This window comes from Brevundimonas lenta (assembly GCF_014196335.1).
In the GTDB taxonomy this organism is placed as follows: Bacteria; Pseudomonadota; Alphaproteobacteria; order Caulobacterales; family Caulobacteraceae; genus Brevundimonas; species Brevundimonas lenta.
The window spans coordinates 885,892-1,116,577 of record NZ_JACIDM010000002.1 but is presented as its reverse complement, the minus strand read 5'-3'; the positions used below and the strand labels follow the sequence as shown (position 1 = coordinate 1,116,577).

The following is a 230,686-nucleotide window of genomic DNA, read 5'->3' as shown; positions in this document are numbered from 1 at the left end:
CGGATCGTCGATCTGCGCGACTCGTTCGTGCTGCCTGGACTGATCGACAGCCACGTCCACCTGACCGGTCAGCAGAACCCGAATTCCCGTCTGGAAGGCGTCACCCAGTCGGAATCCGACCAGGCGATGGTGGGCGCGCGCTATGCGCGGCGCACCCTGATGGCGGGCTTCACCACCGTCGCCGACCTGGGCGCGCCCAATGAGTCCATCTTCGCCCTGCGCGAGGCGACGCGCCGCGGCGACGTGCCCGGACCGCGCATCATCGCCTCGGGCGAGGCGGTGTCGATCCACGGCGGCCATGGCGATGTGAACGGCTACCGCGAAGACATCATGCATATGTTCACCAGCGAGAGCATCTGCTCGGGTCCGGAGGACTGCATGCGGGCGGTGCGGCTGCAGGTTCGCGCCGGGGCCGACATCATCAAGATCACCGCCACCGGCGGCGTGCTGTCGAACACGGCGGCGGGGCTGAACCAGCAGTTCTCGGACGAGGAGCTGGCGGCCATCGTCGCCGCGGCGCACCGCATGGGCCGCCAGGTGACGGCGCATGCGCACGGCGTGGACGGGATCAACAGCTTCCTGCGGGCCGGCGGCGACTCGATCGAGCACGGGACCTATCTGGACGACGAGTCGATCCGCCTGTTCCGCCGAGAGGGCGTGTATCTGGTGCCGACGCTGATGGCCGGCGACTTCGTGGCCCGCATCGCCTCGGGCCCGGACAATTTCTTCACCCCGGCCCAGACGGCCAAGGCGCTGGAGATCGGGCCGCGGATGATCGACATGGCGCGCCGCGCCCATGACGGCGGCGTGCGCATCGCCTTCGGAACGGACTCGGGCGTCTCGGCGCACGGCGACAACGCCCATGAGTTCGCCCTGCTGGTGCAGGCCGGGCTGACGCCGCTGGAGGCGATCCAGACGGCGACGGTCAATGCGGCGGCGCACCTGAAGCTGTCGGCCGAGGCCGGCCGCATCGCGCCGGGCATGCCGGCCGATCTGATCGCTGTCGGCGGCGACCCGCTGAGCGACGTGACCGAGCTGGAGCGCGTGCAGTTCGTGATGCGCGGCGGGACGGTTTATCGGGAGGAGTAGGAGTGTCGAACGTCCGGTCCGGACGGCTTCTGGCCGGGTTGTGCGTGGTCGTGCTCGGGAGTGCGGCCACACCGACCCGTGCTGAACCGGCGACGACGCCCTGTCCACCGCGATGGGGCGAGCCAGGGAAGCCGCTCGTCACGTCCGCGGAGACGGCGATCGCCATTTACGTGGCGGTCGAACGTGACTTCTTCCCCGCCGCTGATCCGGTCGGATTTCCGCAGGTCGAGGCGGTGGATCGGGGCGATTGGTGGGCAGTCTTCCGCTACCGTCCGGCCGAGCAGGGGGCTGACGGCGAACTACTGCTCACCTCCGGAGGCGGACAGTTGTCGGTTCGGATCGCCAAGTGCGATGGAGCCGTTTCAGACGTGCATCTCACCCGTTAGCCGCGGTCAGCCCCGCAATAGCCCCGCAATAGCCCCAGAAACCCCGCCTCGTCCTCGAACGTGGCCTTCACCGGCCATGAGGTGACGCGCGCGCGCCATTCGGGCGGGAGGCGGGACCAGTCCTTTTCCGTGGTGACCAGCGTCGCGCCGAACTGATCGGCGCGGTCGGCGAGGAAGCGGAGGTCTTCCTCGCGGAAGGCGGCGTGGTCGGGGAAGGGGGCGAAGTCGGCGAGGTCGGCGCCGGCGGCGATGAGCGAGCGCTCGACCTTCCACGGCTTGGCGATGCCGGCGAAACCGACCAGCGGGCCGGAGGGCGGCGGAGCGGCGGGCTCCAGCCGGGCGATGAAGACGGGCAGGGACCCGAACTGCTCCAGCAGCTCCGGATCGGGCTCGGCCAGGTCGGCGGGCATGAGAATGACGACGGCGTCGGCGCGGGCGAGGCCGGCCTTCAGCGGTTCGCGCATCGGGCCGGAAGGGAAGACGCCGCCGTCGCCGAAGGGCCATTCGTCGTCGCGCGTCTCGCCGTCGACGACGACGAGGCTGAGGGTCTTCTTGAGCGCCGGGTTCTGGTGACCGTCGTCGAGGACGACGGCCCTGGCGCCGTCCGCCGCCGCGGCGCGGGCGCCGGCGACGCGGTCGCGGGCGATCCAGGCGGGGCTGCCCAGGGCCAGCATCAGGGGCTCGTCGCCGACGTCGGCGGCGGTGTGGTTCTCCAGATCGACGCGGACCGGGCCTTGGAGCTTGCCGCCGTAGCCGCGCGACAGGGCGTGGGCGTCGACGCCGGACTGGCGCAACAGACGCAGGACCTCGCGGGCGACCGGAGTCTTGCCCGAGCCGCCGACGGTCAGATTGCCGATGGAGATGACCGGGACGCCCGGATCGACCGGCGTCGCATTGGCGATGCGGCGGGCGGTGGCGCCGGCCCAGACCCAGGACAGGGGCTTGAGCAGCATGCGGCGGACGGCGGCGTGGCGGCGGTCGCGCTGATACCACCAGCGGGGGGTCGACAGGCTCATCCGCGGCCCTTTGGAGCGGGCGGCGGGAGGAGGGGCGACAGGGCGTCCATCAGACGTTCGAGGCCCGAGCCGGCCTCGGCGGCGGCGCGGCGGGCGCGGTCGCCCATGTTGCGGGCGGCGGCCGGGTCGTCGAGCAGGGGCGTGAGGGCGGCGGGCAGGTCCCACGGGGCCTGGACGATCTGCAGGCCGCCGGCCTCGACCAGGGCCTCGGTCACCACGGCCCAGTTGGTCATGTCGGGACCGGTCAGGGCGGGCTTGCCGAGGCGGGCGGGCTCCAGCGGGTTGTGGCCGCCGACGGGGGGCTTCTCGAGCGCGGCGGAGAAGGAGCCGCCCATGATGACGACGTCGGCGAGGCGCAGGAACAGACCCATTTCGCCGAGGGTGTCGGCGACGTAGAGGTCGGTCTCGGCGTCCGGCTGGCGGCCCTGGGAGCGCAGGGCGAAGCGGTAGCCGTCGCGGGTCAGGGCCGTGGCGATGGCGGCGCTGCGTTCCGGGTGGCGCGGGATGAGGATGAGGCAGAGCCGCTCGTCCAGCTTGTCCAGCGCGCGGACGACGGCGATCTCCTCGCCGTCATGGGTGCTGGCGGCGACGACGACGGGGCGGTCGCCGATGGCGGCGCTGAGGCGGGTGAAGGCGGCGCCGTCATGCGGCGGGGCCTCGCCCGCCAGCTTGAGGTTCACATGGCCGTCGATGTGGGCGCCGAGGCTTTCGAGGCGTTCGCCGGAGGTCCCGTCCTGCGGCAGGATGCGGTCGAAGGCGGACAGGATCTGGCGCGCGGCGGCCGGGAAGCGGCGCCAGCCGTCGACGGTCTTCTCGGTGATGCGGGCGCTGGCGAGGATCAGACGGACGCCGCGCTTGCGGGCGTCGAGGATCAGGTTGGGCCACAGCTCGCTCTCGACGAACACAGCGGCCGCGGGGCGCCAGTGGTCGAGGAAGGCGGCGACCGCGCCGGGGGCGTCGACGGGGGCGAACTGATGAATGACGCCCTCGGGCAGGCGCCGCGCCAGCAGGGAGGCCGAGGTGAGGGTGCCGGAGGTGACCAGCACGGTCAGGTCGGGGCGGGTGGCGCGCAGGCGCTCGACGACCGGCAGGAGGGACAGGGTCTCGCCGACGCTGACTCCGTGCAGCCAGACGACCTCGCCGGCCGGGCGGGCGACGGAGGCGACGCCGAGGCGCTCGTCGACGCGGACCGGGTCCTCCTTGCCCTGGCGCGCGCGGGCGTCGAGCAGGCGCGGGGCCAGCGGCTCGATCATCCGGGTGAGCAGGCGGTAGACGAGGAGGGCGGGGCTCATCAGACGCGCTCCAGACCGGTGATGGCGTCGGCCTCGGCCTCGACGGCGGTGAGGCGTTGGGCCCAGTCGAGGGCGACCTCGGACAGGTCGGCGCCGGCAGGGTAGTCGACCCGTTCCCAGACGATGGCGCCCTTGCCGAAGGGCAGGGGCAGGAGCGAGCGGTCCCAGCTGCCGAGCCGGATGGCCGGGCTGCAGGACAGGCCGACCAGCAGGGCCGGATCGCCGGACAGGCGGGCGAGGGAGGGGAAGCCCTCGGCCATCTGACGCACGGGGCCGCGCGGACCATCCGGGGTGAGGGCGATGCCGCCGCCGGACTTCAGGTGGCGCAAACCGTCACGGAGGGCCTGGGTGCCGCCCTTGGCGCGGTCGGCCTTGTCCTTGTTGGCCGATGAGCCGCGGATGGCCGGGAAGCCGAGGCGGGCGACGGCGCGGGCGATGAACTGGCCGTCGGGCGACAGGGAGATGAGGGCGCGGGGCGGCTGGGCCCGGTCCAGCGGCCAGCAGGCGGGGGCGAGGGCGATGCGCGAATGCCAGAAGGCGACGACGACGCCGCCGCCCTGTTTCCAGACCGCTTCGGCGACGTCCTGATTGCGGTGGGTCCAGCGGATGGTGGCGAAGCAGAAGCGCATCCACTGCGCCAGGGTCCAGGCGAGGGCGGTCTGGATGGCCGGGTTTCGCAGGGGCCTCATGGGCGCACGCTCAAAAGCCCTCCCCTCGAGGGGGAGGGTTGGGTGGGGTGGAGACCAGGTGCGTGTGATCGGGACCGGAAGGCGCCGGAGTCCTGGAGGCCGTAGCCGGACACAGCGCGCCTCCACCCCATCCCCCGACCCCTTCCCCCTCGGGGGGAAGGGGAGATTTGCAGTGCGTCCATCAGCTGACCGCCGCGACCGGGTCGCCGTCCAGCGACTGCTGCCGGGCGAGGCGGGCGTAGAGGCCGCCCTTGCGGACCAGGCCCGCGTGGGTGCCCTGTTCGACCACCTTGCCGGCCTCGATGACATAGATGCGGTCGGCGTTGCGCACCGTCGACAGCCGGTGGGCGATCATCAGGGTGGCGCGACCCTGCATCAGCCGCTCCAGCGCCGCCTGAACGAGGGCCTCGCTCTCGGTGTCGAGGGCCGAGGTGGCCTCGTCGAGCAGGAGGATGGGGGCATCCTTGAGGAAGGCGCGGGCGATGGCGATGCGCTGGCGCTGGCCGCCGGACAGGCGCAGGCCCGCCTCGCCGGCGCGGGTCAGATAGCCCTCGGGCAGGGCGGAGATGAAGTCGTGGGCGGCGGCGTTGGCGGCGGCGGCCTCGATCTCCTCCTGGGAGGCGCCGGGGCGGCCGTAGGCGATGTTGGCGGCGATGGTGTCGTCGAACAGGAACGGCTCCTGCGTCACCAAGGCGATGCGGGCGCGCAGGTCGTGCAGCTTCAGCTCGCGGATGTCCTGGTCGTTGACGGTCACGGCGCCCGAGGTGACGTCGTAGAACCGGGGCAGAAGCGACAGGATGGTCGACTTTCCGCCGCCCGACGGGCCGACGAGGGCGACCGTCTCGCCCGGCTTCACGGTCAGGGAAACGTCGGACAGGGTGGGGGCGCCGCTGGGGGCGTAGGCGAAGCTGACCTTGTCGAAGGCGACGGTGACGGGACCGTCGGCCAGCGGCAGGGCGTCGGGCGCCTCGCGAATCTCGGGCTGGATGTCGAGCGAGGCGAACAGGCGCCGCGCCGCGGTGAGGCCCTCGGCCATGACGGTCTGCAGATTGGTGACCTGACGGAGCGACTGGCCGGCGGCCATCAGCAGGCCGATGTAGGCGGCGAAGGAGCCGACGCTCATCTGACCCTGGCGGGCCTGCCAGCCGGCGTAGGCCATGACGGCGGCGACGACGACCATGGCCACCAGGTTGGAGAAGGGGCCGGCGAAGGCGCGGCTGTCGGCGGACTTGATGACGTGGCGCTGGCGGCGGTTGACGACCTCACCGACGCGGGCCTCCTCGGCCGCCTCGCGGTTCTCGATCTTGATCAGGCGGACGCCGTCGAGGTTCTCCATCAGGGCGGTGGAGAGGTTCGAGGTCTCGACCATGGCGCCGGTGGTGGCCTTGCGCATGCGCTTGCCGAAGCGGCGCAGGACGAAGGCGATCAGCGGCGCGCCCAGCAGCACGATCATGGTCAGGCGCCAGTCGGTCCAGGCCATGTAGCCGATGACCGCGATCAGGGTCAGGCCGTGCTGGGTGTAGTTGACCACGCCGTTGGTGAAGGCCTCGCGCACCAGGTTGGCGTCGAACAGGACCGAGGAGACGAAGCCGCCGGAGTGCTGGCTGCGCAGGCGGGCCAGGTCGGCGCGGATCATGGCCCCGAACAGCCGCACCTGGATGTCGCCGACGATGCCGTGGCCCAGCCGGTTGACCAGGGCGGCCTGGCCGAGGGCGGCGGCGGTCCAGATCAGGCCGGCGCCGATGATGATCAGGGGAATCCAGGTCAGGGCGTTGCCCGGCGGGACGGTGAAGACGCCCCAGATGGTCACCGGCTTGCCGAGGAACAGGCCGTCGATGGCCGGCTCGAGCAGCTGCAGCACGGTGGCGGCCATGATCCCCACCACGGCGGCGCACAGGATCGACAGGAACAGCGCCGCCTTGTGATGCGAGAGGTAGTCGCGCCAGATTCGCGCCAGCAACGGGCGCAGCGCCTCTTTCTCGTCGTCGGCCGGAGCGGGTGGAGTCATCGGTCCGAGGTCGGACGGCTGCGGGGGGAAGTCAAGCGGGGAGGTTGCGCACAGGCGTGGCGGGGGCGGTCGATGCGCCAGTTTCGATCCGCTGATCCCGCGTTGTGCACGGGAACCGACCTGAGCCGTATTCGTTAACGCCAATCGCGCCAGATGATTGGCGCGCGCCGGGGGGCAGTGGCTTTGGACGATGGGCGGATCGAGATGAGGGCGGACGAGGGCCGGTACCGGCTCCTGGTCGAGTCGATCACCGACTACGCCATCTACATGCTCGACACCGACGGCACGGTGACCAGCTGGAACCCGGGGGCGCAGCGCTTCAAGGGGTATACGGCCGAGGAGATCGTCGGCCGGCATTTCTCCCGCTTCTATTCCGAAGAGGATCAGGCCGCGGGCGTTCCGGCCCGGGCGCTGATGCTGGCGGAGACGGAGGGGCGGTTCGAGGCCGAGGGCTGGCGCATCCGCAAGGACGGGACGCGGTTCTGGGCGCACGTGGTCATCGATCCGATCCGGGTGGGCGACGAACTGGTCGGCTACGCCAAGATCACGCGCGACCTGACCGAGCGGAAGAAGGCGCAGGAGGCGCTGCACGCCAGCCAGGAGCAGTTCAGGCTGCTGGTGCAGGGGGTGACCGACTACGCCATCTACATGCTGGACATGGATGGCCATGTCGCGAGCTGGAACCAGGGGGCGCGGCGGATCAAGGGCTATGCGCCGCGCGAGATCCTGGGGCGGCATTTCTCGGAGTTCTATACGGAAGAGGACCGCGCGGCGGGCCTGCCCGGACAGGCGCTGGCCACCGCCCTGGCGGAGGGACGGTTCGAGACCGAGGGCTGGCGGGTGCGCAAGGACGGCACGCGGTTCCAGGCCCACGTCATCGTCGATGTGATCCGCGACGAGGCGGGCGAGCCGATCGGCTTCGCCAAGATCACCCGCGACGTGACCGAGCGGCTGGAGAACCAGCGGGCGCTGGAGCAGGCGCGCGAGGCCCTGTTCCAGGCCCAGAAGATCGAGGCCATCGGCCAGCTGACCGGCGGGGTGGCGCACGATTTCAACAATCTGCTAGCGGCGATCCTGGGCAGCCTGGAGCTGGTGCGGAAGCGCCTTCCCTATGATCCGCGGATCACGCCGCTGCTGGAGAATGCGGTGCAGGGGGCGGAGCGGGGCGCGGCGCTGACGGAGCGGATGCTGGCCTTCGCGCGCAAGCAGGAACTGACCATGCAGGCGGTGGACGTGCCGGTGCTGGTGCGGGGGATGGCGGACTTCATGCAGCGCACCCTCGGCGGGACGATCGATCTGCAGCTGGTGTTCCCCGGGCGGCTGCCGAAGATTCACACCGATGCGAACCAGCTGGAGGCGTCGCTGCTGAACCTGGTGGTGAACTCGCGCGATGCGATGCCCGCGGGCGGCTCCATCACCATCACGGCGCGGACGGAACGGATCGTCGAGCGCGGCGGGCAGCTGGAGCCCGGCGACTATGTGCTCATCGAGGTGACCGACACGGGCGAGGGGATGGACGCCGAAACGGTTGCCCGCTCGGCCGAGCCGTTCTTCACAACCAAGGGCGTCGGCAAGGGCACCGGTCTGGGTCTGTCGATGGTGCATGGACTGGCCGCACAGTCCGGCGGACGCATCGGGGTGAAGAGCGAGGTCGGCAAGGGCACGACGATCGACCTGTGGTTCCCCGCCTTCGAGGGCGAGGTGGTCGATCCGATCGATGGGCCGATGAGCGTGTCGCCGCTGGGCGCGGACCGGCTGCTGGTGCTGGTGGTGGACGACGACAACCTGGTGCTGACCAATACGACGGCCATGCTGGACGACCTGGGCCATGAGGTCCTTTCGGCGTCATCCGGGCGGGAGGCGCTGGCGCTGCTGCATCAGCATCCGGAGGTCGATCTGGTGGTCACCGACGAGGTGATGCCGGGCATGACCGGGACGGAGCTGGCGGTGGCGATCCGGGCGCGGGCGCCGCAGATGCCGGTGATCCTGGCGACGGGCTACGCCGACCTGCTGCTGGAGACGAAGCCGCGCAGCCTGAACCTGCCGCGGCTGGCCAAGCCGTTCACCCAGGCGCAGCTCGCGAAGGCGGTGGACGCGTCAGTGGAGCGGGCGGCGTAGGCGCCGGTCAGCCAGCGTCGCCGCGTGGTCGATCGCGGCGGAACCAGCCTGCGACCTCCTTCGCCACGCCCCATTGGAACAGGTAGATGAAGTAGAGGCCGACGCCGACAGCTGCCGTGAAGGCCACGGCGCCGACACCGGCCAGGACCCCATGGGCCAATCCCGCTTTCACAGCGATCCATGCGCCGATGAAGCAAGACCAGATGGCGATGACTATCGCAAGAATCTTACGGGCAATGCGTTCGCGTGCTCCGATCTGTGGCGGCGCGGGCTTTGGCGGCCGGGTCGGCGGCGCCGCGGGCGCAATGGCGGCCTCCTGTCGCGCAATGTCCCTTGCGAGATCCTTCAACCGTTGTTCTGTCGTCGGTTTGGGCATGGCGTGACTGTAACATCGCGGAGCGACGGATTGCGATCCTCGTGCGGATGACGCGGGGCATGTGAACCGCTATCTGCGGGCCTATGGCGCGTTACGACCTCTCGACCCCCAAAGGCCGGTTCAAGGCGAAGTGGGACTATGTGTGGAAGGACCACGCCTTTCTGAGGCGGTGGTTCTCGAACGCGCACTGGCTGGGGCCGGACCTGGTGCGGACCAACCAGCCGTCGCCGCGGCAGCTGGCGTACTGGAAATCACAGGGCATCAAGACGGTGATCAACCTGCGCGGGGCGCGGGACGAGGCCTATTATGCGCTGGAGAAGGACGCCTGCGAGCGGCTGGGGCTGACCCTGATCGACGCGCCGCTGGACAGCCGCGACCCGCCGCAGCGGGACCGCATCCACCGGGCGCGGGAGCTGTTCAAAACGATCGAGTATCCGGTGCTGATCCACTGCAAGTCGGGCGCGGACCGGGCCGGGATGATGGCGGTCTTCTATCGCCACTTCCATCTGGGCGAACCGATGTCGGAAGCCATCAAGCAGCTGGACAAGAAATACCTGCACCACCGCGAGGGGCTGACCGGGGTGCTGGACTATACGCTGGAGAAATACCTGAAGGAGGTGGAGCCGACCGGCGTCAGCTTCATCGACTGGGTGGACAGCGACGCCTACGACCCGAAGGCGATCCGGGCCGAGTTCAAGGCGAACTGGTGGGGGACGGTGCTGACCGAGAAGCTGCTGAAGCGCGAGTAGGCGTCAGCCCCAGGGGCCGCGCGGGCCGTCGGACGAACGCGGCGGGGCCTGGCCGTCCTGCTCCATGGACAGTTCGGCGTCGCGGCGGGCCTTGCGCTCGGACTCCCAGCGCTGGAACCAGTGCGTCCAGCTGCGTTCGCCGCGCCAGGCCATCAGCCACAGGACGAGCGCCGTCAGCAGGAAGATGAGGCTGAAGATCTCTTCCGGGCCGAAGGTGCGTCCGAACAGGGTCATGGGCGGGTGTCGGTCCTGGGCGGCGCGGCCGCGTCATCGTAGTGGATCGGCCGGGCGGGCTCACCCGGCGTGACCGGATCGTTCCACGCCGTATCGGATTCCAGCGGCGCGTTGCTGGATTCTGTCTTCTTGCCGCGGGTCGCCCAGACGACGATGCCGACGCCGAGCGCCAGCAAAATCAGGACGATCAGAATGGCGTTCATGGCGTAGGACCCTCCGTCAGCATCGCTGTCTTAAGCGAAGCGTTCCAGGCGCGCCTGCGGTTCCGCTTAGTGTTCGTGCTTGTCGGTGCTCGGGTCAATGAGCCGGTGCGCATGCAGGATGAAATAGCGCATGTGGGCGTTGTCGACCGTCGCCTGGGCGCGGGCCTTCCACGCCTTGCGGGCTTCCTCGTAGTTCGGGAAGGCGCCGACGAACTCGACCTGTTTCAGGTCGCGGAAGACGGGCTTGTCCGGATGGGTCAGCTCTCCGCCGATGACGATATGGAGCAGCTGGTGGTCGGCGTCGGCGGTCATGGCGGGCTCCGGGGGGCGGAAGGCTGGTTCTAGCGGGGCGCGAGCGGAATAGTCGCTGTGCGCCGCACGATCAACGGGTGAAGCGCCGGAGCGGAGCAGATCAGGCTGCTTTGGCGCGGATCGAGCTGGTTGAAGCCCCACGGCCCGCCGTGGTGATCGGTGACCCTGGCCCCCGCCTCCTCGGCGATGAGGGCGCCGGCGCAGACGTCCCAGTCCCATTTCGGCGTCAGGGCGATGGCCGCATCGAAGGCGCCCGCGGCGACCAGGGCCATGCGGTAGGCGATGGCGTTGCGCTTCTCGAAACGCATGGCGGGCCAGGGCTCGGCCCAGTGCGGGCCCTCCAGCAGGCGGGCATCGCCGAGCACCGAGGCGTCGTCGAGGTCGGTGGTGTCCGAGGCGGTGATGGGCTGACCGTTCAGGGTCGCGCCGCCGCCGAGGGTTGCGGCGAAGGTCTCGTCCAGGGCCGGGGCGTGGATGACGGCGGCGACCGGGCGGCCGTTCTCGACCACGGCGATCGGGATGCACCACCACGGCTTGCCCTTCATGTAGGCGACCGTGCCGTCGATGGGGTCGACGACGAAGATGCGTTCGCGGCCGATGCGCTCGGGGCCGTCGGCGGTCTCCTCGGACAGCCAGCCGTAGTCGGGGCGGGCCCCGAGCAGGGAGGCGCGCAGCAACTGGTCGACGGCCATGTCGGCCGAGGTGACGGGCGAGCCGCCGGACTTGGACCAGATCTTCAGGCCGCGGTCGCGCTCGGCGAGCGCCAGACGGCCGGCGGCGACGGCGGCGTCGCGGATCAGGGCCAGGTCTGACGCGTAGTCGCTCATTTTCCTGCGATGGCGACGGCGTCGAACAGCAGGGAGGGGCTGTTGAAGCTGCCGCGGAACTCCAGATCGGAACCCGGGACCATGCGGGCCCAGAGGTCCTTGAGGGCGCCGGCGACGGTGATCTCGCTGACGGGCCAGGCGATGACGCCGTTCTCGAACCAGAAGCCCGACACGCCGGCGGACCAGTCACCGTTGTTGGCGTTGAGCGACGGGCCGAACATCGAGGTGATGAGCAGGCCGGTCCCGGCCTCGGCCATCAGACCGTCGAGGTCCTGCTCGCCAGGCTCGAGGTGCAGGTTGTGGGTCGAGACGCCTGGCGGGCCGGCGAGGCCGCGCGAGGCGTGGCCGGTGGAGGCGAGGCCCAGCTGGGCGGCGGCCGGGCTGTTGAGCAGCCAGGTGGTCAGGACGCCGTCGTCGACGATGGCCTGACGGGTGACGGCCACGCCCTCGTCGTCGAAGGGGGTGGAGCCGAGACCGCGCGGGCGGAAGGGATCGTCGATCAGGCTGACGCCCTTCGGCAGCACGGGCTGGCCGAGGCGGTCCTTGAGGAAGGAGGTGCCGCGCGCGATCGAGGGGCCGGAGACGGCGCCGAGCAGGGGCGACAGGACCTGGGTGGCGACGCGGTTCTCGAAGATCACCGGGGCGGTGGTCGAGGCGATCTTGCGGGCGCCGGTGCGGGCCACCGCGCGGCGGCCGGCGAAGGCGCCGATGCTTTCGGCCGAGGGCAGGTCGGAGAGGTGGCGGGTGGCGCGGTGCTCGCCGCCGCGTTCCATGACGCCGTCCTGTTCGGCGATGACGCCGACGCCCAGCGAGAAGGCCGAGCCGTGATAGGCGCCGTCGAAGCCGTGCGAGGTGACCAGACGCCAGCGGCTGGTGGAGTGCGAGGCGTGGCCGCCTTCCGACTTGGCGACGCCGTCGACGGCGAGGGCGGCGGCTTCGGCCTCGGCGGAGGCGGCCTCCAGCTCGGCGGCGCTGCGTTCTGACGGGTCGAACAGGTCGAGGTCGGCGAAGGGGCCGTGGGCGAGGCGGTCCTGCGGGGCGAGGCCGGCGTACGGATCCTCGGGCGCGAGGCGGGCCATGGCGACGGCGCGTTCGACCAGGCGGCTGCGGGTGGCCTCGGACAGGTCGGAGGCGGAGACGGTGGCCTGACGCTTGCCGATGAAGACGCGCAGGCCGAGGTCGCGGCTCTCCTCGCGCTCGACATCCTCGAGGGCGCCGTTGCGGACGCCGACCGAAAGCGAGGCGCGCTCGGAGGAGACCGCCTCGGCGGCGTCGGCGCCGGCCTTCAGCGCGGCGGCGACGAGGGCGGGGAGGATGTCGGCGGAAGCGGCGTCACGCGGGGAAGTCATGCCCCGATATGACGGCGCGGCCCCGGCGGCGCAACCGCCCTCAGAGGAAGCTGGCGACGATCAGCAGGAGGGCGGCGGCGATCAGCGGGATGTGGGTCAGCGCCATGCCGAGCATGCGGCCGAGCGCCGGTTGCTTCTGCTGACCCATGCCCCAGGCGTGGAGGATGCGGCCGAGGACGAAGGCGCCGCCGATCACATGGATGACCAGGGCGCTGTAGAAGATCGCCAGGATAACCAGGGCGATGAGGGTGATCGGCACGTATTCGACGGCGTTGCCGAAGGCGCGGGTGGTCGCGGTCAGCTCGGCATGGCCGCCGTCGCCGGTCGAGACCTTGAGCCGGCGGCGGCCCAGGCTGATGCGGATCGACAGGATCAGCAGCAGCAGGAGCGACAGGCCGGCCCACAGGGCGACCGCCTGGAAGGACTCGGTGTGGAAGGTCAGCGCCTCGACGTTGGACATGGGCTCCCCCGGATGTGCCGTCCGGGTGTCAGGCCCGGCAGTCGCCGTAGAAGGTCATCTGTTTCGCCGGATAGTCCAGCAGCATCTTGAGGCCGAGGGCGCGGAACAGGCCGTTGCCGAGGTTGGCGATGCGGGTCTCGGGCGAGCCGGCGTCGCGGCGCACGCGGACCGTCTGGCCGGCAGGCAGGACGAAGGGGCCGAAGCTGACGGGGGCGTCGAGGACGACCACGGCGTTGGTCGTCGCGCCGCGCGCGCCGGTGACCCGGGCCTCGCCCGTGACGGTGAGGCGGGAGTCGAGCAGCCGCGCGCCGCTTTGCAGCAGGCCGATGGTCCCGTTCGAGCCGGTGTCGATGGAGGCGGGGCCTTCCACGTCGCCGAAGCGGACGGGGATGACGGGGATGGTGTCGTCGGCGAAGGAGACGAGCGGCGTGCGCCACGACGAGCGGCAAACGGCGGTCTGGGCGGCGGCGTCCGCAGTTGTGTCGAGGACGGAGACCGCGTCGTCGATGTAGTCGATCAGGACGATGCGCGACGACAGGAAGCTGTAGCCGAGGACGCCGTCGAGCGGCTTGCCGTAGCGGGCGCGCAGAGGCGCCATGTCCATCGCCACGGCCTCGACGGCCGGGACGCCCAGATCGCCGAGGCGCAGGTCGCGAACGGTGACGGGGGTGATGGCCGCGTCGCCGTCGCCGACGCCTTCAGCCGCGCCTGCGGGCCCGTCGAGCGGGAGGCCGAGCGCGCGGGCGGTCTCCAGATCGACGACCGAGGGATCGACGCCAGTGTCGAGCAGCATGACCAGCGGGCGGCCGTCGACGACCAGGTCGAGGGCGACGGAGCCTCCGTGCGGATCGAACGGGACGGTCACCGACTGGGCGCAGACCGGCGCCGCCGCGAGGCTGATCAAGGCGACGGCGGCGGCGAGCCTCAAGGGCGGGTTTCCCGGCCCACCGGATAGAGGCGGTAGTGGTCGTCGTAGAAGGGGGTGCGCTCGTAGAACCACTGCAGGCGGGCGTCGCCGTCGGCGGCGAAGGCCGGTTCGGCGGCCAGTTTCGCCTCGAACTCGGCCTTGAGGGCCGGGTCGGCGGCCATCATGCGCTCGGCCAGCGGGGCGATGGCGTAGCCCTCGATGTATTCGACGCGGCTGAGCACCTCGGGGAACATGCCCCAGGCGAAGAAGCTCTCGTTCGACTGCGGCTCCAGCAGCAGGACGACGATGTCGCCGAGCGGCTGGTCGGTCGGGACGCGCACCGAGCCGGTCGGGAAGGTCCAGTCGCGACGCAGCGGGGTGACGCTGGTGACCGTGACCGGCACGTGGCCCTCGTTGGCGCGGGTCGCCAGCTTCGGATCGTTGAGGCGCAGCAGGTCGACGGAGACGGTGCGCGGCGCGTCGAGCGTCTCCATGGTCACGCCGTGGACGCGCAGACGCTCGATCAGGTCGGTGCGGTACGACGGGACCCAGTAGGCCTCGGGCCGGTCCAGCGTCAGGGTCGGGTGCGAGCCGTAGAAGGGCATCTGCCACAGGACGGGATCGGGCTGGCCGAGCCAACGGACCTCGCGGCGGCCCGAGGCGGGGCTGTCGTAGGTCTCCCAGGTGATGCCCTTGAAGGCGCGGGTGGTGGCGGGCTGGGCGTCGGCCTCGAAATTGGCCGGGATCTGCGCCGGGCGCAGGGCGCTGTCGGCGGCGATGGCGGTGCGCAGGTCGCGGCCGTCGGCGGCGAGGGTGCGCATGGCCTGTTCGAGGAAGACGTAGGTGCCGAGGACGCGCTGCTCGTAGCCCTTGAGGCTGTGGTTCTCGATCAGGATGGTCGGGACGTGGGCGGCGGAGCCCCAGCCGTTGGAGAAGCGCTCTCCGAGGCCGCCGTCGGACAGGCCTGCGCGGGGATTGGAGTCGTCGACGCCGAAGACCAGTTCGCCCGGGATGTGGCCCTGGCCTTCGAGAGCGGCGTTGACGGCCGGCTTGAAGGCGCTGTCCAGCCAGGCGGCGGTGGCGGGGGAGCGGGAATAGACGCCGTCCTCGCCGTTGTAGCCGTAGGTGACGTCGTACTGGTAATCCATGCCGTCGGTGACATGGATGTCGACGTAGAGATCGGGCCGGTACTTCACGATCAGACCGCGAACGGCCTGCATCTCGGGCTGGTCCAGCTTCAGGTAGTCGCGGTTGAGGTTCTGGTTGGTCGCCGTGTTGCGCCAGCCCTGGATGCGCGGTCCGCGCTGGTTGGGGCGGGAGTAGGCCGAGGCGCGCTCATGGCCGTCGACCGAGAGGATGGGGATCAGGATCAGGTTGACCCGGTCCAGCAGGTCCGACTTGCCGTAGAAGGCGATGTCGCGGAGCAGCATCATGCCCGCGTCCTTGCCGTCGATCTCGCCCGGATGGATGCCGGCCTGGGCCAGCAGGACGGGCTTGGACGGGTCGAAGGCGGCGCCGTCTTTGGAGGCGATGACGGCGTACATCGGACGGCCTTCCGGCGAGACGCCGAACTGTTCGATGCGGATCAGGTCGGAGGCGGCGTCCAGGCGGTCGAACCAGGCGCGGGTGTCGGCGTAGGTCGGGCTGAAGTCGTGGTCCGCGTCAGCCTCGAAGGCGGTGACCCAGGGATCCGAAGCGTCGCGCAGCAGCGACCGGCTGGCTCCGTCCCACTGCTGCGCGGGCGGCAGGAACGGCTGATCCCAGGGGGCGGCGTTGGGGACGGACGGGGGGGAGGACTGGGACACGGCGGGACTCGCGATCAGGGCGGCGGCGGCGGCCGCGCATATCAGGACTTGGCGCATGGAGGTCTTCGTCCGCCAAAAGCCTGGCCGCCGCAAGTCTTCACCCGAGGACGGCCGTCAGCAGATACATCCCGATCCCGAACGCCAGGAGGGCGACGTTGATCCGACGATTGCGCACCAGGGCCAGAACCAGAAGGAACAGGTTGTTGGAGACGATCCAGAACCAGACCTCCGGGGCGGCGTAGTTCTCCATTCCGCCTCCTGAGAGAGGGCGAACAAGATGGGACGCTATGAGATTGGCGATCGCGACGCCCGCCAGCACGAACCGCTTGTGCCGGTCATAGAAGTCGTCGAAGTCCGGCCATTCGTTGAGGTCGTCCGGGGTGACCAGGGACGCCGCTGCAAAATAGATTCCCGCGATCACGAGCCCCAGGAAGATCAGCCGGTAGCTGACATTCAAATCCTGCATGGAGATCCAGGCGCCGACCCAGAAGCTGGCGATGTCCAGCAGCACGAACAGCGCCAGCATCGGCGTCAGCCAGCCCACGCGCACCCTTTGCCGCTGCTTGAACACCCGCACCAGGCCGGTGACGATCTCGGCGACCGACAGGCCGAGGATCAGCCCGTAGAAGCTGAAGAAGAATTCGAAGGCGCTCATGCCTCAGGCTCCCGGGGGCGACCAGCCGCCGGCGGCGATGAGGACGGCGGCGGAGCGGAGGACGTTGAAGACGCTGTAGGCGACGACGATCACCAGGGCGCCGACGGCGACGCGGCGCCACGGCGCGAAGGCGGCGGCCGCGGTGCCGAGGACGAAGACGGCCATGCCGATCCACAGGCGCGGAGTGGAGAGGGCGGCGAAGTCGGCGTTGACGCTCATCAGGGTCGCGAACAGGCTGGCGACGATCAGGTTGGCGACCAGCACGCAGGTGAAGACCAGACGCCGGTGCGACCAGAAATGCTGGTCCAGATCGATACGGTCGCTGACGCCCTCGGCGGTGACGCGCGGGAAGGTGACGCTGGCGGCGACGTAGAAGGTGGCGGCGACGACGAGGCCGACGAACAGCAGCGACAGGTTGAAGGGCGCGCCCTGGAAGATGGTCCAGGCCTGGGACCAGAAGGTCGCCACATCCATGGCCACGAAGATCGCCAGCAGGGGCGTCAGCCAGCCGAAACGGACCCGCTGGCGCTCGTGCAGCACGCGGGCGAAGCCGCCGACCAGTTCGGCGACCGAGAGGCCGAGCAGCAGGCCGTAGAAGCTGAAGAAGAACTCGAAGGCGCTCATTGAGGGCCCTCGGCGACGGCCTGGGCCACCGGCGTCTCGGGATGCGGCGGCGTCAGGACCGTGAGGACGGCGAGGGAGAGGTAGAGCGCCGTGTGCAGCCCCAGCGTCAGGGCGAACAGCCACCGCCGTTTGGTCCAGGCCGCCAGACCGACCAGCGCCACATAGATGGCGATGGTCACCGAGTAGTAGCCGAGCAGATACTGGCCGTTGTCGCGCGTCAGGTTGACGGCCAGCTGCGCCGCCCCGCCGAGCAGGTTGGCGAGGATCAGCAGGATGAGGACCGTGCGCTTGCTGGCCCAGAAATGCTGGTCCAGCGAGGTGGCGGCGTCAGTCTCGTCCGGGAAGACAAGCGAAGCGGCCATGTAATAGATCACGGCGACGACCAGGCCGCCGACGAGCAGGCCATAGCCGAACGGCAGGTCGCGGAAATTGGCCCAGGCCGCGTCCCAGAAGGTGGCGGTGTCGAGGGCGACGAAGACCGCCAGAAGCGGCGTCAGCCAGCCGACGCGGACCGTCTTGCGGTGTTTGAACGCCCGGGCCGCGCCGGTCGCCAGCACCGCCACCGAGAGGCCGAGAAGCAGGCCGTAAAAACTGAAGAAGAATTCGAACGCGCTCATGCCTGCTCCCGACGCAACAAGCGGCACCGTAGCGGGTCAGTCGTGCAGGCGCGAGCGTGCGGTGGGCTGAAGACGCATAAGTTGCAGCGCATTGTTGAGGATGGATGCCAGAGCGGGGTCGGCGCGGGCCCTCGCGAGGGCGGCGTCGGCGGCGGGCTGGTCCGGAGCGAGGGCCAGCCAGACCAGTACGCGTTCGCCAGCGCGCACCGGCAGGGCGGGGAAGGTGTTGGGGCTGTCGTCGGTGACGAGGACGGCGGCCGGGGTCAGGCCGCAGACGGCGAGGCGGGGTGTGAGTTCCGCCCGGAAGCGGGCGGGCAGGGCGTCGTCGGGGCCGGACAGGCGGTGGACGCCGCAGACGACGGCGCCCAAGCCGGTGCCTGTCGCGCCGACGGGCGCACGCTCGCCGAGGACGAAGCCGGCGTCGGCGTCGAGCGGCTTGAGCAGCAGGACGTCGTCGGAATCGATCATCGTCGCATTGGCGGCGTTGCGGTGGGTCTGCCAGACCGGGCCTGAGTAGAAGGCCCGGAGTGCGCGCAGGCGGGTCTCCATGTCGGGGAAGCCGCGCAGCCAGACGAAATGGTCTGGCCGGTCGAGGTCGCGGAACTGGCCGATCAGGGTCATGCCTTCGGCCTCCTGGCTCTCGACGAACTCGCGCTCGAACAGGGCGATGAGTTCGTCGCGGCGGCCGGGGTGGAGGGTGTACTGGCGAAGTTCGACGACCGGCATCAGGCGGCCGCCCGCGCGAAATCCATGACCCAGTTCAGCTCCCAGGTCGCGCCGTCGTCGTAGGAGAAAGACTGGGCCCAGCGGGGCGCGCCGGAATGGACGCGGGACCATTCGTAGCGGGCGATGATGGGGCGACCGCCGTCGGTGTCGGGACCCTCGAGCCGGCAGCCGTCGGCGTGGAAGCGGCCGACGACGGGGGGCGACAGGCGACCGTCGCGGTCGCTGATCCAGTAGATCGACCAGTCGCCGGTCGCGAGGTCGAGGGTGCGGACGGCGACGCCCTGCCAACCGCGCTCGGGGCAGTCGTGCTGTTCGATATTGCTGATCCCGCCCATGCGCGGTTCGGTGAAGGCCGTGCCGGAGAAGACGTCCCAGTCGTCGCCGCCGACGCCGCGGACCTTCAGCTTGCGGTGCTGGACGGCCCAATGGCCGAACAGGAAGTCGAAGTCGTGGACCTGGGTCGGGGTTTCGATCGGTTGGGCGGACATTGGGCGGCTCCTTCGTGATGGTGAAGGGATAGGCCGGGTAAGCTGACATCCGCTGTCAGGATTTATCGGCTATGGTCGAAAAATGCGCGCCAGCCGACTGCTTTCGATCCTGCTGATCCTCCAGACCCGGGGGCGGACGACCGCCGAGACGCTGGCGGCCGAATTCGAGGTGTCGGTGCGCACGATCTATCGCGACATCGACCAGCTGAGCGCGGCCGGGGCGCCGGTCTATGCGGACCGGGGGCGGTCCGGCGGCTTCCAGCTGATGGACGGCTACCGGACGCGGCTGACCGGGCTGACGGACGCGGAAGCCGAGACGCTGTTCCTCGGCGGTCTGTCGGGGCCGGCGGCGCAGATGGGCTTCTCGGGCGCGGTGACGACGATGCAGCTGAAGCTGCTGGCGGCGCTGCCGCCGGAGCGGCAGGCGGCGGCCGAGCGGCTGGCAGGACGGTTCCATCTCGATCCGGTGGGCTGGTACCAGGACGCCGACGAGGCGGAGCGGCTGCCGGTCATCGCCCAGGCGGTGTGGACCAACCGGCCGATCGCCGTGCGCTACGAGAGCTGGAAGGGGGAGGTGGCGCGGACGCTGGAGCCGCTGGGCCTGATCCTGAAGGGCGGGCTCTGGTACCTGGCGGCGCGGGCGGTCGGGGCGTCGCGGGGCGAGCCGAGGACCTATCGCGTGTCGAACATCCTGGAACTGACGGTCGGCGAGGAGACGTTCGAGCGTCCGGCGGGCTTCGACCTGGCGGCGTGGTGGGCGGAGACGTCGAAGCGGTTCGAGGCGGAGATCTTCACCGGGACGGCGCGGCTGCGGCTGACGGAGGCGGGGCTGAAGCGGCTGGCGAAGCTGGGCGTGGAGCAGGCGCGGATCGCGGCGGCGGCGCCGGTGGCCGCAGAGGGTTGGGTCGAGGTCGAGGTTCCGATCGAGTCGGTCGAGCACGCGGCGACGGACTTCCAGCGACTGGGGGCGGAGGCGGAGGTGCTGGCGCCGGAGGCGTTGAGGGTGGCGATGAAGACGAGCGCCGCCCGGTTGTCCACGCTCTACGCCGACTGACCTATTTCCAGATCGGCGTTCCGTCACCCGGCAATCCGAGCCGGTCCCAGATTTCGGACACACGCGAGACGACGGCGTCATCCATGCGGATTTCCTCGCCCCACTCGCGCTTGGTCTCGGGCTCCCACTTGTCAGTCGCGTCGAGGCCGATCTTGGAGCCGAGGCCGCTCTCGGGGCTGGCGAAGTCGAGGTAGTCGATCGGGGTGTTCTCGATCAGGGTGATGTCGCGCGCCGGGTCCATCTTGGTGGAGATGGCCCACATGACCTGCTTCCAGTCGCGGGCGTCGATGTCGTCGTCCACGACGATGACCCACTTGGTGTACATGAACTGGCGCAGATAGCTCCACACGCCGAGCATCACGCGCTTGGCGTGGCCGGGGTAGGCCTTCTTCATCGACACCACGGCGATGCGGTAGCTGCAGCCCTCGGGCGGCAGCCAGAAGTCGGTGATCTCGGGGAACTGCTGGCGCAGCAGGGGGATGAAGACCTCGTTCAGCGCCTCGCCCAGCACCGAGGGCTCGTCCGGCGGACGGCCGGTGAAGGTGGTCAGATAGATCGGGTCCTTCCGCATGGTGATGGCGGTGACCTGGAAGACCGGGAAGGTCTCGACCGAGTTGTAGTAGCCGGTGTGGTCCCCGTACGGGCCTTCGGGCGCATGCTCGTCGAGCAGGACGTGGCCCTCCAGCACGATCTCGGCGTGGGCCGGGACCATGAGCGGCACGGTCTTGCAGGGGACGAGCTCGGCCTTGGCGCCGCGCAGCAGGCCGGCGAACTGGTATTCCGACAGGGTGTCCGGCACCGGGGTGACGGCGGCGAGGATGGTGCCCGGGTCGGCGCCGAGGACGACGGCGCAGGGCAGGGGCTCCTTGCTGCGCTTCCTGTGCCGGGCGTAGTGCTGGGCGCCGCCACGGTGGGCCAGCCAACGCATGATGGCCTTGTCCTTGCCCAGCACCTGCATGCGGTAGATGCCGAGGTTGAAATCGTCCTCGCGGGCGTCGGATGGTCCCCTGGTGACGACCAGACCCCAGGTGATCAGGGGGGCGGGCTCGCCGGGCCAGCAGCCCTGGATCGGCAGGCTGGTGAGGTCGATCTGGTCGCCCTTGAGCACGACCTGCTGGACCGGAGCGGACTTCACCACCTTGGGCCGCATCGACATGACGGTCTGGGCCAGCGGCAGCATCTCCATGGCGTCGCCGAGGCCGCGCGGCGGGGTCGGGTTGCGCAGGAAGGCGAGCAGCTCGCCGACCTCGCGCAGCTCGGCGGCGGTGGTGCGGGACTTCTTCTCCAGCGTCACGCCCATGGCGACGCGCTTCACCGTGCCGAACAGGTTGGCGAGGCAGGGAATGGGGCTGATCGAGCCGTCGGGCATGACGGGCTTCTCGAAGATCACGGCCGGGCCGCCGTTGCGCAGCAGGCGGGTCTGGATCTCGGTCATCTCGAGATGGGTCGAGACCGGCTCGGACACGCGCACCAGTTCGCCCTCGGCTTCGAGGATGTCGATGAAGTCGCGAAGCGATTTGTAGGCCATGCGGTACCGCTTAAGCGGCGCGCGCGCGACTGTCACGCCTGAGGGCGAACCTGTCGATGACGACGAGCGCGGAGCCGGCGGCTAGGAACACGACCAGCAGGATGGTGAACCAGAGCAGGGCCTTCGCGGCGCCCAGCTGCGGCACGTTGACGAACCAGTAGGGCCAGAAGCCGGTGGCGTAGCCGTGAGCCACCGTCCAGGTCGCGTACAGGGCCGGGAAGGACAGCCACTTCACCGGATCGATCCAGCGCAGCGTCCCCTTGGGCGTGAACAGCAGCCAGTCGATCACGAAGGCGATCGGCATAACGTAGTGGAGGAAGACGGTGGTCACGACCGCGGGCGTGACCGGGGTCCACGGGCCGGACAGGAGGAAGTGGTAGGCCACGCCGATGACGGCGATGTACATGGCCACCGCCGAGCGCACGCCCTCGCCCTCGCTCCACCGCCCCAGCCATGAGCGCGGCGCCAGCACGGGGGCGGTCAGGGCCAGGGCGACGAGGACGTTTCCCAGGATGGTGAAGTAGCTGAAGTACTGCAGCGTGGTCGCGGCGACGGTCCGGCCGGACGGCTCGTTCAGCATCAGCCCGTATTTGACCGCAAGGGTGACCCACCCGACGAGGGCGAAGACCGCGCGCCAGATCAGGGCGGCGCGGCGGCGGTCCACTCAGTACGCCCGGGAGTCGGAGACGAGCGCCCAGAGCGGCAGGTGCAGGACGCTGGTGGCGGCGCCGATCTGGGCGGTGGTCAGGTGGGCGCGGCCGGCTTCGGCCAGGCGCTCCTCCGCCGGGGTGAGGTCGATCTGGCGGGCGAGCTCATCGACGCTGAGGCCGCGCTTTTCGCGCCAGCGCTTCAGCCTTGCGCCGACCGCCGCGTCGTACGGATCGACGTGGGGGAAACCCAGCACCGAGCCCATCTGCCGCACTCCCTATGTGCGCGGCGCCCTCTCAGCGGGGCGCGTCAGGCCCATTCTTCATCCCATTTGAACGCGGGATCAATCCAGTCGCCGAGACGACCGTCGGGACGGGCCAGTCCGAAGATGCGCTGCATCTCGTCGTCGCTGAGCTCGAAGTCGAAAATGTTGAAGCTTTCGGCGGCGCGGCTTTCCTTCGTCGTGCGCGGAATGGCGATGACGTTCTGCTGGATCAGCCAGCGCAGGGTGACCTGGGCGGCGGACTTGCCGTGGGCGCGGCCGATCTCGTTCAGCACCGGATCGTCGGCGACCTTGCCCTGGGCCAGCGGCGACCAGGCGGTGATGGAGGAGTCGAGCTCTCTGGCCGTCTCGAGCAGTTTCGTGAGCTTGAGATAGGGGTGGTACTCGACCTGGTTGGTGACCAGCAGGGCCTGCGACAGCTCCTGGGCCTTGCGGAACTCGGCCGAGGGGAAGTTGGACACGCCGATGGTGCGGGTCAGGCCGTTCTCGCGCGCCTCGTTCAGGGCGTCGATGGTTTCCTGAAGCGACGGCTGCGTCTTGGGCCAGTGCAGCAGCAGGAGGTCGGGGGTGAAGCCGAGGCTGAGGCCGGACTCGCGCGCCTGTTCCAGCAGACCGTCGCGGTCGAAATGGTCGACCCAGATCTTGGTCGTCAGCCAGAGGTCGTCGCGGTTGAGGTAGCCGGCCTCCAGCGCGTCGCGGATGCCGTCGCCGACCGCTTCCTCGTTCTTGTAGATCCAGGCCGTGTCGATGTGGCGGTAGCCGATGCGCAGCGCCTCGGTGACCATGCGGCGCGCGTCGTCGGATTCGAGCATCCAGGTGCCGAAGCCGAGCAGGGGGATGGAATAGCCTTCGACGTCGATGGCGGGCTGGTCGGTCATGGCAGGGCTCCGGGAGGGATGCGCTTACCTAGGCCGCCTCCGCGCCGGTTCAACGGCGCCGGTAGGTGAAATCGTAGCTGCCGGTCGACCAGGACGAGCCGCCGTCGATGGAATTGGCGCCGACCTGACGCACCGTGCCGTCTGCCTGGGGCGTCACGGTCATCATCTGAAGCTCGTCCGGTTCATGCCCGGGGCCGATGAGGACCATGGCGCCGTCGCTGATGACGCCGCCCTCGAAGATGGTCACCGTCCCCGCGCTGTCGACGTAGAACTGGCGCCAGGTGCGCGACCGCGCGTCGAAGGCGCTGACGCTGGCGCCCTGGTAGCGGCTGGACTCGCCGCCGGGGGCGACGCTCTGGCGGTAGTCCTCGCGGATGCCGCAGCCGTCGACCGTTGGGGCGATGACGCTGCGGGCGACGACGACGTCAGTCCCGGAGGCGAGGACATCCCAGTCTCCGATCCAGAAGTTGAAGGCGCTGTGATCGGCGTCGGCGCAGTCGACCGGCACCGGCGCGGTCTGCAGCAGAGCGGCGATCAGGGCGAAATGGATCATGGCGTCCTCCGGTCGGGCAGGTGGCGCCCGAACCTCGCCACGGTCAAGCTGCCCGGAGCCAGCCGAACATCTCGTCCCACAGCGGCTCCATGCCCCGGCGGAAGGCGCCCTCGTGACCGATGCGGCGGACGCCGTAGTCGGCCGGAGCGCGGACGACGATGTCTTTCGGAGCGTTCGGATAGACCTGCAGCAGGATGGGCGAACTGACCGGGGTGGCGATCGGGTCGTCGGTGAAGATCCATGAGCGGATCGGGGCGGTCACGGCGTCGAAATGATGGGGCCGCAGCCGGTCCTTCAGCTCATCGAGGAAGTAGGGCTCCTTGAGGCACCAGCGCCGCCAGGTCTCCCAGACACCGCGCGGCAGGTCGGTGCCCGCCCACAGGCCGCCGCCCTTGATGTAGCCGTGGCGGGCCAGGCTGTACGGGCCGTAGGCGAGCCAGAAGAACAGTTCGAGCGGGTTGTAGCTGCGATGGTGCCGGCCCCAGTAGCCGCTGCCGACCGAGACGAAGGCGTGGCGGGCGATGCGGTCGTGGTTGGGCATGAAGCCGAGGAAGTGGCCGCCGACGCTGTGGCCGACGTGGACGACGGGCAGGCCGGGCGCCGCCTCGATCAGGGCGTCGAGGGCGGCGGGCATGTCGAGCCGGCCCCAGTCCGGGTAGTCCATCTGCATGGCGGCGAGGTCGTCGGGGCGGGAACCGGCGATGCCGCGGAAGTCGTAGGTGAGGACGGCGCCGCCGCGGCCGGCCAGATGCCGGGCGAAGCGGTCGTAGAAGCCCTTGGGGAAGCCTGTGCCGGAGCTGACCAGGACCGCGACGGCGGGGGCGGCGGCCGAGACCAGCCGCATCGACAGCGTATAGCCGTCGGCGGCGGGGGCGGTGAAATCGCGGATGACGAGGTCGCTCATGCCGGGTCCGTATCTTTTCGAAACTAACCTAGCCGATTGACGCGGGGTCAGGTCAAGCCGGGATCGGGCCTTGGAGCGCGGGGCCGGGTCGGCTAAAGGCGGCGACTGACTTTTCGATGAGCCTTCCCATGACCGACGTCCTTCCCGACCGCCTTTCCGTCGATCCCGACAGCCCGTTCCACGACGCCGACCTGCTGGCGAAGGGAATCGGCGTCCGCTTCAAGGGCGAAGAGAAGACCAACGTCGAGGAATACTGCATCTCGGAAGGCTGGGTCCGCCTGGCCGTCGGCAACCGCGTCGACCGTCGCGGCAAGGCCCTGACCGTGAAGCTGCAGGGTCCGGTCGAGGCCTACGTCAAGGGCGAGTGATCCGCGCGGGCCTTACGGCAGGCGCGTGAAAACTCCGGCGCGAGCGCTTCTCGCGCCGACAACCACGGTCTAGGTTCCGCCACCTCGTTCTGAGTCCCCGGAGCCGTCATGCGTCTGTCCGCCCGTCTTCTCGCCGCCAGCGCGCTCGCGCTGAGCCTCGCCGCGCCCGCCTTCGCGCAGGACGCCGCGACCATCCAGCGGGCGGAGACGATCCGCGACGCGGCGATGGAGCAGAACATCGCGCTGGACTATGTGACCCAGCTGACCACCCGCTTCGGGCCGCGCCCGGCGGGGTCGCCGTCCGAGCAGGCCGCCGCGGCCTGGGCCGCCGACTACATGCGGGCCCACGGCTTCCAGAACGTGCGCATCGAGGAGTTCCCGCTGGTCGGATGGGAGCGGGGCGAGGAGAGCGCCGCCATCATCGGTCCGCGTCCGCAGCCGCTGGTCGTCGCCGCCCTGGGCCACTCGCCCGGCACCAACGGCGTGATCGAGGCCGAAGTGGTGCGCTTCACCAGCCTGGAAGACCTGAACGCCGCCCCGGCCGGTTCGCTGGCGGGCAAGATCGCCTTCGTCGACGCCGGACAGATGATCCGCATGCAGGACGGCGCCGGCTATGGCCCGCTGACCCGCATCCGCAGCGCCGGACCGGGCGCCGCCGCCTCCAAGGGCGCGGTCGCCTTCATCATGCGCTCCGTGGGCTCGGACGAGCACCGCATGCCGCACACCGGCACCACCCGCTATATCGACGGCCGCGTGCCTCTGCCGGGCTTCGCCCTGTCGGCGCCGGACGCCGACCAGGTCTCGCGCCTGATCGAGATGGGCGAGACGGTGCGCCTGAGCCTGTCCTCGACCGCCCACACCTATGAGACCGTGTCGCAGAACGTGGTCGGCGAGATCACCGGCCGGACGCGTCCGGACGAAGTGATCGTGCTGGGCTCGCACATGGACAGCTGGGACCTGGGCACCGGCGCCATCGACGACGGCGCGGGCGGCGGCATCACCCTGGCGGCGGCCAAGGCCATCGCCGAGAGCGGACGTCGTCCGGCGCGGACCATTCGCGTGGTGCTGTACGGCTCCGAAGAGGTCGACCAGCCGAACAACACCGGCAACGGCGGCGGCGCCTATCTGCGCGGCATCGGCGCGGCGGTGGACAAGCATATCATCGCTGGCGAGAGCGACTTCGGCGCCGACCGCGTCTTCGCCCTGGGCCTGCCGCCGGGCGCGCAGGGTTCGGACTTCGCCAAAATCGCGGCGCGGGTGCTCTATCCGATCGGCGTGCTGCCCTCGCAGGACCCGGAGCTGCACGGCGGCGCCGACATCGGACCGCTGGCAGGCGCAGGCGTGCCGGTATTCGGCCTGAACCAGGACGGCACCCGCTATTTCGACCTGCACCACACGGCCGACGACACCCTGGACAAGATCGATCCGGCGCAGATGAGCCAGAACGTCGCCGCCTGGGCCGCGCTGGTCTATCTGATCGCGGACTCCGACGTCGACTTCCGGGCGATGCGCCCGGCAACGGCGGCGGCGCACTGACGGGATGGGATGGATTCAGGACAATGCCGAGGTCCTCATCGCTGTTTCCGGCGTCGTGGGGTTCGTTGCGTGGTTCTGGACGTTCGTGCGCGTCACGAGGATGCCTCTGGGGTGGCAGCAGACCGTCGCGCTGATCTGCTGCTTCGTGCCGGCGCTCTTCTTCGTGGGAGGAAATATCGGGGGTCGCTTGCCGGTCCTCTTTCCCTTGGCGCTGCTGCTGACGTTTGTGGTCAAGCCTCGACCAATGACGGCGCGTACGACATTGGAGAAGCAGTCCGGCGGTTGATCCGGCGAGCGTGGCGAAACTGGTAGACGCAAGGGACTTAAAATCCCTCGACTTCGGTCATGCGGGTTCGATCCCCGCCGCTCGCACCACCCGGACGTCCGCCGACCCGCGGTTGTCGAAATCTGTCAGGCGTGCAACCGTCCGTCGAAGCTTCGCCGGAGGGGGCACGATGAGAAGAGCGGCGATCACCGCGGCCGGCGCGCTGGCCCTGCTGTCACTGGCGGGCTGCACGCCGCTGATGGCGGGGTACAGTCTCGACGCCTATCGCAACGCCACCAGCCTGAAGCCTGAGGTGATGGCCATGGTCGACCGCTCGGCCGGGCCGTGGGCGGCCAACGCCGACGCCGTGGCCGCGCTGACCATCAAGCTTGAGGCGGCGTACGAGTTCTCGGCCGGGATGGCGCAGAACGAAATCTCGACCGCCCAGTGGCGCGTGCTGAAGGATCCCAACGGCGGCCTGTACGGCGGCTTCGTGCGGACGTGGCGCGAGCAGGGGACGACCGGCGAGTTCTATCGCACCGAGAAGAAGGCCCAGCTGGGCGAGGCGTTCGACTACATCATCTGTCTGGAAGTGAACAAGAAAGAGCCGGCCCGGTGCAAGCCGCCGGTCAGCGCCGGGGGCGGGGCATGAGCGATTTCGACACCTTCATCGACGCCGTCACGGCCGGCGCGACCACGCTGGCCAAGGACATGCTGCGGCAGGGGCTGCAGGAGGCGCAGGAGGATGCGCGGACCTTCCTGAAGCGGACCGAGGCCGATCTGCGCAAATGGACCGAGGCGCTGGCGCTGAACAAGCTGACCCCGCGGGAGTTCGCCGACCTGGTCGACGGCCGGGCCAGTCTGGCGACGCTGGCGGCGCTGACCCAGCTGGGCGTGGCGCGGACGCGGCTGGAACGGTTCCGGGTGGGGCTGATCGAGCTGGTGATCGACTCGGCGTTCGACACCTTCGTTCCGGGCTAGGGCAAAAACTCCCCATAACTTCGTGTTTCGAGGACGGGAGCGGCCTTACTCCTCCAGCGTTTCGTTGGCACAAGGGGTCAAAGCACCCTGAAAGGCCACGAGACCCCATGAACAGAGCCCGGCGCGCGCGCATCGTCGCGACCCTGGGGCCCGCCAGCCGGGCGCCCGGCACGGTGAAGGCCCTCGCACAGGCCGGGGTGGACGTCTTCCGTCTGAACTTCAGCCACGGCTCGCATGAAGATCACGCGGCGGCGCTGAAGGCCGTGCGCGGCGCGGAACTGGCGCTGAAGCGTCCGCTGGGCGTGCTGGCCGACCTGCAGGGGCCGAAGCTGCGGCTGGGCAAGTTCAAGGACGTCGGCATCGACGTGGCCCCGGGCCACAAGATGCGCTTCGACCTGGACCCGACGCCGGGCGACGAGACGCGGGTGCAGATGCCGCATCCGGAAATCTTCAAGGCGCTGCGCACCGGCATGCTGCTGCTGCTGGACGACGGCCGCGTGCGGCTGCGCGTCGGCGAGCGGACCGACGAATGGGCCGACGTGACGGTCGAGAGCGGCACGAAGCTGTCCGACCGCAAGGGCGTTGCGGTGCCGGAGGCGGTGATCCCGGTCTCGGCCCTGACGCCGAAGGACCGCGAGGACCTGGCCTTCGCCCTGCGCATCGGCGTCGACTGGGTGGCGCTGAGCTTCGTCCAGAAGGCCGAGGACATGGCCGAGCTGAAGCAGATCGTGAAAGGGCAGGCGGCCTGCCTGGCCAAGATCGAGAAGCCGCAGGCGCTGGCCGAGCTGGAGAGCATCCTCGACTACTGCGACGGCGTGATGGTGGCGCGCGGCGATCTGGGCGTGGAGCTGGATCCCGAAGAGGTGCCGGTCGCGCAGAAGCAGATCATTCGCGCCGCCCGCCGCCGCGGCGTGCCGGTGATCGTGGCGACGCAGATGCTGGAGTCGATGACGGCCTCGCCGGCCCCGACGCGGGCCGAGGCGTCGGACGTGGCCAACGCCGCCTATGAGGGCGCGGACGCCCTGATGCTGTCGGCCGAGACGGCGTCGGGCGACTATCCGCTGGAGGCCGTGTCGGTCATGAGCCGGATCATCGAGCGGGTCGAACGCGATCCGCTGTGGCCGGGCCTGATGGACGCTGAGCACGCCGGCATGGACGAGCACGATGTGGACGCCCTGGTGGCGGCGGCGCGCAAGGCGGGCGAGGCGCAGTCGACGGCCTGTATCGTGGTGTTCACGACCCTGGGCGGGACGGCCCGGCGGATGGCGCGCGAGCGGCCGCTGCAGCCGGTGCTGGCGCTGACGCCCAATCCGGACACGGCGCGGCGTCTGGCGCTGGTCTGGGGACTGGAGTCGCGGCTGGGCAAGGAGCCCGCCTCGTTGGAGGACGTCACCGAGGACGCCATCAATGCGGCGATGGACAACGGCCTGGCCGAGCCCGGCCAGCGCATCCTGATCCTGGCGGGGACCCCGTTCGGGGCGCCGGGGGCTGCGAATCTGCTTCGCTTGGCCCATGCTCCGGCGAAGAAGGGGCGCAAATAGCGTCCCCTTCCCCCGCAAGGGGGGAAGGATGCCGACGCGATGATCAAATACATCGGATCGAAGCGCGCGCTGCTGGCGCAGATCGCTACGACGATCTCGGCCGCCCTGCCGGAAGGCGGGACGGTGTGCGACCTGTTTTCGGGCAGCGCGCGGGTCGGGCATGCCCTGAAGAAGCAGGGCTTCCGCGTCTGGTCGAACGATCACAACGCCTACGCCCATGTGCTGGCCACGGCCTATGTGCAGGCCGACCGCGAACGCTGGCTGGAGCGGGCGGAAGCGGTGCTGACCGAGCTGCGGGCGGTGAAGCCTGAGGCCGGGTGGTTCACCAAGGCCTTCTGCGAGGACGCGCGGTTCTTCCATCCGGACAACGGCGCGGTGATCGACGCCATGCGCGAGCGGATCGCGGCGATGGCGCTGGAGCCTGAACTGGAGGCGATCGCCCTGGTCAGTCTGATGGAGGCGGCGGACCGGGTGGATTCCACCGCCGGCCTGCAGATGGCCTACATGAAGTCCTGGGCCCCGCGGGCGCTGAAGCCGCTGGAGCTGCGGATGCCGGACGTGCTGCCGGGCGTGGCGGCGGGGGCGTGCAAGGCGACGCATGCGGACGCGGTCGAACTGGCCCCGCAGGTCGAGGCCGACCTGGTCTATCTGGACCCGCCGTACAACCAGCATTCCTATCTCGGAAACTACCACTGCTGGGAAAGCCTGGTGCTGTGGGATCGGCCCGAGACCTACGGGATCGCCAACAAGCGGATCGACGTGAAGACCCGAAAGAGCGCCTTCAACAGCCGCCCAGGCATCGGCCCGGCGCTGAAGGCCGTGATCGAGGGGGTGAAGGCGCCCAACCTGGTCGTGTCGTTCAACGACGAGGGCTATCTGAGCCGCGAGCAGCTGGTCGAGATGCTGTCGGCGCGCGGCGAGGTGCAGGTGATCGAGATCCACCGGCCGCGCTACGTCGGGGCGCGGATCGGTATCCACAATCCGAAGGGCGAGAAGGTCGGCGCGGTCGGCCGGCTGAGGAACGTGGAGTACCTGTTCGTGGTCGGCGAGCAACGCATCGATCTGGCCGACGCGGCCTGAGCGGAACCGTACGGAACGGCGGGAGTCGTCGTCCGTTACGCCGCTCATGGAATACCTGAGCAGCACCCCCGGCCAGCGGCTGGAAGGCTACCGGGCCTACGCCCGGGCGGCCGACAGCTTCAGCGGCGTGGCCTGGAAGGCGCCGTCGGCGCATCGCTTCGAGAACACCGTGGCGAACGACGCCCCGTCGCGTGAGCCGACCGTCGGCGAGGTGATGAAGGCCGTACCGGCATGGCTGGTCGTGGCAGGCGGCGCGGTCGCCGCGGCGCTGATGGGCGCGATGCTGGGCGGCGCCCTGCACATCTGACGTCAGGCTTCCAGCAAGGCCTTGATCGGGGCCCAGCCGCGGCGATGTTCCGGGCAGGGGCCGAGGGTTTGCAGCGCCTGCTGGTGGATGGGGGCGTTGTAGCCCTTGTGACTGGCGAAGCCGTAGCCGGGGTAGCGGGCGTCCATCTCGACCATCAGGCGGTCGCGCGCGGTCTTGGCGAGGATGGAGGCCGCGGCGATGGACAGCGACAGGCCGTCTCCGCCGACCACGGTCTGCACGTCGCAGGGCAGTTTGAAGCGGTAGTTGCCGTCGACCAGGGCGGCGACCGGCTGGACGGTCAGCGCCTCGATGGCGCGGCACATGGCCAGGCCCGTGGCGTGCAGGATGTTGAGCTCAGCGATCTCGTCGACCGAGGCGAAGCCGACGCCCCAGGCCAGGGCCCGCGCCTTGATCTCGGGCTCCAGCGCCGCGCGGCGCTTCTCGGTCAGGGCCTTGGAGTCGTCGATGCCGGCCGGAAGGTCGTCGGGATTGAGGATGACCGCGGCGGCGGACACCGGACCGGCCCAGGGGCCCCGGCCTGCCTCGTCGACGCCGCACACGGGACCGCCGCTGCTCTGGATCAGCAGCGTCTCGAGCGTCAGGGTGGGGATGACGCGGACGATCTTCGGCGATTTGGCGGGCGCGGACTTCACGGGCGGCCCATCGCACGAACCTGACGATGGCGGAAGCACTCGACGCCGTGATCGTTGACCATGCCCACAGCCTGCATGAAGGCGTAGACGATCACCGGGCCGCAGAAGGTGAAGCCGCGCTTCTTCAGCGCCTTCGCCATGGCTTCGGATTCCGGGGTGGCGACGGGCCGGGCGGCGCTGTCGGCCCAGCTGTTCTGGATCGGCCGGCCGCCGACGAAGGACCAGAGCCATCCGGAGAAGTCCTCGCCGTTGTCGCACATCTCCAGCCAGATCCTGGCGCCCTTGATGGCGGCGTTGATCTTGGCGCGCGAGCGGATGATGCGGGCGTCGCCGAGCAGGCGCTCGATGTCGGCCTCGCCGTAGGCGGCGACCTTCTCCGGATCGAAGCCGTCGAAAGCGTCGCGCATGCCCTCGCGCTTCCGCAGGATGGTGATCCACGCCAGTCCGGCCTGGAAGCCGTCGAGCACCAGCTTCTCCCACAGGGCGCGGGCGTCGTACTCGGGCACGCCCCATTCCTCGTCGTGATAGGCGACGTAGAGGGGATCGGTCCCGCACCAGGCGCAGCGGTGGATTGAGTCGGGCATGGGGGGAGGGTGAACCTGCCGACCGGCCGGCGAAAGCCTAGTTCGGCGTCATCGGGCCGCGGCGGGGGGCGTCGCCCATCCAGCTGCGGGGGGCGGCGGCGAAGCCGAACTGGGGCAGGCGCTCGCGGTGGTGTTCGATCGGCGTGCGCATGAGCGTGCGGGCCATCTTGTTGAGCGCGCCCAGCGGCGTCTCCGTTGTGACGCGCTCCAGCCAGGCGGCGACGCGCGGCCAGCGGGCCGGATCGACGTCGACCTGGACGACGTGGGCGTTGAGGAAGGCCGGCGCGAGACTGAGGTCGGCGATGGACAGGTCGCCGAACAGGAAGCCGGTCTCGGGCGTGATGCTTTCCAGATAGTCGAGGATGGCCGGCAGGTCGGTGTCGCGGGCCTGCTCCACCAGGGCCTGATCGGCTTCGCCGCCGAAGAAGCGGGGCTTGAGGGCCAGCTGAAAGAACAGCTTCCAGCCGAGCACGTCGAACAGACGCGTGTCGGCGAACTCCTCGATGAAGCGCGCCTTGGCTCGCAGCGCCGGATCGGCCGGCCACAGGGACGGGCCGGAGCGGGTTTCCTCGATGTACTGGACGATGACGCTGGAGTCGCAGAGCGTCAGGTCGCCCTCGATCCACACCGGGATGCGGCGCAGCGGGCTGAGCTTCGCGAAATCGTCGTCGCCCATGAAGGGGGTGATGGGGTCGAGCACGACCTCGACGCCCTTGACCGCACAGACGGCCAGCACCTTGCGGACGTACGGAGAGACCGGGCTGCCGATCAGGGTCACGGGGGCCGACACGCTCAGGCGGCTTCCTCGTCCGCGCGCTCGCGGGGCATCATGTCGCCGACGGTCGGGCGGTTCTCGGCGCGGGTCAGCAGGATGTCGCGCGGTTTGACGATCTCGTTGCAATGGCCGCAGGCGATGCGCGGCGAGAGATCGTGGCCGCAGGTCTTGTGGATCATGGCGATGCCGGAATCTGCGTCGCCATAGACGTGCTTGGCGCCCCAGCCGTGCAGGGTGACCAGCACGCCGTACAGGTCCTTGCCCTTGGCGGTGAGGACGTATTCGTTGCGCGGCGGGCGCTCGGAATAGAGGCGCGGCTCCAGCACGCCGTGCTGGACGAGGCTCTTCAGGCGGGCGGCCAACACGTTGCGGGCGACGCCGAGGTTCTCCTGCCACTGCTCGAAGCGGCTGACGCCGTTGAAGGCGTCGCGGATGACCAGCAGCGTCCACGGATCGCCGATGACCTCAAGCGTCGCGGCGATCGAACAGCTCTGGCGAGAATAGTCGGCGGTGCGTCCCATGACGCAAAGGTGACGCCGCGTAAGCCGTTTGGCAAGAGGGTTGCCAATCTGAACGGACTAGGTCAGTCTTGTTTCGATACGGACGCGCCAAGGCCCCCCGCGGCGCATCCCGATCCCGCGACTTCGGGCGGAGGACCTGGCGTCTTCCGCCCGCCTTTCGTTCAAGATAGTTCGACCGCATGACACACCAGACGCTCGCCGAGGCCCTGACGCTCACCGATGACGGGGCCGGGAGCCTGATCGCGCAGTTGAGCGGCGATTTCTCCAACGCGCCGCAGGCCGTGGACCCGGCGAAGGGCGCACCGTTCGGCGGGCTGATGGCGGCGCTGGCCGCCGGCGCGGCGCGACGCGGGCTGGGGATCGAGACGCCGCTGCAGACCCTGACCGTGCAGTACCTCGCCGCGGCGCGGTTCGAGGCGGCGACCTTCACCCCGACGATGACGCGAGGCGGACGCAACGTGTCCTACGCCAGCGTGCTGGGCGGGCAGGGCGAGCGGATGGCGGTGCAGGCGCTGGCGACCTTCGGCCGGGACGTCGACGGGCCGACGCTGAAGCCGCTGGACGTCGCGCCGAAGCCGCTGGAGACGCTGGAGCCGTCGCCGCTGGATCCGCGGGTCGGGCCCTGGTTCACCCGCTATATCGAGCATCGCTTCGTCGACGGTCCCAAGCTGTTCGGGGAGAACGCCGGCAAGTCGCCGGAGCTGGGCTGCTGGATGCGGACGGCGGACGGGGCGCCGCTGGACGAGATGCGGCTGCTGTTCCTGCTGGACGGCCTGTATCCGACCTACTGGACGGCGCTGCCGGCGCCGCCGGCGATTTCGGCCAGCGTCGATCTGCGCGCCGATCTGCTGGCGGACCTGACGCCGGAGGTGTCGCCCGAAGGCTGGGCCTATTTCCACTTCAAGAGCCGCGACGTCGGCGGCGGATGGGCGGTCGAGGATGGCGTCGCCTGGGCGCCCGACGGCACGCCCCTGGCCCTGGTCAGGCAGCGACGGAAACTGGTCCCGACGCGGGGCGTCTGAACGACGAAAGCCGGCCGCGCATCGCTGCACGACCGGCTCCCGTCATCCCTTGACGCACACCACCTGACGCAGGGTGTGAACCACCTCGATCAGTTCGGCCTGCGCCGCGATGACCGCGTCGATGTCCTTGTAGGCCATCGGCGTTTCGTCGATCACCTCGGCGTCCTTGCGGCACTCGACGCCTGCGGTGGCGCGGACGTGGTCTTCCACCGTGAAGCGGCGCTTGGCCTCGGTCCGGCTCATGGCCCGACCGGCGCCGTGAGAGCAGGTGCAGAAGCTTTCCGCATTGCCCTTGCCGCGCACGATGAAGGACTTGGCCCCCATCGAGCCGGGGATGATGCCCAGTTCGTCCAGCTTGGCCGACACCGCGCCCTTCCGGGTCAGGAACACGTCCTTGCCGAAGTGGCGCTCCTTGGAGACGTAGTTGTGGTGGCAGTTCACCGCCTCCTGCGTCGTCTCCAGATCCGGCCAGAACGCGCGGAGCACGTTCAGGACACTGTCCATCATCACCTCGCGGTTGGCCCGGGCGTACTTCTGGGCCCAGGACACCGCGCGGACGTAGTCGATGAAGCCTTCCGACCCTTCCGGGAAGTAGGCGAGGTCCTGATCCGGAAGGTTCAGGAACCAGCGCCGGGCTTCATGCTTGGCCCGCTCGATGAAGTAGGACCCGAAGCGGTTGCCCACGCCCCGAGAGCCGGAGTGCAGCATCACCCACACGTCCCCCGCCTCATCGAGGCAGAGCTCGATGAAGTGGTTGCCCGTGCCGAGCGTGCCCAGGTGGCCGAAGCCGCGCGGGTGCGCCGCCTTGGGGTGCTTTTCCACCACGGCGTCGTAGCCGGCCTTGAGGTCGGCCCAGCGGGTGACCGCCGAAGCCGGGGGCTCGTCGGCCCAGGCGCCCTTGTCGTTGCGCCCGCCGTTGTCGGTGCGGCCGTGCGGAACGGCCGCCTCGATGGCGGAACGGATGCCCGACAGGTCGTCCGGGAGATGCTCGGCGCGGATCGAGGTCCGCACCGCCATCATGCCGCAGCCGATGTCCACGCCCACGGCGGCCGGGATGATGGCCCCCACGGTCGGGATCACGGACCCCACGGTCGCGCCCATCCCCCAGTGCACGTCCGGCATGACCGCCACGTGTTTGTGGATGAACGGCAGCGAGGCGACGTTCTTCAGCTGCTTGAGCGCGGCGTCCTCGATGGGCACGCCCCGGGTCCATGCCTTGATGGGCACGCCCGGGCTTTCGATCACGTCGAAATCACGCATGGGTCTCTCCTTTCCTTCTGATCCTTCCGGACCGGCGGGAGAGCCTCTTGCGGATACAAGAAACCCCTCCGGCCGGTGGCGGGAGGGGTTGCTTGAAAACCGAAGCCGATCTGGCCCTGTCGTTTCTCTAGACACCCTCCGCGCATGCGCCTTTGCCCTCGACCGTCTGGCGGTCGAGCTGCATGGGCAGCGAGGTGGTGGCGTAGTGGGCGAACATGGTCGTCTCGTTTTCGGGAGGGCGCTGATACGCGAAGCTTCGCCGGAACACCAGCCCCCTCCCGATCCGAGTTCTAGTCCCGCACGTATTTGTCGAGGAAGCTGAGGTAGGCCTCCTGGGCGGTGATGCGGTTGTCGCGGCGCTGGAAGCCGTGGCCCTCGTCGGGGAAGAGGACGTATTCGACCGGCACGTTGTTGGCGCGGACGGCGGCGACCAGTTCGTCGCTTTCGACCTGCAGCACGCGCGGGTCGTTGGCGCCCTGCACGACCAGCATGGGGCGCTGGATGTTCGAGGCGTGGAACAGCGGCGAGATGCGGCGATGACGCTCGGCGTCGGTGGCCGGATCGCCCATTTCGTCGAACAGGGCGTCGCGCTGGGCGCCCCACCACGGCGGGATCGACTCCAGGGTGCGGACCCAGTTGGTGACGCCGAAGATGTTGACCCCGGCCTCGAAAGCTTCCGGATGGAAGGCGAGGGCGGCGGCGGTCATGTAGCCGCCGTAGGAGCCGCCCATGACGGCGACCTGGTCGTCGGCGACCCAATCCTGCCGGCGCAGCCATTCGCCGCCGGCGACGATGTCCCGCAGATCGGCCTCCCCATGGGCCTTGTCGTCCATGTGGAAGAAGGTCTTGCCGTAGCCGGACGAGCCCCGGTTGTTGGCGGCCAGCACGGTGTAGCCGTGGTTCACCAGGTGCTGGATCATGGCGGAATAGCCGCGCCGGCTCTGGCCGCCGGGACCGCCGTGGACGAGGACGACGGCCGGGCCGGGGTTGGCGGCGGTGGCGTTCTTCGCCCGGTAGAGCACGGCCGGCACCATGACGCCGCCTTCGCCCGGGTAGCGGACGATGGTGGCCTCGACCAGGTCGGACTCCGAGATGTCCGGGTTCAGGGCGGTGGTCAGTCGGCGGGCGGTGCCGGTGGACAGGTCGGCGACGAAGACGTCGCTGGGCGAGGTGTCCGAGGCCAGGGTGAAGGCCATGCGGCTTTCATCGGCGCTGAAGCGGACGCCGCCGATGTCGCCGTCGGGCAGGCCGGTGAGGCGGACAGGCTGGCCTGTGGTCTGGTCGAGAATGGTCAGCTGCGTCGAGGCGTCGGCGTTCAGGGCCGAAACGCGGTAACGGCCCGACGGCGAATAGCTGACGTAGGAGACGTCCCAGTCGGCCTGGATGAGCGGCGTGGTCGCGCCGGTCGCCAGATCGCGGCTCCAGGCCTGGTTCCATTCGCCATGCTGGTCGGTGGCGAGGACGAGGGATTTGCTGTCGCGCGTGAAGTCGTAGACGTCGAAGGCCACGTCGCCGGTGTGTTCGGTGATCAGGACCGGCGCGCCGCCCGACTGCAGGTCCGCGAGGTAGACGTCGGAGTTGGCGCTGGTGATCGGCTTGCCCAGAGCGACCCAGCGGCCGTCCGGCGAGACCGCCGAGATGAACATGCCCGGGTTCTCGAAGATCATCCGGCTGTCGTAGGTGGCGGCGTCATAGGCGTAGAGGTCGAAGACCTCCGGGTTGCGGGCGTTGGTGGTGACCCAGAAGGTCTTGCCGTCGCCGCTGAAGCCGATGAAGTCGGCCTTCACCTTGTCGCCGGGGGTCAGGTCGCGGACCGAGCCGTCCAGTTCGCGCACGAAGATGTGAGTCAGCTCGTCGCCGCCGCCGTCGGCGGTCAGCAGGATGCGGCCGTCGGTCGGGAAATACGTGGCGGCATAGGTGGCGGAGCCTGTCGAGGCGCTGAGCGGAACCGGCGCGCCGCCGTCGACCGGCAGGGCGTAGGCGTTGAACACGCCCGAAGCGTCCGAGGAGATCAGCAGCGACCGGCCGTCAGGCGAGAAGGCGAGACCGGCCGGGTTGGCCATGCCGTAGCTGGTGGTCTCGAAGAACTGGGCCGCGGTGTAGGTGCGGAAGGCCGGAGCAGCGGTCTCGGGTTGTCCCGCGGGTTCGGCCCAGGCGGCGGCCGGGGCCAGCGAGGCGGCGAGGACGAGAGTGAGCGCAGACGCCATGCAGGCGGTGGTGGATCGCATCGGTAGCCCCTTGGTTCGATCGTGAGTTGTGATCACCAGAGGGGGCAGGACACCATTTTGGATGCAGTCTGTCGTGTCTTTAATGAATCATCGTTCCGCGAAATCAGCGGATCTGGTCTCGCCGGAGATGGATCAGGGGGATGACGATGTCCTCCTCGTCCTCGAGGTGGCGAAGCAGTTGCGGGGCGCCGGCGTCGAGCGTGTCGGCAAGGCGGGCGGCCCTATCGGCGGCGTCCGGGGCGTTTGACGACATCGCCTGATGGAAGGCCAGGCCGCTCTGGAACAGGGTGTCGAGCGTGCCGTGGATGACGTCGTGGTCGCGGTCCAGCAGGTCGATGCCGGCGCCGATCCGGGGCTCGATCTTCCGCATCATCGGGAAATACTGGCCGCTTTCGATGCGGTGATGTCCGTCGAGATGCTGGAGGAAGGACTGGAGCGCGGGGATCAGCTGGCGGTGCAGGTCGCGGATGTCGCCGCCGGCGCGCCACTGGCTGACCAGCCCGTCCATATGCGCCTGATGACCGCGGAAGCCGGCGTGCATCTGGAGCCAGAAGGCCGCGACCTCGGGCAGGGCGGTCCAGCGGTCGCGGGGATATTCCTCGCGCAGGTACAGCATTTCGGGCGGCAGACCGCGGCGCGTGGCGAGCGCCAGGGCTTCGTCCGAGGGATCAGACAACGGCGGTGGTCGTCTTGATGAAGCCGCCGCCCAGCAGGCGGTCGGGATCGGCCGGGTCGTAGAGGGCGCAGGCCTGGCCGGGCGCGACGCCTTCCTCGCCCGTGGCGAAGGCGACCGAGACGGCGCCGTCGACGATGGACAGGCGAGCGGGCGAGGGCGGACGGGTAGAGCGGACGCGGGCCAGCACCGGGGCGCCGGCTTCGGCGGCGGCCTCGATGGAGGGTTCGTCGCCCAGCCAGTTGGTTTCGTCGAGCGTGAGCGCCGCGGTCAGCAGGGCCTCGCGCGGGCCGACGATGACGTGGCGACGCTCGGGATCCAGCTTCGTGACGAACAGGGGCTCGCCCACGGCGACGTTCAGGCCGCGGCGTTGGCCGATGGTGTAGTCGGTGATGCCCGAGTGGGCGCCGAGCACGCGGCCGTCCATGTGCACGATGTCGCCGGCCGTGCGGCCTTCCGGGCGAAGCTTGTCGATCAGGGTGCGGTAGTCGCCGTTGGGGACGAAGCAGATGTCCTGGCTGTCGGGCTTGGCGGCGATGCGCAGACCGAGCTCAAGGGCGACGCCGCGGACCTGCGGCTTTTCCAGATCGGCCAGCGGGAAGCGCAGGTAGTCGAGCTGCTCACGCGTGGTGGCGAACAGGAAGTAGGACTGGTCGCGCGAATGGTCGATCGCCTTGCGCATCTGCGTGCGGCCGTCGACGACCGCGCGGCGGACGTAGTGGCCGGTGGCCATGGCTTCGGCGCCAAGGTCGCGGGCGACGTCGAGCAGATCGCGGAATTTGACCGTCTGGTTGCAGCGGATGCACGGCACCGGCGTCTGGCCGCGCAGGTAGCTGTCGGCGAACTGGTCGATGACGGCGTCGCGGAAACGGCTTTCGTAGTCGAGGACGTAGTGCGGGATGCCGAGGGTCTCGGCCGCCAGACGCGCGTCGTGGATGTCCTGACCGGCGCAGCAGGCGCCCTTCTTCTTCAGCGCCGCGCCATGGTCGTAGAGCTGCAGCGTCACGCCGACGACGTCATATCCCGCCTTGTGCAGCAGGCCGGCGACGACGGTGGAGTCCACGCCGCCCGACATGGCCGCGACGACACGCGATCCGACCGGAAGGCCGACCGCCAGGCGCGCGGCCTCGATCGCCGCATCCATGTCGGCTTGCGACGCCATGGGGGCGATGTCCGGGATAGGGCAGAGGGGCTCGGTGACCGTCATGGCGCGCTATCTAGTGCGAAAGCCGTGCGATTTCGAGGCATGGTCTGAAAACGACAACGGCCGCTCCCATCGCCAGGAGCGGCCGCCGCTATTTCGGTCGTGGGGGGAAGGGTTACGACCGGTAGTGCTGGATGCGGGTCGTACGCAGACCCTGCATGCCCCATTTATCGATGGCCTTTTGCCAGGCGACGAACTCTTCCGCAGTCAGACGATAGCGGGCGAGGGCGTCCTCGAGGCTGATCAGGCCGCCCCGTACGGCGGCCACCACCTCGGCCTTGCGACGGATAACCCAGCGGTCCGTATTGGCCGGCGGGAGATCGTGCAGGGTCAGGGGCGTCCCCGTAGGACCGACCACATACTGTTCGCCTCGACTATTAAGGCGTCGCTCTTGCAACATGGGCTTATGCCTCATTCACCACCACCATTGAGCCTGGAATGGTAGCGGTGGGCCGCTAAGGGCCGTTTAAGCGTCGTGGTGAAGGAAAATATAACATGCCCCCCCTCTACCACTCCAATATTCAACGAAGTCTTCATGGAGACTAACCGCCGGTTACCTTAATATCAGCGTTTGATGCTGATCAGCTCGGCGAGCATCTCGTCAGCGGTGGTGATGATCTTCGATGAGGCGGAGTAGGCCCGCTGGGTCGTGATCAGGCCGGTGAACTCCTGCGAAAGGTCGACGGTCGAGGACTCCAGCTGCCCGGCGCTGATCAGGCCGGAGCCGCCCGTGCCCGCGGTCTTCAGGTTGAAGGTGCCGCTGTCCTGGCTGACGCGGTAGGCGTTGCCGCTGACCTCGGTCAGGCTGTCCGGGCTCGGGAAGGTGGCCAGGGCGACCTGGGCGATGCGGCGCATGACGCCGTTGTCGAAGATGGCGGTGACGAAGCCCTTCTCGTCGATCTTGATCTCGCTGAGGTTGCCGAACGCCGTGCCGTTGGTGATCGTCGAGAGGACGACCGAGGGGGTGTTCAGCTGGCTGAGGCCGCCGGCCGAGGTGTTCAGGTCGAACGAGATGGTCTGGTCGTCGATGCCGAGGCCGCTGGACCATTTGACCGCACCCGCGCCCGGCGCGGCCGAGTCCGACGAGGCGAAGGTCAGGGTGGCGTTGGTCGGGTCGTCGAACAGGCCGGTGCCGGCGGGCCAGGCCTGCATCTTGGCGATGTCGAGACGGCCGTCCTGGGTGAAGGCCAGCTTGCCGGTGCGCATCTGGCCGTTGGCCAGGCCTGCGCCGGTTTCAATGTCGCTGGCGGGAACGGCGCGGATTTCGGCGTACCATTCGTTCGGCGTGTTGCTCTTCAGGAACGAGATGCTGATCGTGCGCTGGCCGCCCTTGGAGTCCGAGACCGGCACCGTCAGTTCGAAGTCCGGTTTGACGCCGATCGGCGTGGCCGCCTCGGGATCCCACATGGCCATCGAGTTGGTGGACGGGTCGTAGCGGTTCTTCGCGTCCGCCGAGGTGGCGAGGCCGAGGTTGGACAGCGCCACGGTCACGGCCGGCGGACCGGCGGCGATCTGCATGGTGGTCGTCGAACCGCCCGGCAGGGTGCTGGCGGTCAGATTGCCGGCGGCGTCATAGGTCACCGTGCCGGTGAAGGTGGTCGCGCCCTCCTTGACCGTGACGTTCCACTGGTTCGGCGTGCCGGTCGGCGTGTAGTCGACGGTGTAGTCGTGCTGGACCGCCGGGGTCGCGCTGTCGGCGACGCCCTTCTTGACGACCGGAGCCATGTACGGCGACACGGGTTGGCCGTCCCAGAGGTTGGCGTTCAGCTGGACGCGGGTGGTCGGTTCGGCGGTGCCGCCGACGGTGCCGATGTTGATCGACTGCAGGCGGTTCAGGTCCGACGGGTCGGTCTGGATGTCGCCGTTGGAGTCGACCGGCCAGCCCTGCAGATAGAGGCCGGCGGTGTTCTTCAGGTAGCCCTGGTTGTCCTTGGTGAAGGCGCCCGCGCGGGTGAACAGGCGCGAGTCCGTCGGGGCGAGGTTGTCGGCCTTTTCGGTGACGACGAAGAAGCCCTGGCCGTTGATGCCGAGGTCGGTCGCCGACGTCGTGCGGGCCAGCTGGCCTTCCTGGCTGATGAAGTGACGGGCGGTGGCGGCGACGCCGCCGGCGGCGTAGCCCGAGCCCTTGCTCTGGCTGTTCATCACGGTCGAGAACTCGCCCTGAACCCGCTTGTAGCCGATGGTGTTCACGTTCGCGATGTTCTGCGAGATGGCGGCGAGGGCGGCGGAGTTGGCGCTGAGTCCAGCGACCCCGGCCTGCATTGCGCTGTTGATGCTCATGTCATGGGTCCTTTGAGTCTAATGGGGATCAGGCGGCCGCGGCGGGGGTGACCGGCGCGTCGTCGTTGTCGGAGTCGGGTTTCGGCTGGTTGAGCGAGATCACGCTCGACAGCGGAAGGATGGAGTTCTTGATCGTGAGGTACGGCTGGCCGTCGTACATCTCGACGCCGGTCACGACGCCGCGGACCAGCACCTGGCTTTCGACGGTCTCGGCCGCCGCGTCCTTGGCGACGATCTTCAGGGTGTAGACGCCGCCTTCCGGCACCTGACCGCCGCCGGTGGTCTTGCCGTCCCAGCTGAAGTCATGAATGCCGTTCTTCAGGTCAGGCGCATTGCCCGTCCAGACGACCTTGCCCGAGCTGTCGACGACCTGGAGCTTGGCCTCCTTGGCGTCCTCGGCCAGTTCGTAGCTCCACGTCGCCTTGCCGTCCTCGAACTTGACGGCCGACCAGGCGGCGGTGGCTTCCTTGCCGATGTAGGTCGACGCCTCGCCGAGGCCGCCGGTTTGCTGGGCGGCCAGCAGGCTGGTCAGCAGGTCGTTGGTCAGCAGCTGTTGCTCGACGCCGGCCATCTGGGTCAGCTGGGCCGTGAACTGGTTGGAGTCGACCGGCGACAGCGGGTCCTGGTTCTTCAGCTGGGCGGTCAGCAGGGCGAGGAAGGTCTCGAAATTCGAGGCCATCATCGTGCCGCCGGCGTTGATCCGGTTGGCTGCCTGGTTGGTTGAGACGGCGTCGACCATCGATCAGACCTTCAGATCCACGCCCGAGGGCGAAAGGGAGAGGGAAATCCAGCGAGCCGGCGGCGCGGCGTCGGCCTCGGCGTTCACGCGGGAGGCGTTGGCGAACGCCCGGCCCTGATTGCGGCCGTCATGGCCGCGGTCGAAGGCGCTGGAGGAGTTGTCGCGCTCGGCGAATTCGAGCGCGTTGTCGGCGAGCTGGAAGCCGGCCTGTTCAAGCTGGCGGCGCAGGTCTTCGGCGCGGCCGCGCAGGTCGGTGGCGGCCAGCGGATTGTCGAAGGCGAGACGGGCGGTCAGGCGGCCGTCGGAGTCGATGTCCAGCTTGACGTCGACGCGTCCCAGCTCGTCCGGCGTGAGGGCCATTTCGAAGGTGGTCGAGCGGCCCTCGAGCTTACGCACGATCTGGGCGGCGATCTGGGCCGTGGCCTCGACCGCGACGCGCGAGAGCTGCGAGAGCGTGGGCTTGTCGATGGGGCCGTGCTCAACGACGACGCTGGCCTGCTCGGGCGCTGCGCCCTGGGGCGGAGCGTCGGTCGGAGCGGCGTCCTGCGGCATGGCGGCGACCGGCGCGGCGGCGGCGGGCTCAGGCGCACGGATCAGCGTGACCGGTTCGGCCGATGCGTCAGGCGCGGGCCGGTCGGTCGATACAGGGCGGGCGTCGGCCGGAGCCGCCTTCGCGCTGTTGTCGTCCGAAGCGGCGGCCTTGCCGCGCGAAGCGTTCGTGGGCCGGTCGGTCTGCGGCGCCGGCGCGCCGGCGCGCGACGGCAGCGGGGTGGCCGCGGGCTGCGCCTCCGGGGCGGGTTCTTCGGCCGTAGACTTCGCGGCGGCCTTTACGGCTTCAGTCGTCTGAACGGCGGCGGCGGCCACAGCGACGTCATCGGCAGGCGCTGTGGCGGCCGCAGCGACCGGAGCCGTCGCCTGCGGCGGGACCGGAGGAGCGGCCTTTTCGGCGGGCGCCGGAGCTGCTTGCGGCGTCGGAGCCTGGACCGGCAGGGCGGCGACGGTTTGTTTCGCGGCTTCGGCGCGCGTCGCGTCTGTGCGGGAGATGTCTGAGGGCGCAGCGGCGATCTTCGCGGGAGCGGTCTCGGGCGTCGGAGCTTCGGCGGCGGCTTGATCCGACGGAGCAGGCGGCAGGGTCGCCGGCTGGTCGCCGACCTTCGTCGACATCTGCTTCGCGGGCATGGGGGCCGGCTCTACCGGGCGGGTTTCGGCCTTTGCGACCGGAGCCGGTGCAGGCGCAGGCGCCGCCACGGGGGCGGTGGTCGGGAGGGCGGGCGACGCGTCCGTCTTGATCGGAACGTCGGTTGCGACCACGGCGTCCGCGAGGATGGATTGATCCTCAGCGGGCGTGGCGTCGTCGACATCGCCCTGCGCGGCGGCGGGCGGCTGTTCCACGGTCGGCGCAGCGATGAACGGGAAGTCGATCGTGTCGGTCGCGAGCGTCTCGCCCTGGGGGGCGGCGACGATTGGCGCCGCGACGGGCGGCGGGGCGGGCATGAGGATGGGGGCGACCAGGAAGCCCGACGCGATGGCGTCGGCGGCCTTCGTGCCCGCGAACTTGTCGCTGGCCGGCGCCGGCGTTTCGCCCTCAGCGACCGGCTCGGCGCCCATCATGGCCGCGAGCATGCCTTCGAACCCGGACGCGTCGACGGCCGGCGCCCCGGTGGGGAGCGTCGGCGCGGCAGGCGCGATCACGGACAGCAGGCTTTGCGCGGACATCTATCGCCATGGGCGTGAGGGTGACGAGGGCGCCTGCTGCGCCGGAACATTCGGACTGCCCGGCGCAAATCGCGGGCCACTGACGATTTCGCGTTCAACCTGTTGAAAATACGCCATATTGATGCGGTGTACCTGAGGTCGGGGTTTGCCCTCCTCGGTCGAAACTTGCCGTGCTGCGGCGACTCTTGCCCGGCGCCTATCGCCGGCCTGCGGACTGGCCCGGCGCTTGCGACCCTTGCCGGTCATGAACCAGACGCAAAACGCGATCCTTCATGGAATCAATCACTTGTCCGGAGAGGCTTTCATCGCCGCCGGGCAAAAAACGCACGTCGCCTGGCAGGGCTTGCCGGGCGCTGTACGCGAGGCCGCCGCATGTCGCTGAACTCGATCCTGAATACGGCCAACTCGGGCCTCATCGCCGCCCAGACCCAGCTGCGCGTGGTCTCGGACAACGTTTCGAACGTCAACACGCCCGGCTACGTCCGCAAGATCGCCGAGCAGAGGACGATGACCAATCAGGGCATCGGGTCCGGTGTCGAGGTGGCGCGCATCCGTCTGGCCACCGACCGCTTCCTGCAGGCCGCCAGCCTGAACGCCGGCGCCGACGCGGCGCGCCAGGGCGTGCGCTATGAATTGTATGACCGCATCCAGGGCCTGTTCGGCGACCCGGGCGGCGACAGCGGCTTCTTCTCCCAGGTGGACGGCCTGTTCTCGGCCTTCGCCTCGAGCGCGGAGACGCCTAACTCATCGCCGCTGCGTCAGGACGCCCTGTTCAAGGCGCAGGCGCTGTTCGACGAAGCCGGGCGGATCAGTCAGCAGATCCAGGCCGTGCGCCAGGACGCCGACGGCCGTCTGCAAAGCGCGGTCGAGAAAGCCAACGACCTGCTGCAGCAGATCGAGGCGCTGAACGTCCAGATCGCCCGCGCCACGGTCACCAACGGCGACGCCTCCGGCGCGGAGACCGCGCAGTCGGCGCTGATCGGCCAGCTGGCGGAGATCATGGACGTGCGCGTGACCGTTCGCTCGGTCGGCGGCGTCACCCTGCGGACCGGGAACGGGACCCTGCTGGCGGGGGAGGGGGCGGCGACGCTGGCCTACACCCGCGCGGGGACGGTCACCGGCGAGACGGCCTTCGGCGAGTTGTGGGTCACCGAGCCCGGCGGCCAGAAGCGGGCGCTGCTGGACAGCGTCAGCTCGGGCGAGATCAAGGGTCTGATCGAACTGCGCGACATCGAGGCCCCGGCGGCGGCCGAGCGTCTGGCCGAGCTGATCACCCACGTCGCCGACGAACTGAACCGCGCGCACAACGCCAACGCGTCGGTGCCGCCGCCCACCAGCCTGACCGGACGCAATGTCGGCCAGTCGTTCGAGAGCGCCATCGCCGGCTTCACTGGCCAGTCGACCATCGCCGTGACCAACGCCGCCGGCGTGATCCAGCAGCGCGTCGACATCGTCTTCAGCGGCGCGACGATGACGGTGAACGGCGTCGCGGCGACGCCGACCAACTTCCTGACGGTGCTGAACGCCCAGCTGGGCGGGGCGGCGACCGCCAGCTTCACCGACGGCAAGCTGTCGATCAGCGCCAGCGGAACCAACGGCGTGGCCATCGCCGACGACGCGACGACTCCTTCGAACAAGGCCGGTCGGGGCTTCTCGCACTATTTCGGCCTGAACGACCTGGTGTCGACGGACCGGCCGGCGCTGTACGACACCGGCCTGACCCTGGCCTCGCCGCATGGTTTCACCGCCGGCGAGACAATGACGCTGCGCTTCACCGGCGAAACCGGCTCGAAGGTGCGGGACATCGAGGTGACGGTGCCGCCCGGCGGGACGGTCGCCGACCTGCTGGCGGCGCTGAACGATCCGTCGCAGGGGGCCGGCCGTTACGGCACGTTCTCGATGGCTGCGGACGGGTCGGTCTCCTACACCGGCTTCGGCGATCCGAGCCCGCGCCTGAGCGTGCTCAAGGATACGACCACCCAGATCCCGTCGGGCATTTCGGTGACCGAGATGTTCGGTATCGGCGCGGGCGTGCGGGCGTCGCGGGCGGACGGCTTCTCGATCCGGTCCGACATCCGTCAGAGCCCCTCGAAGCTGGCGTTTGCGCAGTTGAACCTGTCGGCGGCGGCCGGAACGGCTGCCCTGAGCAGCGGCGACGGTCGCGGCGCGCTGGTGCTGGCCGACGCGGGTGAGCGGACGACGAAATTTCATGCAGCGGGCGACTCCACCGGCGGGATGATGTCGGTGTCGCGCTACGCGTCCGAGCTGTCGGGCGACATCGGCGGACGGGCCGGCACGGCCAAGAACCGCAAGGCGTCGGCCGATGCTCTCTATGTCGAGGCGACCTCGCGTCAGACGGCGCATGAAGGCGTCAATCTGGACGAGGAACTGGTGCTGATGACGACCTATCAGCAGGCCTTTAACGCCTCCGCGCGCCTGATCCAGGCGGCGAAGGAAATGTATGACACGCTTCTGGGGATGGCCTGATGACTCGCGTCGCGACGTTCGGAAACTACCAGTCGGCCCTGCTGGACCTGATGAAGGCCCAGACCCGGGGGGCTGAGGCGCAGGAGCGCGTCTCGACCCAGAAGAACGCCACCGACCTGACCGGCTTCGGCCGGCAGTCGGAGACGCTGACGGCCCTGAAGGGGGCGCAGAGCCGCATCCAGGGCTTCATCGACACCGGCGAGGCGGTCGACGCCCGGTTGACGACCCAGGACATCGCCCTGAACCAGATCGGCGACGGGATCGCCGCCCTGCGCGCGGCGGTGGGCAATGTGCTGGCCTCGGACTCGGCCGGGTCGCTGATGCTGGAGCTGGAAGGCCAGTTCCAGACAATCCGCGGCGGACTGAACATGCGCCACCAGGGCGGCTATCTGTTCTCGGGCGCCAAGATCAACACGGCGCCGGTCGACGTGGCCAATCTGACGGAGCTGGCCGCGGCCCCGTCGGTGGCGTCGATCTTCAACAACGACACCCTGAAGGCCGCCAGCCGCGTGGCGGAGGGAACGACGCTGGAGACCGGCTTCCTGGCCAATGAGGTCGGGACGGACGTGATGACCATCCTGCGCAACATTCAGGCCTATCACACCGGCCCGAGCGGTCCGCTGACCGGGAAGGTCAACGAGGCGCAGAAGACCTTCCTGACCACCCAGCTGGGTCTGCTGGAACAGGCGGCGACCGGGGTGATCGACCAGACCGCCAAGACCGGGTCTCTCGCCAATCAGGTCGAAAGCGTCGCCAAGGGCCACAAGGCCCAGCTGACGTCGCTGGACGAGCTGGTGTCGAACCGGACCGACGCGGACATGGCCAAGGCTGTGACCGATCTGGAGTTGTCCCAGATCGCCATTCAGGCCTCGGCGCAGGTGATCAACCAGTTGCGCCAGGTGTCGCTGCTTAACTTCCTGAGCTGACGCGACAAAAAGCATTTTACGGCCACGCTGGACGCACGTTCTCGATGAGAACATAGTGTGAACAAATGGCCCAAATCGATCTCAGGAAGAAGCTGTCCATCCTCGCGGATGCGGCGAAATACGACGCCTCCTGCGCCTCCTCCGGCACGTCGAAGCGGGACTCGGTCGGCGGCAAGGGCGTCGGATCGACGGAGGGGATGGGGATCTGTCACGCCTACACGCCGGATGGGCGGTGCGTGTCGCTGCTGAAGATCCTGCTGACCAATTTCTGCATCTACGACTGCGTCTACTGCATCAACCGGGCGAGCTCGAACGTGCCGCGGGCGCGGTTCAGCGTCGACGAGGTCGTCGAGCTGACGCTGAACTTCTACAAGCGGAACTATATCGAGGGGCTGTTCCTGTCGTCCGGCATCATCCGCTCGGGCGACTACACGATGGAGCAGCTGGTGCTGGTGGCGAGGAAGCTGCGCACCGAGCACGACTTCCGCGGCTACATCCATCTGAAGCTGATCCCCGAGGCCGATCCCCGGCTGGTCGAGGAGGCGGGCCTCTACGCCGACCGGCTGTCGGCCAATATCGAACTGCCGCGTGACGAGGCGCTGGCGCGGCTGGCTCCGCAGAAGAGCGTCGCGGTGATCAAGAAGGCGATGAGCCAGGTGCGCCTGGGCGTCGAGGCCGCGAAGCCGGGCAAGCGCGACCGGGTCAAGCCGCCGAAGTTCGCGCCCGCCGGCCAGTCGACCCAGTTGATCATCGGAGCCGACGGCGCGCCGGACACGGAGATCATCGACCGCTCCGCGTCGCTGTACGGCGGATATGGCCTGCGTCGGGTCTATTATTCCGCCTTCAGCCCGATCCCGGATTCCTCCAGCGCCCTGCCGGTGTCGAAACCGCCGCTGATGCGCGAGCACCGGCTCTACCAGGCCGACTGGCTGATGCGGTTCTATGGTTTTGCGCCGAAGGAGATCGGCGAGGCGACGACCGACGGGATGCTGGACCTGGCCATCGATCCGAAGCTGGCATGGGCGCTGAACCGGCGCGAGCAGTTCCCGGTCGATGTGAACACGGCGTCGCGGGAGATGCTGTTGCGGGTGCCCGGGCTGGGGGTGAAGTCGGTGGACCGGATGGTGTCGGTGCGACGGTACCGGACGCTGCGGCTGGAGGATGTGGCGCGCCTGTGCCGGGGCATCGACAAGGTGCGGCCGTTCATCGTGACGCTGGACTGGACGCCGGGCGGGCTGACCGACGCAGTTGATCTAGGGGCGAGGATCGCCCCGGACCCGGCGCCGGTGCAGTTGAGCCTGTTCTGATGCGGGTCGCGATCCTCGAGGGCGAGACGGACTTCGACGGCTGGCGCAAGGCGGCGCGGGCGTTCCGGCAGGCGGGCATTCGGCCGGAGGAGGCGACGTTTCGGGTCGGGGAAGGCGAGGGCGGGCTTTTCGATCAGAGCCTGCCGGATGGGGCAGCCGGGACTGCGCCGTTCAGCGTGTGCAGGACCTTCGTCGAGCTGGCGCAGGAGGTGATCCTGCACCGGTCGGGCGACCGGTTCGATCTGATGTACCGGCTGCTGTGGCGGCTGGGCGAGGAGGCGGATCTGATGAGGATCGTCTCCGATCGCGACGTCGCCGACGCCATGGAGCGGGCGAAGAACGTCAGTCGGGCCAGCCACAAGATGAAGGCGTTCGTGCGCTTCCGGCAGGTGCATGACGACCGCGGCGAGGCGTGGGTGGCGTGGTTCGAGCCGTCGCACCGGGTGCTGGAGAAGACCGCGCCCTTCTTCCAGCGCCGCTTCACCAACATGCGATGGTCGATCCTGACGCCCGACGGCTCGGCCTTCTGGGACGGCGAGGCGCTGCAGTTCGGGGCGCCGGCGACGCGCGACATGGCGCCGGCCGAGGACGAGATCGAGGAATTCTGGAAGACCTACTACGCCTCGACCTTCAATCCGGCCCGGCTGAAGACGAAGACCATGCAGGGCGAGATGCCCAAGCGGTACTGGAAGAACCTGCCCGAAGCGGCTCTGATCCCGGAGCTGGTGGCGCAATCGGCGGTTCGCACCGAGACCATGGTCGCCGCGCCCGCTCCCGAACCCAACGCGCGTCTCGCGAAGACGCTGTCGCGCATCAATCGCGACGCCGCGTTCGACGAGGGTTTCGTTCCCTCGAACCTGGAGGAGCTGGGTCAGGCGGTGCAGGCTTGTCGCCGGTGCCCGCTGTGGCGCGACGCGACGCAGGGTGTGTGCGGGGCGGGGCCGAAGAAGGCGCGGCTGATGATCGTCGGCGAACAGCCCGGCGATCAGGAGGATCTGGCCGGGCGACCGTTCGTTGGACCGGCCGGCAAGGTGCTGGACGCTGCTCTGGAGGAGGCGCGGATCGACCGTGACGACGTCTTCGTCACCAATGCGGTCAAGCATTTCAAACATGAGCCGCGGGGCAAGCGGCGGCTGCACAGGACGCCGGCGACCAGCGAGGTCAGGGCCTGCCGTTGGTGGCTGGACGCCGAGCGGCGGCTGGTGAAGCCGAAGGTGATCGTGACCCTGGGCGGGACGGCGGCGCTTGCCGTGCTGGGCCGGCCTGTGGCGGTGACGAAAGAGCGTGGCGAGCCGATCGGTCTGGCCGACGGCGCGCGCGCCTTGCTGACCGTCCACCCGTCGTATTTGCTGCGGATACCCGAGGAAGCGGCGAAGGCGGCGGAGCGGGAGCGGTTCGTCGCCGACCTGAAGCGAGTTCGCACCTTGCTGTAGCCAACCGATTGATACCGTGGCTGAACGAATACGGTGGGCTCGCGTTGTGATATGGGTCTCAGCTTTGCCGTAGAGCGGGCATAGGCAAGCGTGACGGGGCGATCTAGGTAGGGGCATGGCCGCAGCGGATTTCCAGATCGATGAGGGCGGGCCGGGTCTGACTCTGCGTCTGACCGGCGACTGGACCGCGACCGAACTGGGCCGCATCACCCGCCGTCTGGACGACGCCCTGCAGGATCGCTGCATCGACGCGGTCGACCTGTCGGACATGGGCCGGTTCGACACCGCCGGCGCGCTGGCGATCGTGCAGTCGTCCAACTGCGTGCTGCCGCAAGCGGCGTGGACCCAGCGTCCGGAAGCCGGTCGTACCTATGCGATGGTCGAGAAGCTGGAGCGCGAGAGCGCCGGACCGCCGAAGCGGTCTCCGGGCTGGATCCGCGGCTTCGCCAAGATCGGCCGGGGCATCCAGGACATCGGTGACGAGGCCACGCTGTCGATGGCCTTCCTCGGGCGACTGATCGTCGCCTCGGGCACCACGATCAAATACCTGCTGCTCGCGTTCCTCGGCTGGCTCCTCATGCCGTTCGGCGCCGTTGTGCGTGGGTTTGACAAGGACCGTGGGGGGCGTCTGCTGCAGACGGGGCAGGACCTTCGGAGCCGAAAATCCATTCGCTGGCCCGCATGGTTCAGCCAGGGCGAACGCGCCGGGCTGGACGCCATTCCGATCGTCGCCGTGACGAATTTCTTCATCGGCGCGGTGATCGCCTTCCTCGGCGCCAACCTGCTGACCCAGTTCGGAGCCGGTGTCTTCACGGTGCAGCTTGTCGCGGTCGCGACGCTGCGGGAGCTGGCCGTGCTGATCACGGCGATCCTGCTGGCGGGCCGGTCGGCCTCTTCCTTCGCCGCCGAGATCGGTTCGATGCGCATGAATCAGGAAGTCGACGCCATGCAGGTGATGGGGGTGAACCCCTTCCAGGCCCTGGTCATTCCGCGCGTGGCGGCGATGGTGTTGATGCTGCCGCTCCTGACCTTCATCGGCATCGTCGCCGGGATGTTCGGCGGCATGCTGGTGACGTGGAGCCAGCTCAGCTACGGCCCGGCCTTCTTCATCCAGAGGGTCAGCGAAGACCCGATGATGGGGCAGCATCTGTTCGTCGGCATGATCAAGTCGCCGGTCTTCGCCATCGTCATCGCGGCCATCGGCTGCCGGCAGGGCATGGCGGTGGCGGGCGACGTCGAGAGCCTCGGCCGCCGGGTCACCGCCGCGGTGGTGCAGGCGATCTTCGCCATCATCTCGCTGGACGCCGTGTTCGCCCTGATCTTCCTGGAGCTGAACCTGTGAGCGCGCCCGAACGCCTGATCGAGGTGCGCGGGCTGCTGAGTCAGTTCGGCGACCGAACGATCCACGAGAACCTGGATCTGGACGTCGAACGCGGCGAGGTTCTGGGTGTCGTCGGCGGGTCGGGGACCGGCAAGACGGTGCTGCTGAACTCGATCATCGGGCTGAAGGAGCCGGAAGGCGGGACGGTCCGCATCCTCGGATATGACCGCGCGGAGATGACGGAGGCCGACGCCCAGGACGTTGAGACGCGCACAGGCGTGCTGTTCCAGCAGGGCGCGCTGTTTTCGGCGCTGAGCGTGATCGACAACGTCGCCTCGCCGATGGTGGAGCACACCCACCTGTCGCGCGACGTGATCCGCGAACTGGCCGAGATGAAGATCGCCATGGTCGGTCTGGGTCCGGAGTCACACCATCTGAAGCCGGCCGAGCTGTCGGGCGGGATGCGCAAGCGGGTCGGCCTGGCGCGGGCGCTGGCGCTGGATCCGGAGCTGCTGTTCCTGGACGAGCCGACGGCCGGGCTGGACCCGATCGGGGCCGCGGCCTTCGACGACCTGATCCGTCAGTTGTCGGACGATCTGGGCCTGACCGTCTTCATGATCACCCACGACCTCGACAGCCTGTACGCCATCACAGACAAGGTTGCGGTCCTGGCGGACAAGCAGGTGGTCGCCAAGGCGACCGTTCAGGAACTGGAAAAATCGGACCACCCCTGGATCCGGGAATACTTCCTGGGACCGCGCGGACGCGCGGCCAACAGGGCGGCTTGAGGAGAGCCGAGGAATGGAAAGAGACGCCCACTACGCCGCCGTCGGCATCGCCACCGTCGCCCTTCTGGCGGCGCTGGCCGTGTTCACGATCTGGCTGGCCCGCCTGCAGTTCAACAACGACTACGACATCTACGACATCGTCTTCTACGGACCGGTGCGCGGACTGTCGGAAGGCGGCGAGGTGCATTTCAACGGAATCCGCGTCGGCGAGGTGACCGATCTGAACCTCGACCCGAACAAGGGCGACCAGGTGATCGCGCGCATCCGGGTGGACGCCACCACGCCGATCCGCGTGACGTCGCGCGCCCAGCTGGAGCCGCAGGGCATCACCGGCCTGAACTACATCCAGATCACCGCCGGCAATCCGAACAGCGCGATCCTGAAGACCCAGTATCCCGACAACGTCGTGCCGGTGATCCAGAGCCAGCCGTCGCCGATCGCCGAGCTGCTGTCGGGGTCCGGCACGGTGCTGGCGCAGACGGTGGATGCGCTGAACCGGATCAACCGGGTGCTGTCCGACGATAACGTGCGGTCGTTCTCGACCAGCCTGAAGAATGTCGAGGCCCTGACGACCGAGCTGGAAGCCCGCAAGGCCATGCTGGAGCAGCTGGAGCAGACGCTGGTGAAGGCCAACTCGGCGGTGGCCGAGTACGAGGCGCTGGCCGTCAGCACCCGCCGGATCGTCGAAGGCGACGGCGCGCGGGCGGTGGCCAACATCAACGCGGCGTCCGAGGAAGCGCGCGCCGCGGTGGCGTCGATCAACCGGTCGGCCAACAACCTCGAGCGGCCGCTGGGCGACTTCGCCGCGACGGGCCTGCCGCAGCTGCAGACCTCGATCCAGCAACTGGATGAGGCGACGCGTTCGCTGCAGTCGCTCATCGACGATGTGCGGGCCAGCCCGCGCGAATTCATCGGACGCCCGCCGTCCACCGAAATGGAGGTCGAACCGTGATCCGACTGATCCGAACCGCAGCCATCGTCGTCGTCGTCGGCGCATTGGGCGGATGCTCGCTGCTGTCCTCGCCGGATCCCGTGCAGCTGTATCGCTTCGGCGGCGCGTCGGAGGGCGCCGGCTCGCCCGAGACGCCTGCGGGACAGGTGCAGGTGGCCATGCGCCGGCCGGAGTTCGTTCAGGCTGCGCGCGAGGACCGGATCCTCGGCGTCACGGGCACAGAGGCCGCCTTCATCAAGGGCGCGCGTTGGGTCAGCCCGGCGGAGATCCTGTACAGCGACGCGCTGGAGAGCGCCTTCGCGACCCAGGCGACGCGGGTGCGGCTGATTGGCCCGCGGGAGCTGACCCGGGCGGGCCAGGCGCTGGACATCGACGTCCGCACGTTCGAGGCGCGTTACGCGGCGCCGGGCGCCGCTCCGGTGGTGACCATCGTCGCCCGCGTGCGGCTGCTGAATGCACAGGAACGGAGCGTGGCCTCTGAGCGCGTGTTCGTGATCGAGCAGCCGGCGTCGGAGAACCGCGTCAGCGCCATCGTCGCCGCCTTCGATACGGCCACGCGCGATCTGAACAGCCAGATCGTGGCCTGGACCGACCAGAACGCGCGCGCGAGCTAGAGCGGGCGGCGAAGCTCGGCCAGCCGGCCTTCAACATCGGCGCGGCGGGCGCGGGATGCCGTGACCTCGACCAGCGCACGGTCGACGCGCTTGACCAGATCGTCGCGGAATTTGAGCAGGCGCGCGTGGTCGGGCCTGACCTTCTTCGGTCGCTTGCCTGACAGGCCCAGCGCATCCTTCCAGTCGTCGCGCCAGAGGGCGACGCCGTCGGCGCAGGCCTTGAGCGTTTCGGCGGCGCGGGCGTCGGCGTTCTGGGCGCCGCGGATCAGGGGCAGGGCGCCGATGGCGGCGCCGCGGCAGGCGTCGAGCGTCGCCTTGCGGCCGTCCAGCGCGAAGGCGGCGTCTTCTTCCAGCGGCGAGGAGCCGGTCAGGCGGCGGGCGGCGGCGGCCAGGTGGGTGTCCAGATCGACGACGGCGTCGCGGATGTCCCCCCAAAGACTGTCGAGCGTTTCCGAGCGCCGGGCGGCGCCTTCGACGCGGCCGGTGAGGTCGGCGGCGACGTCCGCCAGGGAGGCGGCGGCGCGGGCGTAGGCGTCGCGGAAGCGCTTCAGGCGGCCGTTGCGGCTGTCGAACAGGCCGCCGAGCCCCCGGCGGGGTTCCAGCGAGGCGGGGCTCAGGTCGGCGAGCAGGGCGCGGACATGGGTCAGCTGGGCGGCGGCCTCGGTCAGGTCGCCTGTCCGGGCCGTGGCCAGGGCGCGTTCGATCTTCTCGACCGCTGCGGCGCGGACCGGTTCGGCGAAGGCCCCGGCCTGCGCGTCGTCGAAGGCGGCGTCGATTTCATCGACCCGCGCGGCGTCCGGCGCGGGCGCATTGCCCTGCCAGCGATAGGCTCCGTCAGCCATCACCCGTACTCCACCCCTCCGGTTCTGCGACCGGTGGGGAGAGTATGACTACGACTTCAGCGTGTCGGCAACGGTGTAGCTTCCAACAGGCGAGGCGGGCCTCGCCTTGCCCGCCGCGATGCCGGATAGTGGCCGGCGCGCGCCGTCGTTTCGGGGAGACAGGGTTGGACCATCAACTGCATCGTCGAATGGTGCTGGCCGGACTGGGTTCGGCCGGCCTCGCGGGATGCGCCACCGCGCCACGGATCGTTCCGGCCCCGGCGCGTCCGAACTTCCAACTCCCGGCGTTCGCGCCACTGCTGACCGATCCCGGTCGCCTGAGCCGCATCACCGTGTGCCTGCGGCCGTTCCGGGCGCAGGGGCCGCGCATCGAGGCGGAGACGGTCGGCGACAAGCGGCTGGTGCACAACTACGGCCACGGCGGCTCCGGCTGGTCGCTATCGTGGGGATCGGCGGCGGCGGCCCGCGACCTCGCGCTTGAGGGCGGTCAGCGGCAGGTCGCCGTGATCGGCTGCGGCGCCCTGGGCCTCACCACGGCGCTGCAGATCCTCAGGGCGGGCGCGCAGGTCACCATCTACGCCGCTGAACGCACGCCCTACACCCGCTCGGCCCGGGCCACCGGCGTGTGGTCGCCGGACTCGCGGATCGCCACCGCAGCCGCCGTGGCGGAGGACTTCCCGGCGCGCTGGGAGGCGATGGCGCGGCGCTCGTGGGTCGACCACCACACCTTCGTCGGGCTCGACGGCGACCCTGTGCGGTTCATCGACCAGTACAACCTCGACGACGCGCCGGGGGCAGGGGGCGCTGTCGGTCCGGAGCCGACGCCGGGCCGCGGAGGGTTCGCCCGCTACGGCGACCGCCTGCGCGACCTTACGCCCCAAGGGCGCGACCTGCGGCCGGACGAGCATCCGTTCCTCGTTCCCTCGGCCTCGGTCCAGCCGGTCATGACGTTCAACGTGGCGGAGTACGCCCGGCAACTGACCGAGGCCTTCCTGATGGAGGGCGGACGGATCGTGTCGAGGATATTCAACCATCCCTCGGAGCTGGCGGACCTGCCGGAGCCGGTGGTGGTGAACTGCACGGGGTATGGGGCGCGGGCGCTGTTCGGCGACGAGAGCGTCATCCCGGTCCGGGGCCAGATCGCCTGGCTGACGCCCCAGCCGGAGGTGACCTACGCCCTCTTCTACCGGGGTATCGGCATGGTGCCGCGCCACGACGGCATCGTCATCCAGGCCAATGGCCGAAGTCAGATGGTCGGCTTCGGGGTGTCGGACGAGACGCCCGACCGGGCCGAGGCCGAGCAGGCGCTGGCGGCGCTCGCGACCCTGTTCGCGAGCGCCTGAGTCAGGTCAGGCGAGGTTCGGGGAGACCGAGTAGGTCGCCTCGGTCTTGCTCGCGACCTCCTCGAGCGTGACGCCGTCGGCCAGTTCGATGAGCTCCAGGCCCGCGCCGTCCGGCTTCACGTCGAAGACGCAGAGGTCGGTGATGACGCGGCTGACGACGCCCGTGCCGGTCAGCGGAAGGGTGCAGGATTTCAGCACCTTGGACTGGCCGTGCTTGTTGGCGTGGTCCATGACCACGACCACGCGCTTGACGCCGGCGACGAGGTCCATGGCCCCGCCCATGCCCTTCACCAGCTTGCCCGGGATCATCCAGTTGGCGATGTCGCCGTTCTCGGCGACTTCCATGGCGCCCAGGATGGACAGGTTGATGTGGCCGCCGCGGATCATGGCGAAGCTGTCCGAGGAGCTGAAATAGCTGCTCTCCGGGATTTCGGTGATGGTCTGCTTGCCGGCGTTGATCAGGTCGGCGTCGACCTCGTCGTCATAGGGGAAGGGGCCCATGCCGAGCATGCCGTTCTCGGACTGAAGGGTGACCTCCATGCCCGCCGGGATGTAGTTGGCGACCAGGGTCGGGATTCCGATGCCGAGGTTCACGTAGAAGCCGTCCTGCAGCTCTTTCGCGGCGCGTTCGGCGAGTTGTTCGCGGGTGCGGGCCATTACGAAGCCTCTCTCTGACGGACGGTGCGCTGTTCGATGCGCTTCTCGGACACGGTCTTGACGATGCGGTCGACGTAGATGCCCGGGGTGTGGATATGGTCGGGGTCGATCGAGCCGACGGGGACGATCTCCTCGACCTCGACGACGGTGACCTTGCCGGCCGTGGCCATCATCGGGTTGAAGTTGCGGGCCGTCTTGCGGAAGACGAGGTTGCCGCGCTCGTCGGCCTTCCACGCCTTGACGATGGCCAGGTCGGCGACGAGGCCGGTCTCCATGACGTAGTCGCGGCCGCCGAAGTTGCGCACTTCCTTGCCCTCGGCGACCAGGGTGCCGACGCCGGTGGCGGTGAAGAAGGCCGGGATGCCGGCGCCGCCGGCGCGGATGCGCTCGGCCAGGGTGCCCTGCGGGTTGAACTCGAGCTGGAGCTCGCCGGCCAGGTACTGGCGCTCGAACTCCTTGTTCTCGCCGACGTAGGACGAGATCATTTTGGCGATCTGCTTCGTTTCCAGCAGCTGGCCGAGGCCGAAGCCGTCGACGCCCGCGTTGTTCGAAATGACCGTGATCCCCTTCGCGCCGCTGTCGCGGAGCGCCGCGATCAGCTTCTCAGGGATGCCGCACAGGCCGAAGCCGCCGGACATGACGGTCATGCCGTCGAAGGTCAGGCCTTCCAGCGCGGCGTTCGCGTCGGGGAAGATCTTCCGCATCGCTTCCTCATGTTTTTCACCGCCTGATGAATATCGGCGGCCTTGAGCCGTCCGTAACGCGGGCGGCAGGGCGGGGCAAGTCCTGGCAGGACCTTGCGCCGATGGGCCGCGTGAGACTCCCTGCGCGCAAAAACCAGTCTCACGAGTCTCATGAGTCTCACGGTGGCCGTACCTGGCCGTGTTCCGACGAGCAGAGACCGGCCCATAGTGCATCCTGTCACGCGCCTGCGTCAGGATCGGTCGTAGCAGCCAGTCGGGTTAACCTTTTTCTTCGCGCCACGCGGGCGAACGGTAGCGCTGGTCGCCCAATAGGGTAAAAGCTTGGCCGGATATAACCTTGGCCGTGTCGGGGGACAGGTTTGCGAGCTGGCATCAACGCATTGACGGCGGCCTTTGTGGTCGGGGTCATCGCCGGACTGGCGCTGACGCCGGACGGGCGCGCGTGGATGCGACAGCCGACCCTGCTGCTGGGCGACCGCGCCGAGGCCTCGCCCGCGACGCCGGTTCCGGCCGCTCCGCCGGTTGCGCCGGTCGTCGCGCCTGCAGTGCGTGTGGCGGTGACGCCGCTGCCGGACCGTCTGGCCCAGGGACAGCTGCGCATCGGGGTGTTCGGGGATTCGATGGCGGACGGCCTGTACGCCGGCCTGTACCGCGACCTGCGCGACCAGCCGAAGGTGTCGGTGAGCAAATTCTCGCAGGTTTCGACCGGCCTGAGCCGCTACGACTATGTGAACATCCAGACGCGGACCGCGCAGCAACTGGCCGAGCAGCCGGTGGATGTCGCGGTGATCCTGTTCGGCACCAATGACGCCCAGGGGATCGAGCTGGACGGCACGGTCCACGCCTTCGGTACGGACGGCTGGCGGGCCGCCTATGCGAAGCGGGTCGACGATCTGGTTACCCTGCTGCGCAGCCGCGATGTGGCGGTCTACTGGGTCGGCCTGCCGCGGATGAAGGGCGAACGGTTCGACGCGCGGATCGGCCTGATCAACGAGGTCGTCGAGGCGCGGATGAAGGCGCTGGGCGTGCCCTATATCGAGACGCTGTCAGCGACGTCGAACGGCGACGGCGAGTACGAGGCCTATCTGCCCAACGACAGCGGCCGCCGCACCCTGATGCGGGCCAATGACGGGATCCATATGTCGATGGCCGGCTATCTGCGGATCAGCGCCCCGGTGGCGGAGCGGCTGAAGCACGACGCCGGGCTGGTCGATGCGGCGTCCGCGCCGACTGCTTCGCCCGCGGCCTGATCGTGAGAGCGGCGCTTGCGGCGCTGATCGCCAGCCTTGTTTGCGCGGCGCCCGCCGCGGCCCAGACCTCCTATGTCGCCATGCCTGAGCGTGAGCCGGGCGCGGGCGTGTGTGCGGGCGGCCTGTGCCAGCCGGAGGCGCTGACCGGTCTCTTTGCGGCTCTGGCGGCGACCGAGGCGGGAGAGCGGACCGCTCCGGTGCACATCGTCCAGATCGGGGACAGCCACACCGCCGGCGACCGCATCACCGGCGCGACGCGCGCGGTGCTGCAGCGACGCTTCGGCGCCGCGGGGCGAGGGGTGCTGCCGGTCGGCGTGCCCTACGGCGGCTATGCGCCGATGCAGGTGCTGGTGGAGGTCCAGGACTGGCGGACGGCGACGGCGCCGGTGGCGGGACGCTCGGCCCTGCAGGCGGTCGATGTCGGGCTGGCCGGGGTGTCGCCGCCGACCTACGGCCCCGCGCCGCTCCTGCGGATTCTGCCGGATCCCGGCGCCTCGCCCTCGGTGCTGCAGGTGTGCGGGCGGGCGGGCCCGGCGTCGACCGGGTTCGATGTGGCGATCGGCGATCGGCGGCTGCCGGTCGACCTGACCCAGCCGGAGTCAGGTCCGCTGTGCTGGACGCTCAGGGTGTCGGCCGCCGGGCCGGTCGAACTGAGGCCGAAGGGCGCGAACGCCCTTGCCTACAGCGTCATGCTGCAGGGCGACGGGCCGGGCGTGATCCTGTCCAATCTCGGCGTGGTCAGCGCGACCCTGCGCGATCTGGCGGCGCGTGACGAGACGGTGGTCGAGGCGGAGCTGGCGGCCTGGCGGCCGACGCTGCTGGTACTGGCGTTCGGGACGAACGAGGGGTTCGAGGACGATCTGGATGCGGCGGCCTATGAGGCCTTGCTGCGCGGCCAGATCGAGCGGATGCGGCGGCTGGCGCCGCGGGCGTCCCTGCTGATCCTGGGCGCGCCGGATGCGCTGCGCAGCGGAGCGACGAACGGCTGCAGCGCCGATGGCGTTCGGGCGCCGCCGCCGTCGCTGGCGGTGGTCCGGGACGTGCAGCGCAAGGTCGCCGCCGATCTGGATGTGGCGTTCTGGGACTGGCACGGACGAATGGGGGGAGACTGTTCGGCCGATCGTCTGGCGCTGGGGGCCGAGCCCTACATGCGCGGCGACCGGGTCCATTTCACGAGCGCGGGGGCCAACTGGATCGGCGGCACCCTGGCGGGCGACCTGATGGCCGCCTACGACCGCTGGAAGGCTGAACGGGGGAGCGTCGACTAGATGCTGTTCCCCACGCTCGCCTTCGGCGTCTTCTTCCTGTTCGTCTATTTCACCGCCTGGTCGCTGGATCGCGAGAACGGGCGGCGCAAGGTGTTCCTGCTGCTGGCCAGCTGGTTCTTCTACGCCCAGTGGGACTGGCGGTTCGTTGGCCTGCTGATCCTGTCGGCTGTGCTGAACTGGGCCATCGCGGCGCTGATCGCGCGCCGGCCCGAGACCAAGCGGGTCTGGCTGGTGGGTCTGGGCGTGGCCGCAAACCTGCTGATCCTCGGCTTCTTCAAATACTACGGCTTCTTCATCGAGCAGGCGGGCGATCTGCTGGCCCGGTTCGGCTGGGAGCGGGATCTGCCGCTGTTGCAGGTGGTGCTGCCGGTGGGGATTTCGTTCTTCACCTTCCAGGGCATCAGCTACGTCGTCGACGTGCATCGCGGGAAGACGCCGCCGGCGAAGAGCCTGCTCGACGTCATGCTGTTGATGAGCTTCTTCCCGCACCTGGTGGCGGGACCCATCGTGCGGGCGTCGGACCTGCTGCCGCAGTTCGACCGGTCGCCGCGCCTGAGCCGCGAGATGGCGACGCACGGAATGCTGCTGATCGTCTGGGGCCTGTTCAAGAAGACGGTGATCGCATCCGAGCTGTCGGTGCACCTTGTCGATCCGGTGTTCTTCGATCCGTCGGCGCATAGCGCGATCGACGTCGCGGCGGCCATCTACGGCTATGCGATCCAGATTTACTGCGACTTCTCGGCCTATTCGGACATGGCGATCGGGATCGCCGCGCTGCTCGGCTATTCCTTCCCGCGCAACTTCGACCAGCCGTACCGGGCCAGTTCGATGCAGCAGTTCTGGCGGCGCTGGCACATCAGCCTGTCCAGCTGGCTGCGCGACTATCTGTACGTGCCGCTGGGCGGGGGTCGTAAGGGCCTGGTCTCGAGCTGCGTGAACGTGTTCATCACCATGGTGCTGGGCGGCCTGTGGCACGGGGCGGCGTGGACCTTCCTGGCGTGGGGCGCGCTGCACGGCGGGGCGCAGGTGGTCGAGCGGGTGGGGCGGTCGATCTTCGGCGGCCGGCAGGTGATCCCGACCTTCCTGGGCGTGCTGATCACCTTCCACATCGTCTGCCTGGGCTGGGTGCTGTTCCGGGCCGAGAGTTTCGAGCTGGCCATGGCCATGCTGGAGGGGCTGGGCCGGATGGGGCCGGTCGAGGTGCTGACGCCGCTGCTGCTGACGCTGATCGTGGGCGGGCTGGCCATGCACTGGCTGCCGCCGCGCGCGGTCGAGGGGCTGGCCGAGCGGCTGAAGACGGCGCCGTCGATCACCCTGGGCGTGCTGATCGGGATCGCCATCCTGCTGGTCGAGGCGGTGCGCCCGGACGGCGTGGCGCCCTTCATCTATTTCCAGTTCTAGAACGTTGGAGCAGTGATGACCGACGACAGGAACGATCACGAACCGCCGCTGGGGCCGTTCCCGACGCACCGGCCGGAATCGCCGTTCCCGCCGCTGGGCGAGACCCTGCCGCCGGGCGTGACGATGGGCGGGCCGGTCGATCCGCCCAGCGACTGGATGGAGACGGCGAACGCCCACGATCTGCCGACGCGCGAGAACGCGCTGGTGGCGCTGGGGCGCTACGCCTTTCCGCCGGCGCCGCCGCTGGACGACGAGGGCGTGGCCGCGCGGGATCAGCGCTGGACCAGCCGGACGATCGTGGTGACGACGGTGTTCCTGCTGATCTTCAACGCCGTATCGCCGCTGAACTGGTCGCGGCAGCAGCCGCCGGGCTGGGTGCCCGAGACGGTGCAGGCGTTGTCGCAGGTTTGGTCCGACCAGCTGGCGGTGTTCGGCGTCGACAAGCCGCGGCAAGGCGTGCGCGAGGCGTGGAAGTCGGCCCAGGCGGCGCGGTTCGTCGGGCAGGAGCCAACCTTGACCGGAGCGGACGCCGCCCCCTAGCGTGCGCCCGCCGCCGCCCGGCGGGGTCTGGGATAGTGTTCATGCGTCATCGTCTGCTCGGTCGGGCCCTGCCCGCGTTCGTTCTGCTGGCCGCCCTGTCGGGCCCGGCGCTGGCGCAGAATCCGCTGGCCTATCAGCAGCCGCCGGCCCCGATCGCGGACATTCTGGATACGAAGCCTACGCCGTCAGTCAGCCTGTCGCCCGACCGCGCGACCCTGGCGCTGTACGACCGCGCCAATCTGCCGCCGATCGCCGAACTGGCCGAGCCGATGCTGCGGCTGGGCGGCTATCGCATCAATCCGCGCAACAACGGGCCGGCCAACAGCCGCGTCAGCTGGCTGACAGGCCTGAGTTTCCAGCCGGTGGCGGGCGGGCCGGCGAGGGCGGTGCAACTGCCGGCCAATGCGCGCTTCATGTCGCCGGCCTGGTCGCCGGACGGGAAGTCGGTGGCGTTGCTGATGGACGCGCCGACCGGTCTGGAGCTGTGGGTGGTCGACGTGGCCAGCGGGCGTGCGCGCAAGCTGACCGACGCGCGGGTCAACGCGACGGCCGGCGGGGCGTTCGACTGGGCGCCCGACAGCGCCGGACTGGTGGTGCGGATGACGCCGGAAGGCCGGGGCGCGGCGCCGGACGTGACGCGGCCGCCGGCGGGACCGATCGTGGCCGAGAGCATGGGCCGGTCGGCGCCCGTGCGGACCTATCAGGACCTGCTGGGCGACGCGGGCGACGAGGCCCTGTTCGATCACTATTTCACGTCACAGTTGACGTTCGTGCCGCTGAACGGGCGGGCGAGGGCGCTGGGCCGACCGGCGGTCTATCTGGGCGCGGGCGTGTCGCCGGACGGGCGGCATGTGCTGACTACGACGGTGAAGAAGCCCTACAGCTATGTGGTGCCGGCGTCGCTGTTCCCGTCCGAGATCAACGTCATCGACCTGCAGGGACGGCTGGTGCACCAGGTCGCCGACCTGCCGCTGCGGGACGATATCCCGACGCCGTTCGACGCGGTGGCGCCGGGACCGCGCTCGGTGCAGTGGCGGGCGGATGCGCCCTCGACCCTGGTATGGACCGAGGCCCAGGACGGCGGCGATCCGCGCACCGCGGCCGAGGTGCGGGACCGGGTCTTCACCCTGGCGGCGCCGTTCAACGGCCAGCCGGTCGCGCTGGTGGATCTGAAGGAGCGCTACGGCGGCGTGACCTGGGGCGATGCGGACACCGCCCTGGTGACCAGCCGCTGGTTCAATACGCGCCACGAGACGCGTTACGTTGTCGATCCGTCGAACCCGGGCGCGGGGCGGGTGCTGCTGGAGCGGAATTACCAGGACCGGTACAACGATCCGGGCTTCCCGATCACCGAGCCGAACGCGGCGGGCTTCCCCGTGGCGCAGTTCGATGCGGACGGCCGGGTGCTGATGACCGGGGCCGGCGCGACGCGCGAGGGCGAGTATCCGTTCCTGGCCGCGATGGACCTGGCGGATGGCCGTTCCGAACGGCTGTGGACCTCGGCGAGCGGCGACTACGAGAGCATCGTGGGCGTGCTGGACGACGGCGCGCGGCGGCTGGTGACGCGCCGCGAGACGCGGAACGATCCGCCGAACCTGTATGTCCGCAATCTGGACGCGGCGGCGCCGGATGCGCTGACGCAGTTCCCGGACCCGGCGCCGCAGCTGGCCGGGGTGACGCGCCAGCTGATCACCTACACGCGCAACGACGGGGTGCAGCTGTCGGGGACGCTGTATCTGCCGGCGGGCTACGACAAGGATCGGGACGGTCCGCTGCCGCTGGTGATGTGGGCCTATCCGGCCGAGTTCACCGACGCCGCCGTGGCCGGGCAGGTGGTGGACACCGCCAACCGTTTCGTGCGGCCGGGCGGATCGAGCCATCTGTTCCTGCTGACCCAGGGCTATGCGGTGCTGGACGACCCGTCGATGCCGATCATCGGCAAGGACGGGGCCGAGCCGAACGACACCTATATCGCCCAGCTGACGGCCAGCGCCCAGGCGGCGGTCGATGCGGTGGTCGGGATGGGGGTGGCGGACCGCGACCGGATCGCGGTCGGCGGGCACAGCTACGGCGCCTTCATGACCGCGAACCTGCTGGCCCACACCGACCTGTTCCGCACCGGCATCGCGCGTTCGGGCGCCTATAACCGCACCCTGACGCCGTTCGGCTTCCAGGCCGAGCAGCGGACCTACTGGGAGGCGACCGACACCTATACGGAGATGTCGCCCTTCACCTACGCCAACCGGGTCAACGAGCCGATCCTGCTGATCCACGGCGAGGCGGACGACAACTCGGGCACCTTCCCGGTGCAGTCGGAGCGGTTCTACGCCGCGCTGAAGGGGCAGGGGGCGACAGTGCGCTATGTCGTGCTGCCGCTGGAGGCGCACGGCTATCGCGCGCGGGAGTCCGTCGGGCACACCCTGTGGGAGATGACCCGCTGGCTGGATCAGTATGTGAAGAACGCGCCGGCGCGGGAGACGGCGTCGGGCGGGCAGTGAGGGGCGGCATCTGACGGCGGACGGCGGTGAACCTTCGCCGTAGCGGGACATTCCTGTTGCGCCGGTGTCGCCCGAAGGGCCACCCTGCAATATCAATCGCATCGGGAACGGCATGGCCTTCGACGAAATGTCCGGTTACGGCGGCGACGTCCGCGACAGCTATCGCGGACTTGCGCGCTGGCTGGCGGACGCGCCCGAGGGTTTGCTGCAGGCGCGCTCGCGCCAGGCGGAGCTGTTCTTCCGACGCATGGGCGTGACCTTCGCCGTCTATGGCGAGGCGGAATCGAGCGAGCGGCTGATCCCGTTCGACGTGGTGCCGCGCATTATCGGCGCGGCGGAATGGGCCGGTCTGGAGGCCGGGCTGATCCAGAGGGTCAATGCGATCAACGCCTTCCTGGGTGATGTTTACGGCGCGCAGGAGTGTCTGAAGGCCGGGATCGTGCCGTCGGAGCTGGTCCTGACCAATCCGCACTATGCGCCCGAGATGCAGGGCCGGCGGCCGCCGCGCGGGGTGTGGGTGCATATCGCCGGCGTTGACCTGGTGCGCACCGGGGAGGACGGCTTCTTCGTGCTGGAGGACAACTGCCGCACGCCCAGCGGGGTCAGCTATATGCTGGAGAACCGCGAGATGATGATGCGGTTGTTCCCCGACCTGTTCGCCGACTATCCGGTGCGGCCGGTCGAGACCTATGCGGACATGCTGCTGGCCAGCTTGCGGGCCTGCGCGCCGGAAGCGGCGGGCAACGATCCGACGATCGTGGTGCTGACGCCGGGGCCGTTCAACTCGGCCTACTACGAACACTCGTTCCTGGCCGACAAACTGGGGGTCGAGCTGGTCGAGGGGCCCGACCTGTTCGTCGACGACGGCAAGGTGTTCATGCGCACGACGCAGGGGCGCCAGCGGGTGGACGTGGTCTATCGCCGGATCGACGACGACTTCCTGGATCCGCTGACCTTCCGGCCGGACTCGGCGCTGGGCGTGCCGGGGCTGATGACGGCCTATCAGGAGGGGACGGTGACCCTGGCCAACGCCGTCGGCACCGGCGTGGCCGACGACAAGGCGGTCTACACCTATATGCCGGACATCATCCGCTTCTTCACGGGCGAGGAGCCCATTCTGAAGAACGTGCCGACGTGGCGTTGCCGCGAGCCCGAGGCGCTGAAATATGTGCTGGCCAACCTGGGCGACCTGGTCGTCAAGGAAGTCGGCGGTTCGGGCGGCTACGGCATGCTGGTCGGGCCGGCATCCACGAAGGCCGAGATCGAGGCGTTCCGGAAGAAGCTGATCGCCGACCCCGGCGAGTTCATCGCCCAGCCGACCCTGGACCTGTCGACCGCGCCGACCCTGGACAAGGGCGAGCTGGCGGGCCGTCACGTCGACCTGCGGCCGTTCGTGCTGTCGAGCCCGGACGGCGTGCGCGTGGCGCCGGGCGGGCTGACGCGGGTGGCGCTGAAGCCCGGCTCTCTGGTGGTGAACTCCAGCCAGGGCGGCGGAACCAAGGACACCTGGGTGCTGGACGTCTGATGCTCTCAAGAACCGCAGACAGCCTGTACTGGACCGGCCGCTATATCGAGCGGGCGGACTTCCTCGCGCGCATTCTGGAGGCGACGCTGAGGCTGGCAGCCATTCCGACGCGGGGCGACGGCGACGCCGAGACGGTATGGGCCAGCGCCCTGGCCTCGGCCGGCGCACCCAAGGCCCTGGGCCGGGCCCCGACCGAGAAGTCGGTGCGGGAATATCTGGCGTTCACGCCGGACAATCCGTCGTCGATCTCGGCCTGCATCACCCGGGCGCGGACCAATGCGCGGTCGGTGCGGACGGCCCTGACCATTGAGCTGTGGGAGGCGCTGAACGGGGCCTGGAACGGCCTGGCCGAGCAGGGGCAGCCGACGCGGCGGGACGACTTCGTGCGGTTCCTTGAGTGGGTGAAGACGACGACGCTGGCGGTCGAGGGCGCGACGTCGCGGACCATGCTGCGCAACGACGCCTACTATTTCCTGCGTCTTGGCGCGGCGATCGAGCGGGCCGACAACACGGCGCGCCTGCTGGACGTGAAATACCACCTGCTGCTGCCCGAGGGCGAACGGGTGGGCGGGCAGCTGGACTATTTCCAGTGGACCACCCTGTTGCGTGAGGTGTCGGCGCTGACGGCGTATCGCTGGGTGTACCGGGACTCGGTCAAGCCGTGGCTGGTGGCGGACCTGCTGGTGCTGAACCGGCAGATGCCGCGGTCGCTGGCCAGCTGTCAGGCGTCTATCGTGCGGTATCTGGAGCGGCTGGCCAACGACTATGGCCGACGCGGACCGGCGCAGCGGCTGGCGGCGGAGCGGATGCGGGCGTTCGACAACTCGCGCATCGAGTCGATCTTCCAGGCCGGGCTGCACGAGTACATCCAGGAGTTTCTGGCCGAGAACGGGCAGCTGGGCATGGCCATTCACGACCAGTATCTGAGCTGACATGCGCATCCGCATCGATCACTCGACGACCTACGCCTACGACCGCGCCGCGCGGTTCATCATCCAGACGCTGCGTCTGACGCCGCGCTCCAGCGAGGCGCAGACCGTGCGCGACTGGCGGATCGAGACCAATGTCGACGCCCGCCTGAGACGGAGCGAGGACGCCTTCGGCAACATCGTGCACGCGCTGTACACCGAGCAGCCGACGCAGAGCCTGACGGTGCGGGTGTCCGGCGAGGTCGTCACCACCGACACGGCCGGGGTCGTGCCGCAGGACCAGGAGACGCTGTCGCCGCTGGTCTTCCTCCGCGACACGCCGCTGACCCAGCGGGATCAGTTGATCTCGGTCTTTGCGTCCGAGTTCTCGGCGCATCCGGCGCTGGAGCGGATGCACCGGCTGATGGCGGCGATCCACGGCTCGGTGGCGTTCGAGGTCGGGGTAACCACGCCGACGCACACGGCGGCCGAGGTCCTGGCGCTGGGGCGGGGGGTCTGTCAGGACCACGCCCACGTTTTCATCGCCTGCGCGCGACAGATGGGCGTCCCAGCGCGTTATGTGTCCGGCCACCTGCTGCGCAGCGATCGCGACGATCAGGACGCCGCCCACGCCTGGGCCGAGGCGTGGATCGACGATCTGGGCTGGGTCGGTTTCGATCCGGCCAACGGGGTCTGCCCGACCGAGCGCTATGTGCGGGTGGCGACTGGTCTGGATTATCTGGGCGCCGCCCCGGTTCGCGGGGCCAGCTACGGCGGCGGCGGCGAACGACTGGCGGTGAGGCTCAGCGTGCGTGATGCCGACATGCAACAAAGCCAGCAACAGGCGTGATCAAGGCATTGGTGGTCGCGGGAATCTGTTACTCTCTGCAGCCATGATCGCGGTGCATCCGAGGCGGGGCGCCAGATGACCTATTGCGTAGGCATGCTGGTGGAAGAGGGGTTGGCGATGATCGCCGACACCCGGACGAACGCGGGCGTCGACAACATCTCGTCGTATCGCAAGCTGCACATCGTCGACATGCCCGGAGAGCGCGTGATCGGCGTCTGCACCGCGGGCAATCTGTCGGTGACCCAGACGGCGCTGGCGATGGCCAGGGAGGGAGTGCACCTGAACGTCGGCGAACCCGCCGAGACGCTGGAGACGGCGCCGAGCATGTTCCGTTGCGCCCAGTTGCTAGGTCATGCGCTGCGCAGCGTACGCATGTCGATCGCGCCGGGCCTGCAGGCAGACAGTCTGAATACGGCCGCCTCGATGCTGGTGGGCGGGCAGATCGCCGGCGGCGAGATGGCGCTGTACCTGGTCTACAGCCAGGGCAATTTCATCGAGTGCGGCGGCGACACCCCCTATCTGCAGATCGGCGAGCTGAAGTTCGGCAAGCCGATCCTCGAAAGCGGCCTGAGCTTTGATTCCACCCTCGCCGAGGCGGTGAAGCTGGGCCTGATCTCGTTCTCGACCACGATGCGCTCGAATGTCGGCGTCGGAGCGCCCTTCGACATGCTGACGGTGCGGCGCGACCAGCTGGTCGGCGAACAGCGGCGGATCGAGGAAAACGATCCGTATTTCAAGGATCTGCACGAACAGTGGACCCAGGTCCAGGCCAAGGCGCGGCGCGCCATGCCCGAGCCCCCGTGGCTGACAGGTCCCCGGCTGGCGGCCAAGAGCGGCTGAAGCCAGCCTGGCTGTTGCGGTACGGCCTCGCCGGGATACGGTGACGCCATGATCCGATCCCTTCACCGCCGTCACGCCCTCGCCCTGCTGGGCGGTTCCACCCTCGCCGGCCTGACCGGCCTGCCCGCCATGGCGCAGTCCGAGGACTGGAGCGCGCTGGGCGCCGACGTGAAGGCCCAGTTCAAATGGGCCTGGGACCAGTACGTCGACAAGGCGTGGGGCAAGGACGAGATCAATCCGGTCAGCGGAACGGCGCAGTCGTTCTTCATCGAGGGGCAGGACCTCGGGCTGTCGCTGGTCGAGGCGCTGGACACGCTGTGGATCATGGAACTGGACGAGGAGTTCCAGGCCGGGGTCGACTGGGTGAAGGCGAACCTGGACTTCGACATCGACGGCTATTCGCAGGTGTTCGAGACCAACATCCGTCTGGTCGGGGGGCTGCTGTCCGCGCACCTGGCGAGCGGCGATCCCTTGCTGCTGGCGAAGGCCAAGGACCTGGCGGACCGGCTGATGAAGGCGTTCGACGCCTCGCCGCACGGCCTGCCGTATCGCTATGTGAACCTGAAGACCGGGGCGGTGCGCGATCCGGAGACCAATCTGGCCGAGATCGGCACCTATGCGACCGAGTTCGGGCTGCTGGGCCAGCTGACGGGCGACGACCGCTACTATGCGGCGGCCAAGCGGGCGATGAAGCACGCGTTGGATATGCGCTCCGACCTCGGTCTGATGGCGGCGAACATCCATGCGGAGACGGGGCAGTTCACCAGCCGCAACGCCTCGATCGACGTCTACGCGGACAGTTTCTACGAATACCTGTGGGACGCCTGGGAGCTGTTCGGCGACCAGGACATGAAGCGCTGGGCCGAGGAATGCCTGGCCGCGATGGTCGCCCACCAGGGCAAGCGCTACGACGGCCGCCTGTGGTTCCCGATGGTGGACTATGAGACCGGCGCGGTGACGGGGACGTCGCAGACGGTGCTGGGCGGCTATCTGGCCGGGCTTCTGGGGCAGGTCGGGCTGAAGGCCGAGGGCGACGACTTCCTGGCCACCTATACGGAGATGCAGGCGACGTACGGGATCATCCCGGAGTCGACCGACGTGACCACACGCCTGCCGCGCACGAAACGCACGGGGCTGCGGCCGGAGTTCGCCGACGCCTGCCTGAACCTGTGGCTGGGCGACCGGGACGAGCGCTATCGCGCCCTGACGGCGATCCACTGGCGCAACATGAAGGAAAGCTCGAAGGCGGCCTACGGCTTCACCGCGCTGTCCGACATCACGACGCGGCCGATGGCGCAGGGGGACAACTGCCCCGGCTACTGGTGGTCCGAGCAGATGAAATACTACTACCTGATGTTCGCCGAGCCGAAGCGGGTGGACCTGAACAGGCTGGTGCTGAGCACGGAAGCGAATGTGCTGCGGGGGTTCCGGTGAGCTTGATCCTGACGTCCATGGCGGTTGCGTCGCTCGTCTCAGCGCCGCAGTCGGACGCGGTTTCCGTTCCGTGGACGCTTGAAACGCCTGCGATCGAGGGGGCGATCGTGGACCCGACCTGCCGGGGCTCGCGACCGGCCGAGCATGCGCAGTGCGTCTTCCTGCCCCGATCTGGAGGGATAACCCCCTATTTCAACCTCCTCGACGCCACCTGGAAGGTGGTCGCCGAGACGAGCGAGATGAGGATATTTCAGTCGCCGCGCGATGATGGCCAGTGCGACTTCATCTCGCTCTGGCTGGCGGGAAGCGAGGACGAATTCCTCATCGTGCTGCGTCAGTTCGAACCGAAGGCGTGCGTTACCTAGCCGGGACCGCGTCGCCGACCCCGACGATCACTGTCCGTAGGCGCTCATCGCATAAGGCCGCTCCGGCGCCGTGGTCCCCCAGATCAGGTTCGGCTCTGCGCCCATGACGAAGTGGAGTTCGCCGCCGGCCTGGATCTCGGCGTGGCCGATCCAGGTGCGGGTCAGGGGCTGGCCGTTGAGGGTGACGGACTGGACGTAGGGATTCCCGTCCGACAGGCCCTCGGTCGAGATGACGAAGCGCTTGCCGTTGGGCAGGTTCAGGGTGGTGCGGTCGGTGAAGGGGCGGCCGATGACGTACTGACCCGAGCCCGGCGTGACCGGATAGAAGCCCATGGCCGTGAACATCAGCCAGGCCGACGTCTGGCCGACGTCGTCATTGCCCGCCAGCCCGTCGGGGCGCGAGTGGTACTGGCTGTCCATGATCTGCTTCAGCCGCGCCTGGGTGCGCCACGGGGCGCCGGCGAAGACGTAGGCGTAGGCCGAATGGTGGCTGGGCTCGTTGCCGTGGATGTACTGGCCGATCAGGCCGGCGATGTCCTCGGCGTGCGAGTAGTCGAGGCCCGAGTTGTCGTAGTCGAACATGGCGTCGAGCTTCGCCACCGTGGCCTGATCGCCGCCCATGGCCGTGACCAGCGCGGCCATGTCCTGGGGCACGAACCAGGAATACTGCCAGGCGTTGCCCTCGGTGTAGTCCGATCCATAGTTGATCGCGGTCGGATCGAAGGGCGTGCGGTAGCTGCCGTCGGCCAGGCGGGCGCGGACGAAGCCGGTCTCGCCGTCGAAGGTGTTCTTCCAGAAGCCGGCGCGGCGGTCGAACTGCTGCTGCACGTCGGTGCGGCCGAGGCGCTCGGCCATGCGGGCGATGGTCCAGTCGTCGTAGGCGTATTCGACGGTCTTGGACGCGGCTTCGGGCTCGCGGTCGATGGGCACGTAGCCGAGGTCCATATAGTCGCCCAGGCCGCCGTAGGGGCGGTAGGTGGCGCTGGCGAGCATGGCGTTGAGCGCAGCCTGGCCGTCGATGCCCTGCACGCCCTTCAGGTACGCGTCGGCGATGACCGGGACGGCGTGATAGCCGATCATGGTCCAGGTCTCCTGGCCCGCGAAGGACCAGACCGGCAGGATGCCGTAGGGGCTGACCTGCTGCGCCGCGATCAGGGAGTTGATCATGTCGGCGTTGCGGCTGTCCGGCTGGACCAGGGTCAGCAGAGGATGCTCGGCGCGGAAGGTGTCCCACAGGCTGAAGGTCGAGTGGACGGTGAAGTCCGCGTCGTGGACGGCGTTGTCAGGACCCCGCCAGCGACCGTCAACGTCGCCGTGGACCGACGGCGCGATCAGGGCGTGATAGAGGGCGGTGTAGAGGCTGGTCCGCATCTCCGGCTCGGCCTCGATCTCAACCGCGCCGAGGGCCTGTTCCCAGGAGGCGCGGGTCGAGGCGCGCACGCCGTCGAAGTCGAAGCTGCCGCCCTCGGATTCCAGATTGCGGATGGCCCCGGCCTCGTCGACCGAGGAGATCGCGACCTGCACCAACAGCGGGCCGGCGATCTGGCCGAAGTCGAACGCGGCCTCCAGCTGACGGCCCTCGACCTGGGCGCGGTCGTCCATGGCGCGGCCGGGCTGGCGGAAGCCGCGGTAGGGGACGTTCTCCTCGCGGTCGCGCAGCTGGTAGCCGACGACCGGCTTGGAGAAGCGCATGGCGAAGTAGAACTGGCGGCCGGGGGCCCAGCCGCGGGTTTCGCGGAAGCCGGTGATGGTGCCGTCCGGATGCACCCGGATGCGCGACCACTGCACCTTGCCGGGGTAGTCGTAGATGGACGGGCGGAAGTCGAGGAGGATGCGGGCCGGTGCGTTGCGCGGGAAGCTGTAGCGATGCAGGCCGATACGCGTGCCGGCGGTCAGTTCGGCCCGCACGCCGGAGTCGGTCAGGCTGACGGCGTAATAGCCGGGCTCGGCGACCTCCGAGGCCTTGTTATAGCGCGAGCGATAGCCCGAGCCGGGCTGGTCCGCGGCGCCGGCGTCCCAACGGATCTCGCCCGAGATGGGGGCGAGCAGCAGGTCGCCGAGATCGGAATGGCCGGTGCCCGAGAAATGGGTGTGCGAGAAGCCCATGATGGTCGGGTCGTCGTAGCGGTAGCCCGAGGCCCAGTCGTAGCCCTCGCGCAGCAGCTTGTGATCGGTGTCCGGGCTGAGCTGAACCATGCCGAAGGGCGCGACGGCGCCGGGGAAGGTGTGGCCCTTGCCGGCGGTGCCGATGAAGGGATCGACCGCGTCGAACGGCGAGGGCGGGGCAGGAGGCGCATCCTGCGCCGTGGCGCAGCCTGCGAGGCTCATGGCCACAGCCGCAGTCAGGATCACATTCCGGCCAAACCGACGCATGGCGCTCCCCCCGTTCAAGACGCGGGGACCCTAGCATTACGATCGGCCGACGCCAGAGATGACGTCGGCCGATCGTGGATCGTCAGACGATCCAGCCGTCGTGGGCGTGGCCGTCCATGTGCGGCCCGAACACGCCGCCGATGAACAGCGGCGCGTCGGCGAACCCGTGGAAGCCGGTCTCCATGCCGCTGGCGCCGCCGCCGGCGTCCGCGCCGTCGAAGGCGAGGTCGTCCTGTACGGGCAGGACCAGCGGCCCCGCCTTGTCGGCCAGCGCCGGCAGCACGAAGGCGTCGTCGGCCAGCATCGGCGAGACCAGCGGCCCGGCGTCCTTTTCGGACAGTTCCGGCGATCCCGCATGGGTGTAGGTCAGCACGGTCTTGGTATTGCCGGTGAGGAAGCGGACCGCCTCGATGCTCTGGACGTAGATGGTCCCGTCACGCCCGGCGACGGTGTCGACGATGCGCCAGCCGGAACCTTCGATGGCGACCGTGTACTGGGCCTTGGCGCCCCGCACATGGACCTCGTCGTAGCCGGCCCCGCCGAACAGCCGGTCCGAGCCGCCCATGCCCTTCAGGATGTCGTCGCCGACGCCGCCGGTGATCGAGTTGTTGCCGGCGTTCCCGGTGCCGTAGAACTTGTTGTTCCCGACGTAGTACATGTCCTCGACATTGGCGGCCATGTTGTGAGCCCCCACGTGGGCCTCGATGGTGTCGTGGCCCTGACCCGCAAGTTCCACGACGCTGTCGTAGGCATCCAGCACATACAGATCGTCACCGAGGCCGCCCTGCAGCTGGTTGGCCAGACCCTGGCCGCCCGCGAGGACGTCGTTGCCCGCAAAGCCCAGCAGGGTGTCCGCGCCAAGACCACCGGAGAGTCGGTCGCCCAGCGTGCCGCCGACGAGGGTGTCGTTGAACGCCGAGCCGAGGATGCCTTCGATCGAACTGTAGGTATCGGTGGCGCTGTCGCCGTCGGTCACCGCTCGCATGACATCGAGGCGGGCATGCACGCCGGCCGCGGCCTGGCTGTAGTCCGCCGTATCCACGCCGGCGCCGCCGACGAGAGTGTCCACGCCGCCACGACCCCGCAGCAGGTCGTCGCCCGCCCCGCCGGTCATCACGTTGTTGAGCACGTTGCCGGCGCCGGAGAAGTTTCCCGCGCCCGTGTAGATCAGGTTCTCGACGTTGGCGGCGAGGTTGTAGCTGCCAATCCGTGCTTCAACGGTGTCGATGCCCTGGCCTGCGATCTCGACCACCGAGTCCAGCGCTTCCAGAACATAGCGGTCGTCGCCCAGTCCCCCTTGCAGGGTATTGTTGGCGCCCGCGCCGCCCCACAGGATGTCGTTTCCGCCTTGGCCCAGAAGGGTGTCGGCGCCGAGACCGCCGCGCAGGGTGTCTCCCAACGTTCCGCCGACGAGCAGGTCGTTGAAGGCCGAGCCGGTGATGGCCTCGATGGAGGTGAAGGTGTCGGTCCCGCCATCGCCGTCGTTCGTCGAGCGCAGGGTGTCGAGACGGGCGGTGACCCCGGCCGCAGCGGAACTGTAGTCCGCCGTGTCGAAGCCGTTGCCGCCGAGAAGCACGTCGACGCCGCCGCCGCCGGCAAGGGTGTCGTCTCCATCCATGCCCGCGAGCCGGTCGTCGCCTCCCAGACCGTTCAGGACATTCGTCTGCGCATCCCCGGTGATGTCGTCGATCCCCGTGGTCCCGGTGACATTCTCGATTCCGACGAGGGTGTCGTCGCCGGAATAGTTGGACGCCAGACCCGTCGTGAGATTCGCTACGACCCCCGCGCCCCCGTACGCGTAGAAATAGCTGATCGTGTCGATGCCGGATCCGCCGTCCACAAGGTCGTGCGAGCCCGTGGGGTATTCGCCGCCCTGCAGGAACACGTCGTCGCCGTCGCCGCCCAGCAGAATGTCGTTTCCGCCGCTGGCTTCGATGATGTCGTCGCCGCCGCCCGCGTCGATGTCCAGCCAACGGTCGCCGAAGTCGCCCGTGAGGCTGTTGCGGAAGATGTTGTTCCCGTCGTCGCCGCGACCGGTGCGGACACCCGCGCCGATTCCCATGAATTCGATTTCCTCGACGCCCGTGAAGGTGAAGGGGGTCGAGCCGGCGATCCCTGTTCCCGTGCGCAGGTCGATGCTCGTTCCCGGCCCGTAGAGAAACAGTTCGTCCCATCCGCTTCCGCCGGATATCTGCGTCAGGGCGGTTCCACCCGACGCATAGACACCGAGGAAGTCGTCTCCGTCCTCGCCGAAGGCCTGGTCACCGGCATCCGCCTGGATGACATCGTCGCCCCCTCCGCCCAGCATGAAGTCGGCGCCCGCGCCGCCGCGGATGACGTCGCCGCCCGCGCTACCGGTGATGTGATCATCGCCGTCGTTGCCGTTCAGGCTGCTGCCTGCGCTGCGGCCGACGATGATGTCGTTGAAGGCGCTGCCGTTGGCTGAGCCGTAGGTCTCGCCGGCGTCAAAATACTGCCCGCCGTTCCCGCCCACGATCAGGGTGCGATCATTGAAGCGCAGGTATTCGACATTGATCAGGCTGTCGGAGCCGTCCGGACCGACGACCGTCGTCGTCCCGCCCGTGGTGGTGATCGTATAGGACGAAGCCAGGCCGTTGAATTGCACCATGTCGGCGCCCGCGCCGCCGTCGATGACGTCGTCTCCGCCCTCCGGAACGATCAAGTCATTTCCGTCGCCGCCATGGAACCGATCCTGGAACTGACCGCCGAACAGGACGTCGCGATCGGGAGTCCCGGTGTGGACGTCGACGATCGGCGCGCCGTTCACGCCATACGGACCGTCGTCGAACAGGAGCCGTTCCACGTTCGACAGGGTGTCCGTGCCATCGGGCCCGACCACCGTCGTGACGCCAGCCGCGGTGGAGATCGTATAGGCCGAGCGTACGCCTGCGAAGATCGCCGTATCGACGCCGTCGCCCCCGTCGATGGCGTCGTTCCCTGTCAGCCCGCGAATGGTGTCGTTGCCGTCGCCGGATCGGAGCACGTCATGGCCGGTCGTGCCGGTCAGGATGTCGGCGTAGTCGCTGCCCTCGAAAAGCTGGCCGCCCTCGGCGCCGGCGATCAGGACGCCGTCCGCGAAGCGCAGATACTCGACATTGGTCAGGCTGTCGGAGCCGTCGGGGCCGTTGACGGTCGTCACGCCATTGAAGGTGGTGACAATCGATGCGGACATCAGTCCGAAGAAGGTGACGGAGTCCGTGCCCGCTCCGCCGTCGATGATGTCAGAGCCGGTCCCGCCGATGATGCGGTCGTCGCCCGAGCCGGCTTCGATCACGTCGTCACCCGCGCCGCCGTCGAAAAACTCGGCGAACGCCATGCCCTGGCTCGTGCCCCAGGCGTCGTTGCGGCCGGTCAGGCGGTCGTTGAACGACGACCCGACGAGGCCCTCGATGTCCTCGAGCCTGTCGACGCCCGCACCGATGGTGTCCTGCACTTCATGGCGGGCGTTGTAGGAATCCCACTGGGTGTAGACGCGAACGGTCACGCCGGCGGCCGCGCCCGAATAGTCGACGACGTCGAACCCGTCGCCGCCGCGGATGAGGTCGTTGCCTGCGGCGTCAATGATCCAGTCTGCGCCGTCGTCACCGAACAACTGGTCGTCGCCGGAGCCGCCATCCATAAGGTCGTTGCCCTGGTTGCCGGAAATGCCGTCGTTTCCGTTTCCACCCGCGAGAATGTCGTCGCCGCCTCCGCCGTGCAGGGAGTCCGTGCCCTCGCCGCCGTCCATGATGTCGACGTCCATGCTGCCGTACATCCGGTCCCAGCCGTCGCCGCCCAGCATCCAGCTGCGGCCGCCCCAACCGTTCAGCACGTCGTCACCGGCCCCGCCGTCGATGTGGTCGTCGCCGTTCGCGCCCCAGACCGTGTCGTTACCGTCGCCGCCGTAGATGAAGTTCTCGCCCTCGCCCGGATTTCTCAGCGTGAGGACGGTGCGGTCCCCAAGACCGTAGATGAGATCGTCGCCGGCGCCGCCGTAGATCTGGTTCATTCCGCCGCCGCCGACGAGGTAGTCGGCGCCGTCGCCGCCGTGGATGATGTCGTTGCCCTGGTCGCCGCGCGGGCCGTTGTTGGTGTCTCCGAAAAGGGAGTCGTCGCCCGCTCCGCCCGTGATGCGGTCGTCGCCCGAGCTGCCGTAGACGCCCTCGATGCTGATCAGGGTGTCCATCCCGTCGCCGGTGTCCTGGGGACCGGTGATGCTCAGGTCGATCTGACCCGCCCGGGCCAGGCGGACGTAATCGTTTTCGCCCTCTCCGCCGTCGAGCCGGTCATTTCCGGCGCCGCCTTCCAGCAGGTCGTTGTTGCCGCCGCCTTCCAGGTGGTCGTCGCCTGCGCCGCCGAGGAGGTCGTCGTAGGACGTTCCGCCGACGAGGTGATCGGCCCCACGGCTGCCTTCGATCATCACACGTTCGACGTTGCGGATTTCCGCCAGGGTTACGGACCCCGCGCGGGCGTAGGCGAGTGTGTCCGAGTGAACGTATTCGATTCCTGTGGCGATGTCGGAGAACGACATGCGCAGAACGTCGTCTCCGCCGGCGCCGTCGGCCATGCCGCCGCCGAGGTGAAGATCAAGAACATCGTCGGCGGAACCGCCGGTCAGCTGGTCGTAGACGCTAGATCCGCGGAGCTCGATTTCTTCAATGTTCCGGACGGTGACCGCCGTGGCGCCGCCGACGCGGATAACCGCCTCGGTGTTGCTGTGGACGTAGGTGACGGCCTGGTTCCGGTCCGACATGTCGAACAGGGCGATGTCGTAACCCGCGCCGCCGTCCAGACTGCCGTTGCCGCGGCCCATGTCGTACCAGCCGTCGGTACGGGCGCCGGTCACCGTGTCGTTGCCGTCGCCTGCCGAAATCTCGTCGCAGGCCGCGTCATTGTCGCCGCCGGTGATGACGTCATCGCCCGCGAAGAGCCGCAGGGGATCGCTGAGAATGTCGAACACGCTGAGGCCGAGGCCTTGGGCGCCGTCGACGCGGAAGTGCACGTCCTCGATGCGCGGCAGGGCCTGATAGGCCTCGATCCCGCGCGAAACGCTGGCGACCACGCCCTGTGGGAAGGGGGAATCCGCCGTGTAAGTGAAGCCGCCGGGGCCGGCGCGGAACGTGACCAGGGCGATGTAGTAGCCGCCGTCATTGTGGTCATAGATGACGTTGACGGCGAACTTGCCCGGCGAGGTCTCAACCACCCACCAACGATCGTAGGCGGCGTTGATGAAATTCAGGCCGTACAGATCGCGCTGTTTGAAGTTGTCGTATTGATTCAGATTGGTACGCGGCGCCCACACCTTCGCCATGACGCAAACTCCCCCCGGTTACTGTCCCTCGCTCGCACAGCCTTGACGGCAAGTCCATCGCACCGCGGTTGCAGACGCGAAACTGGTCCGGCGTGGCGAGCTGAACTGTTCAGGGGGAGGGGACGATGGTGGGTGATGTAGGGTTCGAACCTACGACCCGCTGATTAAGAGTCAGCTGCTCTACCAACTGAGCTAATCACCCGAACTCATCGTCGTGTCGGCGGCGTCGGCAGGACCGGCGTCGGCGAGGGGCGGGACATAGCGGCGACGTCCGGCGAAGGCAAGCGGCTTTTCCGTGTCCGTTTCGGTTTGTCGCAGGAGCGGATAGGGTCTCTGCGGAATCGGCCGCCGGAGTGCGGCGAAGGGGGAGACGCGATCATGGCCTTCTGGAGCCGCCGACGTTCAATCGACGCCATGCTGGCGCCCCACGACGGGCCGGCGCTGAAGAAGACGCTGAGCTGGCCGCACCTGATGGCGCTGGGCGTCGGGGCCATCGTCGGCACCGGCATCCTGACCCTGATCGGCGTCGGCGCCGGTCTGGCCGGTCCGGCGGTGATGATCAGCTTCGCCCTGGCCGGTCTGGTGTGCGCCTGCGCCGCCCTGGCCTATGCCGAGCTGTCGACGATGATGCCGGCGGCGGGCAGCGCCTACACCTATTCCTATGCCGTGCTGGGCGAGATGATCGCCTGGATCGTGGGCTGGAGCCTGATCCTGGAATACTCGCTGGTCGTCTCCGCCGTGGCGGTGGGCTGGTCGGGCTATGCGGTCGGCTTCATGAACGGCCTGGGCTGGGTTCTGCCGGAAGCGCTGACGGTCGGGCCGCACGTGGCGGGCGGGATCGTCAATCTGCCGGCGGTGGCGATCATCGCCGTGGTGACCGGCCTGCTGCTGCTGGGCACGCGTGAGAGCGCGACGCTGAACGCCATCCTGGTGGTCATCAAGATCGTGGCTCTGATAGGCTTCGTCGCCATCGCCCTGCCGGCGTTCGACAAGGCCCACTTCACGCCCTTCATGCCCAACGGCTTTGGCGCGCCCTTCGTGCAGACCGGGGTGATGGCGGCGGCGGCGATCATCTTCTTCGCCTTCTATGGCTTCGACGCCATCTCGACGGCGGCGGAAGAGACCAAGAACCCGGGCCGCGACCTGTCGATCGGCATCGTCGGCTCGATGCTGGTCTGCACCGCGCTGTACCTGGTCGTCGCCGCGGCGGCGATCGGCGCGCGTCCGGTCGAGAGCTTCGCGGCCAGCCCTGAGCCGCTGGCGCTGATCCTGCGCGAGCTGGGGCAGGGAACCGCGGCGCAGTGGCTGGCGGCGAGCGCCGTCATCGCCCTGCCGACCGTGCTGCTGGCCTTCCTGTTCGGCCAGAGCCGCATCTTCCTCGGCATGGCCCGCGACGGCCTGCTGCCGCGCCGCCTGGCCAAGGTCTCGGCGCGCGGCGTACCGGCGGTGGTTACGATCTTCACGGCTGTCGTGGTGGCGGCCCTGGCGGGCGTCATGCGTCTGGACGAGCTGGCCTCGCTGGCCAACGCCGGGACGCTGGCGGCCTTCTTCGCCGTGGGTTTGAGCCTGATCGTGCTGCGCGTCCGTGACCCGAACCGTCCGCGCGTGTTCAAGGCGCCGCTGTGGTGGCTGGTCGGCGCGATCTGCATGATCGGCTGCGTGGTCTTCTTCCTGAGCCTGCAGACTCGCACCCAGTTCTGGTTCCTGGTCTGGAACGGCATCGGCCTGGTCGTCTACCTGGGCTGGTCCGCCTGGAACTCGCGACTGGCCAAGGGCGAAGAGCAGGCCGGCTGATGGCGCGACGCGACCTGTCCGGCGCGGTGGACTTCACCGTGCTGGAGCGGATGACCGGCGGCGAGGACTCCATCACCGACGAGGTGCTGGGTCTGTTCACGCAGCAGGCGGCCATGTGGTCGCCGCTGCTGGACGTCCGCGAGGAAGGCTGGCGCGACGGGGTGCACACCATCCGCGGCGCGGCGGCCGGCATCGGCGCGGATGCGCTGGCCCAGGCCTGCCAGACGGCGGAGGCGGCGGACAAGTCCGAGGCGCCGCCGCTGCTGGAGCGGGTGCGGGATCAGCTGGAGATCGCGCTGGGTGACGTGGCGGCCTACCGCCACGAGCTGATGTTGAGGGGGCTTCGCTCGTGAGAATAGCGCTGGTTGCCGGCGTCTGCCTGCTGGCGTCGGGATGCGCGACTGTCGACGCTCCCGCGCCTGTTCCCCCCGCCGGGCCCTGGCGTCTGACGGTCTCGCCGCCGTACGATCCCGGTGGGCAGCCGGGGTTGATCTGGCTGCGCGAGGCGGACCTGGGTCCCGCTGGCGTCGCGATCAACCGCCACTGGGAGATGTCCCTTCGCGGAGAGCCGGGCGACGAAGTCTTCCATCGCATGGAATATGATTGCCGCGCGGGTCGCGTCCGCCGCCTGGAAATGGTCCGCCTCGCACACGGCGTTCCGGTCGAACGCGGGGGTGCGGGGGACTGGTCGGACATCATTCCGCACACGCCGCCGCACGCCATTTTGGCCGCGGCCTGCGGCGAAACCAGGCTTGAGAAGAGCGCGGCGGACGCCGCCGCGGCGCGCGATGTGGAAGCGGCCCTGCGAGCCGCCTGGGCTGCGGCCAGGGCAGCGCGGGGCACCTAGGCGCGGGTGCGGTCCCAGGCCCCGAACTCGTGGGCGATGCAGCGGTCGATGAGGGTGCGCCAGACCGGCTCGGCGATGGCGGGCGACAGGCCTGCGGGGCCCGCGGCGGCGAGCACCTTGGAGACCACATCCTCGATGCGGGCGTCGTCATGGACGACGTCGCGGCTGGGCTTGATGCGGGCGGCGGCGTCCATGTAGCGCTGGCGCTCGGCCAGCATGACGACGAGGGCGCGGTCCAGCGCGTCCACGCCGTGGCGAACCTCGGCCATGGTCAGGCAGGCTTCAGGCGCTACGCGGGCGTCCACGGCGATCACAGTATGGGCTTCTTTCAGATCAACCGACAAAGGCGCGCTCCAGAACGTAGTCGCCGGGTTCGGCGTTCGAGCCTTCTTTCAGGCCATAGCTTTCGAGCAGTTCGCCCGTTTCCTTGATCATCGCCATCGAGCCGCACAGCATGACGCGGTCGGTGTTGGGCGAGAAGCCGATCGGCAGACCGAGGTCGGCGAACAGGTCGCCGGACTTGATGCGGTCGGTGATGCGGCCCGGCGTCTCGAAACGCTCGCGCGTCACGGTCGGATAGTAGCTGAGCTGGGCCTTCGCCTCGTCGCCGATCAGCGGATCGTCGTGGATGCCGGCGGTGAAGAAGTCGCGGTAGGCCAGGTCGGCGACGTTGCGGACCGTGTGGCAGACGATGACCTGGCCGAAACGGCTGTAGGTGTCGGGGTCGCGGGCGACACTGAGCCAGGGAGCGAGACCCGTGCCCGTTCCGATGAGCCAGAGACGGTCGCCGCCGGTGAGGGCGTCGAGGACCAGGGTGCCGGTCGGCTTCTTGCCCATCAGGACGGTGTCGCCGACCTGGATCTTCTGCAGACGCGAGGTGAGGGGGCCGTCGGGCACCTTGATGGAGAAGAACTCCAGCTCCTCGTCCCAGTGCGGGCTGGCGATCGAATAGGCGCGCAGGATGGGCTTGGCGCCGTCCTCTCCGGGCAGGCCGATCATCACGAACTCGCCGGAGCGGAAGCGGAAGTCCGCCGGGCGCGCGATGCGGAAGCTGAACAGCTGTTCGGTCCAGTGATGGACGGACAGCACTTCCAGTTCGTGGAAGGGCGAGGCCTTGGCGGGAGGGGAGGAGACGGCGACGTCGGTCATTGCGAGGCTGTATTAGGGGCTAGGCGAGCGTAGCGGAAGAGATGGGAGTGTCGCGGCGTGATGTGGAGCCAGCGCCACACCGGCTGACCTTGAGCACCGCCCGCCTGCTGTCCCTCATTTCCGGGATGACGACGGGCAAATCCGCCTCTAGCGTCCGCCGCCATGCGCAACATTCTTCTCGCCTCCACCCTGTTCCTTGCGGCCCAGTCGCCGTTCACCGCTGCAATGGCGCAAGAGGCCGCTCCGGCCTCCGCCATCCTGACGCCCGAGCGGGTGTTCGCGAATCCGTCGCTGTCCGGGCCGGTGGCCAAGGGCGTGAGCCTGTCGCCGGACGGTGAGCTGGTGGCCTTCCTGCGGTCGCGGCCGGACGACGTGGACGTGCAGGACCTGTGGGCCGCGCCGACCGGGGCAGGCGAACCGTTCAAGCTGATCGACGCGCGGGCGCTGGTTCCGGATGCGGGCGAGCTGTCGGAGGCCGAGAAGGCGCGGCGCGAGCGGATGCGGATCAGCGCGCGCGGCGTGGTCGAATATTCGTGGGACGAGCAGGGCCGGTACATTCTGGCGCCGCTGGAAGGGGACATCTTCCTGGCCAGCCGTGAGGGCGGCCAGGTGCGCCGCCTGACCGAGACCGAGGCCGACGAGATCGACGCCAAGGTGTCGCCGAAGGGCAATTTCGTCTCGTACGTGCGGGACCAGGACCTGGTGGTCTATGACCTGGCGTCGAACCGCGAGACGGCGGTGACGACGGACGGCGAAGGTCTGCAGACCTGGGCCACGGCCGAGTTCATCGCCCAGGAGGAGATGGATCGCGACACCGGCTACTGGTGGAGCCCTGACGAGCGCTTCATCGCCCTGCAGCACACCGACGAGTCGACGGTCGACGTGATCCCGCGACTGGACATTTCGGGCGGCGGCGCGCGGACGGTGGAGCAACGCTATCCGCGGGCGGGCCGTCCGAATGCCGTGGTCGACCTGTATGTGCATGACCGTCAGAGCGGCCAGCGCTTGAAGGTCGACCTGGGCGCCAACACCGACATCTATCTGGCGCGGGTGAACTGGTCGGCCGACGGCAAGACCCTGTACGTGCAGCGCCAGTCGCGCGACCAGAAGACGCTGGATCTGCTGAGTGTCGATCCGGCGACCGGCGCGTCGCGGGTGATCGTGACCCAGACCTCGAACGCCTGGGTGCCGCTGAACCACGACTTCAAGGCGCTGGACGACGGCAACTTCATCTGGTCGTCGGAAGAGACCGGCTGGAAGCACCTGTACCTGTACAGCCGCGACGGCCGGAAGCTGCGCGCCATCACCAGCGGCGAGTATCCGGTGAAGTCGCTGACCGGCGTGAACCAGCGCACGGGCGAGGTGTTCTTCACCGCCTCGATGCGCGACGGACGCGAGCAGCCTATCGAGCAGCAGATGTTCCGCACCAGCCTGCGCCGGACGATGACGCCGGTCGCGGTGACCCCGGCCGGCGGCTGGTGGTCGGCGTCGATGAACAAGACCGGAACGGCCTATGTCGGCAACTACACCGACGTGAATACGCCGATGCAGTCGGCGCTGTATCGCGCCGACGGGACCTTCGTGCGCTGGATCGAGCAGAACCGGCTGGACGAGAACCATCCCTACTTCCCGTACGCGTCGCGTCGCGGCGAGGTGACGTTCGGGACGCTGGACAGCCACGGCGAGACCCTGGTCTGGCAGATGACGACGCCGCCCGGGTTCGACCCGGCGCGGAAATACCCGGTGATCATGCAGGTGTACGGCGGACCGTCGGGCGGCGGCGTGAAGCGCGGCTGGCAACCGGCGACCAATCAACTGTTGACCGAGGCCGGCTACATCGTCTTCCGCCTCGACAACCGCGGCGAGGGCGACCGCTCGGCGGCGTTCAAACAGGCCCTGTATCTGAAGATGGGTCAGCCTGAGATCGAAGATCAGGTTCTGGGCGCCAACTATCTGAGATCGCTTCCGTATGTGGATGCTGATCGCATTGCGATGATGGGCTGGTCATACGGTGGGTTCATGAGCCTGATGGCGCTGACCGAGCCGGACATGGGTCTGGCGGCCGTCGCCGCCGGCGCGCCCCCGACCGAGTGGAGCCTGTACGACACCCACTACACCGAACGCTTCATGTCGACGCCGGAGGCCAATGCTGAAGGCTATGCCGCGTCGGACGTGATCCCGCGCCTGCCGAACGCGACGGGCCGCCTTCTGCTGATGCACGGCATGGCCGATGACAACGTCATCCTCGAGAACTCGACCCGGGTGATCGATGCGCTGCAGGCGTCGTCGACGCCGTTCGAACTGATGCTGTACCCCGGCCAGCGTCACGGGGTGCGCGGCAACGACCGGCAACTGCAGCAGTGGCGGATGTACCTCGACTTCCTCGACCGGACGGTGGGCGAGCGTTCGCACGCCGCGGAGTAGCAACCCGGAGACAGGCGGCGCCGTTAGGGGCGGATGGAATCCTTTTTCGTCCGCTTCGCCAACGCGACCGCCCACATCGCGGGCAAGCCGTGGACGTTCGTCGGCTGCGTGCTGCTGGTTCTGCTCTGGGCGTTCAGCGGTCCGCTGTTCAAGTTCAGCGAGACCTGGCAGCTGGTGATCAACACCGGCACGACCATCATCACCTTCCTGATGGTGTTCCTGATCCAGAACACCCAGAACCGCGACGGCGCGGCGATGCAGGCCAAGCTGGACGAACTGATCCACGCGGTCTCGAAGGCCGACGAGCGGTTCATCGGCATCGAGCACCTGACCGAGAGGCAACTCGACAAGATCCTCGAGGAGGTCGAGGCGCGGGCCGATCGGCTGCATGGCGGCAACCAGCTGCCGGTGGTGGCGACCCGGGCGGAGGACGCCCGGGCGGCGACGCCGCCTCCCGCCAAGCGCGGAACGAAGAAGGCGGCGACCCGCAAGGCGCGGGCGTGAGCGATCTGGTTGCGAACGTCGTCGGCACCGCGGCGGCCCTGTGTTCGATCACCAGCTTCGCGCCGCAGATGATCAAGATCTGGAAGGAGAAGGACGCGTCGGCGGTGTCGCTGAAGACCTATTCGCTGACGGTGACCTGTTTCGTGTTGTGGACGATCTATGGCGTGCTGACGGAGGCCTGGCCGATTACGATCGCCAACGCCTGCGCGCTGGTGATGGCCGCGGGGGTACTGGCGATGAAGTGGCGGTTCAGCGGAGCAGGGCGGCCCGGATGAGCGCCATGACGCGGTCCGCCGCCTGGTCCGGCGTGTCGGCGACGGCGTCGATGCGAAGGTCCGGCGCCTCGGGCGGTTCGTACGGACTGTCGATGCCGGTGAAATTGGCCAGCCCGCCGCTGCGCGCCTGGGCGTAGAGGCCTTTGATGTCACGGGCCTCGACGACATCGAGCGGGGCGTCGACATGGACCTCGAGGAACTCGCCCGGGGCCATCAGTTCGCGGGCCATCTGACGCTCGGCCCGGAAGGGCGAGATGAAGGCGGCCAGCACGATCAGCCCGGCGTCCGTCATCAGGCGAACGACCTCGGCGACGCGGCGGATGTTCTCGACGCGGTCGGCGTCGGTGAAGCCCAGGTCGCTGTTCAGGCCGCGGCGGATGTTGTCGCCGTCCAGCAGGGTCGAGTGCACACCGTCGGCGAACAGGCGCTGCTCCACCAGGTTGGCGATGGTGGACTTGCCGGCGCCCGACAGGCCGGTGAACCAGACGACGAGCGGCCTCTGTCCTTTTTGGGTGGCGCGTTCCGCCCGGTCGATGGCGATCGGCTGGGGGCGGACCGTGGTCGAGCGGCGCAGGGCGAAGCGGATCATGCCCGCGCCGGCGGTCTCCTCCGTCATCCGGTCGATCAGGATGAAGCCGCCGAGGTCGCGGCTGACCTCGTACGGCTCGAACGGGACCGGCGCGTCCAGCGTCAGGTGGACGAGGCCGATGTCGTTCAGTTCGAGCGTGCGGGCGGCCAGGGCGTCGCCGGTGTCGACGTTGATCCTGTGGCGGATGTCGCTGACCCGGGCGGCAACGGTGGTGGAGCCCAGCTTCAGTCCGTACGAGCGGCCGGGTAGAAGGGGACGCCCGGACATCCAGACGAGGTGGGCCTCGAACCGGTCCGCAACCTCGGGCGGAGCCTCGTTGCAGGCCAGCAGATCGCCGCGCGACACGTCGACGGGGCGGTCCAGGGTCAGGGTGACGGACTGACCGGCGCGCGCTTCTTCGAGGTCGCCGTCGAAAGCAGCGATGCGTTCGATCCGGGCGGGCGCGGCGGAGGGCAGGACCCGGACGGCGTCGCCGGGGCGGATCGATCCGCTGACGATCCGGCCCTGGAAGCCGCGGAAGTCGTCGGTGCGGACGGCGGATTGAACCGGCATTCGGAACGGCGCGGGCGCAGCGTCCGCGGTCGGCGCCTGTCGAAGCCAATCCACAACCGTGCCGCCGTCGTGCCAGGGCGTGTGAGGGCTGCCGGCGCCGAGGTTGTCGCCGAGCGTGGCGCTGATCGGGACGGCGGTGACGTCCGTGAGGCCGAGGTCAGCCGCGAAGGCGCGGTAGTCGGCGGTGACGGCGTCGAAGGCGGGCCGTGACCAGTCGGCGAGGTCCATCTTGTTGACCGCCAGCAGGATGCGCCGGACGCCGAGCAGGGCCAGAAGGCGGGTATGGCGGCGCGTCTGCGTGAGGACGCCCTTGCGTACATCGACCAGGACGATGGCGGCGTCCGCGGTGGAAGCGGCCGTGGCCATGTTGCGGGTGTACTGCTCGTGTCCCGGCGTGTCGGCGAGGATGAACCGGCGTCCGCCGACATCCAGGAAGCGCCAGGCGACGTCGATGGTGATGCCCTGTTCGCGTTCGGCGGCCAGGCCGTCGACGAGCAGGGAGAGGTCGGGGGCGGGACCGAGCGCCAGCAACTGGTCGGAGGGGACGGCGCCGGTGTCGTGCACCAGGCGGCCGATGAGGCTGGACTTGCCGTCGTCGACCGAACCGCAGGCGATGAGCCGGACGACGCTCTGGACGGGGAGCATCAGAAATAGCCCTCGCGCTTCTTGCGCTCCATGGAGGCGGCGGGGTCGTGGTCGATGACCCGGCCGAGCCGTTCGGAACCGGTTCCCGCGACGAGCTCTGCGAGGACGGCTTCCGGCGTGTCGGCATCGCTTTCGATCGCGGCCGTCAGGGGCCAGCAGCCGAGGGTGCGGAAACGGACCCGGCGTGTGGCGACAGCCTCTCCGGCGCCGAGCGCCAGGCGGTCGTCCTCGGCGAGGATCAGGGAGCCGTCGCGGGTCACGACCGGGCGCTCGGCCGCGAAATAGAGGGAGGGCAGGGTGATGCGTTCGCGCAGGACGTAGCGCCAGACATCCAGCTCGGTCCAGTTGGACAGGGGGAAGACGCGCAGGGTCTGACCGGCGGCGAGGCGGGTGTTGTAGAGGCTCCAGAGTTCCGGCCGCTGGGCTTTCGGATCCCAGCCGTGGGCGGCGGACCGGACCGAGACGATCCGCTCCTTGGCGCGGCTCTTCTCCTCGTCACGCCGGGCGCCGCCGAAGGCCGCGTCGAAGCCGTGGAGATCGAGCGCCTGCCTGAGGCCTTGGGTCTTCCACTGGTCGGTGTGAACGGCCGCGCCGTGCCGGAAGGGGTTGATGCCCTGCGCCTCGGCGTCCGGATTGCGGTGGATCAGCAGGCGCATGCCGGCGCGCGCGGCGGCGGCGTCCCTGAAGCCATACATCTCGGCGAATTTCCACGTCGTATCGATGTGGAGCAGCGGGAACGGCGGCGGGGCGGGAAAGAAGGCCTTGCGCGCCAGGTGCAGGAGGACGGCGGAATCCTTGCCGCCGGAGAACAGCAGGACGGGGCGTTCGCAGCCGGCGGCCACCTCGCGCAGGATGTGGACGGCCTCGGCCTCCAGCCAGTCCAGGACGTCGTCGTCAGGCCGCATGAGCTGTCCGCTCCCCCTCGGATAGCAGTGACTTCTGAATCGGGCGGCGCCAAGCCTGTGCAGATCGGACCGGAGCTGTAGCGAGGCGCGCCGGGACCGGGCAGGGTGGGGAAATGAACGATCGAAACGACTCTCCCCTGATCGCCGGCGTGGAGCTGGGCGGGACCAAATGCGTGTGCGTGCTGGCGTCCGGCCCGGGCGATATCCGGGAGGAAGTGCGTCTGCCGACGACGACGCCGGCGGAGACGCTGGGCGCGATCCGCGCCGTGCTGGACCGCTGGGCGGCGGGACCCGGCTTTGAGGCCATCGGCATCGCCAGCTTCGGGCCGCTGCAGCTGGACGAGCGCGACGCCCGCTATGGGCAGATCGTGGCCACGACCAAGCCGGGTTGGGATGGCGCGGACCTGACGTCTCTGGGCGCTGGGTTCGGCGTGCCGGTGGCGATCGACACCGACGTGAACGGCGCGGCCCTGGCCGAGGGACGGTGGGGCGCGGCGCAGGGACTGGCCAGCTACGCCTACATCACAGTGGGGACCGGGATCGGCGTGGGCTCGATCGTCAGCGGACGGGCGGTGCGCGGGATGGGCCATTCCGAAGCCGGGCACCTGCGGGTCGGTCGGCTGCCCGGCGATGACTGGCCGGGCGTTTGCACCTTCCATGGCGATTGCGTCGAGGGACTGGCCTCGGGGCCGGCGGTGCAGGCCAGGGCCGGCCGGCCGGGCGACACGCTGGGCGCCGATGATCCGGTCTGGGCGATGGTGGTGCATGCGCTGGGCGGGCTGATGCACAATCTGGTGCTGACCACCTGTCCGGAACGGATCCTGATCGGGGGCGGGGTGGCGACCGGTCAGCCGTGGCTGTTCCCGCGGCTGCGGCGGGCGCTGCTGGACAGTCTGGCCGTCTATGGCGCGACCCAGGCGCTGGCGGACGACATCGACGCCTATGTGCAGCCGCCGGCTCTGGGTGACCGGGCGGGTCCTCTGGGCGCGATCGCGCTGGGACGGGACGCGCTGGCGCGCTGACGCCATCGACAGGAATCGCGAATTCCCCCCAAGGTGCCGATCGCTTTGACGGGGGATGGCATGGCCGCGCGCGGAACGACGGGAGACGGGGCGAAGACCGCCCGCCGACGCAAGACGCCGGTCGCCGCGCCGCAGCCGGAAGTCGTCAGCCCTCCGCCGCGCAAGCCGTTCTGGCGCAGCATGTATTTCCTCGTCCTGCTGGCGATCGTCGCGGGCGGAACGATCGGGCATTTCTGGCCGGAGACCGGGCAGGCCCTGAAACCGCTGGGTGACGGCTTCATCAAGCTGGTGAAGATGATCATCGCGCCGGTGATCTTCCTGACCATCTCCACCGGCATCGCGGGGATGAGCGATCTGAAGCGGGTCGGACGGGTGGCGGGCCGGGCGTTCGCCTACTTCCTGGTGTTCTCGACCCTGGCGCTGATCATCGGCCTGGTGATCGCCAATGTGGTGCAGCCGGGGCGGGGTCTGAACATCGATCCGGCGACACTGGATCCCGCGGCGGTGGCCCAGTACTCGCAGGCCGCGCACGAGACGACGATCGTCGGCTTCCTGCTGGGGATTATCCCCGACACCCTGGTCAGCGCCTTCGTCACCGGCAACATCCTGCAGACGCTGTTCGTGTCGATCCTGTTCGGGGTGTCGCTGGCGATCGTGGGCGAGCCGGCACGGCCGGTGACGCGGATGCTGGACCAGCTGGGGCAGGTGGTGTTCCGGATCGTGGCCATCCTGATGAAGGCGGCGCCGGTGGGGGCGTTCGGGGCGTTCGCCTTCACCATCGGGGCGTTCGGCCTGCAGTCGGTGATCAATCTGGGTGCGCTGATCGCGACCTTCTATGTGACCTCGCTGATCTTCGTGCTGGGGGTGCTGGGGCTGGTGGCGCGGGCCTTCGGCTTCTCGATCTTCCGGCTGATCGCCTATCTGAAGGAAGAGCTGCTGCTGGTGCTGGGCACCTCGTCCTCGGAAGCGGCTCTGCCCAGCCTGATGCAGAAGCTGGAACGGGCCGGCGCGCCCAAGTCGGTGGTCGGCCTGGTCGTGCCGACCGGCTATTCGTTCAATCTGGACGGCACCAACATCTACATGACGCTGGCGGCCCTGTTCATCGCCCAGGCCATGAACATCGAGCTGAGCCTGTCGGAGCAACTGGCCCTGCTGCTGGTGGCCATGCTGAGCTCCAAAGGCGCGGCCGGGATCACCGGGTCGGGCTTCATCACCCTGGCGGCGACGCTGGCGGTGGTGCCGTCGGTGCCGGTGGCCGGGCTGGCGCTGATCCTGGGCATCGACCGTTTCATGAGCGAGTGCCGGGCCCTGACCAACTTCATCGGCAATGCGGTTGCCACCCTGGTCGTGGCGCGCTGGGAGGGGGACCTGGACCGGGATGCGCTGGCGGCGGCGCTGGGGTCGGGGCCGGCCCCGTTGGCCGCCGCGCCGGATCCGGCGGCAGGACCGGGCGACAAGGAACGCGTCACCGCCGACTGAGCCTGCGGGGCTGACGCGCGTTCGCGGCTTCTGTACCAGAGGGGACCAGCCTCCGGAGAACCGCCATGACCGACACGCTCGAACTCTCGCACTGGATCGACGGCGAGAAGGTCGGGGCCGACCGGCCGGGCGAGGGGCTTAATCCGTCCGACACCCGCGAGGTCGTGGCGCGCCAGCCGCAGGGCGGCTCCGCCGAGGTCGATGCGGCGGTGGCGGCGGCCAGGGCGGCCTTCCCGGCGTGGTCGGAGGCGTCGCCGGAAGTCCGCTCGGACGTGCTGGACCGGGCCGGGATGCTGCTGCTGGAGCGCCGGGAGGCGATCGGGACGCTGCTGTCGCGTGAAGAGGGCAAGACGCTCGCCGAGGGCATCGGCGAGACGGCCCGGGCAGGCCGCATTCTGAAGTATTTCGCCGGCGAGGCCCTACGTCTGCATGGCCAGAACCTGGCCTCGGTGCGGCCGGGTGTGGAGGTTCAGACCTACCGCCAGGCCGTGGGGGTGTTCGGCCTGATCACGCCGTGGAATTTCCCGATCGCCATTCCGGCATGGAAGGCGGCTCCGGCCCTGGCCTTCGGCAATACGGTGGTGATCAAGCCGGCCGGCCCGACGCCCGCGACGGCCGAGGCGCTGGTGGCCATCCTGCACGAGGCCGGGCTGCCGAAGGGCGTGCTGAACATGGTCATCGGGCGGGGCAATGTCGGCCAGGCCCTGGTCGACCACCCGGACGTGGACGGCGTGTCGTTCACCGGCTCCCAGGGCGTGGGCGCGGGCGTGGCGGCGGGAGCCGTGGCCCGGCAGGCGAGGGTGCAACTGGAGATGGGCGGCAAGAACCCGCTGATCGTTCTGGACGATGCGGATCTGGACCGGGCGGTGCAGATCGCGCTGGACGGCTCCTACTTCGCCACCGGCCAGCGGTGTACGGCGTCCAGCCGTCTGATCGTGCAGGACGGCATCCATGACCGCTTCGTAGAGGCTCTGGCCGAACGTCTTGGGACATTGAAGGTCGGACCGGCGCTCGATCCTACGACCCAGGTCGGACCGGCGGTGAGCGAAGCGCAGATGGAGACCTCGTACCGCTACGTCGATATCGCGCGCGGGGAGGGCGGTCGGATCGTCACCGGCGGGGAGCGACTGAGCCTCGAGACCCCCGGGTGGTATGTGCAACCGACACTGATCTGCGATACATCCGCAGATATGCGTATCAATGCAGAGGAAGTATTCGGCCCTGTCGCATCTACGATCCGTGTGCGGACCTATGAAGAGGCGCTGCAGATCGCCAACGGCACCGAGTTCGGCCTGTCGGCGGGGATCGTCACCTCATCGCTGAAGCACGCGCGCGATTTCCAGCGCAGGGCGAGGGCGGGGATGACAATGGTGAACCTGCCGACGGCGGGGGTCGACTATCACGTGCCGTTCGGAGGGACGAAGAAGTCCAGCTATGGCGCGCGGGAACAGGGCTTTGCGGCGGCCGACTTCTTCACCTGGACCAAGACGTCCTACACGGCCAGCTGAACGTAACGGTCAGAGGAAGCCGCTCAGCAAACCGGAATCCATCAGCCAGGCCTGGCCGGTGAGAAGCGGGAGGCCGGCGGCCAGAAGCTTGGCGAGGGGGTTGGCCGTGCCGCCCTTGTCGACGCCGTCTTCCTTGAGCCCGGGCAGTTCCGGCTGACTGGCGCGGCCGGATTCCTTGATCTTTTGCATCGCCGTGACCGCGCCGACGCGGTTGTGAACGTGCAGGGCGCGGAACGCCGCCGTGATGTGCACCTTCACCGTACCCTCGGCGATGTTCAGGACGCGGGCGATCTCCTTGTTGGAGAGGCCGGCCGCCAGATGGGTGAGAACCTCTTTCTGACGCAGGGTGAGTTCGCCTTCCAGCGTGCCGTCGTGACCGGTGGAGGTGGTGGTCACGGTGACGTCGGAGATGATCGGCGGGACGTAGATCTGGCCGCCCAGAACCGTCTGGAGCGCCTGCACCATCTCATCGTCGGGGAGGTCTTTGGGAATGTAGCCGTGGGCCCCGGCCGCCAGGGCCTCGAACGCATCGGAGCGATCCTGGCGCCAGGCGATCACGACGATGCGGAGTTCGGGGCGGCGAAGGCGAATGCGGCGGAGGCCGTCCATGCCGCCCATGCCGGGCAGTCCGGAGTCGACCAGGAGGACGGTGATCTTACGGTCCCGATCCAGCTCGGCGAGAGCTGTCGGAAAGTCGTCGACGCCGGTGACGTCAGCGATGCCCAGATCGCTGGAAAGCAGCGATTTCAGTCCACCCCTACACAGGCGGTGACTGTCGGCGATGAGAATTCCACCCCTCATGTCGGCCACGATTCCAACCTCCCATTGGAATTATACTGACATTCATTATCAGGAACCCCCCCCTGACTTGAGCACCAAGCGAAAACTAGGCGTTACAGCGTAGGTATAGGCTAGCGAGAATGTCCGATGTTTGCAATCGGAACTGGTGAAGTCTTCGGTCGCTTCCTTTACTTATATGGTCTCCCGTCCAGCGCGGGCGGGAAGCCTGACGAAATCTGACGGGATTTTACCGCTCTGAAATTTACTCGGGCGATCAAACTCTTAACGCGACAAACAGCGAAGCTTCAGAACCGCATCAGAACCGCGGCAGTCGGCCTCCGAAGGGCGTAGGCTGCGCGTACGATGTCGTACAGTCCACGGCCTATACTCTACCTTCGGACCATACGATCAGGGGCGGGTCAAGCTCAGTCCCGCCTGCCTACGACTTAAGTATTAGTCCTGTGGGGCGGGTCATATAACGCCGACATTCCGAGGCTAGTCCGTCTGTCCGAATGGACGGTTTGACCGGTTCAGTGATTAACAGAAGCCTCAAGTCGATTGTGGGGCGACACCGCGACCACTTTTAGCACATCTAGAGTGCGCGAGAGAATTCGCGGGCGGGGAGCCTTGTAACCGAGAAGCCTTTGCTCAGTCCACTGATCGGTGGATTGGGATGTTCGACGCCGTCATCTGGAGGGAACGGTCATGGTTACGTATATCCGGAGCGACCTGGATTTCATCCTCGCTCAAATCAAGATTGCAGAAGCGCACGCCAACGGGCAGCCGCTGTACGGGCCGGGAGGGTTGATCCCGGCCTATAATCTTTCGTGGGGCCTGCGAACGGTCGACGGGACGTACAACAATCTTCTGAACCCCGAGCATGGCGCCTCGGACAATCCTTTCCCGACGCTGCTGGGCACGCAATACCGGACGATCATGGTGGATCCGGACGGCCCGGGACCGACTCCGTCGGTCCCGGTTTCATATGTGCCGGGCGTCGACAACGACGGCCCCGGTACGGCCGGCCCCGGTGATGTGTTCGACCCCTATGTCCGTACGATCAGCAATCTGATCGTCGACCAGACGCTGGCCAACCCGTCCGCCATCCTGACGGCGCTGCAGCGCGCCGGCGTGGTTGCGCCGGCCGACGAGATGTCGACCCTGGGTGTGATCACCGCCGCCTATGAGGCGATCGAGGCGGAGTTCCTCGCCGTCAGCCAGTCGCGGGTGGCCTATTTCAACCTTGCGACGACCGCAGCCGCCAATCCGGGCGACGCCGCCGCGCAAGCAGCCGCCGCCGCCGCACTCGTGACGTTGAACAACGCCACCGCAGCGCTGGACGCCGTTCGCGGGCCGCTTGACGCGCTGCTGGCGACCAATGGCATCGTGATGGAGGGCGACAACGTCCAGATCACGAACACCGCCCCGGATGAGGGCCTGTCGGCTCCGTTCAACTCGTGGTTCACCCTGTTCGGACAGTTCTTCGACCACGGCCTCGACCTCGTCGCCAAGGGCGGCCAGGGCACGGTCTTCATTCCGCTGATGCCGGATGACCCGCTCTATGTGCCAGGCGGCACGACCAACTTCATGGTCCTGACCCGTGCGTCGCGTGATGCGAACGGCAATGCGATCAACACCACGACTCCGTTCGTCGACCAGAACCAGACCTATTCGTCACACGCCTCGCACCAGGTCTTCCTGCGCGACTATGAGTTCAACGGCGCCGGCGATCCGGTCAACACCGGCAAGCTGATCGAAGGCACCAACGGCGGCATGGCCACCTGGGCCGATATGAAGGCCCAGGCCCGCACCCTGCTCGGGATCAACCTGACCGATCAGGATGTCGGCGACGTGCCCCTGCTGGCCACCGACGAGTACGGCAACTTCACGCCCGGACCGAACGGCTTCCCGCAGGTCGTCTTCGCGGATCCTGCCAATCCCACCGTGTTCATTCTCGTTGAAGGGAATCCGGCGGCTAACGGCGGGCTCGGCATTTCCCTGTCCGACGGCCCGGGCAACTCGGTCGCCGTCCGCACTGGCCACGCCTTCCTTGCCGACATCGCGCACAGCGCCGTGCCGGATGGTCTGCAGGACGGCGACATCGAGATCGGCCTCGGCAACGGAGACGGCTCGGCGACCGACGGCTTCTACGACAACGAGCTGCTGGACGCCCACTTCATGGCCGGTGACGGCCGCGCCAACGAGAACATCGGCCTGACCGCCGTCCACCACGTGTTCCACTCGGAGCACAATCGCCTGGTCGACCACACCAAGGCGGTCGCGCTTGCTGACGCCCAGGCCATTCTGGCCGGCGGCGGCACCCAGGCGCAGGCCGTGGCCTTCCTGAACGAGTGGCTGCTGACTGACGTGACTACCGTGCCGGCCAGCGTCGCCGGTCTTGTCTGGGACGGCGAACGCCTGTTCCAGGCCGCCAAATTCGGCACCGAGATGCAGTATCAGCACCTCGTGTTCGAAGAGTTCGCCCGGAAGATCCAGCCGAACATCAACGTGTTCCTGGTTCCGGACGGCTATGACGTCACCATCGATCCGGACATCGTCGCCGAGTTCGCTCACGTCGTTTATCGCTTCGGCCACTCGATGCTGACCGAGACGATCGACCGCTTCGATCCGACGATGACTCCTGATCAGATCAGCCTGATCGAGGGCTTCCTGAACCCGCTGGAATTCCAGAACAACGGCGGCACGACGACGGTCGACGCGAACATCGCGGCCGGCGCCATCATCCGCGGCATGACGCGGCAGGAAGGCAACCAGATCGACGAGTTCGTTACCAGCGCGCTCCGCAACAACCTGCTGGGCCTGCCGCTCGACCTCGCGACGATCAACCTGGCCCGTGGCCGTGACACCGGCGTCCCCTCGCTCAACGAGGCGCGTCGCCAGTTCTACGAAGCGGCCCAGCAGAACACGCTGATGAAGCCCTATGAGAGCTGGGTCGACTTCGCGAGCCATCTGAAGAACGAAGCCTCGATCATCAACTTCATCGCGGCCTACGGCGATCACGCCCTGATCACCGGTCAGTCGACGATCGACGGCAAGCGCGACGCCGCCCTGACGATCATCACCGGCACCTCGGTCGGCGGCCTGACTGTTCCGGCCGACCGGCTGGCCTTCCTGAACGCCTCCGGCGCCTATGCCGGCGCGGTTCCGGGCAGCCTCGGCGGTCTGGAGAATGTCGATCTGTGGATCGGCGGCCTGGCCGAAGAGATCATGCCCTTCGGCGGCATGCTGGGCTCGACGTTCAACTTCGTCTTTGAAATCCAGATGGAGAAACTGCAGAGCGGCGACCGCTTCTACTATCTGCAGCGGCTCGATGGCCTGCACCTGTTCAGCGAGATGGAGGGCAACTCCTTCGCCGCGATGATCATGCGCAACACCGACGCGACCCACCTGCCGTCGGACGTGTTCTCGACGCCCGGACTGATCCTCGAGATCAACCAGGCGGCCCAGTTCAATGATCTGGACGGCGACGGTCTGCTGGAATCCACCGACCCCACGGGCAGCGGTCTGCTGACCCAGCTGGTCATCCGGGACAATCCCGGTACGGCGGGCGCCGACAGCAACTATCTGCGCTACACCGGCTTCGACCACATCGTGCTGGGCGGCACCAACAACGCCGACATCATGATCTCGGGCGGCGGCGACGACACCATGCACGGTGACGCCGGCAACGATCGGATGGAAGGCGGGTTCGGCAACGACATCATCAACGGCGGCGCCGGTGATGACATCATTTCGGACAGCGGCGGCGACGACAACGTCAAGGGCGGCGACGGCAACGACGTCGTCCAGGCCGGACCGGGTCTCGACCTGGTCCTTGGCGGGGCCGGTCAGGACTTCGTGGTCCTCGGCACCGACATGGGCTCCGAAGTCTTCGGCGGCACCGGCAATGACTTCATCCTCGGCAACCGCAACGCCGAACGCCTGCTGGGCAACGAGGGCAACGACTGGCTCGAAACCGGCACCTTCGACGGCGCCCCCGGCGACAACTTCGATGAAATCTTCGCCCACGACGGCATTCGCGGTCACGACGTCTTCATCGGCGACGGCGGCTTCGACGAGTTCATCGGTGAAGGCGGCGACGACATCATGGTCGGCAGCCCGGGTCGCGGGAAGATGGCCGGCATGTCCGGCTTCGACTGGGCGACTTACAAGAACAACACGACCGGTGTGTTCGCTGACCTGTCGGTCGGGATCGTGTTCGATGAAGCGCCGACCCTGCCGCAGAACGCCGCCCTGGATGAGTATGAATCCATGGAAGGCCTCTCAGGTACGGCCTTCAATGACATTCTGCTTGGCTCCAACGACGATGCGGCGGCCATGGTGTCCCTGGCCAACGGCGGCGCAAGCGGCTTCTACGGCAGCCAGCTCGATGCTGCGGGCATCGCCCGGATCACCGGCCTTCAGGCCATGCTCGGCGCGGGCGTCACCTCCTGGAACGGCGGCGACATCATCATGGGCGGCGACGGGAATGACCTCATCACGGGGCAGGCCGGCGACGATTTCATCGATGGCGACACCTGGCTGAACGTCCGGATCGCTGTTCACGCCGCGATTGGTCCCGACGGCGGCACCGGAGCCATCCTAGAATATGCAGACAGCATGAACCAGCTGATGACGCGGATGTTCAACGGCACACTCAACCCGGGCCAGCTGAACATCGCCCGTGACATCATGACGGCGAACGGGGCGGGCGATGTCGATATCGCCGTGTTCTCGGGCAACTTCGCCGACTACACGATCACCAACCTCGGCGGCGGGCGCTTCCAGCTCGTCGACAACGTCGGCACGGACGGCACGGACGTCATCCGCAACATCGAGATCATGCGCTTCGCTGATGGAGATGTGGCGGTGAACTCGCCGGCCACCGGCGTGCCGGTGATCAACGACCAGACCCCGACCGAAACCCAGCAGCTGACCGCCAACACGGCCGGCATCGCGGACGCCAACGGTCTCGGCGCCTTCTCCTACCAGTGGCAGCTGTCGACCAACGGCGGCACGACCTGGACCAACATCGGCGGGGCAAACGGCGTGAACTACACGCCCGCCCAGGCCCAGGTTGGCGGTCTGCTCCGGGTGGCCGTCAGCTTCACCGACGGCGTGGGTAATGCAGAGCAGGTGTTCTCGGTCCCGACCGGCGTGGTCGGCGACTTCTGGAACGCCATCCCGATCCTTGCCAATACCTTCAACGGCACGGCCGGTGACGATATCGCCAACGGCACCAGCGGCCTCCTCGGCCTCGGTGCCAACGATACGCTCAACGGCAACGCCGGTGACGACCAGCTCAACGGGGCCGGCGGCACGGATACGCTGAACGGCGGCGCGGGCAATGACCGTCTTGACGGCGGCGCGGGCGGGGCGGACGTCGCAGTCTGGGCCGGCGCGGTCGGCGCCTTCGGCTTCGGCCTAAACGGGACCGGCCAACTGACGGTCACGGACCTGATCGGAACCGAGGGGGTCGACACCCTGACCACCGTCGAGAACCTTCGCTTCAACGCGGTCACCTACGCTCTGGTGAACGGCACGAACGCGGCCGGAACCTCGAACGGCGGCGCCAACGCCGACATCGTCCTCGGACACGGCGGCGTCGACACCGTCAACGGCGCGGGCGGCAATGACGTCCTCGTCGGCGGCGCCGGCAACGACACGGCGCTGGGCGGCGCGGGCAACGACCAGATCCTCTGGGGTGTGGGCGACGGCCGCGACTTCATCGACGGCCAGGGCAACACCGACACCGTCCGCATCCGCGGCGACGCCACGGCTGAAGTCTACCGCATCTACTCGAGGACGGCGGCGCTGGCGGCGGGCATCACCGGCCTGAACGCCAACACCGAGATCGTCATCACCCGCAACGGGACGAACAACGCCTCGATCATCGCCGAACTGGATAACATCGAGGAGATCACCATCACCGGTCGCGGCGGCGGCGACACCTTCATCCCGATCGGCACCTTCGCCGGCACCAGCCTGGCCACCAGCACCATCACCATCGACGGTTCTGACGGCAACGACACGGTGGACATCACCGAGCTGAGCTCGGCCCACCGGATCGTGTTCCGCCAGAACGGCGGCACGGACACCGTCGTCGGGACGCTCCGCCCCGACGATGTGGTCGAGGCCTTCGGTCCGGAGGCTCCGGTTCTTACGGAAAACGCCGGATCCGACGAGTCCATGGACGGTACGACCGGAGAAGCCAGCTACGCCGGCGGAGCGGGCAACGACACGCTCAGCTTCGAAACCTCGACTGCGGGCAAGCATGTCTCGCTGAACGGCAACTACGCCCGCAATGCGGACGGCAGTAACCAGGCTTCGCTGACCAGCATCGAGAACGTCGTGGGTTCGGCCTTCGCCGACACCCTGGTCGGCAGCGCGGTGGCGAACGTCATGTTCGGCGGCGAGGGCTCCGACACCCTGATCGGTCTCGGCGGCGACGACTTCCTCTGGGGCGGCGCCGGCCTGGCCAACACCATGCAGGGCGGTCTGGGCAACGACATCTACTACGTCGAAGCCAATGACACGGTCCTGGAGCTGGCCGGCGAGGGCACGGACTCGGTGCTCACCACCCGCGGGTCGTGGACGCTGAGAGCCAACGTCGAAAACCTGGCGTTCGTCGGAGCCGGTGACTTCATCGGCGTCGGCAACGACCTCGCCAATGCGATGGAAGGCGGCGTCGGCAACGACGTCCTCTCCGGTCGCGGCGGCATCGACGCCCTCATCGGCGGCGGCGGCATCGATACGGTCTCCTACGCTTCGGCGGTCGGGGGTGTCTCGGTGAACCTGAACGGTTCGATCGCCTCCAACGACGGCGACGGCGCTTCCGACACCCTGTCGGGCTTCGAAAACGTCACCGGTTCGGCGCTTAACGACACCCTCATCGGGTCGCTCGGCGCCAACGTCCTCTCGGGCGGCACCGGGGCCGACTACCTGATCGGCCTGGATGGTGACGACACCCTCCATGGCGGCTCGGGTGCGGCCAACACGCTTCAGGGCGGTTCCGGCAACGACCACTACGTCCTGAGCGCAGCTGGTGACTCGATCGTCGAAGCGGCGGGCGGTGGTCTGGACTGGGTCGATACCCTGTCGAGCCTCCATACGCTCGCGGCCAATGTGGAGAACGTGACCTACACCGGGGTCGGCAACTTCACCGGCACGGGTAACGCGGACGCCAACGTCATCACCGGCGGCATCGGCAACGACACGCTGTCGGGCAGGGGCGGTAACGACACCCTGAACGGCGGTGGCGGCAACGACCTGGCGCAACTGCAAGGCCTGGCGGGTCAGTACATGGTCACGGCCGTGGCTGGCGGCTACCTGGTGACCGACACTGTCGGAGGTCGCGATGGAGCCGACACCCTGCTGGCGGTGGAGCGGGTCCGGTACGCCAACGGCACGATCGTCACCCTGGAATCGCTGGTTGCGGCTCCGACGGTGGCGGGCAAGTCCGCCGCGGACGCCCAGGTCCTGCCTGCGGCTCCCAAGGAGGTCGTCGTGTCGCCGCTGGTGCAACCGGCTGCTGACAAGGCGGTCGTCAATGTGCCGCAGGTCCTGCCTTCGCTGGATGACGACGCCTTCGTCCTTCCGGTGCAAGACGAGGCCTTCGTCCTCCCGGCGCTGCAAGATCGGTACGACATGCCGAGCTTCCGCAGCTGGCACGACTTCAATGACTTTGGAGCCGACGCCTTCAGCCATCGCTTCGAACGGGTGCTGCCGCAAATCCACGACTTCGGATCGATCTCCGACGATCCGTGGTTCGTGACGCACAACGACTGGCTGGCTTGACCCCGCGCCCATAAGGGCCGCCTGAAGCAGCGCATATCTGCTTCAGGCGGTCCGGGGCTCCGCAACCGGGTGCAAGGACGTCGCAGCGTCCGGCTTGTGGAAGGGATCGAGGGGCGGCGACGTACAGGGGCGGAAGCGTGCATATCCATAAAGACCCGTCGGGCAAGTCAGCGGAGGGCGTTCCTCCGGCTTGGCCCGCAGCGACTTCCGGAGGGACCTGGCGTTTCTTCGGATGTCGTGCGTTTGGGGCCCGGCCAGCAGGGGTGGGGTCATGACGAAACCGGAAGACGCCGACTGTCCGGTTTGCACCGGTCCAAAGGCGGCCGAGGGCAGGCCGGTCGAGCCGCAGCTCAGGCGCAAGATCGCTGATCTCGAGCGGGCGTTGGAGCAGTGCAAGGCGCGGCCGGACGAGGTGGACCCCCGCGAGGACCGCTGGGCGCTGAAGGTCCGGGAAGTTGATCACAGGGCCAAGAACTCGCTGCAGCTGGCCGCGTCCATGCTGATGATGCAGGCCCGCAGCATCGACGACCTTGAGGTGCGCGACCATCTGGAGGCGGCCTCGGAGCGGCTCCAGACGTTCGCCCGGCTCCATGCCGTGCTCCATGAGGGGACGGACCATGACGGCGTGCTGGTGAGGCCGTGGCTGGAGCAGGTCTGCAAGGATCTGCGGATGGCGCCGGACGTCGAGATCGCGGTCGAGGCTCCGGACGAGACGTGGCCGGCGGAGCTGGCGCGCCCCATCGGCCTGTTCATCTTCGAGGCCGTGACCAACGCCCTGAAGCACGCGTTCCCGGAGTCCGGTGCGGGCCATATCGAAGTCAGTCTGCGGCGGACGCCGCCGTTCTGGCGGGTGGAGGTCGCCGACGACGGATCCGGTCCGCCGGCCGCATCGCGATCGGGACTGGGGACGGCCCTGTTTCCGATCTTCGCGGATCAGCTGGATGGCGAACTGATGATCGCCCGGGGACTGGATGACCGGGGCATGCGGGTGGGGATCGTCTTCGCTGAACCTGACGGCCTGAAGCGCGCCGCCCGGACCATGCTGTGACGGCCGGGACAACTAACTGTTACGCTAACGAAAATTTCAAATCCGACGTGTAGCGTCTCCCTTGATCAGGGGGCGCGTGATGGTGGACGAGGTTTGGCGTGACATTCCGACGGGCGAAAGCCCGATGGAGCGCCTTGTCCATCTGGCCTGCTCGGCCTTCCACACCTCAATGGGCATGGTGACGATCCTCGGTGAGGATGAGCTGGCGTTCCGGGCGGTGGTCGGCCTGCCGACGAGCGCGATCGAAAGTCGTGTCAGCGTGACGCGCAAGCTCGTTGCGGCCGGCCCCGGCGCGACCTTCGTGGTGCTGGACGCGTCGACCGATCCGAGGGTCATGAATCATCCGCTGGTCACCGGCCCGGAAGCGCTGCGCTTCTACGCCGGCGCAACGGTCTGCGACGGCCAGGGCCAACCCATCGGATCGATCGCCGTGATGAGCGGGGAAGCGCGGGCGTCGTTCAGCCCGGCCGATCTCGCCACGCTGCAGCGCCTCGCCGCCGCGGCGACGGACTTCATCCAGCAGGTCACCGCCCAGCGGATTCAGACCGGGCAACTGGCCACGCTGAAGCTGGCGGAGTCGACCGCGGGTTTCGGCAACTGGCGCTTCGACGCCGAGACCGGGCAACTCGGCTGGTCTGACGGCATGTACAGCATTCATGCGCAGGACCCCTCCACGGGCGCTCCGTCATTCGACGATGCGATGGAACGATATCATCCGGACGACCGGCAGATGTTGCGCGAACTCATCGCCGCCGCGCTGGAGACCGGGGAGGGCTATGATTGCCGCCTGCGCCTGACGCGGGCGGACGGCGAGAAGCGGATCATCCGCTCGCGCACGGTGGCGATGCGTTCGCCGGACGGTGCGACGACCTCCCTGTTCGGCGTGCTGCAGGACATCACCGAGCGCGAGAAGTCCGTGGCGCGGCTGACGCGGAGCGAGGCGCAGTATCGTCTGTTGGCGGACAATATGGACGACGCCGTCGTCCGCATTCAGGCCAGCGGCCGCAGCAACTACATCTCGCCCGCGGCCGAGGGGCTGATCGGCTATTCGCCGTCCGACCTCAGGGGCGTGGCGCCCCAGTCACTGGTTCACCCCGAGGATCGCACCGCCGTCCTGTCGGTGATCCGGCGCGGCTTGCGCGGGGTGCGCAGCCAGCAACTCCAGCACCGCGCGCTGCACCGCGACGGGCGTACGGTCTGGGTCGAGAGCAATGTGCGCGCCGTGCCCAGTGAGGACGGGACCATCACCGAATTGGTGGTCGTGGTTCGCGACATCTCCGCCCGTAAGGCCATGGAGGACGAGCTTATCGAGGCGCGGGACCGGGCTGAGGGGGCTGTGCGGGCGAAGTCGGAGTTTCTGGCCAATATGAGCCACGAGCTGCGCACGCCGTTGACCAGCGTGATCGGCTATTCGGACGTGCTTCTGTCGCACGACAGCCTGCCGGCGACGGAGCGCAGCTACGTCGAGCGGATCGGGGCCTCGAGTGAGGCTTTGTTGGGCGTTATCAACGATATCCTCGACTATTCGAAGCTGGAGGCGGCGGCGGTGGATCTGGATCCGCAGCCGTTCCGGCCGGAGGGCCTGGCGCGGAGTGCGGCCTCGATCGTCGAGGCGCAGTGCGAGGCCAAACAGATCGCGCTGGTCGTGAATATCGATGACGACCTGCCGCATTTACTGCAAGGCGACGAACCGCGGCTCCGGCAAATCCTGCTGAACCTGCTGTCGAACGCCGCGAAATTCACCGCCGCGGGCGAGGTCAGGCTGGATGTCGGCGCCCGTGCCGATGGCGACCAATGGCGTCTGCGGGTGGCGGTCAGCGACACCGGCATCGGCATTCCGGCCGACAAGCTGGAGACCCTGTTCGATCGTTTCACCCAGGCCGATACGTCGACCACGCGCGTCTATGGCGGCACGGGACTGGGCCTGGCGATTTCGCGCCGGCTGGTGAACCTGATGGGCGGCGAGATGGGGGTGTCCAGCGTCCCGGGGATCGGGTCGACCTTCTGGTTCGAGATCACCCTGGCGTCGGCGGTCGACGAGGGCGGAGAGCGCTCGAGCGTGGTCGCGCCCGGCGGGTCCGGCGCGCGGATCCTGGTGGCCGACGATGCGGCGACGAACCGTGAACTCCTGAGCGTGATCCTCGCCGGGCTCGGCATGGCGGCTGATACGGTCCGGGACGGGGCCGAGGCGGTCGCGGCGGCGTCCAGCGGGGACTACGATCTCATTCTTATGGACGTGCACATGCCGGTCATGGACGGCCTGGCGGCGACGCGTGCGCTCAGAGCCATGCCCGGCGCCGTCGGTCGGACGCCGATCGTGGCCCTGTCGGCGAATGTTCAGCGCGATCAGGTCGAGGCGTGTCTCGCCGCCGGGATGGACGGTCACGTGGGCAAGCCGATTCAGATCGCCGACCTCGCCCATGCAATCGCCCGGTTCGCCCGGCAACCGGATGAAGAGGACGGCGCCGGCGCAGATCGCGCTGTGGCGTAAAGCGAAGCAAGCGTTGCCTTGTTTCTCTAAATATTGCGACGTTACTCGGATCGTCCAACAAGGACTTGAGGGGCGTCGGTCCGTCCGGCTTATGTCCCTTTAATTCTAGACAACTACGGATAGATAGGTTGGGGTATGACCTATACCGCACAGGTGCCTATGACCTATGCGCAATAGAATTCATTCTCCGGCTATGCTTATATCTTCCTCGCGCGTCTAAGTAGGGGAAGTGTTGAGGCGACTTTTATTCGGGACACCGGGTAATCGTCTCGTCAAATACCGACAAAGACGAGTTGAAGTCCGTCCTGTTGGGCGGAGGCGTCCAATTCCGGCAGTTCCTGGGAGGGGCTGTGATGGTCGACTTTAATCAGCGGCCAGCGGACCTGCGTTGTCTGCTGCTGGGGCCCGGATCGGCTGGCGGACAGCTTCGCCACGATCGCGCCGGCCCGGAGAATGTCCCTGATCCGGTCGGTCCGAGGCTTTCCAAAACTTACGTGAATACTCCCGGGTAGTAGTAACCGGGAAGGAGAGTGTTGCCATGCCTATCTCTCTTCGGGCCCATGATCTGGCGCTACTTGACCAGGAATTCGCCGCGGGCGGCTTCCGCAACTCCAGCGGCCTCGGCAACAACGTCGCTCACCCGACGTGGGGCAATTCGAACCAGCCGTTCGTGCGGCTGTCGCCGGCCCATCCTGAACCTGCGACGGTGAATGGGGTGCGCGTGACCGGCGCGAGCGGATCGCCGCTGCCGAACGAGCGCCTGGTTTCCAATGTGATCTCGCAGCACGTCGACGCCAACGGCCTGTCGATCGATGCGCCCAGTACGGCGGGGACGAACCTGCTGCTGATGTCGTTCGGCCAGTTCTTCGACCACGGCCTCGACTTCTATGCGCGGGGCGGTGGCAGCCAGTTCGTTGACCTGTCGACCATCAACGCCCAGCTGGCGCAGATCGCGGCCGCGAACCCGGGCCTCAACATCGACGTCACGGACAACATCATTGCCCAGGGCGTGCCGCCCCAGCTGCAGTTCCTGATCGGCGGACGCGCGGCGCGCTACACCGTGGACGGCAACGGCGTCATCACCCTGGATAACGTCAACGGGACCGAGCGGCTGAACATGACGTCGCCGTTCGTCGACCAGAACCAGACCTACGGCTCGACGCAGGGGATGACCTTCCTGTTGCGCGAGACCGCTCGCGACGCGAACGGCGACGTGATCCGGGATTCCGGCGGCCAGTTGGTCAAGACGCATCGCCTGCTCGACGGCGCAGCGGAGATCGGACCGGACGGCGTGAGCCGCGGGGGTCTGCCGACCTATACCGACGTGCTGATCAACAATGGTCTGAGCGCCGCTGATCTCGACGACGTTCTGGCGATGGCGGCGGTGGCCGGTAACGACTTCGCCGCGTGGACCTATCTGACCGGACTCGCCGGGTTCATCGACTTCGGCGACATCGGGGACGGAACCGGCGCCGCCCTGATCGGCGACAAGAACGACTTCGACGCCTCGCCCTTCGGGCAGGGCGGCGGCCCGAACGCGAACTTCAGCCTCGAAGCACTGCTGTCGTACTACGTCGCGGGCGACCATCGGCCGAACGAGAATGTGGCCCTGACGGCGGTGCACACAGTCTGGCACCGCGAACACAATTTCCAGGCCGAGCGGATCGCGGAGCTGCACCCGGAATGGACCGCGGAAGAAGTCTTCCAGGCGGCCAAGACGATCACCGTCGCCCAGTATCAGCGCGTGGTCTTCGACGAGTTCGCAGAGAAGATGTCGGGCACATTGCCGGGCGAGGGCGACCACGGCTTCGTTGACTACAATCCCAACGTCAATCCGGCCATTTCGGACGAGTTCGCCGGCGCGATGTACCGGGTCGGCCACTCGATGATCAACGAGACCATCCCGTTCGTCGATGCGAACGGGGTGCTGCAGGAGGTGTCCCTTATCGAGGCCTTCCTGAACCCGGCGATGTTCGCGGGCGCTGATCCCGATCACCCCCAAATCAGCGGCGCCGCGTCGCTGCTGGGCGGGCTGACCCAGGTCGGGCACCAGCAGATCGACACAAAGGTGGTCGAGGCGGTGCGCAGCGCCCTGTTGGGACTGCCGCTGGATCTGGGCGCCGCCAACCTCATGCGGGGCCGCGAGCTGGGCCTGCCGTCCCTGAATGAGTTCCGGGCCTATGTGAGCAGCCTGGGCACGTCCCTCGAACAGAACGGCCAAGCGTCCGACTACATCGATCAGGCGGGCATCCCCGGTCTGACGCCCTACGCCAACTGGGATCAGTTCGGAGCCGCCCTGCGCGGCACCGCGGCCGAACGGGCCGACCTGCTCGCCAGGTTCAAGGCAGTCTACGGCGAGGACGTGATCGATCCGGGCAACGGCCTGATCAACGGCACCGGCGTCAGTCACGTGAACGACGTCGACATGTGGATCGGCGGCCTGGCCGAAGCGGCCTTCGGCGCCAGCCAGATGGGTTCGACCTTCACCTGGATATTCCAGGAGCAGTTGGACCGGCTGCAGGACGGCGACCGCTTCTACTACATCAATCAGTTCGACGGGTCGCTGCTGCTTCGCGACATCGATTCCGAGCACTTCTCGGATGTCATCGCGCGCAACACCGGCCTGACCCACCAGCACTGGGACACCTTCGAGGTGTGGGAACGGCGCGACGTGGCGGCGGGCGTGCTGAACCGCAACTTCAGCGACCTGAACCCGCTGAATGTCGACCTGGTGCTGGTGGGCAACGCGCTGAACAACGTCCTCACCGGCACCAACAGCAACGACACCATGTATGGCGGTGACGGCAACGACACCATCAACGGCGGCGGCGGTAAGGACGCCCTGCACGGCGAGGGCGGCAATGACATCCTGAACGCCAGCCTCAATGCGCAGGACGCGTTCCTCTACGGCGAGGCCGGCGACGATGTCCTGAACGGCGATGACAACGACGACATCCTGAACGGCGGCGACGGCAACGACATCCTGAACGGCAATGACGGCAAGGACTACATGCTGGGCGGCGCCGGCGATGACTGGATGATGGGCGGCGACGGGGTCGACGACGCATACGACGGCGGCGACGGCATCGACACGGTCGACTACAGCGCCTCCGGCTCGGGCGTGAGCCTGAACCTCAGCATCCCGCTTGATCGTCTGTTGCCTGATGAGGGTGAAGGCGGCGACGCCGAGGGCGACGTGGTCGTCAACGTCGAGAACCTCCGGGGCAGCGCTTTCGCCGACACGCTCGTCGGCGACGGCGCGGCCAATGTGATCGAGGGCGCGGCCGGGGCGGATGCCCTGAACGGCGGCGCGGGCTCCGACACCGCCAGCTACCGGACGTCCAACGCAGCTGTGAACGTGCACCTGTTGCTCGGCACGGCCAGCGGCGGACACGCCCAGGGCGACACCCTGGTCAGCTTCGAAAACCTGATCGGCAGCGCCTTCAATGACATTCTGACCGCCAACAACGTCGCCAACAGCATCGACGGCGGCGCCGGTGCGGACGCCATGACCGGCGGCGGCGGTGGCGATCGCTATTACGTCGACAATCTGGGCGACACGGTCGTCGAAACCACGGGCGGCGGGCTGGATGTGGTCTACGCCAGCGCGAGCTGGACCCTGGCGGGCGGCGTGGATGTCGAACAGCTGAGGGCCAACTATGCGGGCCCGTCGGGCATCACCCTCATCGGCAATGAACTCGCCAATACGATCATCGGCGGGTTGGCGGCCGATATCCTGAACGGCGGCCTTGGAGCCGACGTCATCCTTGGCGGCGCAGGCGCCGACACGCTTATCGGAGGCTCCGGTGCGGTCAACGTTCTTCAAGGCGGCGCAGGTGATGACGTCTATATTCTCACCGCCGCGGACACGGTTGTCGAACTTGCCGGGGAAGGTGTGGACACAGTCCAGACCAACCTCATCAGCCGAACCCTCGGCGCCAATCTCGAAAACCTCCTCTACAACGGAGCCGGAAACTTCACGGGAGTCGGGAACGCACTCGCCAACGTGATGACCGGCGCGGCCGGGGACGACACCCTGTCCGGTCGCGGCGGCAACGACAGCCTGGAGGGCGGGGCCGGGTCCGACACCGCCAACTACGCCAGCGCGGCCGGAGCCGTGGCGGTCGACATCGCCCTGCAAACCGCCAGCGCTGATGGCGACGGCGGCGTCGACACCTTCACCAGCATCGAGAACGCGACAGGCTCGGCCTTCGGAGACGCGCTCGTCGGCGACAGCGCGGTAAACACGCTCACGGGCGGCGCCGGCAATGACGTCCTGACAGGTCGCGGCGGCAGCGACTTCCTGCTGGGCGGCGATGGCGTCGACACCGCGACCTATGCCGCGGCCATCGGCGGCGTGAACGTCAGGCTGAACGGGGCCCGGGCGCTGGCGGACGGCGACGGCGGGGTCGACACCCTTTCCAGTATCGAGAACGTCATCGGGTCCCTGTTCGCCGACACCCTGGTCGGCTGGACGACAAACAACGACCTGACCGGCGGACTGGGATCCGACACCCTGATCGGTTTGGAAGGGAACGACACGCTTCGCGGCGGCTCAGGCGCGGCGAACCAGCTGCAGGGCGGGCTCGGCGACGACGTCTACATCCTCGACGCCAACGACACGATCGTGGAGCTGGCCGGGCAGGGGATCGACACTGTCCAGACCTCCCAGGCGGGCCGGACGCTGGGCGCCAATTTCGAGAACCTGACCTTCACCGGGACCGGCAATTTCGCCGGCATCGGCAATGCGCTGGCCAACATCATCATCGGCGGCGCGGGGGCTGACACCCTGACGGGCGCTGGCGGCAATGACACGCTGAACGGCGGCGGGGGGCAGGACCTGGCGATCCTTTCCGGGCTGCAGGCCAGCTATCAGGTCGTGGCGGCGGGCGGCGGCTTCCAGATCACCGACAACGTCGCCGGGCGTGACGGCGTCGACCTTCTGATCGGCGTCGAACGGGTCCGGTTCAGCGACGGGACGACGGTGCTGGTGTCGGCGCTCGCGGCCGCTCCGGCGGTTGTCGCCAGCGCGAAGGTCAGCGACCCGCCGGTCCTGCCGGCCGCGCCGAAGACCTTCGCCGCTGATCCGCAGGTGTTGCCGGCGCTCGACGACGACTTCGTCCTCAAGGGCGATGACCTTCCGCTGGTTCTGCCCGCGGCGGCGCTGGCCGAGGTCCAGAGGTTTGAACGGTCATGGGACTGGAACGACCGGGTCGGAGACGTGCGCTTCGCCGCACTCGACGACGTGGCCGGGCCCTGGTCCCACGACCACGACGGAGGACTGATCCCCGATTGGTTCCTCTGAGCCCGAAGGCCCGCCGAGGGGCAGGGCCGGGCAATGTTTGAGGGAGAGGTCTCTGACCGCATCCCTCCGAAGGCGAGGTAAGGGCTATGGCTAACTTCATCCGTAGTGATCTGGCGTTCGTTCTCGCGCAAATCCAGATCGCAGAGCAGCACGCGGCGGTGACAGGCTCGACCTTCAACGACGGGACGGCGGTCACCGATGCTGAACTGACCCTGGGCCGCACGAGCCTGCTCTCACTGATCAGCGGTTCGCCAAATCACACCTTTGGGCTGCGCACCGTCAGCGGCATCTTCAACAACCTGCTCAGTAACGCCCAGACGGACTTCGGTCAGGCGGACAATCCGTTCCCGCGGTTGACTCCGGCGGACTACAATCGCCAGGGCGTGGATTACACCCCGACGCCCAACCAACCCGGCGCCATCGTTCAGGACACCGCGCCGCGCACCATCTCCAATCTGCTGGTCGACATGACCAGCCGGAACCCGGCGGCGACGGAGGCCTATGAACTGGCGCTGGAGCAGGGGCTGGACGCGACGGCGACCGAGATCGAGCCGGGCGTCTTCCTGTACCACATCCCCAACCGTGCCCCGGATGAGGGGCTCTCTGCGCCCTTCAACTCATGGATGACCCTGTTCGGCCAGTTCTTCGATCATGGCCTGGACCTCGTCAACAAAGGCGGCAGCGGGACGGTCTTCGTTCCCCTCCAGCCCGACGATCCGCTGTTCGTCCCGGGATCGCCGACCAACTTCATGCTGCTGACGAGGGCCAACGTCAGCGGCGGGGAGGCGGTCAACGCCACCTCCCCGTTCGTTGATCAGAACCAGACCTACTCGTCGCACCCGTCGCACCAGGTCTTCCTGAGGGCCTACAGCTTCACCGGCCCGAACGGGTCGCCCGAGGCCACCGGCAAACTGATCCAGGGCGACAACGGCGGCATGGCCAACTGGGCCGACATCAAGGCCCAGGCCCTGCAGATGGGCATCGCGCTGGACGACTATGACGTCGCGGCGATCCCGTTGGTCCGCACCGACCTGTACGGCAACTTCATTCCGGGCGCGAACGGCTTCCCGCAACTGCTGATCAACGGGACCTGGCAGAGCGGCACCCCGGGCAATCCGCTGGACGCCACCGTGGCGACGAAAAGCGGGCATTCCTTCCTGCTCGACATCGCGCACGGGGCGAACCCGTTCAATGAACAGACAGGCCAGCCCCTTCCCGCCGGCCAGTATGACGCCGCGCTGCTGAATGCGCACTTCATCGCCGGCGACGGCCGCGTGAACGAGAACATCGGCCTGACGGCGGTGCACCACGTCTTCCACTCGGAGCACAACCGGCAGGTCGATTATTCCAAGGGGATCATCCTCGACTCCCTGGATGATCCGGACTTCACAGCGGCCGAACACCTGGCCTTCCTGAACGAGTGGCTGGATGTGCCGCTGTCGCTGGGGGCGTTCCAGGCGCTGAACCTGGCGAACCTCAATCCCGACAGCTTCGACTGGAATGGCGAGCGGCTGTTCCAGGCCGCGAAATTCGCCACCGAGATGCAATACCAGCACCTGGTGTTCGAGGACTTCGCACGGAAGATCCAGCCGCAGATCGACGTGTTCGTGGCGCCGGTCGGCTATGACGTCACGGTCGATCCGTCGATCGTCGCGGAGTTCGCCCACACGGTCTATCGCTTCGGTCACTCGATGTTGACGGAGACGATCGACCGCTACGATCCGAACTTCACGCCGGACCATATCGGCCTGATCCAGGCCTTCCTGAACCCTGTCGAGTTCGACTCCGGCGGCACGATCGACGCCGACGTCGCGGCCGGCGCGGTGATCCGCGGCATGACCCGTCAGGTCGCCAACGAGATCGACGAGTTCGTCACCGACGCGCTGCGCAACAGCCTGTTGGGCCTGCCGCTGGACCTTGCGGCGATCAACCTGGCGCGCGGCCGTGAGACCGGCGTCGCTTCGCTGAACGACGCGCGCAAGACGTTCTTTGGCATGACCGGCGACACCCAGCTAAGGCCCTACGACAGCTGGTACGACCTCGCGCTGAACCTCAAGCACGAGGCGTCGATCATCAACTTCCTCGCCGCCTACGGCACCCATACGTCGATCACGAGCGCGGTCAGCTATGAGGCCAAGCGCGACGCGGCGACGGCGATCGTGATGGGCGGTGCAGGCGCGCCGGCGGACGCGCTGGACTTCCTGAACAGCGAAGGGGCCTGGGCCAACGCCGGGACCGACAGCATCACCGGGCTGGACGACGTCGACCTCTGGATCGGCGGTCTGGCCGAGAAGATCATGCCCTTCGGCGGCATGCTGGGTTCGACCTTCAACTTCGTGTTCGAGACCCAGCTTGAGGCGCTGCAGAACGGCGACCGCTTCTACTACCTGGCGCGCACCGCCGGCATGAACTTCATCAATGAGCTGGAGCAGAACTCCTTCGCCAGCCTGATCATGTCGAATACGGACACAGAGCACCTGCCGATCGACGTGTTCTCGACGCCCACCTACATTCTGGAAGTCGATCGGCTGGACGTCGACGCCGACGGAAGCGCCCAGTTCAACGCCGGCCTCGGCAACCTCGACCCGACCCAGGCAGGCGCCACGCCGCTGGTCGACCGCAACCCCGGAGCCGGCAGCGCCGATCCCGGGCCCCTGGTCAGCTATCTGCGCTACAACGGCGGCGATCATGTCGTGCTGGGCGGCAGCGCCCTCAATGACACCCTGATCGCCAGCATCGGCGACGACACCATCTGGGGGGACGGCGGAAACGACCGGATCGAGGGTGGTCAGGGCAATGACAACATCGACGGCGGCGTCGGCAACGACATCATCACCGACTCCGGCGGCGACGACGTCATCAAGGGCAATACCGGCGACGACGTCATTCATGCCGGGCCCGGGCTGAACCTGATCATCGGCGGCGTCGGCAACGACTACATCATCACCGGCGAGGACTCGTCGGAGGTGTTCGGCGGCACCGGCAATGACTTCATCTTCGGCTCGACCTTCAACGAAGGGATGCAGGGCAACGAGGGTGACGACTGGATCGAGATCGGCACCCAGGACGGGGCGCCGGGCGATAATTTCGATCCCTTCGGCCGCGATACGATCGACGGCCATGACGTCTTCTTCGGCAACGGCGGCTTCGACGAATACGTCGCCGAGGGCGGCGACGACATCATGACGGGCAGCTTCGGCGTCAACCGGATGGAGGGCATGTCCGGCTTCGACTGGGCGGCCTACTACACCCTGCCGTCCGTGTACGCCGACCTGAACCTGCCGGCCTTCGACGAGACCCCGATCCCGCCGACGCCCAATACGGCCACCGACCGCTACGCCAACGTCGAGGGGCTGTCGGGCAGCGCGGGCAATGACGTGCTGTTCGGATCCGACGTCGCGGATCTGGCGGCCCAGGAAGTGGTCGGCGGCGTGCTGCAGTTCGTCGAGGGCGCGCGCGGCAGCGTGCTCAACGCGGCGGGCATCGCCCGCATCGCCGGACTGCAGGATGTCGTCGGCGTCGGCGTCACCTCGTTCTCGACCGGCAACATCATCCTTGGCGGCAGTGGCAGCGACGTCATCGAAGGGCGCGCCGGCAATGACATCCTCGACGGCGACCGTTACCTGAACTGCCGGATCGGGGTGTTCGATGCCCTGGGCGTCCAGATCGCGACCTTCGCCGGCATGAGCGGGGCGTTGAACGCGGCGATGATCGCCGGGACCTACAACCCGGGCCAATTGCGCATCGTGCGCGAGGTCCTCGTCGGCGGAGCCGTCGGCGATATCGACGTCGCCCGGTTCTCAGGGCTCCGGGAGGACTATGACGTCGTCAACAACGGCGACGGCAGCTACACCGTCATCCACGCTCGCGGCACTGCGGCAGACGGTACGGATGTCCTCAGGAACTTCGAGTTCATGCGGTTCTCCGACGGGCTGACGGGCACGGTCGACTTCGCCATGGGCGCGCTCGATACGGCCAGCGCCCACGCGGACGCCTTCTCGACCGGCGAGACCGGCACGCTGAACGGCAATGTGTTCGACAACAACGGGGGCGGCGCAGACGCGACGATCCCCGCGGGCAACATCCTGGCCGTGAACGCGCTGAACGGCTCGCTCGCCGCGGTCGGCGTGGCGACCGTGCTGGCCTCCGGGGCGACGGTGACGCTGAACACCAACGGCACCTTCTCGTACAACCCCGGCAACATCTTCCGCAGCCTGCCCGGACCGCTTTCGGGCGCGGCCAACTCAACCGCCACTGACAGCTTCAGCTACACCCTGTTCGGCGGCAATACGGCCACGGTGACCATCATCATCAACGGCCAGGACGGCAACGGAGACGTGCTGCAGGGCACGGCCGGGGCCGACAGTCTCTGGGGCGGCACGGGCAACGACACGCTGAACGGCCTGGCGGGGCTCGACACCGCGAACTACGCCCAGGCGGCCAGCGGCGTGAACGTCAGCCTCAACGCCAACCAGGCGTCGAATGACGGCAACGGCGGGGTCGACACCTTCAACAGCATCGAGAACGTCACCGGTTCGGCGTTCAACGACACCCTGGTCGGCAACGCCCTGGGCAACGTCCTGTCCGGCGGCCTGGGCGCCGACACCCTGGTCGGCGTGGGAGGAAATGACTCCCTGTCCGGGGGCACGGGCGCGGCCAACACCATGATCGGCGGGCTGGGAGACGACCATTATCTGGTCTCCGCCGCTGATACGGTCATCGAAGTGGCGGGCGAGGGCATCGACACGATCTCGACCACGCTGAACGCCTATACCCAGCGCAACAACGTCGAGCACCTGAGCTTCTCCGGAACCGGAAACTTCACCGGGACGGGCAACACCCTGAACAATGTGATCACCGGTGCGGCGGGAGCCGACGTCCTGGCGGGCCTGGCCGGCAATGACACGCTGATCGGCGGGGCTGGCATCGACACCGTCACCTATGCATCGGCGGCGTCGGCGGTGACGGCCAATCTGACGGGGCTGCGGGCCACGGTGGACGGCCATGGCGGCATCGACGTCTATGTCTCCATCGAGAACCTGATCGGTTCAGGCTTCGCCGACCTGCTGGTCGGCAATACCGGCGTCAACGTCATCAACGGCGGGCTCGAGCGCGACACCATCCTCGGCTACGCGGGCGATGATGTCCTTCACGGCGGTTCCGGCGTGTCCAACCAGCTGCAAGGCGGCCTGGGCGACGACCGCTACGTCCTGACAGCGGCCGGCGACACCATCGTCGAGCTGGCGGGGGAGGGCATCGACTCCGTCGAGAGCCTGTCGAGCTACCATGTGATGGCCGCCAACGTTGAGAACGCGACCTACACCGGCGTCGGCAACTTCACCGGCGTCGGCAATGCGATCGCCAACGTCCTGACCGGTGGCATCGGCAACGACATGCTGACCGGCGGCGGCGGCGACGACACGATCAACGGCGGGGCCGGCCAGGACACCGCCCAGATGGCGGGGCTGCTGGCCAACTACACCGTCGTCGCGGTGGCCGGCGGCTACCAGATCACGGACTCGACCGCCGGACGCGATGGCGTCGACACGTTGCTCGGCGTCGAGCAGGTCCGGTTCTTCAACGGCGTCGTGGCGCTTCTGTCCAACCTCGTCGCTGCGCCGGCGCCGCTCGTCAGCGCCAAGGCGGCGGCGCCGCAGGTGCTTCCGGCGGACGACTTCGTCCTGAAGAGCGTGGACCTGCCGCCCGTGCTGCCGGCCCTCGATTTCGACGCTGACCTCTCGGTGGCGGCGTCCGCCCGGCTGGCGCTGGCGTCGTTGCGCATGGACCACCACGCGCACTTCGACGGCGCAGACGGCCCCCTCGGCTCGATGCATCACCTGCTCGGGTTCAGGGACGACGGACGTATGGACGACTGGGCCTTCTGATCGGGAAGGGCGGGGTCAGGGTCACCCGAGGGTGCGCCGGGGGAGGGTGGAACCGGGACGAAATACGCTTTCATGGGGCATCGGACGTCCTCCTGCCCGAAAGTCATATGCCCGATCGAATTCGGCGGACCGTCAGGCGAAACCCGGAGCCCGGTCGCAGTGCTGAAGGAGGGAGCAGGGCGCGGCGGGGCGTCCGACCTACGTCGGCGCCCTCGTGGATCATGGGGCCGGACCTCAGGTGTTCCCCGGATGACCCTTGCCCCGCCGCCGGCCCTATTGAGGGCCAGACCCGCGGTCAGCACGAGGGAGGTCGCGCCAGACATGCAGTCCGCCCAGAAGATGTCGTTGCCGATGCTGACCGCGATGGTGGTCGGCTCGATGGTGGGGGCGGGGATATTCAACCTGCCCAGTCGCTTCGGCGCAGCCACCGGCCCGTTCGGCGCCCTGATCGCCTGGGGGATCGCCGGCACCGGCATGTACATGCTGGCGCGCGTCTTTCAGGCGCTGGCCGAGAAGAAGCCCGACATCGACTCCGGCGTCTTCGCCTACGCCAAGGCCGGGTTCGGCGACTATCCAGGCTTCCTGTCGGCGTTCGGCTACTGGCTGGGCAGTTGTCTCGGCAACGTCTTCTACTGGGTGCTGATCGGCTCGACCCTCGGGCGCTTCTTCCCCGACCTGTTCGGAGACGGCAGCACCATCGTCGCCATCATCGTGTCGCTGGTCGGCATCTGGGCCTTCCACTTCATGATCTTGCGCGGCGTCGAACAGGCGGCGTTCGTAAATCTGGTCGTCACCATCGCCAAGATCGTGCCGCTGGTCGTCGCCCTGATCGCGATGGTGGTCGTCTTCAACTGGGATCAGTTCTCGACCAATTTCTTCGGCGCCGCCGACATGCCCGAGAAGTCGCTGCTGCAGCAGGTGCGCGACACCATGCTGATCACGGTCTTCGTCTTCCTCGGCATTGAGGGGGCCAGCGTCTATTCGCGCTACGCCACCAAACGGTCCGACGTCGGCCGGGCGACCATCCTGGGCTTTGTCGGCGTCACCGGCCTGATGGTGGCGATCACCCTGCTGCCCTATGCGGCCCTGCCCCAGTCGACCATCGCCGGGCTGACCCAGCCCTCCCTGGCCAGCGTGCTTGAGGAGATCGTCGGGCATTGGGGCGCCGTGTTCATCTCGATCGGCGTGCTGGTCTCGGTGCTGGGCGCCTATCTCGCCTGGTCGCTGATTTGCGCCGAGGTGTTGTTCGCGGCCGCCAAGTCGCAGGACATGCCGAGGATTTTTGCCGCCGAGAATGGGCGGAAGGTGCCCGCCAATGCGCTTTGGCTGACCAACGTCGTCGTCTCGCTGTTCATCATCTCGACTTACTGGTCCGCCGACGCCTTCAACTTCATGCTGGATATGACCAGCGTCACGGCGCTGCTGCCCTACCTGCTGGTCGCGGGATACGGCGTGCTGATCGCCCGGCGCGGCGAGGGCTACGAAACCACGCCGAAGGAACGGCTGCGCGACCAGATCTTCGCCTGGATCGCCGTCCTCTACACCCTGTTCATGTTCGCCGCCGCGGGCATCAAATACGTGGTCCTGCTGGCGGTGCTGCTGGCCCCCGGAACGATCCTCTACGTCTGGGCGCGGCGGGAGCAGAAGGCCCGGCTGTTCAACCCGCGTGAGCTCGTCATCTTCGCCGTCACCATCGTCGCAGCCCTGGTCGGGGTCTACGGCCTGCTGAGCGGCCGCATCACACCCTGACTGAAAGGCACAAGACGATGGCGACCGACACGGCCTTTGGCGTTCATTCCGAAGTCGGCCAGCTGCGCAAGGTCATGGTCTGCGCGCCCGGCCGCGCCCACCAGCGGCTGACGCCCAGCAACTGCGACGACCTGCTGTTCGACGATGTGCTGTGGGTCGACAACGCCAAGCGCGACCACTTCGACTTCATGACCAAGATGCGCGATCGCGGCGTCGAGGTCGTCGAGATGCACAACCTGTTGGCCGAGACGGTGGCGATCCCGGAGGCGAAGGCCTGGATCCTCGACCACCAGGTGGCGCCCAATCAGATCGGCCTCGGCCTGCTCAATGAGGTCCGCTCCTATCTCGACGGCCTTTCGAACCGCGAGCTGGCGGAGACGCTGATCGGCGGCCTGTCGACCTTCGAGTTTCCGGAGGACATCGGCGGCGAGCAGCTGGCGCTGATCCGCGACGCAGCGGGGGTCAACGAGTACCTGCTGCCGCCGCTGCCCAACACGCTCTACACGCGCGACACGACCTGCTGGATCTACGGCGGCGTGACGCTGAACTCGCTGTACTGGCCGGCGCGGCACGAGGAGACGATCCTCACGACCGCGATCTACAAATTCCACCCGGACTTCGCCGGCAAGGTGAACGTCTGGTGGGGCGATCCGACCAGGGACTGGGGGCTGGCGACGCTTGAGGGCGGCGACGTCATGCCCATCGGCAAGGGCAATGTCCTGATCGGGATGAGCGAGCGGACGTCGCGCCAGGCCATCAGCCAGGTGGCCGCCGCCCTGTTCGAAAAGGGCGGGGCCGAACGGGTCATCGTCGCCGCCATGCCGAAGCTGCGGGCGGCCATGCACCTGGACACCGTCTTCACTTTCGCCGATCGCGACTGCGTGCTGCTGTACCCGGACATCGTCAACAGCGTGGAGGCCTTCTCCTACCGGCCGGACGGCAAGGGCGGAGTGGAGCTGCACAAGGACAAGGGAAGCTTCGTCGATACCGTCCGGGACGCCCTGGGCCTGAAGAAGATGCGGGTCGTGGAGACGGGCGGCAACGACTACATGCGCGAGCGCACCCAGTGGGACAGCGGGGCCAATCTTGTCTGCGCCTCGCCCGGGGTGGTCTTCGCCTACGACCGCAACACCTACACCAACACCCTGCTGCGCAAGGAAGGCATCGAGGTGATCACGATCACCGGGGCCGAGCTCGGGCGTGGCCGGGGCGGCGGGCATTGCATGACCTGTCCCATCATCCGCGACGCGGTGGACTTCTAGGCGGCGGCATGCGCGCAGCGGGCCTCCTGGTCGGCGTCGTTTTGCTGGCGGGTCCGCTCGCGGGCGAAGCGCGGGCGCAGGACCAGGATCCCGATCCGTCGGCCCGCTATGACATCGACGACATCCTGGGCCGCCTGCCGCACGACCCCGACGAGTTGCCGACGCAGGAAGAGGCAAGGGGAAGGGCGATCACCTTCGAGTTTTCGCTGGACGGGACGTACACGACCAACGCCGCCACCAGCCGGTTCGACACGATCGACGCGGTCTATGTGACGCCGGCGTTCGGGATCAATGTGACGCCCGTGACCTGGGGCGGTTGGGATATCGGCGGCGGTGCGCAGATCGACGCCGACTACTACGCCGGCGGCCATGACGACGATTTCGGCGAAGGGCGGCTGGAGGGGTTCGTGTTCGCGCAGCATGCGCTGGGCCCCGGTCAGTTCACGGCCGAGTTCATCCTGCTGGGCATCTTCGGCAACGACTTCTCGGATCAGGACCTGACGCTCCGGATCAGCGACCTCACCTACTCCGTGAGCGGCGAACATCTGAACGTCGAGATTTCTGCAGAGTACCAGGACTCCGACATCGCCGAACTGCGCCGGAGCCGATGGACAGCGACGGCGAGCCACGTCCTGTCGGAGCCGATCTGGGGGCACGAGGTGACCATCGAGGGCGACCTGGCCGTCTCCGACTTCACCAGCGGAGCCAGCAGCGGACGCAACGACGCGACGGCGGGCGTGGTGCTGATCGCGCAGAGGTCGCTGGGGCGCGGCTGGGACCTTGAGTGGGAAGGCGCCTTCATCAACCGCTTTTCGAACCGTGAAGCGTCGCGGTTCACCGCATTGGAGTTGGGAGTCGAGCTGACGAGACAGTTCTGAACCGGGCCGCGGCGGGGCGCGCCTCAGGAGGGAGACCCATGGCCGGCCTGAACGGATCGACCGACGAGAAGCTTTCACTGCGGGCGCTGACGGCGCTGGTGGTCGGCTCGATGATCGGGTCCGGCATCTTCGCCCTGCCGGCCACCTTTGCGCGGGCGACGGGCGGCTTCGGCGCGATGATCGCCTGGGCGATCGCCGGGACGGGCATGCTGATGCTGGCCTTCGTCTTCCAGACGCTGGCGAAGCGAAGGCCCGATCTGGATTCCGGCATCTTCGCCTACGCGAGGGCGGGGTTCGGTCCCTACCTGGGGTTCGTTGCGGCGGCGGGGTACTGGATCGGCGCGTGCTTTGCGGACACGGCCTGTCTGATCCTGATCAAGTCGACCCTGGGTCAGTTCTTCCCGATCTTCGGCGACGGCACGACGCTCGTCTCCATCCTGTCGGCCTCGGTGCTGGTGTGGGGCTGTCACTATCTGGTGCTGCGCGGGGTGAAGAGCGCGGCGGCGCTGAACGCCGTCGCGACCTATGCCAAGATCATCCCTATCGGCCTGTTCCTGTTCGTCATGGTGACCGGCTTCCAGGCCGACATCTTCGCCTTCAACTTCTGGGGCGGCGAGGTCCCGAGCCTGGGGACGCTGGCCGGCCAGGTGCGGGCCACCATGCTGGTGACGGTGTTCGTCTTTGTCGGCATCGAGGGGGCGAGCGTCTATTCCCGCTACGCCAAGCGGCGCGAGGACGTCGGCATAGCCACCGTGCTGGGCTTCCTCGGCGTGCTGAGCCTGCTGGTCCTCGTCACCATGCTGTCCTACGGGGTCATGCTGCGACCCGACCTGCAGGCGCTGGCGACCCCGTCGATGGCCGGCGTGATGGCCCATGTGGTGGGCCCGTGGGGCGGGGTGCTGGTCAGCGTCGGGCTGCTGATCTCGGTGCTGGGAAACTACCTGTCGTGGTCGTTGCTGGCGGCCGAGGTGGTGCACTCGGCGGCGCGCGAGGGCAGCATGCCGTCCTTCCTGGCGAAGGAGAATGCGGCCGGCGCTCCGGCGGGCGCCCTGTGGCTGACCAACCTGATCATCCAGCTGTTCCTGATCGTGTCGTGGTTCGCCGAGGAGGCGTTCCTGATGGCGCTGAAGATGACGGGGGTGATGACCCTCGTGCCCTATCTGCTGGTCGCGGCCTACGGCGTGCAGCTGGCCTGGACGCGCAAGGGCTATGTCGAGGAACCCGCCGGCCGGAACCGCGATCTGGTCTGCGCCGTGGTGGCGACCCTGTACGCCTGTCTGATGATCATCGCCGGCGGGTCGAAGTATCTGGTGCTGTCGGCGCTGCTCTATCTCCCCAGCACCCTGCTGTTCGTCATGGCCATGCGCGAGCAGAAGCAGCGGGTGTTCAAGCCCGGAGATGCGGTGGTGTTCGGCCTGGTCGTCGTTGCGGCGGCAGTGGGCGTCTACGGGCTGGCGTCGGGCGTGATCACCATCTGACGGCGGTCAGCGCGGAATGATCGCTCCGGGATACCGGATGACCCGCCGGGCCAGGGCGTGGCCGGCCCGGACGGCGGACGGGGCGTCCTGCCGGCTGAGCCGCGCATGCAGATAGCCGGCGTTGAAACTGTCGCCCGCGCCGGTGGTGTCGACGGGGTCGACCGGGGCGGTGGCTATGTGATGCAGGCCGCTGTCGTCCGCCAGCAGGGCGCCGTCGGGGCCGAGTTTGACGACGACCTCCCGCGCGCCGTGGCTCCGCCAACGTTCGGCGGTCGCTTCGGGCGTGGCGTCGCCATGCAGGGCAGCCTCGTCCTCGAAGGTCGGCAGGGCGACGGTGACAAGCGGGGCGAAGTCCGCGATCACGCGGCGGGCTTCGTCCGCCGAGGCCCAGTTGCGCGGACGGTAGTTGGGGTCGAAGGCGACGTCGCCGCCGCGGTCGCGGACCGTTCTGGCGACGGCCTGTAGCTGCGCGCGATCCGCGTCGTCGAACAGGGAGAGGGAGATGCCTGACACGTACAGCAGGTCGGCCTCGGCCATGGCCGCCAGCGCCTGTTCCGATCCCGGCAGCCTGAAGAAGTTCCGCGCTGCACTGGTTTCGCGCCAGTACGAGAAGGTCCGTTCGCCGGCCGCGCCCGTGCGGATCGCATAGAGGCCGGGAAGACGGTGCGGATCGGTCAGGACCAGATCCAGATCGACGCCTTCCTCTGCCCAGGCGGCCTTCATTTCCTGCGACCAGACGTCGGCGCCGAGAGCGGTGGCGTAGCGGACTTTAACGCCGAGCCGGGCGAGGTAGAGGGCGGTGTTGAACGTGTCGCCGCCGAACCGCAGCTTCGCCTCGCCGTCCGCCGAGCGCGACAGCTCCAGCATGCATTCGCCGAAGGAGACGATCTTCACTGTCCGCAATCCTGACTGTCGGGCTGGAAGATGGATACGTCGATCGCTTCGGCCATGCGGCGGTAGCCCTCGTCATTGGGATGCAGGCGGTCGTCGCGGTGCGTGCCCGCCGACATGGCTGCCGGACTGGCAGGATCCCTGACGGCCGCATCAAAGTCGATGACGGCGTCGAAGGCGCCGCTGTCGCGGATGAAGCGGTTCAGCGCCTGACGAGCCGTCTCGGAGCGTTCGTCGAACCGTTCGGAACCGGCGAAGGGCGTGACGGTGCCGCCGATGACCTTGATCCCGTGCAGGTGCAGGCGGTCGATGATCTGCCGATAGCCTGCAATGACCTCTTCGGCGCTGCGGCCGGGCTGGGCGGGATCGCCGTTGTGGCGAATGTCGTTGATGCCCTCCAGCAGGATCACATGGGTCAGGCCGGGCAGGCTGAGCACGTCGCGGTCCAGTCGCGCCATGGCGTTGGGGCTGCGGCCGTCCTGGACGACGCGGTTGCCGCTAATGCCGGCATTGACCACCACGAAGCCAGCCGGGCAGACGGCGTCCAGCCGTCGGGCCAGAACGGACGGCCAGTCGGCGTCGGCCCCCAGGGTCGCGGTGGCGCCTTCGGTGATGGAATCGCCCAGAGCCGCGACGACGGCGGGCGGATGATCGTTTGCGGCGAACACAGCCGAGATGAAGTTCTGACGCCGCTGAACCTTGAGGTCATCTGTGACGGGCGCGTCGCCATCGCCGATGCGGACGGCGGAGCGGCGGACAACGCCCCGCGTGGCCTCAGGCAGAAAAACACTGACCGACACCTGTCCGAAACGGGGGACGCTGACCGGGACCGGATCGCTGAGGAGGGCGACGCCCGGCGGCAGGATGACATCCGTCATGCCCGAGAAGGTGACGGGCAGGGCGGAGCCCTCGCCGCCCGTCAGGCGCAGGAAGACCGAGGCGACATGCAGGGGCTCGGTTCCCAGTTCGTTGCTGAGGCGAAGCCGGACCGCCTCGGCCGCCGTTCCCAGACGGATATCCTGGCGCACTGTCTGGTTCAGGTAGCCGAGCGGAGCCTCGGGCGTCCCGTCAAAGCGGGCCGGGGCCGCCGAGGCGGTCCATGCCGGCGTCCAGGTCACGGGTGGCGTCTGGGCGAAGGCGCCGCCGGCCGCCGCGGTCGCGAGAAGCGCGATCGCGGCCGCGCACAGCAAATCCTTCGCCCGACGGGTCACGAAAAGAACAGGCCCCCGTTGATGTCCAGGTTCACGCCGTTGAGGAAGGCGGCGTCTTCGGACACGAGGAAGGCCACGGTGGCGGCGACCTCTTCAGCGCGGCCCTCGCGACGCAGCGGCGTGGCGGCGGCGACCGCCTTGCGCACTTCGTACTTCGTGAAGGTGTCGTGGAAGGTCGTGCTGATCATGCCGGGGCAAAGGGCGTTCACGCGGATGCCTTGCGGGCCGAGCTCCTTGGCCATCGAGCGGGTGAAGGTCATCAGCGCGCCCTTGGAGGTCGCGTAGATCGAAGCGCCCGGTCCGCCGCCGTCACGACCGGCCAGCGACGAGAAGTTCACGATCGCGCCGCCCATCTTCATCGACGGGACCACCGCGCGGGTCATCAGATAGGCCGAGCGCAGGTTCAGGTTCATGACCTGGTCGAAGAAGGCCTCGTCGATCTCGGCCAGCGGACGGCGCTGGACCATGCCCCCGGCCAGATTGACCAGGATATCGACGCGCGGCCCGAAGGCGGCGTGCGCGGCGGCGACGAGGCTGTCGGCCCCGGCGCCGGTCGAGACATCGGCGCGATGCAGGATGGCTTGCGCGCCGACGGCCTGGACCGCCTTCAGCGTCTCCGTGGCGCTGGCTTCGTCATTGGCGAAGTTGATCACCAGGCTCGCGCCCTCGGCGGCGAGTTTCAGAGACACCGCACGGCCGATATCGCGGCCGCCGCCGGTGACGATGGCGACCTTGTCGTTCAAACGCATCAGAAGTCCTTTTGGGGGGTATCAGAGTGGAGTGGGGCCACCGGCGCGATACGGCCGGTGATGAACCACAGGGAAAGAAGCGACAGCGGCACCAGCGCCGCCACCAGGATGAAGATCGGGCCGTACGAGACCTTGGTCATGGCCGGGACCAGCCAGGTGGTGATCAGGGTGCCCGCCACCGCGGCCATGCCGCCGACGCCGGCCAGAGAGCCGACCGAACGGCCGTCGAACAGGTCGCCGGGGATGGTCTGGATGTTGCCGATGGCGACCTGGAAGCCGAACAGGACGCCGGCGATGACCAGAACGGCGATGGTCGGATCGGTGATGTTGGGCGCGATCAGCAGGCAGGGCATCATGACCAGACCGCCGAGGGTGATCGACGCCTTGCGCGCCGTGTCGACCGAACGGCCCGACTTGATCAGCCAGCCCGACAGCCAGCCGCCGAACAGGCTGCCGATCATGGCGCCGACGTAGGGCACCCAGGCGAAGATGCCGATCTGCTTGATGTCGAAGCCGAAGGTCTCGGCCAGGTAGATCGGCAGCCACGAGACGAACAGCCACCAGATCGGATCGAGGAAGAAGCGCGTCAGAATCACGCCCCAGCTCTGGCGGTGGGTCAGCAGCTGACGCACCGTCGGAACATAGGCCGGAGCGAGCGGCGCCTCGGTCGGCTGGGCGGCGGGCTTGTCGAGGATCAGGGCGCGCTCGGCGGCGCTGACCCACGGATGCTTGTCCGGACCGGCGCGGTAGATGATCAGCCACGGCAGCACCCAGACGAAGCCGAGGGCGCCGATCAGCAGGAAGGTGCCCTTCCAGCCCAGCGACAGGAACAGCAGCGCGATCAGCGGAGCCGAGATGATGGCGCCGATCGAGGCACCGGCGTTGAAGATGCCCTGGGCGAAGGCGCGCTCACGCGCCGGGAACCACTCGGCGTTGGCCTTGACCGCGCCCGGCCATGCGCCCGCCTCGCTGATGCCCAGCATGGCGCGGAAGACGCCGAACGAGGCGATAGAGCTGGCTACGGCGTGCAGGGCGATCGAGACCGACCACACCCCGATCGACAAGGCAAAGCCCAGCCTCACGCCGATGGCGTCGAACAGCTTGCCGAAGGCGAACTGCCCCATGGCGTAGAAGACCATGAATATGGTGACGAGGAGGGCGTAGTCCTCCTTGGTCGCGCCGATCTCGGGCGCAATCTCTGGCCACATCACCGCGAGGGCGTTGCGGTCGATGTAGTTGATCACCGTCGCCACGGCGATCATGGCGACGATGACCCATCTCATGCCGGTCTTCATTTGCCGTCTCCGTCGCGGTCGAAGCGGGCGTAGCCGCCGGTCCATTGCCAGGTCTGTCCATCGGCGCGCACGGTGTGCGAGCGGCCGGGCGACACATCGTCGGCGACGCCCAGCGCCAGCGTTTTGCCGGACGCCAGGGTCACGATCACCACTTCGGCGTCATCGCCGCGCACGCGGGTGATGTCGCGGATGCGGCTGGTCGAGCCGGTGACCGTTTCGGCGCGGCTGTCGTATGCGCCGTGGGGCTCGAGCACTGCGTAGAAGCTGGCGTCGGCCTGACCGTCCATGCGCCGGATCAGCATCTGTTCGCGGCGCAGGTTGAAGTTCGGATCGTTCGCTCCGCTTTCGACCAGCAGCGCGCGGGTCGGGGCGGAGGCGCCGAAGCGATAGGTGTAGAACCGGCCGTCCAGAAGCCAGGTCAGGCTCCGGGTCTCGACGCCCGGGTCCGATTGCGCGTCGACCCACAGGTGCTGGTAGCCGGCGCGGTCGCCGAGGACCGGACGCTCCGTCAGCGCGTGTCGCGCCTCGAAGCCCTGGGTGATGATCTGACCGTTGAAGCGCAGCGGCAGGTCGTAGAGGGCGGGCGCCGATCCGTCCGCGCGCATCAGGTCGATGGCGATCGGGTAGGCGAGATCGGGATGCTCGATCAGGGCCAGGATCCGGACCATCGACACGCCTGCGTAGGCCGTATCGATGCGGGCCGAGGCGATCTGCAGGCCGTCAGCGACCTGGAACAGCAGCGGTGTCGTCGTGTGTTCCTCGCCCACGCGCCAGTCGCCGCCGAACTGGCTCTGGCCGTTCACGACGAGAGTGTTGTGGGCGACCGTCTGCTGGGCCCAGCTGTCGTTTTCGTCCAGATAGCCGCCGCCGTTCTTGGCTTCGACGTTGAGGAAGCGCGCCGCTCCGTAGTCGGTGATGACGGCGTTGCCGTTATCGTAGAACAGCCAGTTCAACCGGTCGAAATGGCCGTGGCCCTGACCCTGCTGGGTGTTCTTCATGACCAGAAGCTGGCCGGTCTCGCCGCCCTGGCGGAGCAGGACCAGATTGCCGCTGTCGCCGCTCGGGCCGTCGCGCAGCTGCATCGAGCGGAAGTCGAACGGCTGAACCTGACCTTCGACAAGGCCGCGGGCGATGGCCAGGCCGTCCGGGCTCAGGAGGGTGCGGCCCTGGCGTTGGGCGACCGATAGCAGACGTGGATCGTTGGTCTGGGCGTAGGCGATGGCGACGCCCGTGACGATCTCCTCGCTGTCGATGCCCTTTTCCGGAAGCGCGTCGTTCACCGGAACGATCAGACCCTCGTAGGACGCCTGGACGACGCCCTCGACGGCCTTGATCAACACGCCGTCGCGGTAGGCGAAGATGCCACGTTCGGGTTCGTTCTGCTGGATGGCGCGGGCGAAGATGACGAACGGCGCCAGGGCGTAGCGCTGATAGTAGGGGCCCTCGGCATAGTAGCCGTCGGGCGAGAACAGTTCGTCGATCTGGCGCATGAAACCCGCCTTGCCGTCGTGAGCCGTGCCCCGCAGCGCGCGGTCGACCAATTCGGGATCGCGCAGGACATAGCCGGTCATGCCGACGCCGGCGGTCGCCCAGGTCGCGTGGTTGTGGATGCGGTCGAAGTAGGGGGCGTTCTCTTCCGACAGGAAGCGCGCCATTCGGCGGAAGACGTTCTCGTCGATGGTGCGACGGTCCTCAGCGCTCAGGGTGTCGCGGATCGCGTCGTAGCCCTGGGATGCGTAGACCAGCCAGACCGAGTCATTCAGCGCCTGCCAGAACAGCCGTCCCTTGACCGACGAGCGGCCGGCGGGGTGAGCGCCCAAGGTCGGGTACAGCTCGGCGTATTCCAGCAGCATGTCGCGGGCGAAGTCGGCGTAGCGGCGCTCGCCGGTGATCCGGTACAGGGCGCCCGCGCCGGCGAGGGCCTTGTAGTTGCGCTTGTGCTGCTCGTGGGTGGCGCCGCCGCCCAGGTCGCGGGGGACGGGCACGTCGACGCCCGCGCGCATGGCGGCGTCGACCTCTGCCTGGATACGCGCGCGCTCCTCGCTGAACATCGGATAGCGATCGCCGGCCTCGGCCATGTCGCGCCAGGCTTCGGCGGACACCAGGACGGGGGAGGCGTCGTCGACCGGGCGAACGGCCTGGGCGGAGGCGGGCGCGCTGGCCAGCAGAAGCGGCGCCTGGGCGCAGCTGGCTGCGATCAGGAGGGTGAGGAGGGGGCGCTTCATTGAGCGGCCTCAACCGAAGGCGTGTTGGTGACGAGGGCAGGGGTCCCGTTGAGCGTGTTGCCGCTCCAGATCAGGACCGGCTCTCCGACCTTGCGGAAGAAGGTCACCGGCGCGCTGTCGAGGAAGGTGTTGCCCGACAGCTCCGCGCGCTGGACGCCGTAGAGTTTGACGGAGGCGGGCGCGTCGCCGCTGCGGCCGACCCGCTCCAGCGTGGAGCCGGTCAGCACCAGGCGGGGACCGAAGGTGCTTTCGTCGGTTCCGCCGCGATAGAGGTCGATCATCGGGCCGCCGATGTCGCGAAAGGTCGAGCCGGTGATCTCAATGACTTCGGCGTTGTACGTGCCCAGATCCTCGGTCTCGGTGTGCGCGGCGATGACCGAGCCGGTGGCGCCGTCCACGGTGACGCCGGTAAGGGCGATGCGCTCGGCCAGGGTGTCCGGTCCGGCGGAGAAGACGTTGAAGGCGCGGTTGATCTTGAGATCGACGAACGCGGTGTTGGAGATCAGCAGCTGGTAGTCCGCGGCGCCGTTGCCGGCGCGGATCACGGCGTTGCCGGCTTCGTCGGGGCTGGCGGCGCCGGAGATGGTCAGGCGGTCCAGCTTCAGCGAGCCGCCTCGGTCGATCTCGAACAGGGCGGGACGGGAGAACTGGATGCGGGCTTCGCCCTCGGCCGGTCCTTCGACGGTCATGGCGCGATCGAGGCCGATCACCTGGTTGACGACGTAGACGCCGGGCGAGAGCACCAGGCGATCACCGGCGTTGGCTGCGGCGATGGCGGTCGTCAGGGTGTCCTCGCCGGGCGCGACCGTCCGCTGGGCGCCGCTGTCGAGGGCGGCGTTGGCCGCACCCTTGGGGTACCAGCTGACGCCGACGGCGCTGCGGGAGACGAAGGCGAGATCGCGCCGGGCGCCGACGCCGTCGAGGCCTTGCGGAGCCATCAGGCTGCCCCGGCCCCGCGCCATGGCGACGGTCTGCCCTTCGAAGCCGGCGAGCGCCGTTGAGGGCGACTGGATGTTGCCGGCGAAGGTCACGGCGGACATGTCGCCCAGCACGCGGAAGGGATCGCTGCCGTCACGGTTGACGATCAGGTTGTTGGCGATGCGGGTCGAGATCGGCGGGGCGGACCGCTCTGCGTCCATGCCGGCGCCGAGGAAAATCTGGCCGGCGTCGACGATGGTGTTGTTCTCGATGACCGTGTCCTGGACCTGGACGTAGCGGTTCAGCGGAGAGTTCGGCACGCCGTACATGACGGTCAGGGCGCTGGCGAAGCCTTCGCCGCGCAGGCCTTCCATGTAGTTGTTACGCACGATCTGGCGGCGGTTGATGACCCGGATGCCGCCGGTGTTGGGCACGCCGTTGCCGATGAAGACGTTGTCTTCGACCAGGTTGCCGTCGCCATGGCGGAGCACCAGGGCGCCGCGCGATTCGAAGAAGACGTTGCCGCGATAGATGTTGGCGCCCGACTTGTTCGAGACGATCTCGACCTCGCCGTCGCAGTGCTCGAACCAGTTGGCCGTCACCGTCGTGAACGAGTCGGACGCGGAGTCGTGGCTGGTGCCGATGCGGATGGTCTCGCCGCCGTTGGAGCCCAGGTTGGGCCGGCGACCGAAGTAGTTGTGGTCGATCAGGTGCCGGTTCTCGAGGCCCTGCACCTCGTCACGGACGACCACCAGCGTGGTCCCGGCGTTGGTCTTGCCGGCCAGGTGGTTGTGATCGAAGCGGTTGTGGTGGCCGTACAGGGCGACCCAGTTGTCGGAATCAGCACGCTGTGGCTTGGAGAAGCCGTCGATGACGACGCCGGTGACGCGGCTGTAGTTGGCCCGCCGCGCGCGGGTCTCGCGGAAGGAGATGACTTCCCCGGTCGGCGACCAGCCGTCCCGGAAGACGAGGTTCGAGACGACCAGATTCTCGCCCGCCATGCGCAGGTTGGATTGTCCGGTCAGGATGACAGCGCCCGGCGTCTGGGCCGTGAGGGTGATGGGGCGGTCCCGCTGACCTTCACCCGTGAACAGGATCTGGAAATCCCGCCATTCACCGTCGGCCAGCAGGATCCGGTCGCCGGGTCGCGCGGTTCGTACGGCCGCAGCGTATTCGGCCTGGGTGCTGACCAGGGTGTCGGCGGCGTACGCCGAAGCGGCCGGTGTCAGAACGGCGGCAGTCGCAACCAGTGCGACGACCGCGCCTGTAAGGCGCGTGAACATGGCTCCTCCCTCGGGTCTTCGACCTCTCCAGCCGAAGCTAGCAGACCGGACTAAGCCGTCAACCGATTGGCTAGGCCAAAAACAGAGAATTGGACAGGCGATCCAGCGCGTATCGCTGGTATTGGGCCTGTCGGATCGGATTTGCCGCGCGAAGGTGTGGCTAGATGGCCAGCGGATGTGGGGTTCGCCTGACCAGTTTGGCTGCCAGCTTCAATGAATTGGTTGACAGGTCTGGCCGGATTGGTGAACGGTTCCGGTAAGTCCGGTCAAAACGGACACGGGAGGATAGAATGCGGCATCAAGCGGGGGCTCTGCGTCCCATCCAGCGCGCGGCGCTGAAAACGATTCTGTTGGGCAGCATCGCCCTGCCGCTGTACGCGGCTCCGGTTATGGCGCAGGAAGCGCCGCAGGACACCGCTCCGGCGGAAGACGCGACCCAGATCGATGAGATCGTGGTCACCGGCATCCGCGGCTCGATCCAGACGTCGATCCAACGCAAGCGCGACGAGACGGTCGTGGCCGACGTTCTGTCTTCCGAGGACATCGGCGACCTGCCGGCGCTGTCGATCGGCGAAGCGATCGAAACCATCACCGGCGCCTCGACCCACCGCGAAAAGGGCGGCGCGTCCGAAATCTCGATTCGCGGCCTCGGGCCGTTCCTGGGCGCTGCGACCTTCAATGGCCGCGAAGCGACCAACGGCAGCGGCGACCGCTCGGTCAACTTCAACCAGTTCCCGTCGGAACTGATCAACACGGTCGCGATCTACAAGACGCAGCGTGCCGACTTCATCGAAGGCGGCGTGTCCGGCATCGTCAACATGGAGACGGTGCAACCGCTTGACTTCCGACGCCGCCGCATTCTGCTGGAAGGCCGGGCCCTCTACGCCGGCTACGACGACCGTCTGCACGACCAGTCCGGCATCGGCTGGCGCGGCACCGCCAGCTACATCGACCAGTTCGATCTCGGCGACGCCGGACGTCTCGGCATTTCGGTGGGTGTTCAGAGCCTTGAGGGCAGCAACCCCGAAGAGCTGTTCACCAGCAGCTCGACCTGGGTGGCCTGTAATGGAACCCAGACGGTTTCCACGACCGCAAACTGTTCCCAGGTGACGCCGGCCCAGGTCGCCGGGGGCACGCCGTACTATCTGACGGCGGGCAGCCGCACCTATCGCCAGTTCACCGAGCACGATCAGCGGGATTCGGTTTTCGCGGCGGTGCAGTGGCAGCCGACGGACAGCCTGGAGATCGCGGTCGACTATCAGAACTCGCGCCGCACCTACACCGAGGAGCGCAATGATCTGAACTTCTCGGAGACGATGCGCGGAGCCAACAACCGCGTCGTCACCGACGACGGTGTTCTGATGGCCTACACCGGCAACAGCACCATCGAATCCACGCCCACCTTCCGTATCCGCGACGAGCAGTACGAAGGCGGCGGCGTGAAGCTGGAGTGGCAGCCGTTCGAAGCGCTGACGCTGTCGACCGACGTTTCCTATTCGAGCACCTTCCGCAGCGAGATGGATCGCCAGGTGCGCCTGCGTTCCAACGCGACCGACATCAACGGCGCCCCGGTGGCCGGGGTGATCAACGGCCAGCGCGTCGCCTACACCTTCGATACGCGCGGCAACGACATTCCCGCGATCGTGGTCAATCCGCTCTACGACCTGAACGACTGGGACAACTTCAGCGCGGCCGCCCGGGCGCGTCGGGACGAGTCGGTCCGTGACAACGAGATCATCGCCGCCCGCTTCGACGGCGCCTATGCGGTCGAGAACAGCTTCCTGACCTCGGTCAACGCCGGCCTGCGGTTCTCGGAGCTGACCTACAAGGACAACGACGACCGCGTTGAGATCAACGTGACGACCGCCGCGGCGATCCGGGACGCGAACCTGGCCTGCCGTCGCGGCTTCGGCCAGGACGACTTCCTGTCGTCCGCGCAGGGCAACACGATCACCAGCTGGGCCACTTTCGACGCCCGCTGCCTGTTCGAGGCGATCACCGGCCAGGAAGACACGGGCCCCAACGCCGACCGTCGCGCCATCGGCAACCGGGACGTCACCGAGAACACCTCGGCCGCCTATGTGATGGGCGACTTCGACACCATGCTGTTCGGTCTGCCGGTGACCGGCAACGTCGGCCTTCGCTATGTGAAGACCGATGTCAGCTCGGTCGGCCTGCGCGGCGGTTTCGACATCGTCACCAACCCCGACAGCACCATCCGTCTGGTCTCGAACGGCACGTTCGAAACCCAGACGATCGAGTCGAGTTCGGAAGCCTGGTTGCCGAGCCTGAACGCGAACTTCGAGGTTCGCGACGATATGCAACTGCGTGTCGGCCTGTTCCGCGCCATGTCGCGTCCGGATCCGGCAGCACTCGGCGCCGGCCGTACGCTGAACCTTGAAGCGGGCACGTCCTTCGCCACGGTGGAAGACGCGATCGCCAGCATCACGGCCAACGGCAATCCGCGCGCCGAACCGCTGATGTCGTGGAACGCCGACCTGTCGCTGGAATGGTATCCGAACGCGGATTCGATCGTCAGCGCCGCGGTCTACTACAAGCAGTTCAACGGCGGCTTCATGCCGGTGGTGATCGACGAGACCTTCGTCATCGACGGCCAGACCGTGACGGTTCCGGTGATCCAGGATTCGGCGACGGACGAGGACAGCGAGCTGCTCGGCTTCGAACTGACGGCGGCGCATCGCTTCTCGAACCTGCCGGCGCCGTTCGACGGTCTGGGCTTCAAGGCCAGCTACAACTACGCCGACACGGACTACGAAACCCACGACCTGCGTCTGGGCGACCAGCTCGACCCGATCACCGGCGTCGTGACGCCCGGGATCGTCGATCCGGCCGGCATCTTCGGTCTGTCGAACCACGTCTTCTCGGGATCGCTCTATTGGGAGATCGGCCCGTTCGAAGTTCAGAGCATCTACAAATATCGCACTGAATATTATCAGAAGTTCGTTGGGGCTCCGTCGCAGAACCGCTATATCCGCGACACCGGCGTGTGGGACTTCCGCGCGTCGTACCAGATGACCGACAACCTCTCGTTCATGCTGGAAGCCTCCAACCTGAACGACGAGCCGCGCATCCACGACATGCCTATTTCGGGCAGCGTGCGCGAGTACAACGCCTACGGTCCCCGGTACTATCTCGGGGCGCGGTATCGCTTCTGATCCGATTGACGGGCCCGGGCGCTTGCCTGGGCCCGTTCCGCTCGGTCTACTGCGGTTCTGCGGAAAGGATCTGCCTCTACGATGTCCGAGACTCGCCTCTACCAGTCGATCGCCACCGAGATACGGGCGCTGATCGAGTCGGGCGATTTCCCGCCGGGCTCACGACTGCCCGGCGAACGGGACCTGGCCGAGCGCTTCAACGTCAGCCGGGTCACGATCCGCGAGGCCGAAATCGCGCTTGAGGCGCAGGGCTGGATCATCATCAAGACCGGATCCGGCGTCTATGTTCAGGCGCGCCCGGCGGCGCCCGCAGGCGGCCTTCCGGACGTGTCGGCCTTCGACCTGACCGCCGCCCGCGCGGTGATCGAGGCCGAGGCCGCAGCCCTGGCCTCTGCGAACATCACGGATGCCGAGATCGCCGAGCTGGAAGAACTGATCGTCGCCATGACCAATCCGCAGTCGACGGACCAGTCGGCCGCCGAGGCGGACCAGAAATTCCACCTCGCGATCGCCCGCATCTCGGGCAACCCGGTGGTCGAGCATTGCGTCCAGCTGATCTGGCGCATGCGCAACGAGCTGCCGCGGGTCCGCGAGGTCTACGCCCGGGTCTGTCACCACGATTGGGACGCCCGCACGGACGAGCATTCGATCATCCTGAACGCCCTGCGCAACCGCGACCCGCAGGCGTCGCGCGCGGCGATGCGCGACCATTTCCATCGCCTGTTCGAGGAAATGCTCGAGGCCACGGAATCCGAGGCCCTGGCCGAAGTCCGGCGGCGCACCGAACACGACCGCGAGCGCTTCCTGGCGACGACGCGGATCTGAAGGCGAAACGGCGGACCAGGCGTCCGCCGTTCCTGTTCTGCTATCAGTCCTCGATCGGCGCCGCGCCGGCTTCTGCGAAGCCCGTTCCTGCGAGACGGCGAAGCGCGGCAGCGTATTTCTGCGTGTCCAGGTAAGGGTGCAGGCTGACGATCTTGCCCCAGCGAAGCCGGATCACGTGGACGCCGTCATTGACGTAGGACGCGTCGCCGTCCGCCATGATCGCATAATCGCGCCATTCGATGATCGCCGTGGTGTCCCACGGCATGCCGCTGGACGCGATGTGCTTGATCCTGAAGCTCAGCTGCGGATGGACGCTGTACAGACGGGTGAACCAGGCGCGCAGGCCGCGCTTGGTGTGCCGGGTTCCACCCAGGGCATGGTCTCCCGGGAAGATGTGTTCGAACCGGTCGGCCATGCCGCTGAGGGCGGTCTCCCAGTCGCCGCGGCTGAGGCCTTCGAAGATCTTGCGGACCTGGTGACGAACGATGGCGTGATACATGACGGAACTCCCTGACAAGTGTTGACGGTGACAACATGGGATCGAAGTTGACGATGTCAACATTGGCTGTCAGAGGTTTCCTATGGTCAGTGAGAAAGTCCGCTCCACCTATCACCACGGTGACGCCCGCAACGCCCTGCTGAAAGCGGCGGGCGAGTTGCTGGAGCAGGCCGGCGCCGCGGGCCTGTCGCTGCGGCAGGTGGCTGAACGCGCCGGTCTCTCCCGGCAGGCGCCGTACAACCACTTCGCCGACAAGTCCGCGCTGCTCGCGGAACTGATCGTGCACGGGTTCGACCAGTTGCGGCGCGCGATGGAGTCGTCGGAGCGGGACGGGACCAACGCTCAGGACCGGCTCCGCCTGGCGGGTCTGGCCTACATCCGGTTCGCACAGTCGTCGCCCGCGCTGTTCCGGCTGATGTTCGCTAGCGAGCTGGTCGACCCCGCCAGCCATCCGCAGGTGCAGGCGGGGCAGGGCGCGGCGCTCGCCGTCGTCACCGGGATCGTTGCGGCCATGGCGGATACGGCGGACGCCGCCGACCTGACCCTCGCGGCCTGGGCCTTGGTGCACGGCTATGCGGTGCTCTGTAACGAAGCGGGGCTGGAAGCGCCGGATCGCGGCGAGGAGCGCGCCGCCTTGTTCGCGCGGATCATCGCGGCGGCCGCGGCGTCCTGACCGCCAGCTCCTGAAATCAGACGGTGGCCGTAAGGCGATGACGAGCGGGCGGCGTCCTTCCCACGCAAGCCCTGTTTCGGGGGCCAACACGGGAACACCAGAGTATGCGTATCTTCATTCTCGCCGCCGCGGCTGCGGGTCTCATGGCGACGCCGGCCGCCGCGCAGAGCCATGACGGAACGGGCCTCTACGGCTCGATCGGTTACGGTCAGATCGATGGTGACAGCTACGAGTTCGGGACGATCACGACTCGCCTGGGCGCGAAATTCACCCGCTTCGTCGGGATCGAGGGCGAAGCCTCCTTCGGCCTGACCGAAGAGGAGTTCGACGTTTCGATCGGCGGCAATTCCGGCACGATCGAACACAAGTACGACGCCGCCGCCTATGCGGTCGGCTACCTGCCGGTCGGCGACAGCTTCGAGGTCTTCGCCCGGGTCGGCTACGGCGTCAGCGAAGTCGAATCCTCGGAGGCCAGCGTCGGGGTGACGCAGGATGGCGAAAGCCTGAACTACGGCGTCGGCGCCAACTACTTCCTGACGAGCTACGACGGCTTCCGCGCCGACTGGACCCGCCGTGAATTCAGCGACAACGGCGGCGAAGCCGACGTCATGTCGTTGAGCTACATCCGGCGGTTCTGATCCAGGAATGAAGGGCGCGCTCCGTGGCGGGGGGGCGCCCTTCGGCCGGCGATGACGATCACAGGAAGCATTCCCCGGACGGTCTGCGGCGTCGGTGCTTGCCACCAGCGGCGTCGTTCAGTGTATAGCGCGCCGATGAATCGTCCGCCGTCCCCCCAGGCCGACGGTCTCGAGGCTGTTTTCCTCGAGATGCGACCGGCGCTTGTCCGCCGCGCGCGGGCCATGGGCGCGGGCGAAGACGCGGATGATGTGATCCAGGACGTTTGGATCCGGCTGCGTTCGACGGATGCGCCGATCGGGAATCCGCAGGCCTATCTGTTCCGCATGGTCTACACGGCGGTGCTGGATCGCCGGCGCGGGCTGCGACGGGCGGCTGCGCGGGACGGGGCGTGGAACGCCTCTGCCAGTCCGCCTGAAGAGGGCCAATCGACGCCGGCGGACGCGGAGCGGAGCCTGATCGCCCGTGAGGCGCTGGCGGCCGTGGAAGCCCGACTGCAGGCCCTCGGCGACCCGGGGGCCATGATCTTCCGTCGTCACCGCATCGGCGGAGAAACCCAGCGGCGCATCGCCGAGGACCTGGGCATGGGGCTGAGCACCGTGGAGAAGCATTTGCGCCGTGCGTACGCCGCCATACTGGGTCTGGAGGACAAGGATGAGGCATAAGCCCGCCCGCGGCGTCCTGGAGTCATGGACATGAGCGACTCCCGCAGAGATGTCGAACAAACGGCGCTGGCGTGGCTGGCGCGCGTCAACGATCCTGACTTCGACGGTTGGGACGCATGGGAGGCGTGGCTGGCGGCGGATCCGCAGCACGCCGAGGTCTATTGGCGGTTCGCCGAGACCGAGGCCGAGGTCGTCGACGGCCTGGCCGCGCGGCCTGTGGATGAATCTGTGGGTAGTCCGCTTCCGGTTTCTGCGGCGCGGCGCCGGCGTGCCTCGGGCCGCCCGGGCGTGACCCGGCGTTGGGTTCCGCTTGCGGCGGCGGCTGCGGCGGTGGTGCTGACGGCCGGGCTATGGACTGCGTGGCTGCAACGGCCGCAGACCTGGACGGTGGAGACGCGGGCGGGAGCGCATCGGAGCCTGACGCTGGCGGACGGCAGCGAGATCCATCTGGACGGGGCGACCCGGGTCACGCTCGACCGCCGGAGGCCGCGCCATGCGGTGCTGGATCAGGGGCGCATCCTGGTCGAGGTGGTCCATGACGACCGGCGTCCGTTCCAGGTCGCGGTCGGCGATGCGATGCTGACGGACCTGGGCACGGCCTTTGACGTCACCCGGACCGCGGACGGGCTGCGGGTGGATGTTTCGGAGGGCGTGGTTCGCGTCGATCTGGACCGCCAGGCGGTCACGCTGCGGGCCGGGGAGGGGATCGAGGCCGTCGATGGCGCCGTGGAGCGGCGGACGGTCGCGCCCGGAGATGTGGGGACCTGGCGCGAAGGCCGGCTGGTGTTCCGGAACGAGCGGTTCGACGTGGTGGCGGAGGATCTGTCCCGGGCGCTTGGCGTGCCGGTGGCCGTCGATCCTGCGATCGCGGGCAGGCGCTTCACCGGCAGCCTTGCCGCGGAGGGAACGCCGGAGGTTCTGCGGGGCCGGCTCGAACTTCTGATGGGGGTCTCGGTCGTCGAGGACGGCGTCGGGTGGCGATTGCAGGCGCGAACCCGCGAGTGACGTTTCCGGCCGTAGTGGCGGCGGCGGCCATGGTCTGGGTCCAGCCGCCCCCGCAATCCTTCGACATAGCGGCGGGCTCCACGCTGGAGTCCGTGAACCGTCTTGCGGCGCAGGCCGGCGTCGATGTGGTGGTGACGGCCGATCTGACGGGCCGCCGAAGCCCGCGCGTACGTGGCCGGATGCCGGTCGAGACGGCGTTCGAGCAGATTTTGGGGCCGGCCGGCGCGCGCGCTGTGCGCCTCGGCGACCGCGCCTATCGGATCGAGACCGCCCCCCCTCCGCCAGTTCGGCGCGCGCCCGCTGTCGCGGCGCCGGTAGAACCCACGGAGCTGGAGAGCGTCGTCGTCACCGCTCCGGTGCGGCGCGGGGGGATCGACGGCGCGAACGGCGCCTCGCCGATCGACTCCGCAGCCCTTGAGAGGGCCGAAGGCCGGCCGGCCAGCGACGCCGTCGCGGATCTGACGGCTACGGTGGACTCGACGCGTCAGGGACCCGGCCGGAACAAGCTGTTCATCCGCGGGGTGGCGGACTCGGCCTTCAACGGGTCGATGCAGGCGACGGTGGGTCAGTATTTCGGCGATCTGCGCCTGACCTACGGCACGCCCGATCCCGACCTGACCCTTGTCGACGTCCGTCGCATCGACGTGTTCGAGGGGCCGCAAAGTTCGCGCTTCGGCTCGGGTTCGATCGGCGGGATCGTGCGCATGGAGCCTGCGCCGGCCGAGCCAGGTGAAACCTCGACCTGGATGTCCACCGGGCTGTCGGCGACGTCCGGAGGTGCGCCCGGGGGCGATGTGGCCCTGGTCATGAACCGGCCGTTGGGTGACGCCGCAGGCGCGCGGCTGGTCCTCTATGGCCGGCGGGACGGGGGCTTTCTCGAGAATCCGGTCCGCGGCGTCAGCCAGGCGGACGCCGTTGAGACGGTCGGGGCGAGGGCCGCGGTCCGGTGGTCGGGCGAGGCCTGGACGGTGGATACGGTCGCGCTCGCCCAGGGGATCAGCGCCCGCGACGCCCAGACGGTCAACACAACCGCCAAGGGTCTGGATAAGACCCGTCGCGTCGCCGAGCCCTATGACAGCGATCTGGCGCTCGTCGGACTGGTCGCCAGTCGACGATCCAGCGGCATGCGGTTCACCTCGGCGACCAGCATTTCCCGTCAGGTGCTGGAGGAGAGGTTCGACGCGACCTCGCCCTCCAACCCGACGCCGGCGGCGGTGGATCGTCGCCAGACCGTGGTGGCCCTGTCCAGCGAGGCCCGATGGGAGCTCTACGGCGAAGGTCTCTGGTCCCTGAACGGCGGGGCGGCGCTGGCGGCGGGCGAGACCCGCTCGATCCGCGCCCGCAAGGTGCTGATCGGCGACGTCCCGCCCGAGGCGCAGGTCGATGTCCGGCGACAGTTCGCGGAAGGGGCCCTGTTCGGAGAGCTGGTGGCCGCGCCGGCGGACGACTGGCGCTTCGCCATCGGCGGGCGGCTGTCGATGGTGCGCGCGGTGCACGAAGCGCGATCCGTGGGCTTCGGGCAGGACCTCGCCCGGTCGCGTCCTCCACGGACGGAGGCGCACCTTTCGCCGACCTTCGCGGCGCGATGGACCAGCCCGTCGGGCGCCCAGGTGTTCGCGCGGCTGGAGCAGGGCGTGAGGCCGGGCAGCGTCAGCGAGACGCGAGGCAGTCTCGAACGCTATCGATCGGATCGGGTCACCTTGCTGGAAGCCGGGGTCCGGACGCCGGACGGTGATCGCGACTGGACGCTGGAGGCGTCGGCGGGCCAGCTGGACTGGCGCAACATCCAGGCGGACACCATCACCCAGGGCGGCGACCTGGTCACGGCCAACATTGGCGACGGCTTCGTCCGCTTCGTGCAGGCCCGCGGCTCGTGGTTTCCCAACGAGGCCTTCTCGCTGTCTGGCGGCGTGTTCCTGAACGACAGCGAGGTGACGCTGGCCGGGCCGAACGTCATCGGCGTGGAGGGCGGGCCGATCCCCAATGTGGCGCGCGCCGGAGCCCAGATGAGCGTCGACTATGTCTACGGTCGTGTGGCCGGCCTGCCGCTGCGGCTCGGCGGCGACGTTCGCTATGTCGGCGAGTCACGGCCGGGTCTGGGGCCCGGGCTGGATGTGGCCCAGGGCGACTATGTCCTGATGGACCTCGCCGCGCGGCTGGGCGACGAGCGGGCCGCCTGGAGCCTGCGGATCTCAAATCCGTTCGACGCCGGGGGCATCCGCTACGGCGTCGGCTCTCCTTACCAACTCAGCGAGCCGCAGGGCGCGCCTCTGCGGCCGATGACCGTGCGGCTGGGCTTCGAGGCCGCTTTCTGAGCACCGCCGAAAAAACTTCCGCCGAAGCGTAAGGCGGCGTCCGCCCGGCGGCGTCATCTCTCCGTAGGACCGTGATTTCGGACCGCCCGGCCGTTCGCCGGGCACCGGGGGAACTGACCATGACATTCATCGGCCGCCGCGCCTGCGGTTCTGGCCGACCCAGGATCGATCCGCGGGCCCCTCCCTCGCTCGCGCTTCGTAGCCCCGTATGCCCACACCCCCTGTTGGTATGCGGGCGGAGCCACCGTCCCAAGGACGGTGGCTCTTTCTTCATCAGCATCGTTCGCCCGAGGCTCCGATGTTTCCGCTCTACCTCCCCGGCATCGATCCGCCGCCACAGCCGCCGGTTCAGCACCGGCGGCTGTCGATCCGACAGTTTTGTCAGGATATGCTGAGGAGCGCGGTTTCAGGCGGCCTCGTCCGGCCGGCAACGCGACGCGCGCGCCCAGGCGCCGGGGGTCGTGCCGAGGGTCCGGTTGAACAGGCGATGGATATGGGAGGTGCTGACGCCCAATGTCGACGCGAGAGCGCGGGAGGAGAGCGGGACCTCGGCGGCCTGGATCAGGGCGCACGCCCGCGCCACCAGAGCCTGATCGCGAACGACCGCTGAAGGCTGCTCGGGATGGCAGCGGCGGCAGGGGCGAAAACCTGTCCGCCGGGCTTCGTCGAGGGTGTCGTGGAAGCGGATGTGCTCTGGACGGGCCCGCCTCGAGGGGCAGGTCGGCCGGCAGAAGACGCCGGTGGTCACCACTGAGTACCAGAACCGGCCATCCGCGTGCGGCGCCCGGTCGTAGATCTGGGAAAGGCGATTGTCGGCCGTTTCCGGCCAGGTTGATGAAGTCTCGGCTCGCGCCACACGCAACTCCTGCGAACACGTCCCCCCTCAGAGAGACGCCGTGGAGCGGCGGTTGCCTTGTCCGGGCGTGCGCGATTCTGCGCCTGAAATGAAAGAGGCCACCGTCTTTCGACGGTGGCCTCGCCCCGCGCGCCGTCGGGGAGGCGGGTTTGTGCGCGGGGGCGTGACGCGCGATCCGGGGATCGCGCGCCCTGTCATGCATCAGAAGCGGTAGCGGGCCCCGATCCGCACGCCGCCGCCGCTCTGGCCGTCGCCGAAGCGGCCCTCGCCCTGGACGTAGGTCTCCAGGCCGTTGCCGATCTCGTACTGTACGCCGAGCTGGGCCCGGGCCCAGGTCGATGATCCGCCCAGTTGAACCGTGTCCGACTCGTCCTTGCTGTGCAGGACGCCGGAGGAGTCCGCGTCGAAGTCGTGGACCGCCTCGAGGCCCGCCGACCAGGTCACCGCGCGCCCTTCCGCCAGTTCCTGCCGCGACAGGGCCTGACCGCCGAAGCGCGCGGACAAGCCGTTCCGGTCCTCGAACGAGACCGACTGTTTGAGCACGTTGAGGTCGTCGAGGGTCGAGCTCAGATAGTCGAGACCGACGGTCGGCTCGAAGGCGATGCTTCCGAGGTGGAAGCGATAGCCGGCGGCGACCTGGACGCCCCAGCTGAGGCCGTCGATATCGGCCTCGAAGCCGCCGGCGTTGTCGTCGATCTCCAGCTCATGCTGGTCGACCTTGATCAGGCCGGTGGCGAACAGGTTCTGGACCCGCCAGGCGCCATAGGCGCCGCCGTTGATCGTGCGCATGTCGACCTTCTGGCCGCCGTCGTCGAACGTCAGGGTCGAGTCGACATAGCCGCCCGTCAGACCGAAGGACGCCTGGCCGCCGAACATCGGTCGCGCGCCCAGCGAGACGCCCATCTGGCCGCCGACCAGCTCCTGCTCGTAGTCGAGGGCGAAGGCGGGATCGTCGCCTTCGCGTTCGATCATGGAGCCGTGGGCCTGGGCCCAGACGCGGCCGCGATCGCCGCCCGAGGCGCGGGCCATCGCCTGTTCGGCGTTGAAGGCGTCAGCCGAAGCGCGCCAGGCCGAGACGAGGCCTTCGCCCGCGAGAACGCTCTGGTAGACCGACTCCCCGGCGGACGAGTCCAGCATGTAGGCGTTGGTCTTGCTGTCGAAGGTGAGGCCGTACCGGACCAGACCGACGTCGGCGTCTGCGAGCGTGAAGGCCCCGGCGGCCGAGCCCTGGCCGACGGTGATCAGACGCAGACTTTTGTCGAGCAGGGTGGCGTCTTCCGGTTTGGTCTGCAGGACGATGGAGGTCTTGCCGCTGGCCACGCCCTGGACGACGAGGCTGTCGACGGCGGTCGGACCGACGTCCAGCGCAAGGCGGGCGTCGCCGGTGGCGGCGTAGGCGCCGCTGAGGGTCAGGGTGTCGCCGGCGCGCTCGTTGCGCAGATCGATCAGGCCGCCCTCGTTGGCGAACCGCTCGAGGCCGAGGAAGGAGATGTTCAACGGTGCGGCGGCCTTGCCGAACAGGACCGTGCCGCCCTTGTTCGTGAACAGGTCGGTCCCGGTTCCGAAGTCGTTGTTCGCCGTGACCACCTGGGTCCCGGTGTTGACGACCTGGTCGTCGCCGTCGCCAAGGATCAGGGAGCCCTCGATACGACCGCTGTTGTTGATCATCGCCGTGCCGCTGGTGACGCGGATGGCGGCGCCGGTTCCGGCGCGGATGACGCCGGCGTTGTCCAGGGTCGCGATGCCGGGCGAGGCGGGGGCCAGAACGCCGGGCTCTTCCGGCAGGGGTTCTTCGGGCGGCGGAGTCCAGGGACCGACGGCCGAGAGGACGAGGGCGTCGCCGGCGCCGGTGACCACGGCGGTCTTGGCGACGGTGACGTTGACGTTTTCGGCGGTGACGCGGATCGCCGCCTCGCCGCCGCCGGACACGGCGCCGTTGAGCTTGATGGTCGAGTCGCCGCGGGCGTCGACGATGATCGCCTCCGCCTGTTCCGAAGTGATGTTGTCGGCTTCGATGTCGACGGCCCCCAGGCCCTGGACGCGAATGCCGACGGCGCCTTCACCGCCCACGACGATCTTGCCGGCGCGGATGGTGATGTCGTCGCTGAAATCGCCCGGGGCGGCGGGCGCCACGGGAGCGGCGGCGGGACCGCGCGGGCGGACGGCGGCGTCATCCGGCGTCGAGCCGATGATCATGCCGTCCTGGGGCATGGCGATGTTGATGCCGTGGGCGTTGTCGCCCTCGGTCGTGATCGAGGCCGCGACGATGTCGATGCTGCGGTCGTTGGCGGCCGAGAAATCGGCCCAGGCCGAGAAGACGTCGATGCCGATGGCGCTGACGCCGGTAGTGCGGATGTCGGCGGCGGCGATCGAGGTGTGGCCCGCCGTGGCGGCCATGATGCCGTAGGCGTAGTCGCCCGAGGTCTGGATCACGCCCTGGGCGGTGATGTTGGCGGTTCCCCGCAGGACGGTGGAGATTACGCCGTATGAACTGCCGCCCCTGGTCGTGACGTCGCCGACGACGAGATTGAGATCGCCGGTGCGGACCCGGGTCGAAACCGCTGCGGACAGTTCGCCCTCGGTGAGGACCTCGCCGACGGTGAGGGTCAGGTCGCCCTCGTCGGTGCCCGAGCGTACGCCGAGGGCGCTGAAGCCGGAGGTGTGGACCTTGTCGACCACGACCAGGCTGTCGCCGTATCGGGAATAGGTGGTCACCCCGTCCGCGAATTCGCCGTAGGTGCGCGTGTCAGCGACTGCGACGTCGGCATTGCCGACCGCGACCACCGACACGGCCGTGGCGTGGGCGCCTTTGGTCTCGATGGAGCCCGCCCGCAGGACGGCGTCGCCGAAGGTGACCAGACCGTAGTCGAAATTGCCGGCGATCATGTTCACGCCGACCGAGCCGTAGCCCGAGGTCTTGACGGAATCGACGGTCACGCTCGCGCCGGCGCCGCCGCCGACGACCAGGCCGATGCCGCCGTCACGCAGGGTTTCGACGGAGCCCACCTTGACCGTGGTCTGACCGGTTTCCGAGACGGCCCAGAGGCCCCAGGCGTCGCGGCCCTCGGTCCGGGTCGACCCGATCGTCACATTGACGTCGCCCGTCAGGCTGGTGGCGATGACGGCGTCGCTGATCGCACCGGTGGTAAGGACCTGGCCGACGTTGACGGTGACATCGCCGTCCTGGCTCTGGGCCGCGATGCCGATCGATTCATCGCCGAAGGTGCCGACGGCGGCAGCCGTCACCGTGGTCGAGCCCGTCTCGCTGTAAGTGACGATGCCATGGGAGACCGGGCCTTCGGTGACGATGGTGCCGGCCGTCACCGAGATGGGGGCGGAGGTGGTGACGCCGACGACGCCGTGGGCCGCGTAGTCGTTGGTGAAGATGTCGCCGACCTCGATGGTCAGCGGCTCCTCGTCCGGCGGCGCATCCTGGGCGGCAGCCAGAGCCGGAAGAGCGGAAAAGGCGAGAAGGGCGACGGCGGCGGCGCCGGTCTGCAGGGCCGTTCGCCGCGACCTGCTGGTTACGGCGAAGGCGGGTACGTTACGCATAAGCTACTCCCCAGAATGATCCGACCACGGGTCGGACGGGCCGCCTGTGCGGCTCCTCGGGGGATGACGCCGTCTGCTGCGAGCCGCCTTACGGCCCGGTGAAATTTTCTCCGGCTACGGTTGAAGCGGCTACCGCCGGGGGAGGGGCCGAACTCCGCACGGGGATGGGGTGATCACCTGATAGTCCGCAAATGTGGGGACACCTAATATCGCAACAACCTCCGATGCTTGGCCGTACGAGCGGGACGTCGTTGCGTGGTGAAAATGCGCCCTCTGCGATCCTATTTCCTGTGCAGTTCAGCGCTGATGGTCGTCCGAAAACTGAAGCCGGCGCTCGCCGGCGGCCGACCTGAAACGCCCGCGCTCAACCGGCATTTGCGCGCCACGGCTCTCGGCTCACTGGCGCTGCTCGCCAGCGCCGCGCCGGCCCTGGCCCAGACGGCGCCCGGAGGCCTGCCCTCCGGCGGCGCCTTCATTCGCGGCGAGGGGGTTATCGGCCAGACCTCGCCGACCACCCTGGGGATCACCCAGTCGTCGGACCGGGGCGTGATCGACTGGCGCGCGTTCTCCATCGCCACCGGCCACCAGGTGAACATCGACAACGGCCAGGGGGCGACGCTTAACCGGGTGCTCGGCGGCCAGATTTCGCAGATCGAGGGCATGCTGACCTCGACCGGCTCGGTCTATCTGATGAACCCCAACGGCGTGATCGTCGGCCCCGGCGGGCGGGTCATCACCAACGGCAATTTCGTCGCTTCAACGCGCGAAATGAACATCGACGCCTTCATGGCAGGCGGCCCGCTGGCCGCGGCGGGACGCTCGGACGGCGCGATCGTGAACAGGGGCGAAGTCATCTCGCGCGAAGGCAGCGTGGTGATGATCGCGCGGTCGGTGACCAACAGCGGCCTGATCTCGGCGCCCCAGGGGCGGGTGACGCTGGCGGCGGCGGACGACGTCCTGCTGACGACCACCGACGGTGATGCGAACGGCATTTTCGTCTCGGTCGGATCGGGCGGCGGCGACATCACCCAGGAGGGCCGCATCCAGGCGGCGGCGGTGGCGCTGCAGGCGGCGCACGGCAACATCTTCGCCCTGGCCGGCAACCGTGAGGGCCTGATCCAGGCGACCGGGACGGCGACGATCGACGGCCAGCTGTGGCTGACCGCGCCGGAGGGCTCGGTCGAGGTCGAGGGCCGGCTTGTGGCGGCTGACGCCGACGGGACGGGGGGAGAAGTCCTGATCAACGGGCGCGATGTCCGTATCGCCTCGTCGGCGCATGTCGCGGCGACCGGATCGGCGGGCGGGGAAGTCCTGATCGGCGCGTCCGGCTTCGGAACCGGTGAAGAGCTCGCCGACCACACCAGCATCGAGTCCGGGGCGACGATCCTCGCCGGCGGTCCCTCCGGCGGAGGGCGTATCGAGACGTCCGGGCGCGACATGTCGATCGGCAGCGCTACGATCCTCGCCGGCGACGGCGGCGAATGGCTGCTGGACCCGGACGACCTGATCATCGATGCGCCGGCGGCGTCGACCATGACCACGGCGCTGAACGCCGGCACGGACGTCACCCAGGCCACCACGGCGGGCGGGGTCGGCGGGGTGGGCGACATCACCGTCGCCGCGCCGGTGGTCTGGACCGGCGCGGGGGACCTGACGCTCAACGCCTTCCGCGACGTGGTCGTGAACAGTCCGATCTCGGGCGGGGGAGGCCTGACGCTGATCGCGGGACGCAACGCGCTGGTGGGCGCCGCCGTCTCCGGCAGCACGGTCAACGTCACTGCGGCGTCCCTGCTGCGCATCGCCGCCATCGGGCAGATCAGCAGCGCGGGAAATATCCGACTGACGACCGGGACGTTCACCAACCTGAGCGGCGCGGACGCCCTGGCTTCAAGCGGCGGCAACTGGCTGGTCTATTCGGCCAACCCCGCCAGCGACGTCACCGGCGGTCTGGTCCCCGACTTCTATCAATACAATGCGGCCGCCGGGGCTGCTCCAGCCGCGGCCGGCGACGGCCTGCTGTACAGCATCGCGCCCAGCGTCAGCTTCACGCCGGGCACGGTGACGCGACCCTATGACGGGACCACGGTTGCGATCCTCAACGAGACCAACACGACGGTCACCGGCCTGATCAACAACGACGACTTTCTCCTGGACGGCCAGTACGCGACGAAGAACGCCGGGACAGGCATCAGCGTCACCGCGACCAATTTCCGCGCCACCCATAACGGCATTCCGGTCTTCGGCTACCTGGTCCCGACCCCCAGCGTCACGGTGAACACCGGTGTGATCACGCGCGCCTTGCTGACCGCCTCGATCGTCGGCAACCCGACCAAGACCTACAACGCCAGCACGACTGCCACGCTGACCGCAGCCAATTATTCGCTCGCGGGCGTGGCGGCGGGCGAGACCATCACGATCAACGGCGCGGCCACGGTTGCCTACAACTCCCCGAATGCCGGGGCGAGGACGGTCAACGCCACCTTCACGACGCCGAACTTCACGCTCGGCGCCGGCGTCGACCTCAACAACTATGTCCTGCCGACCACCGCCACGGGCGCGGGCCTGATCAACCAGGCGCCGCTGCAGCTCACCAACCTGACCGCCAACAGCCGGGTCTACGACGGCACTACCGTCGCCACCCTGAACACCGCAAACACTGGCCTGTTCGGCATCGTGACGGGCGACACCGTCACGCTCAACTCTGCCGGAGCCGTCGGGATTTTCGCAACGAGGAACGTCGGGACCGGGATTGCGGTCACGGCCTCCGGCTTCACCCTGGCCGGCGCTTCGGCCGCGAATTACACGCTGGTTTCGCCCCCGGGACTGTCGGCGAACATCACCCCGGCGACGCTCAACGTCCTGAACCTGCTGTTCAACGACAAGGTCTATGACGGCACGACCATCGCCACGCCGGTGCCGGGATCGGCGACCGTATCCGGTCGGATCGCCGGCGACGCGGTCACCATCTCGACAGCCGGCGCCAGCATCAATTTCGTCGACCGCAACGTCGGCCAGAACATTCCCATCACCGTCAGCGGTCTCTCGCTGGCGGGCGCCGACGCCGGCAACTACGTGATCGGCCTGCCGCCCGCCTCGCTCACCGGCAACATCCTGCCCGCCCCGCTGTTTGCGGCCATCATCGGCAATCCGACCAAGGTTTACGACGCGACGACGACCGCAATACTCGGCGCGTCGAACTACATTCTGACCGGCTTCGCCGCCGGCGAGGGCGCCGTCGTGACCCAGACGGCGGGCGCCACCTACAACTCGCCCAACGCAGGCACGCGGCTGGTGTCAGTCCAGGTCACGCCGCCGGACTTCGTCGCCAATCCCGGCACCTTGCTGTCCAACTACATCCTGCCGACCAGCGCGTCGGGCCTCGGCACGATCAACCCGGCGCCGCTGTTGATCGCCATCATCGGCAATCCCACCAAGGCCTATGACGGCAATGCGATCGCGTCGCTCGCGCCGGGCAATTTCCTGACGCTCGGCTTCCTGGCAGGCCAGGGCGCGACGGTGACGCAGACCCAGGGTCTGTACGCCTCTTCGGATGCGGGACTCTGGACCGTCACCGCCGACGTCGGCGTCGAGAACATGGTCCCGAACGGCGCGACATTGTTGTCCAACTACATCATCCCGGCGACCGCTGAGGGGCCCGGCACCATCACACGCCGCGATCTCGGCCCGTTGGTGCTGTTCGCCGCGATCACGGGCAATCCCACCAAGATCTACGACGGCAACACGATCGCGACCCTGACGCCGGAAGACTACACCATCGACGGCTTCCTCGCCGGCGAGAGCGCCATCATCACCGAGACCGTCGGCGAGTACGACGATCCGAACGCCGGCCTGCACACCGTGCTGGTCCTCCTGACGCCGGACGACTTCCTGGCGGGACCGAACACCAATCTGGACAACTACAACCTTCCGGATCAGGCCACCGGCATCGGCACCATCCTTCGGGCTCCTTTGACAGCCGCCATCATCGGCAACCCCACCCGGGTCTACAATGGATCGACTTTCGCCCAGCTGACGGCCGCCAACTACAGCTTCACCGGACTGGTTTCCGGCGAGACCATCACCGTCCTGCCGCAGGTGGCCGGCGCCTACGATAGCGACAACGCCGGCGCCCGCACCGTCACCGCCGAGTTCGGGGCGACCAGCTTTTCCGCCGGAGCGGGGACGCGCCTGGTCAACTACATCCTGCCGACCGAGGCGGTGGGGCCGGGAACCATTACGCCCGCTCCCCTCCTGATCATCGGCGCCAGCGCGATCAGCCGCGTGTATGACACGACCAATGTCGCCCAGCTGAACCTGGCGAACGCCGATCTGTTCGGCGTGGTCGCGGGTGATATCATTACGCTCAACACCTCGGGCGCGAGCGCCACCTTCGCGACGCCGAACGTCGGAACGAATATCGCCGTCACCGCAACCGGGTTCTCGTTGTCAGGACTGGGCCTGTCCAACTACCAATTGTTCCAGCCCACCGGTCTGTTCGCGAACATCACGCCCAAGGGGGTGTCGATCCTGAACGTCCTGGCGCAGGACAAGGTCTATGACGCCACCACTGCGGCGATCCTGAACCTGGCCGGGGCGAGCCTCTCCGGGGTCTTCGCCGGCGACACGGTCGGCTTCAGTTCGGCCAGTGCGGCGGGGACGTTCCAGCAGTCGAACGTCGGCGTAAACCTGAGCGTCGCCACCAGCGGGTTTTCGCTGACCGGCGCCGATGCGGGCAACTACACGCTCAGCCAGCCGGGCGGGCTCGTCGCCGACATCACGCCCCGGCCGCTGACCGGCCTGATCATCAACAATCCGACCAAGACCTACGACGGGACGACGCTGGCCTCCCTGGCGGCGGGGAATTTCGCCCTGACCGGGTTCGTCGCCGGCCAGGGCGGGCGGGTCACCCAGGCGTCGAACCCGCAATACGCCCTGGCGGACGCCGGCACGCGCATCGTGACGGCGAACCTCGTGGTTTCCGATTTCGTCGCAAACGCCGGAACCAACCTGGCCAACTATCTGCTGCCCACCAGCATCCAGGGGCCGGGGACGATCAACCGGGCGACGCTGACCGCGCAGATCATCGGCAACCCGACGCGGGTCTACAACAATACGACCGTGGCGACGCTCACCAGCGCCAACTACCTGCTGAGCGGATTCGTCGGCAGCCAGGGCGCCACCGTCACCGAGACCGTGGGGGCCTATAACAGCCCCAATGTCGGCAGCCGGACGGTCACCGCCACGCTCGCCGCCAACGACTTCACCGGCGTCGGCGCGACCAACCTCGCCAACTACATACTGCCGGTCAGCGCCTCCGGCGCGGGCACGATCACCCCTGCCAGCGTCAACGTCATCAACGTCACGGCGCTGAACAAGATCTACGACGGCACCACCGTCGCCCAGTTGAACACGCTGCTGGCGTCGCTTGCGGGCGTGTTCGCGGGAGACGCCGTCAATGTGGTGTCGACGGGCGCGACCGGCACGTTCGCCACGCGCAACGTCGGCCTCGACATTCCGGTCACCGCCACCGGCTTCACCATCGCGGGCGCCGACGCCCTCAACTACACCGTCGTGCAGCCGACGGGCCTGTTCGCAGACATCGCCCAGGCCCAGCTGACCGTGGCCTCGGTCACCCGGGTCTACAACGCCGGCGTAAACGTCCCGACGGTCAACAGCGCCTACACCCTCGGGGGCGTGTTCGGATCGGACAACGTGTTCATCAACGCCGCCGGCATCGGCGGTTCGTACGACAACAAGAACGTCGGCACGGGCAAGCTGGTGAACCTGACGGGCGTCGCGCTGGGCGGCACGGACGCGGCCAACTACCTGATCAATCCGATCGTCATCAACGCGCCGATCGGGGTCATCACCCCGGCCACGCTGAACATTATCGGCGTCCTGGCGGCGGACAAGGTCTACGACCGCACCACCCTGGCGACGCTGATCAACGGCGGAGCCGCTCTGTCGGGGGTCCTGGGCGTCGACAATGTCGTCCTCAACACGACGGGGTCGAGCGGAACGTTCAACGACTTCAATGTCGGCCAGAACAAGCCAGTCACCGCCATCGGCTACACGGTCACCGGGGTCGACGCCGGCAACTACACCCTGGTCCAGCCGCAGGGCGTGACCGCCGACATCACGCCCCGACCGATCACCCTGACCTCGGTCCTCCGCGTCTACACCGGCGACTTCACCCTGCCGACCGCAGCCTCGGGCTACGGCTTCACCGGCGTGCTCGCCGGTGACACGGTGACAGCCAATGTCGCCGGCATCACCGGCGGCTACGCCACCCGGGATGTGGCCGGGACCCTGGCCGGCGGCGTGGTCACCAACGGCATCAGCGTCAACATCGCCGGGCTCAGCCTCAGCGGCGCCGGCGCGGGCAACTATTCGATCGCTCCGACCGTCGTGGGCCAACCGATCGGCGTCATCACGCCCAAGGCCCTGACCGCCGCCATCGTCAACAATCCGACCCGGACCTACGACCGGACCACCAACGCCCTGCTAGCGGCGCTCAATTTCCAGCTGACCGGCTTCGTCGCCGGCCAGGGCGCGACCGTCACCGAGACGGTCGGCCAGTACAACAGCATCAACGCCGGTGCGCGGACCGTCACGGCGGCCCTGGCGGCGATCGACTTCACGCCCAACGCCGGCACCCTGCTGACCAACTACATCCTGCCGACCTCGGCTTCCGGACCGGGGACGATCAATCCCGCGCCGCTGACCATCGCCGGGGTCCTGGCCACCGACCGGGTCTACAACGGCACGACCCTCGACGTTCTCAACGTCGGCTCCGCATCGCTGGTCGGCGTCTTTGCGGGCGATACGGTCGCCCTCAACAGTGCGGGCGCGGTCGGCAATTTCGCCACGCCCGACGTCGGTCTGAACAAGCCGGTCACGGCGACGGGCTTCGCCCTGCTGAACAACCCCAACGGCAACTACATTCTCAGCCAGCCGACGGGCCTGTTCGCCGATATCACCGCGGCGCTGCTGAACCTGGTCAGCGTGACCCGCGTCTATACGGCGGGCACCGAGCTTCCGACCGCATCCTCCGCCTATGTGCTGGGCGGTTTCGTCGCGGGCGACGACGTCTCGGTGAATACCGCGAACATCGCCGGGAACTACCAGTTCAAGAACGTGGGCACGGGTATCAATGTGACCCTGACTGGCCTGGCGCTGGGCGGGGCGGACGGCGGCAACTACTCGATCGCCAACTCGCTCACCAACGCTCCCATCGGCGTGATCACCCCGGCCACGGTCAGCCTGATCAATGTCGTCGCCAACAGCCGGCCGTATGACGGGACCACCAATCTGACGCTGGACAACAGCGCGACTGCGATCGTCGGCCGGCTGGGAACGGACGTCCTCGGCGTGAACTCCGCCGGATCGACCGCCAGCTTCCCGTCGGCCAATGTCGGCAGCTACCTGGTCGACGCCTCGGGCTATGTCCTGACCGGGGCCGACGCGCCCAACTACATCCTGACCCAGCCCACGGACCTGTCGGCCTCGATCACGCCGGCCCAGCTGACGGCCTTCATCATTGGCAACCCGACGAGGGTCTACGACGGTACGACCCTCGCCACCCTGACGACCGCCAATTTCGCCCTCTCCGGCTTCGCCCCCGGAGAGGGCGTCGCCGTCACGCAAACGGGCGGGAGATACGCCTCGCCCGATGCCGGCGTCCGCGTCGTGACCGCGGTCCTGGACGCCAACGACTTCTCCCCGAACAGCGCGACCCTGCTCAGCAACTACATCCTGCCGACCACGGCGGCGGGGCCGGGGCGGATCAACCCGGCGGCGCTGACAGCCGCCATCATCGGCAACCCGACCCGCATCTACGACGGGACCAATGTCGCAGCGCTGACCTCGGCGAACTACCAGCTGACCGGCTTCATCGCCGGGCAGGGGGCGACGGTCACCGAGACCGTCGGCGCCTATTCCTCGCCCAACGCCGGCGCGCGCACGGTGACGGCGACCCTGGGCGCCGACGACTTCACGGCCACCGGTCCGACCCTGCTGTCGAACTATGTGTTGCCGACCACCGCGTCGGGCGCCGGGACGATCAATCCGAAAGCGTTGATCGCGACGATCATCGGCAATCCGACCCGGGTCTATGACGGCACGAACATCGCCTCTCTGACCTCCGCGAACTTCGCGCTGACAGGCTTCGTCGCAGGACAGGGTGCGGTCGTGACGGAAACCTCCGGCCTCTACAGCTCGACGCACGCCGGGCCCCGCACAGTCACCGCGACGCTCGCCACCGGCGATTTCACGGCGGCCGACGGCTCGACCCTGCTGTCGAACTACATCCTGCCGACCGGCGCGACGGGCGCGGGCACGATCGATCGGAGGACGGTCGCGGCCGCGATCATCGGCGATCCGACCCGCGCCTACGACGGGACCACGGTCGCGGATCTGACCGCGGCCAATTTCTCGCTGTCGGGGTTCGTCGCCGGCGAGGGCGCGTCCGTGACCGAGACGGTCGGGACCTACGCCGATCCCAACGCCGGACCGCGCACGGTGTCGGCGACCTTGGCGCTCACAGACTTCTCTCCCACCGGTGTGACCTTGCTGTCGGACTATATCCTGCCGACGACGGCGCTCGGCCAGGGCCACATCGACCAGGCGACGCTGACCGCATCGATCATCGGCATCCCGACCCGCATCTATGACGCGACAACGGTCGCCGTTCTGACCCCCGCCAACTACGCCCTCGACGGTTTCGCCGCCGGTGAGGGCGCGACGGTCACGCAGACGGCAGGGACCTACGCCTCGCCCAATGCGGGCCTTGAGCTGATCACCGCCTTCCTCGCCGCGGGCGACTTCACCGCGGGCGGCGGAACCCTGCTGTCCAACTACATCCTGCCGACTTCGGCGACGGGCATGGGCGAGATCAGCAAGGCGCCGTTGACGCTGGCGATCGTCGGCGATCCGACCCGCCTCTACGACGGCACGCGCATCGCCAACCTCACCCCGGCCAACTACGCCTTCACCGGCTTCGTCGCCGGCCAGGGCGCCGTCGTCCTCGAAACCCGGGGATTCTACGACTCGTCCAGCACCGGACTGCGGAATGTCTTCGTCGCGCTGGGCAGCGCCGATTTCGCGGCCAACAGAAACACCCTCCTGACCAACTACGAACTCCCGCTGACGGCGACCGGCACGGGGCACATCAATCCCGTCGCCCTGACGGCGGCCATCATCGGCACGCCCACGCGAGTCTATAACGGGACGACCCTCGCGACCCTGACCTCCGCCAACTTCTCCCTGACCGGCTTCGTGGCGGGCGAGAGCGCGACGGTGACCGAGACGGTCGGGAACTACGCCACGCCCAACGTCGGCATCCGGCAGATCACGGCCGCGCTCGACAGCGGCGACTTCATCGCCGGCGGCGGCACGTCCCTGGGCAACTACATCCTGCCGACGATCGCGACGGGTCCGGGCCGGATCACGCAGGCCATGCTGACGGCCGCCATCATCGGCAATCCGACGCGCGCCTACGACGCCACCAACATCGCCAACCTGCTGCAGAGCAATTTCCTGCTCACCGGCTTCGTGGCGGGCGAAGGCGCCGTCGTCACCGAAACCCTGGGGATCTACGCCTCTCCCGATGCCGGGGTCCGGTCGGTGACCGCCGCGCTGGAGAGGAGCGATTTCTCCGCCAATGCCGGCACCTTGCTGGCGAACTACATCCTGCCGACCAGCGCGACGGGCTTCGGCACGATCGACCCGCGCGCCCTGAACGCGGCGATCATCGGCAACCCGGCCCGCGTCTATGACGGGACCTCTTTCATCGGCCTGACATCGGCCAACTTCAGCCTGACCGGCTTCGTCGCCGGCCAGGGCGCGGTCATCACCGAGACAACCGGCGCCTATGACTCGCCCAACGCCGGGCCCCGGACCGTTTCCGCGGCGCTCGACAGCGGCGACTTCTCCGTGACCGGCACGACCCTGCTGTCGAACTACATCCTGCCGACCACCGCCTCCGGTCCGGGCCGGATCGACCGCGCGGCGCTGGCGGTCGCTCTCGTCGGCAATCCGACGCGCGGCTACGACGGAACGACGATCGCGGCCCTGACGTCGGGGAATTTCGCGCTGACCGGCTTCGTCGCCGGAGAAGGAGCCGGGGTCACCGAGACCGTCGGCGCCTACGACTCTCCCAACGCCGGACCCCGCACGGTGACGGCGTCGCTGGACGCGAGCGACTTCGCACCGGTCGGCGGCACGCTGCTGACGAACTACATCCTGCCGACGAGCGCGACGGGCCCCGGGCAGATCAATCTGGCGGCGCTGACGGCCATCCTGACCGGCGTGTCCCGGACCTACGACGGCACCACGCTCGCGGTCCTGAACCCCGGGAACTACGTCCTGAGCGGGTTCGCGAGCGGGGAGGGCGCCGTCGTCACGGAAACCGTCGGCCTCTTCGCCTCGCCCAATGCCGGCGACCGCACGGTGACCGCCGCGCTCGAAGCCGGTGACTTCACCGCCACCGGCGGAACCGTCCTGTCCAACTATGTCCTTCCGACCAGCGCGATCGGAACAGGCCGCATCGATCCGGCGCTCCTGAACGCATCCATCATCGGCAGCCCGACGCGGATCTACGACGGCACGACCCTGGCGACGCTGACCTCCGGCAATTTCGCCCTGAGCGGTTTCATCACCGGCGAAGGCGCCACGATCACGGAGACTGTGGGAACCTATGACTCTCCCAACGCCGGGGTGCGGGTGGTCACGGCGGTTCTGGGCGGTGAGGATTTCGCCGCCAACGCCGGCACCCTGATGTCGAACTACGTCCTGCCCGCCAGCGCCACGGGCCCCGGCCAGATCGACCAGGCGGCGTTGAGCCTGGCCCTCATCGGCGTGACACGCACCTATAACGGCACGGCCGTCGCCAACCTGACCCCGACCAATTTCGCACTGACGGGCTTCATCCCCGGCGAGGGGGCGCTCGTCACCGAGACCATCGGCACGTTCGCCTCGCCGAACGCCGGCGTGCACGACGTGGTGGTCGTCCTCGATGCGACGGACTACGCGCCGACCGGCGCCACCCTGATGAGCAACTATATTCTGCCGACCGGCGTGACGGGCCTTGGCGAGATCACCCGCGCCCTGCTGACCGCCAGCATCGTCGGCAACCCCACGCGCGTCTACGACGGGACCGCGGCTGTGGCGCTGACGTCCGGCAATTTCCAGATCGACGGCTTCGTGGCCGGCGAGGGCGCGCTCATCACGGAGACCGCCGGCCTGTACGACTCGACCAACGCCGGGTCGCGCACGGTTACGGCCACGCTCAGCGCCGATGACTACGTCGCCAGCGGCGGCACGCTGCTGAGCAACTATGTGCTGCCCGTCACGGCGTCCGGCCCGGGGACGATCGACCGGGCGACGGTCACGGTCTCGATCACCGGCAATCCGACGCGGGTGTACGACGGCACGATCGATGTCGCCCTGACGTCGGACGATTACACGGTGACCGGCTTCATCCCGGGCGAGGGCGCCTTCATCACCGAGACCCGGGGCGTCTACGACGATCCGGACCCTGGAGAGCGGCTCGTAACCGCCTTCCTGGGCCTCGACGATTACAGCGTCACCGGCTCCACCCTGTTGTCGAACTACAATCTGCCGACCACGGCGGAGGGGCCGGGCGAGATCACGCCCCTGCCCAATCCGGATTGCACGATCAGCTTCATCGACAACTGTCTGCCGGTCGGTCCGTCGGCCTTCCTCGCCTACGGGCGGATCACCACCAACCCGCGCTTCTACATCCCTTATCCGGTCGAGGGTCTGTACGCGGCCCATACAAACGGCTTTGGCGGCGCCCCGACGACGACCGAGGCGGTCGGGTCGGAGCTGGTCGGGCCGAACGAGATCGCCGTCGATGGAGGATTGCCTGTGATCAACTCGACTGAAGGCATCCTGCTGCAGGGCGCGCGCGGGAAGCGATGGACGATCCGCTTCGCGCCCCGGCCGACCGAAGTCTCGCTCGGTGGGCTTCAGCCGTGACGGCGATGCGAGGTCGCAGCTGGATCGTCGGTCTGGGCGGCGCGGTCGCCCTCGGCATGGGAGCGCCGGGTCTGGCGTGGGCGCAGGATTTCGAACGGGTGGCGCCCAAACCGCCCCCTCGCACGCCCGTCCCCGAAGTCTCGGCGCCGCCGACCCCGGAGGCCGTCTCCGGCGATCAGACGGTGATGGTGCCGCAGCTGACGGGCCTGGTCTTCGTCGACGGGATCGGCGCGCTGCAGACCGATGGCGTCGATCCTGCGGGACTGACCGATGGAGTCTACACCGCCAGTCTGCCGCTGCTGTCCGACCCGGAGTTTCTTGATCGGATCAGGCCATACCTCGGCCGTCCTCTCACCCGTAGCGATCTCGACCGCATCACCGGCCTGGTCAGCGAGACCTACCGCGCCGCCGGCCATCCGTTCATCGAGATCAGCGTGCCGCCGCAGAACGTTCAGTCGGGCGTCATCCAGATCGTCGTCACCGAGTACCGCGTCGGCGAGGTTCGGGTCGAAGGCAACGAGTATTTCTCTGACGACGTCATCCTGCGGATGGGCGACCTGCGGCGCGGCGAGACCCTGACGCTGCCGCGCCTCCGTACGGCCGTTGAGCGTTTCAATGAGAACCCGTTCCTGTCGATCGACGCCGTCGTCGAGCCCGGGGCGGAGACGGGATACACGGACGTGGTGCTGCAGGCCGAGGACCGCAGTCCGGCCCGCGTCTATGTCGGCTACGACAACCAGGGCGTCCCGACGCTCGGCCGGGACGAGTGGTATATGGGCGCCAACTGGGGCAACGCGTTCGGCCAGGGCTCGGTCATTTCGTACCAGTTCACGCGCAGCTTCACCGGCGAGTATTTTTCGCATTCGGCCAGCGCGGTGATCCCGATGCGGGGCGGCGACAAGGTTCTGCTGTTCGGGGCCTATTCCGAGCAGTCGCCCGACCTGGGCTTCCTGTTCGACAGCGAGGGGCAGTCCGGTCAGGCCAGCGTCCGCTACGTCCACAACCTCCCGGATTCCGGACCGGTTTCGCAGAGCCTGCAGATCGGCTTCGACTACAAGCGGGCCGACAGCAACCTGGAGTTCTTCGGCTTCCGCATCCTCGACACCGCCGTCGAGGTCGCCCAGTTCCCGCTGGTCTACAATCTGTCCGCCACCGACCGGTGGGGCCAGACGGACGCCGAGAACGTCCTCGTGCTCTCACCGGGAGACATGACCTCGCACAACACCACCGAGGACCTGCGTCAGCTGGTTCCGGGCGTGAACGCCACCTACCTCTACGACCGGCTGTCGGTGACGCGGACGACCTTCCTGCCCGGAAACGCCACCTCGCTCACCCGGGTGATGGCGCAGCTGTCGACGGGCAATCTGCCCTACAGCGAACAGATCGGCGGCGGCGGCATCGGCAGCGTGCGGGGCTATGACACCAACTCCGCGCTGGGCAGCGAAGGCATCCTGTTCACCCAGGAGTTCCGGGCGCCGCCGATCAATGTGCCGCGGATGTTCGACGGCGCGCCGGGGACCGACTGGCTCCAGTTCGGCGTGTTCTGGGACTTCGCCTATCTGAAGCAGGACCGCGTCTTCCCCGACGTGCCCAACACGGACAAGCTGTCCAGCATCGGCATCAACGCCCACTACAACGTCGGCCGCTATTTCAATCTGCAGCTGGAGCTGGGCCACCAGTTGCTGAAGGCGCCGTTCGCGCAAGACCGGGAAACCCGGCTGGCGATGATCATGACGCTGAGCTTTTGACGAGGCCTTCGGTCAGGCGTGAGGGGCAGCTGTATCCGTTCAGTTTCCTGAACAAACACAGCGGCCGGTGGCGGAGAGGGTGGGATTCGAACCCACGGTACCCGTAAAGGCACGCCGCATTTCGAGTGCGGTACATTCGACCACTCTGCCACCTCTCCGCGGGGCCGATGCGCTTTGGTCGAGCGAGCGGCTTCTCTAATGGGGGAGGGCGTGCGCCGCAAGCGGCGAAATGACGAAAATCGTCAGCGCAGGGCAGGAAGCGGAAGGCCGAGCGCCTCGCCGGTCGAGAGGTCGCCGTCGATGACGCGGAAAAGTTCGGCGGGACGGCCTCCGGTGGCGGATGAGAGGCGGCCCGTGGCCTCGACCAGGCCGGTGCGTTCGACGCCGCGGCGGAAGTTCTGTTTGTGGAGCGAGAGGCCGGCGACGGCTTCGGCGGCGGCCTGGAGGCCCGAGAGGGTGAAGGTCTGGGGCATCAGGTCGAAGAGGACCGGGCGGTATTTCAGCTTGCTGCGCAGACGGCCGAGGCCGGTGGCGAGGATGCGGCGGTGGTCCGAGACCATGGGCAGGCCGGGGGCGACGTCGGGCGTGGGGCGGTCGAGGTCGCGGGAGGCCTCGGCGACCATGCCGGCTTCGTAGAGGAGTTCGTAGCGGTCGAGGACGCGGCCCTCGTTCCAGCGCTGGCCGGCGCCGGTGGCGAAGAGGCTGTCGATGCGGGCGAGGCGGCGGGCGTCGCCGGCGGCCCAGGCGCGCAGGCTTTCGAGGAGCGGAGCGATCGAGGCGCCGGCGCCTTCGCGGCGGTCCTCCCACGGGAAGAAGTCGAGGACGGGCGTCCAGCGGGCTTCCGACAGGGGGGCGTCGGCGGAGTCGGCGGTGAGGGCGAGGTAGCCGACCGAAACCTCGCGGTGGCGTTCCGGGCCGGGGGTGGCGCGGGGACTGGCGCGGCCGAGGTCGCCGAAGGTGTAGAGCTGCTCGACGAAGCCGAGGCGGAAGCCGGTCTGGGCGGTCACGAAGGCGCGCAGCGCCAGTTCGAAGGTGCGGTCGCGGGTGGGGTCGAAGGGGCCGAAGGGCAGGGCGGCGGAGCCGTCGTCGCCGGTGGTGGTCAGGACGCAGGCCTTGCCGTCGCGGAGCGCGATGACGACGGCCGACAGACCGATGCGAACGCCCTGTTCCCCCGCTGCGCCCATGCCTACTCCGTGTGCCAGGCGTCGGCGGGAGCGATGAGGCCGACGGCCTCGGCGAGGACGCGGTAGCGCTCGAGATAGCGCTGCTGGGCGATCGGGGCCGGCAGGGGCTCGATGACCAGGTCGTAGCCGGCGGGCGGAGCGCCGAAGAAGCCGAGGGACTCCTTCTTCGTGAAGCCGGCCAGCTGGGTGGCTTCGAAATAGGCGCAGGCCTTGTCGGCCTTCTTGATCAGCGTCTTGATCGCGACCGGCGACTTGGGCGGCAGGCCGAAGCGGACGTGGATGGCGCTTTCCAGACGGGCCTCGAAGGCCTTGTAGTTGACGCCCAGGGCGGATTTGAACGGCGAGATCATGTCGCCGATGACGTATTCCGAGGCGTCGTGGAGCAGGGCGGCGAGGCGCCATTTGGGCTCCAGGCCCGGCTTGATGTGGGCGGCGATCTCCTCGACGACGCAGGAGTGCTGGGCGACCGAGAAGGCGTGCTCGCCGATGGTCTGGCCGTTCCAGCGGGCGACGCGGGCGAGGCCGTGGGCGATGTCCTCGATCTCGATGTCGAAGGGCGAGGGGTCCAGCAGGTCGAGGCGGCGGCCGGACAGCATGCGCTGCCAGGCGCGCGGGGCTTTCGATGAGGATCGGGGCGTGACGGCCAAGACGGTATCCAGTTCGAATGGCCGGACGTCGTGACCCATCGGGGCGGCTCGATCAAGGGTTGGAGGCGGTTATTCCCCGACGTTGAGCGACACGAGCGCCTTGGCGTCCTCGGTGACGCTGTCGCGGTTGCGGTCGCGCGAGCGGATGGTGGCGATAACCAGCGGGCCGCCGACGGGGCCGCGGGCCTCGTAGCCGACCATGCGCCAGCCCTCGGGGGACGGGCGGTTGTCGGTCAGGATCCAGCTGGCGCGGGTGGCGTCGCCGGAGGCGCTGGCGCGGACCTCGGCGCTGTCGTCGCGGGCGCGGACGCTGACGCTGTCGCCGTTCTCGCCGCCCTCGATGTCGACCGTGCCGGTGGAGTCGTTGGCGTCGATATGGAAGCCGCCGATGCGGACGCTGGCCTGGTCGCCGCGGGTCTCGATATGCATGCCGGGGAGGCGGACGGTGGCGTCGTCGCCCTCGGCCTCGATGTTCACGCCGGGGGCGCGAACCGAGGCGCGGTCGCCGGAGCGGGCGGCGGCTTCGGCTTCCTGGGCGGCGACTTCGGCCTCGGCCCGGGCGCCGTCGGCGGTGGCGCGGGCGCGATCGGCTTCGGCGCGGGCCTTGTCGGCCTCGGCGGAGGCGCGCAGGCCGGCGACGGCCTGGGGCAGGTCGGCGGACAGGCGGGTTTCGAAGGCCTGGAGGACGTCGGACGGCTTCTGGTCGTTGAGGGGCACCAGTTGCAGGATCACTTCCGCGCCGCGCGGGCCGACGTATTTGCAGACCGTGCCCTCGGACGAGGCAGAGCCCTTGCGGGTCAGCGAGCCGATGGTCTGCGGGCATTGCAGGGCGTCGACGACCTTGAGCACGCCCTTGGCGTCCTCGTCCGAGCTGTGGCTGGACGTGATGCGCACCGACTTGTCGCCGTCACAGGCGGCGGTCAGCGCGGCGACGGCGCACAGGGTCGGAATCAGGATCAGTCGAAGCGACATAGGAGAAATAGTCCTTTTCACACCCTTATCCTGCGCCCTGACGGAGGCAATTCCAGTGAAATCGCGGTAACCGCAGTGACCAAAGCTGATCAGCGATAAGGCACGCATACGACCGAGGTCCGCAGCGCGGCCCGGCGCCCTGCGGCGCCCTGGCGAATTTCATGGGGTCCCCCCGGACTCACGCCGATGAAACTGCACAGAATCGACGGCCGCGTCACCCCCGCGGTCAGCTTCCCGGGCGGGCGCCCTCGCGGCGGCCGAGGAAGGCGAGGCGCTCGAACAGGTGCACGTCCTGCTCATTCTTCAGCAGGGCGCCGTGCAGCGGCGGGATGAGCTTGTTGGGCGACTTCTCGCGCAGGGTTTCCGGATCGACGTCATCGACCAGCAGAAGCTTCAGCCAGTCGAGGAGTTCCGAGGTCGAGGGCTTCTTCTTCAGGCCCGGCGTGTCGCGGATTTCGTAGAAGGTCTTCAGCGCTTCGGAGACCAGGCGCGGCTTGATGCCGGGGAAGTGGACCTCGACGATGGCCTTCATGGTCTGGTCGTCGGGGAAGCGGATGTAGTGGAAGAAGCAGCGGCGCAGGAAGGCGTCGGGCAGCTCCTTCTCGTTGTTCGAGGTGATGACGACGACGGGGCGGACCTCGGCGCGGATCGTCTCGTCCGTCTCCTGGACGTAGAACTCCATGCGGTCGAGTTCCTGCAGCAGGTCGTTGGGGAACTCGATGTCGGCCTTGTCGATCTCGTCGATCAGCAGGACGGGGCGGACGGGGGAGGTGAAGGCCTCCCACAGCTTGCCCTTGCGCAGGTAGTTGCGGACGTCGTGGACCCGCTCCTCGCCCAGCTGGCTGTCGCGCAGGCGGCTGACGGCGTCGTATTCGTACAGGCCGTTGTGGGCCTTGGTGGTCGATTTGACGTGCCAGGTGATGAGCGGAGCGTTCAGGGCGCGCGCCATCTCATAGGCGAGGACGGTCTTGCCGGTGCCGGGCTCGCCCTTGATCAGCAGCGGCCGCTCCAGCGCCACGGCGGCGTTGACGGCGATCTTCAGATCATCGGTGGCGATATAGTTCGAGGTGCCCTCGAACCGGTCGCTGGCGCGGGTCATGGCGGCTCCGGGTTGTGTTTGAAAACGCTTATCGAACGCCGCCGGGGCAGACAACGGGGATGTGGGCGTGCGTCGGCGCTCTCGCCAGCGGAGCCGGCGAGATGAGGGGAAGGCGCGGGGCGTCCGGGCCTCGCCCGGTGCTTTGATAGATTTACCGTTTCGACGAAGCTGGCCGCCCCGCGTGGTCGTTGGCTTCACGCGCTCTCCGGCTGGCGGCTCTTGTCGGGCCTTACCGGATCATCCACCGTCGCCATTGCTGACGCCGGCGCGGGTGGGACATCGGCTGAGCCAGCGGTCCGCACCGAAGCGCGTGGCGAGCAAGCGGACAGCATCCATCACTATCCGACGAGGACCCCCGGACTACCCTTCGCCCAGGCTTCATCGCTCGACCACAGCCCGTCGTCGTCGAGAAGCGTGGATCCGACGCCCTCCCCATCGACGGGATGCGGGGATTATGCGGCCGGTGGATACCTCGCTGCGTAGAGGGAATTTAGGCGGGGGAAGTCAGGGGGTTGGCGAAAAGAGTTCGGGAATAGCCGACAGACTCCTTCCCCCATTTCGGGGGAAGGTGGGCGGCGGAGCCGCTCGGATGGGGGCTCTGTCCGCGTCGAAACTGGCGGGAGCCCGGTCGCCATCGGCAGCCCCCATCCGGCCCTCCGGGCCACCTTCCCCCGTAAAGGGGGAAGGGGCTGGTGAGGTTACCCCGCCTTGCGGATCAGTTCGTCGGCGAGGGCGGCGGTGAGGTAGCCGTCGGCGAGGCGGCCTTCGGCGATTTGCCAGCGGCGCAGGGCGGCGCGGGTGTTGGCGCCGATGACGCCGTCGACGCCCTGGGTGTCGTAGCCGAGGGCGGTCAGCGCGCGCTGGGCGCCGATGCGCTGGTCGCGCGACAGGGGCGCGTCCTCGGGCCAGGCCTTGCTGAGACCCGGCTTGCCGGCGACGCCGTCGGCGGTGAGGCCGATGGCGAGGGCGTAGGAGACCGAGTTGTTGTAGCGGCGGATGACGTAGTGGTTGGGCAGGGCCAGGAAGGCCGGGCCGCGGGCGCCCTGGGGCAGCAGGATGGTCGCTTCCTCCAGCGCCTCGGCGTCATTGGGCGAGCCGCCGCGGGCGAGGACCACGCCCTTCGACGACCAGTAGCGCCAGTTGTGCTTCGCGCCCTCGGCTTCCGAATAGTCGAAGCCGGCGGGGAGGGTGACCTCGTAGCCCCAGCCCTGGCCGCGCTTCCAGCCGCCCTGGGCCAGCAGGTTGGCGGCCGAGGCGAGAGCGTCAGCGTCGTCGTTCCAGATGTCGACCGCGCCGTCCTGGTCCTGGTCGACGCCGAGGCGCAGATAGTTGTCGGGCATGAACTGGGTCTGGCCCATGGCCCCGGCCCAGCTGCCCTTGAGGCCCGCGCGCGAGCGCTTGCCGTCGACGACGATGTCGAGGGCGTTCTTCAACTGGTCCTCGGCCCAGTCGCGGCGGCGGCCGTCGTAGGCGAGGGTGGCGAGGGAGCGGATGACGTCATAGTCGCCCTGGACCGCGCCGAAGGCGGACTCCTGGGCCCAGATGCCGACGAGGATCTCGGAGGGCACGCCGTAGCGCTGGACCACGTCCCACGGCACGCGGTCGGTGCGCTGACGGGCCTGGGCGATGCGGGTGGCGTTGACCGCGTTCTGGACATAGGCGCCGGCGGGGCGGCTGAACTCGGGCTGGTTGCGGTCGAGGCGGATGACGGACGGGTCCGGCGACAGGCCGGCCAGCTCGCGCTCGTACTGGGCGCGGCGGTCGCCGCCGTGGCGGGCGAGGAAGCCCTGTTTCCAGCCGTCGAAGCCGGCCTGATCGATAATCGGGGCGGCCGGCTGGGCCGGAGCCGCGGGCGTCGGCGCGGGTTCGGCCGGCGCCGGGGCGGGGGTGACGGTCACGGGCGGCGGCTCCGGAAGCATGGGAGCGCACGCGGCGACGGTTCCGATCAGGAGTAGGCGAAGGCTGAAGCGCATGATTCTGAAGCTAATGTCCCCGACGGCCCGCCCGTCATAACAAGTGCGCGAGAAGCGCAAGCGTTGCTGCAAATGTCGCGCCAGCGTGTCTGAATCGCCGATTTTCGCACCCTTGCCGATCGATATAGGCAGACAGGTCAGCTTGACCATAAGCGGGGCTATATCATTCGATGCACGCAGGAGGCGAACATGTTCCCTGCCATCAGACACCGCCTGTGCCAGCATACGAGCTACTGGTCCGAACGCCGCAAGGGTTACGTGTGCGACCAGTGCGGCCGGTTCACGCCGGACCTGCGGCCGAAGTCGAAATACCCGTCGGAGATTCCGGGGTTCCGGCACTAGGGGCGCCCCGGGGAGCGCCTGGGGTCGGGACCTGATGGGCGCCGCCTGAAGGAGAGGGCAGCGTCGCGCCGCGGATCAACCCGGCGGACGCAGCGCGTGACGCCGACTGGAGTACGCGTCATGCCCCTCAAGGAATACCCGGCCGGTCAGGCTTTCAGCGGCGTCATCGGCCGGACCTTCGATGTGTCCGAGCCGGCGTGGCCGGCCCCGAAGAGAGCGAAGGAGGGGGCGCCGAACGTCCTGTTCATCGTCATCGACGACACGGGCTTCGGTCATCTGGGCTGCTATGGCGGCGGCATCGAAACGCCCAATCTGGACGCCCTGGCGGCCGAGGGACTGCGCTATAACAACATGCACACCACGGCGCTGTGTTCGCCGTCGCGGTCGTGCATGATCACCGGTCGGAACCACCACTCCAACGGCATGTCGTGCATCACCGAGGGCTCGACCGGTTTTCCGGGCGGCAACGGTATCATTCCGTTCGAGAACGGCTTCCTCTCGGAAATCCTGCAGCAGCAAGGCTACAACACCTATGCGATCGGCAAGTGGCACCTGACGCCGGCGGAGCAGGCCTCGGCGGCCGGACCGTATGATCGCTGGCCGCTGGGGCGGGGCTTCGAGCGGTACTACGGCTTCCTCGGCGGCGACACGCACCAGTATTATCCCGAGCTTGTGCGCGACAACACGCAGACCGAGCCAGAGAAGACGCCGGAGGAAGGCTATCACCTGACGGTGGACCTGGTGGAGCAGGCCAGGGCGATGATCGCGGACGCCAAGCAGGTCGCGCCCGACAAGCCGTTCTTCATGTACTTCTGCACTGGCGCCAATCATGCGCCGCACCACGTGCCCAAGGAATGGGCCGACAAGTACAAGGGCCAGTTCGACGACGGCTGGGACGCCTATCGCGAGCGGACCTTCGAGAAGCAGAAGAAGCTGGGGATCATCTCGAAGGACGCCAAGCTGTCGCGGCATGACCCCGACGTGCAGGACTGGGGCAAGCTGCCGGCCGACGAGCGCAAGCTCTATGCGCGGATGATGGAGGTGTTCGCCGGCTTTTGCTCGCACATGGACCATTACGTCGGCGAGCTGATCGCCTTCCTGAAGGAGATCGGCGAGTACGAGAACACCCTGATCATGGTGATCTCGGACAACGGGGCGAGCGCCGAGGGCGGGCCGACAGGCTCGGTCAACGAGAACAAATTCTTCAACAACGTGCCGGACGACCTGCAGCAGAACCTGGCCGCCATCGAAGACATCGGCGGGCCGAAATATTTCAACCACTATCCGTGGGGCTGGACGCACGCCGGCAACACGCCGTTCCGTCGCTGGAAGCGCGAAACCTATCGCGGCGGCGTCTCGGATCCGTTCATCGTCTGCTGGCCCAAGGGCATGAAGGCGCGTGGGGAGGTCCGCACCCAGTTCTGCCACGCCATCGATATGGTGCCGACGGTGCTGGACTGCCTTGGCGTCGAGCCGCCGACGCAAATCCGCGGCGTAACCCAGTCGCCGATCGAAGGCTTCAGTCTGAAGTCGTCATTCGACGACGCCAAGGCCGAGGCGCTCCATAAGACGCAGTATTTCGAGATGTTCGGCCACCGGTCGCTCTATCACGAAGGCTGGCGCGCGGTGTGCCCGTGGCCTGGCACGTCGTTCGTCGAGTCCGGCCTGGAGTTCGGCGCGCCGATGGACCACAACAAACTGGTCGAACTCGATGCGCATGGCTGGGAACTCTACAACGTCGTCGACGACCCGGCCGAGACCAACAATCTCGCGGACAAGGAGCGCGACCGGCTGATCGCCATGATCACCGGCTGGTGGGCCGAGGCCGGCAAGTACAAGGTGCTGCCGATCGACAGCCGCGGCACGCTGCGGCTCGGCGAGCCGCGTCCGCAGATCGCGGCCGATCGCAAGAAGTATGTCTACTACCCCGGCACCCAGGTCGTGCCCGGGAATGCGGCGCCCCGGGTTCTCAACGCCGAGCACTCCGTTTCCGTCCACGCGACCGTGCCGAAGGGGGGAGCCGAGGGCGCGCTGTTCACCATGGGCGGCAATGACGGCGGCTTCGTCTTCTACATCAAGGACGGCCGGCTGACCTACGGCTACAACTACGTGGCCGACCAGCGCTTCAAGGTGGAGGCGAAGGAGGCGAGCGTCCCCGAGGGCGACCACATCTTCAGCTTCCGGTTCAAGCCGACCGGCAAGGCCGATTTGTTGAAGGGCAAGGGGACGCCTGCGAAGGTCACCCTGCTTGTCGACGGCAAGGCGGTGGGCGAGGGGGACCTGCCCGTCACCATTCCATTGACCCTGGGCCTCAGCGCCGGCGTGAGCGTCGGCTCCGACAACGGGTCGCCGGTGATGGAGGCGTCAGACTACAAGCCGCCCTTCGCCTTCACCGGGACGATCCACAAGGCGCTGGTCGACATCTCCGGCGAGTCGCACGGTGATCCGGAAGCCGAGGCGGCCGCGTATCTGAAGGCCACGATGGCGCGGCAGTAGGGAAGCGCCTGCAGGGACCGCCGCCGGTGTTGACGAACCGGCGGCGGCTCTCTATACGACCGCCTCCGCCGCAAGGTCCGCCTCGCGGCTTTTCTATTTTGCTTTGCCTCAGGACGACGACCATGAAGGTCCGCAGCTCGCTCAAGTCGCTCAAGGGTCGCCACCGCGACTGTAAAGTCGTGCGCCGTAAGGGCATCGTCTATGTGATCAACAAGACGGACCCGCGCTTCAAGGCCAAACAAGGCTAAGCACGGCTTTGCGCTAACGCGAACGACGCGGTCGTTCGCTGCTTGAGCGCGAAAGATTCAAAGGCTGCGGACTTGTCCGCAGCCTTTTTCGCGTCCGGCGTTGAGTCGGCCGCGACGACGTGGTTAGCGTCCAGACCAGATCGCGCTCCCGGCTGATGACGGCCCGGGCGTCCCCCACAGTTTTCCGGAGTACTCCCCATGGCCGATGACGCCGCCTTTGATTCGTCGCCCGACGTCCTGACCGCCACGGCCCAGGGCCGCCTGCGCACCATCATCGAGCGCCTGGAGCGCCTCGAGGAGGACAAGCAGGCGGTGATGACCGACATGAAGGAGGTCTTCGCCGAGGCCAAGGGCGAGGGCTACGACGTGAAGGTGCTGCGCAAGGTCATCCGCATCCGCAAGCAGGACAAGGCCAAGCGTCAGGAAGAGGAAGCGATCCTCGACCTGTACATGTCGGCCCTGGGCGAAATCTGAGGCTTCGCAGGGATGAGGGGCGAGGGTCGAGGGTCGAGTTGAACGGGGATTGATCCCGCCAGCTTGGCTGTGAAATCTTCTTCGACCCTCGTCCCTCGACCCTCACACCTCAAAGGGCATGAAGCGAAAGCCGCCAGCCAGTCCCTTTGAAGCGCAACGGAAGGCCGCCCAACGCGCGGCCCTCAACGCATTGAAGCGCGCCCGCCGCTCGGCAGAGAAGGCGGGCGTTTCGCTGTCCGAATGGGAGGGCGAGTTCCTGGACTCGGTCAGCGAGCGGGTGAAGACCCACGGCCGCGCCTTCGGCGATCCCGAGCTGGGCGCGCCGGGGCAGGCGTTGTCGGCGATGCAGGGCCGCAAGCTGAAGGAGATCACCGCCAAGGCCAATGGCGAGGAGCCGAAGCGGCGGTGGGGGCGGAAGGCTCCGAAGGCGGAGTAGGGCCCCACTGTTCCGCTCATCCCCGCGAAGGCGGGGACCCAGTCCTTTTCCACGTGACGTCGGCGCTCCTGGATATTCGGGGGAGCCAATCCGGCGAAACCGATCATCCAAAACACTGGGTCCCCGCCTTCGCGGGGATGAGCGGCTTTTCGGGGATCAGAACAGGATCTTGCGGAAGGTCAGGCTGAAGACGCGGCCGTTGGGGTCGAGGTAGTCGGACTGGTAGTTCAGCGGGACGGGCTCGCCGTTGCTGGTGGTCACGTCCGGGCGGCTGTCGAAGAGGTTCTGGACGCCGAACTGGATGCGCGAGCCCTTGAGCCAGGGGTATTTCGCGACCCATGAGGCGCGCTGGTTCAGGTCCATGAAGACGTTGAGGTTGATGGTGGCCTGATCGGCGAAGATCAGGTCGGGGCCGTCGCCGCCGTCGATACGGGTGCTCTCGCGCCAGTTGGCGTTCATGAAGGCGCCCATGCCGTTGCGGAAGACGCCGGCCTGGGCCTGGAGCTCGTTGCGGGGGCTGCCGCCGCGGCTGGAGGTGGCGCCGCCGTCCAGCAGGTCGATGATCGGCAGGCCGTCGGCGATGAGGATCTCATCCTGCAGACGCAGCGTGTGATAGAGCGAGAAGTTGAAGCGGCCCTGGCCGGGCTGCATGGCCGGGCCGCCGCGACCGCCGCCGCCGCCGCCCATGCGCATCATCTGACCGCCGCCTCCGCCGCCGGGCCCGCCCGGACCGCCGGGGCCGCCGCCGCCTTCCTGACGGACGATCATGGGGCCGCCTGCGGGGCCGCCGGGGCGCATGCCGCCCGGGCCCTGATCGGCCGCGGCCGGGTTGGGTTTGCCGAAGGCCTTCGAGAAGTTGAAGCCGGTGCGGAGGTCCTGACGCTCGTAGCGCTCGAAATTGAGCGGGCGGGCGTCGACGGCGAAGAGGACGCCCTGGGCGTTGCGGAAGAAGCGCTCGGGCAGGGCGGCTTCGAGGTCCGGCGTGATGGTCGGGAAGGCCGAGATGTAGTCGTCGGTGCGGCTCCAGGTCCAGGTCGACTGGAGCGACAGGTCGGTGTCCTTGATCGGGCGCACGGTGCCGCCGATGCGGACGACGTGACGGTTGTCGGCGTCGAGGTCCGGGTTGCCGCCGGTGATCTGGGTCACCAGCACCGTCTCGCCGTTCTCGCCGGCGTTGAAGTCGAAGACCGGGACGTTGGGCGTCGAGAGGATCGGATCGTTCAGCTGGCCGATGGTCGGCGCGCCCTGTTCGTCCGAATAGCTGGCGAGGATCGACAGCTGTTCGATCGGCGACCAGTTCACGCCCACGCCGTAGCTGGGCAGGCCGCCGAAGTCGGAGAGTTCCTCGAAGCCGACGTTGGCGTTGAGCGACAGGTCGCCGAGCGCGGTCAGGACCTCGCGACGGCGGCTGGCGATGGGCAGGTTGAAATTGGCCGTGCCGTTGACGCGATCGCGCGACTGGGAGCGGTCGACGACGCCGTTGAGCAGGGTGGTGCTGGTGGAATCCAGCGAGCGGGTGTCGGCGCCCAGTTTGAAGGTCGAGCTGATGCCGCCGGCCGGCAGATCGAAGACGTCGCCGTTCAGCACGACCTCGGCGCCCAGCACCTGGGAGACCGACCGGGTGACGTCGTTGGCGACGCGGGGGAAGTCGGCGGGGTTCAGCGTCCCGAAGGGATTGGCGGTCGGATCGTCGGCGTTGAGGCGGGCCTGGAAGGGCGCGGCCAGATAGCCGCGGCCGGTGGTGGTGTCGGTTTCGACGCGGTCGTAGTTGCCGGTCACCGTCCAGCGCCAGTCTTCACCGAGATAGCCGTCCAGCACGACGCCGAGGTTGGCGGTGAGGGTATCGCTCTCGCGGCGCAGGGAGGCGGCGTCGTCGAGGTAGCGCCAGACGCGGACGTCGTCGGCGAAGGGGGAGAAGGCGTTGTCTTCCGGCAGCGTCAGGGACAGGCCGGGCAGGCCGTTGAAGCTGCGGCTGGTGTTGTTCTCGAGGCTGCCGCTGATGGTGCCCTGGGTGGTGGAGTTCAGGTCGCGCTTGACCGTGCCGCGCACCACGGCGCGCTCGGTCTCGGCCAGCAGGGTGCGATACGCGCCGAGGTCGCCGGTGCGCGGCGCGCCCGCGGCGGCGACGAAATCGGCCAGGGTCGGCGTGGTCGTGCCGCCGGGGACCGGGGTGATGATCGCCCCGCCCAGGGCCGGATCGATCGGCGGGCAATAGTCCGGATCGAGGGGATCGGTCGGGCAATCGGGGCTGTAGGGGATGCTGGTGACGTTGCCGATCAGATCGTAGGGCTGGGCGCCCGGATCGCGCCGGATGTCGCGCTCGGATTCGAACAGAGGGGTGGCGCGCTCGTATTCGGCGTCCATCGACCAACGGGTGGCGCCGGCGATGTTGAGGACGTTGCCCTCGATCTCGGTGACGCTGCGGCCGCCCTGGCCGGGAACGCGACCGGAGAGTTCGGCGGTGACGGAGCGGAAATCGGCCTTGAGGACGAAGTTCACGACGCGTTGCTCGGCCTTGTAGCCGAACTGCAGGGCGACCTCTTCCGGCAGGACCTCGGTGCGCTCGATGGCCTCGGTCGGGATGCCGCGGATTTCCTGGAAGCCGGAGATGCGGCGGCCGTTGACGAGGAAGATCGGCTGCAGGTCGGTGCGGCCGCTCGAGCTGCGGGTGATCGGCTCGAGGTAGGTCATCAGCTCGGCGATGTTCGAGGCGCCGTAGGCCTGGATCTGCTCGGCCGTCAGGGTGACGTCGGGCGGGATGTCGGTGTCGACGCTGCCGCGCTGGCGCTGACCGCGCACGGAGACGGAGTCGAGGACGTAGGCGTCCGGGTCCTCGGCCGTGACCGGGGCGTCGGCGGCAGGCGGTTGCTGCTGCACGGGCGGCTGCTGCACCGGGGTCGGAGCGGTCTGGATCGCTCCGGCCATGAGGCCGGACAGGGCGGTCGTAACAAGCAGCATATACAGGCGGTCCTGGGGGAGGAATCAGACTGCAAACGTTCCGCCTGCCTGTTTCCGTCGCATTTCAGCGGTGAAACCGACGGTTGAGATCGTCTGCGTGCGCCTGTCATCGACGGCCCGGCCGCCCGAGGCCAGTGAATTTTCGTACGGGCTTCGACTTCCCGGCGACGTTGCCTCCGGGCCGCGGTCAGGGCGTCAGACGGCGTCCTTGAGCGCGCCCTCGAGCCCCTGTTCGCGCACCTTGCGGTAGAGCGTCGAGCGGCCGATGCCGAGGCGGCGGGCGATCTCGGACATGTGGCCGGCGTAGACCTCGATGGCGTGCTGGATGAGGTCGCGCTCGATCTCCTCCAGGGTGCGCAGGTGGCCGCGGTCGTCGACGATGCGGATCGGCGTGTCGGGCAGCGGCGGCAGCTCGATGCCGAGGTCGTTGGCGTGGACGGCAAGCCCCTCCACCGCTTCGCGGTCCCCCTCCCCATGTTCCATGGGGAGGAGACCCACGGACTTGCCGGAGATGGCGGGGAAGTCGTGCGGCTGCAGGAAGGGCGCGTCGGCGAGCACGATGGCGCGGTAGACGGCGTTCTCCAGCTGGCGGACGTTGCCGGGCCAGTCGAAGGCCTGGAGCAGGGCGGTGGTCTCGGCCGAACAGCCGGCGACGCGCTTGCCTTCCTCGACGTTGAAGCGGCCGATGAAATGCTCGACCAGGGCCGGGATGTCGTCGCGGCGGTCGCGCAGGGCCGGGGCCTCGATGGGGAAGACGTTCAGGCGGTAGAACAGGTCCTCGCGGAAGCGGCCGTCCTTCACCTGTTCCGCCAGATCGCGGTTGGTGGCCGACAGGATGCGGACGTCGACCTTGACCGAGCGCTTGGAGCCGACCGGGTCGATTTCGCCTTCCTGGAGCGCGCGCAGCAGCTTGACCTGCATGTCCAGCGGCAGCTCGCCGATCTCGTCGAGGAACAGGGTGCCGCCCGAGGCTTCGGCGAACTTGCCGAGGTGTTTGTCGGTGGCGCCGGTGAAGCTGCCCTTCTCGTGGCCGAACAGGATCGACTCGACGAGGTTGACGGGCAGGGCGCCGCAGTTGACGGCCACGAACGGCTTGCCGGCGCGGTCGGAGGCGCCGTGCAGGGCGCGGGCGATGACTTCCTTGCCGACGCCGCTTTCGCCGGTGATCAGCACGGGAATGCCGGACTTGGCGGCGCGGGCGCCGAGCGCGCGGACGAGGCGCATGGGCGCGCTCTGGCCGACCAGGTCGTCGAAGGAGGTGCGTCCGGCGACGTGCTTCTTGAGGCGGCCGACCTCGGCGGTCAGCTGGGTCAGCTGCAGGGCGTTGCGGACGCCGACCAGCAGACGCTCGGCCGAGACCGGTTTGACGAAGAAGTCCTGGGCGCCGGCCTGCATGGCGCGGACGACGGCCTCGACCCCGCCCGAGGCGGTCAGGACGATGACCGGGGTGGTCACGCCGGCGGTGCGGATCTCGGCCAGGGCCTCCATGCCGCTCATGCCGGGCATGACCATGTCGAGCAGGACGACGTCGGCGCCGCCGCCCTTCGTCAGGCGATCGATGGCCTCGCCGCCGTTCTCGGCGTGGACGACGGCGTAGCCTTCGCGCTCCAGCACGGCCTGGGCGAGACGGCGCTGGGTCGGATCGTCATCGACGACAAGAACAGTCCTGGTCATTCGGGGCCCCGTTGATCATCACATCAGGCCGGCTCTCGTGAAGCGGAGCTGGCTCATTCCGGGACGTTTTAGGCGTCACAAGGTGAAGATCGCGTTGGGGGGCAGGGTGAGCGGGGGGTTAACGCAGGGCGAGGGTCGAGGGTCGCGGGTCGAGGGGCGAGGAGGATGTGCCGGGGTATTCGGCGTCGAGAGGGCAGAACCTGTAGCGGTACTTCCGACCCTCGCCCCTCGCCCCTCGACCCTTGTTCCTACTGCCCCGCCATGAAATTCCGCTGGGCCTTCATCATGGCGGTGATGAGGGTTTTCTCGCCGTCGGAGAGGTAGGGGTTCCAGACGTCGAAGATGAGGATGACGCGCATCTCGTCGGCGTCGTTCCAGGCCTCGTGCTCGATGGTGTCGTCGAACACCCAGGACTCGCCCATCTTCCAGTCGCGGGTGGTGTTGCCGACGCGGAAGCGGGCCGGGCCGGGCAGGATCAGCGGCAGGTGGCACAGCAGGCGGGTGTTGGCCGAGCCGGTGTGCGCCGGGATGTGGGTGCGCGGCTGGAGCGCCGAGAAGACGGCGGTGGGGGCGAAGCCGTCCTGGTGCGCCATCGGCAGGGATTCGAGCAGGGCGGTGGTCTCGGGGCAGCGCTCGCAGACCGAGTCCTGCTTCTCGCCGTCGCGCCACAGCCAGAGCGAGGTCCATTTGCGCGAGTGGTTCAGCTCGCCCCACTGATTGACCGGCGCGCCCTTGGGGTAGGCGATGTAGGGGGCGAAATCGTCGAAGGACTCGGCCAGCAGGGCCGTGAGCTCCTTCTGGATGACCGGGGTGGCCTCCTCCAGCTGGTCCAGCCAGGGGAAGAGGGCGCGGTCGTAGAAGGGAATGGCCGGCAGGCGCGGGTAGTTGAGCAGGAGGGGTTCCTGCTTCGGCGGGGTCTTCACCCCGGCGTAGATTTCGAGGCCCTCGTCGAAGCGGTCGAGGGCGCTGGTGTCGATGGCGCCGCGCAGGGTCTCGACGGCCGAACGCATATGATCGCGCAGGGCCTCGGCGTGGCGGCGGACGAGGTCGTTGGCGTAGTCGATCTGGGCGGTCAGGGCCGGCGGGCAACGCTCGCGCGGCGGGGCGATCCTGAGGGCGTTGCGGTAGGTGTCGACGGCCGCGCGCTCGCCGCCCAGCTTCTCGAGCATGGCGGCCTTGGCCAGCAGGGCGACGAAGTCGTAGGGCTGCATCGCCAGGGCGTCGTCCAGCACGTGGAGCGAGCCGTGGAAGTCGCCCATCAGCCGGAGCGCCAGGGCGCGGTTCAGGGCGCCGTTATGGGTGCGGCCCAGCGCATCGGCCTGGTCGATGAGCTGCAGCGCCCCGCCGGGATCGCGGCGAGCGATAGCCTCGGCGGCGCGGCGCAGCAATTCGCCCTGCGGCCCTTCCTGATTCACCTGAGATCCCCCAATCCCCGCCAATATGAACTGACTGTAATGTTACGGGGGTCGTCCGGGTCAAGAGCGCTTTGCGGCCAAGGTTGAATTAAGGGGCGGCTGTGGCGTCCGCCGGCGGCTGGGCGCGGTCGTCGGCGCAGACGCGCTCGACGGCCAGGCCCGTGGCGGGAGCGCCGCCGATCGACAGCTCGGGCCAGGGCGGGGCAGATGGGCGCACCGCGCCGAGGCGCACGGCCTCCCGGAGGTCAGGGCTCGAGCGGCGCGGGGTGCCGGGGGTGGGACAGTGTGGCGGCGACCAGGCGCCGACATTGCTCCATTCGCCATCGGCGTCGCGCGCCCAGAGGTCGATCCGGTAAGCGAAGGCGACGAGGACCTCGACCCGCCCGTCGCCATTCAGGTCCATCGGTCGCACGACGCATCTGTTGTCGGCGAGGCACTCGGAACGGGGGTCGGAAGCGCCGACAGGACCGCCGAAGCCCTCGGGCAGGGCGGCGCCGGCGGGGACGATCTCATAAGCAGGCGTGACGTCGGGCGAGCCGACATCGCGGCCTTCCCAACGGCCGGAGAGGACGGCGGCGGCAGCGGCGCGGCGGGCCACCTCGGCGTTGGTCGAGCGGGTCAGGCGAGCGAGGGCGGCCTGGCCGGCCTGGCCGCTCTCGAAGCGCAGGAAGCGGTAGTCGAACTTGTCCGGCGTCACCGCGCCGCGCTCCAGCCGGGCCGTCTGATCGGCGACCGAGAGGCGGGCAGGATCGGCGATGGGGCTGAACAGGGCGAGGATGACGGCGATCTCCAGCACGGCGGTGAAGACGTTGGTGCGCTCCAGCGGCTGCATCCAGTCGGCGCCCTTGCGCCAGAACGGGCTCAGCGCGGCCCAGCCGTAGCCCACGGCATAGGCGGCGCCGACGATGGCGCAGGCCAGGGCGATGATGCGGTCGGGCGTCAGGCCGTGCTGGCCGATGCGCAGGGCGAGGCCCCAGAAGGCGAGGATGACCAGCGGCGTCAGCAGGACGGCGGCGATGCGGACGGTCCAGCGCAGGACGAGCGGCGGCAGGTTGTCGGCGCGACCGTCCTGATAGGCGGTGTTGATGAGGATGATGAGGACGGCGGCGGCGGCGAGGACCAGGGCGGTGGCGCTGCCGGTGTCCCACAGGCCGTCGAGGCCGGTGAAGGGCAGGGCGATCAGGAAGCCGGCGACCAGCACGGTGATGACGATCAGCAGCCACGACAGCAGCATCAACGCTACGGTGCGGACGCCGCGGATCAGTCCGTCGCGCACGTCCGTCAGGTGCACGGCGACCGAGAAGACGAAGGTTGTGACCGGGATGGCGAACCATTCCTCCCGCAGCAGCTCCTCGAGGAAGGGGAGGCCGATCACGTTGAACAGAGCCGCGCCGAGGAACAGCAGGATCCAGAAGGCGCCGGTGAAGCCGACCGACAGGGCCAGCTGGACGCCGGCTTTCCACGCGGTGTCGAAGTAAGTCGGGAAGGGCGCGATCCATTTGCGCGCCATGTCGGCCCCGAGGACGAGGTGATGGCCGATGAACAGGATCGCGATCGCGAACAGCGGCATCGGGCTGTTGATGAAGGGGGGAGAGCGTAGGGTCTCGGGGCTTTGGCGGGCGACCTCATGCCAGCCGAGCAGGGCCAGAACGGCGGCGGCGACGACGCTCCAGCCGGCGAGAGTGGTCAGGCGCATGCGCCCGGCGCCGGCCAGCAGCAGCACCGGGACAAAGACGGCGATCAGCACGAGGGGGGTGAACAGTTCCGGGACCGTCGCGGGCCAGCTGGCTTCAGGACCGCAGGCCCCGGGAAGGTTGGAGTTGCACAGCCCGGTCCACCCGACTGACCGGTACAGCCACCACAGGGCCGCGCCCTGCAGCAGGCCGATGGCCAGTCGGGCGATGATCAGCAGCGGGGACCCCGTGCGGCCCAGACTGTTTCTGCCGGCGGCCTCGGCGGCTTCTGAAGCGTCGGTCATGCGGTTCCCCCTCCGTATGAAGGGGCAACCTGCCCTGGATGGCGACGCGCGTCTCGCGGATTTCCCGTGCAGGGCCGGTGCAGGGCGAACCGGCTTGAGTTTCCGGCGAGGCCGTGTATAGAGCGCGCCTTCTCCGTCGCAGCTTCGGCCGCGGCGGTCCTGTCCGAGAACTTCGGGGCGTGGGGGCCACCCATGCCGTAACTGTCAGAGAGCCCTCTGGCGCCGTGGGGAGATGGGGATGCAGACGACCGCCGTCACCCGGTATCCGGGCGCATGGGGTTCGAGCTTCCTTCGGACATTACGACCGGCCTGAACGCCTCGCAGCGATGCGGAGCGCTTGAGCCACATCCGTCGTCGGGAATAAGCCCGGCGGCGAATACAAGACTGGAGACCGCAATGGACCGCGCACAAAAAGCCGAGTCGATCGAAACGCTGAAGGGCGTTTTCGCCGACGCGGGCGCCGTGGTCGTGACCCACAACCTGGGTCTGACCGTTGCGGATATGGAAGACCTGCGTGGCCGTCTTCGTAAAGAAGGCGGCGCGTTCAAGGTGGTCAAGAACCGCCTGGCGCTGAAGGCGCTCGAAGCCGCTGAAGGCAGCGATTACCACGGCCTGTTCAAGGGTCCGGTGGGCATCGCCTACGCCGACGACGCGGTGACGGCAGCCAAGGTCACCGCCGAATTCGCCAAGGGCAACGACAAGTTCGTCGTTCTGGGCGGCTTCATGGGTGACAAGGTTCTGGACGCGAAGGGCGTGGAGGTTCTCTCCAAACTGCCGTCGCTGGATCAGATCCGCGCTTCGTTCCTCGGCCTGCTCAACACGCCTGCGACCCGTATCGCCGGCGTCGTTCAGGCCCCGGCCGGCCAACTGGCTCGCGTTTTCAACGCCTACGCCACGAAGGACGCCGCGTAAGCGGAACCGCCTCTTTCATCTCTGCAAACTCTCTCTGAACCCAATTCCTCCGAAGGAAATCTACCATGACCGACCTGACCAAGATCGTCGAAGACCTGTCCAAGCTGACCGTCCTCGAAGCCGCTGAACTGTCGAAGCTGCTGGAAGAAAAGTGGGGCGTCAGCGCCGCTGCTCCGGTCGCCGTCGCTGCTGTCGGCGGTGGCGCCGCCGCTCCGGCCGAAGCCGCTGAAGAGCAAACCGAGTTCACCGTTGTCCTGATCGACGGCGGCGACAAGAAGATCAACGTGATCAAGGAAGTCCGCGGCGTCCGTTCGGACCTCGGTCTGAAGGAAGCCAAGGACCTGGTCGAAGGCGCTCCGCAGAACGTCGTCGAGAACGTCTCGAAGCAGACCGCCGACGAAGTCGCCAAGAAGCTGACGGAAGCCGGCGCCAAGGTCCAGATCAAGTAATTGATCGAACCTCGGTAGCTTCGCTATCGTTTCGAGCGGGCCCGGTGGGAAACCACCGGGCCCGTTTTCTTTTGCGCCTCGCCCACGGAGCCCAGGAATCTGGCGCGGCCTGTTCGCTGATCGGGGGGTATCTGGACAGCGGCGCTCGCCTGTGGCGGGATACGCTGGCAACCCTGGGGAGGGACTCAATGCATATCGTGAAGACCTCGGCCATTCTGGCCGTGATCCTGGCCGGCGCCTGCAGCCTGGCCGCCTGCGATGAATCCGCGACCGGCAAGGAGGCGCCGCCGCCCGCCGCACCGGCCGGACCGCCGCCGCCGCCGACGCCCGAACTGCCGATGACCGGCGCCAAGGCGCGTCAGATCGTCAACATGCTGTCGACCACCTGTATCCAGATGGCGTCGCTGAAGATGGACATGGTCACCTGCGACGAGCGGCAGAACAAACCCACTGACCACGAGGCGCTGCGCACCGAACTGCGTAACCTGAGCTGGAACCTGCAGAAGCTGCCGTCGGATGAGGCGACGGCCCGCTGTGCGGCCGAGCTGGAGGCCATGCGCGCGCGTCCGAAGCCGGCGGTCTGCGCCGACCTCGGGATCAGCTGATCGACGGCGCCCGTCGGCTGCTCTAGCGCCGGCGGGCCGCCATGATGTCCGCCAGGCGGTCGCGCGTGCCCTCGATCCGTTCGAGACGGGGGTATCGCAGGCCGCCGTGGTAGTCGAAGGACAGGGTGCGGAACTCGTCGCCGCGACGGATCACCAGCACGATGGGATCCGCGCCCGTCTTCGCCGCCGTTACGGCGTTGCGCAGCGCTTCGGCCGAGGCGACGCGGTCGCCGACCGCGACCAGCTCCCAGCCGGCGCCGACATCCTGCTCAAAGGCCAGGCCGCCCCAGCGCACGGACGTGATGCGGTTGCCCGAGCCGAGGTTGAAGCCCAGCGAATACTGGAAGTCGGTGGCCCATCCGGTCTGGATGCGCTTTTCGACGGGGGTGAGCTGGTCAACGTAGGTCAGACGCCAGCCGGCGCGGGCGAGGCCGTCCAGCGGCGCGGCGGCGTCCGGGCCGACGGCGTCCAGCCGCGTGCGCAGGAAGGTCGCCCAGTCGTACGGATAGACGGCGTTCAGGTGCTGGACCACGTCGTCGAAGGTGTAGGGCTTCGCCTCCCACACGCCGTCGTCGACGCCGAAGAAGGCTTTGGCGAAGTCGTCCAGCGACTTGCGGTCGTTGGTCTGCTCGCGGATCAGGGTGTCGGCGTCCAGCCAGATCAGCAGGGCTTCGCGGTAGTAGTCGCCGGTGCCGCGCATCCATGAGCCCCACGGATTGGTGGTGCGGTAGCCGAGCAGATTGTGGTTGGTGACGTCCTGCAGGGCGCGCCACTGGCGGCCGGGCTGCTGGTCGTAGAAGCCGGCGATGTCGGCGAGGTTGGCGACGGCCTCCTCATAGCTGACCAGGCCCGAGCGGGCGGCCAGGGTATCGCCCCAGTATTCGGTCTGGCCTTCGTAGACCCACATGAGGCTGTTCTGGGTGGGGATGTTGAGGTTGGGGACCAGTTCGTCCGACGGGCGGCGGAATTTGCCGTTCCAGCTGTGCGTGAACTCGTGGGGCAGCAGGGTGCGCGAGCCGTAGTCCGGGCTGGGGCCGGTGAAGAAGGACGGACTGGCGGTGTTCTCGGACGAGCGGTGATGCTCCAGGCCGATGCCGCCCATCTTCGAGGTCAGACCCAGCAGGAATTCGTAGTGGTCGAAGTGGCGGGCGCCGAACAGGCGGTCAGCCTGGTCGACCAGGGCCTGGTACTGGGCGATGCGCTCGGCGCTGGCTTCCAGCGAGGCGGCGGTGTCGCCGACGAGGTTCAGGTGGACCGGCGAGCGGCCGCCCGGATCGAGGTCGATGCGGCGATAGTGCTTACCGGCGAACATGGGGCTGTCGGCGAGGTGTTCGAGCGAGATGGGAGCGAAGGTCGCCACATCGCCGTCGCGGCCGGTGGTGGTCAGGGCCACGCCGTACTGCCAGCCCTCGGGCAGGACGACCGAGGGGGCGAAGGTGATGCGGTCGTGGTTGTAGCCCGCCGGATAAAGCAGGGCTTTCTCCCACTGCAGGTTGACCATCTCGGGCGTCATGACGACGCGCCAGACGGCGTTGTCGGGCTGGGTCAGCCACTCGAACGAGACGTCGATCGAGCTGACGCCTTCCGGGATGTCGAGGTGGAAGGCGTGCGGGTCGACGGTGTCGCGCACCCACTCGATCCGCCGGCCGTTTCCGGTGACGGTGACGCCCGAGACCAGCTGGATGGGGCCGGTGTCGGCGTGGTTGCCGGGCAGGAATTTCGGATACTGGAGGACCAGGTGGCCGGGCGAGACCGGGATGGTCTGCCGCGTGCGGATGACCCTGTGATCGAGGTCGGTCAGGTCGACGCGGATGCCGATGACGCCCGGATAGTCGCGGTCCTGCGGAGCCGGGATGGGCGGCAGGGCGTGCGGCAGGCTGGTGGGCGCCGGCAGGGGCGTCTGCGCCTGCGAGGCCGGGACCTGCGCCAGGGCGGGCAGGGCGGTCGAGGCCAGCAGAAGGGCGAGGGCGGCGGAACGGATCACAGGGTCTGGTCTCACAATCAGCGGCGGCGCGGCGTCAGGATGTCGCCCAGACGGTCAGGCGTGCCCTCGATGCGCTCGAGGTGCGGGTAGCGCAGGCCACCGTGGTAGTCGAAGCGGATGGTGCGGAAGCGGTCGCCCTTCTTGAGCATCATCTCGACCTGCACGCCCGGATCCTTCGCCGCGGTGATGGCCTCGGCGATGGCGGCGGCGCTGGCGGCGCGGCCGTTGACGGCCACGACTTCCCAGCCCGAGGTCAGGCCGGCCTCGAAGGCGGGCGAGTCCCAGCGGACGGCGGTGACGCGGTTCGAGGTGTTGAGCGACAGGCCCAGCGAATAGGCGAAGTCGACGCGGCCCAGCTCGGCGTTCAGGGCTTTCGAATAGTCGTTGGGGGTCTCGCGCCAGACGAGGCGGTAGCCGCCGCGCTCGATGCCGCCCAGCGGGCCTTCGGCGTCAGGACCGACGGCGTCGAGGCGGGCGCGCAGGAAGGGCGCCCAGTCGTTGGCCTGGACGCCGCTCAGGACCGAGGTGACGTCGCTGAAGGTGTAGGGCGCGGGGTCCCAGCTGCCGTCCTGGACGCCGAAGAAGGCGCGGGCGAAGTCATCGAGCGACTTTTTGCCGTCGCTCTGCTCGCGGATCAGGGTGTCGACGTCGAGCCAGATCATCGCGCCTTCGCGATAGTAGTCCTCGCTGCGCTGGCGGCTGGGCCACGGCTGGTTCTGGCGGCGGGCGATGATCGGGTCGTTGGTGGTGTCCTGCATGGCGCGCCAGTCGCGACCGGGATTGTCGTCGTAGGTGGCGGCGGTGTTGGCGAACACGTCCAGCGCCTGCTGTTTGGTCATCAGGCCGGCGCGGGTGGTGAGGATCAGGCCCCAGTACTGGGTCTGGCCCTCGTAGACCCACAGCAGGGAGTTCTGCAGCGGCTCGTTGAGGTTGGGCGTCAGCTGGTCGGCCGGGCGGCGCCATTTGCCGTTCCAGCTGTGGGTGTACTCGTGGCCCAGCAGGTCGCGGTCGGCGAGGGTGCCGGTCGGGTCGGTGAAGTAGCGGGTGTCGGCGCTGTTCTCGGACGAGCGGTGGTGCTCCAGGCCGATGCCGCCGAGGCGTTCGGTGACGGCCAGCAGGAAGTCGTAGTGATTGTAGTGGCGGGCGCCGAACAGGCGGTCGGCCTGGCGGACCAGCTCGCGGTGCTGGGCGATGTGGGCGTCGGTGGCGGCCAGCATGGCCTCGTCGTCGGCGACGATGTTCAGGCGCACCGGCGAGCGGCCGCCCGGATCGAGGTCGATCTGGCGATAGTGGGCGCCGGCGAACATCGGGCTGTCGGCGAGATGCTCCAGCGTGATGGGGGCGAAGGTCGCCAGGCCGTCGGTGAATGACTGGGTGTCGAGGGCGACGCCGTAGTTCCAGCCGGCGGGCAGGCGGACGGAGGGCTGGAAGGTGATCTGGCGGGAGTAGTAGCCGGCCGGATAGAGCAGGGCCTTCTCCCACTGGATGTTCAGCATCTCGTCGGTGATGACGACGCGGCCCTGGTCGCCGTTGATCGGCGTCAGCCATTTGAACGAGACCTCGACCGAGGTCGCGCCGGCCGGGACCTCGACCTGGAAGGCGTTGGTGTCGACGGTGTTGCGCACCCACGGCAGGCGCTGGCCGTTGGCGGTGATGACCAGGTCTGCGACGTCGTCGACCGGGCCGACGGGGCCGTGGTTGCCCGGGATCCATTGCGGATACAGCAGGACCAGCGGGCCGGGGGCGGCGACCGGGATGGTCTGCTTCACCGAGACGATGCGGCGATCGATGTCGGTGGCGTCCACCTGGATGCCGATCACGCCGGGGTAGGCCGTGTCGCGCGGTTCCGGGATCGGGGCCAGGGCCACCGGCAGGGCGGGCGTGCCGACCTGGGCGAGGGCCGGGGCGGATCCCAGCAGCAGCGCCGTAGCGCAGGCGGTGGCGAGCAGGCGGGCGTACGGACGCTTCATCAAGGGACTTTCCGGCGGGAAGGCGAGGGCGTGCAGATCACTTCGGTCGCGCGCGAGGGTCAACGCGCGGACGGGTTAAATCGCCGTCATGTTGGGAATCCGTCGCGCGGTCAGGCGGCGGGCTGGACTTCCAGCAGCTCGACCGTGAACAGCAGGGTGGAGTTGGGCGGCAGTTCGTCGCCGCCGATCCAGCGGTCGCCGTAGCCCAGCGAGGCGGGGATGACGAACTCGAACTTCTCGCCCTCGCGCATCAGGGCGACGCCCTCGGTCCAGCCCTTTATGACGCGGCCCAGCGGGAACTCGGCCGGCTCGTTGCGGGCGTAGGAGCTGTCGAACTCGCGGCCGTCGACGAAGGTCCCGCGGTAGTGGACCTTGACGGTGTCGGCGGCGACGGGCTGGCGGCCCGTGGGGTTTGCGGGGCCGACGCGGCGGTACTGCAGGCCCGACGAGGTGGTGGTCCAGCCGCTGCGCGCGCCGTTCAGGGTCAAGTAGGCCGCGTTGCCGGCGTCCCAGTTGGCCTGGGTCGCCTGACCGGAGAAGTCGTACGAGGCCGTCGCGGCGGGCGCGCCCGCGCAGGCGGCGAGGGACAGGGCGGCGGCGGCCAGGATCAGCTGTTTCATGGGGCGAGGCTAGCAGCGGTTCGCCTACCCCGTGAAGCCTCTCGCGCCAGGCCCGCCCCGTGGGTGGTGCGGGGAGGGCAAGACGAAATCGTTCAGGCGCCGACGTTTTTCCACATGCATCTTTATTTCGCCGTCAAAGCGAGTATATGAGCGCGTTCCGCTAACTCCGTAATGAGTCTGCGCGAAAGCGCCGAGGCCCGGTTTGTCGCCCTCCGACCGGTGCGAAGGCGCGCTCCTCCCCAAGGGAGCCATACAATTCAGGTGTCCTGGGACCGCAAGGCCCGAGGGTGGACGCCGAAACCGATGGTCACGGGTCGCCGGATGGCGGGCCGTGGCTGCTGCATTGAAAGCGGCCTGCCCGGGCCGCATTGGGAAGACAGAATGGCCAAGTCCAAAGCGGAACTCACCGTCAACGGTCAGTTCCTCACCGCCACCTCGTTCACCGGCAAAAAGCGCATCCGTCACTCGTTCGGCCGCATCCCGGAAGCGGTGCAGATGCCGAACCTGATCGAGGTCCAGCGCGCGTCGTACGAACAGTTCCTGCAGCGCGAGGGCCGTCCGGGCCAGCGCACTGATGAGGGCATCGAGGCGGTCTTCAAGTCGGTCTTCCCGATCAAGGACTTCAACGAGCGCGCCATCCTCGAATACGTCTCGTACGAGTTCGAAGAGCCGAAGTACGACGTCGAGGAGTGCATCCAGCGCGACATGACGTACGCCGCGCCGCTGAAGGTGAAGCTGCGCCTGATCGTCTTCGAAATGGACGAGGAGACCGGCGCGCGTTCGGTCAAGGACATCAAGGAGCAGGACGTCTACATGGGCGATATCCCGCTCATGACGGACAAGGGCACCTTCATCGTCAACGGGACCGAGCGGGTGATCGTGTCCCAGATGCACCGTTCGCCGGGCGTCTTCTTCGATCACGACAAGGGCAAGACGCACAGCTCGGGCAAGCTGCTGTTCGCCGCCCGCGTGATCCCGTACCGCGGCTCGTGGCTGGACTTCGAGTTCGACGCCAAGGACATCGTCTACGTCCGTATCGACCGTCGCCGTAAGCTGCCGGCCTCGACCTTCCTGATGGCCCTGGGCATGGACGGCGAGGAGATCCTCAAGACCTTCTACGAGACCGTTCCGTACGAGAAGCGCGGCGAAGGCTGGGTCACGCCCTACAAGCCGGAACGCTGGCGCGGCGTGAAGCCGGAGTTCGACCTGGTCGACGCCGACACCGGTGAAGTGGTCGCCCCCGCCGGCACCAAGATCAGCGCCCGCCAGGCCAAGAAGCTGGCCGACAACGGCCTGAAGGCCCTGTCGCTGGCCGCCGACGCCCTGCTGACCCGCTACCTGGCCGCCGACGCGGTCAACTACGAAACCGGCGAGATCTACGCCGAGGCCGGCGACGAGCTGGACCAGGCCGCGATCAACCTGCTGGAAGAGCAGGGCTTCACGACCATCGACGTGCTGGACATCGACCACGTTACGGTCGGCGCCTACATGCGCAACACCCTGCGCGTGGACAAGAACACCGGCCGCGAGGACGCGCTGTTCGACGTCTACCGCGTGATGCGTCCGGGCGAGCCGCCGACGCCGGAAGCCGCCGAAGCCATGTTCCAGTCGCTGTTCTTCGACAGCGAACGCTACGACCTGTCGGCCGTCGGCCGGGTCAAGATGAACATGCGCCTGGAAAGCCCGGAGGTCCCCGACGACATCCGCGTGCTGCGCAAGGAAGACGTGCTGAAGGTTCTGCAGATCCTGGTGGGTCTGAAGGACGGCCAGGGCGAGATCGACGACATCGACAACCTCGGCAACCGTCGCGTCCGTTCGGTCGGCGAGCTGCTGGAAAACCAGTACCGCGTCGGTCTGCTCCGCATGGAGCGCGCCATCAAGGAGCGCATGAGCTCGGTCGATATCGACACGGTCATGCCGCACGACCTGATCAACGCGAAGCCCGCCGCGGCCGCGGTTCGTGAGTTCTTCGGCAGCTCGCAGCTGTCGCAGTTCATGGACCAGACCAACCCGCTGTCGGAGATCACCCACAAGCGTCGTCTCTCGGCGCTTGGCCCGGGCGGTCTGACCCGCGAGCGCGCCGGCTTCGAAGTCCGCGACGTGCACCCGACCCACTACGGCCGGATCTGCCCGATCGAAACGCCGGAAGGCCCGAACATCGGCCTGATCAACTCGCTGGCCACCCACGCGCGCGTCAACAAGTACGGCTTCATCGAGAGCCCGTACCGTCGCGTGAAGGACGGCCAGGCCCAGGACGAGGTGGTCTACATCTCGGCCATGGAAGAGGCGAAATACACGATCGCCCAGGCCAACATCGAGCTGAAGGACGGCCAGATCGTCGAGGACCTGGTCCCCGGCCGGATCAACGGTGAATCCCAGCTGCTGATCAAGGCCGACGTCGACATGATGGACGTGTCGCCGAAGCAGGTCGTTTCGGTCGCCGCCGCCCTGATCCCGTTCCTGGAAAACGACGACGCCAACCGCGCACTGATGGGCGCCAACATGCAACGTCAGGCCGTGCCGCTGGTGCAGTCGGATGCGCCGCTGGTCGGCACCGGCATGGAAGCGGTCGTGGCCGTGGACTCCGGCGCTGTCGTGGTCGCCCGTCGTGACGGCGTCGTCGAGCAGATCGACGGCACCCGTATCGTCGTGCGCGCCACCGGCGACCTCGACGCCGGCCGTTCGGGCGTCGACATCTACCGCCTGTCGAAGTTCCAGCGTTCCAACCAGTCGACCTGCATCAACCAGCGCCCGATCGTGCGCGTGGGCGATGAAGTGAAGACCGGCGACGTGATCGCCGACGGCCCGTCGACGGACCTGGGCGAACTGGCCCTGGGCCGCAACGCCCTCGTCGCGTTCATGCCGTGGAACGGCTACAACTTCGAGGACTCGATCCTGATCTCGGAGCGCATCGTGCGCGACGACATCTTCACGTCGATCCACATCGACGAGTTCGAGGTGATGGCCCGCGACACCAAGCTGGGGCCGGAAGAAATCACCCGCGACATCCCGAACGTCGGCGAGGAAGCCCTGCGCAACCTCGACGAGGCCGGCATCGTGGCCATCGGCGCCGAAGTCCAGCCGGGCGACATCCTGGTCGGCAAGGTGACGCCGAAGGGCGAAAGCCCGATGACCCCGGAAGAGAAGCTGCTGCGCGCCATCTTCGGCGAGAAGGCTTCGGACGTCCGCGACACCAGCCTGCGTCTGCCCCCGGGCGTCGCCGGCACGATCGTCGACGTGCGCGTCTTCAACCGTCACGGCGTCGACAAGGACGAACGCGCCCTGGCCATCGAACGCGCTGAAATCGAGCGTCTGGGCAAGGACCGCGACGACGAGCTCAAGATCCTCGAGCGCAACGTCTACAGCCGCCTGAAGCCGCTGATCGTCGGCAAGAACGCCGTCTCGGGTCCGAAGGGCCTGGGCCGCGGCGAGATCACCGAAGAGAAGTTGTCCGAGCTGTCGCGCGGCCTGTGGTGGCAGATCGCCCTCGACGACGAAAAGGTCATGGGCGAGCTGGAAGCCATGAAGGGTCAGTTCGAAACGGCCCGTAAGGCCCTGGACCGTCGCTTCGAGGACAAGGTCGAGAAGCTGCAACGCGGCGACGAACTGCCCCCGGGCGTGATGAAGATGGTCAAGGTCTTCGTGGCCGTGAAGCGCAAGCTTCAGCCCGGCGACAAGATGGCCGGCCGTCACGGCAACAAGGGCGTCATCTCCAAGATCCTGCCGATCGAGGACATGCCGCACCTTGAAGACGGGACCTCGGTCGACGTCGTTCTGAACCCGCTGGGCGTGCCGTCGCGCATGAACATCGGCCAGATCTTCGAAACCCACCTCGGCTGGGCTGCCGCCGGTCTCGGCAAGCAGATCCAGGGCCTGCTGGAAGCCTGGCAACAGGGCGGTCAGCGCAAGGCGCTGGTCGACCACCTGACCAGCATCTACGGCCCCGACACCCCGCTTCCGGAATCGGAAGAGGAACTGGTCGAGCTGGCCCGGAACCTGTCGAAGGGCGTGCCCTTCGCCACGCCGGTGTTCGATGGCGCCCACATCAGCGACATCGAGGACCTGCTGGAGAAGGCCGGTCTGGATCGCTCGGGTCAGTCGATCGTCTATGATGGTCAGACCGGCGAGCAGTTCAAGCGTCCGGTCACGGTCGGCTACATCTACATGCTGAAGCTGCACCACCTGGTCGACGACAAGATCCACGCCCGCTCCATCGGCCCGTACTCGCTCGTCACCCAGCAACCGCTGGGCGGCAAGGCGCAGTTCGGCGGACAGCGCTTCGGCGAAATGGAGGTGTGGGCGCTGGAAGCCTACGGCGCCGCCTACACCCTGCAGGAAATGCTGACGGTGAAGTCCGACGACGTGGCCGGCCGGACCAAGGTCTACGAGGCCATCGTCCGCGGCGACGACAGCTTCGAGGCGGGCATCCCCGAGAGCTTCAACGTTCTCGTCAAGGAAATGCGCTCGCTGGGCCTGAACGTGGAGCTGGAGAATAGCTGATCGGGAGGGGCGAGGGCCGAGGGTCGAGGGACGAGAGAACGTCCCGCCGATCCGGCCCTCTCCCCCTTTCGACCCTGGACCCTAGCCCCTCGACACTAATTTTCGCGGTTTAGTCCGCAGAAGGAAAAAAGATGAACCAGGAAGTCCTGAACATCTTCAACCCGGTCCCGGTCACCCCGACCTTTGACCAGATCCGGATCGCCCTGGCCTCGCCGGAGAAGATCCGCTCGTGGTCGTTCGGTGAGATCAAGAAGCCGGAAACGATCAACTACCGCACGTTCAAGCCCGAGCGTGACGGCCTGTTCTGCGCCCGTATCTTTGGCCCGACCAAGGACTACGAATGCCTGTGCGGCAAGTACAAGCGCATGAAGTACAAGGGCATCATCTGCGAGAAGTGCGGCGTTGAGGTCACCCTGGCCCGCGTCCGTCGCGAGCGGATGGGCCACATCGAACTGGCCTCGCCGGTCGCCCACATCTGGTTCCTGAAGTCGCTGCCGTCGCGCATCTCGCTGATGCTGGACATGGCGCTGAAGGACGTGGAGCGCGTGCTCTACTTCGAAAACTACATCGTCACCGAGCCGGGCCTGACCCCGCTGAAGCAGAACCAGTTGCTGACGGAAGACGAGTTCTACCGCTACCAGGAAGAGTTCGGCGATGACGGCTTCACCGCCGAGATCGGCGCCGAGGCCGTGCGCAACCTGCTCATGGGCATCGACCTGCATTCGGAAGCCGAGAAGCACCGCGGCGAACTGGCCGACAGCCCCTCGGAAATGAAGGCCAAGAAGGCCTCCAAGCGCCTGAAGCTGATCGAGGCCTTCCTCGAGTCCGGCAACAAGCCCGAGTGGATGATCCTGACGGTCGTCCCGGTCATCCCGCCGGAACTGCGCCCGCTGGTGCCGCTGGACGGCGGCCGCTTCGCGACGTCCGACCTGAACGACCTGTATCGCCGGGTCATCAACCGGAACAACCGCCTGAAGCGCCTGATCGAACTGCGCGCGCCGGACATCATCATCCGCAACGAAAAGCGGATGCTGCAGGAGTCGGTCGACGCCCTGTTCGACAACGGCCGTCGCGGCCGCGTCATCACCGGCGCCAACAAGCGTCCGCTGAAGTCGCTCGCCGACATGCTGAAGGGCAAGCAGGGCCGCTTCCGTCAGAACCTGCTCGGCAAGCGCGTCGACTACTCGGGTCGTTCGGTCATCACCGTGGGTCCGGAACTCAAGCTGCACGAGTGCGGCCTGCCGAAGAAGATGGCGCTGGAGCTGTTCAAGCCGTTCATCTACGCGCGTCTGGACGCCAAGGGCCTGTCGGGCACCGTCAAGCAGTCCAAGCGCATGGTCGAGCGCGAGCAGCCGCAGGTGTGGGATATCCTCGACGAGGTCATCCGTGAGCACCCGGTTCTGCTGAACCGCGCGCCGACGCTTCACCGTCTGGGCATCCAGGCGTTCGAGCCGAAGCTGATCGAGGGCAAGGCGATCCGCCTGCACCCGCTGGTCTGTACCGCGTTCAACGCCGACTTCGACGGCGACCAGATGGCCGTTCACGTCCCGCTGAGCCTCGAGGCCCAGCTGGAAGCGCGCGTCCTGATGATGTCGACGAACAACATCCTGTCGCCCGCCAACGGGAAGCCGATCATCGTGCCGTCGCAGGACATCGTCCTGGGCCTGTACTACCTGTCGCTCGTCAAGGACGGCGAGCCGGGCGAGAACAAGCTGTTCGCCAACATGGGCGAGATCGACGCCGCGCTCGACGCCAAGGTCGTGACGCTGCACTCGAAGATCAAAGCCCGCTGGACCGAGATGAACGCCGAGGGCCAGGTCGTGACCAAGGTCATCGACACGACCCCGGGCCGGATGAAGCTGGGCGCGCTGCTGCCGCACAACGCGAACATCGGCTACCGCCTGCTCGAGAAGAACCTGACCAAGAAGGAAATCGGCAACCTGATCGATCAGGTCTACCGTCACTGTGGTCAGAAGGCGACGGTCATCTTCGCCGACCAGATGATGCAGCTGGGCTTCCGCGAAGCCGCCAAGGCCGGCATCTCCTTCGGCAAGGACGACATCGTCATCCCCGCCAAGAAGGTCGAGTACGTCGAGGAAACCCGCAAGCAGGTGGAAGAGTACGAGCAGCAGTACGCTGACGGCCTCATCACCAAGGGCGAGAAGTACAACAAGGTCGTCGACGCCTGGGCCAAGGCCACGGACCGGATCGCCGACGCGATGATGGGCGAGATCGCCCAGCCCCGCGTCCTGATCAAGGGTCAGAACCCCGACATCAACTCGGTGTTCATGATGGCCAACTCCGGCGCCCGTGGTTCGCAGGCCCAGATGAAGCAGCTGGGCGGCATGCGCGGCCTGATGGCCAAGCCCTCGGGCGAGATCATCGAGACGCCGATCGTGTCGAACTTCAAGGAAGGCCTGACCGTCCTTGAATACTTCAACTCGACCCACGGCGCCCGTAAGGGTCTGGCCGACACCGCGCTGAAGACCGCCAACTCGGGTTACCTGACCCGTCGTCTGGTGGACGTCGCGCAGGACTCGATCGTCACCGAGGACGACTGCGGTTCGACCCGCGGCATCACCCTGCGCGCAGTGGTCGAGGGCGGTGACGTCCTGGTCTCGCTGGGCCAGCGCGTGCTGGGCCGTTACGCGGCCGAGGACATCAAGGAGCCGGGCACCGACACGGTCCTTCTGCCTGCCGACACCTACCTGCAGGAAGAAGAAGTCGAGATCATCGACAAGGCCGGCGTCCAGTCGATCAAGGTCCGTTCGGCCCTGACCTGCGAAGCCGAAGCCGGCATCTGCGCCTTCTGCTACGGCCGTGACCTCGCGCGCGGCACCAACGTCAACATCGGTGAAGCCGTGGGCGTCATCGCCGCCCAGTCGATCGGCGAGCCGGGCACCCAGCTGACGATGCGGACCTTCCACATCGGCGGCACCGCGCAGGTGGCGGAAACCTCGTTCTACGAGGCGACCAACCCCGGCGTGGCGAAGATCGCGGGCCCGACCGTCAAGGCGGCGCACGGCGATCTGGTGGCCATGAGCCGCAACGTCACGATCACCGTCGTGGTCGACGGCAAGGACCGCGAGACCCACAAGGTCCCGTACGGCGCCCGTCTGCGGGTCAAGGAAGGCGGCGACATCGCCAAGGGTCAACGTCTGGCGGAGTGGGACCCCTACACCACCCCGATCCTGACCGAAGTGGCCGGTACGATCCGCTTCGAGGACCTGGTCGAAGGCCTGTCCGTCAAGGAAGAGACCGACGAAGCGACGGGCATCGCCCAACGCGTGGTCTCCGACTGGCGCGCCAGCCCCCGCGGTTCGGACCTGCGTCCGGCCATGGGCGTGACCACCGGCGACGCCTACGCCAAGCTGGCTTCGGGCTCTGACGCCCGTTACTTGCTGCCGGTGGGCGCGGTTCTGTCCGTGAACAACGGCGACGAGGTCAAGCCGGGCGAGATCATCGCCCGCGTTCCGACCGAAGGCGCCAAGACGCGCGACATCACCGGCGGTCTGCCGCGGGTGGCCGAGCTGTTCGAAGCCCGTCGTCCGAAGGACTGCGCGGTCATCGCCGAGATGGACGGTCGCGTCGAATTCGGTCGCGACTACAAGAACAAGCGCCGCATCAAGATCACCCCGGAAGTCGACGCGAACGGCGTCCAGGGCGAAGCGGTCGAGTTCCTGATCCCGAAGGGCAAGCACATCTCCGTCCACGACGGCGATCTGATCCAGAAGGGCGACTACATCATCGACGGCAACCCGGATCCGCACGATCTGCTGCGCATCCAGGGCGTCGAGGCGCTGGCCGAGTACCTGGTGAACGAAGTGCAGGAGGTCTATCGACTGCAGGGCGTGCCGATCAACGACAAGCACATCGAGGTGATCGTTCGCCAGATGCTGCAGAAGGTCGAGGTCCTCGACTCGGGTGAAACCACCCTCATCCGTGGCGACACGGTCGAGGTGGCGGAAGCCGTGCTGGAGAACGAGAAGGTCGAGAAGCGCGGCGGCCGTCTGGCCATCACGCAGCCGGTCCTGCTGGGCATCACCAAGGCGTCGCTGCAGACCCGCAGCTTCATCTCGGCGGCGTCGTTCCAGGAGACCACCCGCGTCCTCACCGACGCCTCGGTCAACGGCAAGCGCGACACCCTCGAAGGCCTGAAGGAAAACGTCATCGTCGGCCGCCTCATCCCGGCCGGTACGGGCGCCTACCTCCGTGCCCTGCAGAAGATCGCCAACGATCGCGACGCAGTGCTCACCCAGGCCCGCGAAGACTCGGTCGAGCCGCTGCCGGCCGACCTGGCGCTGGAGCTGGAGCAGTCGGAAGGCTGATCCGGGTCACAGACCTGAACTGAAGAGGGCGGCCCAGGCGACGGGGCCGCCTTTTTCTTTGGCGCCTCAAGGCGTGCCGTCTCGCTAGAGTCGCTTGATCACGCGCAGGGTCTCGGGCCGAAACCCGGCCGTCTCGTAGAAGCGCTGGCCGCGATGGTTGCTGGCGAAAACATCCAGCGCGACACGGCTGAAGCCCATGTCCTTCGACCATCTCTCGGCCGCGTGCAGGAGGGCCTGCCCCACGCCCTTTCCTTCGGCTTCCGCGACGACCGCCAGGAGCGCGATGTAGGCGCACCGCTCGTCCGCAATCTCGTCGGCGCCTTCACGGACGTTCACATAGCCGAGCCGTTGGCCGTTGCTGGCGACCGCGATGAATGTCGCACCGCCCGTCTTGTCGTCCGCCCAGGCCGTGGCGGTGAAACGATCCTGAAACGCCTCGATCTCTTCCCTGGAATGGGTCGGGGCGTCGATGACGCCGCACAGTCGGGGATTGAGCCCACGAATGAATGCGCGGTCGGCTTCGTCTTCCTCTGGCCGGACTGTGAACGTCATATCGATCCTGACTACCCTGGCGCGTCGGGGCACGGCCCATGATGGATCGTAGAGGCATGTAGCGTCGGCTTTCCACCCATTGCAGACCCGGGCTCTACGCTTATGGTCAAGGCGCGAGGCCGCCGGATATGGCTCGTTTGGAGCGAAGCCAGACATGAGCGGCCCCGTCATTCCCGCCAGCGAGCGACAGCTGAAGCGCGACATCGGCTTCTTCGGCGCCGCCTTCATCGCTTTCAACGGCGCGATCGGCGCAGGCATCTTCGCGCTTCCGGGGCGGCTTCACGCCGAGTTCGGCGGCTTTGCGCCGTGGCTGTTTCCGATCTTCGGCCTGCTGATCCTCGTCATCGCCCTGCCGTTCGGCCGGGTGGCGAGCCATTATCCGGTGTCCGGCGGGCCGGTTCGCTATGCGGCGCGGTTCGGGCCGCTGGTCTCGTTCCAGGCCGGCTGGCTGTTGTGGGTCGCCCGCGTGACCGCGGTCGGCGCCAATCTGAACCTGCTGGCGAACTATGGCGGAGCGGCCTGGGCTCCGCTGGGGACCGGCGCCGGTCGAGCGGCCCTGATCCTGTGCGTCTGCGCCCTGATCGGATCGCTGAACTACAGCGGCGTCCGGCGCGGGATGGGCGCGATCAATCTGCTGACCCTGCTGAAGACCGTGCCCCTGGTCGGCGTCGCCCTGCTGGGTCTGTGGCTGTTCGCGGACTCGATCCCGAGCCCGGGCCCGCCGCCGCCGTTCGGCGCGCTGGAAAGCGCCGCGCTGCTCGTCCTCTACGCCTTCGTCGGGTTCGAGACGGCCGTGCTTCCCGCGGGCGAGATGCGCGATCCCGGGCGGATGCTGTCCCGGGCGATGGTCGTCACCCTGATGCTGATCATTCTCCTCTATTTCCTGATCCAGCTCGCCTATGGCGCGGCCATGCCGGTCGGGCCCGCGCCCGAGGCGCCGCTCGCCGCCCTGGGCGCCGTGGTCGCGGGGGCGGCCGGCGCGCTGATCCTCACCGCAGGGGCGGCGTTCTCGATCCTCGGCAATGTCGCCAATGCGCTGCTGTCGGCGCCCCGGCTCCTGTTCGCGCTCGGCGTCGACGGACTTTTGCCGAGCTGGTTCGGGCGGGTTCACGCGCGCTACGCGACGCCGGCCAACGCCGTGGCGTTCACGACGGGGGCGATCGTGCTGCTGGCCCTGACGGGCAGTTTCGTCTGGCTCGCCGCGGCGAGCACGCTCGCCCGGCTGATCGTCTACGGCCTGAGCGTCGCCGCCTTGCCCGGGGTCGAGCGCGAGAGCGAAACGGTGGGAGAACGGAGCGGGGGCAGGGTCGTGGTCACCTGGCTCATGGTGGTCGCGGCGCTGGGCGTCTGCCTCTGGGCGATGCTGCAGTCGGACTGGACGCAGTGGCGCGTCCTGCTCGCGCTCGCCGCCGGCGGGGTCGCGCTCTATTTCGCGGCCGCGCGCAGCCGGCGGAAGATGGCGGCGGAACCCGGGCGAAGCGGCGACTGATCCGCCGGCTGGCGGAGGGGGCTAGTCCTCTTCCGCCTCGCGGATGCGGTCGCGGCGGGTGCGGACGTTGGTGGTCGAGTCGGGGCGCAGGGACGGGTCGATGTGGGCCCCGGCGACGCCCATGCCGAAATTCGAGCCGGGCCCGTCCTGGGGGCCGACGACGCCGACGCCGCCGGCGAGCGGCTGGCGGCGCGCCTCGTACTCGGCCAGGGCCCGGGCGCCCTCGCGGGCGAAGCGGGCATCACGTTCGGGATTGCCGGTGCCGCTGACCGGCGGGGCGGCGGCGGCGCGGGCGGCGAAGCGGTCGTCGCAAATGGCGCGCTCGGCCTCGGTCAGCAGCTGCGGATTGGCGCAGCCGGGACCGCGCGTGCGCAGGCCGCGCCCGACCCGGTCGCCCAGGGTCTCGGGCCGCACCGTCCAGGCCTCGACGCCCGCAGGCGGCGGCGCGGCGGCGGGGGCGGCGAGGCGCGGGGCGGGCGGGGAGGGCTGGTCCTCCTCGTCGTCCCGCTGGCGCTGGAAGGGAAGGCGGAAGCTCGTGATGGAGGAGGAGGCCTCGGCCGTGGCGGGGGAGGGCTGCCGTTCAGGCTCGGCCGTCGGTTCGACCGGAGTGGGCCTCGGGCGCGCCTTTTCGCCCTCGAGAAGGGGGCGGGGTTCGATCTCGACGTAGACGACCGGGGGCGGCGCCGGCAGGGGCCGGTAGGCCAGGCCCATGGCGCGATAGGACAGCAGACCCAGCACGATGACATGGGCGACGACCGACGCCGTGATCAGCGCCGGCTTGCGCCAGCGGGCCACGCGAGAAGGCCATACCAAAGCCAGCCCGGCCATCCGTCCTCCCTGTCCGGAGACAGAGGGCGCGCGGAGCGTGGCGGTAATTGGGCTTCATCCGCGCGCTGCGTGTGTTGATCGCGAGGTCGGCGCCCCGTAAACGGCCCGCAGGGGATCACCTATGCACCATGCTCTTCAGCGCGCGCCGGCTCTGCGCGCATTCCGATCGATGGCGATTTGCGCGATCGCAGCGCTGGGCGTGTCGGGATGCGTGGCGGGCGGACCGCCCAGGCTCGGACCCTTGTTCCTGGACGCCGCCACGCCCGAGGGCGCCAGAAGCGAACCGCTGGTCGCCTCGCCGGTCTGGATCCATGGACCGGGCGACATCGATTTCGCGCTTGTCGAAAGTCACCTGGAGGTGGCGCGGGGAGCGCGGCCGGCCGGCGCTCCGGCGAGCGCGGATCCGCGCCCGCTGTCGGAGCGGCTTGAGAATGTCGTGCTGGAATGCGGGATCACGCCGGGCAACCGCCTCGAGCGCTGCTCGCCCTACGGCGCGCTGGATTTCCGGAGCGGTTCGGGTCTGGCCTCGACCATTCTGGCCATCAGGCTGGCGCACTGGCTGCAGCTGGAGCGTACGGACGCCGATGGCGAACCCGTCGCTGGCAAGCGGGTCCGGTTCGCCATCGAGTATCCCGAAGTCTGGCCGGAGTCCTCGGGCTCCCACATCACGCCTCCGAGCCTGCGGAATGTGCCGTCGCCCTGGCAGTTCTCGGACATGTACCCGGCGCTGGCGCTCGACAACAACATCGAGGGCGATGTGATCCTGCTCTGCGTGGTCAGCGCCACCAACGTCAACGAAGGTTGTGAGGTCTTCCTTGAAGGCGTCAGCGAAGTCGGGTTCGGGGAGACCTCGCAGCAGCTGTACCGCAACCTCCTGATCTCGGCGCCCGTCGTGGACGGCCAGCCGCACCGGGACGTGGTGGCCGCGACAGTGCGCTGGCGGCTGCCGTAGCGCCGACCCTTGACCTGAAAGCCCCGCGCGGGTAGAAGCCGCCCACTTTCGAGGGTGTCCGGTTCGCCGGTCTTGAGATCGTGACAACTGAGCGGACGGGCTGTGCCCGCCGGAACGCCCAAAGCGCGCGTTCCGGCTTTTTCGTTTGGATCGCGGCTCGTCTCGATAACAAACCCGGGCGTCGCTTTCGCGGCGTTCAAAAGAAGGCTCACCGGGGCGCTCCGGCCGAAAGGCACACGCCCCCATCGACTAGAAGAGAACGAGTACTCGATGCCGACTATCAACCAGCTGATCCGCAAGCCGCGCGCCCCCAAGCCGGTCCGTAACAAGGTCCCGGCCCTGAAGGGCTGCCCGCAGCGCCGCGGCGTCTGCACCCGCGTCTACACCACGACCCCGAAGAAGCCGAACTCGGCTCTGCGTAAGGTCGCCAAGGTCCGTCTGACCACCGGCATCGAAGCCGTGTGCTACATCCCGGGCGAAGGCCACAACCTGCAGGAGCACTCCGTTGTGCTGATCCGCGGCGGCCGCGTGAAGGACCTTCCCGGCGTTCGCTACCACATCCTGCGCGGCGTGCTCGACACGCAAGGCGTCAAGGACCGCAAGCAGCGCCGTTCGCACTACGGCGCCAAGCGTCCGAAGTAAGCGACCGCTCCACCCCATTCGCCGGGCCAGTTCTTCAGCTTCTGGTCCGGCCGTCCGATACGTCTTTAGAAGGCCAAGCCCATGTCCCGTCGTCACCGCGCACAGAAGCGCGAAGTCCTGCCGGATCCCAAGTTCAAGGATCTGACCGTCACCAAGTTCATGAACTACGTCATGTACGAGGGCAAAAAGGCCGTCGCCGAGAACATCGTCTACGGCGCGTTCGACATCCTGGCCGACAAGAAGAAAGACCAGGAGCCGGTCGTGACCTTCCACACCGCCCTGGACAACGTCGCCCCGGCGGTCGAAGTCCGGTCGCGTCGCGTCGGCGGCGCCACCTACCAGGTGCCGGTCGAGGTTCGTCCGGATCGCCGCAAGGCCCTGGCCATCCGCTGGCTGGTCAACGCTGCGCGCAACCGCGGTGAAAACACCATGACCGAAAAGCTCGCCGCCGAGCTGCTGGACGCTTCGAACAACCGCGGCACCGCGGTCAAGAAGCGCGAAGACACCCACAAGATGGCCGAAGCCAACCGCGCCTTCAGCCACTACCGCTGGTAATCGCCTTCAAGGGGTCCTCTTCGGACCCTATCTATGACTATCCGGCGCGGGCGGTTTGAGCTAAATCGCCCGCGCTCGCTTATCCGAACATTCCCGAGGCGCTTCGAACGGCGCCGCTTTTGACCGCAAGGCACGCTCCCATGCCCCGCACGCATAAAATCGAAGACTACCGCAACTTCGGCATCATGGCGCACATCGACGCCGGCAAGACGACGACGACCGAGCGGATCCTGTATTACACCGGCAAGTCCCACAAGATCGGCGAAGTGCACGACGGCGCCGCCACCATGGACTGGATGGACCAGGAGCAGGAACGCGGCATCACCATCACGTCGGCCGCGACGACCGCCTTCTGGCGCGAAAAGCGCCTGAACATCATCGACACCCCCGGACACGTGGACTTCACCATCGAAGTCGAGCGTTCGCTGCGCGTCCTCGACGGCGCCGTGACGGTGCTGGACGGCAACGCCGGCGTTGAGCCGCAGACCGAAACCGTCTGGCGTCAGGCCGACAAGTACAAGGTTCCGCGGATCGTCTTCGTCAACAAGATGGACAAGATCGGCGCCGACTTCGACGCCTCGGTCCAGTCGATCCGCGACCGCCTGGGCGCCAAGGCCGTGCCGATCCAGTTCCCGATCGGTTCGGAAAGCTCGCTGTCGGGCCTGGTCGACCTGGTCCGCATGAAGGCCGTGATCTGGGACAACGACGCCCTGGGCGCGAACTTCCGCGACGAGGAAATCCCGGCTGACCTGCTGGATAAGGCCGTCGAAGCCCGCCAGTACCTGATCGACAACGCCGTCGAGCTGGATGACGAGGCGATGGAAGCCTACCTCGAAGGCAACGAGCCTTCGGAAGAAGTCATCAAGAAGTGCATCCGCAAGGCCGTGCTGATCGGCGCCTTCTATCCGATCCTCTGCGGCTCGGCCTTCAAGAACAAGGGCGTGCAAACGCTGCTGGACGCCGTCGTCGACTACCTGCCGTCGCCGCTGGACATCCCGCCGACCCCGGGCATCGACTTCCGTACGGAAGAGCCCGTCGTGCGCCACGCCTCGGACGAAGAGCCCCTGTCGGTTCTGGCGTTCAAGATCATGGACGACCCCTTCGTCGGCTCGCTGACCTTCTGCCGCCTGTACTCGGGCAAGATGGAAACCGGCATGTCGCTGCTGAACTCCAGCCGCGACAAGAAAGAGCGCGTCGGCCGCATGCTGCAGATGCACTCGAACAACCGCGAGGACATCAAGGAAGCCTACGCCGGCGACATCGTCGCTCTGGCCGGCCTGAAGGAAACCCGCACCGGGGACACCCTGTGCGATCCCATCAAGTCGCCCGTCATCCTTGAGAAGATGGAGTTCCCGGCGCCGGTCATCGAGATCTCGGTGGAGCCGAAGACCAAGGCCGACCAGGAGAAGCTGGGCGTCGCCCTGGCAAAGCTGGCCTCGGAAGACCCCTCCTTCACCGTCTCGACCGACCACGAGTCGGGCCAGACGATCCTGAAGGGCATGGGCGAGCTGCACCTGGACATCAAGATCGACATCCTGCGCCGCACCTACAAGGTCGACGCGACGATCGGCGCGCCGCAGGTGGCCTACCGTGAATCGCTCGGCCGCAAGGTCGACATCGACTACACGCACAAGAAGCAGACCGGCGGTACGGGCCAGTTCGCCCGCGTCATGCTGACCTTCGAACCGGGCGAGCCGGGTTCGGGCTTCGTGTTCGAAAGCGCGATCGTCGGCGGCGCGGTGCCCAAGGAATACATCCCGGGCGTCGAAAAGGGTCTGAACTCCATCAAGGACGGCGGCCTGCTGGCCGGCTTCCCGCTGATCGACTTCAAGGCGACCCTGACGGACGGCAAGTACCACGACGTCGACTCCAGCGTGCTGGCGTTTGAAATCGCGTCGCGCGCCGCGTTCCGCGAACTGAAGGAAAAGGGCGCTCCGAAGCTGCTCGAGCCGATCATGGCGGTTGAGGTCGTGACCCCCGAGGAATACCTCGGCTCGGTCATCGGCGACCTGAACGGCCGTCGCGGCATGATCCAGGGTCAGGACATGCGCGGCAACGCCACCGTCGTGAACGCCTTCGTGCCGCTGGCCAACATGTTCGGCTACGTGAACACGCTCCGCGGCATGTCGCAGGGCCGCGCCGCCTTCACCATGCAGTACGACCACTACGAGCCGGTGCCGCAACACGTCGCCGACGAAGTGATCAAGAAGTATAGCGCCTAAACCAACCAATCCCGGCGGGCCCCAGGGTCCGCCGGACCCCTGAAAATCAAGGACCAAGCCCCCTGTTCAGGGGACGGAGAGAAGAGAATGGCCAAGGAAAAGTTCGAACGCACGAAGCCGCACTGCAACATCGGCACGATCGGTCACGTTGACCACGGCAAGACGACGCTGACGGCGGCGATCACGATGACGCTGGCCAAGGCCGGCGGCGCCAAGGCGATGAACTACGCCGACATCGACGCGGCGCCGGAAGAGAAGGCGCGCGGCATCACGATCAACACGGCGCACGTCGAGTACGAGACGGCCAACCGTCACTACGCGCACGTCGATTGCCCGGGCCACGCCGACTACGTGAAGAACATGATCACGGGCGCCGCCCAGATGGACGGCGCGATCCTGGTCGTGTCGGCCGCTGACGGTCCGATGCCGCAGACCCGCGAGCACATCCTGCTGGCCCGTCAGGTCGGCGTGCCGGCGCTGGTGGTGTTCATGAACAAGGTCGACCTGGTCGACGACAAGGAACTGCTCGAGCTGGTCGAGATGGAAGTGCGCGAGCTGCTCTCGTCGTACCAGTTCCCGGGCGACGACATTCCGATCACCATGGGCTCGGCCAAGGCCGCGACCGACGGCGTGAACCCGGAAATCGGCGAGAACCAGGTCCTGGCGCTGATGGAAACCGTCGACGCCTACATCCCGCAGCCGGAACGTCCGGTCGACCTGCCGTTCCTGATGCCGGTCGAAGACGTGTTCTCGATCTCGGGCCGCGGCACCGTGGTCACGGGTCGCGTCGAGCGCGGCATCGTCAAGGTCGGTGAGGAAGTCGAGATCGTCGGCATCCGTCCGGTCCAGAAGACGACCTGCACGGGCGTGGAAATGTTCCGCAAGCTGCTGGACCAGGGCCAGGCCGGCGACAACGTCGGCGTGCTGCTGCGCGGCACCAAGCGTGAAGACGTCGAGCGCGGCCAGGTGCTGTGCAAGCCGGGTTCGATCACCCCGCACACCAAGTTCGTGGCCGAAGCCTACATCCTGACCAAGGAAGAGGGCGGCCGTCACACGCCGTTCTTCACCAACTACCGCCCGCAGTTCTACTTCCGCACCACGGACGTGACCGGCATCGTGCACCTCAAGGAAGGTGTCGAGATGATCATGCCCGGCGACAACGCCGAGCTGAACGTCGAGCTGATCACCCCGATCGCCATGGAAGAGAAGCTGCGCTTCGCCATCCGTGAAGGCGGCCGCACCGTCGGCGCCGGCGTCGTCTCCAAGATCACCGAGTAATATCGGTCGGTCCCAGAGACTGAACTGACAGAGCGGCCCCGGAGGAAACTCCGGGGCCGTTTTGCTATGCGGCGAGGGTGGCGGCCACGGCGAGGGCGGTGCGTTCGCCGGACAGCCAGGCGCCGCCGCAGGTCTGGATGAGGCCGCCGGCCAGCGCCTCGCCGGCGAAGAAGATGCGGTCGCCGACCGGCTGACCCAGCGCCTCGCGGGAAGCGAAACGGCCCGGGCTGGCGGCGGCATAGGCGCCGCGCGTCCACGGGTTGGAGGCCCAGGGGGTGAGGCCGCCTTTCACCACCTGGCGGGCGGCGTCGGAGCCGAACATCTCGACCAGGCCCTGTTTGGCGAAGTCGATGGCGGCGGCCTCGCCGGCGGCGGACAGCTCCCAGCCCAGATCGCCGCCGACGAAGCCGATCATCAGGTCGGTGGCGAAGGGATAGCAGAGGAAATAGAGGTCGCGCCGCCCGCGCCGGGCCAGCATCAGGTCGGTGAAGGGCTCGAGGCCGAAGCGGCGGCTGTCCATCAGCAGCGGGATCTTGGCCAGCATGCCCATGGGGATGTCGGCGACCGCGTCCTGCGTCGCCACGGGCAGGTCGGGGGTGAAGCGGATGGCGCCCGAGGCCAGCACGCCGGTGGAGGCGGTGACGACCACGGCGCGGGTGCGGATGGCGCCGGCGTCAGTCTCGACCGTCGCGCCCGGGCCGCCCCAGCGGATGGCGCGGACCGGGGTGGACAGGCGCACCGGCAGGCCGCGGCCGCGGTGGGCGACGATGGAGCCGAAGCCCTGGGCGCAGAGGAAGTTGGGGGCGAGGTCGTCGGCGGCGCCGTAGTCGAAGGTCGACAGCTCGTCGAGGTCGACGGCCATGTCGAGCGCGCCGAGGTAGTCGCCCGCCGCTTCGCCGATCGGGGTGGAGACGTCGGCCACCAGGGAGGCGGGGATGTCCGACGGCGCGGCGGAGATCGCCTCGCTCATGGCCTCCTCGGCGTCGTTGACCAGCGCGGCCTCGACGGACTGCGGGCCGAGGAAGACCTTCTCGAGATCGTATTCGTGGGCCTGCAGCTGGAAGCCGTTGGCGCGGGCGTAGTCGGTGTACGGATTGTGGTCGGCCTTGTGCAGCCAGGCGCAGCCGACGTCGAAGGGGGCGCCGAAGGTGGTGCTGTCGGTGAAGGCCCGGCCGCCGATGCGGTCCATGGCCTCGAGCACGACGACGCTGACCCCCCGGGCCTGGAGCGTGGTGGCGGCGGCGAGGCCGGCCGAACCGGCCCCGACCACGACGACATCCGGATCGTTCGGCGGGCGGGCGCCCGCGCCTGCCAGGCCGATGCCGCCAAGGCCCGCCAGTACGGCGCGTCGGGTGAGTCTCATCGGCCCCCTCCCATTCGGATAACGGCAGAATGCGCCGACTTGCAGGGGCGTCAAGCGGCGGAGGTTCGCCTGTCCGGGGAGGCAGCGCGGTTAACACCTCAACCCCCGGGGGCATCGCGTTGTCTGCAACCCGAATCCGGTCCCTACGTTCGGCTACGGACGTTAGGATTTCGGTAACCATATGCGGCGCGCGCTTCACATCGGCCTGTTCATCGGCACCCTGATCGGCATGTCCGCCTGCGCCACGGCGCAGGACGACGGCGCGACGCGGGGCGCCTACGGTTCGGTCGAGATCGGCCGGACGCGCTGATTCCCGGAAAAGCCGTGGCGGACAGGGGCAAACGTCCCTATCATTGCGCCCGCGGACGCCGACTGTCGCGCCGCGCCGGTTCCGCTCCCGCTAGATGTTAGCCATCGCCATTGCCGTCGTTCTGCTCCTCGTGGTGCTCAACGGCCTGTTTTCGATGACCGAACTCGCGGTCGTCTCCTCACGCAAATCCAGGCTGCACAGCAGGGCCGAGCGGGGGGACCGGGGCGCGCGCAAGGCGCTGAAACTGGCGGAAGATCCGACTCACTTCCTTTCGGCCGTCCAGGTCGGCATCACCCTGATCGGCATTCTGGCCGGCGCCTACGGCCAGGCGGCCATCGGCGGCGAGCTGAACCGCATGCTGGCTGCGGCGATTCCGGCGATCGCGCCGTGGTCGGACATCATCTCCACCGGCGTCGTCGTCGTGTTCATCACCTATGTGTCGGTGATCGTGGGCGAGCTGGTGCCCAAGCGACTGGCGCTGATCTTCCCCGAGGCCATCGCGTCGAAGATGTCGGCGCCGATCTCCACCGTGGCGATCGTGCTGAAGCCCTTCGTGTTTCTGCTGACGGTGTCGACCTCGGCCATTCTGAAGGTGATGGGCGTCAAGGACCGCGACGGTTCGGACGTCACCCAGGAAGAGGTCGAGACGATGATCGCCGAGGGCACCGCCTCCGGCCTGATCGAGCCCGAAGAGCAGGAGATGATCGAAGAGATCCTGCGCCTCGGCGACCGGCCCATCCGCGTGGCCATGACGCCGCGTCACGAGGTGTTCTGGATCGCGCTGGACGACACCGACAAACAGCTGCGCGAGGAAATCCGCACCTGCCCGTATTCGCGGATCGTGGTGGCGCGGGAGAACGAACTCGATAACCCGCTGGGCGTGGTCCACAAGAAGGACCTGCTGGACAGCCTGCTGACCACCGGGACGTTCGACATCGAGATGCTGGTGGCCGAGCCGGCCTTCATTCCGCAGTCGACGTCGGTGCTGAAGGCGCTGGAGATCCTGAAGGGCTCCAAGGTCCATATGGCGTTCGTGGTCGACGAGTACGGCTCGTTCGAAGGCGTGGTGACCGCCACCGACCTGCTGGAGATGATCGCCGGCGACTTCGACGAGGGTCACGACGACGGCGACATCATGATCCGCCAGCGCGACGACGGCAGCTGGCTGGTCGACGGCCAGACCGACCTCGACGAACTGGCCGACACCCTGGGCGAGGACTTCGGCGAGAACGAGAGCTTCCACACCGTGGCGGGCCTGGTTCTGCACCAGTTGTCGCGCGTTCCGGACGAGGGCGAAATCCTGCAGCTGGGCCGTTTCGAGGTCGAGGTCATCGATATGGACGACCGCCGGATCGACAAGCTGCTGTTCAAGCAGCTGGTCCGGAAGGAAGACGAAGCGCAGGCCGTCGCGGCTCATATCGACGAACAGGGCTGAGACCCGTCGGAACGGCTTGATATGCCGGGGCGGCGCTGGTAATCACCCCGGCTCTGGCGAAGACCACGCGCCGATGGGCCAGCCCACGGCGCGTTGTGTTTTGTCTAGGAGTTTAGCTCAGCTGGTAGAGCACCGGTCTCCAAAACCGGGGGTCGTGGGTTCGAGTCCCCCAACTCCTGCCATTTCTCCCCTGTCGCAACCGGATGGGACTTCCCATCTGGTTCGACAGGCATAAGTGACTGAAGAGATCTGCATGGCCAAGGCCAAGACACCGTCCGGGCGCCGCCCCCAGACCGCTCAACCGGCTATCGCCGGCAGCGCCGTCGCGGCTGACGCTCCGACGCCGAAGAAGCGGACGTCGATCCCGCAGTTCGCCAGCCAGGTCCGCGCGGAAGCGCGCAAGATCGTCTGGCCGAGCCGCAAGGAGACCTGGATCACCTCGGTGATGGTCTTCATCATGGTGGTGGTCGCGACCATCTTCTTCTGGATTGTCGACTACGGCCTGGCCTTCCTGTCGCGCATCATCCTCGCGATCGGCGCGCAGTAAGAGAACCCGAACTTATGACCGACGTCACGCCGAAGCCCGCCAACCCGCGCCACAAGTGGTACATCGTCCACGCCTACTCGAACTTCGAGAAGAAGGTGGCCGAGCAACTGCGCGAACAGGCTCGCCAGCAGGGCCTTGAAGACAATTTCTCGGAAATCCTCGTGCCGACCGAAGAGGTCGTCGAGATCCGCCGCGGCCGCAAGGTGAACTCGGAACGCAAATTCTTCCCCGGCTACGTGCTGGTGAAGATGGAGATGACCGACCAGGCCTATCACCTGGTGAAGAACACCCCGAAGGTCACGGGCTTCCTCGGCGCCGCCGGCGGCACCAAGCCGCTGCCGGTCTCGGAGCGTGAAGTCCAGCAGATCGTCGGCCAGGTGGAAGAGGGCGTCGAGCGTCCGAAGCCCACGATCCGCTTCGACATCGGCGAGACCGTCAAGGTCATCGACGGCCCGTTCGCCAGCTTCGACGGCCAGGTCGAAAGCGTCGACGAGGACAACGCCCGCCTGCGCGTGGCCGTGTCCATCTTCGGCCGCCCGACCCCGGTGGATCTGGAATACAATCAGGTGGAGAAGGTCGCGGCCTAAGGCCCGATCCGACCTCAGGATTTGCAGCGGCGGCCTTCGGGCCGCCGTTTGCTTTTCAGGCTCGCCTCTGATACACGCGCGCCTCGCTCTGAACAGGGCGGTGCGGGTTCGCCCGCGCAAATCCGTGGAAGGCAGCCATGCCGCACCACGGCTCACCGGTCCGGATTCAGTTCCGGGCTACCGAATAGGAGAGACCAATGGCCAAGAAGATTCTCGGCTACATCAAGCTGCAGGTGCCCGCGGGCTCCGCCACGCCTTCGCCCCCGATCGGGCCGGCGCTCGGTCAGCGCGGCGTCAACATCATGGGCTTCTGCAAGGAGTTCAACGCGCGCACCGAGAAGGAAGCCAAGGGCACCCCGCTTCCGACCGTCATCACCGTCTACCAGGACAAGTCGTTCACCTTCGTCACCAAGACGCCGCCGGCGACCTGGTACCTGAAGCAGGCCACCGGCCTGAAGTCGGGCGCCAAGCTCACCGGTCGCGAGACCGTCGGCAAGGTCACGCGCGCCCAGCTGCGCGAGATCGCCGAGAAGAAGATGAAGGATCTGAACGCCAACGACCTTGAGCAAGCCGCCAAGATCATCGAAGGCTCCGCCCGTGCGATGGGCCTGAAGGTGGAGGGCTAAGAGCATGGCCAAGCAAGCAAAGCGCATCCAGGCCTGGACCGGCGACCGCGAGTCGCTGATGCCGTTCGCCGACGCCATCAAGGCCGTCAAGGACAACGCCAAGGCCAAGTTCGACGAGTCGATCGAGATCGCCGTCAACCTGGGCGTCGATCCCCGTCACGCCGACCAGCAGGTCCGTGGCGTCGTGAACCTGCCCTCGGGCACGGGCCGTGACGTCCGCGTCGCCGTCTTCGCCAAGGACGCCAAGGCTGATGAAGCCCGCGCGGCCGGCGCCGAGCACGTCGGCGCCGAGGATCTGTACGAGAAGATCAACGGCGGCTTCATGGACTTCGACCGCGTTATCGCGTCGCCGGACATGATGGCCCTGGTCGGTCGCCTCGGTAAGGTGCTGGGCCCGCGCGGCCTCATGCCGAACCCGAAGGTCGGCACCGTGACGCCGAACGTCGCGCAAGCGGTCAAGGACGCCAAGGGCGGCGCCGTCGAGTTCCGCGTCGAGAAGGCCGGCATCGCGCACGGCGGCATCGGCAAGGCCTCGTTCACCCAGGACGCCCTGGAAGCCAACGTGAAGGCCTTCGTGGACGCTCTGGTCAAGGCCAAGCCGGCCGGCGCCAAGGGCACCTACGTCAAGAAGATCAGCCTGTCGTCGACGATGGGCCCGGGCTTCAAGATCGACCCGTCCTCGCTGGGCGCCTGATCCAGCGGCCGTCGGCCGGGCGCAAGCGCGGCGGACAGGCAACAGAATTGCGGCGGCGGAGAGCAATCTCCGCCGCCGTTTTCGTTTGGCCTTGTGGTCGTCAGGCGACCTCTGTAGGCGGGCCCCGCTGCACTAAAGGGGGCATCTGTGAATCATCGTTTCGTCGCCATCGCCGTTTCGGCGCTGGCTCTCTCGGCTTGCGCCGGACCCAAGACCATTCCGCTCGACGCGAGCCATCTGGCCGTCCAGGAACGGGCGCTCGTGCCCGTCACCCAGGAAGCGCCGATCTTCATGCCGATGCGCGCCAGCCGCGCCGGTTTCGGCATGGTCGGCGCGCTGGCCATGATCAAGGAAGGCGAGACCTACGCCGTCGAGAACGGCATCGTCGACCCGTCGGCCGAGCTTGAGGCCCGCATCCAGGCCCGTATGCAGGAGAAGTTCGGCGCGCGCCTCGGCCAGCGTCTGGACTTCACCGGCGCGCCCGCGGGCACGCCGTACCCGGTCGACGCCGGCAGCCTGTATGTGGACGCCAAGGTCTACGGCTGGGGCTACAGCTACTTTCCGACCGACTGGACCCACTTCCGCGTCAACTATGGCGTGATGATCCACCTCGTCGACGGCGCCGCCGGGACGGTGATCGGGCAGTATAACTGCAACAAGTACTCGCACACGGACTCGAAGACCGCGCCGACGCTGGATCAACTGCTGGAGAACAACTCCGCGCTGATGAACTCGACGCTGAAGAGCATGGCGGAGGCCTGTGCGGCTGAATTCGACGCCCAGGTGCTGGGTACGGTCGCCGCGTAAGCTTGACTGTATAGGTCGAAGACTGGCGGCGGCGGGGAGCGATCTCCGCCGCCGCTTTCGTTTGACTCTATGTATTTCGGCCAGGGTCGGCCTCTTAACCCCGTTTTTGTTTGCACGGTCGGCGTGTGAGGAGGAGGATACGCGTGAAAGGGGAACGCCATGCGGGTTCCTGCCGTCATCGCTGCGCTTTCGCTCGCATTCGCAACTCCGGGGCTGGCCCAGACCGCCCCGCCGGCGGCCCCCGACTCCGCCACCCGACAGCAGAATCTGGACCTCGCCGGCCAGTATCTCGAGCTGACCCAGGGCTCGAACCTCAGCAAGGTGGTGTCCCAGCAGCTGGAGCGGTCCTACGGCCGCAGCGAGATGCCGGCGGACCAGCAGGCCTGGCTGGCGGAGAACATGGCGCTGGCCTTCGATGACGTGCTGGGCGCCACCCTGCGCGACATGCGTGACGACGTTGCGGACCGCTTCACTCGCGAGGAACTGCAGGCCGCCATCGCCTTCTACGAAACGCCCGTCGGACAGTCCGTGGCCCGCAAGGACCTGGAGCTGAACATGATGATGCAGGAGGCGATGATGCCTCACCTCGTCCGGGCCATGGCGGCGCTGAGCGAAAAGTTCTGCCTTCGGTTCGAGTGCCCGGGATCCGGCTCGGCGGCGATCAAGCAGTTCTGAGCCTTTGATGACGAACCGTCAGCCGTCTGACGGGTTGACGCAGGCGACGCGACGCGGGAGTGAGCGCGCACGATCGCGACGCGATTCCCGGAGGGTTCGAATATGCTGGGCTGGTTTCAGGCGCTGCTGCCCAAGGAAGACAATTTCTTCCGCCTGTTCGACGCCCACGCGGCGACCCTGATCAAAGGCGCCGAAGCGCTTCGCAAGGTGCTGGAAGGCGGGGACGAGGTTCCGCGCTGGTGCCAGCGCATCGTCGATCACGAACACGAGGCCGACGCCGTGGCCCGCGAGGTGCTGTTCGCGGTGCGCCGCAGCTTCATCACGCCGTTCGACCGGTCCGACATCCGCGGCCTGACCAACTCGCTGGATGACTCGATCGACCAGATGCAGAAGACCGCCAAGGTCATCACCCTGTACGAGATGCGCGACTTCGCCCCGCACATGCGCCAGCTGGGCGACATCGCGGTGGAGGCGGCGACGCTGACCGTCGAGGCCGTCTCGCTGCTGCCCGACATGCGCAAGCACCATGGCCGTCTGAACGAGCTGACCGAGAAGATCGCCCGGCTCGAGAGCGACAGCGACACCCTGTACGACGCGGGGATGAAGGCGCTGTACGAGAAGCACAAGGGCGGCGACGCCATGGGCTTCATCACCGGGGCCGAGGTCTATGATCACCTCGAGAAGGTGGTCGACCGGTTCGAGGATGTGGCCAACCGCATCAATGGCGTTCTGGTCGAGCACCTGTAGGGCCTTATGGACCAGGCACTGCTGATCCTCTGGTTCCTTATCGGCGTCGCCCTGCTGTTCGACTTCCTGAACGGCCTGCACGACGCCGCCAATTCGATCGCCACCATCGTGGCGACGCGGGTTCTGCCGCCGATCTATGCGGTCGGCTGGGCGGCCTTCTTCAACTTCATCGCCTTCCTGTTCTTCGGCCTGCACGTGGCCAATACGATCGGGAAGGGGATCATCGATCCGACGGTCATCTCGGACCAGGTCATCTTCGGCGCCCTGATGGGGGCGATCAGCTGGAACGTCATCACCTGGCTGGCGGGCATTCCGTCGTCGAGCTCGCACGCCCTCGTCGGCGGGCTGCTGGGCGCGGGCGTGGCCAAGGCGGGCACCGGCGCGATCGTCTTCTCCGGGGTCAGCAAGACCGTGGCGGCCATCTTCCTGTCGCCGGCGGTGGGCTTCGCCCTGGCGCTGCTGCTGGTGTTCATCGTGTCCTGGCTGTTCGCCCGGTCGAACCCGGCCTTCGCCGACAAATTCTTCCGCAAGGCGCAGTTCGTCTCCGCCTCGGCCTATTCGCTGGGCCACGGGGGCAATGATGCGCAGAAGACCATGGGCATCATCGCCGTGCTGCTGCTGTCGCGCGCGCCGGCGGGGACGGAGTTCCATGTGCCGTTCTGGGTGGTGATCACCTGTCAGGCGGCGATCGCCCTGGGCACGCTGTTCGGCGGCTGGCGCATCGTTCACACCATGGGCTCGCGGATCACGCGTCTGAGCCCGCAGCAGGGCTTCTGCGCCGAGACGGGCGGGGCGATCACCCTGTTCCTGGCCACGGGCCTGGGCATTCCGGTGTCGACCACCCACACCATCACCGGCGCCATCGTCGGCGTGGGCGCGGCTCGCCGGGCCTCGGCGGTGCGCTGGGGCGTGGCGCGCAGCATCGTGACGGCGTGGTTCATCACCATGCCGGCCGCGGCGGCGATCGGCGCGATCTTCTTCTGGCTGGGCGGGTTCTTCCTGACCTGATGGCGAATGACGCCATCCGGACCGAGCAGGCCGAACGGCGCCAGGTGGCGGCGCTGCCGTGGCGTCGGGGTCCCGACGGCATCGAGATCATGCTGGTGACCTCGCGCGAGACGCGCCGCTGGGTGACGCCCAAGGGCGGCCGCATGCCCGGCAAGACCGACCCCGAAGCCGCGGCCCAGGAGGCGCTGGAGGAGGCCGGGGTGGAGGGCGAGATCGGCCACCATCCGCTGGGGACGTTCCGCTATCTGAAGGTGCTGAAACGCCGCGCGCCCCGCTGGTGCGTGGTGGCCATCTATCCGCTGGAGGTGGCCGTGGTGCACGCCGAGTGGAAGGAACAGGCCGAACGCGACCGGCTCTGGATGTCGGTCGAGCAGGCGGCCGCCTGCGTCACCGAGGTCGACCTAGCGGAGGTCATTCGCGCCTTTCGCGGCTAGCCCGGGATTGTTAAAGGCGGCGGGCGCGGCCTGACGGGCCGATCGGGGGAATGACCATGCGTTTGATGATTGTCTGTGCGGCTGCGCTTCTCGCCACCGCAGCGATTCCGGCGACGGCCAGCGCGGCTGTGGAACCGCCGCAGGCTGCGACCGCTCCGTCGACGCGGCAGCTGGACCTGAGCCGCCGGTACATCAGCCTGATGATGTCCGACCAGTTCGAGTCGGTGATCCACGAAATGCTGGGCGACGAGTTCGACAACGACAGCTCCGCGCGGAATCTGCCGGAGGAAGACCGGCGCATGATCATCGATCTGACCGCCGAGCTGACGACCGACATGGTCCCGCAGATGATCGAGGCCATGGTGCCTGCGTACGCGGCGGCGTTCACGGAGGAGGAGCTGGTCGCGCTGATCGCCTTCTACGAAACCCCGCTGGGCCGATCGATCGCCGAGAAGACCATCACGGTCATGCCCGAGGCCAATCGCGCCATCATGTCGGTCATACCGCAGATGCTGGACAAGCTGGCGACGCGCATGTGCCAGCGCTACCGCTGCACGCCCGCCCAGCTGGAACAGTTGCGTCAGGGGATGCGCGAAGGCGCCGGACTGGCTCCCGCCTCCAACCCCAAGTGATCGACGGATAATCGGCGGGGGCGTCTGTTGCGCCACCGGGTTCGCATCCCCACAACGGGGGAATGAACGCGCCCTTCAAGACCCCCGCCGACCCGCAGGACGCCCCCGTTTGGGACCTGACCGACCTCTACGCCTCGCGTGAGGACGCCCGCATCGAGACCGATCTGGAGCGAACGCGGGGGCTGGTGGCCGAACTGAACGGCCTGCAGGGCAAGCTGGTCGAGGCCCGGAACGAGCCGGCGACGCTGGGCCAGCGGCTGGATCGCGCCGTGACGCTGTACGAACAGGCGTCGGACATCCTGGGCGGCCTGGGCGCCTACGCCTTCCTGGCGGCGTCGACCAACCGCAACGACGCCGGCGCGCAGGGCTTCGAGGCGACCGTTCGCGAGAAGCTGACCTCGATCGCCACCCCGACCATCTGGGTGACGCTGGAGATCAACCAGCTGGAGGACGCCGAGATCGAGGCGGCGCTGGCGGCCTATCCGGCGGCGGCGCGCTGGAAGCCGTGGTTCCGCCGCGTGCGGGCGATGAAGCCGCACGAGCTGTCGCAGGAGCTGGAGACCTTCCTGTCCGAGCGCGGCCCGATCAGCGCCCAGTGGCCGCGCCTGTTCGACGAGACCCTGGCGGCGATGAAGGTGAAGGTCGGCAAGGAGCAGCTGACCCTGGCGGAGTCGCTGAACCGGCTGTCCGATCCCAAGGCCGCGCGTCGCAAGACGGCGGCCGAGGGGCTCAGCGAGGCCCTGGAGGCGCGTTCGGCGACCATGGCGCTGGTGCTGAACACGGTGGCCGCCGACAAGGCGCTGGAGGACAAATGGCGGGGCTTCAAACGGCCCGCCGACGGCCGCCATCTGTCGAACGAGGTCGACGGCGAGTCCGTGGACGCGATGGCCGAGGCTGTGGCCGCCGCCTATCCGAAGCTGTCGCACCGCTATTACGCCCTGAAGGCCCGGGCGATGGGCCGGGACAAGCTGGACCAGTGGGACCGCAACGCCCCGATCTCGACCTCGGCGCCGCGCGGGTTCGACTGGACGCAGGGCAAGGCGATCGTGCTGGACAGCTTCAGCGACCTGGGCGGCGACTTCGCCGAGCGGGCGCAGGGCTTCTTCGACAAGCCGTGGATCGACGGCAAGGCGCGGCCGGGCAAGCAGTCGGGCGCCTACGCCCACCCGGTGACGGCCGACCGGCACCCCTATGTGTTCCTGAACTGGATGGGCGAGCGGCGCGACGTGCTGACCCTGGCCCACGAGCTGGGGCATGGCGTGCACCAGACGCTGGCGGCGGGGCAGGGGAGCCTGCTGGCCGATACGCCGCTGACGCTGGCCGAAACCGCCTCGATCTTCGCCGAGGGCCTGACCTTCGACCGGCTGCTGGCGACGGCGCCGAAGTCGGAGCAGCGCGGCCTTCTGGCCGGACGGATCGAGGACGGGCTGAACACCGTGGTGCGCCAGATCGCCTTCCACCGCTTCGAGACCCGCTTCCACGACGAGCGCGCGGGCGGCGAGGTGCCGGTCGAGCGGATCGGGGAGATCTGGCTGGAGGAGATGGGCCGCTCGCTGGGTCCGGCGATCACGCTGAACACCGGCTATGAGCACTGGTGGAGCTATGTCAGCCACTTCGTGCACTCACCCTTCTACGTCTACGCCTACGCCTTCGGCGACCTGCTGGTGGCGGCGCTGATGGAGACGCGGGCGAGGGATCCGCAGGGGTTCACGCCGCTGTATCGCGAGCTGCTCGCGGGCGGCGGATCGAAGGGCTACGTCGAGGCGCTGGCGCCGTTCGGGCTGAACCCGCGCGATCCGGCCTTCTGGACCATCGGCACGAAGCGCCTTGAGCGACTTATCGACCAGTTCGAGGCGACATTCTGAAGCCTGGCCGTTGACCGGAGTGCTGCGCCGGGCAAGCGTCCCGGCCATGCGCATTCTGATCCTCGCCGCCGCGGCGACCCTCGCGGCCACTTCGTCGTTCGCCCAGACGCCGCCGACGGCGCCCACGCCCGCCGTGCGGTCGATGGCGGCCGGCTACAAGGCCCTGACAGTGTGCAGCGCGCTGAGGAATGCCGAGGCTGCGGGCGGGTCGCGCACGGTCGCGAGCGTCGAGGCCAATGAGCTGGTGGGGATTTACCCCGAGCTGGACGGTCTGGTGCGCGAGATGCCGGTGGACGTCAGCGGCGACCGGACCTCGGTGGCCTGGGACGAGACCATGCCGCCGCGCATCGCGATCTTCCGGCCGGGCAAGGGCTGCGTGATCATGCCGGTGGGCTGGGATCAGCCTGTGACGTCGGTCGTCCCACCGGCCGGGCGCTCGGAGAGGGAATTCGCCGTCGGTGATCCCAACGGGAACGCCGCCCTGGTGGACGAGACGCTGGAGGGGGCCTTCGTCGGCCGCTACGGGGACGGGACCAACACCACCGCCGTGCTTGTGCTGCAGGACAACCGGATCGTGGCCGAGCAATACGGCGACGGCTTCGGCCCGCATACGCCGCAACGGACCTGGTCCGTGGGCAAGAGCCTGGCCGGGACCATCGTGGGCGCAGCCGTTCAGCGCGGCGAGGCGGATGTGAACGCCCGCGCCGCCATCGCCGACTGGGGCCACGAGGGCGACCCGCGCGCCGCGATCACGCTGGACCAGTTGATCCGCATGGCCTCGGGCCTGACCAGCGACACGGCGGGCAACCGGACCGACGCCCTGTATTTCGGCGGCGTGGGCATCGACGAGCAGGCGACGACCTGGCCGCTGATCACCCGGCCGGGAACGCGCTTCCGCTATGCCAATAACGACATCCTGCTGGCGGTGCTGGGGATCGCGCCGACGTTCGCGGATCACCCGCCGGCCGAGCTGTTTCGGACGCTGGGCATGTACGACACGGTCGCCGAGACCGACTGGCGCGGGAATTACATGCTGTCCAGCCAGGTGTGGTCGACGGCGCGCGACCTGGCCCGCTTTGGCCAGCTGTATGTCGATGACGGCATGGTCGACGGCGTGCGGGTGCTGCCGGAAGGCTGGCGCGACTACGTTTCGACGCCGTCGGGACCGCAGCCGGAGGGCGACCAGGGCTATGGCGCGACCTTCTGGCTGATGAACCGGTCCGAGGGGATACCGGCCGACACCATCTCGGCCAACGGCAACCGCGGCCAGTATGTGATCATCGTGCCCAGCCGCCGCATCGTCATCGTGCGGCGCGGCGAGGATCCGGCGGGGAAACGGTTCGACTTCATCGCCTTCACCCGCGACATGCTGGCGGGTCTGGAATAGCGAAGCCGGGAGTCGAAATGTCGCGGGCGGCTTGAGCGGACGACAGTCCCCGCTATAAGAGCGCCAACTGCTTTTCCAGATTCCCGGACACCACCATGGCCGACCCGCACCACGCCTCCGACGCCCACGACGACTACGTTCGCGGTTCGCAGGAGATCAGCGAGCAGGTGTCGACGTTCCACCTGTTCATGAACATGGCCAAGTACGGTTCGCTGGCCATCGCGGCCGCGCTGGCCTTCCTGGTCATCTGGTTCATGCCGCACGGCAGCTTCTTCGGCGGTCTGATCACGGCCGTCGTGATGATGGTCGGCGGCGTGTGGTTCCTGCGCCCGAAGAGCTCGCACTAGGACCTGCCGCTTCTCCCGCATGGGAGAAGGATGGTTCTTTGACGCACCCCCGCCAGCCAGCCTAACGTCGCTCTGTCGAGAGAAGACGGAGGGATTCGCTTGGCTGTCGCCATCGCCGTGACCCGCGAACGCCGTGAAGGCGAAACGCGCTGCGCCATAACACCGGAGACGGTGAAGAAGCTGGCCGCGCTGGGCGCGACCGTGACGGTCGAGGCCGGGACGGGCGCGGGCTCGTCCATTCCCGACGCCGAGTACGAAGCCGCAGGCGCGGTCATCGCCAGGGACGCCAAGTCCGCCCTGGCCGGCGCCGACATCCTGCTGAAGGTGCGTGGGCCGACGGCGCAGGAGATCAGCGCCCTGAAGTCGGGCGCGGTCGTCGCCGCCATGCTGGACGCCTATCGCGAGAAGGACACCGTCGAGGCCCTGGCGAAGTCGGGCACCACCGCCTTCGCCATGGAGTTCGTGCCCCGCATCACCCGCGCCCAGGTGATGGACGTGCTGTCGTCCCAGGCCAACCTGGCCGGCTATCGCGCCGTGATCGAGGCGGCCTATGCGTTCGGTCGCGGTTTCCCGATGATGATGACGGCGGCCGGCACAGTCGCCCCCGCCAAGGTCTTCGTCATGGGCGCAGGCGTCGCGGGCCTGCAGGCCGTCGCCACGGCGCGGCGTTTGGGGGCGGTTGTGACCGCCACGGACGTGCGTCCGGCCTCCAAGGAGCAGGTTGAGAGCCTCGGGGCCAAATTCGTCGCCGTCGAGGACGAGGAGTTCAAGGCCGCGGAGACCGCCGCCGGCTACGCCAAGCCGATGTCAGCCGAGTATCAGGCCAAGCAGGCCGAGCTGACGGCCTCGCACATCGTCAAACAGGATATCGTCATCACCACCGCCCTGATCCCCGGCCGCCCGGCGCCGCGGCTGGTCACGGCGGCGCATGTGGCCTCGATGAAGCCCGGCTCGGTGCTCGTCGATCTGGCCATCGACAACGGCGGCAACGTCGAGGGCGCCAAGCCGGGCGAGGTCGTGACGACCGCCAACGGCGTCCAGATCGTCGGCTGGTCGAACCTGCCCGGCCGGATCGCCGCCGACGCGTCGGCGCTCTACGCCCGCAACCTGACGGCCTTCGTGGGCCTGATGGTCAAGGACGGCGTGCTGGCGGTCGATCTGGAGGACGAAATCCTCAAGGCGTCGGTGGTCACCAACGGCGGAGCCGTGGTGCACGAAGGGGTGAAGGGATGACCGCTGCGAAGGGAACAGGATCCTTCTTCGTCGGCTTCGGTCGCGCGGCCATGGGCCTCGGCGCCCTGCTGGTGGTCGCCTGGGCGGCCCTGTGGCTGGTGCAGGCCGTCGGGGGGCCGGACTGGCGGATGCCGATGAAGCTGCTGCAAAGCGGCGGCGCGCTGATCATAATCGGACTTGTCCTGACCCTGCTGGTGCAGGCGCGCGGGGCGAGTGAACCGTCCTCGAAGGATCCCGGCTGATGGAACACGTCGACCCCACCGTCTTCCGCCTCGCCATTTTCGTGCTGGCGATCTTCGTCGGCTACTATGTCGTCTGGTCGGTGACGCCGGCGCTGCACACGCCGCTGATGGCCGTGACCAACGCCATTTCGTCGGTGATCGTGGTCGGCGGCCTGATCGCCGCGGCGGCCTTCAGCGCTGACGGCGGCTGGATCGCCAAGGGCGCCGGCGTGGCGGCGGTGACGCTGGCCAGCGTCAACATTTTCGGCGGCTTCATGGTCACCCGGCGTATGCTGGCGATGTACCGCAAGAAGGAACGGCCGAAATGAATCGGCCCATCGACACCTACTTCATCATCGCCATGCCGTTGGCGATCGCCATGGTGCTCGCCCTGGTGCTCCTGAGCGGGCGGCTGAAGCCGGAAACCCGGACCCGGGTTGAACGCGTCATGGCCCTGGTCTTCTATCCTATGATCACCGTCTACTGGGTATGGCAGGCCGCGACCTTCGCCGGCGAGGGCAGGTGGATCAAGGCGGCCCTGATGCTACCGGTCGCCGCGATCTTCGGCTGGATCGGTCTGCAGGCCGTGCGCACCGGGCGGCTCGCTCCGATGAGCGGACCCAGGCCGTGACCCTCGACGTCGTCCAGTTCAGCTTCCTGATCTCGCTGGCGGCGCTGGTGGTTGGCGCGAGCCTGTGGGGCCTCGCATTCCTGGAAAAGGCGCCGCTGCGGCGGATGCGGATGACCGACTGCGGGACGGTGCTGGTGTTCTCGTCGATCCTGCTGCGCTTCGCCGGGCAGACGCGGCCGCTGAACGCCATCGAATGGGGGCTGGCGCTGCTGTCGCCGCTGTTCGTGGCGGCCGCGCTGTGGCGGCTGGTGCGCACTCACTGTCCTCCGGGGGCGGAGCAGTGATCAATGACGACGCGCCGGACAGCCGGAATATCCTGATGACGCGTTTCGGGGGAACAGTATGAACGCATCGATCGCGGCCCTGGCCTATCTGGTCTCGGGCGTCCTGTTCATTCTGTCGCTCAGGGGGCTGTCGAGCCCGGAGACCAGCCGTCGGGGCAACACCTTCGGCATGATCGGCATGGGGTTGGCCGTCGGCGTGACCCTGATCACCCTGTGGTCGACGGGGACGATGGACCTGCTGACGACCGGGCTGATCGCCGCGGGCGTGGTCGTCGGCGGCGGGGCGGGCGCGCTGATCGCCGGCCGGGTGCAGATGACCCAGATGCCGCAGCTGGTGGCGGCCTTCCACAGCCTGGTCGGCATGGCCGCCTGTCTGGTCGCGGTGGGGGCGGTCTATGCGCCCGAAAGCTTCGGCATCGCCACGGCGATGGGCGGCATCAAGACCCTGTCGATCATCGAGCTGAGCCTGGGCGTGGCCATCGGGGCGGTGACCTTCACCGGCTCGGTGATCGCCTTCGCCAAGCTGAACGGAAATATGAGCGGGGCGCCGATCCTGCTGCCGGCGCGGCACCTGATCAACATCGCCCTGGCGCTGGGCCTGGTGGTTCTGATCGGGGTGATGATCGCCACGGGCGGCACGGCGACCTGGGCCTTCTGGGGCGTGTTCGCCATCGCCCTGATCCTCGGCGCGACCCTGATCATCCCCATCGGCGGCGCCGACATGCCGGTGGTGGTGTCGATGCTCAACTCCTACTCGGGCTGGGCCGCGGCGGCGCTGGGCTTCACGCTGGAGAACATCGCCCTGATCATCACCGGCGCGCTGGTCGGCAGCTCGGGCGCGATCCTGAGCTACATCATGTGCAAGGGCATGAATCGCAGCTTCATCTCTGTAATCCTTGGCGGTTTCGGTGGGGAAACGTCCGCGGCCGCTGGCGGCTCGGTCGAGACCCGGCCGGTCAAACAGGGCTCGGCCGAGGACGCCGCCTTCATCATGAAGAACGCCTCGAAGGTCATCATCGTGCCCGGCTACGGCATGGCGGTGGCCCAGGCGCAGCATGCGCTGCGCGAGATGGGCGACAAGCTGAAGGAGGAGGGGGTTGAGGTGAAATACGCCATCCACCCCGTCGCCGGCCGCATGCCCGGCCACATGAACGTGCTGCTGGCCGAAGCCAACGTCCCGTATGACGAGGTGTTCGAACTGGAGGACATCAACAGCGAGTTCTCGAGCTGCGACGTGGCCTTCGTCATCGGCGCCAACGACGTCACCAACCCCGCCGCCAAGACCGATCCGCAGAGCCCGATCTACGGCATGCCGGTGCTGGATGTGGAGAAGGCCGGGACCGTGCTGTTCATCAAACGCGGCATGGGCTCGGGCTACGCCGGGGTCGAGAACGAGCTGTTCTTCCGCGACAACACCATGATGCTGTTCGCCGACGCCAAGAAGATGGTCGAAGGGATCGTCAAGGCGCTGTGAGTCCGCCGCCCAGGACCTACATCCGCTTCGTCTGCTTCCAGACTGTTGCTCGGCAGCGTGGTCGGCTGGGCCTGTTTGCGGCCATCGATGAAGCAGTCCGGAGCGAACATGGCGGGCAGACGCGGACGGGGCGGGTGCAGTCGGGGACCACACCCGCCCCTGAGGCCGTCACCGCGACCGCACGTCAGTCGGGGCGACGTAGACCATGATCGCCGCGCGGCGACGGGCGACCGCCTCCTCGATCTGCGGCGAGGCCGAGTTGACGGCTTCCTCGATGCAGCGGCGCGGGTTGGAGACCAGGTGACCGGCGCTCTCGGGGCCGACACAGACCCTCCGCGCGGCCCAGGCGACCCGACGTTCCAGCGAGGCGATGCCCTCGGGATTGGTCAGGTCGAGATCGGCGTAGCGGACGACCTGCCTTCTTTCCTGGGCCATGGCCATGTTCGGGAAGGTGAGGGCGGACGCCGCCAGCGCGGCCAGCGCTCCGCCGACGAAGCCCAGCAGGGGCGTCGGCAGGGAGCGCCGACCACGGCCGGCACGGGGTCCGAAAGTGGCGGATGCGTTGATCGGGGTCATGAAACTACTCCTGGGTGGCTGGACGGGATGTCCGGAAACACGACGCGGCGGTCTGCCGGGTCGCCGTGTTTGTCCCATCCAGGGCGGTCCGGGGTCCTGAGAGGCCAATGGAGTGTTTCTGAAGTTTTGCTGTCGGCCGATCGCGGTTCGATCCAGTGCTGGCGGGCTTCAGCCGGGCGGCGTATTCTGAGGAAATTCTGAGGGCGTCCGGGGCGAGGGGGCGCAGCCGGGAATTTCAGCCCGGAAACCCGGTGCGGATCGAATGACCGAACGCTACCTGATCGCCGGCTCACTGTGCCTGGATATGCAGGACGAGCGGTTGCTGGTGGACGGAACGCCGGTGCGGCTGGGCGGTCGGGCGCTGGCCTTCCTGCGGGTCCTGATGGAACGGCCGCAGGTTCTGCTGACCAAGGACGAGCTCTTCGCGCGGGTCTGGCCGGGGCTGACGCTGTCGGACGCCGTGCTGACCACGGCCGTGAAGGAGGTGCGCCAGGCGATCGGCGACCGCGCCCGGCAGCCGACATACATCGAGACGGCGCACGGCCGCGGCTACCGCTTCCTGCTGCCGGTGGAGCGTCGGGATACGGTCGAGACGCCTGATCCTGTGAAGGAGCCGCGAGCGGCATTGCGGCTGCCTCGGATCGACTGGCGGGTGTGGGCCGGTGTAGCGGCAGGCGTCGTGGCGGTCGCGCTTGTCGTGTGGTTCATCTCCGCCCGCGTGGATCGCGGCGCGCCGCCGGCGCAGCGGGCCGCGGCGCCGGCCACCTCGGCCCATGCCAAGTCCATCGTGGTGCTGCCGTTCGAGGACTTTTCGCCGGACGGCGAGGAGCGGTGGTTCGCCGACGGCCTGGCCGAGGAGGTGCAGACCACGCTGGCGCGGGCGCCGGACCTGCGGGTGCTGTCGCGCACCTCGGCCGCGGACCTGCGGCGGGACGGGGCCAGCGGGCAGGAAGTGGCGAAGCAGATGGGGGCGGCGCAGTTCCTCGAGGGGACCGTGCGCCGGTCGGGCGATCGGGTGCGGGTGACGGCCAAGCTGATCCGCACGGGCGACGGCTTCGAGATCTGGTCGCAGAGCTACGACCGCGACATGAGCGACGTGATCTCGATCCAGGAGGATATCGCGTTCCAGATCGCCTCGGCCCTGAAGACGGTGATGGATCCGTCGCGGCTGAGGGTGATGGTGGCCGCGGGGACGCGGTCTGTGGAGGCCTATGAGGCCTATCTGCGGGGGCTGTCGTTCGATCAGCGGCAGCTGGAGGCCGGTGATCTGGCGTACGCGGAGGAGGCGGCCGAGGCCTATGAGCGGGCGCGGACGCTGGATCCGAACTTCGCCGCGGCGCACTGGAAGTCGGCCAGGACCTGGTTCGGCAATGAGACGCGGGTGGACGCCTCGACCCGGGCGGACACGCCGGCCTCGGTGCGGCTGACGCGGTATCTGGAGCGGGCGGATGCGGCCATCGCCACCAGCCGGGATGACACCGAGAAGCTGAAATACCAGGCCGGGCGGGCGTCGATGACGATGCAGATCCGCGAGGCGCACAGGCTGATGGCGCGCTACCTGGCGGCCCGGCCGCGCGATATCGACGCCTGGGAGGAGATGGCGGACCTGTCCGCCTACGCCGCCGAGGTCGGGTGGATGCGGCGCGCGGCCGAGCGGATCCACACCCTGTCGGTGGAGGAGGGCAATCCGCGATCCCGGGCCATCACCGTGTCGGTCATGTCGATGGACCTCGACGCGGCGGTGCTGCGCGCCCGCGAACAGCTGAGGCTTCGGCCTGATCGGGCGCTGACGCAGTATCAGGCGCACCGGGCCTTCATCTGGTCGGGGAATGTGGCCGAAGCGCGCGCCCTGTTGCCGCGCATCGCCGCCTCGCAACTGCCGCCGCCGACCCGCCTGCTGGCCGAAATGCGCCAGGCCTGCGCCGAGGGGCGGGTCAACGATGCGCTGGCCCTGCGGTCGCGGGTCGAGGACGGCACGCTGAGCAATCAATGGCTCTCGGCCCAGGTCTCCGGCGACATGGCGGAGGCGACAGCCATTCTGAAGCCGCTGGATACGCCGGACCGGCTGCCGTCGCTGATGCAGTTCATGATCAACCCGACCTTCGACGTCCGGGCGTATCCGCTGCTGGCGGGAGAATTGAACCGCAACGGCATCGTGCCGCGGACGCCAATCCCGGTGCCGCACGGCTGCCCGGTGCAGACGACTGCAAGCCGTTGAAATCCCGTGCTAGCCTCCTTGCAGGGAGGACGCACATGGCCAGCGAACCGAAGACCAGGCCCACCGACGTGCCGGTCGCCGACTTCATCGCGGCGGTCGAGAACCCGAAGCGCCGGGCCGACGCCGAGGTCGTGCAGGCCCTGCTGACCGAGATCACGGGCGAACAGCCGGTGATGTGGGGACCGTCGATCGTCGGCTACGGCAGCTATCGGACGCCGACCGGCGACTGGCCGCGCATGGGCTTCTCACCCCGCAAGGCGCAGATGGTTCTCTACTTCATGACCGGCTTCGAAGGGGAGAAGGAGCTGCTGGCGCGGCTGGGCAAACACAAGACCAGCGTGGCCTGCCTCTACATCAACAAGCTGGCCGACGTGGATATGGACGTGCTGCGGGAGCTGGCGGTGCGCTCGCTGGCGTGGATGAACGAGCGCTATCCGCCGTCCTGACCCGTAGGCGGCCATGCGAGGCTGTATCCCGGCAAGCGTCGGCGTATAGGCAAGGCATGCGCACCTTCATCTCCCTGCTGCTCGCCCTCCTGCTGGCCGGCTGCGCTTCGGCGCCGGCTCCCGCTCCCGAGACTATCGATCTGCTGATCCGGTCGGCCTCCGTGATCGACGTACGGACCGGCCAGGTGACGCCCGACCAGACCATCGCAGTGCGCGGCGGCGACATCGTCGCCGTGCTGCCGAATCGCGAAGCGGACCGCTATCAGGCCGCGCGCACCTGGGACGCGCAGGGCCAGTATGTGATGCCTGGCCTGTGGGACATGCACGTCCACTTCGGGGGTGGCGAGGCGCTGGCGGCGGAGAACGCCGAACTGATGCCGCTGTACGTCGTCAACGGCGTGGTGGCGGTGCGCGACGCGGCCGGCGATCTGGCGCAGCAGGTGTTGGACTGGCGCGACAACCCGCCGACGCCGGACAGCCCCCGCATCTTCACCTCGGGCCCCAAGATCGAGGGCATCGCGCCGGTCTGGAAGGGCGTCATCGAGACGGGCAGCGAGGCCGACGTCGATGCGGCGCTGGACCGACTGCAGGCGATGCGGGTCGATTTCATCAAGATCACCGACAACACCCTGAAACCGGAGCTCTTCCTGTACGCCGTGCGCGAGGCGAAGAAGCGCGGGATCAAGACCTCGGCGCACATTCCGATGAGCCTGACGGTGCTGGAGGCGGCCGAGGCCGGCCTGTCCTCGATCGAGCACCTGGATTACGCGATGAAGGCCGGGTCGCGGGACGAGGCGGCGATCGCGGCGGACTACCTGGCCGGTCGCTTCACCTACGCGCAGACGATGAAGCGCTATGCCGACACCTTCGATATCGAGGTGGCCCGGCGGACCTATGCGCGGCTGGCGGAGCTGGGCGTGGCGGTGACGCCGACGCTGTACGGCAGCACGGTGCTGACCTACCTCGATCGCGACGACCACTCGCATGATCCGGAGCTGGCCTATGTCGGGCCGGGCATTCGGGCGACCTATGACTGGCGCATCCAGCGGGCGGCGCAGGCGACGCCGGAGATGATCGCGGCCCGCCACTATGTGGAGGAGGTCACCTCGCGGACCCTGCCGCTGCTGCGCGACGCCGGCGTGACCATTCTGGCCGGCACGGACGCGGGCTTCCTGAACTCGTTCAACTACCCGGGCTTCTCGCTGCATGAGGAACTGGCGCTGTATGTGCGCCTCGGCCTGACGCCGCGGGAGGCGCTGAAGGCCTCGGTCGTCGATGGACCGCAGTTCCTGGGTCAGGGCGAGCGCTACGGCGCCGTCGAGGCCGGCAAGGCGGCGGACCTGCTGATCCTCGTGCGCAACCCGCTGGAGGACATCACTGCGACGCGCGACATCGCCGGCGTGGTGCTGCGCGGGCGTCTGCTGGACCGCGCGACGCTGACGCGGATGCAGGACAGCATCCGCGAGCGGGTGCGGGGCCGCGAAGCCGCCGCGGCGCAATAGTCAGCTCCAGCGTTCCCTGGCCAACAGGGCGGCGTTCCGGGCATGGCTGCGTTCGTTGCGCAGGATGCGCCCCAGCTGCCCGGGGTCGAGCACCGCCAGAGCGGCCTGGGAAACGAGGCCGAGCAGAACCGTGGTGAGCCAGACGGTGATCCGGAGCGCCAGGGCCAGCAGCCACAGGCCGATCTGAAGGGCCCAGGTTCCCAGGAAGAGGACGACGATGACGGCCCCGACCAGCCACAGGGCGAGCGCCATCAGGCGGCCATGCGGAAGTCTTCGGCCGGGTCGAAGGCCGGGCGGGCTTCGTCCCACAGGGCGTCCTCGTCGGCGTAGCGGGCGGACAGGCGGGCGTCGATGACGTCGATCACCTGTTCTTCCAGGCGATCCCAGATGACCGCCAGCTCGCCGCAGCCGTCGGCCTCGCACGGGACGATCAGATAGCGGCTGGCGGCGACGAGGGCGTTGGGGGCGAAGGCGCGGGCCATGACGTGAACTCCGGAAGAAGGTCTCTTTCGATGTTCGGACCTTGCAACACGGATACGTCAAAATCGGACGTACCCCTTCGCGCCGCCTCCAATCAGTGTTTCCGCCGGTGCGATCTGAGCCGGAAGGAGAGGATCACCAGCAGGATGCCGAACAGGAGCGCCCAGGCTCCGATCATCCACAGGATGACCACCACGCCGAAGGCGGGACTTGAGAACAGGGCGATGCCGAACAGGACCGAGATCACCCCGGCCAGGATCAGCATCCATTCGTTCGAGATCTCCTTGCGCAGCCGGATGGCGACGAAAATCTCGGTCAGGCCGCGGGCGACGGACCAGAAGGCGAGGATCCAGACGAAGACCACGGCGGTCAGGCCGGGCCAGGCCATCGCGGCCAGGCCGGCGACGATGCTGATCAGACCGCTCAGGAACAGCATGGTCCGCCCTGAAGCGCCGCTCTTGAAAGCCCCACCGATGGAGAACAGACCGTCGATGATCGCATAGGCGCCGTAGAAGAAGACCAGTCCCAGCAGGGTGTGACCCGGCAGGGTGAAAACCAGAATGCCGAAAACGATGGACAGCAGACCGCGCAGCAGCAGCGCCCACCAGGCGCTGGTGAGAAAGGCGGACTCAAAGGGGAAGCGGCCCGCATCGGCCCCCGAGGAATTGGACATGTCGGTATCTCCGGTCCTGTGCCGCCGGGTGCGGCTGGATCGGACGCTGACAGTGTTCGCTGAACGCCCCCATCGGGTCTGACCCCAGGGAGCGTCACTGTCCGACCTGACGCGTACAGAATTGCGTCAGAAACGGTCGTATGCGAACGTTTGGGCATGAGGCACGACAAGGCGGCAGTGGTGATCGATCTGGCGCGGCGCATGGCCGCCAGCGCCGAGGGGCTGACGCTGGACGACATGGTCCGCGAGATGGATGTCGGCCGCCGCACCGCCGAACGCGTCCGCGACGCCGTGCTGATGCTGTTTCCGCAGGCTGAGGAGGTGTCGGATCCACCGACCAAGCGCTGGCGCATCCGTGGCGGACTGTCGGCCTTCGAACAGGCGCCGACGACCGAGGAGCTGGTCGAGCTGACCAAGGCGGCGCAGGGGCTGCGGGCGACGGGCGAACCGGGGCGGGCGGCGGCGCTGGAGGGGCTGGAGCGAAAGCTGAAGTCGGCGATGCGCTCGACGACGCTGAACAGGTTGGCGCCCGATCTGGAGGCCCTGGTGCGGGCCGAAACCATCGCCGTACAGGCGGGGCCGCGGCCATCGGCGGACGAGGCGGTGCTGACCGAGATCCGGCAGACCATCCTGGCCGGCCAGCCGCTGGGCTTCATCTACAGCCGTCCCGGGGCCGAGGCGCGCCGGCGCAGCGTCGTTCCGTGCGGGGTGATGTTCGGACGCGCCAACTATCTTGTCGCCGCCGACCGCGAGAGCGGGCGGATCCAGACCTTCCGGCTGGACCGGATGAGCGCGGTGAAGGCGGACGAGGGGGTGGCGACGGCGCCGGCCGACTTCGATCTGCAGGTGTTCGCCAGCCAGTCGTTCGGCATCTACCAGGACGAGATCGAGGACGTGGTGCTGCGCATTTCGCCCGAGGGCGCCGCCGAAGCGCGGGCGTGGCGTTGGCACCCCACCCAGACGATCGAGAACGAAGCCGACGGCTCGGTGGTGGTTCGCTTCCGGGCTTCCGGCATGCGGGAACTGGCCTGGCATCTGTTCACCTGGGGCGAGCAGGTCGCGATCGTTCAGCCGCAGCGGCTGAAGGCGGTGATGGCCGGGGAACTGCAGGCGGCCGCGCGCGCCCTGGACGGGGCGCAAGCGTGACCAAAGCTTAAGCTGACGGGACGGTGGACGTCGGGGCAATCTCTGGTCGAACGGGGAGATCCGGATGCGCCTTCTGATTACGGCCGCGGCTGCGGCGATCGCTCTTTCATCGCAGGGCTCCGCGAGCGCGGCTGGGTTTCAGGCTGAAGACGCCGCGCCGACCCAGCCCGCCGTGACCGTGACGCGGGACGGCGACGCATGGACGGCCGAGTACGAATTCGACCGGGACGCAGCCGTCTGGGCCTTCTTCCGATCCTCGTTGATCGACGGGCCGCGGCGTTCGTGGCGGCTGGACCAGTGGCGGGTGGTGACGCCCGGCGTGGTGCTGGAGCGGGTCGGCAGCCGGGACATCCTGCGGACGGTCGACGGCGGGCCGGTGCCCCGGCGGGTGACCATCGCCTTCAAGCCGAAGACGGAGAACCTTGAGGCCGACTATGGCGTGCTGAGCTTCTCGGATGGCGCGGTGGCGCTGCCCACCGGGCATTTCGATGTCTTCCCGGTCGCGTCGGTCGAGGCGGCGCGGCAGGTGCCGGACGATCTGAACGGCTATCCGCTGGAGACCGGGGCATCGAATGTGACATGGCGCGACCGGGCCGGCCCGATCCTGTTCCGGGGGCAGCGGGTGCCGGAGGCGACAGCGATCGAGGCCGACACCTATGTGCTGTTCGGCCAGGCGGACCTGGTCGAAGGGGCCCGGATGACGACGGTGATCGATCCGCAGCTGCCGTCGTGGATCAGCGCCGGGATCGAAGGGTTCGCGCCGCAGGTGGCGGACTATTACGCGCAACGCCTGGGGCCGGGGCAGACGGAACGGCCGACGATCATGGTCAGCTGGGCCGGGCCGACGCCGGGGCTGACCTCCATGGGCGGAAGCGTCATGCCGGGGCTGATCGTTATGAATTTCGACGGCGTGGGCGTGGTGCAGCCGTCAGCCGGCGTGCTGGGCATGTCGCGCTGGTTCATCGGCCATGAGAGCGCGCATTTCTGGCTGGGGCAGACGGTTCGCTATGAACGCGCCCGCGACGCCTGGATCACCGAGGGCGGGGCCGATCTGATGGCCATCCGCGCGCTCAAATCCCTCGATCCTGTCTGGGACGACCGGGCCGAGCTCCAGAAGGAGGTCGACGACTGCGCGGACCTGGCCGTGCGGCCGGTGGCCAGCGCCGGCGAAAGAGGTGAGCACCGGGCCTACTACGCCTGCGGGGCGGTCTTCGCGCTGGTGGCCGAGGGCGTGCAGGGCAAGAAGGACGGCGGCGACTGGTTCGCGTTCCTGAAGCCCCTGATCGACGCCAGCCGCGAGGACGGCGTGCTGAGCCGCGACGAGTGGTTGAGCGGCCTGACGTCCGTCTCGGGCGGGTCAGAGCTGCGCAAGGCCATCGAAACCCTGCTGGATGACGGCTCGGCCGACCCGGCGGCGGCCATTGCGGCACTGTTCGATCGGGCGGGCGTGCCGCACCGGCTGGAAGCGGGGCGGGTGGTGCTTAGCTGACCGGTGCGAACGGGTAGGGGCTGACGGACTTGGCCCAGTCGTCGACGGTCAGAGGGCGGTCGACCGGCGGCGCGGCGCGTTCGGCGCAGGGGTGGCGGTGGCACAGGCGACAGGCCGGGCCGATCGGCGTCACCTCCGGCGCCTGCAGATCGAGGCCGCGGGCGTGAATCAGGCGGTGGGCGTGGCGAAGCTCGCAGCCGAGGCCGATGGCGAGGTCCTGGCCCTCGGTGAAGGCGTCCTGACCCTGGCGATCCACCGTGCGGGCGAAGGTGAACCAGCGCCGTCCGTCGGGCGTCTCGATGATCTGGGTGACGATCCGGCCGGGCGTTCTGAACGCAGAGTGCAGCCGCCAGCGCGGGCAGGCGCCTCCGAAGCGCGAGAAGGGGAAGGGGCCGGCGGCGAAGCGCTTGGAGATGTTGCCCGCCTGATCGACGCGCATGAGGAAGAAGGGCACGCCGCGCGCGGTGGGGCGCGACAGGGTGGTCAGCCGGTGCGCGGCCTGTTCGAACGACACGCCGAACCGCGCCTGCAGGCGGGCCAGGTCGTAGCCGGAGGCCTCGGCGGCGGTCTGGAAGGCCGCGTAGGGCATCAGGATGGCGGCGGCGAGGGTGTTGGCCAGCGACACCTTCAGCAGGCGCCGCGTGGCGTCGTCCGGCAGGTCGGCCGATGCGGCGAGCGCGGCCAGCTCCGCATCGTGTTCGGACAGGGCGAGCTGGTAGGCGAGCGCGAAGGCGCGTGAGGACGGGCCGAGGGTCTCCGACAGCAACAGGCGCTTGCGGTGCGGGTCGTAGCGGCGGGTCCACTCGACCATGACGTCGGCGGGGAGGGTGCGAACGGACAGGCCGTGGCGGTCCTGAAGGCGCGTGCGGGCGCGCGACTCGAAGGTTTCGCCAGGCGTGCCCGCCTCCAGCGCGGCGGCGAGCGTTTCGCCCAGCGCATCGAGCTCGGGGAAGTGGTTCTGGCGCGACTGGACGTATTCCCGGACGCGGTCGGCGGGCGTCTCGTCGCCGGCTGCGCCCGATTCCGCCCGGTCGCGCGTGCGGCGGTCGGAGAAGGCGCGGTAGAGGCGCAGGACAGCGTCGGCGACGGCGGGCTGATCTTCGGCCATCTGCACGATCTCGTGCCGGGGTATGGCGAGGCCGGTGAACATCGGATCGGCGAAGGCCTCGGACAGGGTCGCCTCGGTCGCGGGGCCGCCGGTGGGACCGAAGGTGCGCAGATCGACGTCGTAGGCGTCGGCCAGCTTGAGCAGCAGCTGCGCCGAGACGGGGCGCTGGTTGCGCTCGATGTGATTCAGATAGCTGGGGGAGACGCCGAGGTCGGCCGCCATGGCGGTCTGGCTGAGGCCCAGATCCCGCCGCAGCCGCTTGAGGCGGCCGCCGAGGAACAGCTTGCGGTCGGCTATCTCCATGATCTCAGAATGTCACATCATGACTTAAGAACAAGTGTCATATCGTGACTTGATTACGCGATATGTCCGCCGCGTGATGTAGCGGCTATGACAGTCGCGGTGTTTCATCCCTGCGACCCGCCGCACACCCGCGGCCGCCTGGATGAGCCCATGACCAGCTTCGCCGACCTTGTTCCTTCGCCGACCGGACGCTTCGACGGCATCGAACGGCCCTATACGCCGGACGACGTGCTCCGTTTGCGGGGCTCGGTCCCTGTGGCGCACACCCTGGCCGAGCGGGGCGCGAACCGGCTGTGGCGACTGCTGCACGACGAGCCCTATGTGAACGCCCTGGGCGCGGTGACCGGCAACCAGGCCATGCAGATGGTCCGCGCCGGACTGAAGGCCATCTATCTGTCAGGCTGGCAGGTGGCGGCGGACGCCAACACGGCCGGAGCGATGTACCCGGACCAGTCGCTGTATCCGGCCAACGCCGCGCCGGAGCTGTGTCGCCGCATCAACCGCACCCTGCAGCGCGCAGACCAGATCGAACACGCCGAGGGCGGGGCGAAGCGGGACTGGTTCGCGCCCATCGTCGCCGACGCCGAGGCGGGCTTCGGCGGCCCCCTGAACAGCTTCGAGATCATGAAGGCCTTTATCGAGGCGGGCGCGGCCGGCGTTCACTTCGAGGACCAGCTGGCGTCCGAGAAGAAGTGCGGCCACCTGGGCGGCAAGGTGCTGATCCCGACCCAGGCGCATGAGCGCAATCTGATCGCCGCCCGGCTGGCCGCCGACGTCATGGGCACGCCGACCCTGACGGTCGCCCGTACGGACGCCGAGTCAGCCCAGCTGATCACCTCGGACATCGACGAGCGGGATCGCCCCTTCATCGACCGCGAGAGCCGCACGCCCGAGGGCTTCTACCGGCTGAAGGCGGGGACGGGGCTGGATCACTGCATCGCCCGCGGCCTGGCCTACGCCAGATACGCCGACGTGCTGTGGTGGGAGACCTCACACCCGGATCTGGACGACGCGCGCCGCTTCGCCGAGGCGGTCCAGCGCGAGCACCCCGGCAAGCTGATGGCCTACAACTGTTCGCCGTCGTTCAACTGGAAGGCCCGGCTGGATGACGCGACGATCGCCAAATTCCAGCGCGAGCTGGGGGTCATGGGCTACAAATTCCAGTTCGTGACCCTGGCCGGGTTCCACAGCCTGAACAACGGCATGTTCGAACTGGCCGACGGCTACCGGGATCGGGGCATGGCCGCCTATTCCGAGCTGCAGCAGCGCGAGTTCGCCAACGAGGCCCGCGGCTATACCGCCACGCGCCACCAGCGAGAGGTCGGCACCGGCTATTTCGACCAGGTCGCCACCGTCATCTCGAACGGCCAGTCCTCCACCACGGCGCTGAAGGACTCGACCGAAACCGCCCAGTTCCACGCCGCCGAATAGACAGGAGAACGACCATGGAACCCATGATCCGCCCGCAGGAGATCATCGACTTCTGCCTCGCCCCGTTGAATCTGGACACCCAGACCGAAGCGGAGCGCGAGGTGCGTCGTCGGCTGGAACACGTCATCAAGACCTTCCAGCTACGCGCCGCGCGCCCGGTGGCCGTCGACTTCTCATCGATGCCTTCGCAGGTCATCAACGAGGCAGCGCACGGCTACGAGTAGGTGATCAGGCCGCGATCGAGGCGGCGCGGGCGCGGGGCAGGGTGACGACCAGTTCCAGCAGCTCGGCCGCATCGAACGGCTTGGCCAGGTGGCGGTCGGCGCCGGCGCCTTCGGCCGCGGCGATGTGCTCGGGCAGGGCGTTGGCGGTCAGCATGACGATCGGCAGTCGGCTCAGCCCCATGGCGACCTCATGCAGGCGGATTTCGCGGGTGGCGGTCAGGCCGTCCATGACCGGCATCTGCATGTCCATCAGGACGAGGTCGTAGTCGCCGTCGCGCACCGCCTGAAGCGCCTGTGCGCCGTCCTCCACCGAGGTCAGGTCGATATCCGCCTGGGCGAGGATCATCTCGACCACCTTGCGGTTCACGGGGTGGTCGTCGGCCAGCAGCACGCGCATGCGGCGCTCATCGACGCCCGGCGCCGCTTCCTCGCTGACGGCCAGGGCGACCGGCGCTTCCGCGAGGCGGAGCGGGATGGTCAGCATGAAGGAGGAGCCGCCGCCCGGTTCGCTTTCGCAGTCCAGTTCGCCGCTCATCATCTCGGCCAGCTGGCGCGAGATGGCGAGGCCCAGGCCGGAGCCGCCGAATTTGCGGGTGATGGCGCCGTCAGCCTGTTCGAAGCGGCTGAACAGGCGAATGCGGGTCTCGCTGTCGAAACCGATGCCGGTGTCCTCGATCGAGAACCGCAGGGTCTGGACGCCCTTGATCGTCGGTCCCGGCGCGGCGGTCAGGCAGACGAAGCCGCTGGAGGTGAACTTGACCGCGTTGGAGACGAGGTTGGTCAGGATCTGCTTCAGGCGCACGACGTCGCCCTGGATCCAGCGGTCGACCTCGGGTGCGATCTCGACGAAGAACTGTAGGCCTTTTTCCTGGGCCGACGCCTCGTAGAGGGTCGCCGCCTCGCGCACCGCGCGGCCGAGATCGAAGGCTTCTTCCGAGAGCTCCATCCGGCCGGATTCGACGCGGGCGAGGTCGAGGATGTCGCTGAGCAGGACCTGCAGCGTCTGGCCTGACGAACGGATCAGATCCAGCATTTCGCGCTGGGTCGCGTTCAGCTCGGTGTTGGCGAGAGCCTGGGCCACGCCGATGACGCCGTTCAGGGGCGTGCGGATTTCATGGCTCATATTGGCCAGGAACTGGCTCTTGGCGCTGTTGGCGGCCTGGGCGGCGTCGCGGGCTTCGCCCAGCGCGCGGGCGTCGTGCTTCAGCTCGGTGATATCGGTGCAGACGGTGACGATGCCGCCGGCGCGGGTCTTGCGGTCCGAGACGCGCAGCCAGCGGTCGCCGGCGATGTGCTGCTCCATGGTCGTTGCACGCTCGGCGCGGGTGGCGAGGCGTTCGCGAACCCATTCCTCCTCGCGGCCGACGGCCTCGGCGTACAGGCCTTCGTCGAGCCCGATCTGGATGATCTGGCGGAAGGTCATGCCGCTCTGGAGATTGGACGACAGCTCCGGGTTCACCTCGGCGTAGCGGTTGTTCCACAGCACCAGGCGGTCTTCGGCGTCATAGAAGGCCATCCCGTCGGGCATGGCGTCCAGGGCGTCGCGGATCTGGGCGAGAATGCTGGAACGACGGCTGCGGTCCATCCAGATGACGGCCGCAGCGATGGTGATCATGCTGACCACCATGGCGGCGATCACGGCGCCCATGGCGCCCGCCGAGACGGTCCAGCCGTCCACCGTCGCGCCCTCGGGGCCGATGGTCATCGCGCTCATGCTGACGAAGTGCAGGACCACGATCGAAATCGCGCCGGAGGCCGCGGTGGCCGAAAGGCGCAGGCGGCCGGGGCCGTAGAGGAAGGCCGCGCCGCCGGCGGCGATGCCGATGCCCGCAAGCACACCGCCGGCGACGAACACCGGCTGCCAGGTGATCAGGCCGGGCATCTCGAGGGCGGCAACGCCGAGGAAATGCATGGCGGCGACGCCGGCCAGACCCAGTGCGGCGCCGAGCGCGCGGTTGAGCCAGCCCGGGCGGGCCAGCACGACCATGCAGGCCAGGGCGATGCTGGCGAAGGCCATGAAGAAGGAGCTGATGGTCAGCCAGACGCCGTAGCGGATCGGGGCGCCGGCGTCGTAGCCTTGCATGGCGAGGAAGTGGGTCGAGAAGACCGCGAGGCCGCCGGTGAAGGCCGCGAGCATCGCCACATTACGCTGTCGGGCGCCCGTCATCCCGCGCGCCTTGCCGAGCAGGTGGCAGGCGACGGCGACGCCGAAGACGCAGATCAGCGCCGCGGCGACGGTCCAGCGCCAGTCATGCTGGAAGGCGAAGCAGTAGAGTATGCGGTCCAAGACGCCCCCTTTCGCGGAGGACTATCCGCGAAAGGGGTGAAGAAAGCGTGGGCGTAAGCGAAATTACACGTCGGTTGATACAACCACAGCGTAGTCGTGGCCCATCACCTGGACGGGATTGATCTGGCTGCCGTCGCGACGGACCTCGAAATGCAGGTGCGGGCCGGTCGAACGGCCGGTGGAGCCGACCAGACCGATGCGTTCACCCGTCGAAATGGCGTCGCCGGAGGCCACGTCCACGCGGCTGAGGTGGCCGTAGAGGGTGCTCATGCCGTTCGGGTGCAGCACTTCGATGAAGCGGCCGTAGCCGCCGGCGTCATAGCCGGTGCGCAGCACGCGGCCTTCGGCGGCCGTGTAGACGCTGGTGCCTTGCGGCGC

182 protein-coding genes and 4 tRNA genes (2 of these 186 running past the window's edge) are annotated in these 230,686 nt (G+C 68.2%); 107 read left to right on the top strand and 79 right to left on the bottom strand.

The window, feature by feature from the left end:
* Positions 1 to 1,089: the 3' portion of a metal-dependent hydrolase family protein gene (locus GGR12_RS12900; protein WP_183204923.1), read on the top strand. Its footprint begins 213 nt before the window's first position; the window shows 1,089 of its 1,302 coding nt (coding positions 214-1,302); its start codon lies beyond the left edge, outside the window; its stop codon occupies positions 1,087 to 1,089.
* A 2-nt stretch (positions 1,090 to 1,091) separates the two neighbouring features.
* On the top strand, positions 1,092 to 1,475 hold the full coding sequence (locus GGR12_RS12895) for a hypothetical protein (protein WP_183204784.1): 384 nt from the start codon (positions 1,092 to 1,094) through the stop codon (positions 1,473 to 1,475).
* Here the strand turns inward: GGR12_RS12895 and lpxK are convergent.
* The 4 genes from lpxK to GGR12_RS12875 all read right to left on the bottom strand — a co-directional run bounded on the left by lpxK (position 1,472) and on the right by GGR12_RS12875 (position 6,480).
* A complete protein-coding gene (gene lpxK, locus GGR12_RS12890; RefSeq protein ID WP_183204783.1) occupies positions 1,472 to 2,491 on the bottom strand; it encodes a tetraacyldisaccharide 4'-kinase in 1,020 nt (339 codons plus the stop codon). The genes GGR12_RS12895 and lpxK overlap by 4 nt on opposite strands.
* Complete coding sequence (locus GGR12_RS12885) at positions 2,488 to 3,783, bottom strand: 3-deoxy-D-manno-octulosonic acid transferase (RefSeq protein WP_183204782.1); 1,296 nt, start codon at positions 3,781 to 3,783, stop codon at positions 2,488 to 2,490. The genes lpxK and GGR12_RS12885 overlap by 4 nt, the downstream gene beginning before the upstream one ends.
* Positions 3,783 to 4,472: a lysophospholipid acyltransferase family protein gene (locus GGR12_RS12880; protein ID WP_183204781.1), complete on the bottom strand. Its 690-nt coding sequence runs from the start codon at positions 4,470 to 4,472 to the stop codon at positions 3,783 to 3,785. The genes GGR12_RS12885 and GGR12_RS12880 overlap by 1 nt, the downstream gene beginning before the upstream one ends.
* Before the next feature lie 181 nt (positions 4,473 to 4,653).
* The gene (locus tag GGR12_RS12875; protein WP_183204780.1) at positions 4,654 to 6,480 is read right to left on the bottom strand and encodes an ABC transporter ATP-binding protein; all 1,827 of its coding nucleotides are present in this window, start codon (positions 6,478 to 6,480) and stop codon (positions 4,654 to 4,656) included.
* A gap of 204 nt (positions 6,481 to 6,684) precedes the next feature.
* On the opposite strand from GGR12_RS12875, the gene GGR12_RS16745 reads away from it, so the two are divergent.
* Entirely contained in the window at positions 6,685 to 8,598 is a 1,914-nt protein-coding gene (locus tag GGR12_RS16745) for a hybrid sensor histidine kinase/response regulator (RefSeq protein WP_183204779.1), read from the top strand.
* A 7-nt stretch (positions 8,599 to 8,605) separates the two neighbouring features.
* Here the strand turns inward: GGR12_RS16745 and GGR12_RS12865 are convergent, their stop codons facing one another.
* Positions 8,606 to 8,947, bottom strand: a complete 342-nt coding sequence (locus GGR12_RS12865; RefSeq protein WP_183204778.1) for a hypothetical protein — start codon at positions 8,945 to 8,947, stop codon at positions 8,606 to 8,608.
* Between the two features lie 110 nt (positions 8,948 to 9,057).
* Between GGR12_RS12865 and GGR12_RS12860 the strand changes: the two genes are divergently transcribed.
* On the top strand, positions 9,058 to 9,723 hold the full coding sequence (locus GGR12_RS12860) for a fused DSP-PTPase phosphatase/NAD kinase-like protein (RefSeq protein WP_183204777.1): 666 nt from the start codon (positions 9,058 to 9,060) through the stop codon (positions 9,721 to 9,723).
* 3 nt (positions 9,724 to 9,726) lie between these two features.
* Here GGR12_RS12860 and GGR12_RS12855 read toward each other — a convergent pair whose 3' ends face one another.
* From GGR12_RS12855 to GGR12_RS12795, 13 genes are all read right to left on the bottom strand, one after another.
* Entirely contained in the window at positions 9,727 to 9,957 is a 231-nt protein-coding gene (locus tag GGR12_RS12855) for a hypothetical protein (RefSeq protein ID WP_183204776.1), read from the bottom strand.
* Entirely contained in the window at positions 9,954 to 10,160 is a 207-nt protein-coding gene (locus GGR12_RS12850) for a hypothetical protein (RefSeq protein WP_183204775.1), read from the bottom strand. Before GGR12_RS12850 ends, GGR12_RS12855 begins: the two co-directional genes overlap by 4 nt.
* A 66-nt stretch (positions 10,161 to 10,226) precedes the next feature.
* On the bottom strand, positions 10,227 to 10,472 hold the full coding sequence (locus tag GGR12_RS12845) for a DUF4170 domain-containing protein (protein ID WP_183204774.1): 246 nt from the start codon (positions 10,470 to 10,472) through the stop codon (positions 10,227 to 10,229).
* A gap of 29 nt (positions 10,473 to 10,501) precedes the next feature.
* Positions 10,502 to 11,299, bottom strand: coding sequence for a 3'(2'),5'-bisphosphate nucleotidase CysQ (locus tag GGR12_RS12840; protein ID WP_183204773.1), 798 nt, complete (start codon positions 11,297 to 11,299; stop codon positions 10,502 to 10,504).
* Complete coding sequence (locus tag GGR12_RS12835) at positions 11,296 to 12,648, bottom strand: TldD/PmbA family protein (RefSeq protein ID WP_183204772.1); 1,353 nt, start codon at positions 12,646 to 12,648, stop codon at positions 11,296 to 11,298. The genes GGR12_RS12840 and GGR12_RS12835 overlap by 4 nt, the downstream gene beginning before the upstream one ends.
* A 40-nt stretch (positions 12,649 to 12,688) precedes the next feature.
* A complete protein-coding gene (locus GGR12_RS12830; RefSeq protein ID WP_183204771.1) occupies positions 12,689 to 13,108 on the bottom strand; it encodes an MAPEG family protein in 420 nt (139 codons plus the stop codon).
* A 28-nt stretch (positions 13,109 to 13,136) separates the two neighbouring features.
* The gene (locus tag GGR12_RS12825) at positions 13,137 to 14,036 is read right to left on the bottom strand and encodes a retropepsin-like aspartic protease (protein WP_183204770.1); all 900 of its coding nucleotides are present in this window, start codon (positions 14,034 to 14,036) and stop codon (positions 13,137 to 13,139) included.
* The gene (locus GGR12_RS12820; protein WP_183204769.1) at positions 14,033 to 15,877 is read right to left on the bottom strand and encodes a M14 family metallopeptidase; all 1,845 of its coding nucleotides are present in this window, start codon (positions 15,875 to 15,877) and stop codon (positions 14,033 to 14,035) included. Before GGR12_RS12820 ends, GGR12_RS12825 begins: the two co-directional genes overlap by 4 nt.
* Positions 15,878 to 15,917: 40 nt before the next feature.
* The gene (locus GGR12_RS12815; protein ID WP_183204768.1) at positions 15,918 to 16,475 is read right to left on the bottom strand and encodes a hypothetical protein; all 558 of its coding nucleotides are present in this window, start codon (positions 16,473 to 16,475) and stop codon (positions 15,918 to 15,920) included.
* A gap of 3 nt (positions 16,476 to 16,478) precedes the next feature.
* The gene (locus GGR12_RS12810; protein WP_183204767.1) at positions 16,479 to 17,099 is read right to left on the bottom strand and encodes a hypothetical protein; all 621 of its coding nucleotides are present in this window, start codon (positions 17,097 to 17,099) and stop codon (positions 16,479 to 16,481) included.
* Positions 17,096 to 17,716, bottom strand: a complete 621-nt coding sequence (locus tag GGR12_RS12805) for a hypothetical protein (protein WP_183204766.1) — start codon at positions 17,714 to 17,716, stop codon at positions 17,096 to 17,098. The genes GGR12_RS12810 and GGR12_RS12805 overlap by 4 nt, the downstream gene beginning before the upstream one ends.
* Positions 17,717 to 17,752: 36 nt before the next feature.
* Positions 17,753 to 18,442: an NIPSNAP family protein gene (locus GGR12_RS12800; RefSeq protein ID WP_183204765.1), complete on the bottom strand. Its 690-nt coding sequence runs from the start codon at positions 18,440 to 18,442 to the stop codon at positions 17,753 to 17,755.
* A complete protein-coding gene (locus GGR12_RS12795) occupies positions 18,442 to 18,930 on the bottom strand; it encodes a hypothetical protein (protein WP_183204764.1) in 489 nt (162 codons plus the stop codon). The genes GGR12_RS12800 and GGR12_RS12795 overlap by 1 nt, the downstream gene beginning before the upstream one ends.
* Positions 18,931 to 19,012: 82 nt before the next feature.
* On the opposite strand from GGR12_RS12795, the gene GGR12_RS12790 reads away from it, so the two are divergent.
* Positions 19,013 to 19,984 carry a helix-turn-helix transcriptional regulator gene (locus GGR12_RS12790; RefSeq protein WP_183204763.1) on the top strand — a complete coding sequence of 324 codons (972 nt, stop codon included), beginning with the start codon at positions 19,013 to 19,015 and terminating at the stop codon, positions 19,982 to 19,984.
* 1 nt (position 19,985) lies between these two features.
* On the opposite strand, the gene GGR12_RS12785 is transcribed toward GGR12_RS12790, so the two are convergent.
* From GGR12_RS12785 to GGR12_RS12760, 6 genes are read right to left on the bottom strand one after another with little or no spacing between them, the layout of a single operon-like run.
* The gene (locus GGR12_RS12785; protein WP_183204762.1) at positions 19,986 to 21,512 is read right to left on the bottom strand and encodes a UbiD family decarboxylase; all 1,527 of its coding nucleotides are present in this window, start codon (positions 21,510 to 21,512) and stop codon (positions 19,986 to 19,988) included.
* A gap of 10 nt (positions 21,513 to 21,522) precedes the next feature.
* Positions 21,523 to 22,176: a Pr6Pr family membrane protein gene (locus tag GGR12_RS12780; RefSeq protein ID WP_183204761.1), complete on the bottom strand. Its 654-nt coding sequence runs from the start codon at positions 22,174 to 22,176 to the stop codon at positions 21,523 to 21,525.
* A complete protein-coding gene (locus GGR12_RS12775; protein ID WP_183204760.1) occupies positions 22,177 to 22,425 on the bottom strand; it encodes a helix-turn-helix domain-containing protein in 249 nt (82 codons plus the stop codon).
* A 44-nt stretch (positions 22,426 to 22,469) separates the two neighbouring features.
* Complete coding sequence (locus tag GGR12_RS12770; protein ID WP_183204759.1) at positions 22,470 to 23,321, bottom strand: aldo/keto reductase; 852 nt, start codon at positions 23,319 to 23,321, stop codon at positions 22,470 to 22,472.
* Positions 23,322 to 23,370: 49 nt separating this feature from the next.
* Positions 23,371 to 23,874 (bottom strand): hypothetical protein, encoded by a 504-nt coding sequence (locus GGR12_RS12765; protein WP_183204758.1) that lies wholly within the window; start codon positions 23,872 to 23,874, stop codon positions 23,371 to 23,373.
* A gap of 43 nt (positions 23,875 to 23,917) precedes the next feature.
* Positions 23,918 to 24,778 carry an alpha/beta hydrolase family protein gene (locus tag GGR12_RS12760; RefSeq protein ID WP_183204757.1) on the bottom strand — a complete coding sequence of 287 codons (861 nt, stop codon included), beginning with the start codon at positions 24,776 to 24,778 and terminating at the stop codon, positions 23,918 to 23,920.
* Positions 24,779 to 24,906: 128 nt separating this feature from the next.
* On the opposite strand from GGR12_RS12760, the gene GGR12_RS12755 reads away from it, so the two are divergent.
* The 9 genes from GGR12_RS12755 (at position 24,907) to GGR12_RS12715 (ending at position 30,856) form a co-directional block, all read left to right on the top strand.
* Positions 24,907 to 25,146: a DUF3297 family protein gene (locus GGR12_RS12755; protein ID WP_183204756.1), complete on the top strand. Its 240-nt coding sequence runs from the start codon at positions 24,907 to 24,909 to the stop codon at positions 25,144 to 25,146.
* 108 nt (positions 25,147 to 25,254) lie between these two features.
* Positions 25,255 to 26,682: a M20/M25/M40 family metallo-hydrolase gene (locus GGR12_RS12750; RefSeq protein WP_183204755.1), complete on the top strand. Its 1,428-nt coding sequence runs from the start codon at positions 25,255 to 25,257 to the stop codon at positions 26,680 to 26,682.
* Positions 26,683 to 26,686: 4 nt separating this feature from the next.
* Complete coding sequence (locus tag GGR12_RS12745) at positions 26,687 to 26,968, top strand: hypothetical protein (RefSeq protein WP_183204754.1); 282 nt, start codon at positions 26,687 to 26,689, stop codon at positions 26,966 to 26,968.
* Positions 26,969 to 26,972: 4 nt separating this feature from the next.
* A tRNA-Leu gene (locus GGR12_RS12740) sits at positions 26,973 to 27,057 on the top strand.
* A gap of 80 nt (positions 27,058 to 27,137) precedes the next feature.
* Positions 27,138 to 27,599: a hypothetical protein gene (locus GGR12_RS12735; protein ID WP_183204753.1), complete on the top strand. Its 462-nt coding sequence runs from the start codon at positions 27,138 to 27,140 to the stop codon at positions 27,597 to 27,599.
* Positions 27,596 to 27,928, top strand: coding sequence for a hypothetical protein (locus GGR12_RS12730; RefSeq protein WP_183204752.1), 333 nt, complete (start codon positions 27,596 to 27,598; stop codon positions 27,926 to 27,928). The genes GGR12_RS12735 and GGR12_RS12730 overlap by 4 nt, the downstream gene beginning before the upstream one ends.
* 107 nt (positions 27,929 to 28,035) lie before the next feature.
* Positions 28,036 to 29,469, top strand: coding sequence for a pyruvate kinase (gene pyk, locus GGR12_RS12725; RefSeq protein ID WP_183204751.1), 1,434 nt, complete (start codon positions 28,036 to 28,038; stop codon positions 29,467 to 29,469).
* 39 nt (positions 29,470 to 29,508) lie between these two features.
* Positions 29,509 to 30,549, top strand: a complete 1,041-nt coding sequence (locus GGR12_RS12720; RefSeq protein WP_183204750.1) for a DNA adenine methylase — start codon at positions 29,509 to 29,511, stop codon at positions 30,547 to 30,549.
* Positions 30,550 to 30,595: 46 nt separating this feature from the next.
* Complete coding sequence (locus GGR12_RS12715; protein WP_183204749.1) at positions 30,596 to 30,856, top strand: hypothetical protein; 261 nt, start codon at positions 30,596 to 30,598, stop codon at positions 30,854 to 30,856.
* Positions 30,857 to 30,858: 2 nt separating this feature from the next.
* Here the strand turns inward: GGR12_RS12715 and GGR12_RS12710 are convergent, their stop codons facing one another.
* From GGR12_RS12710 to GGR12_RS12695, 4 genes are read right to left on the bottom strand one after another with little or no spacing between them, the layout of a single operon-like run.
* Positions 30,859 to 31,479 (bottom strand): ribonuclease HII, encoded by a 621-nt coding sequence (locus GGR12_RS12710; RefSeq protein ID WP_425486223.1) that lies wholly within the window; start codon positions 31,477 to 31,479, stop codon positions 30,859 to 30,861.
* A 26-nt stretch (positions 31,480 to 31,505) separates the two neighbouring features.
* Entirely contained in the window at positions 31,506 to 32,093 is a 588-nt protein-coding gene (locus tag GGR12_RS12705) for a DNA-3-methyladenine glycosylase I (protein WP_183204748.1), read from the bottom strand.
* Between the two features lie 37 nt (positions 32,094 to 32,130).
* Complete coding sequence (locus GGR12_RS12700) at positions 32,131 to 32,883, bottom strand: glutathione S-transferase N-terminal domain-containing protein (protein ID WP_183204747.1); 753 nt, start codon at positions 32,881 to 32,883, stop codon at positions 32,131 to 32,133.
* 2 nt (positions 32,884 to 32,885) lie between these two features.
* A complete protein-coding gene (locus tag GGR12_RS12695) occupies positions 32,886 to 33,389 on the bottom strand; it encodes a winged helix-turn-helix transcriptional regulator (RefSeq protein WP_183204746.1) in 504 nt (167 codons plus the stop codon).
* Between the two features lie 179 nt (positions 33,390 to 33,568).
* Here GGR12_RS12695 and GGR12_RS12690 point away from each other — a divergent pair, with 179 nt between their 5' ends.
* A complete protein-coding gene (locus GGR12_RS12690) occupies positions 33,569 to 34,411 on the top strand; it encodes a thioesterase family protein (RefSeq protein WP_183204745.1) in 843 nt (280 codons plus the stop codon).
* 42 nt (positions 34,412 to 34,453) lie between these two features.
* Here GGR12_RS12690 and GGR12_RS12685 read toward each other — a convergent pair whose 3' ends face one another.
* The 8 genes from GGR12_RS12685 to GGR12_RS16630 form a co-directional block, all read right to left on the bottom strand.
* Positions 34,454 to 35,671, bottom strand: a complete 1,218-nt coding sequence (locus tag GGR12_RS12685; RefSeq protein WP_183204744.1) for an RtcB family protein — start codon at positions 35,669 to 35,671, stop codon at positions 34,454 to 34,456.
* 290 nt (positions 35,672 to 35,961) lie between these two features.
* Positions 35,962 to 37,899 carry a S9 family peptidase gene (locus GGR12_RS12680; RefSeq protein ID WP_183204743.1) on the bottom strand — a complete coding sequence of 646 codons (1,938 nt, stop codon included), beginning with the start codon at positions 37,897 to 37,899 and terminating at the stop codon, positions 35,962 to 35,964.
* A 103-nt stretch (positions 37,900 to 38,002) separates the two neighbouring features.
* Positions 38,003 to 38,575 (bottom strand): hemerythrin domain-containing protein, encoded by a 573-nt coding sequence (locus GGR12_RS12675; RefSeq protein WP_221212324.1) that lies wholly within the window; start codon positions 38,573 to 38,575, stop codon positions 38,003 to 38,005.
* Complete coding sequence (gene mnmA, locus GGR12_RS12670; protein ID WP_246328867.1) at positions 38,568 to 39,734, bottom strand: tRNA 2-thiouridine(34) synthase MnmA; 1,167 nt, start codon at positions 39,732 to 39,734, stop codon at positions 38,568 to 38,570. Before mnmA ends, GGR12_RS12675 begins: the two co-directional genes overlap by 8 nt.
* A 157-nt stretch (positions 39,735 to 39,891) precedes the next feature.
* Positions 39,892 to 40,176, bottom strand: coding sequence for a CtrA inhibitor SciP (gene sciP, locus GGR12_RS12665; RefSeq protein WP_183204741.1), 285 nt, complete (start codon positions 40,174 to 40,176; stop codon positions 39,892 to 39,894).
* 164 nt (positions 40,177 to 40,340) lie between these two features.
* Positions 40,341 to 42,056, bottom strand: coding sequence for a flagellar hook protein FlgE (gene flgE, locus GGR12_RS12660; RefSeq protein WP_183204740.1), 1,716 nt, complete (start codon positions 42,054 to 42,056; stop codon positions 40,341 to 40,343).
* 28 nt (positions 42,057 to 42,084) lie between these two features.
* Positions 42,085 to 42,795: a flagellar hook assembly protein FlgD gene (locus GGR12_RS12655; protein ID WP_183204739.1), complete on the bottom strand. Its 711-nt coding sequence runs from the start codon at positions 42,793 to 42,795 to the stop codon at positions 42,085 to 42,087.
* 3 nt (positions 42,796 to 42,798) lie between these two features.
* A complete protein-coding gene (locus GGR12_RS16630) occupies positions 42,799 to 44,511 on the bottom strand; it encodes a flagellar hook-length control protein FliK (protein WP_246328866.1) in 1,713 nt (570 codons plus the stop codon).
* A gap of 372 nt (positions 44,512 to 44,883) precedes the next feature.
* Here GGR12_RS16630 and flgK point away from each other — a divergent pair, with 372 nt between their 5' ends.
* The 8 genes from flgK (at position 44,884) to GGR12_RS12610 (ending at position 54,339) form a co-directional block, all read left to right on the top strand.
* Positions 44,884 to 46,998 carry a flagellar hook-associated protein FlgK gene (flgK, locus tag GGR12_RS12645; protein WP_183204738.1) on the top strand — a complete coding sequence of 705 codons (2,115 nt, stop codon included), beginning with the start codon at positions 44,884 to 44,886 and terminating at the stop codon, positions 46,996 to 46,998.
* On the top strand, positions 46,998 to 47,924 hold the full coding sequence (locus tag GGR12_RS12640) for a flagellin (RefSeq protein ID WP_183204737.1): 927 nt from the start codon (positions 46,998 to 47,000) through the stop codon (positions 47,922 to 47,924). The genes flgK and GGR12_RS12640 overlap by 1 nt, the downstream gene beginning before the upstream one ends.
* A 65-nt stretch (positions 47,925 to 47,989) precedes the next feature.
* Entirely contained in the window at positions 47,990 to 49,231 is a 1,242-nt protein-coding gene (locus tag GGR12_RS12635) for a putative DNA modification/repair radical SAM protein (protein ID WP_183204736.1), read from the top strand.
* Positions 49,231 to 50,664 carry a UdgX family uracil-DNA binding protein gene (locus GGR12_RS12630; protein ID WP_183204735.1) on the top strand — a complete coding sequence of 478 codons (1,434 nt, stop codon included), beginning with the start codon at positions 49,231 to 49,233 and terminating at the stop codon, positions 50,662 to 50,664. The genes GGR12_RS12635 and GGR12_RS12630 overlap by 1 nt, the downstream gene beginning before the upstream one ends.
* A 115-nt stretch (positions 50,665 to 50,779) precedes the next feature.
* A complete protein-coding gene (locus GGR12_RS12625) occupies positions 50,780 to 52,006 on the top strand; it encodes an ABC transporter permease (protein WP_183204734.1) in 1,227 nt (408 codons plus the stop codon).
* Positions 52,003 to 52,773 (top strand): ATP-binding cassette domain-containing protein, encoded by a 771-nt coding sequence (locus tag GGR12_RS12620; RefSeq protein WP_183204733.1) that lies wholly within the window; start codon positions 52,003 to 52,005, stop codon positions 52,771 to 52,773. The genes GGR12_RS12625 and GGR12_RS12620 overlap by 4 nt, the downstream gene beginning before the upstream one ends.
* A 13-nt stretch (positions 52,774 to 52,786) precedes the next feature.
* Complete coding sequence (locus GGR12_RS12615) at positions 52,787 to 53,725, top strand: MlaD family protein (RefSeq protein ID WP_183204732.1); 939 nt, start codon at positions 52,787 to 52,789, stop codon at positions 53,723 to 53,725.
* Positions 53,722 to 54,339 (top strand): ABC-type transport auxiliary lipoprotein family protein, encoded by a 618-nt coding sequence (locus GGR12_RS12610; RefSeq protein WP_183204731.1) that lies wholly within the window; start codon positions 53,722 to 53,724, stop codon positions 54,337 to 54,339. Before GGR12_RS12615 ends, GGR12_RS12610 begins: the two co-directional genes overlap by 4 nt.
* Here the strand turns inward: GGR12_RS12610 and GGR12_RS12605 are convergent.
* The gene (locus GGR12_RS12605; RefSeq protein WP_183204730.1) at positions 54,336 to 55,181 is read right to left on the bottom strand and encodes a hypothetical protein; all 846 of its coding nucleotides are present in this window, start codon (positions 55,179 to 55,181) and stop codon (positions 54,336 to 54,338) included. The genes GGR12_RS12610 and GGR12_RS12605 overlap by 4 nt on opposite strands.
* A gap of 164 nt (positions 55,182 to 55,345) precedes the next feature.
* On the opposite strand from GGR12_RS12605, the gene GGR12_RS12600 reads away from it, so the two are divergent.
* Complete coding sequence (locus GGR12_RS12600) at positions 55,346 to 56,524, top strand: FAD-dependent oxidoreductase (protein WP_246328865.1); 1,179 nt, start codon at positions 55,346 to 55,348, stop codon at positions 56,522 to 56,524.
* Positions 56,525 to 56,530: 6 nt separating this feature from the next.
* Here the strand turns inward: GGR12_RS12600 and GGR12_RS12595 are convergent, their stop codons facing one another.
* A complete protein-coding gene (locus GGR12_RS12595) occupies positions 56,531 to 57,181 on the bottom strand; it encodes a 3-oxoacid CoA-transferase subunit B (RefSeq protein WP_183204729.1) in 651 nt (216 codons plus the stop codon).
* Positions 57,181 to 57,885: a CoA transferase subunit A gene (locus tag GGR12_RS12590; RefSeq protein WP_183204728.1), complete on the bottom strand. Its 705-nt coding sequence runs from the start codon at positions 57,883 to 57,885 to the stop codon at positions 57,181 to 57,183. Before GGR12_RS12590 ends, GGR12_RS12595 begins: the two co-directional genes overlap by 1 nt.
* A gap of 359 nt (positions 57,886 to 58,244) precedes the next feature.
* Here GGR12_RS12590 and GGR12_RS12585 point away from each other — a divergent pair, with 359 nt between their 5' ends.
* The 11 genes from GGR12_RS12585 to GGR12_RS12535 all read left to right on the top strand — a co-directional run bounded on the left by GGR12_RS12585 (position 58,245) and on the right by GGR12_RS12535 (position 70,764).
* Positions 58,245 to 59,135: an SGNH/GDSL hydrolase family protein gene (locus tag GGR12_RS12585; protein ID WP_183204727.1), complete on the top strand. Its 891-nt coding sequence runs from the start codon at positions 58,245 to 58,247 to the stop codon at positions 59,133 to 59,135.
* A gap of 2 nt (positions 59,136 to 59,137) precedes the next feature.
* A complete protein-coding gene (locus tag GGR12_RS16860; protein ID WP_183204726.1) occupies positions 59,138 to 60,403 on the top strand; it encodes a GDSL-type esterase/lipase family protein in 1,266 nt (421 codons plus the stop codon).
* On the top strand, positions 60,404 to 61,804 hold the full coding sequence (locus GGR12_RS12575; protein ID WP_183204725.1) for an MBOAT family O-acyltransferase: 1,401 nt from the start codon (positions 60,404 to 60,406) through the stop codon (positions 61,802 to 61,804).
* Positions 61,805 to 61,819: 15 nt separating this feature from the next.
* On the top strand, positions 61,820 to 62,344 hold the full coding sequence (locus GGR12_RS12570) for a hypothetical protein (protein WP_183204724.1): 525 nt from the start codon (positions 61,820 to 61,822) through the stop codon (positions 62,342 to 62,344).
* Between the two features lie 41 nt (positions 62,345 to 62,385).
* A complete protein-coding gene (locus GGR12_RS12565; protein ID WP_183204723.1) occupies positions 62,386 to 64,842 on the top strand; it encodes an alpha/beta hydrolase family protein in 2,457 nt (818 codons plus the stop codon).
* 112 nt (positions 64,843 to 64,954) lie between these two features.
* The gene (locus GGR12_RS12560) at positions 64,955 to 66,367 is read left to right on the top strand and encodes a circularly permuted type 2 ATP-grasp protein (RefSeq protein ID WP_183204722.1); all 1,413 of its coding nucleotides are present in this window, start codon (positions 64,955 to 64,957) and stop codon (positions 66,365 to 66,367) included.
* Positions 66,367 to 67,299: an alpha-E domain-containing protein gene (locus GGR12_RS12555; protein ID WP_183204721.1), complete on the top strand. Its 933-nt coding sequence runs from the start codon at positions 66,367 to 66,369 to the stop codon at positions 67,297 to 67,299. The genes GGR12_RS12560 and GGR12_RS12555 overlap by 1 nt, the downstream gene beginning before the upstream one ends.
* A 1-nt stretch (position 67,300) precedes the next feature.
* The gene (locus GGR12_RS12550; RefSeq protein WP_183204720.1) at positions 67,301 to 68,125 is read left to right on the top strand and encodes a transglutaminase family protein; all 825 of its coding nucleotides are present in this window, start codon (positions 67,301 to 67,303) and stop codon (positions 68,123 to 68,125) included.
* 75 nt (positions 68,126 to 68,200) lie between these two features.
* The gene (locus GGR12_RS12545) at positions 68,201 to 68,965 is read left to right on the top strand and encodes a proteasome-type protease (protein WP_183204719.1); all 765 of its coding nucleotides are present in this window, start codon (positions 68,201 to 68,203) and stop codon (positions 68,963 to 68,965) included.
* A 48-nt stretch (positions 68,966 to 69,013) separates the two neighbouring features.
* Positions 69,014 to 70,399, top strand: coding sequence for a glycoside hydrolase family 47 protein (locus GGR12_RS12540; protein ID WP_183204718.1), 1,386 nt, complete (start codon positions 69,014 to 69,016; stop codon positions 70,397 to 70,399).
* Positions 70,396 to 70,764, top strand: coding sequence for a hypothetical protein (locus GGR12_RS12535; protein WP_183204717.1), 369 nt, complete (start codon positions 70,396 to 70,398; stop codon positions 70,762 to 70,764). Before GGR12_RS12540 ends, GGR12_RS12535 begins: the two co-directional genes overlap by 4 nt.
* A gap of 27 nt (positions 70,765 to 70,791) precedes the next feature.
* Here GGR12_RS12535 and GGR12_RS12530 read toward each other — a convergent pair whose 3' ends face one another.
* The 3 genes from GGR12_RS12530 to GGR12_RS12520 all read right to left on the bottom strand — a co-directional run bounded on the left by GGR12_RS12530 (position 70,792) and on the right by GGR12_RS12520 (position 78,650).
* Positions 70,792 to 73,137 carry a GH92 family glycosyl hydrolase gene (locus tag GGR12_RS12530; protein WP_183204716.1) on the bottom strand — a complete coding sequence of 782 codons (2,346 nt, stop codon included), beginning with the start codon at positions 73,135 to 73,137 and terminating at the stop codon, positions 70,792 to 70,794.
* Positions 73,138 to 73,219: 82 nt separating this feature from the next.
* Complete coding sequence (locus GGR12_RS12525; protein WP_183204715.1) at positions 73,220 to 78,448, bottom strand: beta strand repeat-containing protein; 5,229 nt, start codon at positions 78,446 to 78,448, stop codon at positions 73,220 to 73,222.
* Between the two features lie 126 nt (positions 78,449 to 78,574).
* Positions 78,575 to 78,650 (bottom strand) — tRNA-Lys (locus GGR12_RS12520).
* Between the two features lie 176 nt (positions 78,651 to 78,826).
* On the opposite strand from GGR12_RS12520, the gene GGR12_RS12515 reads away from it, so the two are divergent.
* The 3 genes from GGR12_RS12515 to GGR12_RS12505 all read left to right on the top strand — a co-directional run bounded on the left by GGR12_RS12515 (position 78,827) and on the right by GGR12_RS12505 (position 81,089).
* Positions 78,827 to 80,242 carry an amino acid permease gene (locus GGR12_RS12515; RefSeq protein ID WP_183204714.1) on the top strand — a complete coding sequence of 472 codons (1,416 nt, stop codon included), beginning with the start codon at positions 78,827 to 78,829 and terminating at the stop codon, positions 80,240 to 80,242.
* On the top strand, positions 80,242 to 80,595 hold the full coding sequence (locus tag GGR12_RS12510; protein ID WP_183204713.1) for an Hpt domain-containing protein: 354 nt from the start codon (positions 80,242 to 80,244) through the stop codon (positions 80,593 to 80,595). The genes GGR12_RS12515 and GGR12_RS12510 overlap by 1 nt, the downstream gene beginning before the upstream one ends.
* A gap of 134 nt (positions 80,596 to 80,729) precedes the next feature.
* A complete protein-coding gene (locus GGR12_RS12505) occupies positions 80,730 to 81,089 on the top strand; it encodes a hypothetical protein (RefSeq protein WP_183204712.1) in 360 nt (119 codons plus the stop codon).
* Here GGR12_RS12505 and GGR12_RS12500 read toward each other — a convergent pair.
* Together GGR12_RS12500 and GGR12_RS12495 are read right to left on the bottom strand one after the other, a co-directional pair.
* On the bottom strand, positions 81,086 to 81,358 hold the full coding sequence (locus tag GGR12_RS12500; RefSeq protein ID WP_183204918.1) for a chorismate mutase: 273 nt from the start codon (positions 81,356 to 81,358) through the stop codon (positions 81,086 to 81,088). The genes GGR12_RS12505 and GGR12_RS12500 overlap by 4 nt on opposite strands.
* 64 nt (positions 81,359 to 81,422) lie before the next feature.
* A complete protein-coding gene (locus tag GGR12_RS12495) occupies positions 81,423 to 82,238 on the bottom strand; it encodes a ferredoxin--NADP reductase (protein WP_183204711.1) in 816 nt (271 codons plus the stop codon).
* Between the two features lie 162 nt (positions 82,239 to 82,400).
* Between GGR12_RS12495 and GGR12_RS12490 the strand changes: the two genes are divergently transcribed.
* From GGR12_RS12490 to GGR12_RS12480, 3 genes are read left to right on the top strand one after another with little or no spacing between them, the layout of a single operon-like run.
* The gene (locus tag GGR12_RS12490; RefSeq protein ID WP_183204710.1) at positions 82,401 to 84,662 is read left to right on the top strand and encodes a S9 family peptidase; all 2,262 of its coding nucleotides are present in this window, start codon (positions 82,401 to 82,403) and stop codon (positions 84,660 to 84,662) included.
* Between the two features lie 33 nt (positions 84,663 to 84,695).
* On the top strand, positions 84,696 to 85,166 hold the full coding sequence (locus tag GGR12_RS12485) for a low affinity iron permease family protein (RefSeq protein ID WP_183204709.1): 471 nt from the start codon (positions 84,696 to 84,698) through the stop codon (positions 85,164 to 85,166).
* The gene (locus GGR12_RS12480; protein ID WP_183204708.1) at positions 85,163 to 85,441 is read left to right on the top strand and encodes a SemiSWEET family transporter; all 279 of its coding nucleotides are present in this window, start codon (positions 85,163 to 85,165) and stop codon (positions 85,439 to 85,441) included. Before GGR12_RS12485 ends, GGR12_RS12480 begins: the two co-directional genes overlap by 4 nt.
* Here the strand turns inward: GGR12_RS12480 and cysC are convergent.
* Together cysC and cysD are read right to left on the bottom strand one after the other, a co-directional pair.
* Positions 85,416 to 87,227 carry an adenylyl-sulfate kinase gene (cysC, locus tag GGR12_RS12475; RefSeq protein ID WP_183204707.1) on the bottom strand — a complete coding sequence of 604 codons (1,812 nt, stop codon included), beginning with the start codon at positions 87,225 to 87,227 and terminating at the stop codon, positions 85,416 to 85,418. The genes GGR12_RS12480 and cysC overlap by 26 nt on opposite strands.
* Positions 87,227 to 88,132: a sulfate adenylyltransferase subunit CysD gene (gene cysD, locus GGR12_RS12470; protein WP_183204706.1), complete on the bottom strand. Its 906-nt coding sequence runs from the start codon at positions 88,130 to 88,132 to the stop codon at positions 87,227 to 87,229. Before cysD ends, cysC begins: the two co-directional genes overlap by 1 nt.
* A 113-nt stretch (positions 88,133 to 88,245) precedes the next feature.
* Here cysD and GGR12_RS12465 point away from each other — a divergent pair, with 113 nt between their 5' ends.
* From GGR12_RS12465 to GGR12_RS12455, 3 genes are all read left to right on the top strand, one after another.
* Positions 88,246 to 89,154 (top strand): ROK family protein, encoded by a 909-nt coding sequence (locus GGR12_RS12465; protein WP_183204705.1) that lies wholly within the window; start codon positions 88,246 to 88,248, stop codon positions 89,152 to 89,154.
* A 60-nt stretch (positions 89,155 to 89,214) separates the two neighbouring features.
* Positions 89,215 to 90,633 carry a dicarboxylate/amino acid:cation symporter gene (locus GGR12_RS12460; protein WP_183204704.1) on the top strand — a complete coding sequence of 473 codons (1,419 nt, stop codon included), beginning with the start codon at positions 89,215 to 89,217 and terminating at the stop codon, positions 90,631 to 90,633.
* A gap of 65 nt (positions 90,634 to 90,698) precedes the next feature.
* The gene (locus GGR12_RS12455; protein ID WP_183204703.1) at positions 90,699 to 92,141 is read left to right on the top strand and encodes an aldehyde dehydrogenase family protein; all 1,443 of its coding nucleotides are present in this window, start codon (positions 90,699 to 90,701) and stop codon (positions 92,139 to 92,141) included.
* A 9-nt stretch (positions 92,142 to 92,150) separates the two neighbouring features.
* Here GGR12_RS12455 and GGR12_RS12450 read toward each other — a convergent pair whose 3' ends face one another.
* A complete protein-coding gene (locus GGR12_RS12450) occupies positions 92,151 to 92,942 on the bottom strand; it encodes a response regulator (protein WP_246328918.1) in 792 nt (263 codons plus the stop codon).
* Between the two features lie 684 nt (positions 92,943 to 93,626).
* On the opposite strand from GGR12_RS12450, the gene GGR12_RS12445 reads away from it, so the two are divergent.
* The 9 genes from GGR12_RS12445 to GGR12_RS12405 all read left to right on the top strand — a co-directional run bounded on the left by GGR12_RS12445 (position 93,627) and on the right by GGR12_RS12405 (position 120,814).
* Positions 93,627 to 100,718, top strand: coding sequence for a peroxidase family protein (locus GGR12_RS12445; protein ID WP_183204701.1), 7,092 nt, complete (start codon positions 93,627 to 93,629; stop codon positions 100,716 to 100,718).
* 271 nt (positions 100,719 to 100,989) lie between these two features.
* On the top strand, positions 100,990 to 101,766 hold the full coding sequence (locus GGR12_RS12440; protein ID WP_183204700.1) for a sensor histidine kinase: 777 nt from the start codon (positions 100,990 to 100,992) through the stop codon (positions 101,764 to 101,766).
* A 79-nt stretch (positions 101,767 to 101,845) separates the two neighbouring features.
* A complete protein-coding gene (locus GGR12_RS12435) occupies positions 101,846 to 104,257 on the top strand; it encodes a PAS domain S-box protein (protein ID WP_183204699.1) in 2,412 nt (803 codons plus the stop codon).
* A 538-nt stretch (positions 104,258 to 104,795) separates the two neighbouring features.
* The gene (locus GGR12_RS12430; protein WP_183204698.1) at positions 104,796 to 109,562 is read left to right on the top strand and encodes a peroxidase family protein; all 4,767 of its coding nucleotides are present in this window, start codon (positions 104,796 to 104,798) and stop codon (positions 109,560 to 109,562) included.
* 86 nt (positions 109,563 to 109,648) lie between these two features.
* Complete coding sequence (locus GGR12_RS12425) at positions 109,649 to 115,447, top strand: peroxidase family protein (RefSeq protein WP_183204697.1); 5,799 nt, start codon at positions 109,649 to 109,651, stop codon at positions 115,445 to 115,447.
* Between the two features lie 321 nt (positions 115,448 to 115,768).
* Positions 115,769 to 117,196, top strand: a complete 1,428-nt coding sequence (locus GGR12_RS12420; protein WP_183204696.1) for a basic amino acid/polyamine antiporter — start codon at positions 115,769 to 115,771, stop codon at positions 117,194 to 117,196.
* A 17-nt stretch (positions 117,197 to 117,213) separates the two neighbouring features.
* On the top strand, positions 117,214 to 118,458 hold the full coding sequence (arcA, locus tag GGR12_RS12415; protein WP_183204695.1) for an arginine deiminase: 1,245 nt from the start codon (positions 117,214 to 117,216) through the stop codon (positions 118,456 to 118,458).
* Positions 118,459 to 118,466: 8 nt separating this feature from the next.
* Entirely contained in the window at positions 118,467 to 119,336 is an 870-nt protein-coding gene (locus GGR12_RS12410; RefSeq protein WP_183204694.1) for a hypothetical protein, read from the top strand.
* A gap of 38 nt (positions 119,337 to 119,374) precedes the next feature.
* Positions 119,375 to 120,814: a basic amino acid/polyamine antiporter gene (locus GGR12_RS12405; RefSeq protein ID WP_183204693.1), complete on the top strand. Its 1,440-nt coding sequence runs from the start codon at positions 119,375 to 119,377 to the stop codon at positions 120,812 to 120,814.
* 6 nt (positions 120,815 to 120,820) lie between these two features.
* On the opposite strand, the gene GGR12_RS12400 is transcribed toward GGR12_RS12405, so the two are convergent.
* The 6 genes from GGR12_RS12400 to GGR12_RS12375 are packed head-to-tail and all read right to left on the bottom strand — an operon-like array spanning position 120,821 to position 129,386.
* A complete protein-coding gene (locus GGR12_RS12400; protein WP_183204692.1) occupies positions 120,821 to 121,708 on the bottom strand; it encodes a PfkB family carbohydrate kinase in 888 nt (295 codons plus the stop codon).
* Positions 121,705 to 122,916, bottom strand: coding sequence for an SGNH/GDSL hydrolase family protein (locus tag GGR12_RS12395; protein ID WP_221212323.1), 1,212 nt, complete (start codon positions 122,914 to 122,916; stop codon positions 121,705 to 121,707). Before GGR12_RS12395 ends, GGR12_RS12400 begins: the two co-directional genes overlap by 4 nt.
* Positions 122,913 to 123,665 carry an SDR family NAD(P)-dependent oxidoreductase gene (locus GGR12_RS12390; protein ID WP_183204691.1) on the bottom strand — a complete coding sequence of 251 codons (753 nt, stop codon included), beginning with the start codon at positions 123,663 to 123,665 and terminating at the stop codon, positions 122,913 to 122,915. The genes GGR12_RS12395 and GGR12_RS12390 overlap by 4 nt, the downstream gene beginning before the upstream one ends.
* Positions 123,665 to 124,948 (bottom strand): MFS transporter, encoded by a 1,284-nt coding sequence (locus tag GGR12_RS12385; RefSeq protein WP_246328863.1) that lies wholly within the window; start codon positions 124,946 to 124,948, stop codon positions 123,665 to 123,667. The genes GGR12_RS12390 and GGR12_RS12385 overlap by 1 nt, the downstream gene beginning before the upstream one ends.
* Positions 124,949 to 124,956: 8 nt before the next feature.
* On the bottom strand, positions 124,957 to 127,185 hold the full coding sequence (locus GGR12_RS12380) for a heparinase II/III domain-containing protein (protein WP_183204689.1): 2,229 nt from the start codon (positions 127,183 to 127,185) through the stop codon (positions 124,957 to 124,959).
* On the bottom strand, positions 127,182 to 129,386 hold the full coding sequence (locus GGR12_RS12375; RefSeq protein ID WP_183204688.1) for a polysaccharide lyase 6 family protein: 2,205 nt from the start codon (positions 129,384 to 129,386) through the stop codon (positions 127,182 to 127,184). The genes GGR12_RS12380 and GGR12_RS12375 overlap by 4 nt, the downstream gene beginning before the upstream one ends.
* A 290-nt stretch (positions 129,387 to 129,676) precedes the next feature.
* Here GGR12_RS12375 and GGR12_RS12370 point away from each other — a divergent pair, with 290 nt between their 5' ends.
* Together GGR12_RS12370 and GGR12_RS12365 are read left to right on the top strand one after the other, a co-directional pair.
* Positions 129,677 to 132,562: a TonB-dependent receptor gene (locus tag GGR12_RS12370; protein ID WP_183204687.1), complete on the top strand. Its 2,886-nt coding sequence runs from the start codon at positions 129,677 to 129,679 to the stop codon at positions 132,560 to 132,562.
* Positions 132,563 to 132,643: 81 nt separating this feature from the next.
* Positions 132,644 to 133,387, top strand: a complete 744-nt coding sequence (locus tag GGR12_RS12365) for a FadR/GntR family transcriptional regulator (protein ID WP_183204686.1) — start codon at positions 132,644 to 132,646, stop codon at positions 133,385 to 133,387.
* A 43-nt stretch (positions 133,388 to 133,430) separates the two neighbouring features.
* Here the strand turns inward: GGR12_RS12365 and GGR12_RS12360 are convergent, their stop codons facing one another.
* On the bottom strand, positions 133,431 to 133,886 hold the full coding sequence (locus tag GGR12_RS12360) for a nuclear transport factor 2 family protein (RefSeq protein WP_183204685.1): 456 nt from the start codon (positions 133,884 to 133,886) through the stop codon (positions 133,431 to 133,433).
* Positions 133,887 to 133,968: 82 nt separating this feature from the next.
* Between GGR12_RS12360 and GGR12_RS12355 the strand changes: the two genes are divergently transcribed.
* The 5 genes from GGR12_RS12355 (at position 133,969) to GGR12_RS12335 (ending at position 139,180) form a co-directional block, all read left to right on the top strand.
* Positions 133,969 to 134,559: a TetR/AcrR family transcriptional regulator gene (locus GGR12_RS12355; RefSeq protein WP_183204684.1), complete on the top strand. Its 591-nt coding sequence runs from the start codon at positions 133,969 to 133,971 to the stop codon at positions 134,557 to 134,559.
* 104 nt (positions 134,560 to 134,663) lie between these two features.
* Positions 134,664 to 135,197: a porin family protein gene (locus GGR12_RS12350; RefSeq protein WP_183204683.1), complete on the top strand. Its 534-nt coding sequence runs from the start codon at positions 134,664 to 134,666 to the stop codon at positions 135,195 to 135,197.
* Between the two features lie 135 nt (positions 135,198 to 135,332).
* Positions 135,333 to 135,860, top strand: coding sequence for an RNA polymerase sigma factor (locus GGR12_RS12345; RefSeq protein ID WP_183204682.1), 528 nt, complete (start codon positions 135,333 to 135,335; stop codon positions 135,858 to 135,860).
* Between the two features lie 30 nt (positions 135,861 to 135,890).
* On the top strand, positions 135,891 to 136,865 hold the full coding sequence (locus GGR12_RS12340; protein ID WP_183204681.1) for a FecR family protein: 975 nt from the start codon (positions 135,891 to 135,893) through the stop codon (positions 136,863 to 136,865).
* Positions 136,862 to 139,180 carry a TonB-dependent receptor plug domain-containing protein gene (locus GGR12_RS12335; RefSeq protein ID WP_183204680.1) on the top strand — a complete coding sequence of 773 codons (2,319 nt, stop codon included), beginning with the start codon at positions 136,862 to 136,864 and terminating at the stop codon, positions 139,178 to 139,180. The genes GGR12_RS12340 and GGR12_RS12335 overlap by 4 nt, the downstream gene beginning before the upstream one ends.
* 406 nt (positions 139,181 to 139,586) lie before the next feature.
* On the opposite strand, the gene GGR12_RS12330 is transcribed toward GGR12_RS12335, so the two are convergent.
* Both GGR12_RS12330 and GGR12_RS12325 read right to left on the bottom strand, forming a co-directional pair.
* A complete protein-coding gene (locus GGR12_RS12330; RefSeq protein ID WP_221212322.1) occupies positions 139,587 to 140,036 on the bottom strand; it encodes an Ada metal-binding domain-containing protein in 450 nt (149 codons plus the stop codon).
* A 201-nt stretch (positions 140,037 to 140,237) separates the two neighbouring features.
* The gene (locus GGR12_RS12325) at positions 140,238 to 143,588 is read right to left on the bottom strand and encodes an autotransporter domain-containing protein (protein ID WP_183204678.1); all 3,351 of its coding nucleotides are present in this window, start codon (positions 143,586 to 143,588) and stop codon (positions 140,238 to 140,240) included.
* Positions 143,589 to 143,852: 264 nt separating this feature from the next.
* On the opposite strand from GGR12_RS12325, the gene GGR12_RS12320 reads away from it, so the two are divergent.
* Both GGR12_RS12320 and GGR12_RS12315 read left to right on the top strand, forming a co-directional pair.
* The gene (locus tag GGR12_RS12320; protein ID WP_183204677.1) at positions 143,853 to 155,588 is read left to right on the top strand and encodes a YDG domain-containing protein; all 11,736 of its coding nucleotides are present in this window, start codon (positions 143,853 to 143,855) and stop codon (positions 155,586 to 155,588) included.
* Positions 155,589 to 155,593: 5 nt separating this feature from the next.
* The gene (locus GGR12_RS12315) at positions 155,594 to 157,336 is read left to right on the top strand and encodes a ShlB/FhaC/HecB family hemolysin secretion/activation protein (RefSeq protein WP_246328914.1); all 1,743 of its coding nucleotides are present in this window, start codon (positions 155,594 to 155,596) and stop codon (positions 157,334 to 157,336) included.
* A 68-nt stretch (positions 157,337 to 157,404) separates the two neighbouring features.
* Here the strand turns inward: GGR12_RS12315 and GGR12_RS12310 are convergent.
* From GGR12_RS12310 to GGR12_RS12285, 6 genes are all read right to left on the bottom strand, one after another.
* A tRNA-Ser gene (locus GGR12_RS12310) sits at positions 157,405 to 157,494 on the bottom strand.
* An 84-nt stretch (positions 157,495 to 157,578) separates the two neighbouring features.
* Complete coding sequence (locus GGR12_RS12305) at positions 157,579 to 158,520, bottom strand: NUDIX hydrolase (RefSeq protein WP_183204675.1); 942 nt, start codon at positions 158,518 to 158,520, stop codon at positions 157,579 to 157,581.
* A 2-nt stretch (positions 158,521 to 158,522) separates the two neighbouring features.
* Complete coding sequence (locus tag GGR12_RS12300; RefSeq protein WP_246328913.1) at positions 158,523 to 159,116, bottom strand: HD family hydrolase; 594 nt, start codon at positions 159,114 to 159,116, stop codon at positions 158,523 to 158,525.
* A gap of 120 nt (positions 159,117 to 159,236) precedes the next feature.
* Positions 159,237 to 160,139 carry a methyltransferase type 11 gene (locus GGR12_RS12295; protein ID WP_183204673.1) on the bottom strand — a complete coding sequence of 301 codons (903 nt, stop codon included), beginning with the start codon at positions 160,137 to 160,139 and terminating at the stop codon, positions 159,237 to 159,239.
* 226 nt (positions 160,140 to 160,365) lie between these two features.
* Positions 160,366 to 161,238: an AAA family ATPase gene (locus GGR12_RS12290; RefSeq protein WP_183204672.1), complete on the bottom strand. Its 873-nt coding sequence runs from the start codon at positions 161,236 to 161,238 to the stop codon at positions 160,366 to 160,368.
* Positions 161,239 to 161,936: 698 nt separating this feature from the next.
* Positions 161,937 to 163,211, bottom strand: a complete 1,275-nt coding sequence (locus tag GGR12_RS12285) for a lytic murein transglycosylase (RefSeq protein WP_183204671.1) — start codon at positions 163,209 to 163,211, stop codon at positions 161,937 to 161,939.
* 189 nt (positions 163,212 to 163,400) lie between these two features.
* Between GGR12_RS12285 and GGR12_RS12280 the strand changes: the two genes are divergently transcribed.
* From GGR12_RS12280 to GGR12_RS12260, 5 genes are all read left to right on the top strand, one after another.
* The gene (locus GGR12_RS12280) at positions 163,401 to 163,553 is read left to right on the top strand and encodes a hypothetical protein (protein WP_183204670.1); all 153 of its coding nucleotides are present in this window, start codon (positions 163,401 to 163,403) and stop codon (positions 163,551 to 163,553) included.
* Positions 163,554 to 163,673: 120 nt separating this feature from the next.
* A complete protein-coding gene (locus GGR12_RS12275; RefSeq protein WP_183204669.1) occupies positions 163,674 to 166,049 on the top strand; it encodes an arylsulfatase in 2,376 nt (791 codons plus the stop codon).
* Positions 166,050 to 166,171: 122 nt separating this feature from the next.
* Entirely contained in the window at positions 166,172 to 166,297 is a 126-nt protein-coding gene (ykgO, locus tag GGR12_RS12270; protein WP_056453617.1) for a type B 50S ribosomal protein L36, read from the top strand.
* A 198-nt stretch (positions 166,298 to 166,495) separates the two neighbouring features.
* A complete protein-coding gene (gene gapR / locus GGR12_RS12265; protein WP_056453614.1) occupies positions 166,496 to 166,771 on the top strand; it encodes a nucleoid-associated protein GapR in 276 nt (91 codons plus the stop codon).
* Positions 166,772 to 166,889: 118 nt separating this feature from the next.
* Entirely contained in the window at positions 166,890 to 167,207 is a 318-nt protein-coding gene (locus tag GGR12_RS12260) for a hypothetical protein (protein ID WP_183204668.1), read from the top strand.
* A gap of 156 nt (positions 167,208 to 167,363) precedes the next feature.
* On the opposite strand, the gene GGR12_RS12255 is transcribed toward GGR12_RS12260, so the two are convergent.
* From GGR12_RS12255 to GGR12_RS12240, 4 genes are all read right to left on the bottom strand, one after another.
* Positions 167,364 to 170,165 carry a TonB-dependent receptor gene (locus tag GGR12_RS12255; RefSeq protein ID WP_183204667.1) on the bottom strand — a complete coding sequence of 934 codons (2,802 nt, stop codon included), beginning with the start codon at positions 170,163 to 170,165 and terminating at the stop codon, positions 167,364 to 167,366.
* Positions 170,166 to 170,360: 195 nt separating this feature from the next.
* On the bottom strand, positions 170,361 to 171,839 hold the full coding sequence (locus GGR12_RS12250; protein ID WP_183204666.1) for a sigma-54-dependent transcriptional regulator: 1,479 nt from the start codon (positions 171,837 to 171,839) through the stop codon (positions 170,361 to 170,363).
* Positions 171,840 to 172,087: 248 nt separating this feature from the next.
* Entirely contained in the window at positions 172,088 to 173,254 is a 1,167-nt protein-coding gene (locus tag GGR12_RS12245; RefSeq protein ID WP_343053237.1) for an aspartyl/asparaginyl beta-hydroxylase domain-containing protein, read from the bottom strand.
* 88 nt (positions 173,255 to 173,342) lie between these two features.
* Positions 173,343 to 175,232, bottom strand: coding sequence for a DUF4153 domain-containing protein (locus GGR12_RS12240; RefSeq protein ID WP_183204665.1), 1,890 nt, complete (start codon positions 175,230 to 175,232; stop codon positions 173,343 to 173,345).
* A 396-nt stretch (positions 175,233 to 175,628) separates the two neighbouring features.
* Here GGR12_RS12240 and rplJ point away from each other — a divergent pair, with 396 nt between their 5' ends.
* The 3 genes from rplJ to GGR12_RS12225 all read left to right on the top strand — a co-directional run bounded on the left by rplJ (position 175,629) and on the right by GGR12_RS12225 (position 177,198).
* Positions 175,629 to 176,144: a 50S ribosomal protein L10 gene (gene rplJ / locus GGR12_RS12235; protein ID WP_183204664.1), complete on the top strand. Its 516-nt coding sequence runs from the start codon at positions 175,629 to 175,631 to the stop codon at positions 176,142 to 176,144.
* A gap of 65 nt (positions 176,145 to 176,209) precedes the next feature.
* Positions 176,210 to 176,593: a 50S ribosomal protein L7/L12 gene (rplL, locus tag GGR12_RS12230; RefSeq protein ID WP_183204663.1), complete on the top strand. Its 384-nt coding sequence runs from the start codon at positions 176,210 to 176,212 to the stop codon at positions 176,591 to 176,593.
* Between the two features lie 188 nt (positions 176,594 to 176,781).
* Positions 176,782 to 177,198 carry a hypothetical protein gene (locus GGR12_RS12225; protein WP_183204662.1) on the top strand — a complete coding sequence of 139 codons (417 nt, stop codon included), beginning with the start codon at positions 176,782 to 176,784 and terminating at the stop codon, positions 177,196 to 177,198.
* Positions 177,199 to 177,220: 22 nt separating this feature from the next.
* Here the strand turns inward: GGR12_RS12225 and GGR12_RS12220 are convergent, their stop codons facing one another.
* The 3 genes from GGR12_RS12220 to GGR12_RS12210 form a co-directional block, all read right to left on the bottom strand.
* Positions 177,221 to 179,182, bottom strand: a complete 1,962-nt coding sequence (locus GGR12_RS12220) for a M61 family metallopeptidase (RefSeq protein ID WP_183204661.1) — start codon at positions 179,180 to 179,182, stop codon at positions 177,221 to 177,223.
* Positions 179,183 to 179,199: 17 nt separating this feature from the next.
* On the bottom strand, positions 179,200 to 181,152 hold the full coding sequence (locus tag GGR12_RS12215) for a M61 family metallopeptidase (RefSeq protein WP_183204915.1): 1,953 nt from the start codon (positions 181,150 to 181,152) through the stop codon (positions 179,200 to 179,202).
* A gap of 110 nt (positions 181,153 to 181,262) precedes the next feature.
* Positions 181,263 to 181,772, bottom strand: a complete 510-nt coding sequence (locus GGR12_RS12210; RefSeq protein ID WP_183204660.1) for an FKBP-type peptidyl-prolyl cis-trans isomerase — start codon at positions 181,770 to 181,772, stop codon at positions 181,263 to 181,265.
* 381 nt (positions 181,773 to 182,153) lie between these two features.
* Between GGR12_RS12210 and rpoB the strand changes: the two genes are divergently transcribed.
* Positions 182,154 to 186,272: a DNA-directed RNA polymerase subunit beta gene (gene rpoB, locus GGR12_RS12205; protein WP_183204659.1), complete on the top strand. Its 4,119-nt coding sequence runs from the start codon at positions 182,154 to 182,156 to the stop codon at positions 186,270 to 186,272.
* Positions 186,273 to 186,403: 131 nt separating this feature from the next.
* Positions 186,404 to 190,600, top strand: a complete 4,197-nt coding sequence (gene rpoC / locus GGR12_RS12200; RefSeq protein ID WP_183204658.1) for a DNA-directed RNA polymerase subunit beta' — start codon at positions 186,404 to 186,406, stop codon at positions 190,598 to 190,600.
* Between the two features lie 84 nt (positions 190,601 to 190,684).
* On the opposite strand, the gene GGR12_RS12195 is transcribed toward rpoC, so the two are convergent.
* Positions 190,685 to 191,152, bottom strand: a complete 468-nt coding sequence (locus GGR12_RS12195) for a GNAT family N-acetyltransferase (RefSeq protein ID WP_183204657.1) — start codon at positions 191,150 to 191,152, stop codon at positions 190,685 to 190,687.
* 154 nt (positions 191,153 to 191,306) lie between these two features.
* Between GGR12_RS12195 and GGR12_RS12190 the strand changes: the two genes are divergently transcribed.
* Complete coding sequence (locus GGR12_RS12190; protein ID WP_183204656.1) at positions 191,307 to 192,641, top strand: APC family permease; 1,335 nt, start codon at positions 191,307 to 191,309, stop codon at positions 192,639 to 192,641.
* A gap of 21 nt (positions 192,642 to 192,662) precedes the next feature.
* Here GGR12_RS12190 and GGR12_RS12185 read toward each other — a convergent pair whose 3' ends face one another.
* Positions 192,663 to 193,469: a hypothetical protein gene (locus tag GGR12_RS12185; RefSeq protein WP_183204655.1), complete on the bottom strand. Its 807-nt coding sequence runs from the start codon at positions 193,467 to 193,469 to the stop codon at positions 192,663 to 192,665.
* Positions 193,470 to 193,710: 241 nt separating this feature from the next.
* Between GGR12_RS12185 and GGR12_RS12180 the strand changes: the two genes are divergently transcribed.
* From GGR12_RS12180 to tuf, 5 genes are all read left to right on the top strand, one after another.
* On the top strand, positions 193,711 to 194,421 hold the full coding sequence (locus GGR12_RS12180) for an energy transducer TonB (protein ID WP_183204654.1): 711 nt from the start codon (positions 193,711 to 193,713) through the stop codon (positions 194,419 to 194,421).
* Between the two features lie 270 nt (positions 194,422 to 194,691).
* Entirely contained in the window at positions 194,692 to 195,063 is a 372-nt protein-coding gene (gene rpsL, locus GGR12_RS12175; protein ID WP_056453566.1) for a 30S ribosomal protein S12, read from the top strand.
* A gap of 81 nt (positions 195,064 to 195,144) precedes the next feature.
* Positions 195,145 to 195,618, top strand: coding sequence for a 30S ribosomal protein S7 (gene rpsG, locus GGR12_RS12170; RefSeq protein ID WP_183204653.1), 474 nt, complete (start codon positions 195,145 to 195,147; stop codon positions 195,616 to 195,618).
* Between the two features lie 140 nt (positions 195,619 to 195,758).
* Positions 195,759 to 197,840 (top strand): elongation factor G, encoded by a 2,082-nt coding sequence (fusA, locus tag GGR12_RS12165; protein WP_183204652.1) that lies wholly within the window; start codon positions 195,759 to 195,761, stop codon positions 197,838 to 197,840.
* 87 nt (positions 197,841 to 197,927) lie between these two features.
* Entirely contained in the window at positions 197,928 to 199,118 is a 1,191-nt protein-coding gene (gene tuf, locus GGR12_RS12160; RefSeq protein ID WP_183203611.1) for an elongation factor Tu, read from the top strand.
* A gap of 64 nt (positions 199,119 to 199,182) precedes the next feature.
* Here the strand turns inward: tuf and GGR12_RS12155 are convergent, their stop codons facing one another.
* Complete coding sequence (locus GGR12_RS12155) at positions 199,183 to 200,481, bottom strand: flavin monoamine oxidase family protein (RefSeq protein WP_183204651.1); 1,299 nt, start codon at positions 200,479 to 200,481, stop codon at positions 199,183 to 199,185.
* A 181-nt stretch (positions 200,482 to 200,662) separates the two neighbouring features.
* Here GGR12_RS12155 and GGR12_RS16740 point away from each other — a divergent pair, with 181 nt between their 5' ends.
* The 22 genes from GGR12_RS16740 to GGR12_RS12050 all read left to right on the top strand — a co-directional run bounded on the left by GGR12_RS16740 (position 200,663) and on the right by GGR12_RS12050 (position 216,425).
* Complete coding sequence (locus GGR12_RS16740; RefSeq protein WP_281378568.1) at positions 200,663 to 200,791, top strand: hypothetical protein; 129 nt, start codon at positions 200,663 to 200,665, stop codon at positions 200,789 to 200,791.
* A gap of 94 nt (positions 200,792 to 200,885) precedes the next feature.
* Positions 200,886 to 202,226, top strand: coding sequence for a hemolysin family protein (locus tag GGR12_RS12150; protein ID WP_183204650.1), 1,341 nt, complete (start codon positions 200,886 to 200,888; stop codon positions 202,224 to 202,226).
* A 106-nt stretch (positions 202,227 to 202,332) separates the two neighbouring features.
* Positions 202,333 to 202,408 (top strand) — tRNA-Trp (locus GGR12_RS12145).
* A gap of 71 nt (positions 202,409 to 202,479) precedes the next feature.
* A complete protein-coding gene (secE, locus tag GGR12_RS12140; RefSeq protein WP_183204649.1) occupies positions 202,480 to 202,773 on the top strand; it encodes a preprotein translocase subunit SecE in 294 nt (97 codons plus the stop codon).
* A gap of 14 nt (positions 202,774 to 202,787) precedes the next feature.
* Positions 202,788 to 203,360 (top strand): transcription termination/antitermination protein NusG, encoded by a 573-nt coding sequence (gene nusG / locus GGR12_RS12135; protein WP_183204648.1) that lies wholly within the window; start codon positions 202,788 to 202,790, stop codon positions 203,358 to 203,360.
* Positions 203,361 to 203,557: 197 nt separating this feature from the next.
* Positions 203,558 to 203,986, top strand: coding sequence for a 50S ribosomal protein L11 (gene rplK / locus GGR12_RS12130; RefSeq protein ID WP_183204647.1), 429 nt, complete (start codon positions 203,558 to 203,560; stop codon positions 203,984 to 203,986).
* Positions 203,987 to 203,990: 4 nt separating this feature from the next.
* Positions 203,991 to 204,680 carry a 50S ribosomal protein L1 gene (gene rplA, locus GGR12_RS12125; RefSeq protein ID WP_183204646.1) on the top strand — a complete coding sequence of 230 codons (690 nt, stop codon included), beginning with the start codon at positions 203,991 to 203,993 and terminating at the stop codon, positions 204,678 to 204,680.
* Positions 204,681 to 204,827: 147 nt separating this feature from the next.
* Positions 204,828 to 205,487, top strand: coding sequence for a hypothetical protein (locus GGR12_RS12120; protein WP_183204645.1), 660 nt, complete (start codon positions 204,828 to 204,830; stop codon positions 205,485 to 205,487).
* Between the two features lie 159 nt (positions 205,488 to 205,646).
* Complete coding sequence (locus GGR12_RS12115) at positions 205,647 to 206,162, top strand: DUF2059 domain-containing protein (protein ID WP_183204644.1); 516 nt, start codon at positions 205,647 to 205,649, stop codon at positions 206,160 to 206,162.
* Positions 206,163 to 206,264: 102 nt separating this feature from the next.
* Positions 206,265 to 206,909 (top strand): DUF47 domain-containing protein, encoded by a 645-nt coding sequence (locus GGR12_RS12110; protein ID WP_183204643.1) that lies wholly within the window; start codon positions 206,265 to 206,267, stop codon positions 206,907 to 206,909.
* Between the two features lie 6 nt (positions 206,910 to 206,915).
* A complete protein-coding gene (locus GGR12_RS12105) occupies positions 206,916 to 207,917 on the top strand; it encodes an inorganic phosphate transporter (protein ID WP_183204642.1) in 1,002 nt (333 codons plus the stop codon).
* Positions 207,917 to 208,351, top strand: a complete 435-nt coding sequence (locus tag GGR12_RS12100) for an NUDIX hydrolase (RefSeq protein ID WP_183204641.1) — start codon at positions 207,917 to 207,919, stop codon at positions 208,349 to 208,351. The genes GGR12_RS12105 and GGR12_RS12100 overlap by 1 nt, the downstream gene beginning before the upstream one ends.
* A gap of 56 nt (positions 208,352 to 208,407) precedes the next feature.
* Entirely contained in the window at positions 208,408 to 208,983 is a 576-nt protein-coding gene (locus GGR12_RS12095; protein WP_183204640.1) for a DUF2059 domain-containing protein, read from the top strand.
* Positions 208,984 to 209,045: 62 nt separating this feature from the next.
* Complete coding sequence (locus GGR12_RS12090; RefSeq protein ID WP_183204639.1) at positions 209,046 to 210,848, top strand: M3 family oligoendopeptidase; 1,803 nt, start codon at positions 209,046 to 209,048, stop codon at positions 210,846 to 210,848.
* A 46-nt stretch (positions 210,849 to 210,894) separates the two neighbouring features.
* The gene (locus tag GGR12_RS12085) at positions 210,895 to 212,235 is read left to right on the top strand and encodes a serine hydrolase domain-containing protein (RefSeq protein ID WP_183204638.1); all 1,341 of its coding nucleotides are present in this window, start codon (positions 210,895 to 210,897) and stop codon (positions 212,233 to 212,235) included.
* Between the two features lie 95 nt (positions 212,236 to 212,330).
* Complete coding sequence (locus GGR12_RS12080) at positions 212,331 to 212,582, top strand: aa3-type cytochrome c oxidase subunit IV (RefSeq protein WP_183204637.1); 252 nt, start codon at positions 212,331 to 212,333, stop codon at positions 212,580 to 212,582.
* 99 nt (positions 212,583 to 212,681) lie between these two features.
* Complete coding sequence (locus GGR12_RS12075; RefSeq protein ID WP_183204636.1) at positions 212,682 to 213,815, top strand: Re/Si-specific NAD(P)(+) transhydrogenase subunit alpha; 1,134 nt, start codon at positions 212,682 to 212,684, stop codon at positions 213,813 to 213,815.
* Positions 213,812 to 214,057: a hypothetical protein gene (locus tag GGR12_RS12070; protein WP_183204635.1), complete on the top strand. Its 246-nt coding sequence runs from the start codon at positions 213,812 to 213,814 to the stop codon at positions 214,055 to 214,057. Before GGR12_RS12075 ends, GGR12_RS12070 begins: the two co-directional genes overlap by 4 nt.
* Positions 214,057 to 214,365: an NAD(P) transhydrogenase subunit alpha part 2 gene (locus GGR12_RS12065; protein ID WP_183204634.1), complete on the top strand. Its 309-nt coding sequence runs from the start codon at positions 214,057 to 214,059 to the stop codon at positions 214,363 to 214,365. The genes GGR12_RS12070 and GGR12_RS12065 overlap by 1 nt, the downstream gene beginning before the upstream one ends.
* Complete coding sequence (locus tag GGR12_RS12060; protein WP_183204633.1) at positions 214,362 to 214,667, top strand: hypothetical protein; 306 nt, start codon at positions 214,362 to 214,364, stop codon at positions 214,665 to 214,667. The genes GGR12_RS12065 and GGR12_RS12060 overlap by 4 nt, the downstream gene beginning before the upstream one ends.
* Positions 214,664 to 214,951, top strand: coding sequence for a hypothetical protein (locus tag GGR12_RS12055; protein ID WP_183204632.1), 288 nt, complete (start codon positions 214,664 to 214,666; stop codon positions 214,949 to 214,951). The genes GGR12_RS12060 and GGR12_RS12055 overlap by 4 nt, the downstream gene beginning before the upstream one ends.
* A 58-nt stretch (positions 214,952 to 215,009) precedes the next feature.
* Positions 215,010 to 216,425 carry an NAD(P)(+) transhydrogenase (Re/Si-specific) subunit beta gene (locus GGR12_RS12050; protein ID WP_183204631.1) on the top strand — a complete coding sequence of 472 codons (1,416 nt, stop codon included), beginning with the start codon at positions 215,010 to 215,012 and terminating at the stop codon, positions 216,423 to 216,425.
* 168 nt (positions 216,426 to 216,593) lie between these two features.
* On the opposite strand, the gene GGR12_RS12045 is transcribed toward GGR12_RS12050, so the two are convergent.
* On the bottom strand, positions 216,594 to 217,001 hold the full coding sequence (locus tag GGR12_RS12045; protein WP_183204630.1) for a UrcA family protein: 408 nt from the start codon (positions 216,999 to 217,001) through the stop codon (positions 216,594 to 216,596).
* 262 nt (positions 217,002 to 217,263) lie between these two features.
* On the opposite strand from GGR12_RS12045, the gene GGR12_RS12040 reads away from it, so the two are divergent.
* From GGR12_RS12040 to GGR12_RS12030, 3 genes are read left to right on the top strand one after another with little or no spacing between them, the layout of a single operon-like run.
* Entirely contained in the window at positions 217,264 to 219,219 is a 1,956-nt protein-coding gene (locus GGR12_RS12040) for a winged helix-turn-helix domain-containing protein (RefSeq protein WP_183204629.1), read from the top strand.
* A gap of 35 nt (positions 219,220 to 219,254) precedes the next feature.
* The gene (locus GGR12_RS12035) at positions 219,255 to 219,665 is read left to right on the top strand and encodes a DUF1801 domain-containing protein (RefSeq protein ID WP_183204628.1); all 411 of its coding nucleotides are present in this window, start codon (positions 219,255 to 219,257) and stop codon (positions 219,663 to 219,665) included.
* 56 nt (positions 219,666 to 219,721) lie between these two features.
* Positions 219,722 to 221,167 (top strand): amidohydrolase family protein, encoded by a 1,446-nt coding sequence (locus GGR12_RS12030; RefSeq protein ID WP_183204627.1) that lies wholly within the window; start codon positions 219,722 to 219,724, stop codon positions 221,165 to 221,167.
* Here GGR12_RS12030 and GGR12_RS12025 read toward each other — a convergent pair whose 3' ends face one another.
* The 3 genes from GGR12_RS12025 to GGR12_RS12015 form a co-directional block, all read right to left on the bottom strand.
* Positions 221,168 to 221,419: a hypothetical protein gene (locus GGR12_RS12025; RefSeq protein WP_183204626.1), complete on the bottom strand. Its 252-nt coding sequence runs from the start codon at positions 221,417 to 221,419 to the stop codon at positions 221,168 to 221,170. It abuts the gene before it with no gap.
* Positions 221,419 to 221,649: a hypothetical protein gene (locus tag GGR12_RS12020; RefSeq protein WP_183204625.1), complete on the bottom strand. Its 231-nt coding sequence runs from the start codon at positions 221,647 to 221,649 to the stop codon at positions 221,419 to 221,421. Before GGR12_RS12020 ends, GGR12_RS12025 begins: the two co-directional genes overlap by 1 nt.
* A gap of 92 nt (positions 221,650 to 221,741) precedes the next feature.
* A complete protein-coding gene (locus GGR12_RS12015; protein WP_183204624.1) occupies positions 221,742 to 222,320 on the bottom strand; it encodes an HdeD family acid-resistance protein in 579 nt (192 codons plus the stop codon).
* 156 nt (positions 222,321 to 222,476) lie between these two features.
* On the opposite strand from GGR12_RS12015, the gene GGR12_RS12010 reads away from it, so the two are divergent.
* Together GGR12_RS12010 and GGR12_RS12005 are read left to right on the top strand one after the other, a co-directional pair.
* Positions 222,477 to 223,466 (top strand): helix-turn-helix transcriptional regulator, encoded by a 990-nt coding sequence (locus tag GGR12_RS12010; protein WP_183204623.1) that lies wholly within the window; start codon positions 222,477 to 222,479, stop codon positions 223,464 to 223,466.
* Between the two features lie 64 nt (positions 223,467 to 223,530).
* Positions 223,531 to 224,955, top strand: a complete 1,425-nt coding sequence (locus GGR12_RS12005; RefSeq protein WP_183204622.1) for a hypothetical protein — start codon at positions 223,531 to 223,533, stop codon at positions 224,953 to 224,955.
* On the opposite strand, the gene GGR12_RS12000 is transcribed toward GGR12_RS12005, so the two are convergent.
* On the bottom strand, positions 224,948 to 226,366 hold the full coding sequence (locus tag GGR12_RS12000) for a helix-turn-helix domain-containing protein (protein ID WP_183204621.1): 1,419 nt from the start codon (positions 226,364 to 226,366) through the stop codon (positions 224,948 to 224,950). The genes GGR12_RS12005 and GGR12_RS12000 overlap by 8 nt on opposite strands.
* 150 nt (positions 226,367 to 226,516) lie before the next feature.
* Between GGR12_RS12000 and aceA the strand changes: the two genes are divergently transcribed.
* Together aceA and GGR12_RS11990 are read left to right on the top strand one after the other, a co-directional pair.
* On the top strand, positions 226,517 to 227,797 hold the full coding sequence (gene aceA / locus GGR12_RS11995) for an isocitrate lyase (RefSeq protein ID WP_183204620.1): 1,281 nt from the start codon (positions 226,517 to 226,519) through the stop codon (positions 227,795 to 227,797).
* A gap of 14 nt (positions 227,798 to 227,811) precedes the next feature.
* The gene (locus tag GGR12_RS11990; protein WP_183204619.1) at positions 227,812 to 228,021 is read left to right on the top strand and encodes a hypothetical protein; all 210 of its coding nucleotides are present in this window, start codon (positions 227,812 to 227,814) and stop codon (positions 228,019 to 228,021) included.
* 4 nt (positions 228,022 to 228,025) lie between these two features.
* Here GGR12_RS11990 and GGR12_RS11985 read toward each other — a convergent pair whose 3' ends face one another.
* Positions 228,026 to 230,308, bottom strand: a complete 2,283-nt coding sequence (locus GGR12_RS11985; protein WP_183204618.1) for a response regulator — start codon at positions 230,306 to 230,308, stop codon at positions 228,026 to 228,028.
* Positions 230,309 to 230,371: 63 nt separating this feature from the next.
* Positions 230,372 to 230,686, bottom strand: the 3' portion of a protein-coding gene (locus GGR12_RS11980; RefSeq protein ID WP_183204617.1) for a M23 family metallopeptidase. Its footprint extends 303 nt past the window's final position; 315 of the gene's 618 nt are visible here — the last part of the coding sequence; the start codon falls outside the window, past its right edge; its stop codon occupies positions 230,372 to 230,374.

Bases quoted from the DNA above. Each gene is read 5' to 3' on its own strand.
- lpxK (WP_183204783.1), bottom strand. From the start codon at position 2,491: ATGAGCCTGTCGACCCCCCGCTGGTGGTATCAGCGCGACCGCCGCCAC.
- GGR12_RS12885 (WP_183204782.1), bottom strand. From the start codon at position 3,783: ATGAGCCCCGCCCTCCTCGTCTACCGCCTGCTCACCCGGATGATCGAG.
- GGR12_RS12880 (WP_183204781.1), bottom strand. From the start codon at position 4,472: ATGAGGCCCCTGCGAAACCCGGCCATCCAGACCGCCCTCGCCTGGACC.
- GGR12_RS12875 (WP_183204780.1), bottom strand. From the start codon at position 6,480: ATGACTCCACCCGCTCCGGCCGACGACGAGAAAGAGGCGCTGCGCCCG.
- GGR12_RS16745 (WP_183204779.1), top strand. From the start codon at position 6,685: ATGAGGGCGGACGAGGGCCGGTACCGGCTCCTGGTCGAGTCGATCACC.
- GGR12_RS12860 (WP_183204777.1), top strand. From the start codon at position 9,058: ATGGCGCGTTACGACCTCTCGACCCCCAAAGGCCGGTTCAAGGCGAAG.
- GGR12_RS12855 (WP_183204776.1), bottom strand. From the start codon at position 9,957: ATGACCCTGTTCGGACGCACCTTCGGCCCGGAAGAGATCTTCAGCCTC.
- GGR12_RS12850 (WP_183204775.1), bottom strand. From the start codon at position 10,160: ATGAACGCCATTCTGATCGTCCTGATTTTGCTGGCGCTCGGCGTCGGC.
- GGR12_RS12845 (WP_183204774.1), bottom strand. From the start codon at position 10,472: ATGACCGCCGACGCCGACCACCAGCTGCTCCATATCGTCATCGGCGGA.
- GGR12_RS12840 (WP_183204773.1), bottom strand. From the start codon at position 11,299: ATGAGCGACTACGCGTCAGACCTGGCCCTGATCCGCGACGCCGCCGTC.
- GGR12_RS12835 (WP_183204772.1), bottom strand. From the start codon at position 12,648: ATGACTTCCCCGCGTGACGCCGCTTCCGCCGACATCCTCCCCGCCCTC.
- GGR12_RS12830 (WP_183204771.1), bottom strand. From the start codon at position 13,108: ATGTCCAACGTCGAGGCGCTGACCTTCCACACCGAGTCCTTCCAGGCG.
- GGR12_RS12820 (WP_183204769.1), bottom strand. From the start codon at position 15,877: ATGCGCCAAGTCCTGATATGCGCGGCCGCCGCCGCCGCCCTGATCGCG.
- GGR12_RS12815 (WP_183204768.1), bottom strand. From the start codon at position 16,475: ATGAGCGCCTTCGAATTCTTCTTCAGCTTCTACGGGCTGATCCTCGGC.
- GGR12_RS12810 (WP_183204767.1), bottom strand. From the start codon at position 17,099: ATGAGCGCCTTCGAGTTCTTCTTCAGCTTCTACGGCCTGCTGCTCGGC.
- GGR12_RS12805 (WP_183204766.1), bottom strand. From the start codon at position 17,716: ATGAGCGCGTTCGAATTCTTCTTCAGTTTTTACGGCCTGCTTCTCGGC.
- GGR12_RS12800 (WP_183204765.1), bottom strand. From the start codon at position 18,442: ATGCCGGTCGTCGAACTTCGCCAGTACACCCTCCACCCCGGCCGCCGC.
- GGR12_RS12795 (WP_183204764.1), bottom strand. From the start codon at position 18,930: ATGTCCGCCCAACCGATCGAAACCCCGACCCAGGTCCACGACTTCGAC.
- GGR12_RS12790 (WP_183204763.1), top strand. From the start codon at position 19,013: ATGCGCGCCAGCCGACTGCTTTCGATCCTGCTGATCCTCCAGACCCGG.
- GGR12_RS12785 (WP_183204762.1), bottom strand. From the start codon at position 21,512: ATGGCCTACAAATCGCTTCGCGACTTCATCGACATCCTCGAAGCCGAG.
- GGR12_RS12775 (WP_183204760.1), bottom strand. From the start codon at position 22,425: ATGGGCTCGGTGCTGGGTTTCCCCCACGTCGATCCGTACGACGCGGCG.
- GGR12_RS12770 (WP_183204759.1), bottom strand. From the start codon at position 23,321: ATGACCGACCAGCCCGCCATCGACGTCGAAGGCTATTCCATCCCCCTG.
- GGR12_RS12765 (WP_183204758.1), bottom strand. From the start codon at position 23,874: ATGATCCATTTCGCCCTGATCGCCGCTCTGCTGCAGACCGCGCCGGTG.
- GGR12_RS12760 (WP_183204757.1), bottom strand. From the start codon at position 24,778: ATGAGCGACCTCGTCATCCGCGATTTCACCGCCCCCGCCGCCGACGGC.
- GGR12_RS12755 (WP_183204756.1), top strand. From the start codon at position 24,907: ATGACCGACGTCCTTCCCGACCGCCTTTCCGTCGATCCCGACAGCCCG.
- GGR12_RS12750 (WP_183204755.1), top strand. From the start codon at position 25,255: ATGCGTCTGTCCGCCCGTCTTCTCGCCGCCAGCGCGCTCGCGCTGAGC.
- GGR12_RS12745 (WP_183204754.1), top strand. From the start codon at position 26,687: ATGGGATGGATTCAGGACAATGCCGAGGTCCTCATCGCTGTTTCCGGC.
- GGR12_RS12735 (WP_183204753.1), top strand. From the start codon at position 27,138: ATGAGAAGAGCGGCGATCACCGCGGCCGGCGCGCTGGCCCTGCTGTCA.
- GGR12_RS12730 (WP_183204752.1), top strand. From the start codon at position 27,596: ATGAGCGATTTCGACACCTTCATCGACGCCGTCACGGCCGGCGCGACC.
- pyk (WP_183204751.1), top strand. From the start codon at position 28,036: ATGAACAGAGCCCGGCGCGCGCGCATCGTCGCGACCCTGGGGCCCGCC.
- GGR12_RS12720 (WP_183204750.1), top strand. From the start codon at position 29,509: ATGATCAAATACATCGGATCGAAGCGCGCGCTGCTGGCGCAGATCGCT.
- GGR12_RS12715 (WP_183204749.1), top strand. From the start codon at position 30,596: ATGGAATACCTGAGCAGCACCCCCGGCCAGCGGCTGGAAGGCTACCGG.
- GGR12_RS12705 (WP_183204748.1), bottom strand. From the start codon at position 32,093: ATGCCCGACTCAATCCACCGCTGCGCCTGGTGCGGGACCGATCCCCTC.
- GGR12_RS12695 (WP_183204746.1), bottom strand. From the start codon at position 33,389: ATGGGACGCACCGCCGACTATTCTCGCCAGAGCTGTTCGATCGCCGCG.
- GGR12_RS12690 (WP_183204745.1), top strand. From the start codon at position 33,569: ATGACACACCAGACGCTCGCCGAGGCCCTGACGCTCACCGATGACGGG.
- GGR12_RS12685 (WP_183204744.1), bottom strand. From the start codon at position 35,671: ATGCGTGATTTCGACGTGATCGAAAGCCCGGGCGTGCCCATCAAGGCA.
- GGR12_RS12680 (WP_183204743.1), bottom strand. From the start codon at position 37,899: ATGCGATCCACCACCGCCTGCATGGCGTCTGCGCTCACTCTCGTCCTC.
- mnmA (WP_246328867.1), bottom strand. From the start codon at position 39,734: ATGGCGTCGCAAGCCGACATGGATGCGGCGATCGAGGCCGCGCGCCTG.
- sciP (WP_183204741.1), bottom strand. From the start codon at position 40,176: ATGTTGCAAGAGCGACGCCTTAATAGTCGAGGCGAACAGTATGTGGTC.
- flgE (WP_183204740.1), bottom strand. From the start codon at position 42,056: ATGAGCATCAACAGCGCAATGCAGGCCGGGGTCGCTGGACTCAGCGCC.
- GGR12_RS12655 (WP_183204739.1), bottom strand. From the start codon at position 42,795: ATGGTCGACGCCGTCTCAACCAACCAGGCAGCCAACCGGATCAACGCC.
- GGR12_RS16630 (WP_246328866.1), bottom strand. From the start codon at position 44,511: ATGTCCGCGCAAAGCCTGCTGTCCGTGATCGCGCCTGCCGCGCCGACG.
- flgK (WP_183204738.1), top strand. From the start codon at position 44,884: ATGTCGCTGAACTCGATCCTGAATACGGCCAACTCGGGCCTCATCGCC.
- GGR12_RS12640 (WP_183204737.1), top strand. From the start codon at position 46,998: ATGACTCGCGTCGCGACGTTCGGAAACTACCAGTCGGCCCTGCTGGAC.
- GGR12_RS12635 (WP_183204736.1), top strand. From the start codon at position 47,990: ATGGCCCAAATCGATCTCAGGAAGAAGCTGTCCATCCTCGCGGATGCG.
- GGR12_RS12630 (WP_183204735.1), top strand. From the start codon at position 49,231: ATGCGGGTCGCGATCCTCGAGGGCGAGACGGACTTCGACGGCTGGCGC.
- GGR12_RS12625 (WP_183204734.1), top strand. From the start codon at position 50,780: ATGGCCGCAGCGGATTTCCAGATCGATGAGGGCGGGCCGGGTCTGACT.
- GGR12_RS12615 (WP_183204732.1), top strand. From the start codon at position 52,787: ATGGAAAGAGACGCCCACTACGCCGCCGTCGGCATCGCCACCGTCGCC.
- GGR12_RS12605 (WP_183204730.1), bottom strand. From the start codon at position 55,181: ATGGCTGACGGAGCCTATCGCTGGCAGGGCAATGCGCCCGCGCCGGAC.
- GGR12_RS12595 (WP_183204729.1), bottom strand. From the start codon at position 57,181: ATGGCCCGCACCCGCGAACAACTCGCCGAACGCGCCGCGAAAGAGCTG.
- GGR12_RS12590 (WP_183204728.1), bottom strand. From the start codon at position 57,885: ATGCGGAAGATCTTCCCCGACGCGAACGCCGCGCTGGAAGGCCTGACC.
- GGR12_RS12575 (WP_183204725.1), top strand. From the start codon at position 60,404: ATGCTGTTCCCCACGCTCGCCTTCGGCGTCTTCTTCCTGTTCGTCTAT.
- GGR12_RS12570 (WP_183204724.1), top strand. From the start codon at position 61,820: ATGACCGACGACAGGAACGATCACGAACCGCCGCTGGGGCCGTTCCCG.
- GGR12_RS12565 (WP_183204723.1), top strand. From the start codon at position 62,386: ATGCGTCATCGTCTGCTCGGTCGGGCCCTGCCCGCGTTCGTTCTGCTG.
- GGR12_RS12560 (WP_183204722.1), top strand. From the start codon at position 64,955: ATGGCCTTCGACGAAATGTCCGGTTACGGCGGCGACGTCCGCGACAGC.
- GGR12_RS12555 (WP_183204721.1), top strand. From the start codon at position 66,367: ATGCTCTCAAGAACCGCAGACAGCCTGTACTGGACCGGCCGCTATATC.
- GGR12_RS12550 (WP_183204720.1), top strand. From the start codon at position 67,301: ATGCGCATCCGCATCGATCACTCGACGACCTACGCCTACGACCGCGCC.
- GGR12_RS12545 (WP_183204719.1), top strand. From the start codon at position 68,201: ATGACCTATTGCGTAGGCATGCTGGTGGAAGAGGGGTTGGCGATGATC.
- GGR12_RS12540 (WP_183204718.1), top strand. From the start codon at position 69,014: ATGATCCGATCCCTTCACCGCCGTCACGCCCTCGCCCTGCTGGGCGGT.
- GGR12_RS12530 (WP_183204716.1), bottom strand. From the start codon at position 73,137: ATGCGTCGGTTTGGCCGGAATGTGATCCTGACTGCGGCTGTGGCCATG.
- GGR12_RS12525 (WP_183204715.1), bottom strand. From the start codon at position 78,448: ATGGCGAAGGTGTGGGCGCCGCGTACCAATCTGAATCAATACGACAAC.
- GGR12_RS12515 (WP_183204714.1), top strand. From the start codon at position 78,827: ATGGCCTTCTGGAGCCGCCGACGTTCAATCGACGCCATGCTGGCGCCC.
- GGR12_RS12510 (WP_183204713.1), top strand. From the start codon at position 80,242: ATGGCGCGACGCGACCTGTCCGGCGCGGTGGACTTCACCGTGCTGGAG.
- GGR12_RS12500 (WP_183204918.1), bottom strand. From the start codon at position 81,358: ATGGCCGAGGTTCGCCACGGCGTGGACGCGCTGGACCGCGCCCTCGTC.
- GGR12_RS12495 (WP_183204711.1), bottom strand. From the start codon at position 82,238: ATGACCGACGTCGCCGTCTCCTCCCCTCCCGCCAAGGCCTCGCCCTTC.
- GGR12_RS12490 (WP_183204710.1), top strand. From the start codon at position 82,401: ATGCGCAACATTCTTCTCGCCTCCACCCTGTTCCTTGCGGCCCAGTCG.
- GGR12_RS12485 (WP_183204709.1), top strand. From the start codon at position 84,696: ATGGAATCCTTTTTCGTCCGCTTCGCCAACGCGACCGCCCACATCGCG.
- cysC (WP_183204707.1), bottom strand. From the start codon at position 87,227: ATGCTCCCCGTCCAGAGCGTCGTCCGGCTCATCGCCTGCGGTTCGGTC.
- cysD (WP_183204706.1), bottom strand. From the start codon at position 88,132: ATGCGGCCTGACGACGACGTCCTGGACTGGCTGGAGGCCGAGGCCGTC.
- GGR12_RS12465 (WP_183204705.1), top strand. From the start codon at position 88,246: ATGAACGATCGAAACGACTCTCCCCTGATCGCCGGCGTGGAGCTGGGC.
- GGR12_RS12460 (WP_183204704.1), top strand. From the start codon at position 89,215: ATGGCCGCGCGCGGAACGACGGGAGACGGGGCGAAGACCGCCCGCCGA.
- GGR12_RS12455 (WP_183204703.1), top strand. From the start codon at position 90,699: ATGACCGACACGCTCGAACTCTCGCACTGGATCGACGGCGAGAAGGTC.
- GGR12_RS12450 (WP_246328918.1), bottom strand. From the start codon at position 92,942: ATGAGGGGTGGAATTCTCATCGCCGACAGTCACCGCCTGTGTAGGGGT.
- GGR12_RS12445 (WP_183204701.1), top strand. From the start codon at position 93,627: ATGGTTACGTATATCCGGAGCGACCTGGATTTCATCCTCGCTCAAATC.
- GGR12_RS12440 (WP_183204700.1), top strand. From the start codon at position 100,990: ATGACGAAACCGGAAGACGCCGACTGTCCGGTTTGCACCGGTCCAAAG.
- GGR12_RS12435 (WP_183204699.1), top strand. From the start codon at position 101,846: ATGGTGGACGAGGTTTGGCGTGACATTCCGACGGGCGAAAGCCCGATG.
- GGR12_RS12430 (WP_183204698.1), top strand. From the start codon at position 104,796: ATGCCTATCTCTCTTCGGGCCCATGATCTGGCGCTACTTGACCAGGAA.
- GGR12_RS12425 (WP_183204697.1), top strand. From the start codon at position 109,649: ATGGCTAACTTCATCCGTAGTGATCTGGCGTTCGTTCTCGCGCAAATC.
- GGR12_RS12420 (WP_183204696.1), top strand. From the start codon at position 115,769: ATGCAGTCCGCCCAGAAGATGTCGTTGCCGATGCTGACCGCGATGGTG.
- arcA (WP_183204695.1), top strand. From the start codon at position 117,214: ATGGCGACCGACACGGCCTTTGGCGTTCATTCCGAAGTCGGCCAGCTG.
- GGR12_RS12410 (WP_183204694.1), top strand. From the start codon at position 118,467: ATGCGCGCAGCGGGCCTCCTGGTCGGCGTCGTTTTGCTGGCGGGTCCG.
- GGR12_RS12405 (WP_183204693.1), top strand. From the start codon at position 119,375: ATGGCCGGCCTGAACGGATCGACCGACGAGAAGCTTTCACTGCGGGCG.
- GGR12_RS12390 (WP_183204691.1), bottom strand. From the start codon at position 123,665: ATGCGTTTGAACGACAAGGTCGCCATCGTCACCGGCGGCGGCCGCGAT.
- GGR12_RS12385 (WP_246328863.1), bottom strand. From the start codon at position 124,948: ATGAGATGGGTCATCGTCGCCATGATCGCCGTGGCGACGGTGATCAAC.
- GGR12_RS12380 (WP_183204689.1), bottom strand. From the start codon at position 127,185: ATGAAGCGCCCCCTCCTCACCCTCCTGATCGCAGCCAGCTGCGCCCAG.
- GGR12_RS12375 (WP_183204688.1), bottom strand. From the start codon at position 129,386: ATGTTCACGCGCCTTACAGGCGCGGTCGTCGCACTGGTTGCGACTGCC.
- GGR12_RS12370 (WP_183204687.1), top strand. From the start codon at position 129,677: ATGCGGCATCAAGCGGGGGCTCTGCGTCCCATCCAGCGCGCGGCGCTG.
- GGR12_RS12365 (WP_183204686.1), top strand. From the start codon at position 132,644: ATGTCCGAGACTCGCCTCTACCAGTCGATCGCCACCGAGATACGGGCG.
- GGR12_RS12360 (WP_183204685.1), bottom strand. From the start codon at position 133,886: ATGTATCACGCCATCGTTCGTCACCAGGTCCGCAAGATCTTCGAAGGC.
- GGR12_RS12355 (WP_183204684.1), top strand. From the start codon at position 133,969: ATGGTCAGTGAGAAAGTCCGCTCCACCTATCACCACGGTGACGCCCGC.
- GGR12_RS12350 (WP_183204683.1), top strand. From the start codon at position 134,664: ATGCGTATCTTCATTCTCGCCGCCGCGGCTGCGGGTCTCATGGCGACG.
- GGR12_RS12345 (WP_183204682.1), top strand. From the start codon at position 135,333: ATGAATCGTCCGCCGTCCCCCCAGGCCGACGGTCTCGAGGCTGTTTTC.
- GGR12_RS12340 (WP_183204681.1), top strand. From the start codon at position 135,891: ATGAGCGACTCCCGCAGAGATGTCGAACAAACGGCGCTGGCGTGGCTG.
- GGR12_RS12325 (WP_183204678.1), bottom strand. From the start codon at position 143,588: ATGCGTAACGTACCCGCCTTCGCCGTAACCAGCAGGTCGCGGCGAACG.
- GGR12_RS12320 (WP_183204677.1), top strand. From the start codon at position 143,853: ATGCGCCCTCTGCGATCCTATTTCCTGTGCAGTTCAGCGCTGATGGTC.
- GGR12_RS12315 (WP_246328914.1), top strand. From the start codon at position 155,594: ATGCGAGGTCGCAGCTGGATCGTCGGTCTGGGCGGCGCGGTCGCCCTC.
- GGR12_RS12305 (WP_183204675.1), bottom strand. From the start codon at position 158,520: ATGGGCGCAGCGGGGGAACAGGGCGTTCGCATCGGTCTGTCGGCCGTC.
- GGR12_RS12300 (WP_246328913.1), bottom strand. From the start codon at position 159,116: ATGCTGTCCGGCCGCCGCCTCGACCTGCTGGACCCCTCGCCCTTCGAC.
- GGR12_RS12295 (WP_183204673.1), bottom strand. From the start codon at position 160,139: ATGTCGCTTCGACTGATCCTGATTCCGACCCTGTGCGCCGTCGCCGCG.
- GGR12_RS12290 (WP_183204672.1), bottom strand. From the start codon at position 161,238: ATGACCCGCGCCAGCGACCGGTTCGAGGGCACCTCGAACTATATCGCC.
- GGR12_RS12285 (WP_183204671.1), bottom strand. From the start codon at position 163,211: ATGCGCTTCAGCCTTCGCCTACTCCTGATCGGAACCGTCGCCGCGTGC.
- GGR12_RS12280 (WP_183204670.1), top strand. From the start codon at position 163,401: ATGTTCCCTGCCATCAGACACCGCCTGTGCCAGCATACGAGCTACTGG.
- GGR12_RS12275 (WP_183204669.1), top strand. From the start codon at position 163,674: ATGCCCCTCAAGGAATACCCGGCCGGTCAGGCTTTCAGCGGCGTCATC.
- ykgO (WP_056453617.1), top strand. From the start codon at position 166,172: ATGAAGGTCCGCAGCTCGCTCAAGTCGCTCAAGGGTCGCCACCGCGAC.
- gapR (WP_056453614.1), top strand. From the start codon at position 166,496: ATGGCCGATGACGCCGCCTTTGATTCGTCGCCCGACGTCCTGACCGCC.
- GGR12_RS12260 (WP_183204668.1), top strand. From the start codon at position 166,890: ATGAAGCGAAAGCCGCCAGCCAGTCCCTTTGAAGCGCAACGGAAGGCC.
- GGR12_RS12255 (WP_183204667.1), bottom strand. From the start codon at position 170,165: ATGCTGCTTGTTACGACCGCCCTGTCCGGCCTCATGGCCGGAGCGATC.
- GGR12_RS12250 (WP_183204666.1), bottom strand. From the start codon at position 171,839: ATGACCAGGACTGTTCTTGTCGTCGATGACGATCCGACCCAGCGCCGT.
- GGR12_RS12240 (WP_183204665.1), bottom strand. From the start codon at position 175,232: ATGACCGACGCTTCAGAAGCCGCCGAGGCCGCCGGCAGAAACAGTCTG.
- rplJ (WP_183204664.1), top strand. From the start codon at position 175,629: ATGGACCGCGCACAAAAAGCCGAGTCGATCGAAACGCTGAAGGGCGTT.
- rplL (WP_183204663.1), top strand. From the start codon at position 176,210: ATGACCGACCTGACCAAGATCGTCGAAGACCTGTCCAAGCTGACCGTC.
- GGR12_RS12225 (WP_183204662.1), top strand. From the start codon at position 176,782: ATGCATATCGTGAAGACCTCGGCCATTCTGGCCGTGATCCTGGCCGGC.
- GGR12_RS12215 (WP_183204915.1), bottom strand. From the start codon at position 181,152: ATGAAGCGTCCGTACGCCCGCCTGCTCGCCACCGCCTGCGCTACGGCG.
- GGR12_RS12210 (WP_183204660.1), bottom strand. From the start codon at position 181,772: ATGAAACAGCTGATCCTGGCCGCCGCCGCCCTGTCCCTCGCCGCCTGC.
- rpoB (WP_183204659.1), top strand. From the start codon at position 182,154: ATGGCCAAGTCCAAAGCGGAACTCACCGTCAACGGTCAGTTCCTCACC.
- rpoC (WP_183204658.1), top strand. From the start codon at position 186,404: ATGAACCAGGAAGTCCTGAACATCTTCAACCCGGTCCCGGTCACCCCG.
- GGR12_RS12195 (WP_183204657.1), bottom strand. From the start codon at position 191,152: ATGACGTTCACAGTCCGGCCAGAGGAAGACGAAGCCGACCGCGCATTC.
- GGR12_RS12190 (WP_183204656.1), top strand. From the start codon at position 191,307: ATGAGCGGCCCCGTCATTCCCGCCAGCGAGCGACAGCTGAAGCGCGAC.
- GGR12_RS12185 (WP_183204655.1), bottom strand. From the start codon at position 193,469: ATGGCCGGGCTGGCTTTGGTATGGCCTTCTCGCGTGGCCCGCTGGCGC.
- rpsL (WP_056453566.1), top strand. From the start codon at position 194,692: ATGCCGACTATCAACCAGCTGATCCGCAAGCCGCGCGCCCCCAAGCCG.
- rpsG (WP_183204653.1), top strand. From the start codon at position 195,145: ATGTCCCGTCGTCACCGCGCACAGAAGCGCGAAGTCCTGCCGGATCCC.
- fusA (WP_183204652.1), top strand. From the start codon at position 195,759: ATGCCCCGCACGCATAAAATCGAAGACTACCGCAACTTCGGCATCATG.
- tuf (WP_183203611.1), top strand. From the start codon at position 197,928: ATGGCCAAGGAAAAGTTCGAACGCACGAAGCCGCACTGCAACATCGGC.
- GGR12_RS12155 (WP_183204651.1), bottom strand. From the start codon at position 200,481: ATGAGACTCACCCGACGCGCCGTACTGGCGGGCCTTGGCGGCATCGGC.
- GGR12_RS16740 (WP_281378568.1), top strand. From the start codon at position 200,663: ATGCGGCGCGCGCTTCACATCGGCCTGTTCATCGGCACCCTGATCGGC.
- GGR12_RS12150 (WP_183204650.1), top strand. From the start codon at position 200,886: ATGTTAGCCATCGCCATTGCCGTCGTTCTGCTCCTCGTGGTGCTCAAC.
- secE (WP_183204649.1), top strand. From the start codon at position 202,480: ATGGCCAAGGCCAAGACACCGTCCGGGCGCCGCCCCCAGACCGCTCAA.
- nusG (WP_183204648.1), top strand. From the start codon at position 202,788: ATGACCGACGTCACGCCGAAGCCCGCCAACCCGCGCCACAAGTGGTAC.
- rplK (WP_183204647.1), top strand. From the start codon at position 203,558: ATGGCCAAGAAGATTCTCGGCTACATCAAGCTGCAGGTGCCCGCGGGC.
- rplA (WP_183204646.1), top strand. From the start codon at position 203,991: ATGGCCAAGCAAGCAAAGCGCATCCAGGCCTGGACCGGCGACCGCGAG.
- GGR12_RS12115 (WP_183204644.1), top strand. From the start codon at position 205,647: ATGCGGGTTCCTGCCGTCATCGCTGCGCTTTCGCTCGCATTCGCAACT.
- GGR12_RS12110 (WP_183204643.1), top strand. From the start codon at position 206,265: ATGCTGGGCTGGTTTCAGGCGCTGCTGCCCAAGGAAGACAATTTCTTC.
- GGR12_RS12105 (WP_183204642.1), top strand. From the start codon at position 206,916: ATGGACCAGGCACTGCTGATCCTCTGGTTCCTTATCGGCGTCGCCCTG.
- GGR12_RS12100 (WP_183204641.1), top strand. From the start codon at position 207,917: ATGGCGAATGACGCCATCCGGACCGAGCAGGCCGAACGGCGCCAGGTG.
- GGR12_RS12095 (WP_183204640.1), top strand. From the start codon at position 208,408: ATGCGTTTGATGATTGTCTGTGCGGCTGCGCTTCTCGCCACCGCAGCG.
- GGR12_RS12090 (WP_183204639.1), top strand. From the start codon at position 209,046: ATGAACGCGCCCTTCAAGACCCCCGCCGACCCGCAGGACGCCCCCGTT.
- GGR12_RS12085 (WP_183204638.1), top strand. From the start codon at position 210,895: ATGCGCATTCTGATCCTCGCCGCCGCGGCGACCCTCGCGGCCACTTCG.
- GGR12_RS12080 (WP_183204637.1), top strand. From the start codon at position 212,331: ATGGCCGACCCGCACCACGCCTCCGACGCCCACGACGACTACGTTCGC.
- GGR12_RS12070 (WP_183204635.1), top strand. From the start codon at position 213,812: ATGACCGCTGCGAAGGGAACAGGATCCTTCTTCGTCGGCTTCGGTCGC.
- GGR12_RS12065 (WP_183204634.1), top strand. From the start codon at position 214,057: ATGGAACACGTCGACCCCACCGTCTTCCGCCTCGCCATTTTCGTGCTG.
- GGR12_RS12060 (WP_183204633.1), top strand. From the start codon at position 214,362: ATGAATCGGCCCATCGACACCTACTTCATCATCGCCATGCCGTTGGCG.
- GGR12_RS12050 (WP_183204631.1), top strand. From the start codon at position 215,010: ATGAACGCATCGATCGCGGCCCTGGCCTATCTGGTCTCGGGCGTCCTG.
- GGR12_RS12045 (WP_183204630.1), bottom strand. From the start codon at position 217,001: ATGACCCCGATCAACGCATCCGCCACTTTCGGACCCCGTGCCGGCCGT.
- GGR12_RS12040 (WP_183204629.1), top strand. From the start codon at position 217,264: ATGACCGAACGCTACCTGATCGCCGGCTCACTGTGCCTGGATATGCAG.
- GGR12_RS12035 (WP_183204628.1), top strand. From the start codon at position 219,255: ATGGCCAGCGAACCGAAGACCAGGCCCACCGACGTGCCGGTCGCCGAC.
- GGR12_RS12030 (WP_183204627.1), top strand. From the start codon at position 219,722: ATGCGCACCTTCATCTCCCTGCTGCTCGCCCTCCTGCTGGCCGGCTGC.
- GGR12_RS12025 (WP_183204626.1), bottom strand. From the start codon at position 221,419: ATGGCGCTCGCCCTGTGGCTGGTCGGGGCCGTCATCGTCGTCCTCTTC.
- GGR12_RS12020 (WP_183204625.1), bottom strand. From the start codon at position 221,649: ATGGCCCGCGCCTTCGCCCCCAACGCCCTCGTCGCCGCCAGCCGCTAT.
- GGR12_RS12015 (WP_183204624.1), bottom strand. From the start codon at position 222,320: ATGTCCAATTCCTCGGGGGCCGATGCGGGCCGCTTCCCCTTTGAGTCC.
- GGR12_RS12010 (WP_183204623.1), top strand. From the start codon at position 222,477: ATGAGGCACGACAAGGCGGCAGTGGTGATCGATCTGGCGCGGCGCATG.
- GGR12_RS12005 (WP_183204622.1), top strand. From the start codon at position 223,531: ATGCGCCTTCTGATTACGGCCGCGGCTGCGGCGATCGCTCTTTCATCG.
- GGR12_RS12000 (WP_183204621.1), bottom strand. From the start codon at position 226,366: ATGGAGATAGCCGACCGCAAGCTGTTCCTCGGCGGCCGCCTCAAGCGG.
- aceA (WP_183204620.1), top strand. From the start codon at position 226,517: ATGACCAGCTTCGCCGACCTTGTTCCTTCGCCGACCGGACGCTTCGAC.
- GGR12_RS11990 (WP_183204619.1), top strand. From the start codon at position 227,812: ATGGAACCCATGATCCGCCCGCAGGAGATCATCGACTTCTGCCTCGCC.